Origin of the sequence: Acidovorax sp. Root70, from assembly GCF_001428225.1 — a bacterium.
GTDB lineage: Bacteria > Pseudomonadota > Gammaproteobacteria > Burkholderiales > Burkholderiaceae_C > Acidovorax.
In genome coordinates, this window is the sequence record NZ_LMHQ01000028.1 from 113,463 (window position 1) to 340,778 (window position 227,316).

Below are 227,316 nucleotides of genomic sequence, written 5' to 3' on the forward strand. Positions count from 1 at the left end.
ACACGGCCGAGCCAAACACAAACCCTGCGCCCACCAACACGGCGTGCGAATCGCCCGCCACATGCAGGTCGTGCGCAAAGGCCAGGCCAATGCCTGCGTAGGACAACAACAGCGCACTCAACTCGCGCCGGGAGGCCCGCTTGCCCATGAACAGCACGCCGATCACGATGGTGAGCGTGGGGTAGGTGAAAAGGATCAACCGCTCCAGGCTGGCGGTGATGTACTGCAGGCCGATGAAGTCGAGAATGCTCGCGCCGTAGTAGCCCAGCAGGCCCAGCGCCACGATGGCCAGCCAGTCGCGCCCGGTCAGCGGAGCCAGGTTGCGGCTGGCGCGCCAACCCACCCAGGCGAACACGGGCACCGAAAACGCCATGCGCAGGCACAGCAGGGTGACGGAATCCACCGGCACGGCCTGGGGTACGGCATAGGCCAGTTTCACAAAGATGGCTTTGAAGGAGAAGCCCAGCGCTGCGAGGATGGCAAGGGCAAGGCCGAGGCGTTCGGAGGACCAGTTTTTCCAGGGCATGTATCGGGTTAGCACATTTCGTACGGTTATGCCGAACGATTTGCGTACTTTGTATCGGGAAGGCTGGCATCCTGCCTCTGAATGCTGCAAGGCACAATTGCTGATCCAGCAACCGTGCGTTCGTGACTGACGAACGCCAGGGGCCCGCTTTGAACTACGACCTCACCGACCTGCGCCTGTTTGTCGCCATTGCCGAAGAGCGCAACCTCACGCGCGGCGCCGCGCGTGCGTATCTGGCGCCGTCGTCGGCCAGCCACCGGCTGCGGCGGCTGGAGGAGGCGCTGAACACCTCGCTGTTCGAGCGCCAGACGCGGGGCGTGGCGCTGACCCGCGCGGGCGATGCCCTGCTGCGCAACGCCCGCCAGGTGCTGGCCAGCATCGAGCAGATGCATGCCAACCTCTCGCCATTTGCCACCGGCATTCGCGGCCATGTGAGCCTGTGGGCCAACACGCATGCCACCCACACCTTTTTGCCGGATGACCTGGCGGGCTTTCTCAAGCGGCACCCCCAGGTCAGCGTGAGCCTGGAAGAGCGCACCAGCGCCGAAATTGTGGTGGCCGTGGCCAACGGCGAGATCGAGGTGGGCGTGCTGGCAGACAGCGGCACAGGCGCTGGGGTCGAGCTGTCGCCGTACCGGCAGGACCGCCTGGTGCTCATCGTGCCCGCAGGCCATGCACTGGCAGGGCGCGGCCGTGTGGGGTTTGCCGAGGTGCTGGACCAGGCTTTTGTGATGCTGCACGCGGGCTCGGCCATCCACACCTTCACGACCAATGCCGCCGCCGCGCTGGGGCGGCACCTGGACGTGCGCATTCAGGTGCGGAGTTTTGAAGCCGTGTGCCGCATGGTGGGCGCGGGCGTTGGCATTGGCCTGGTGCCCCGGGGCGCGGCCCTGCAGGTGGCGGGCCTGAGCGAGCCGCCGGTGCTGGTGGAGCTGGACGAGCCTTGGGCGCAGCGCGACTTGCAAATCTGCGTGCGCAAGGGCGCGGTGCTGACGGGCTTTGCCGCAGCTCTGGTCGAGCACCTGCGCCAGGGCGGTGGCGCCGCTGCTGCCTGATTGCCTGATCAGCCTGCAGCGATCTCCACCTTGGCGCCGCCGGCCTGCAGCTTTTTGCGCAGCGCCTGCGGCGTGGCGGCGGGCACCACCAGCGCGGCCAGTTCGCGCAAGGGGGCCACGCTGAACGGGGATGCCGTGCCCAGCTTGTCAATTGAGGCCAGCACCACCGTTTCTGCCGCCCGCTGGTGCAGGGCGCGCTTGACGGCGGCTTCCTCAAAGTCTCCCGTGGTCAGGCCGGCCTCGGCATGCACGCCGGTCACACCCATCAGGTACAGGTCGGCCCGCAGCTGGGCGGCGGCCTCGACCACGCTGGCACCCACATTCACCATCGAGTGGCGGAACAAACGCCCCCCCAGCATCAGCACCTCCACCTGCGTGTGCCCAGCCAGCGCCACCGCCACGGTGGGGCTGTGCGTGACCACGGTGGCGCGCAAGTCCAGCGGCAGGTGCTGCACCACCTGCAATGACGTGGTGCCCCCGTCCAGGATCACCACCTGGCCGGGCAACACCAGCGCGGCCCCGGCGCGGCCCAGGGCGCGTTTGTCTTCGGGCGCGAGTTGTTCGCGCGCCTGCAGATTGCCCACAGCGGCCGGGGCGGGCAGGGCGCCGCCGTGCACACGCTGCAGGCGGCCCTCGGCGGCCAGCTCGCGCAGGTCACGCCGCACGGTGTCTTCCGAGATACCCAGCTCTTCGCTGAAGGCCTTGGCCACGATCTGGCCGTCCTGCTGAAGTCGAGCGAGCAGGAGCTGTTTGCGTTGGGTGGTCAGCATGAAGGGTTACGTCCAGTGATTGCACGAATTTTCGTGTTTGTGCATGATATTGCGTAAATCAACGTTGTCAAAAATATGCACAAATCACCAGACCGCACCGCGTCAGCGTTGGCGCCTGCCGTAAGTTGCCACCCAAGCCAGTCCGAAGGGAGCCTTGCATGAGCCGCCCCGTGCCCGATGTCCCCGTCGCCGAGCTGAACGCCCGCACCGAGCATGTGAAGCTGCTGGAGGTGCAGGTGCTCTCCGACAACTGGTATGTGCTGCGCAAGGTCACCTGCTCACTGCGCCGGCGCGACGGCCAATGGCAGACGATGAGCCGCGAGGCCTATGACCGGGGCAACGGCGCCGCGCTGCTGTTGTTCGACCCGCGCCGCAGCACCGTGGTGCTGACGCGCCAGTTCCGGCTGCCCGCCTTTCTCAATGGTTGCGCTGACGGTTTGCTGATCGAGACCTGCGCAGGCCTGCTTGACGGCGACGACCCCGAAACCTGCATCCGCCGCGAGGCCGAGGAAGAAACCGGCTACCGCGTGCGCCAGCCGCGCAAGGTGTTCGAGGCGTACATGAGCCCGGGCTCGGTGACGGAGAAGCTGCACCTCTTCGTGGCCGAATACGAGCCCGGCGACCGCATCCGCAGCGGCGGCGGCCTAGAGGGAGAGGGCGAAGACATCGAGGTGATCGATATGCCGCTGGCCGACGCCCTGGCGGGCATTGCCAACGGCACGATACAGGACGGCAAGACCATCATGCTGCTGCAGCATGTGGCCTTGGGGTTGCTGGGCCACGCCGGCTAAAGGCCTGCGTTACCGGCTCAAGGCCGCACCAGCCGCAGTGGCTCGCCCACGCGCGCCTTCACCACGTCGTCGCGGTGGAAGGGCAGGGTATGCCAGCGCTTGGCCGAGAACTCGCGCATCTGGTCGTTGGCGTGGGGCGATGCGGGGTTGGTGGACTGGCCGTAGGTCAGGATGGCCTGGGCCACCGGGCCCTTGGCGTCGAAGGTCACGGTCTGCACATAGCTGGTGCCGTAGTCGATGCGCAGACCCGCCTTGTTGATGGGCGCGGGCTCTTGGCGGCCCAGGTTGTTGAGCACGCCTTCAAACTCCTCGCCGCCGTGCAGCGCAATCGCTTCTTCGGTGATGGCGGGGCGTTGCACGCTGCCCAGCGTGGCGTCGAGCGTGTAGCCGCTGGTGCGGATGGCCTTGACGGCGCCGTCCAGCGCCTCCCACACCTTGGCAGCGGTGGTGGCGTCGTCCATCTTCAGGCCTGCCGGGGTGGCCACGGGTTGCGCAGGGTCGAAGGGCACGCGGTGCACGCCGGGGATGTTGCGCGCGGTGCGCCAGAACTCGCGGAACACATGGGCGCCGCGGGCATCGACGTTGTTGCGGCGGTCCCAGCCTTTGAGGGCCGTGCAGCCGTCGCGGGATTCGGCCGTGGGGGCCTTGTCGCACGCAGCCAGCAGGTCGGGTACTACCACTTGGGCCATGAAGTTGCGGTTCTCGAACAACTGGCCCTGGATGGCCTGCAGCGTGACCTTGCCCCGGCTGAGCATTTCAGGAATCTCGGCCAGACCGGCGCGGGTGCGTGGCCGGGTCAGGCTGGCGTCGCCCACCAGGGGCGAGATGCCCTCAAACTTCTGGCCGGGGTGGGTGTAGACAAAGCTGTCGTTGCTGTTGTGCACCCAGTCTGTGCGGAAGGCCACCGGCATGCGGCCGATGGGGATGAGTCCTGGCACGGGCGATGCGTTGTCGCGGCGCCAGTCGCAGTCGGCGCGTGATCCGTTCAGCACCACCAAGCCGGCTGCGGCGCGCAGTGCGGCGGCGGGCTGGCTGGGGGCGCAACGGGCGAGCTGGGCGGCGTCCACGTCGGGCACCACGCTCACGTCGGCATACATGGCCTGGCCGCTGCGGTCGGCCGCCAGCGTGTTCACCCAGGGCAGGCCCAGGTTGGCGTGGGCCTTGTGCAGGTCTTGCACCGAGCGTGCACGCGCAAAGGCCAGGGCCGCGTCCATCATGCGGGTGTTGCCGGTGTTGGCGTCGCGCAGGGCGTAGGCGGTCTTGGCGTTCCAGGTCAGGCCCGCGCGGGGCACCACCACCAGCGGGCCCCAGCGGGTGGACCACACGGTGTGCTCCCGCGTCTGCAGCTTGCCGTCCGGGCCGGGGATCTGGGTGTTGACCTTGCGGGCGGTCATCTTCTCGGGCTTGCCGTCCACCAGGTAGGTGGTGGGGTCGCCTTCGGCCAGAGTGACTTCGTAAAAGGTGAAACGCTTGCCGGTGGACACCGTGTGAGACCAGGCCACGTCTTTGTTGAAGCCGATGGAGACCATGGGGTAGGTGCCGATGCCCACGCCCATCACGTCCATCTGGCCGGGCATGGTGAGGTGCATTTCATAGAAGCGATTGGGGCCGCTCCACGGGAAGTGCGGGTTGCCCAGCAGCATGCCGCTGCCGTTGGCCGTCACGTCCTTGCCAAAGGCCCAGGCGTTGGAGCCCAGGGGCGAATCGAGCAGGCCCACATCGCGCAGCGCCTGGGCGGCATCGGCCAGGTTCACGTCAGCAGCGGGTGCCTGCGCCGCCTTGGCGGCGGGCGGCTGGGCGCCCAGCATGCCGTCGGCCAGCGCGGCGATGCCAGCCTGCACGGCCACCACTTCGGCCATGCGGCGGTACTGGGCCATGGTCATGGGTTGCACCCAGGGCTTGCCCCGGCAGGCCTCGGGCAGCGTGGCGGCGTTGTCGACCAGGAATCGGTTGTAGCCCGCCACATAGCCGCGCGCCAGGGCTTGCGTTTCGGCACTGGTCTTGGCCCAGGCGCGCTCCAGCATGGCGTCGTCCATGTGGGCGGCCATGAACAGGTCGATCTGCGCGTTGGGGATATAGCGGCGGCCCAGCAGCCCGATGGTCTGTGCGCCAAAGGTGCTGCTGCGCTGGCCCCGCGCGGTCACAAGCTGGTCAGCAGTCATGCAGACGTTGTCTTGCGCGTAGGCGTACGCCACGCCGTAGGCCAGCGATTCGGCGTCGTTCGCGGTGATGTGCGGAATGCCGTAGGTGGTGCGCTCAATGGTCACGCTGCGGTCTGTGCCTGCAGCGCCTGGCTGGCCGGCGCAGCCCGCCAGGAAGAGGGCGGTGCAGGCCGCTGCCAGGGTGGTCAGGGCCATCGAGAGGCCGCGATGGGTTGAGGGTTCGTGCATGGGTTTGTGTCTCCGTTTGTGTGGGCCCGCAACGCAGAGCAATGGCTGCGGGGTGCTGTCGTCGCACGTTCATGCTACTGCCCAGTAACACTGCAAAGAGGTGGTGGTCTGGCCACGAATGGTGGCAATATCGCCACCATGCCCCTTGCCAAAACTGCCCCGCCGTCTTGCCTGAACGTAGGCATCCTCTGGGGGCACGGCAGCATTGCCAGTACCGCCGCCGCTGCGGTGGACGCTCTGCGCGCCATGAACATGCTGGCGGCGATGCGCCCAGGGGGCGCGCAGCCCGTGGTGCGCTGGTTGTGGCTGCAGATGCCGCAGGAGCGCGATGCCGCCCCGCCGCCGGTGCCCGGCGCAGACGTGGGCCCAGAGGTGCTGGATGTGGTCGTCATCCCCGGCTGGCTGGTCCCCACCGGGCCGCAGTTGCGCGAGATCAGTCAACGCTATAGCCAGCACTTTGGCGCCATGCTTAGGGGCCACCTGCAGCGGGGCGGGCTGGTGGCAGCGCTGTTCAACGGGTCCAGCCTGCTGGCGCACTGTGGCCTGCTGGCGGGGCGCAAGGCGGCGCTGCCCTGGGTGTTTGCGCCGTCCATCGTGCTGCAGTCCAGCGAGGCCGGCGCGAAGACGGCCGATGTGGCCGAGGTAGTCTGGCAGCGGGAACGCACCTGGCAGCGCGATGGCGCCCTGTGGACCACGGCCTCGCTGCAAGACACCCTGGCGGCCATGTTGGACCTGCTGGCCCAGACACCGGCGGCCGAGCTGGCGCAGGCCGCATCGCACGCGCTGCTGTTCGATCCCCAGCGCCAGCTGACCGCCACCACCGCCATGGAGACCCCCACGGGCCACCCCCTGGCTGCGGGCGCGCTGGAGCAGGCGCGGCGCTGGCTACAGGACCACCGCAACGAACCCTACAGCCTGCAGGCTACGGCCCGCGCCGCCGCCACCAGCCCGCGCACCTTGCTGCGCTGGTTTGCCCAGGTGCATGGCGAAACACCACAGGACTACCTGCACCGGCTGCGCATTGCCCAGGCCCAGGCGCTGCTGCAGACCACCTACCTCACAGTGGACGATGTGGCGCAGCAATGCGGCTACAACGACACGGGAAGTTTCCGCAAGGTGTTCACCCGCGTGGCGGGGGTGACGCCAGGGGCCTACCGTCAGCGCTTCAAGCTGCGCACGTCGCGCAAGCAGTGGCTGGGGCGGCAGGGGCTGTCTGGCGACGACGGGCCGGTGTAGGCAGGCCGATGGCATTCGCTGTCGCTGGTGGGTGTTTGCGCCAGCGCCGGCGGCGATAATGCTGCGTTGCTATTGAATCAATAGCTGCTCAGGCATGATTTACTAGCGCTTGGTGCTGTTTTGATTCTCAAACTGTTTTTTGTTGTCATTCTTCTCCATGCAAGCCCTGCTCGACGCCATTGCCGCCATGCCCCTGCCCACCGACGCCCAGCGCGTCTTCCACGGCCGGGGTGGGCTGTTTCCGGGCTGCGAGCAGTGGGTGCTGGACGCGTACCCGCCGGTGCTGGTGCTGACGAGCTTTGCCCCAGTCAGCGACGCCGAACTGGAGATCATCGGCGCGGCGCTGCAGGCACGCTGGTCGCAGATTGCGCCCGAAGGCCAGCCGCTGAACTGGGTCTTCCAGCACCGGGGCGAGGCCCTGCGCATTGAGGGCCGCAGCGAAACGCGCCTGATGGCCGGCGCCGTACCTGACCCCCATGTGGTCACCGAAGCGGGCGTGCGCTACCGCGTGCATGTGCTGCGTGGCCAGAACCACGGCCTGTTCCTGGACATGGCCGCAGGCCGCCGCTGGGTGCATGACTACGCCGCCGCGCGCAGCCAGGACCGCTACGGCCTCAAGGTGCTGAACCTGTTTGCCTACACCTGCGCGTTTTCGGTGGTGGCGCTGCAGGCGGGCGCCAAACAGGTGGTCAATGTGGACATGAGCCATGGCGCCATCGGCATCGGGCAGCAGAACCACCAGCTCAACGGCATCACCTCGGGTGCCACCTTCCTGCCGCACGACATCTTCAGCAGCTGGGGCAAGATCAACCGCAGCGGCCCGTATGGCCTGGTCATCGTGGACCCGCCCAGCTACCAGAAAGGCAGCTTTGTCGCCACCAAGGACTACGCCCGCCTGATGCGCCGCCTGCCCGACCTGCTGGCCCCCGGCGGCCAAGCACTGCTGTGCCTCAATGCGCCCGAGCTGGGCCTGGCCTTTTTGCAGGACCAGATGCAGGAGCTGGCGCCAGAACTGCGGTTTGTGGAGCGTGTGGCCAATCCGGCTGTGTTTGCCGATGTGGATCCGCAGCGCGCGCTGAAGGTGCTGGTGTACCAGGCGCCTGAACTGGCGGCGACAGCCTAAAACACCCCCATCCCCAGCCCCGCCGCCATCGCCTCACCCAGTGCGCGGCAGCGCTCCAGGTCGGCCGGTGCAATCTGCTTGGGGGCCAGGATGGCCTCGGGCGTTTGTGCGTGGGTGCAGACGATCAGTGGGTCTGCCACAGGCCGCAGGCGCCAGCCGGTGGCGATGCGTGCGATCTGGCGGGCGGCGTTGGTGCCGTCGCTGCCAGCGCAGACCAGGCTGGCATAGGGGCGGCCATTGATCTGGTCGAGTGCGCCGTAGTAGGTGCGGTCAAAAAAGTCCTTGAGCAGGCCGCTGACAGCCGCCAGGTTTTCGGGCGTGGCAAACAGATAGCCGTCCGCTGCCAACACATCGGCGGCATGGGCCTCAGGGGCGGTCAGGAGCCGTACGGTCACCCCGCTGTCAGCCGCTGCCGCGCCAGCGCAGGCCGCGTCCACCATCTGGTGGGTACCGCCGGTGAGCGAGTGGTAAACGATCAGCAGGTTTTTGGCAGTGTGCATGGTGCCAGCATAGACGGGTGTGTAGACGCGGCGGGTGCCTGCGGGCGTTGCGTCCCGGGGGCATGCGGGTTTTCCCAGCGCCGGTGTGTGCGAATACGCTGCTGAGACCTGGGTTCGCTGCCAGAATGGGGCCCTTTGCAGCACGCACCGTCCGCATCCATGCGCTTGATTTCCTCTGTGTCCCGTTGGCTGCAGACCACACGTTCTCGGCTGACCCTGCTGTTTGGTGGCACGGCGGTGGCCACGGGCCTGGCGGTGGGTCTGTTGGCTGACGAACTGTTGACCCGACAGCTCACGGACCTCAGCGGGCAGTCGCTCATGAACTCCAGCCAGCCCATTGCGTTGGCGCTGGCCCAGGGCATGCAAGAGCGCGAACGCGAAATTTCTCTGCTGAGCCACCTGCCCATGCTGACCCAGGGCTCAGGCTACAACCCGCAATTGCAGGCCCACCTGGAGCAGATCCGGCAGTCCTACCCGTTCTATTCATGGATCGGCGTGACCGACACCCAGGGCGTGGTGGAGGTGGCCACGGGCAATCTGCTGCAGGGCCAGGATGTGTCCCAGCGGCCCTGGTTTAGTGCGGGCCGCCAGGGGCCTTATGTGGGCGACGCGCACGACGCGGTGCTGCTGGACAAGCTGCTGCGCGCGCCAGGCAGTCCGGTGCCTTTGCGTTTCATGGACTATGCGTCGCCCGTGCGCGGGCAGGACTCTGCGCTCAAGGGCGTGGTTGCCGCGCATGTGAACTGGGCGTGGGTACAGGACATCATCCACCGCGCAAGTCCGGCCGCACCTTTGTCCAACGGCCTGGAGGTCATGCTGGTCAACAAGGACGGCGTCATCAACACCGAGGGCGCGGTCGAGCAGCCCCGCGCAGCCTTGCCCATCCTGCCTGAGCCGGGCGCGTTCCGCGTGATGTCCTGGGGCGACACGTCCAGGCAGGCTTACCTCACGGCCGTGGTGTCGGTGCGCGCCCAGACCGCCACCGACCTGGGCTGGTTGCTCGTTACGCGGCAGCCGCTGGAGATGGCCTTGCAGCCCATCAACCGCCTGCACACCCTGCTGGCGCTGTTGTTGGGTCTGATGGCGGCGTTGCTGGCCGGGCTGGCCTACGGGGTGGCCCGGCGCTTCAGCCAGCCGGTGGAGCGCCTGGCCGAGGCCGCGCGCCAGGTGCAGGCCACCGGACAGGTTGCCGCGCTCGACTTCGAGATGAAAACGGTGGAGTTTCAGCACCTGCGCTCGGCGCTGCAGAACATGGCGCAGGGCCTGCTGGAAGGCCGTGCGGCACTGCAAAGCGCCAACGCCGAGTTGGAGCAGCGCGTAGCCGAACGCACCGTGGCCCTGCACCAAAGCGAGCAGCGGTATCTGTCGATCCTGGAGGACCAGACCGAGATCATTTGCCGGTTTGACGCCAGCAACCGCATGACCTTTGTGAACGAGGCGTTCTGCCGGCTGTTCCACCTGCGCCGCGACGAGGTGGAGGGCCAGGTGTGGGCACCCATCGTGCACCCCGACGATCTGCCCCTGGTCACGCAGGCGCTGCAGGGCGTCAGCCCTGCGCAGCCGCTGGCGGTGGTGGAAAACCGCGTCGTGACGGGCGACGGAACCATCCGCTGGTGCCAGTTCAGCAACCGCGCCTTGTTCGACGACAACGGCCAACTGATGGAGTGGCAGTCGGTGGGGCGCGATGTCACCGAGCGCCGCCAGCTCGAAGCCGAGCTGGCGCAGGCCTCCGAGCAGTTTCAGGACCTGTACGACCATGCGCCTTGCGGGTACTACGCGCTGGACGGCCAAGGCAAATATGTGCACCTGAACCTGCTCACCTTGCAGTGGCTGGGCATGCCGCGCGAAGAAGTGATCGGCAAGCTGGGCCCGGCGGATTTCTTTGACGAGGAAGGCCGGGCGCAGTTTGTGGCGAATTTCCCGACCTTTTTGCGGACCGGGAAGATCGGGCCGCTGGAGTTCAACCTGTGCGGCCGTGGCCGCGGGCCGCGGCGGGTGAGCGTGTCGTCCACCGCCATCCTCAACGCGCAGGGCGAGTACGTGATGAGCCGCTCCATCATGTACGACGTGAGCGAGCTGCATGCCGCACGCCAGCAGCTGCACACCCTGAACCTGGAGCAGCACGCGATGCTGGACAACGACCTGATCGGCATCGCCAAGGTCAAGGACCGCGTCATTGTCTGGCGCAACCCGGCGCTGGAGCGCATCTTTGGCTACGCGCCCGGCGCCCTGCAGGGCCGTACGACCGAAGAGATGTTTGTGGACCGCGAGGACTTCCTGACCTTTGGCCGCGACGCCTATGCGGTGGTGGCCTCGGGCCAGCACTACCGGCAGCAGCGCCGCATGCGCCGGGTGACGGGCGAGGAGGTGTGGATCGACGTCAACGGCGTGATGCTCGGGGCCGAGGGGGAGTCCCTGTGGCTCATGCAGGACATCACGGCCATGAGGCAGTACCAGGAGCAGGTGGAGCACATTGCCTTCCACGACAGCCTGACCGGCCTACCCAACCGGCTGCTGCTGGCCGACCGGCTGGCCCAGGCCTTTGCGCTGTGCGACCGTACCCATACCCAGGCGGCGGTGTGCTATCTCGACCTCAACGGCTTCAAGCCCATCAACGACCGCTATGGCCACGATATGGGCGACGAGGTGCTCAAGATCACTGGCCGCCGCTTGCTGGAGCAGGTGCGTGGCAACGACACGGCGGCCCGCATCGGGGGGGACGAGTTTGTGCTGGTGCTCACCGCCGTAAAGGACCCGGCCGAGGTGAGCGTGGCGCTGCAGCGGGTGATGGCAGCCATCGAGCAACCCATCGACCTGGGCGGAGGCCGCGTGGTGAGTGTGTCGGCCGCGGTCGGCACCGCCCTTTATCCCCGCGATGGCACTACGACGTTCGGTCTGCTGCGTGCAGCCGACCAGGCCATGTACGCCGACAAGGGGCATGTGTCGGCCGAGCGCAGCCTGTGATTGCCTTTTTGTGCAACCGCGGGCCCGATGCGTGGATGGGCGTCAGCCGCCCGACATCAGCACCTCGGTGATATAGGCCCACTCTGACGCCTCTACCGGCGTGATGGACAGGCGGCTGCCCTTTTGCAGCACCCGCATGTCCGCCAGTGTCGGCTGGGCGCGCAGCTCGGCCAAGCTGATCAGCCGCGTCTTGCGCACGGCCTGCACGTCCAGCAACAGCCAGCGAGGGTTGTCTGCCGGGGACTTGGGGTCGTGGTAGGGCGATGCAGGGTCGAACTGCGTGGGGTCGGCGCGGGTGCCGCTGGCCACGCGGGCCAGGCCGGCAATGCCAGGCTCGGGGCAGCTGGAGTGGTAGAACAGCACGCCGTCCCCCACCTGCATTCCATCGCGCATGAAGTTGCGGGCCTGGTAGTTGCGCACGCCGGTCCAGGGCACGGTGGCTTGGGGCGCGACCAGGGCGTCGTCGATGGAGCACTCGTCGGGCTCGGACTTCATGAGCCAAAACCGTGCTGGTTGGTCTGCGGCGGGCGAAGGGTGGGTGGGGTGTGGAGCGGAGGCCATGGGCGCATTCTGTCCAAGATGCAGCGGCTGGTGGTGGGCAGCCTGCGCCACGCAGGATGCTCATCGTTTGCTATGTTGTTAATAGCTATTAAGGCATATTCAACCTGCGCTTGCGGCCAAAAGTACCCCAAATCACCCTGTACATGCTGAAATTGGCCCTCCATCTGTGCTGGCAGATGGCACAACCCGGTTACGTTATCTCGCCGGTCTCCAGCCTGGATTGCCCTGTTATCTGCCCATGAAACGACCTTCTTCACCCTCCACTACTCGGGGCGCACGTAACCCGGCTGCCCGCACCGGCAAGCGCGCAGGTGGCTGGCTGCTGGGCCTGTTTGCCCTGCCATTTGCGGCTGTGGGCGTGGGCATGCTGCTGCTCAGCGTGCTGCCCACGCTGTACGACTGGGCACGCGTGCAATGGTGGCAGCCCGTGCCCGCCACGCTGGTGACGGCACGCCTGGAGACCAGCCGCAGCAGCAAATCCAGCTCCTACACCGTCAAGGCCAGCTACCGCTATCAGGTGGCGGGGCGTGAATACCAGGGGGATCGCGTGGCGATCAGTGGCGGTGGCGACAACGTGGGCGATTTTCAGGAAGCGCTGGGTGCGCGGCTGGAGCAGGCGCTGCGCGATGGCGCGCCCGTACAGGTGTGGGTCAGTCCGACCGACCCTGCGCAAGCAGTCATCGACCGCAGTCTGCGGCCCGGTCTGCTCGCCCTGAAGATGGTGTTTGTGGTGGTGTTTGGTGGCGTGGGTGTGGGGCTGCTGGTGCATGTGCTGCGACCGGCCCGTGCCGCGCAGGGCCTTGTGGGCAGCAACGGCCAGCCGCTGACCGCCGGGATGCCCGGGCGGGTGGAGCGCATACCTGGCGGGGTGACCATGTACTTTCCGGCCGGACGTTGGTGGGGACTCAAGCTGGCGCTGGCATTGTTTGGTGCGGTTTTTCTGGCCGTGGGCGCGTTGGTGCCTTGGGAGCAGGAGGCATCAGCAGATGTGGCGCCGTGGCTGTTGCGCCTGGTATTCGGCGGTGTGGGCGGCATGGTACTGCTTGGCAGTTTCTACGCCCTGGCCAACAGCCTGCGTGTGCGACTGGACCACAACGGCCTGCGTACCGAGCGGCGCCTGCTGGGCCTGATGCTGCAGTGGCACCAAGTGCCCGGCCCCGAAATCGCCCGGCTGCGTGTGGTGGAGAGCTACGCGGTCCAGAGCAACAGCCGCCGCGAGGTCTACTTCCGCATCGTGGCCGAGCTGCGGGGCGGGCGGCAGCTCACCATCGCCCAGGATCTGAAGGGGCGCGCCCAGGCCGACAAGCTGCTGGCGTCCATTGGCGGCTGGACCGGCTACGCCACGCGCTGAGCTCAGCGGGGTCGCTGAGACGACCTCAACCGGCCTTTCTGAACGTGAGGTTGATGCGATGCGCACCCGTCAACGGGTGGTGCGCCTCGGGCAAGGGCAGCACTCCATGAAAGCGCAACCGCGCCGACCCGCCCCACACCACCACATCGCCGTGCAGCAGCGCGATGCGGCGGGTCTTGTCCGCCCGCTGCGCGCCGCCCCACAGAAACATCGCCGGAACGCCCAGCGACACGGACACGATGGGGTGGGCGTAGTTGCCTTCGTCGCGGTCCTGGTGCAGTGACAGGCGCGTGCCGGGGGCATAGCGGTTGATGAGGCAGGCATCGGGCGCAAAACCGGCGAAGCCAGCTGTTACAGCGGCTTCGCGCGCGAGTTGGCGAAACAGCAGCGGCATGGCGGGCCAACGCTGGCCGGTCTGCGGGTCGATGGGGTCATAGCGGTAGCCGCTGCGGTCACTCACCCAGCCCAGCGCGCCGCAGTTGGTCATGGCCACCGACATGGTCAGGCCGCCGGGGGTCACCAGGTGCCTTAAGGGTGCCTGGGCGGTGACCTGCTGCACCGCAGCCAGCAACTCCGCCGCCTGGGCCAGCGCAAAGCCGCGCAGCACTACGGCGCCGGGCTCCAGCACTTCGGGTGGCCCGGCGGGCTGGGGTGGGTCGTCGAACAGGCTGGCGGTCATGGCATCGGTCATTGTGGGCGAGGGGCTGTCCGCAAGGGCACTGTGGGTGCTGCGGGCGCGGCGTCACTCAGCATCATGAAAGATGATGCCCAGCGTGTGCCGCTGCCCGCTGCGCAGGCGGCTCACGCCATGGCGCATCTGCACGCGGTACGGCCCGCGCGTGCCCTGCACGGGGCGGTGGTGCACGGCAAACACCACGGCGTCGCCGCGCGAAAGTGGCACCACCTCGGCCCGCGACTGCATGCGCGGGCGCTGTTCGGTCAGCACGAACTCACCGCCGGTAAAGTCGCGCCCCGGCTCCGACAGCAGGATGGCCACCTGCAGCGGAAACACATGCTCGCCATACAGGTCCTGGTGCAGGCAGTTGTAGTCGCCCGACCCGTACTGCAGCAGCAGCGGGGTGGGGCGCACCTGGCCGGCGGCGTGGCAACGGGCGATGAAGTCGGCATGTTGCACGGGGTAGCGCACGTCGGTGCCCATCGCGGCGTTCCATTGGTTGGCGATGGGGGTCAGATGCGGGTACAGCGCCTCGCGCAGACCCGCCACCAGGTCGGGCAGCGGGTAGCTGAAGTACCGGTATTCACCCTGGCCAAAGCCGTGGCGCTGCATCACCACGCGGCTGCGAAAGGTGCCCTCTTGCGCGTGGCCGTACAACTGCGCCAGGGCGGTGCATTCGGTGGCGTCCAGCAGTTGGTGCAGCACGGCATTGCCTTGCTGGTGCAAGGCCTCGGTGGCGGCCTGCCAGTCGATGGCAGCCGCGCGTTGATGCCACAGGCCGTCCGCTGGAGTGCCGGGTGTAGAAAGAGTCGAAAGAGCCGCCCCGCTCATGCCACCTTCTCCGTGTGCAGAGGAGCCGCTTCTGTTTCGGACTCGCGCGCCAGCAGGGCGCGTTTGCGCTCAACGCCCCAGCGGTAGCCCGACAGCGCGCCATCGCTCTTCACCACCCGGTGGCACGGGATGGCCACTGCCAGCCCATTGGCCGCGCAGGCCTGGGCCACGGCCCGCACGGCCTTGGGGCTACCAATGCGCTGGGCCACCTCGGCATAGCTGGCCGTCTGCCCGGCCGGTATGGCCTGCAGCACCCGCCACACCCGCTGCTGGAACGCGGTGCCGCGCACATCCAGCGGCAGGTTCAGCCCCAGGCCCGGGGCCTCGACAAACGCCACCACCTGCGCCACCAGGGCTTCAAACGCGGCGTCGCTGCCGATCAGGCGGGCCTGCGCAAACCGGTCCTGCAGCTCGCGCAGCAGCGCATCGGGGTCGTCGCCCAGCAAGATCGCGCAGATACCACGGTCGCTTTGCGCCACCAGAATCGCGCCCAGCGAGCATTGGCCGATGGCAAAGCGGATGTCTTGCGACGCACCCCGCGCACGGTACTGGCTGGGCCGCATGCCCAGCACCTGGGCCGACTGTTCGTAAAACCGGCTGCTGGACTGGTAGCCCGCGCCATAGATGGCGTCCGTCACCGAGTCCGTGGTCGGGCTGTCGAGCGCACTGCGCAGCCGCTGCGCGCGCTGGGCCACTGCATAGGCCTTGGGGGTGAGGCCCGTGGCCTGCTTGAAGATGCGGTGCAGGTGCGAGGCGCTCAGGCCCACACGCGCTGCCAGTGCATCGAGCGTGGGGGCATCACCGGGCGCGGCGCTTTCGATGATGCGGCAGGCCTCCGTCACCAGCGCCGCGTGGTGCGACAGCGCGGTGGCCTGGCGCGGCTTGCAGCGCTGGCAGGGGCGAAACCCGGCGTGCTCCGCATCGTCGCAACTGGCATGGAACAGCACGTTCTCCGGCCGGGGTGTGCGCGACGTGCAGCTGGGGCGACAGTACACGCCCGTGGTCTGCACCGAGTACCAGAACGTTCCATCGGCCCCAGTGCTGCGCTCTACCACCGCCGCCCAGCGCGGGTCGGCCTGGGTGGCGGCTGCCTGCGCGGCTTTGGTGTTGGGGCGGTGGCGTGTGGGCATGGGGGCGCTGTGGGGCAGAAGGGTGGACACGTTCATCATGGTGCACGGCTCACTAGGTGGGTTGCAATGCCATGCACTCTAGGGACGGAGGCTGTGGGGCGCACTCCGAAGCTTGCTTTTGAATTCTGCGCTTTTGCGCAAGGCTCACCGCACGGATGAATGTGCTCATCTATTGATAGCTGTCAGCGCATGATTTACTAGCGCTACAAGGCAAAAACGCCCAAAACTCAGGTTTCAGATTTCAGGTGGCTGCAGCGGCCGGGGTCGCCGTTTGCCCGTACCGCCCCAGCGCAGCGCGTCTTCGCCGGGGATGCCCAGCGGGTTGTTGGCGGGTTCGGTCAGGGGCGCCAGCAGCGCATGCAGATCGGCCTCGCTGAACTTGACCGCGCCATCGGCATCGTGCCCCAGAACGCCCTGGGCCAGCGCGGCTTTGCGGGCCTGCAGCTCCAGCATGCGCTCCTCGATGCTGCCTTCCACCACCAGCTTGTAGACAAACACCGGCTGGTCCTGCCCGATGCGGTGGGCGCGGGCGGTGGCCTGTTCTTCGACGGCGGGGTTCCACCACGGGTCCAGGTGGATCACGGTGTCAGCGGCCGTGAGGTTCAGGCCCAGGCCACCGGCCTTGAGGCTTACCAGCAGGATGGCGGCACTTGCGTCGCCCTGCGCCTGGAACTGCCGCACCACCGCGCCGCGCTGGCGGGGCGGCGTCTGGCCTGTGAGGGTGAGGTAGGGCAGGGCCAGGGTGTCGAGCATCTCGGCCGCCAGCGCCAGCATTTCGGTGAACTGCGAGAACACCAGAACGCGGCGGCCTTCGTCGACCAGGGCGGGCAGCAGGTCGGCCAGCAGTTCGAGCTTGGCGCGCTCCATGGTGTGAGCCGTTTTCGTGGTTCCTTTGACGAGTCGCGGATCACAGCAGACCTGGCGCAGCTTGAGCAACGCGTCCAGGATGGCGATTTGCGAGCCTTCAAAACCCTGGCGCTCCAGCGCACGGCGCACCTGTTTGTCGGCGGTGGTGCGCACGGCCTCGTACAGCTCACGCTGCTTGCCTTGCAGCTGCACGCGCAAGGTGGTTTCGGTACGCGGCGGCAGTTCGGTGGCCACGTCCTGCTTGCGGCGGCGCAGGATGAAGGGGCGCACGCGCTGCGACAGCAGCTGGGCGCGCAAGGTTTCGCCGTTTTCTTCGATGGGCTTGCGCCAGCGGGCGTTGAAGCTGCGCACATCGCCCAGAAAGCCTGGCATCAAAAAGTCGAACTGCGCCCACAGCTCGCCCAGGTGGTTCTCCAGCGGCGTGCCGGTCAGGCACAGCAGGTGCGGCGCCTGCAGCTTGCGCAGGGCGCGGGCGCTGCGGCTGCCGGCGTTCTTCACCATCTGGGCTTCGTCCAGGATCAGCAAGTGAAAAGGCTGCGCGGCCAGTGCCTCCACATCGCGCCACAGCAGCGGGTAGGTGGTCAGCACCAGGTCATGGTCGGCGATGTGCAGGTAGCGTTTGCTGCGGTCGGCGCCATGCAGGGCCAGCACGCGCAGGCTGGGCGCCATGCGGGCGGCTTCGGCCTGCCAGTTGAAGAGCAGCGAGGTGGGTAGCACCACCAGGGCCGGGCGACTCAGCCGCCCGGCCTCTTTTTCGGTCAGCACGTGGGCCAGCGCCTGTGCGGTCTTGCCCAGGCCCATGTCGTCGGCCAGAATGCCGCCCAGGCCTTGCGCGCGCAGGTACTGCAGCCAGGCCAGGCCTTCGAGCTGGTAGGGGCGCAACTGCACCTGCAGGCCCTGCGGCGCTGCTACGGGCTGGGGCGTGCCGATAGAGCGCAGGCGCTTGGCGAGCTGGGCCAAACCCACATCGCCCTGCAACTGCCAGTCGTTGCTCCAGCCGTTCACCGTGCCCACGCGGTGCGCCTGCACCAGCCCGGCGCGCAGGGCCTCGATGCGGCGGGCCTCCCAGGCGCCCAGGCGCAGCGGGTCGCCATCCTTGAGTTGTTTGCGGGTGGGGTCGGTCAGCAGGTCCACCATGGCGCCCACGATGGCCTTGAGCGGCCCGGCCGGCGCCTCGATGCGCTTGCCGCCGGGCGCACGCAGCGAAATGATGGCGATGTCATCGATGGCGGCCATCTGCCGCCCGTTCAGCCAGCGGGCGTCGCGGCGCAGCAGGTCGGCCAGCATGGGGGCAAGATCCAGCGTTTCACCGTCGATCTCGATGCCCAGGCTGAGCAGCCAGGCGCCCTCGCGCTCGGGCAGCATGAGCTTTTGCACGGGGCGCTCGCGTACGGCCAGCGGCCCGTCCACTTCCTTGCTCAGCAGCTCGCCGGTGTCGGGGGCGATCAGCAGCTTCCAGCGCTGCACGGGCACGCTTTCGTGCGCAAAGCCGGGCTGTACCACCACACTCCAGCCTTCGGTGCGCAGCTGGGGCACCACGTCGGCCCAGAAGTCGCCAAAGTGCGCCTCTTGCGCCAGGGTCCACACGGGCCCCAGCGTGGCAGCGGCAGCGCGGTGGCGCCACTGCAGGCTTTTTGGGTCCACGGGGGTCAGGCCCAGGTCCCACACGCGGTCCATGGCATCGGCCTCGGCGGCCAGGTTGCGCTGCATGCGCGCCACCGGGCCACCGGTGTCGAACAGGTCTTGCACCGGGGCCGGGCGCGCGTTGAGGATGGAGGTGGGCGCGGGCGTCTGCCAGGTGGCGCCGCTGTCGGTGCGGTAGGTCCAGTCGATCTGCACCAGCGTCACGCTGTCACCGCGCGGGCCCAGCTTGCCCTGGGGGGCCATGCCCAGCAGGCCGTCGCCCCGGCCCAGGGTCATGAGGGTGATGCGCGGGCGAAACTGGCCGGGGATGACGCCATCGGGTGTGCCGGGCGTGGCGGGCGCCGCGCTGTGGCCCGGCCGGTGCCCGCCATCGCCCCGCAGCTGGGCCATGACCTGCGAGGCCTCGGCGTCGGTCAGCGGGGGCAGCTGCTGCAGGGCGGCACTGTCAGCCCGGTTGCGCAGGGCCTGGGCCCATTGCGCGACCACGTGGGCACGGCCTGCGGGGGGCGTGGGTGGAACGGGTGACGGCGGCAGGCTGGGCATGGGCTGGCATTGTGCCCATGCCCTGAGCGGCGTTGAACGCTAAGCGCTGCGTTGGGTGCCCAGCGCCAACGCAAACAGCTCGTTGCGAAAGTGGATGCCCAGGCGGCTGAATGCGCGGTTGCGGTAGGTTTTGACGGTGGGCAGGCTCAGGCCCAGGTCGCAGGCAATGCCTTCCTGCGTCATGCCTTGGAGCAGGCGGGCGCACACGTCCAGCTCGCGCTCGGTCAGCCCCGCGTGGGCGCGCAGCAGGCGTTCGCGCAGCGCGGGCAGGCTGTGGGACAGCGCGGGGGCCGTGGCCTGGGGCGAGGGCTGCAGTGCGGGTTGCAGCACGCCGGGGCGCTGGGCCAAGGCGATGTGTTTGCGGGTCAGCGCCAGCAGCACGGGGGCCATGCCCTCAAAGTCGCTGATCTGCCGGTCCTGAAACGGCTTTTGGTGCTGGTGGCGGTAGAAGTTGACGGCAAAGACCGAGCCATCGCTCTCGTGTTCCACCACCGACACCCGCTCGGCGACGCCATGGGCTTCGTACACGCGGGCGCGGTGCTCAGCGTCCACCTCGGGCGCCGTCAGGTGGCACAACTGGGTGGGCGCTTCGGTGGGGGCGGCATCGTCCAGCGAGCGGCCCCAGGTGCGGTCGGTGCGGTAGGGGCCCGACAGGTACGCCCACCAGCAGTCCTGCGTGGTGTCTGGAATGCCGTAACTGGCCGACATGAACAAGGTGGGCTTGCAATGGCGCCCGGTGCGGTACACCGACCACGACGCTGCGGGCAGCACGGGTGCCAGCTCCTGCAGCATGCCGCAGGCAAACCCGTCGTCGCCCAGCTGGTGAACCATGGCGCCCAAGGCCGAGCCCGTGAGGTTGGGCGGGGGCGCGATGCCGCCGCCCGAGGTGCTTGCAGGGAGCCAGTGCCTCATGGGTTGCGCGGGGTGTGCCGGGTGGGCGTTGCCATGGCTGTCATCTTCAGGGATGACAGGGGTCAAGCACCACGGGATTTACGCTAGGTGCAACCCGAACCAGGCCGGGTACACGCCGCCCGGCATGTGCCAGCCCCTGGCCAGACACCCGAAAGATGGAGCCCATGACCGAACCCGTGCCCTTTGTGGAACCCCGTTTGCGATTTTTTGCCGACCTGCGTGTGGAGGTGGGCGCGCCCCAGGAGGTAGGCCGCACCGTGCACGGCCTGCGCCGGCTCATCCCCATCCTGGGTGGGAAGGCCCTGGGCGACGGCTGGCAGGCCAGGGTGATGCCTGGCGGGGCGGATTTTCAGCTCATCGTGAGCGACACCCTGGCCGAGCTGGACGCGCGCTACACGCTGGAGGCCGACGGCGGGGACCTGATCTATGTGCAAAACCGCGCCGTGCGGTCTGGCCCGCCCGAGTTGATGGCCCGCTTGGTGCGTGGCGAGGCGGTAGACCCGGCGCAGATCTACTTTCGCTGCAGCCCCCAGTTCGAGACCGCGTCTCCCGCGCTGCGATGGATCGGGGAGCGCATGTTCACCGGCACGGGCGCGCGGTTTCCCGATGCCGTGGCCATGCGGTTCTGGGAGCTGATGTAGCCGCACCGCAGTCCCGTATTTCTTTTTTTGATGACCGACAGCACACAACAACACCCTGGAGACCTTGTCATGACCTCTCTTTCCACGTTCACCCGCACCTTGTCCTGTGGACTCTCCCGTCGCCACGCCTTGCGCAGTGTCTGCCTGGCAGCCACGGTGGTGGCGGGCCTGGCCCCTGCCACCGGCGCCCTGGCGCAGACGGCGGGCTACCCCAATAAGCCGGTGCGCATCATCGTGGGCTTTCCAGCAGGCACGGGGCCGGACATCGTCGCGCGGCTGCTGGCGCAGAAGCTGTCTGAAGGCTGGGGCAACCTGGGCGTGATCGTGGACAACAAGCCCGGCGCCGGTGGCCTGATCGCTGCGACCGAGGCCGCACGTGCCACCCCCGATGGCTACACACTGATGCTGGGCGAAACCGGCCAGCTCAGCATTGCGCCCAGCAGCTACAACAAGCTGCCGTACGACCCGCAAAAGGACTTTGCACCTGTGAGCCAGGTGGTCACCGCCGACTTTGCGTTGCTGGTCAACCCGCAAAAGGTGCCCTCGCGCAATGTGAAGGACTTTGTGACCTGGACCCAGCAGCAAAAGGGCCTGTTCCTGGCCACCTTTGGCGCGGGTACACCCGGTCACTTCGGTGCCTTCATGTTTGGCGAGGCCGTGAAGCTCAAGCCCGAACCGGTGCATTACAAGAACACCACCGATGCACTGGGCGGCCTGTTCAGCGGTGACGTGCAGGGCGTGTTTGCCAGCGTGGGCCTGGCCGCGCCCAACGTGAAGGCCGGCAAGCTGGTGGCGCTGGGCACCACAGGCGGTACCCGGTCCAACGCACTGCCCGATGTGCCCACCATCAAGGAGCAGGGCTACCCCAGCCTGGAGTTCAACTCCTGGTTTGGCATCGTGGCCCCGGCCAAGACGCCCCCCGAGATCGTCGCCAAGCTGAGCGCCGACATCATCAAGGCCGTGCAGTCGCCCGAGGGCAAGGCCAAGATGGAAGAGGCCGGCTTCCGCGTGACGGGCACCAACCGCGAAGAGTTCGCCCGCATCATCGCGGCCGACACGGTGACCTGGGGCAAGGCCGTGGCCGCCACGGGCTTCAAGGCCGACTGAGTCGGCACTGCCTCGTTATTGCCGGGCGCTACGCATTCCGCTCGCAGGGCGGCGCCAGGCGATAGGGGCAACGCCCTTCAATTCCCAAAAAATCCACGCACCTCTCTCAGCGACGCCCTGACGGCCGTCGCCGGGCGATCCTGCGCCAATGGTTCACCCCCACAAGACCGATTCACCGAGGAGACCACCATGCCATCCCTGTCATTGGACACCCCCATCGCGCAACGCGTTGCGCTGCCCGCCGCCATGCTGCTGCCACTGTTGCTCAGTGCCTGCGGCGGCGGCAACGCCGTGCTGGTGACCGAAAGCGCCAACCCGGCCGCCGCTTGCGCCGCGTTGAGCACCAACGCGCAGCTCAGCAACACCAACTTGTCCACCAGCTATGTGCCACCCGGCACGCGCCGCCCCGGTGGTGCTGCCACGGGTGACTTTTTGCCCGGGCACTGCGTGGTCACGGGCGCCATCAACCCGCGTGTGGGTGTGGATGGCAAGAACTATGCGATCGGTTTTCAGCTCAGCCTGCCCGACCGCTGGAACGGGCGCTTTCTGTTCATCGGCGGGGGCGGCAACGACGGCATCCTGCGCGACACCTCGCTCAGCTCCAGCATTTCGGGCGGCACGCCGTCGCCGCTGGGGCAGGGCTTTGCGGTGGTGTCCACTGATGCGGGCCACACCGGCACCAGCGCCAGCTTTGGCGCCGACCCGCAGGCGCGCATCGACCATGCCTACAACTCCTACGACAAGACAGCCGTGGCCTCCAAGTCGCTCATCAGCACGCGCTACGGCCGCAAGCCGGACTACTCCTACTTCTCGGGCTGCTCAGGCGGTGGGCGCCAGGGCATGATGTTCTCGCAGCGGTTCCCGGACTACTTTGACGGCATCACCGCCGGGGCGCCCGCCATGCGCGTGTCCAGCGGCGCCACCGTGGCCGCGATGTGGAACACCATCCAGTTCAACGCCATTGCGCCGCAGGATGCCAGTGGCAACCGCATCCTCTCCAAGGCCTTCAGCAACAGCGACCTCAAACTGGTAGCCACTGCCGTCAATGCCACCTGCGACGCCGCTGACGGTGTGGTGGACGGCTTGGCCCAGAACGTCAATGCTTGCAAGGCGTTTGACCCCGCCGTGCTGCAATGCACGGGCGGCAAGACCGACAGCTGCCTGTCGTCCGCCCAGGTGGGTGCGCTCAAGAGCGTGTTTGCCGGGCCCCGCAACTCCGCCGGCAAGGCGCTGTACACCGGCCAGCCGTGGGACGCCGGCCTGGCGGCACCGGGCTGGCGGTCGTGGACGCTGGGCAACTCGACCACGGCCACGCCCGATGCGCGCTACATCACGCTGATGGTGGATGCACTGGTCAACGAGTTCTTCACGCCGCCCGATCTCTCGTTCAACCCGCTGGCCTTCAACTTCGACACCGACCCCGCACGCATGGCGGCGTATTCGGCCATCTACGACACCTATGCCGATGACAAACTGGCGGCCTACAAGCAGCGCGGCGGCAAGCTGCTGTTCATCCACGGCATGTCCGACCCGATCTTCTCGGCGTTTGACACAGTGGACTACTACGAACGCCTGGCGGCCAACAACGGCGGTGTGGCGGCAACGCAGAACTTTGCGCGGACCTTCCTGGTGCCGGGCATGAACCACTGCTCGGGCGGGCCAGCTACCGACAACTTCGACTCGGTCCAGACCATGGTGGACTGGGTGGAGAAGGGCATTGCTCCGCAAAGCATTGCGGCGAAGGCACTGCCTGCAAACACTGACTTCCCCAACCGCACGCGGCCGCTGTGCCCCTACCCGCAGTTTGCCAAGTACAAGGGCTCGGGCAGTGTGGAAGATGCCAGCAGCTTTGTCTGCTCGGCGAGTTGATGCGAAGCCGATCAGCGGTGCAACCAAGCAAAAAGGGCCCTCGGGCCCTTTTTGCTTTCCGCCGTCAGGCTCTGAGGCGTCAGCGTTTGCCAGCCGACGCTGACGCAGGCGGCGGCAATCGCAGTTGCGCCTGTTGCACCACGCGGATGCAGTCGCGCAGATGTTGCTCCCCCAGGTAGCGCAGCGTGGCGTAGCCGATGGTGGCCGCAATGGCCTGGCCGGCCAGGGGCACATACTTGGCCACTTGCTTCGTGCTCAGCCGCAGCCCCACGGTCTGGGTGGCGCGGAGGACCAGTTCGCGGGTGATCAGCTTGCCAATGAGCACAGACCCCACCAAGCCCACCGCCTTTTGCACCTGCTCCCGCTTCTTCGGGTCCAGCCGGTCGATCTGCTCGGCCGACAGGCCGAACTCGGCGTTGATCTGCGGGATCAGGCGTGAGAGCAGGGCGGCGTCCACCGCCCAGTCGAGCCCTGGCACCGGTACCATGCTGGCGGCTGCCGCCACGACGGCGCGGCGGTGCAGCAGCTTGCGCGCACGGCGCACCGTTGCGGCCAGTTCAGGGTCTCCAGCGGCCATCTGTAGCGAAGTGGGCATGGTTGGCAAAGTGTGGGTGACAGCAGTGGAGTGTGATCAGCAAATGATGCACATGCCGTTCAGGATTTGCCCTTGACCAAGCCATACACCACCAGCAGGGCGACGGCCCCGAGCACCGAGGCGATCCAGCCAGCGCTGTCCCCCTGGGCGTACCAGCCCATCGCCATGCCCACATAGCTGGCCAGAAACGAGCCCGCCACCCCCAGCAGCGCCGTCATGATCCAGCCCAATTTGTCGTCCCCTGGCTTGATGGCGCGGGCGATGAAACCCACCACCAAACCAATCAGCAGCATCCCCAGCAGTGACAGCATGTTGTTCCCCTTAATAGTTGGTCCAGACGATGGAGTCACTTTACAGATAAGGCAGTCAAACCGCTGTCGGACAATGCCCCCTGTCAGCGTCCCGCAGGCAGGGATGTGCTGGGCGATTGGAGTGCCAGGGGTCGCAACGGGCGTTCGAAAAGGCAGCGCTCAAACCGGTGCGCCTGCAGATCCATGCCCGAGATCTGGTGCTCGGTGCGGGCACAGACATAACGACCGGCAGGCAGGCTGGCCCAGGCCGCCTGCGTGAGCAGAATCTCGTTGGCCATGGCGATGTCTTCGCCCAGCTTGCAGGCGCAGTTCATCTCCGGGCCAAACAGGTCTTCACGCGCAATCACCAGGGTGGGGCCGAAGCCGATGCCCGCGCTCACGTTCAGTGTGCGCTCCGGGGGCAGCACAGTGTTCATGGCGCCCAAGGCGCGCAGGGTGTCCAGCGCGGCCTCCAGGGCTTGTTCGGGGGTGGCGAACACGGCAAACAGGTTGTCTGCCTCCTGCTTGATGACCTCGCCGCCATTGCCCTCGATAGCAGGGCGGGCGGCCTGCTCCATCTGGTGGATCATGGCCAGAAAATGAATGATGCCGTGGCTCTGGGTGATCCGGGAAAAGCCGCACATGTCGAGCACCAGGATCGCGACATTGCGGACAAAGGCTTCCTCGATGGCCGCGTCAATCGCCCCGGCGTCGTGGGTGGGGGTCTGGTTGCGTTCTGACAGCAGGCGCCTCAGATAGCCTTTGTCGTGCGCTGTGGCGGCATCTGGAGGCAGTGCGGGGGTGTGGTGCATGGCAACGCCCTGTGGGTGGTGTCCGACATGGTAGCGCGGCCGGTGCTGGCGCTGTGGGGTGGGGCGCGGGGCTACAGTGGGGCATCCGGTGGCGTGGCCCGATGCCCTCCTTGGCCTCCCGAATCGCCGCAGCCACTCATGCCATCCCTGATCGACAGAAAGGTGTAACCCCTATGTTCACAGCTTCAACCGTTTCTTCGTTGCCCCTTACTGCACAAGCAGCGCGCCGCCCGTATCCGCACGGGTTGCTCCGGCTGTGGAAACGGCCAGCCGCCTTGCTGGTCGTTGCATGCACTTTGGGTGGCGCTCTGGCGCTGCCCACCGTCGCACAGGCTCAGAGCGACGAGGCATCGCTGTCCCGTGGTGCGGTGCCAGACGCCACGCCGCAGCAACGTTACCAGTCGGCCATCCGCGAGGCGGGGGGCGGGCTGAAGGTGAGTCTGGAAGAGTGCCGGGCCATGCCGGTGGCGGAGCGCAAGGGTTGCGAGTCCGAGGCCCGGGCACGTTATCAAGCCGACATGGCGGCCGCCAAGGCGTTGTTGCGGGGTGATCCGTCCGCAGGCCCGGTCAACATCACCGGCGGCCCGATCCGCAGCACCGAGACGGTCTACGTGGTCAAGCCATGACGCTCCACAGCGCCTAAACCCGCAGGCCTGCTTATCGCTGTGTCTGCGGGGCTTGGGCGCTTTCCACGCCTTCAGCCGGTGTCACGCGGCGTGCGCCATTGAAGCGGCGGGCCCAGTAGGCGATGCCCATGTCTTCGACCCGAATTTCGGAACCGCTGCGGGGCGAGTGGATGAACTTGCCGTCGCCCACATAAATGCCCACATGGCTGAAATTGCGGCGCATGGTGTTGAAGAACACCAGGTCGCCGGGTTGAAGTTCTTTCTTGTCGATGACCTGGGTAGCGGCTGCCTGCTGGTCTGCACGGCGAGGCAGCATCAGGCCCACCGTCTGTTCATAGATGGCGCGCACGAAGCCGCTGCAGTCAAACCCGGTTTCGGCACTGTTGCCGCCCCGCTTGTAGGGCACGCCCAAAAAACCCATGGCGTTGACTACCAGGTCGCCCGCGCGGCCTGCCACGTTCTGGGCCTTGTCGGCCACCTTGTGGCTCACGTCTTCAAGTCGGGTGAACAGCCCTTTGTCCGCGAGCAAGCGGTCCATATCGTCAGAATTGGTGCCCTGGGGCGCGGCGTGCGCAGCGGTGGCGCAGGCGAGGATGAGGATGCAAAACCATCTGGACATGGGGGCGAAGGGTAACACGGTATGGTTATTTATCAAAAATAAGCGTTTTCGCAAGCTGTTGATTTGATTCAGATAAATGGAGTTGCCCTGCGTTTTCACTGATGGCGGCAGCCTGCAGGATGCGCGCCAGCCAGGCTTTGCACTGCCCCAGGGACCATGGGAGGCGAGGTCACGCACCAAGAGGAGCTTGATAGCATGGGTTGGACACCAAATTGGCGCAAGGTGCTAGTGCACAAAGCGCGAGCAGCTATGTTTTTGATAGTGGTAGGCGTACACATGGGGGCTGAGGCCCAAACTGCGCCAACGCCCGCCGTATCGCTGGTACCCATAGCCACCGGCCTGGCCCATCCGTGGGCCGTGGCCTTTTTGCCCGGCGGGCAGTTTTTGGTGACCGAGCGGCCCGGGCGCCTGCGCGTGATTAGCGCGGCCGGGCAGGTGGGCTCTCCGCTGGCTGGGGTGCCGCCGGTGGCAGCGGGTGGGCAGGGCGGCCTGCTGGACGTGGTGACCGACAACGACTTTGCCCGCAACCGCCGCATCTACTTTTGCTTTGCAGAGCCCGCAGCGGGTGGCGCGGCAGGCAACAGCACGGCGGTGGCGCGCGCCACCTTGTCGCCAGATGCCGGCAGCCTGCAGGACGTGCGCGTCATCTTCAGCCAGCGGCCCAAGGTAGAGAGCGCGCTGCACTTCGGCTGCCGCATTGCCCAGGCCGGTGACGGCAACCTGTTTGTGGCGCTGGGCGAGCGCTACCACCGCAAGGACGACGCCCAAAAGCTCGACAACCACCATGGCAAGATCATCCGCATAACCCCCGACGGAGCAGCGCCGCCCGACAACCCTTATGTGAGGCAGCCCGGCGCCTTGCCCGAGATCTGGAGCTACGGCCACCGCAACCCCCAGGGCGCCACGATGGGCCCCGACGGCAAGCTGTGGATGCACGAACATGGTCCGCAGGGCGGTGATGAAATCAATCAGCCCCAGCCCGGGCGCAATTACGGCTGGCCTGTTATCACTTATGGCGAGAACTATGGCGGCGGCAAGATCGGCGAGGGCGCGGCCAAGGCCGGGATGGAGCAGCCTCTGCATTACTGGGTGCCTTCCATTGCACCGTCGGGCATGGCGTTTCTGACCAGTACGCGCTACGGCGCGGCGTGGCAAGGCAGCCTGTTTGTCGGGTCGCTCAAGTTTGGCACCCTGCACCGGCTGGAGGTGGCGGGTGGCAAGGTGCAGAAGGAAGAACGGCTGCTGCAAGGCAACGGTGAGCGCATTCGCGACGTGCGCCAGGGGCCAGACGGCCTGCTGTACCTGCTGACCGACAGCCCGCAAGGGCGCTTGCTGCGGTTGCAGCCGGCTGCGGCGCCGTGACCGGTTTTGCTTGACGCATATCAAGCAAGTCCGGAGATGAGGGCCCGAACCCGCTGACCCGGGGTGATCCCGCAGCCTGTGCGGGCATTTTCGGTATAGGCTGGTGCGATGCACGCTGAGCCCACCACCCCGTCCCCTTCCGCTCCCTTGGTCAACCCGAGCGTCGCCTCGGCCGACCCCGCAGGCACGCCACCCCGCTCCCAGCTGGCCTTGCGCCGCGTGGCCATCGACACCTGGCGCGAGAACGTGGCGTACCTCCACCGCGACTGCGCTGTGTACCGGGCCGAGGGCTTCCAGGCCCTGTCCAAGATCGAGGTGCGCGCCAACGGCCGCCGTATTCTGGCCACGGTCAATGTGGTGGATGACCTCGCCATCGTGGGTTGCAATGAACTCGGCCTGTCGGAAGACGCGTTTGCCCAGCTGGGCGTGGACAACGGCCACACCGTGTCGGTGGCCCAGGCCGAGCCGCCTGAGTCAATGGGCGCGCTGTTCCGCAAGATCGCCAGCGAGCGCCTCACCCGCGAGGACTTTGGCGCCATCGTGCGCGACATTGCCGACCATCGGTATTCCAAGATCGAACTCACCGCCTTTGTGGTGGCCTGCCACCGCAGCGAGCTGGACCGGGAGGAGGTTTTCTTTCTGACCGACGCCATGGTGAACAGCGGCCGGCGCCTGGACTGGCACGAACCGCTGGTGGTGGACAAGCACTGCATCGGCGGCATCCCCGGCAACCGCACCACCATGCTGGTGGTGCCCATCGTGGCAGCGCACGGCATGTTGTGCCCCAAGACCTCGTCGCGCGCCATCACCTCGCCCGCTGGCACGGCCGACACCATGGAGGTGCTGGCCAAGGTAGAGCTGCCGCTGGAGCAGCTGGCCGACATCGTGCGTGACTACCGGGGCTGCCTGGCCTGGGGGGGCACCGCCAACCTGTCGCCCGCCGACGATGTGCTGATCTCGGTGGAGCGGCCGCTGTCCATCGACTCGGCCGGGCAGATGGTGGCGTCCATCCTGTCCAAAAAGGTAGCAGCGGGGGCCACGCACCTGGTGCTCGACATTCCCATCGGCCCCACGGCCAAGGTGCGGTCCATGCCTGACGCGCAACGCCTGCGCCGCCTGTTTGAATATGTGGCACGGCGCATGGGCCTGTCGTTGGACGTGGTCATCACCGACGGCCGCCAGCCCGTGGGCAAAGGCGTGGGCCCGGTGCTGGAGGCCCGCGACGTGATGCGCGTGCTGCAAAACGACCCGCGCGCGCCCGACGACCTGCGGCAAAAGGCGCTGCGCTTGGCCGGGCGCCTGATCGAATGCGACCCCGATGTGCGCGGCGGCGACGGTTATGCGATTGCGCGCGACATCCTCGACTCGGGCCGGGCGCTGGCGCGCATGAACGCCATCATCGCCGCCCAGGGCGCCACAGGGTTTGACCACAACCACCCGGCGCTGGGTGCGCTGACGCTCGACGTGGTGGCACCCGCCAGCGGCGTGGTGGCCGGCATCGACAACTACCAGATCGCCCGCGTGGCCCGCCTGGCCGGCGCCCCCAAGGTGCCTGGCGCCGGCGTGGACCTGATGCACAAGCTGGGCGACACCGTGGCCGCCGGCGACCTGCTGTACCGCGTGCACGCCAGCTACCCAGCCGACCTGGAGTTCGCGCGCCACGCGTGCGAGCGCGACAGCGGGTACCGCTTGGGCACGGCCGACGAGGTGCCGCGCGTGTTTGTGGAGTTCTGACCATGGCGTTGCCAGAAGCCGCTTGTGTGCTGTATTTCGACGACGAAGCCGCGCCTGCGCTGCGCCTGTCACAGGCTGCGGGTTTGACGGCCTGTGCCATTGAGCGCCACCGCTTCCCCGATGGCGAACTCAAGCTGCGCCTGCCCGTGGATGCTGCAGGCCAGTTGCCACGCCAAGCCGTGCTGCTGCGCAGCCTGCACCAGCCCAATGAAAAGCTGGTGGAGCTGCTGCTGGCCGCCCGCACGGCCCGCAGCCTGGGCGTGCAGCACCTCACGCTGGTGGCGCCGTACCTGGCCTATATGCGGCAGGACATCGCTTTCCACCCCGGCGAGGCCGTGAGCCAGCAGGTGGTGGGCGGCTTTCTGGCCGGTCTGTTCGATGCCGTCATCACCGTGGACCCGCACCTGCACCGCATCGACCGGCTGGAGCAGGCCATCCCCGTGCCGCGGGCCGTGGTGCGCAGCGGCGCCGAGCCGCTGGCCGACCTGATTGCTGAGCGCCGACCGAATGCGCTGCTGGTGGGGCCCGACGGCGAATCCGCCCAGTGGATCGCCCAGGCCGCCGCCCGCCACGGTTTTGACCATGCCGTCTGCACCAAGGTGCGCCATGGTGACCGGCAGGTGGTCATCGAGCTGCCCCCCCTCAACGCCCAAGGCCGGGCCGTGGTGCTGCTGGACGACATGGCCAGCACCGGCCGCACGCTGGCGCTGGCTGCCCGGCTGCTGTTGCAGGCGGGCGCCGCCTCGGTGGATGTGGCCGTGACGCATGCGTTGTTTGCGGGCGATGCACTGCAGGCGATGCGCGAATCCGGGGTGGGGGAGGTGTGGAGCACGGACTGCATTCCGCACCCGAGCAACGCGGTGGCGATGGCCGGGCCGCTGGCGGCTGCGCTGCGGTCGGTCCTGGCTGCGTAAGGGGCACCGCCGGGCTGCGACAATGCGCCATTCCTCAGCGCCCCGAACCGGCCAGCGCACTCCAGAACACGCACACGATCGAACACACCATGCTGCTTGACGCCACCGAATCCCAACTCGTCCTGGTCGATTACCAGGAGCGCCTGATGCCCGCCATCTACGAAGGCCCCGCCGTGCTGGCCAACGCCCGCCGCCTGGCCGAGATCGCCCGCATGCTGGACGTGCCCGTGTGGGGCACCGAGCAAAACCCCTCCCGCCTGGGCGCCAACGACGCCGCGCTGCGCGCCCTGTGCCAGAAGACCCTGGCCAAGATGCACTTCAGCGCCGCCGAAGAAGGCCTGGGCGAATGGCTGCGCCCCCCGGCCAAGCCCCAGGGCGGCAACGCACGCAGCCTGCCCAAACACCTGCAAAAGCCCGCACCGCTGGCGGCGGAGCGCGGCACCATCGTCATTGCGGGGTGCGAAGCCCATGTCTGCCTGCTGCAGACCGCGCTGGACCTGATCGATGACGAGTTTGAAGTGTGGGTGGTGACCGACGCCTGCGGCTCGCGCACCGAACGCAACCGCGACGCCGCCTTCGACCGCCTGGCCGGCGCAGGCGCCGAGCTGGTGACCACCGAGATGGTGGCGTTTGAATGGCTGGGCAGCTGCGAGCACCCGGCGTTCAAGGACGTACTCGGGCTGATCAAATAACCAGTTTTGAGCCAAATCGGCTGCTAGCGCATAATTTTCATGCGCTAGCAGCTATCAAAATCATAGTGGTTGGTGTGAATTCCGCTCAGGCGAAGTAGGGCACAGCCAGCTTGACCGCCAGTCCTACCACCGCGCAGCCGCCCAGCAGCGGCATGACGCCCAGCTTGAAGCGGAACAGCGCCACCAGCGCCCCCACGGCGATGACGGCCGACACGGCATCAAAGCGGCCGCCAAAGCCCTGCGGCCACAGCAGGTGGTAGGCAAAGAACAGCGCCAGGTTCAGGATCACGCCCACCACAGCAGCCGTGATGGCTGACAGCGGCGCGGTAAAGCCCAGTTTGCCGTGCGTGGCCTCCACCACCGGGCCGCCCGCCAGGATGAAGATGAACGAGGGCAAAAAGGTCACAAAGGTCACGACCGTGGCCGCCGCCACGGCGCCTGCGAACAGTGCTTCCTGCCCCCACACCTGCTGCAGCCAGCCGCCCACAAAGCCCACAAACGCCACCACCATGATCAGCGGGCCGGGCGTGGTCTCGCCCAGGGCCAGCCCATCGATCATTTGCGGACCGCTGAGCCACTGGTAGTGCTCCACCGCGCCCTGGTACACATAAGGCAACACAGCATATGCGCCGCCAAAGGTGAGCATGGCCGCCTTGGTGAAGAACCAGCCCATCTGCGTGAGCGTGCCTTGCCAGCCCTGCGTGGCCACCAGCAGGCCCATGGCCGCCAGCCACAGCCCCAGCCCTGCCAACAATACCTTGACCAGGTGGACGCGAGAAAAGCGCGCATGGGCAGGCGTTGGCGTGTCGTCATCGATCAGCGCCGGGCCATAGCCCTTGTGGGCGTTGGCATGGCCGCCCCCCAGCGCAAACACGGCGGGCCAGCGCTGCGCGCCAAAGTAGCCGATCAACCCGGCCGCCAGCACGATGGCGGGGAAGGGCGTGTCGAACGCAAAGATGGCCACAAACGATGCGGCAGCGATGCCCCACATCCAGCCGTTCTTGAGCGCGCGGGTGCCGATGCGGTGCGCAGCATGCAGCACCAGCGCCGTCACGGCGGGCTTGATGCCATAGAAGATGCCCGCCACCACGGGCACATCGCCAAAGCGCAGGTACACCCATGACAGCCCGATCAGGATGAACAGCGAGGGCAGCACAAACAGTGCCCCGGCCACGATGCCGCCCCAGGTGCGGTGCATGAGCCAGCCGATGTAGGTGGCCAGCTGCTGCGCCTCCGGGCCGGGCAGCAGCATGCAGTAGTTGAGGGCGTGCAAGAAGCGGTTTTCGCTGATCCAGCGGCGCCGCTCCACCAGCTCGGCGTGCATGATGGCGATCTGGCCTGCCGGCCCGCCGAAGCTGATAAACCCAAGCTTCAGCCAGAACAAAAAGGCTTCGCGGAAAGGGACGGAGGTGGGGGCAGGGGGCTGCGCTGTTTGCATGGCCTCGGAGTGTGACAGGCCTGTGTGACGCTTGCGGACATATCCATATTCCAGCGGCATTCTGCGCCCTGTTGGCAGGGAACAAGGGCCGCCACGTCAGTTTGCCGCAAGCCCGTCATGAATAATTATGAATTCAAAACCTGCTGTCCTGGCAGGGCGAGAGAGATGCCGAGGAGACACCCACAATGACCGCACACAGCACCTACGCCGACTTCTACCGCCAGTCCATCGACCACCGCGACACCTTCTGGAGCGAGCAGGCGAAGCTGATCGACTGGAAGACGCCGCCCCAGCAGGTGTGCGACTACAGCAACCCGCCGTTTGCGAAATGGTTTGTGGGCGGCACCACCAACCTGTGCCACAACGCGGTAGACCGGCACCTGGCCACGCGCGCCAGCCAGGCGGCGCTGGTGGCCATCTCCACCGAAACCGACACCGAGCGCAGCTACAGCTTTGCCGAACTGCACGCCGAGGTGCAGCGCATGGCGGCCGTGCTGTTGTCGCTGGGCGTGAAGAAGGGCGACCGCGTGCTCATCTACATGCCCATGATTGCCGAGGCCGCGTTTGCCATGCTGGCCTGCGTGCGCATTGGCGCGCTGCATTCGGTGGTGTTTGGCGGATTTGCCTCGGGCTCGCTGGCCTCGCGCATCGAAGATGCTGAGCCCGTGGCCGTGGTGAGCGCCGATGCCGGGTCGCGCGGCGGCAAGGTGGTGCCGTACAAGCCGCTGCTGGACGAAGCCATTGCCCTCTCCAAACACAAGCCCGCTGCCGTGCTGATGGTGAACCGGGGCCTGGCGCCCATGCACCTGCAGTCTGGCCGCGACCACGAATGGGCGCCGCTGCGCGAGCAGCACCTGAACACCGTCGTGCCCTGCGAATGGGTCGAATCCACCCACCCTAGCTACACGCTGTACACCAGCGGCACCACCGGCAAGCCCAAGGGTGTGCAGCGCGACACGGGCGGCTACACCGTGGCGCTGGCCGCGAGCATGAAGCATATCTTTGACGCCAAGGCGGGCGATGTGTACTTTGCCACCAGCGACATCGGCTGGGTGGTGGGCCACAGCTACATCGTCTACGGCCCTCTGATCGCGGGCATGACGACCATCATGTACGAAGGCCTGCCCACGCGGCCCGATGCGGGGGTGTGGTGGAACATCGTCGAGAAGTACCAGGTCACGCACATGTTTTCGGCCCCCACGGCGGTGCGGGTGCTCAAGAAGCAGGACCCGGCCTACCTCGCCAAGTACAACGTGAAAAGCCTCAAGGCCCTGTGGCTGGCGGGTGAGCCGCTGGACGAGCCCACGGCCCAGTGGATCAGCGACGCGCTGCAGGTGCCCATCATCGACAACTACTGGCAGACCGAAACCGGCTGGCCCATTCTGACCCTGGCCAATGGCGTGGAAAAACAAACCACACGTTTCGGCAGCCCGGGCAAAGCCATGTACGGCTACGGCGTGAAGCTGATCGACGAGGCCACGGGCGAAGAACTGACGTGGCCTAACCAGAAGGGCGTGGTCGCCATCGAAGGCCCGCTGCCTCCCGGCTGCATGCAGACGGTGTGGCGTGACGACGCCCGCTTTGTGAACACCTACTGGAAGAGCATCCCCGGCCGCCTCATCTACAGCACCTTCGACTGGGGCATCCGCGACGCGGACGGCTACCACTTCATCCTGGGCCGTACCGACGACGTGATCAACGTGGCCGGCCACCGCCTGGGTACGCGCGAAATCGAGGAGAGCATTGCCTCCCACCCCAACATCGCCGAAGTGGCGGTGGTGGGCGTGGCGGACAGCCTCAAGGGCCAGGTGGCCATGGCGTTTGCCGTGGTGCGCGACGCCTCGGGCCTGACCGATGACGCCGCACGCCTCAAGCTCGAAGGCGAGGTGATGAAGCAGGTGGACCACCAGCTGGGCGCCGTGGCGCGGCCGTCGCGTGTGTACTTTGTGACTGTGCTGCCCAAGACCCGCAGCGGCAAGCTGCTGCGCCGTGCCCTGCAGGCCGTGGCCGAGCGGCGCGACCCGGGCGACCTGACGACGATGGAAGACCCGGCTGCGCTGCAGCAGGTGAAGGACCTGGTGGGCTGAATCGGCAGCCTTGTATGGTGCGCAGAGCGTCGTGCAGAACTCGCTATTAGAAAATTAGCTGCCCGGGTATATCGCCCTGGCACCAGGGCAGGATTTCGGTGATTTTCAAATCGGCCGGTTCCGTTGCCAACCCGCAGGCGGCTGCCAGCTGGAGGTCCAGCCGATGAAAGCCTCCAGCGGCATGGGCCGGGCGATGCAGTATCCCTGCGCCTGCAGGCAGCCCAGCTGCAGCAGCATCTGCCCCTGTTCGACGGTTTCCACCCCCTCGGCGATCACCCGGTAGCCGAACGAGCGGGCCAGGCCGATCACGCCCTGCACGATGGCCAGGTCGCCGGGGTCGCCCATCATGCCGTGCACAAAGCTCTGGTCGATCTTGAGCGTGTCCATGGGCAGGCGGCGCAGGTAGGTCAGCGACGAGTAGCCGGTGCCAAAGTCGTCCAGCGCCACGGACACCCCCATGGCACGCAAGGCGTTCAGCGTGTCGGCCACGGCGCTCAGGTCGTACAGGGCCGCGCTTTCGGTGATCTCGATCTCGACCAGGTGCGCAGGCACGCCGGGGTGGCGCGCCAGGCAGCCCGCCAGCCAGTCGGCAAAACCCGGTTGCTGCAGGTGCTGGGCGGCAATGTTGATGCTCAGCGGCATGGGCAGGCCCCGGTCCTGCAACTGCTCCAGCACCGTGAGCGCGGCCTCGGCCACCCATTCGCCAAAGCCGATCTCCAGGTCGGTACCCTCGAGCAGCGGCAAGAACTCCCCCGGTGGCACCAGGCCCCGTTCGGGATGTAGCCAGCGCGAGAGCACTTCGGCGCCCACCACCGTGCCGCTGCGCATGTCCACCTTGGGCTGGAGGTACAGCGTGAACTGGGATTGGGCGAGGGCCTCGCGCAGGTAGTGTCCCTGGGCACGCAGCAGCTGCACGGCGCGCTCCTGGGCTGCGTCGAACTGGTGAAAACGGTTGCGCCCGGCCTGTTTGGCGGCGTACATGGCCTGATCGGCATGGCGCAGCAGGGTGTCTGCATCCGCATCGTCCTGCGGAAAGATGGTGTAGCCGATGCTGGCCGTGACAACCACGCGCTCGGTGTCGAGCGTGTAGGGAGCCGAAACGCTTTCCATCACGCGCTCCAGCACGCGTTCGCAGTCGTTCACGGAGGCCAGGCCGGGCATGAGGATCACGAACTCGTCCCCCCCCAGGCGGGCCACCGTGTCCTGGGGCTGCAGCGCGCGGGTGAGCCGCCCGGCCACCACCACCAGCAGGCGGTCGCCTGCGCCATGGCCCAGGCGGTCGTTGACGGGCTTGAAGCCGTCCAGGTCCAGGTAGGCGACACCCAGCTGTTTACCGGTGTCGCGGGCCTGGGTCATGCCCTCCTGCAGCTTGCGTGCCAGCAGCACCCGGTTGGGCAGGCCGGTGAGCGCGTCGTACAGCGCCAGGCGCTGCAGCATCACCTCCTGTTCGCGCTGCGGGGTCACGTCAATGGCCACGCCCAGCATGCGGGCTGGGCTTCCTTGCTCGTCAAAGCCAACGATCTTGCCCAGGTTGCGCACCCAGCGCACGGGCTCGTTGGGCTGGTTCAGTCGCCAGGTGGCGTCAAACGGAGTGCCCAGGTGGGCCGTGTGGCGTGCCCGCTCGGCGATGATGCGGTCGACGTCGTCGGGTGCGATGGCGGTGGTCCACGGCACGGCCGCTGCGTCGTCACCGGGCTCGGGCAGGCCCCGCATGGCGTGCCAGCGCTGGTCGCCCGTCACCAGGCCGGTTTGCAGGTCCCAGTCCCACAGGCCCAGCGATGCAGCGGAGATGGTGAGCGACAGCAGGGCCTCGCGCTCGCGCACCTGGACCTCGTTGCGCTTGCGGTCGGTGATGTCGTGCACCGAGAACAGCCAGCAGGGCTCGCCGTCGAACTCGGTGGCGCGCATGGATTGCAGCACGGTGCGCCGGGGGCCATTCCGTACGTTCAGAGTCACTTCGTAATCGCTGAGCTGGCCGGCCTGGCTGACCTGGTCCATGAGCCGCTGGCGGTCTTCGGCCGAGAAGATGCCCATCTCCACCGCGGTACGGCCAATGGCCTCTTCGCGGGGGATGCCCAGCATCTCGACCCAGGCGGGGTTGATGTCCACATAGCGGCCGTCGTTGCGGCTCGACAGGCCCATGGGGTAGGGCATGAGCTGGAAGATGCGCGAGAAACGCTCCTCGGACTGGCGCAGGCGCTGCTCGGCGCGCTTGGCCTCGTCGATGTCCTGCATCACGCCGCGCACCTTGACCACGCGACCGTTTTCGATCACCGGCTCCCCCCGCGCACGCACCCACAGCAGGTGGCCGTCGGCGTGATAGACCTCCAGCTCCATGCTCCACTCGGTACGCGAACGGATGCTCTGGCGGAATTTCTCGCGCAGCGGCTCGCGGTACTGCGGGGCCACATGGCGGTCGATGTAGTCGCTGGGCGGCGGCTGGTTGGGGGACAGGCCGTGGATGTCGAAACACACGTCCGACCAGTACACCAGGCCCTTGCCGCGCTCGTCTTCCCATGCGCCCAGCCGTGCCAGCCGGCCGGCCTGCTGCAGCTGGTTGTACAGCGCCCGAAGCTCGTCGCTGGTGCGCTGGGCCTCGGTGATGTCGTGGAACACAAAAACAAAGCAGTTCTCGCCGTTCACCGGAACAGAGCGGGCCGACATCAGGCCCGGAATACGCACGCCCTTGCTCTGTGCCACCAGGGGCAGCCGGTCCACCTTGCCATCGCGTTGGTAGGTGTCCAGCAGCCGCTTGCGTTCCTGCTCGTCGGCCCAGATGCGCAGCTCGGACGAGGTGCGGCCCAGCACTTCGTCCCGCGTAAAGCCCAGCAGATCGCAGAACGCCGGGTTCACGTCGATATAGCGCCCATCGACAATGCGGGTGATGCCCGCCGGGTCGGGCAGCGTCTGGTAGAACGTGGTGTATTTGGCTTCGGCCGACTGCAGGGCCTCCTCGGCCTCGCGGTGGGCCGTGATGTCCACGTCCATGCCGATCAGGCTGGCGGGGCGGCCCTGGGCATCGCGCCGCGCCACGGTGCCGCGCGACATCAGCCAACGCCACTGGCCCTGCGTGTCCATCACGCGGAACTCGGCCTCGTAGCTTTCCTCCAGCCCGTCCATGGCGCGCGCCAGCTTGGCGGCATTGCGCTCGGCATCCAGCGGGTGGCGCCGGGCGTACCAGCGTTGCCACAGGTCGGGAGACTGCGCATCAGCGCTGGTGATGCCATAGGCCTCGTAAAAACGGCCATCGCAGGTAAACCGGCGCGTGTCCACCGCCCATTCCCAGCGGCCGCCGCCCAGTGCGTCGAGCGCCAGGCGCAGATGGCGCTCCTGCTGGCCCAGTGTCTGCTGGATGTCACTGCGCGCCAGTTCGGCGCGGGCCCGGCCGGCAATCATCAGCCAGCCGATACCCAGCATCAGCACCCCCGCGCCATGGTGCCAGTGCAGATAGCTGCCGGCGCCCGACAGCGAACTGGTAGCCCACATGGCCAGCGAGACCGCCAGCGGCAAGGTGATGGTCAGGCCCACCAGCGGAGCCCATTCGGGCCAGCGCCAGCGCGCCCCCAGTGTTCGCCAGCCCCAGCCCGACGCGAGCGCACTGCCCAGCACGGTGGTGGCAGGCCAGGCCGCCGACGTGTCCGCCCACAGCGTTGCCTGCAAGGTCAGCAAGGCGGTGATGGCTGCAGCCGGTACCCCGAAGAACAACGCCAAAAAGGCTGTGGCGGTGGGGTAGGCCACGATGTTCAGCTCCGGCGCGTTCCAGCGCAGGGCCTCGAACGCGGCAATGGAGGCCACGCCCCCCGCCACGCCCAGCAGGATCAGTGTGCGCCGCGACGGCCTCAGAGACTCCTGCGGCGAGAGCCAGACCAGCACGAGCAGCAGCAGCATGACGGCGGTGCCTGCCAGCAGCGTGTTGTTACCCATGGCGGTTTCCTTGGGCGGCCTGGGGTCGCGAACACGCCTTGAAGGAGGCTGGAGGGGCGCTAAAGACTGGCGGGCGGCCCCGAGGGAGGAGCGGGGGCATGTCGCGACCTGTGCCGCATGGGGCCTTCCTCAGAAAGCATGCACCCGATAAAAAAACCATGTGTCAAGTTTAGGCCCGTTCTGAGGCGGGCCGGGCGGGCCACAGCGTCCTGATAAGTCCGGTTGACAACAAGGTGCCACACACGATCACCAGCGCGCAGCCCACCATCCACGGCGTGATGGTCTCGCCCAGGAAGAGTGTTCCATACAGCACGGCGAATACCGGGGTGATGAAAGTCACGGCCAGCGCGCGGCTGGGACCCGCGTGCTCAATGAGGCGAAAGTACAGGATGTAGGCGATGCCGGTGCACAGTACCGCAATGGCCACGATGGCGGCCCAGGCACGCGGGCCCGGCATCTGGGCCGGCCACAGCCACAACGTGGGCAGGGCCAGCCCGAGCGCGGCACCCAGCTGGCTGCCAGCAGCCGTGGCCAGGGGCGGCAGCCCCGTGAGGTGGCGCCGCGCGAAACTGGCCGACACGCCGTAGAACGCCGACGCCAGCAGGCACGCCGCAATGGCCCATTGGGCGTGGTCGGTCTTGAACCCGGTGCCGGCTGGCGCGCGCCAGGCCAGCAGGGCCACGCCCACAAAACCCAGTGCCAGCCCCACCCAGCGCAGGCGGTTGATGCGGTCGCCCAGCCACACCCAGGCGATCAGGGCACCAAACAGCGGCACGGTGGCGTTGAGGATCGAGGTCAGCCCCGTGGCAATGTGCAGCACCGCCCAGGAGAACAGCGAGAACGGAATCGCCGAGTTGATGACGCCCGCAAACAGGATGGGCCGCCAGTGCTGGCGCAGCGCGGGCCAGTGGCCCTGGCGCAGCATGATGGGCCACAGGAACACCGTGGCCAGCGTCACCCGCAGTCCGGCAGTGGGCAGGGGGCCAAAGTCGGACGCTCCCAGGCGCATGAACAGGAACGACGCGCCCCACAGTGCGGCCAGCAGGATGAATTCGCCGATCCAGGTCGAGACGGGCCGGGTGGCGGGGCTGTTCATGCGAAGGCCTTCATGGGGTGGGTTGGGGTGGCAAAAAGGGTTGCATTCTCCAGCGTCAGCAAAGCCCTCTTGCGATCGAGGCCGCCTGCATACCCCGTGAGGCTGCCATCGGTACCCAGCACGCGGTGGCAGGGCACCACCACGCTCACCGGGTTGCGGCCCACCGCCGCACCCACGGCCCGCACAGCGCTGGGGTTGCCCAGCTGGCGGCCCAGTGCGCCATAGCTGGTGGTCTGGCCCCGGGCAATCTGCAGCAGCGCATGCCACACCGATTGCTGAAAGGCCGTGCCACCCGACAGGTCCAGCGGCAAGTCGAAGTGCGGGCGTTGCCCGTCCAGGTACTGCTGCAGCTGGCGCGCAGCCTCTTGCAGCACGGGGTGGTTGCCTGGAGCGAAGGCCCAGGCACCGGGGCCATGCAACTGGGCGGTGGGCTCGTGGCGCTGGCCTTCAAACCAGACGCCCGACAGGCCCGTGGGCGAGGCGGCCAGCCGCACAGAGCCCAGCGGGGTATCTGCCCGTGCCTGCACGGTGAGGGGGTGAAACTGCATGCCGGAAGGTCTCCAGAGAGGTGGTGTGTCGGTTTTTTGAATGAAATTCGTGCCAGGTGCTGGTGTTGATTGCCTGGTTTGCTATTGTTTTTGAAGTGATTGTGTCTCGTTGGGCTGGGCAGATGCCGCCCCGGTGCCCCCGGAAGCCCAGGCACGCAGCACCGCGTAGCTGCGCCAGGGGCGCCAGGCTTGCGAAGCCTCTTGCGCTGCGCGTGCCGGGTTCTTGTGCTGCTGCACCCCCAGCGCCTTGTGCAGCGCCACATCACCGGCCGGGAAGGCGTCGGGCCAGCGCAGGACCCGCATGGCGATGTACTGCGCCGTCCAGTCGCCAATGCCGGGCAGGGCGCACAAGGCGGCGGTGGTGCTGGGCACGTCGGCGCCCGCATGCAAGGCCAGGGCGCCGCTGTCTACCGCGCGGGCCAGCGCCACGATGGCCGCCTGCCGCTGGCGCACGATGCCCAGCTGGCCCAAGGTGTCGCCGTCGGCGCGGGCCAGGGTGGCAGCCGTGGGGAACAGCCGGTGCAGCTCGGGCCAGGGCGTGGCGATGGGCTCGCCCAGCCGCTCCACCAGCCGCTGGCCCAGCGTGCGCGCAGCCGCCACGGTGATCTGCTGGCCCAGTACGGCGCGCACCGCCAGCTCGAACCCGTCAAACGCCCCCGGTACGCGCAGGCCGTCTCCGTCCGGGAAGTCCGGGTGCAGCACGGCGTTGATGGCGGCGGGGTCGGCGTCCAGGTCCAGCATGGCACGCACGCGGCGGATGACCAGCGGCAGCACGGGGTACAGGCTGTCGCTCGTCTGCAGCAGCACCTGGCGGCGCGCCACGTCAAAGCGGGCGTTCAGCCAGCCGGTGGTTTCTTGCGGCATGCCGGTACAGGCCGCTACGGAATGCCGGAGCCTCACGGTGCGGCGCAGGCCGGGGCCGTCCGCGCCCTGCACCACGCACTCCACGCCGTGGAACTGCCGCTTCTCAAAAAACGCCAGCAGCGCCGCCACGTCCAGTGGTGGGCGCCACGCCAGGCGCACGGCGCCGGTGCGCCCGGTGCTCGCTGCGGCGCCGCCAGCGCCGTTACGCCGCAACTGGGTGGGGTTGAGGCCGTAGTGGCCCACAAAGGCCGCATTGAACCGCCGCACGCTGGCAAACCCGCTGGCCAGTGCCACCTGCGTCACGGGCATGGTGGTGTCGGTGAGCAGCTGCTTGGCCGTGAGCAGCCGTCGCGTCTGCAGATATTGCAGGGGCGATACGCCCAGGGCTGCCTCAAAAATGCGGCGCAGATGCCGGTCGCTCACGCCCAGCCGCTCGGCCAGACGGGCCACGGTGGCGCTGCCCTCGCCGGGAGCCTCCGGTGTGGGCCAGAGGTCGGGTGCATCCAGCAGACGCACGGCTTGCTGCACCAGAATGCCGCTGGCGTCCTGCACCGACCACACCATCGCCTGGGGGGCCAGCTCGGGCCGGCAGCGCAGGCAGGGGCGAAACCCGGCGCTTTCGGCCTGGGCCGCCAGCGCAAAAAACCGGCAGTTCTCGCGCCGGGGCGTGCGCACGGCGCATACAGGGCGGCAGTAGATGCCGGTGGAGGTCACTCCGGTGAAAAAATGCCCGTCAAACCGCGCATCCCGCGCCTGCAGCGCCAGGTAGCGGCCTTCGTCGGAGGCCGCATTGGCGGTGGGGGTGGGGTGGGGGGCGTTCAGGGTCATGGGCCAGATCATAGGAGTCTGGCCCTGCGCTACTGGCCGTTTTCGGACCTATGCCTTCGGCCGCGACCGGAGGCCAAGCCGGGCGGGCCGCAAGGGCTGGAAAAAGCCCCAAGGGCGGCGCCTACAATGCAGCGGACTTTTCAACCCCACTGCGAAAGGCCCCCCTGCGTGCAACCGACACCCGCCATCTTCAAAGCCTATGACATCCGCGGCATCGTGCCGTCCACCCTGAACGAAGACGTTGCCCTGGGCCTGGGCCGGGCCTTTGGCACGGCAGCACGCGCCGAAGGGCAGACCACCGTGGCGGTGGGGCGGGATGGCCGCCTGTCAGGCCCCGCCATGTCGGCGGCGCTGATCCAGGGGCTGGTGGAGGCGGGCATCGAGGTGATCGACGTGGGCCTGGTCACCACACCCCTTCTGTACTTTGCGGCCAGCACGCTGTGCAACAGTGGCATCCAGGTCACGGGCAGCCACAACCCCAAGGACTACAACGGCTTCAAGATGGTGCTGAACGGTCGCGCCATCTATGGTGACGAAATTCAGGCCCTGCGCCGCACCATGGAGCAGGAAAGCTGGCAGCTGCTGCCTGGCGGCTCGGTGCGGCATGTGGATGTGCTGCCCACCTACCGCGAACGCATCGTGGGGGATGTGAAGCTGGCCCGCCCCCTCAAGATCGTGGTGGACTGCGGCAACGGCATTGCCGGCGCGTCGGCGCCCGCCATCTTCCGTGCGCTGGGCTGCGAGGTGACCGAACTGTTCTCGGAGGTGGACGGCAACTTTCCCAACCACCATCCCGACCCGAGCAAGCCCGAAAACCTGCGCGACCTGATCGAAGCCCTGAAGACCAGCGACGCTGAGCTGGGCCTGGCCTTTGACGGCGATGGCGACCGCCTGGGCATCGTGACCCGGGACGGCACCAACATCTTCCCCGACCGCCAGATGATGCTGTTTGCCCAGGACGTTCTGTCGCGTGTGCCCGGCGGCGAGATCATCTTTGACGTGAAGTGCACCCAGCGCCTGGCCCCCGCCATTGCGGCGGCCGGTGGCGTGCCCGTGATGTTCAAGACTGGCCACTCGCTCATCAAGGCGCGCATGAAGGAGACGAACTCTCCCCTCGGCGGCGAGATGAGCGGCCACATCTTCTTCAAGGAGCGCTGGTATGGCTTTGACGACGGCACCTATGCGGGTTGCCGCCTGCTGGAAATTTTGAGCCGCAGCAGTGATCCAAGCGCGGTGCTGAACGCGTTGCCCACCAGCTTCTCCACGCCCGAACTCAACGTGTCGTGTGCCGAGGGAGAACCACATCGCCTCACGGCCGAACTGCAAGCCCTGGCCGCAGAGGCCTTTGCTGCGCCTGCCGCCATCAGCACCATTGACGGCCTTCGCGTGGACTGGCCGGACGGTTTCGGCCTGATCCGCGCCAGCAACACCACGCCGGTGCTGGTGCTGCGCTTTGAAGGCCACACGCCCGAGGCGCTGGCCCGCATCGAGGCCGCCATGCTGGCGTTGCTGCACCGGGTCAAGCCGGATGCCCATGTGGGCGCGGCCAGCCACTGATTGCCAGCCCCCTGCACGATGCTTTCGCTCTCCACCCCTTTGTGCGTAGCTGCCGCCCAGACGCCGTCGGCGCCCGGAGACGTGCAGCGCAACCTGCAAATGCACCTGGCCTGCGTGCGGGCCGCTGCCCACCAGGGCGTGCAACTGCTGCAGTTCCCGGAGCTGTCGCTCATTGGGTATGAGCCGGCGTTGATGGCCGACCATGTGCTGACGGCAGACCACCCCGCGCTGGTTGCGCTGAGGCAGGCCGCGCAAAGCCACCATGTGGCCCTGGTGGTGGGCGCCCCGGCCGTACCCGAGGGGGAAGGCGCGCCGCCCGCCATCGGCGCCTGGCTGTTGGGGCCCGACGGCAGTGTGGCGCTGTACCGCAAGCGCCATCTGCACAGCAGCGAAGAGATATTTGCCAGCGCGGGCACGCAGGACGCTCAGGTGCAACTGATAGCGGGCGAGCCCACGGCACTGGCCGTGTGCGCTGACATCACCCACCCAGAGCATGCGCAGGCCGCCCGTGGCGCTGGCGCGGCCCTGTATGCGGCGGGCGTGCTGATTTCTGAGAAGGCCTACGCAGCGGAATCGACCATGCTGGAAGGCTACGCGCGCGACCACGACATGGCCGTGCTTGCAGCCAACTACAGCGGCACCTCGGGCGGCTACGTCAGTGCGGGCCGCAGTGCGTTCTGGGCGCCGGGTGGCCGCTGCGTGGCGGCCGCGCCCGATGACGCGCCCTGCATCGTCTGGGCGACGCGCAGCGACAGCGGCTGGGCGGGTGGTGTGCTCAGTCTGCCTGTGCCCGCATGAACGCCGCGCGGGCCCTGTATTCGCTGCTGACCTGGGGTGCCCAGCCGCTGCTGCGCCGCAAGCTGCGCCGCCGTGCGGTGGCGGAGCCCGGTTATGCCTATGCGGTGGGCGAGCGTTTTGGCCGGTACCCGACTCCCATTGACAGCCTGATGCCTCACAGCAGCAGCGACCCGCTCGGCCGGTTTGTGTGGGTGCATGCCGTGTCGCTGGGCGAAACCCGGGCGGCCGCCATCTTGCTGGCCCAGTTGCGCGAACAGTTGCCGGGCATGCGTCTGCTGCTCACCCACAGCACTGCCACAGGGCGGGCCGAGGGCGAAAAGTTGCTGCTGCCGGGCGACGTGCAGGTGTGGCAGCCCTGGGACACACCGGGCGCCGTGGGGCGGTTCCTGCGCAAGTTCCGTCCGGCCATCGGCGTCCTGATGGAAACCGAGGTGTGGCCCAACCTGGTGGCGGGTTGCCGGCAACGGCGCATTCCTCTGGTGCTGGCGAATGCGCGCTTCAACGAGATCTCACTGCGCAAGGCCGAGCGCCTGTCGGCCCTGGCGCGGCCTGCCTATGGCGGTTTGACAGCCGTCTGGGCGCAGACCCAGGAGGACGCTACGCGGCTCGCGGCCATCGGCGCGCCGGTGCGGGGTGTGCTGGGCAATCTCAAGTTCGATGTGGTGCCCGATGCGCAGCTGCTGGAGCGCGGTCACCAGTGGCGCGCTCGCACCGGCCGCCCGGTGGTCTTGCTGGCCAGCAGCCGCGAGGGCGAAGAGGCCATGTGGCTGGAGCAGATCCAGAAAATACGGCAAAACCCGCCTCAAGCGCTAGTGGAACAAGCCGAAGTTGCTATCAATAGTGAAGCAACCGGTGCGGAACAGTCTGCGGTTCAATGGCTGATCGTGCCGCGCCATCCGCAGCGGTTTGACGAGGTCCATCAGTTGCTGCAGCGCGCAGGCCTCTCGGTGTCGCGCCGCAGCACCTGGGCGGCAGCGCCTGTGGCTGCCGACGTGTGGCTGGGGGACTCGATCGGCGAAATGGCGCTGTACTACGGCCTCGCCGATGTGGCCTTGCTGGGCGGGAGTTTTGCCCCGCTGGGCGGCCAGAACCTGATCGAAGCCGCCGCCTGCGGTTGCCCCGTGGTGCTGGGCCCGCACACCTTCAACTTTGCCGAGGCGGCAGAACTGGCGTGCGCGGCAGGTGCCGCACAGCGGGTGCCCGACCTGGCGCAAGGGATGGCGCAGGCCACGGCACTGGCGCAGGATGCCCAAGCCCATCACGAGGCCAGCGAGCGCGCCACCCGGTTTGCGGCCACACACCGGGGTGCTGCACAGGCCACGGCCCGCGAGATTGTGGCGATGGTGCAGCCCGAGGGTGGCTGACCGGCCGGTTTCCGCAATTCATACACGGAATGCACCCAGGCGTGGGTGCAGCGCTAAAGCTATTTGACCAGCAGCGCGTTGACCGCTTCGATATCCTGCTGCGACAGCGTGCCGGCCGCCTGGCGCAGCTTGAGCCCGCCCAGCAGCACGTTGTAGCGGGCCTGGGCCAGGTCACGCTTGGTCTGGTAGAGCTGGCTCTGGGCGTTGAGCACGTCGATGTTGATGCGCACACCCACCTGGTAGCCCAGCTTGTTGGCGTCCAGCGCGCTCTGGCTGGAGGCTTCGGCCGCTTCGAGGGCCTGCACCTGGCCCTGGCCGGACTGCACGCCGTAGAACGCGGCACGCGTGGCCTGCGCCACATTGCGGCGGGCGGTCTCCAGGTCGGCCTCGGCCTTGGTTTCGAGGGCCAGGGTTTCCTTCACGCGGTTTTGCACGGCAAAGCCTGCAAACAACGGCAGGTTCAAGGCCACGCCCACGCTGGCCGCGTTGCTGCGGGAGGTGACGCCGGGCGAGGTGATGGTGCCGTGCAGGTTGCGCGTGACGTTGTAGCCCGCCTGTAGGTCCACCGTGGGCAGGTGGCCGGTTTCGGCCTTCTTGGTCTCCAGCCGCGCAATGTCCAGCGCGATGGCGGCCTGGCGCACGCCGGGCTGCTGGTCGCGGGCGGTATCCACCCAGGTGGCCAGGTTGTCGGGCAACACGCTGGGCAGTTGCACGGGCAGGGCCAGCGGCTGGGGCTTGGTGCCGGTGATGCCGACCAGTTGGTCCAGTGCCAGGCGTTTCACGCGCAGGTCGTTTTCAGCGGCAATCTCTTGGGCAATCACCAGGTCGTAACGGGCCTGGGCTTCGCGCGAATCGGTCACCGTGGTGGTGCCGACCTCGAAATTGCGTTTGGCGGCGGCCAGTTGCTCGGACACGGCCGCCTTCTGGGCTTGCACAAAGGCCAGGGTGTCTTGCGCCGCCAGCACATCGAAGTAGGCCTGGCTCACCCGCACGAGCAGGTCTTGCGTGGCCGCATCGAGCTGGGCCTGGGCCACGTCCACACCGCGCTGGCCTTGCTCCAGCGTGATGCGGTTGGCAGGGCGGTACAGCGGCTGCGACGCGTTGATGCCCACCGTCTGCGCCGTACCGGTGTTCTCGATCTTGGGTTTGCTCAGCTCCACGTTGGAGCGGTTGAGGCCGCCCGTCAGTGCAGCCGACGGCAGCAGTCCTGCACGCGCCTGGTCGGCACGGCGAGCTGCGGCGTCGAGTTGCGCACGCGCCGACTGCCAGGCCGTGTCGTAGCTGCGGGCCGATTCCATCAGCTGCAGCAGGCTTTGGGCCTGGGCGGGCGCGCACAGTGCCGCACCCAGCGCCAGGGGCAGGATGGACAGGGACAGGGGCCTAAACGGTGTCATCGGGGGGTCCTTCGGAAGAGTCTGCGAATCGAATCGGAGCGGGCATCAGCGGGCAGCACGGGGGCCACAGCGCGACAAGTGCGGTCCATCCACACCATGCGCGTCAGTAGCGCGGCACCGCCGGGTCGCTCTCGTGCGACCAGGCGTCGATGCCACCGGTGATATTGGCCAGATGCTCGAACCCGTGGTGCTGCAAGAACGAGGCCACTCGCAGGCTGCGGGCGCCGTGGTGGCACAGGCAGGCGATGGGACGCTGTGCCTGGCGAGCGGGCTCCAGCTCGGCCAACCGCGCGGGCAGCTCGCCCATGGGAATGGCCACCAGCTCAAACCCGTCGGCGCGCACGCTGGCGGTCTGCAGCTCCCAGGGTTCACGCACGTCCAGCACCAGGGGTTGGCTGCCTTCCGGGGCGGCGGCAAACCAGGCAGACAGCTGGGCGGGGCGGACGTGATCGATCATGCAAAACTCCGAAGACAACCGAAGGGCAGGGGTCAGAACGTGAAGCCAGAAGGCTCGGGGAAGTTCTCCAGGCGCGGCGCGATGGTGTCCCATGGCGCCGTGGTCTCAAAGCGGTCGCCGGTGCGGCGGGTCAGGGTGAAACGCATCACGGGCTCGCCGCCCACAATGGCGCCCAGGCGGCCACCGTCGCGCAGCAGGGCCAGCAGGTGGCTGGGCACCTCGGCCACGGAGCCGCTGAGGACGATCACGTCAAACGGACCGTCCGGGATCGCATCGCGGGCACCGTCGCCCTGGCGCACATCGGCGTTCTGCACGCCGGCATCGCGCAGGTTCTCGCGGGCCATTTCGGCCAGTTCTGCGTTGATTTCGAGCGACACCACGCGCTCTGCGCGGGCGGCCAGCAGGGCGGCCATGTAGCCCGAGCCTGCGCCGATCTCGAGCACGCGGTCGGTGGGCTTGATTTGCAGGTCTTGCAGGATGCGCGCTTCCACGCGGGGTTGCAGCATGCTGTGGCCCAGGCGCACGGCCTCTTCGGCGTCATCGCCCAGCAGGGGCACTTCGATGTCCATGAAGGCCAGGCTGCGGTAGGCCGGGGGCACAAAGTCTTCGCGGCGCACCACAGCCAGCAGGTCCAGCACATCGGCGTCGAGCACGTTCCAGGGACGGATCTGCTGCTCGATCATGTTGTAGCGGGCCTGTGCGACGGGGTCGCTGATGTTGGCGGACGTGTTCAGGGGCAGGTTCATGGGATTTCTCCGTGGGGCAGATGCAAGGCCGATCGGGGCGATCAGGACAAACCTTCGATTTTAGGCGCTGCCGGGGCGCGTCCCATCTTGCGAAGGGCCCACTGGGCCAAGTCGTCCATATAGCAATACACCACAGGCACCACCACCAGGGTCAACAGGGAAGACGTAATGACCCCACCGATCACCGCCTGGCCCATGGGCGCGCGCTGTTCCGCGCCTTCGGACAACGCGAACGCCAGCGGCACCATGCCGAAGATCATGGCCAGCGTGGTCATGAGGATGGGGCGCAGCCGCACCCGGGCCGCCAGCAGCAGCGCGTCGGCGCGGGGCAGGCCGGGCACGGTCTGCCCCTGGTCGTTCACATGCTCCTCACGGGCGCGGATCGCAAAGTCCACCAGCAAGATGGCGTTCTTGGTCACCAGACCCATGAGCATCACCACGCCGATGATCGAGAACATCGACAGCGTGGAGCGAAACATCATGAGCGCCAGTACCACGCCGATCAGCGTGAGCGGCAGCGAGGTCATGAGCGCCAGCGGCTGCAGGAAGCTCTTGAACTGGCTGGCCAGGATCATGTAAATGAAGATGATGGCCATGGCCAGCGCCGAGATGGCGTAGCCAAACGACTCGGCCATGTTCTTGGTGGAGCCGCCAAACTGGTACCGGTAGCCGGGCGGGAAGGTCACGGTGTCGAGTGCCTTCTTGATGTCGTTCGACACTTCACCCGCCGAGCGCTGGGATACGTTGGCGTTCACCGCCACTTCGCGGGTCAGGTCGCGCCGGTTGATTTGGTTGGCGCCGGTGGACTCGGTGACGCTGGCGACCTGGTTCAGGCGCACGATACGGGTCGTACCGTCGGCGGCGGCCAGGGCAAAGGGCAGGCGCTCCAGGTCGGCCGGGGCGGTGCGCGCCTCAGGGGCCAGGCGCACATTCACGTCATAGGTCTGGTCGTCGGGCGCGCGCCAGTTACCCACGGTGGTGCCTGCCACCAGCGTGCGCAGCGACGCTGCCATCGGCGCCACCGAAAGGCCCAGGTCGGACGCCACTTCGCGCTTCACGTCCAGCGCAATCACGGGCTTATCGGGCTTGGCGCTGGTGTCCAGGTCCACCAAGCCAGGGATGTCGCGGATCTTCTCTGTGACGATTTTGGTCAGACGCTCCAGCTCGCGCAGATCGGGCCCCTGCAGCGAAAACTCGACCTGTTTCTGGCCGCCCACGGCATCCAACAGCCCCACGTGGGTCACCGTTATGCCGGGCACGGTCTTGAGGCGCTCGCGCAGCACGTCGGACATCTGGTCCACGCTGCGGCTACGGTCCTTGCGGTCCACCAGCCGCACATAGATGCTGGCGTACATCTTGCCCTGGGCGTTGCCGGTATTGAGGGTGGACAGCGTGTAGCGCACTTCGGGCATCTCGCGCAGGATGGCCTCGACCTGCCTGGCCTTGGCCTCGGTAGCTTCGAGCGACGAGCCCACGGGGGTGTAGAAGTTCAGCGTAGTTTCAGAAAAGTCGGCCTTGGGCACGAACTCGGTGCCCAGCAGCGGCACCATGGCCACGCTCAGCACGAACACCGCCAGGGCAATCGCCATGGTGGCCAGCTTGTGCACCAGCGACCAGCGCAGGATGTGCTGATAGCCCTCGGCCAGCGCATCGGTGGCGCGGTCAAACCAGCCAGTGACGCGGCCAATGGTCTTGTCGTAGAAGGTGACGGGCGCCGTCTTGTGGCCGTGCGCATGGATGCTGGGGTCGTGCCAGATGCTCGACAGCATGGGGTCGAGCGTGAAGCTGACGAACATCGAGATCATCACCGCTGCGACGATGGTGATGCCAAATTCGTGGAAGAACTTGCCGATGATGCCGCCCATGAACCCGATGGGCATGAACACCGCCACGATGGACAGCGTGGTGGCCAGCACAGCCAGGCCGATCTCCTGCGTGCCGTCCATGGCGGCGGCGTAGGCGCCTTTGCCCATCTGCACATGGCGCACGATGTTTTCGCGTACCACGATCGCGTCGTCGATCAACAGGCCCACGCACAGTGACAACGCCATCAGCGTGATCATGTTGATGGTGAAGCCGAACATGTTCATGAACAAGAACGTGCCGATCAGCGCAATCGGCAGCGTCAGCCCGGTGATGACAGTGGAGCGCCAGGAGTTCAGGAACAGAAACACGATGAGCACGGTGAGGATGGCTCCCTCGATCAGCGTCTGGCGCACGTTGTTCACTGCCACGCGGATGGGGCGGGCGCTGTCGCCGATGGTTTCCAGCCGTACGCCGGGCGGCAGCTGGTTCTTCAGTTCCACCACCGCAGCATTCAGGCCATCGACCACCTCGATGGTGTTCTCGCCCTGCGACTTTTGCACCGACAGCAGCAGCGTGCGCTGGCCGTTGTAAAGCGCCAGGCTTTCCACCTCTTGCGCGCCGTCGTTGACGCGGGCGACCTGGTCCAGGCGCACCGGCGCACCGTTCTTGCGGGCGACGATGATCTTGCCGAAGTCCTCGGGCCGCTCCATGCGCGCGTCGATCTGCACTACGCGCTCCTGCGCCAGCGACCGGATCGCGCCCACGGGCAGGTCCTGGTTCTCATTGCGCACGGCATTGGCCACCTGGTCGGGCGTCGCGCCAAAGGCCTCCAGGGCCTGCGGATTCAGGTAGATATTGATCTCGCGCTTGGTGGCACCCACCAGGTTCACCGCGCCCACGCCACGCACGTTTTCCAGGCGCTTTTTCAGGATCTGCTCGGCCCAGGTGGTTAGTTCCACCGCGCTGCGATTTGATTTTTCGTCGGGCAGCACGGCCAGCGACCAGACGGCGCGGCTGGCGGGGTCAAAGCGCAACACGCGCGGCTCCTTGACCTCGGTGCGGAGCAGGGGGCGCACGGTGGCCACCTTTTCGCGCACGTCTTCGGCCGCCTTGCGCCCGTCGATGTGGAGCTGGAACTCGATGATGACCACAGCCGTGCCTTCATAGCTGCGGGAGGTGAGGGCGTTGATGCCAGCAATCGAGTTGACGCCTTCCTCGATCTTCTTGGTGACCTCGCTCTCGACGATTTCAGGCGATGCGCCCGGGTAGTCCACGGTGACCACCACCACCGGGAAGTCGATGTTGGGGAACTGATCGACCTTGAGGCGCTGGTAGGAGAACAGGCCCAGCACGACGATGGCGAGCATCACCATCGTGGCGAACACGGGGTTTTTGAGGCTGACTTTGGTGAACCACATGGCGCGTCAGCCCGCTCAGGGTGTCGTGCGCGAGGCAGCTTGCGCGGGCGCAGGCGCGGAGGCCTGGGGCACGACAGCGGCCTGCGCTGCGGTCACGGGCGTGCCTTCGCGCAGGGAGCCCATGCGGCCCGCAATGACGGTGGTGCCCACAGGCACGCCATCCACAGCCACCAGGGGCTGCCCGTTGACCACCGCGCGGGCGCCGGTCTGCACGGGTGCATAGTCCACGCGGCCGTCCTTGATGGTCTGCAGGTAGGGGGCTGGCTTGTCGGTGCGCACAGCGTCCAGCGGCACGGTCAGCACCTGGGCGCTGCCGGTGGTCAGCAGGCCTTGCACAAACAGGCCCTGGCGCAGGCTGGCGTTCTGGGAGGGCTGGTCCACCCGCAGATAGACCGGCACCGTGCGGCTGCCTGCTTGAGCACTGGGGTTGATTCGCACCACCGTTGCTTGCACCGGGGCCGCGGCGCCTTCGACAGTCAGTTGGGCCTTCTGGCCCACGCGCACGGCGACGGAATCGGCGGGGGCGAGCAGGGCTTCGAGTTCGAGGCGCGAAAGGTCCACCACTTCGAGAATGCGGGCGTCCACAGGCACCCGCTCGCCGGGCTGGGCGAGGCGCTGCGCGACCAAGCCGCTGATCGGGCTCTTGAGCACGGTGTCTTCCAGCGCCTTGCGGGCCACATCAGCCGCAGAGACGGCGGCCTGGTAGCTGGACTGGGCTGCCTCCAGGCTGGCCTGCGAAGTGACCAACGCTGTGGGGGAGATAAAGCCCTGGTCCACCAGTGCGCGGTTGTTGTTGTACTGGCGCTGGTTGATGTCCACCTGCGACTTGGCGGCATCGGCCTGCTGCTGGGCCTGGCGCAGGCGCGCGTGGGCTTCGGTGGGGTCGATCCGGGCCACTTCCTGGCCCGCTTTGACGGTATCGCCCTCGCGCAAGGTCAGGCCTTGCAGCTCGCCAGCCACACGGGCCTTCACCATGGCCGAGTCCACCGCCCGCAAGGAGCCTGATACCGGCACACCCAGCTGTAGTTGGGACGACTGCACAGTGACGACCTCATCGGCCGCCAGTTGCAGCGGTGCCTCGGCGCGCTGGGTGGATGCCTCGGCCAAAGCCTTTTGCTGCGCCTGCCGCGCCGCCATGGCGCGCCATACGCCGCCACCGAGCAGCACAACAACGATGGCCGCAGCCATCCAGGGAATCCAACGTTTCATGGTCAGGATGTGCGCGAGCGCTTGGAGGAGGGGGGGAGAGAAGAGGGGGAGGGCTGTGTGCCAGCCGACGGATCGTGACTGGCGCTCGTGCCTGCGGACGCCTCGGGGCGCACGCACAGGCCGTGGAGGATGTTGTCGGCCTGGGTCTCGATGTACTGCTCGGGCGTCATGTCCAGCGAGTCGGGCACGCAGGCGCCGAGCGAGTGCTTCCACAGCATCAGAAAGATCATGGGCGCCAGCACCAGGTACACGGCGTAGTCCAGGTTCACGGGGCGGAACTCGCCCCGGGCTATGCCGCGCTCCAGGATACGGCGCACCAGCGCCTGGCCCGGCAGAATGACTTCGTGCTGATAGAACTGGGCGATTTCGGGGAAGTTTTGCGCCTCGCTCAGCATCAGCTTGGTGATGCCGGACGCCTTGGTAGCGCCAATGCGCTCCCACCATACCTGGTAGCAATACCGCAGCACCTCACTGGTGGTGCCCACAAAGCTTTCCAGCTCGTCGTTCCACTCGGCAAAGCGCCCGCCGATGTTCTCGCGCACTACCGCCTTGAAGAGTTCTTCCTTGCTGGGGAAATACAGGAACAGCGTGCCCTTGGACACCCCGGCCCGCGCTGCCACCTCGTCCACCCGTGTGGCGGCAAACCCCTTCTCGACGAACAGGTCGAGCGCGGCCTCCAGCAGCTCTCCCGGGCGGGCTTCCTTGCGGCGCTCGCGTTTGGTGCTGGTGGCGGCTGTGGAGGGCGAAGGGGTAGGGGTCAAACCGGGCATTTTTAATGACTGACTGGTTAGTAATATAGCCAATGCCCGTTACAGCGTCAATGCGGCCTTGTCACACACATTGAAAAAGAGGGCTGGGTTCAGCTCAGGGCATTGCCTACCCACCGACGCTGGCACGGTGGTTGCGTGCGTGCGGTGCTGCGCACCGGCGCCGCAAATGTCCGCACGATGGCCGATTTGACAGTGAAATGTCTTATTGACAGGACATTAGAACTATTCCTAATATGACTCCCATGCCCTCCAACAATCTGCCTTTGCCCAAGTACCACCAGATCTATCTGGTGCTGCGCGAGCAGTTGCAGGAGGGCCGGTTTGCCGATGGCCTTCCGGGTGAAATGGCGTTGATGCGGCAATTCGCCGTGGCGCGGGTGACGGTGCGCCGTGCACTGGAGCTGCTGGAAGGCGAGGGCATGATCTCCCGCGAACCCGGCCGAGGCACCCGCCCGGTACCACCTGCTCCAGCCAGCACCGCTGGCGCAGGGGGCGATAGCGATATCAGCCGTGCGCACCTCACCGGTTTGCTGGAAAACCTGGTCAGCATGGGCCTGCGCACCTCGGTCAAGGTGCTGGATGTGGATACGGTCACGGCGTCCCGTGCCGTGGCCGGTGCGCTGAACATCGCGGTGGGCGACGCCGTGCAAAAAGCGGTGCGTGTGCGCAGCACCAAAGAGGGTCCGCTGTCCCATATCACCACTTATGTGCCCGCCGACATCGCCCGCCAGTTCGGACGGCGCGAGCTGGCGCGCAAACCCATTCTGGTGCTGCTCGAAGAATCCGGCGTGAAGGTGGGCCGTGCCCACCAGACCATTTCCGCCAAGCTGGCAGATGCTGTGGTGGCCCGGCACCTCGATGTGTCGGTGGGCTCGGCCCTGCTGGCCGTGCGCCGCCTCATTTATGACGACCAGGAGCGCCCGGTGCAATGGTTGCACGGGTTGTACCGGCCAGACCGCTACGAATACGAAATGCAGCTGTCCCGCGTGGGCAGCATCGATGCCAAGGTCTGGGTCAGCAAAGAGCTGTCGGCCCAGTTCCACTGACCCGATCCTCATCCCCTCACTAAAACCACCTGCCAGGAGAATGCCCATGAGTACTCGCCGCCATTTCATGTCCCAGTCGGCCGCCGCCGCGTCGGCGCTGGCCTTCCCCCTGGTGGGAGGGGCACAGGCCAAGGCCGTCAAGGTGGGGGTGCTGCACCCCGTGACTGGTGCACTGGCCTATTCGGGCCAGCAATGCCGTGAAGGCGCGATGATGGCCATCGAGGACATCAACAAGGCCGGCGGCATCAAGGCCCTGGGCGGCGCCAAGCTCGAAGCCCTGCTGGGCGATGCCCAGTCGCAGCCCCAGGCCGGTGCAGCCGAAGTGGAGAAGATGAACGAAGCGGGCGTTTCGGCCGTGGTGGGGGCATTTGCCTCGGCCATCTGCCTGGCCACCACGCAGGCCGCCGCCAAGTACAACCTGCCCCACATCGTGGATGTGGGCGTGGCGGACCAGATCGTGGAACGCGGCCTCAAGAACACCTTCCGCTTTGGCCCCGGCTACAAGAAGTGCGCCGAGACGGCCGTGGCCAACCTGCATGTGCTGAACACCGCCGCAGGCAAGCCTGCCAAGACGGTGATGATCATCCACGAGGAATCGCTCTTTGGAACCGGCACCGCGCAGTTGCTGGCGCGCGAGCTGCCCGGCTATGGCTACGAGGTCAAGGAGATCGTCAAACACGCGAACCCCACGCGTGACTTCAACAACATCGTGTTGCGCATGAAGGCGATCAACCCCGACATCGTCATCCCCGCCAACTACTACAACGAGTACGCGCTGCTGGTGCGCACCATGCAGCAGCAAAAGGTCACGCCCAAGGCCATCTATTCGGTGCTCGGCGGAGCGGCGTCGAGCTACAAGTTCGTCAAGGAGTTTCCGGACGCAGCCAACGGAATCATTGACTGCAACCACTGGTTCAACCCCAAGGACAAGCGCGCGCAGGACCTGAAGAAGCGTGTCGAAGCCAAGGGCCTGTTCTTCAGCTACGAGCTGTTCATGACCTACACCTCGATGTGGCTGCTGGCCGATGCGCTGGAGCGCGCCAAGTCGATGGACCGCGCGGCCCTCATCGACGCGCTGGAGAAGAGCACCTTTGCCGATCACATCATGCCGTACGGGCCCACCAAGTTCGTGGCCGGGCAGAACCAGGGCGCCCAGCCGCTGATGACCCAGGTGTTGAACAAAGACATCAAGGTAATCATCCCGCGCGACTACCGCGAAGCGGACCCGCTCTTCCCGCTGAAGGCCTGACACCCACCACTTTTCAGCCCTGATCGCAGGGGCTGCGGGGCGCCTCGCACCGAGGCGCCAGGCCGCGCCTTTGTCTGATTAGCGCCCATTCCCTCCATGTTCGACCTCAGCATCCTCTTTCCGTCGGTCCTCAACGGCCTGACCACGGGCGCGGTGTATGCCCTCATCGCGCTCGGGCTCACGTTGATCTACGGCGTGCTGCACATCATCAACTTCGCGCACGGTGCGTCGCTGATGCTGGCGCTGTACGCGGTGTACCTGCTCAAGCAGCACTTCGGGCTCGACCCCTATCTGGCGCTGCCCATCCTGGTCCCTGGCATGTTCGCCCTGGGTTATGCGCTGCAGCGCCTGGTCATCAACCGCGCCAGCCACGGCAAGGACGAAAACATCCTGCTCGTCACGCTGGGCATTTCCATCGTGATGGAAAACCTCGCGCTGCTGTTCTTCAAATCCGATACGCGCACCATCGAGACGGCCTACACCCTCACCACCGTGGCGGTGGGGCCCGCCATGATCGCCTTGCCCAAGCTGGTCGCTTTTGCTGGTGCGCTGGTGGTGTCGGCCGTGCTGCTGTGGATCGTGGGCCGCACCGACTTGGGCCGCGCCATCCGCGCGGTGGCCAAGGAGAAGCACGGTGCCAAGCTCATGGGCATCAATGTGGACCATGTGTATGCCATGAGCTTTGGGATTGGTCTGGCCTGCCTGGGTGCTGCCGCCTGCTTTCTGCTGCCAGCGTATTACGTGAACCCGCAGGTGGGTAGCGGCTTTGTGCTGGTGGCGTTCACCATCGTGGTGCTGGGCGGCATGGGCAGCTTTACCGGCGCGCTGGTGGGTGGTCTGCTGATCGGCGTGGTGGAGTCGCTGGGCGGCCTGTACCTGGGTGAATCGCTGGGCCAAATCGGCATTTTTGCCATCTTTATCGCCGTGTTGCTGTTCCGCCCGCAGGGCTTGTTTGGAGCCAAGGCATGAAGCAGCTTGCAAGCATTGGATTGTTTGCCGTCGTCGTGGCGGCCATCGCGGCGTTTTCCGACTCCGGCGTGTTGCTCAACTTCGTGATGATGTCGCTCTACGCGGCGCTGCTGGCGCAGGCGTGGAACATCCTCGGGGGCTTTGGCGGTCAGTTCTCGTTCGGGCACGCACTGTTCTTCGGAACGGGCGCCTACATACAGGCCATTGCCCAGATGCAAGGGGGCATCAATCCCTGGATTGCATTGCCCATGGCGGTGGCTGGCAGCGCGCTGGTGGGGCTGTTCGTGGGCGGGCTGTCGTTCCGTTACGGACTCAAGGGCTCGTACTTTGCGCTGGTCACGCTGGCTTTTGCCGAGGTGTTTCGCATCCTGGCGCTGTCGGTGCCGTTCACCGGCGCAGGTGTGGGGCTGATGCTGCCGCTCAAGGAGTCGCTCTCCAACATGCAGTTCGGATCGCGCAAGGGTTTTGTCTTCCTGATCCTGGCGCTGGTCACACTGGCGCTGCTGGTCAGCTGGTGGCTCAAGAACTCGCGCTTTGGTGCCTGGCTGCAGGCCGTGCGCGACAACGAAGACGCAGCGCGCGCCATCGGCGTCAATCCCTTCGGCGTGAAGATGGGCGCCATTGCCCTGTCGGGCGGCTTCATGGGGGCAGCCGGGGCGTTCTATGTGCAGGTGTTCCAGTACATCGACCCAGGCATTGCCTACGGTTCGGTCACGTCGGTGGAGGCCCTGGTGGCGGCCATCGTGGGTGGCATTGGCACCGTCTGGGGCCCTGTGCTGGGTGCGCTGGTGCTGCACATCCTGGCCGACGTCACGCGCAACCTGTTTGGCCAGTTGCCCGGCATCAACATGGTGATTTACGGCGTGGTGCTGGTGCTCATCGTGATGTTCCTGCCCCGTGGCATTGCGGGCATCGGGCAGTCGGTGGTGGCGGTGTGGAAACGTTCGGGAGGCCGCCATGGCGAATGACCTGTTGCAGCTCAACGGGCTGAGCAAATCCTTCGGCGGCCTGAAAGCCGTGCAAAACGTGAGCCTGTCGGTGCCAGAAGGTTCGCTGACCGCCCTGATCGGTCCCAACGGCGCGGGCAAGACGACGCTCTTTGCACTGATGTCAGGTTTTGTACGGCCCGACACAGGCACCGTGCGCTTTGCGGGCCAAGACATCACGGGCCAGGCCCCGCACCTCAACGCCCGGCTGGGCATGACGCGCACCTTCCAGATCGTGCAGCCTTTCGCAGCGCAGACCGTGCGCGAAAACATTGCCGTGGGCGCGCACCTCAAAGAGCCCAGCCGCCGTGCCGCGCTGGGGCTGGCGAGCGACGTGGCGGCCCGCGTAGGCCTGGCCCCGCAGCTGGACAAACCTGCGGCCGACCTCACGGTGGCCGGCCGCAAGCGCCTGGAGCTGGCGCGCGCCCTGGCCACCCGGCCGCGCCTGCTGCTGCTCGATGAAGTGCTGGCTGGCCTCAACCCCCAGGAGATTGCCGAGATGATTCCCGTGGTGCGCGGCATTGCCGATGGTGGCGTGACCGTGTTGATGATCGAACACGTCATGCAGGCGGTGATGAACTTGGCCGAGCATGTGTGGGTGCTGGCCCAGGGCCAGCTCATTGCGCAGGGCAACCCCGCGCAGGTCACCTCGGACGAGCGGGTGATCGAGGCCTACCTCGGCCACGGCACCGCCGCCCGTTTGCGCGCCGCCGCACCGCAGGAGGCCGCATGAGCACCGCCCCTTTGCTGGAGATCACCGGCCTGCGCGGCGGCTACGGCCGCGTGGAAGTGCTGCGGGGCGTAGACCTGCAGGTGCAGCCCGGCGAGACTGTGGCGCTGCTGGGCAGCAATGGCGCGGGCAAGTCCACGCTCAACAACGTGGTCTGCGGCATCTACAAGGCCTGGGCGGGCAAGGTGGCGTTTGATGGGGCCGACCTCAGCGGCGCCCACTACACCGAGGTCGTCAAGGCTGGCCTGATCCAGGTGCCCGAAGGCCGCAAGATATTCCCCAACCTGAGCGTGATGGAGAACCTGGCGCTCGGCAGCTTCACCCGGGCGCGCGAGCGCCGCGCCGAGAATATCGACAAGGTGTTCGCCACCTTCCCGCGCCTGAAGGAGCGCACCCTGCAGCTCGCCGGCACCATGAGCGGTGGCGAGCAGCAGATGCTGGCCATTGGCCGCGGAATGATGGCCGAGCCGCGCCTGCTCATCCTTGACGAGCCTTCGTTGGGCCTGTCGCCGCTGCTGGTCGAAGAGATGTTTGGCCTGATCCGACAGTTGCGCTCCACAGGGCTGGCGGTGATGCTGGTGGAGCAGAACGTGGGCCAGTCCCTCGAAATCGCCGACCGCGCCTACGTGATGGAGAACGGAAGCATCCGCTTCTCGGGTGCCCCCGCCGATCTCCTGCGCAGCGACGACCTGCGCCGCGCCTACCTGGGGCTGTGATGCCGGCACTTGCCCCGTAAGCCACCACCCCACAAGTCACAGAACTACAGGATTGGAGACACACCCCATGACTTCACGCCGTCATCTCTTGGTTGCCCTGGGCGCCACGCCCGCCCTGTGGCAGGGCCCGCTGGCGCTGGCCCAAGGTAACACCCCCATCCGCATCCTGGTGGGTGCCCCGGCCGGTGGCTCCACCGACACGCTGGCGCGCACCCTGGCCATCGAAATGAGCCGCTTGCTGGGCCGCACCGTTATTGTCGAGAACCGACCTGGCGCGGGCGGCAACATCGCAGCCGACGCGGTGGCCAAGGCCGCGCCCGATGGCAACACCCTGCTGATGAGCTTCACCAGCCATGCCATCAATGCCAGTCTGTACAAGACGCTGCCGTTCGACCCCGTCAAGGACTTCACGCCGCTGACCTGCGTGGCGACGTCGCCCTCGGTGCTGGTGGCCAACCCCGCCGTGCCCGCCAAGGATGTGCGCGAGCTGATCGCCCTGGCCAAGGCCAAGCCCGGCAAGCTCAACTTTGCGATTGGCGCCGTGGGCTCGTCCCTGCACTTGGCGGGGGACGCGTTCAAGATGCAGTCGGGTGCCTACATCGTCAACATTCCGTACCGGGGCACCGCGCCCGCGCTGCAGGATGTGCTGGCCGGGCAGGTGGAGCTGATGTTTGCCGCCGTGGGCAACGCCCAGGCGCAGATCCGCGCAGGCAAGCTCAAGGCGCTGGGGGTGACCAGTGCACAGCGCCTGCCTGCGTTTCCCGATGTGCCCGCGATTGCCGAGGTGCTGCCCGGTTATGAGTCCAGTGCCTGGTTCGGGTTGTTTGGCCCGGGGCAGATGAACCCGGAACTGGCCAAGCGCATCAGCGATGCAGCGCGCCAAGCCATCGCCTCGCCCGATGTGAAGCGGCGCCTGGAGCACGAAGGTGCCGTGCCCGTGGGCAACAGCCCCGAAGAGTTTGCGCGCTTTGTGCAGGCCGAGATTCCGCGCTGGGCCAAGGTGGTGCAGTTTTCCGGAGCCAAGCCCGAATGAGCCTCCCATCCAGCCCCCCGAGCACGCTGGCGCAGAAGCTCGTGGCCCGCGCCAGTGGCCGCGACCGCGTCACGCCGGGCGAGATCGTCAATTGCCGTGTCGATCTGGCCATGTTCCACGACTCGTCCGGCCCACGCCGGCTCAAGCCCATGCTGGAAGAGCTGGGCGCCCAGATCTGGGACAAGCGCCGCGTGGTCCTGGTGATGGACCACTACCTGCCCGAGCGCGACGACGAATCTCGCCGCATCGTGCGCATCGCCCGCGACTGGGCGCGCGAGCAGGACCTGCCCCATGTGTATGACGGCCAGGGCATCTGCCATGTGGTGGTGCCCCAGCACGGCCACATCCGCCCCGGTATGTTCTGCGTGGGCGGCGACTCGCACTCGCCCACGGGCGGAGCGTTTGGCGCCTACATGTTCGGCATTGGCAGCACCGAGATGCTGGGCGTGGTCGTCACCGGCGAGATCTGGCTGCGCGTGCCCCACACCCTGCAGATGCACTGGAGCGGCCAGCTGGCTGCAGGCGTGACCGCCAAGGACATGATGCTGCACATGATCGGCCGCTTTGGCATGAACGGTGGCCAGTACCAGGCCGTGGAATTTGCCGGTCCCGCCGTGCAGGCGCTGGGCATGCAAGAGCGCATGACCTTGTCCAACATGAGCGCGGAGTTGGGTGCCCAGACCGGGCTGATTGCCCCAGACGCCATCACGCACGACTGGCTGCGTGCAGCGGGTGTGCCTGATGCAGACCTGCAAGGACTGGAGAGCTGGCGCACGGACGAAGGCGCTGACCTGACGCGCCACACCTTCGACGCCACCACACTCACGCCCCAGGTCGCCGCCCCGCACAGCCCCGCCAACGCTGCGCCCGTGGCGCAGCATGCAGGGCAGGGCATCGACGTGGCCTACATCGGCGCCTGCACCGGCGCCAAGCTGGACGACCTGCGCGCCGCCGCCAGCGTGCTGCGTGGCCAGCGAGTGGCCGCCGGCGTGCGCCTGATGGTGGCGCCCGCCAGCCAGCGCGACCAGGTCGCTGCCCAGGCCGAAGGCGTGCTGCAGGTGCTGCAGGACGCGGGGGCCGAGCTGTTCCCCACCACCTGCGGGGCCTGCGCGGGCTATGGCGACACGGTGGGCGACGCCACCAAGGTCATCTCCAGCACGGCGCGCAACTTCAAGGGCCGCATGGGCTCGCCCACGGCGCAGGTGTATCTGGCCTCGCCCTACACGGTGGCAGCTTCGGCCCTGCGTGGCTGCATTACTGATCCCCGAGAGGTGTTGGCATGACGAGTATCCACCGCGTCTGGAAGTTGGGTGCCGACGTCGACACCGACGTGCTGGCCCCCGGCCACGCCATGAAGCACGGCATCGACGTGCTGGCACGCCACTGCCTTGAATCCGTGCGCCCCGACTTTGTGCAGGGTGTACGAAAAGGTGATGTGATCGTGGCCGGGCCCAACTTCGGCATTGGCTCGTCGCGCGAGCAGGCGGCTGCCGTGCTGGTGCGCCTGGGCGTGGCGGCGGTAATTGCGCCGTCGTTCAGTGGCCTTTACTTTCGCAACGCGTTCAACCTGGGCCTGCTGCTGCTGACCTGCCCCGAGGCCGACGCCATCGGGGAGGAGGAGGGCATCACCCTGAACGAACAAACACCTTCGGTCACCACCGCCCTGGGGCGTGTGCTGGCCTGCGACCCGATTCCCCCGTTTCTTTTGGACATGGTGCGCGCCGGTGGGCTGATGAACCAGCTGCGCGCCCGCTTTGGCAAGGAGCCCCTGCATGGCTGAACACACCCCCAACCCGCCGCCCATGGACCCAGTCATGGACCCGGTCACCTTGGCCGTGCTGCGCGGGCGGCTGGAACAGATCGCTGACGAGATGGACGCCACGCTGTACCGCAGCGCGTTCAATCCCATCATTGCCGAGGCGCATGACGCCTGCCACGGTCTGTACGACGCCACCACCGGCGACACGCTGGTGCAGGGCAAGTCCGGCCTGCCGGTGTTTGTGGGTGCCATGGCGTTTGCCGTGCGTGCGGCCATGCGGGCGGCGGGCGAGCGCGGCGGCATCACGGCGGGGGATACCTGGCTGTTCAACGACCCCTACGAGGGCGGCACCCACGCCAACGACTTCAAGCTGGTGCGCCCGTTCTTCCGCAACGGGCAGCTGTTCTGCTTCTTGGCATCGGCCGCGCACTGGCACGACGTCGGCGGCAACGTGCCCGGCAACTACAACCCGGCCGCCACCGAGTGCTGGCAAGAGGCGGTGCAGATTCCGCCCGTGCGCATCGTGCGGGGCGGCGTGTTCGACGACGACGTGCTCGCCATCCTCAAGGCCAACACCCGCCTGCCTGACAGCCTGTGGGGCGACCTGAACGGCCAGCTGGCCGCGTTGGACCTGGGCGAGCGCCGCCTGCACGACCTGCTGGACCAGTACGGCGATGCCCAGGTGCAGCAGGCCATGGGCGAGTTGCGCACGCGCGCTGTCAAGCTCATGCAGTCGCACATCGCGGCGCTGCCCGACGGGCGCTACAGCTTCAGCGACATCCTGGACAACGACGGCGTGAAGGACGAGCCGCTGACCATTGCGCTCGACATGACGGTGCAGGGTGACCGCCTGACGCTCGACTTCTCGCGCACCTCGCCGCAGTGCGCGGGACCGGTCAACATCTCGCGCGCCACGGCCATTGCGGCCTGCTATGTAGCGCTCAAGCACCTATTTCCTGATGTACCTGCCAATGCGGGCGTGCTGGACGCGGTGGACTTTGTGCTGCCCGAGGGCCTGGTCATCAGCGCCGCGCGTCCGCGCCCCGTGGGTGGCTATACCGAGACCATCCTGCGAATGATCGATGTGATCTTCAGCGCTACCGCGCAGGCTGACCCGAAGCGCGCTATGGCCCAGGCCTACGGCACCATCAACGCGCTGTCCATCGCCGGGCTGCGCACCGATGCCGCGCGCAAGGGCCAACGCTGGGTGATGTTCAGCTTCTTCGGCGGCGGCCACGGGGGGCACAGCGATGGCGATGGTCTGAGCCACGGCAACGCGCCTATCTCCACCGCCACCATCCCGCCGCTCGAAATTCTGGAGGCGGCGTACCCCGTGCGCTTCACGCAGTGGGCGTTGCGGCCCGATTCGGGCGGCGACGGCCAGCACCGGGGCGGCCTGGGCGCTATCTATGAGATTGAGCTGCTGGAGCAGGATGCCGAGGTTTTCATCTTTGGCGAGCGTGGCAAGGCATCGCCTCAAGGCATTTCGGGTGGTAGCGCTGGTTCCATGAACGTATTCAGCTATGAAAACAATAGTGAATGGAAACAGCCACCCATGCGCTCCAAGATGATTGGCATCCGCCTGAAGCAGGGCGAGCGCGTGCGCCTGGAGACCCCTGGCGGTGGTGGCTACGGTGCCCCAGCCGCGCGGGATGCGGCAGCGCATGAGAAGGATCTGGCGATGGGCTATGTGAGTGCCTCCGCCGCATTGAAAGGCAAGGCATGAGCAGCGGCAAGGTTTCGGGCAAGGCTTTGAGCGAGGCGTCCTATGTGGTGGGCGTGGACGTGGGTGGCACCTTCACCGACCTGTTCGTGCTGGACGAGCGCGACGGCAGCGCTCGCATCGTCAAGGTGCCCAGCACCCGGGGCGAGGAGGCGCGCGGCTTCATGAATGGCGTGGCGCGTGTGGCTGACTCGGCCGGGCAGATCGCCACCATCGTGCACGGCACCACCGTGGGCACCAATGCGCTGCTGGAGCGCAAGGTAGCGCGCACCGGCATCATCACCACGCGCGGCTTTCGCGATGTGCTGGAGATGCGCCGCCGCGACCGGCCGCAGACCTGGGGCCTGCGTGGCAGCTTCGAGCCCATCGTGCCGCGCAACTTGCGGCTGGAGGTGGACGAGCGCGTGCTGGCCGATGGCACGGTGCACACACCGGTGGATGTGGAGCAGGTCAAGGCCCAGGCGCGGGCGCTGCTGGAGGCTGGCTGCGAGGCGGTCTGCGTATTCTTCATCAACACCTATGCCAACCCCGCCAACGAACAGGCCGCCGTGGCCGCCGTGCGCAGCGTGTGGCCCAACCCGCACGTGACGGCCGCCAGCGAAGTGCTGCCTGAAATCCGCGAGTTCGAGCGCTGCTCCACCGCCACGCTCAACGCATCCCTGCAACCCGTGGTGGGCAGCTACCTGGAGCGGCTGGAAGGCGACCTGCGCACCCAGGGCTTTGGCGGCGAACTGCTTATCGTGCAGAGCAACGGCGGTGTGATGTCGCGCCAGACGGCCTGCGATGTGCCGGTGCGCACCGCGCTGTCGGGCCCCGCTGCGGGCGTGATTGCCTGCGCTGCGATTGCGCGGGCGGCAGGCTTTCCCGATGTGATCACGGGCGACATGGGCGGTACCTCGTTCGACGTGTCGCTGGTGGCCAAGGGCGAGGCGGCGCTGGCTGCACAAACGGCCATTGAGTTCGGCATGGTGGTGCGCTCGCCCATGATCCAGATCGAGACCATTGGCGCGGGTGGCGGCTCCATCGCCTCGGTAGACGCCAGCGGAATGCTGCAGGTGGGCCCCGAGTCGGCAGGCAGCATTCCCGGCCCGGCCTGTTATGGCCGGGGCAATACGCGCCCCACGGTGACTGACGCCAACGTGCTGCTGGGCCGCATTGCCGCCGACCGCCCCCTGGGCGGTGGCCTGCTGGCCGCCATGGACGCACAAAAGTCGCGCGACGCCATCGAGACCCATGTCGCCAAGCCCCTGGGCCTGGATGTGATGGCTGCTGCCGAAGCCATCCTCACAGTGGCCAACGCCAAGATGGCGGGCGCCGTGCGCGTGGTGTCCATCGAGCGCGGGCACGACCCGCGCCAGTTCGCCTACATGCCCTTTGGCGGTGGCGGCGCGCTGCATGTGTGCGCCATGATGCGCGAGGTGGGCGTGGGCACGGGCATCGTGCCGCGCTACCCCGGTGTGACCTCAGCCCTGGGCTGCGTGATGGCCGACATGCGCCACGACGCGGTGCAGACGCTGAACAAGCCCTTGGCTGACCTGGATGTGGCCGACCTGCGCCAGCGCGTGGCCACACTGGCCGCCACCTGTCAGCAGCGGCTGGACTCAGCGGGCGTGAAGTTTGTGGAAGTGCAGGAGGTCATCGCGCTCGACATGCTCTACGCCGGGCAGACGCACACCATGCAGGTGCCTGTGGCGGCTGACGCGCTGAGCCACGAGGGCATCCGCGCCGCGTTCGAGGCTGCCTACCGCGCCGCCTTTGGCCGCGTGCTCGACGGCATTGCCGTGCGGGTGATGAACCTGCGCTACGCCCGTGTCGGCGTGCGCCCCAAGTTCAACCTGACGGTGCTGGCCCCGCAGACCACCACCGTGAACCCTTCGCTCGGTGTGCAGCGAGTGTTCCACGCCGGCCGCTGGTGGGACGCTGCGCGCCATGCACGCCTGGACTTGCCCGTGGGCACCCGCATCGACGGCCCGGCCATCCTGGAGCAGCCCGACACCACGGTCTGGCTGGAGCCTGGCTTCAGCGCCACGGTGGACCCGCTGGGCAATCTGCTGGTGCGGGCTGACGGGGAGGGCGCAGCATGAGCCACGGCGCACCTAATCCGAGCATCGACCCGCGCCACACCGCGCTGGTCATCATCGACCTGCAAAACGACTTTCTGGCGCCGGATGGTGCCTACGCGCGCGGCGGTGCGGTGAGCGCTGCCGCCCAGGCCTTGCCGCCCCGGGTGGCAGCGGTGGCCAAGGCGCTCAAGGCAGCGGGCGGCATGGTGGTGGGCAGCCAGTTCACACTGTGGCCCGATGCGCAGGGTGAGCCCATGGTCTCGCCCCACCTCAAGGCCTTGCGCCCGTTTCTGCGGCGCGGTGACTTTGCTCCTGGCAGCACGGGCCAGGCCCATGTGGCCGAGATCGCGCCGTGGGTGGACGTGTCGGTGTGCAAAGTGGCGTATTCGGCCTTCTTCAACACCCAGCTTGACTGGGTGCTGCGCCGCGCGGGCATCACCACCGTGGCCGTGTGCGGCATCGTCACCAACGGAGGCGTGGCCAGCACGGTGCGCGATGCGCACATGCGCGACTACCAGACGCTGGTGCTGTCTGACGGGTGCGCGGCCTTCAGGCAGGAAGTGCACGACACCTCGCTGGCCGACATGGCCAACGTGGCCCAGGTGCTGACCTGTGCCGACTTTACGGCCGCCGTGATTGCCGCTGTTGCGGCCCCTTCCGCATGAATGCGCCAATGACCACGCCCCGCATCTGCCATGCCGAGCACTTACCCGGCACCGTGGCGCAAGACGCCCATGTGCCGGTGCTCATCGTGGGCGGCGGTGCCTGCGGCCTCACGGCGGCGCTGATGCTGCACGACGCCGGTGTGGACTGCGCCGTGCTGGAGCGCGACGCCACGCCGCTGGGCTCCTTGGCCCTGTCATCCGGCTTTATCCCTGCGCCCGGCACGCAGGCGCAGCGCGCGGCGGGCATTGACGACGACAGCCCGGAGCGATTTGCCGCCGACATCAGCGCCAAGGCCAAGGGCAGGGCGGCGCCCCATTTGGTCGAGGCCTATGCCCAGGCCATAGGCCCGGCGCTGGACGCACTGCAAACGCGCCACGGCCTGCAGTGGCAGGTGCTCGATGGATTCTTGTACCCCGGCCACAGCGTGCGCCGCATGCACGCCACGCCCGAGAAGACCGGCGTGGGCCTGATGGGCCGCCTGGCCAACGCGGTGACGGCGGCGGACATTCCCCTCATTACCGAAGCCACCGTGCGCGAGCTGTGGGTCAACGCCCGGCAGCGCGTGATCGGCGTGGGCTACGAGCGGCCCGACGGCACGCTGGAGCACCTGGCCTGCGACGCACTCATCCTGGCCTGCAACGGCTTTGGCGGTAACCCGGCCATGGTGCGCGAGCTGTTGCCCGAAATGCGCGATGCCCTGTTTGCCGGACACACCGGCAACGACGGCAGCGCCATCGCCTGGGGCCAGGCGCTGGGCGCCCGGCTGGCCGACCTGGGCGGCTACCAGGGCCACGGCTCCTGGGCCATTCCGCAGGGCGCGCTGATTTCGTGGGCGCTGATGATGGAAGGTGGCATCCAGGTCAATGCGCTGGGCGAGCGCTTTCACGACGAGACACAGGGCTATTCCGAGGCCTCGGTGCATGTGCTGGCGCAGCCGGGCGGCGTGGCGTGGAACGTGTTCGATGCGCCCATCCTCGCACTGGCGCGCGGCTTTCCGGACTTTGTGGATGCCGAGGCGGCAGGTGCTGTCAAGCACTGCGAGAGCGTGCAGGCGCTGGCGGCTGTGATTGGTTGTGAAGAATCAAAATTGATAGCTACTCTCGCAAGCCTGACGGGCGGTAGCGGCCAAAATGATGCAAATCACCGCACTTTTACCCGTCCATTGCAGGCGCCGTTTTGCGCCGTCAAGGTGACTGGCGCGCTCTTCCACACCCAAGGCGGGCTGGACATCGACGCCCAGTGCCGCGTGCTCAGGCAGCACGGCCAGCCATTTCCCAATCTGCTGGCTGCAGGCGGTGCCGCGCGGGGCGTGTCGGGCGACGCGGTGTGGGGCTATCTCTCCGGCAACGGCCTGCTCAGCGCCGTGGCCGGTGGCTACATCGCTGCGCACACGGCCGCTGATCTGACCCGCCAGAAAGTTTGAAGACATGACCCCTTCATCGTTGAAAGAACGCCTTCACCAGCCCCGCGCCATCCTGGCCCCCGGCGTGTACGACGCCCTGAGCGCCCTGGTGGCCGAGCAGGCGGGCTTCGAGGCGCTGTACCTCTCGGGCGCCTCCATTGCTTACACGCGCCTGGGCCGCTCCGACGTGGGCCTGACCACCTTCACCGAGGTGGAAGACACCCTGGCCCGCATCACCGAGCGTGTGCGCACGCCCGTCATCGTCGACGCCGACACCGGCTTTGGCAATGCGCTCAACACCCAGCGCACCGTGCGCGGCTTTGAGCGCGCGGGCGCGGCCATGATCCAGATTGAGGACCAGGGCTTTCCCAAGCGCTGCGGGCACCTGGACGGCAAGACGGTGGTGCCTGTAGGCGAGATGTGCGGCAAGCTCAAGGCCGCGCTGGATGCGCGCCGCAGCGCCCACACGCTGATCCTGGCCCGTACCGACGCGCTGGCCGTCGAGGGCATGGACGCCGCCTTCGACCGCGCCGAGGCGTACCTGGAATGTGGCGTGGACGCGCTCTTCATCGAGGCCCTGCGCACCCCTGAGCAAATGGACGCAGCCTGCCAGCGCTTTGCCCACCGTATCCCGCTGCTGGCCAACATGGTCGAGGGCGGCAAGACACCGATCCAGAGCGCGGCCGAACTGCAGCAGCGCGGCTTTCGCATCGTGATCTTCCCGGGCGGCACAGCCCGTGCGGTGGCGCACACGCTGCAGGGCTACTACGCCAGCCTGCACACGCACCAGACCACCGCGCCGTTCAAGGACCGGATGATGGACTTTGACGGCTTGAATGCGCTGATCGGCACGCCCGAGCTGATGGCCCAAGGCCGCCAGTACGAGTAAATTCCGCTTCTAAATCATCCGTGTCGTTGTTGCTTCGCCTTGCCGTGCTACAGCACTGTCTGCGGCTTCGCGCCTAGACACGAATGATTTGGAAACGGAATAGCCGCCAAGCCGCACAGACCCAATGCCCCCGCCCGCACTGCGGCGGGTGAGGGCGCGTACCATGCCGCCAACGTTCCTCCCCCGAACTGCATGGAGACCCACATGGCCCACAACCCACAAACCATCACCCTCGGCGGCGGCTGCTTCTGGTGCACCGAAGCCGTTTTCGACCGCGTGCGCGGCATCACCGACGTGGAAAGCGGCTACACCAACGGCCACACCATCAACCCCACCTACGAGCAGATCTGCCAGGGCGACACCGGCCACGCCGAGGTGGTGCGCCTCACGTTCGACGCCGACGAAATCAGTCTGGAAGAAATCCTGGAAATCTTCTTCCACACCCACGACCCGACCACCCTCAACCGCCAGGGCAACGATGTGGGCACGCAGTACCGCAGCGGCATCTACTACGACAACCCCGAGCACGGCGAGATCGCCAATGCCATGATCCGCCAGATGTCGCAAGACAAGCTGTTTGGCGCGCCCATCACTACCGAGGTGAAGCCACTGCAGAACTACAGTACGGCCGAGGCTTACCACCAGGACTACTTTGCGAACCACCCCAATGCGGGGTACTGCGCATTTGTGGTGGGGCCGAAGGTGGAGAAGTTCAGGAAGACGTTTGCGCGGTATTTGAAGGGCTGACGCTGCGGCCCCTCTAGCCGCCAGCGCTGCGGCGTCCGGGTCTTGATCTCTGGGTTCACCGATGGGTGGGTGGGTAAGTTCGCACGGAATGAGGCTTTGGGCGGGCATAATGCAACCCGCTTGCGTTATGCGCAATTCACCCGCACCACCCATGTCCCTCCCGTCTCCTCAACGTCTCCAGCCTTGGTCGCTGCCATCCGGCATGCGTGCCACCCGCGCCACGCGGGCGTTGGCGGCGGTGTACGCGGCACGGCCTGACGCGGCCCTGTCCGAGCCCGAGGTCGAGGCTGCCTTAGCTGCAGCGGGCGTTGCCGTCAACAAAGTCACCGTCTACCGCATGCTCGACCGTTTTGCCGCCGCCGGGCTGCTGCACAAGCAGGTGGATGCCGCCCGCGTGACGCGGTATGCGCTGGCCCCGCAGGGGGAGGAGGGCGCCGCACCGCGCTTTGAATGTGACGACTGCCATCGCCAGTTCCGCCTTTCGCAGGGTTCGGCCAAGGTGCAAAAGGCCCTCCAGCAGGTGCTGCAGGCGCTGGCCACCGCAGGGCATGAGAGTCTGGCGGTAGACGTTGCCGTGCACGGACGCTGTGCCGACTGTGCGCACCCGGCCGAGGGTGCCGCCGCATGATCCGCACCCGGGGGCTTTCCTACACCTATGCCGCAGGCGGTGCGGCGCCGCTGCGGTTTCCGGATGTGGACCTGCGCCAGGGCGGCACGCTGCTGCTGCGCGGGCGCTCGGGCACCGGCAAATCCACCTGGCTGGCCCTGATGGCGGGGCTGCGCGGTGCCAGCGGGGGCGACCTGTTTGTGGCGGGCACCCAGCTGGGCACGCAGCGCGGGGCGGAGATCGATGCTTGGCGCGCCCGCAACATCGGCTTTTTGCCGCAGAAGCTGTACCTCAGCAGCGCTCTCACCGTGGCCGACAACTTGGCGCTGGCTTACTTTGCGGCCGGGCTGCCGCGCGACGATGCGGCCATCCACCGCGCACTCAACCAAGTGGGAGTGGCCGAACTGGCCGAGCGCAGGCCGCACCAGCTTTCGGGCGGGCAAGCGCAGCGCGTGGCACTGGCGCGGGCCGTCCTTCTGGCGCCGCAAGTGCTGCTGGCCGATGAGCCCACGGCCAGCCTGGACGATGAGGCGGCGGCCGATGCGCTGGCCCTGCTGCAGCACAGCGCCGAAGCCTGCGATGCCAGCCTGGTGATTGCCACGCATGACCAGCGTGTGGTGTCCGCCCTGGCGGGTGTCCAGACCCTCAATTTGAATGAAATCGGCACGGAGCGCCGGTTGAATATGCCTGAGCAGCTATGAATTCAGGAGTATTCAAGCTCGCCCGCCTGTCCTGGCGCTACCTCTGGTCCCGCCCGCTGGCGGCCGTGCTCAACCTGCTGGTGCTCACGCTGGGCCTGGCCGCCATCACGCTGGTGCTGCTGGTGGCTACGCAGCTCGACAAGGCGTTCGAGCGCGACCTTGCAGGCATCGACCTGGTGGTGGGCGCCAAGGGCAGCCCGCTGCAACTCATCCTGGCGGGCGTGTTCCACATCGACGTGCCCACGGGCAACATCCCGCTGCAAGAGGTGCAGGCGCTGAAAAAGAACCCGCTGGTGGCACAGGTGATCCCGCTCAGCCTGGGCGACAGCTACCAGGGCTTTCGCATTGTGGGCACCACGCCAGACTACGTGGCGCACTACGAGGCCACGCTGGCCGAAGGCGCGCTGTGGCAGCAGCCCATGGACGCGGTGCTGGGCGCCAGCGTGGCGCGCGGCATTGTCCAAGCCAGCCACCGAGGCGCGCCGCTGGTCGGCGCCACCTTCATCGGCAGCCACGGCTTGGGTGGAGGAGGGCATGCCCATGGTGACCACCCCTACCGCGTGAGCGGCGTGCTCGCGCCTTGCGGCTGTGTGCTGGACCGCCTGATCCTGACCAGCACCGAATCCGTCTGGATGGTGCACGAGACCGCCACGGCCAACGATGCCGAAGACCTGGAAATCCTGAAGGAGGAGCGCGAGGTGACCGTGGCCCTGGTGCGCTACCGGACGCCCATGGCCGCCATCACGTTGCCGCGCCTGATTAACGGCGGCACATCGATGCAGGCGGCCGCTCCCGCCATCGAAGTCACGCGCCTGCTGCGCTTGCTGGGCGTGGGCGCCGACGTGCTGCGTGCCTTTGGCGGCGTGCTGCTGGCCGTGGCCGCGCTCAGTGTGTTCATCGCCTTGTGGAATGCCGTGCGCGAGCGCCGCGCTGACCTGGCCATGCTGCGCATGCTGGGTGCGCCGCCGGGCCGCGTGGCAGGGTTGGTGCTGTGGGAGGCGCTGTGGCTGGCCGCGCTCGCGTCCATGCTGGGGCTGCTGCTGGGCCACGGGCTGGCGCAGGCCATGGGTTGGGCTTTGCAGGCGCAAGGGTTGCTGCCGGTGACAGGCTGGATCTGGCTGCCCGCCGAAGCCGGTGTGCCGCTGCTGGCTGCAGGCGTGGCGGCGCTGGCCGCGCTGCTGCCGGCCATGCAGGCCTACCGGACCGATGTGGCCGACTTGCTCAGCCAGCCATGACCGTCCCGTTGAACACCCCCGTTTTTGTTTGACCCAGTTCTCTGAATCACCTGGAAGGACCCACCATGAAGCACCTCATCTCCGCGCTCGCCCTGGCCCCCATGCTCCTCGTTGGTGCACTGGCCCACGCCCAAGCCCACAACGACAAGGACACCCAGGAAGACATCGCCCGCCACCGTGCCATGGCTGCCGCGCACGAGGCGGCTGCCAAGTGCCTGGAGTCCGGCAAAAGCCACGACCAGTGCCAGAAAGATTTGCAGGCTGCGTGCCGGAACCTGGCCATCGGAAAATACTGCGGCATGAAGCACGCGCACTGAGCGCCTGTTTGTTTTGAAGCTTGTTCGCCCGGAGTCCCCGCCATGTCCTGCACCTTGAACCCCTTGCCCGTCACCGGCCAGATGGCTCGCCTGGCTTGTATTGCCGCCGCGTTGGCAGTGGCAGGCGGTGCACATGCGCTGCAAGGCGGTGCCACCAAGCCCGCGCCGGGCGCTTTTGAGCGCGCCAAAGAAGGCGCGGCCGCAGCACCGGTGCTGTCGTCGCCCCTGCCTGCGGGCGCGGGCACTGCGGTGCCTGCGGGGTCGGGCGCGGGGTATCACAGCCCCAACAGCCCGATTGCGCCGCTGCCGCAGCGCAACGATGTGGTGCCCTGGTCGGTGCTGACCGACCTGAGCAAGAAAACCACCAAGGACGGCATCCTGCCCGTGTTCAACGACGCCCAGAAGGGCATGGACAAGACCACGCAGCGCATCCAGGGCTTCATGGTGCCGCTGGACGCCAAGCCGACGCAGACGCACTTCATCCTTACCTCCGTGCCGCTGACCTGCTCGTTCTGCACACCGGGCGGGCCGGAGAGCATGGTCGAGGTCAAGGCCAAGACGCCCGTGCGCTATTCGCTGGAGCCCGTGGTGGTGGAGGGCAAGTTCACCGTGCTGCCCAATGACCCCTATGGCCTGTACTACCGCGTGGTGGACGCGGTGCCGGTGAAATAATCCACGGCTTTTGGCGCTGCCGCTTCTGCCGCAATCCTTTTCCCTTTCGTTCCTGACGTGACCCGCTCGCTTCTTCGTCCCCCGTACCTGCCGTCTGCCGCCCTGCGCAGCGCGGTGGTGCGGCGCGTGGCGTTGGCGTGGCTGCTGCTGGCCCTGGTGGTTGTGCCCACGCTGGGGCGGCTGCACCAGGTGGTGCACGGGGGCGCGCTGGACCAGGCCCATGCCGGGCTGCTGGCCGCGCCGTCGTCGCTGCCCGGGCAGCAGGCATGGAGCCCTAACGCCACGGCGCAACCTGCTGCTGCACCTGGCCACAGTCTGTGGCTGCCGTATCTGCTGGCCCACCACGCGCCGGTGGACTGCCTGTTGCTCGACCAGCTGGCGCTGGGCGACGCATTGCATGCCGCCCCGCTGGCGCTGCATGCGGCTGATGCGCCACTGCCGCCCGCCGTGCGCGTGGCAGGGCGGGCGAGCACACCCCACATTGCGCTGTTCCACGCGCGCGGCCCGCCGGTCGCCTGACGCGCAGCGCACCTCCAGCCCCACCTTCTCAGTCGGCGTACCCGCTGTGTGCCTTGCAGGGCAACGCGGCGGTGTTGTGCCTGCTGGCGCGGGGCGCGGTCTGCAGGCCGCAATACGCAGGTTGAGCTGGCGGCTGCCAGCGGCCGTACCACGGCGCGTCCATCATTACTCCTGTTTTCATAGCTACAGGCGCATATTTCACTTGCGCTTGCAGCGGTTTTATTCATCAACTCGCGCCCGGGGCGCGGGTCGGCATGCGCAGGCGCGTTGGCACAGCCAGCGCCGCGCATGCCTTGTTGCAGGCCACCACCATGACCCACACCTTTTCTACCCACCGATTTACTTCCCGCCGCGCACGTCCGGCCCTCCACCCCGTGGCCTTGGCAACCCTGCTGGCGCTGTCGGGCACCAGCGTTGCTACCTATGCACAGAGCGCACTGGCGCCCGCTGCGGCAGCGGATGCCGCACCCAGCCTGCCCCCTGTCACCGTGTCGGCCAGCGGCCTGCAACTGGGCGCCAGCGACATGACCACCCCCGCCACCGTGCTGGAAGGCGATGAACTGGTGCGGCGCCGCGAGGCCACGCTGGGCGAAACGCTGAACAGCGAGCCCGGCATCACCAGCAGCCACTTTGGCGCGGGTGCCAGCCGCCCCATCATCCGCGGCATGGACGGCCCGCGCGTCAAGGTGCTGAGCGATGGCGCCGAGCTGCACGACGCCTCCACCATCAGCCCCGACCACGCCGTGGTGTCCGAGCCGCTGCTGGCCACGCAGATCGAGGTGCTGCGCGGCCCCTCTGCCCTGGTCTATGGCAACGGCGCCGTGGGCGGCGTGGTCAACGTGCTGGACGGCAAGGTGCCCACCGCCATTCCGCAAAAGGGCTACGAAGGCAGTGCCGAGCTGCGCGCCAACTCGGTGGCGGGCGAAGGTGCAGGGGCCTTTTCGCTGACTGGTGGCGCGGGCAACTTGGCCGTGCATGTTGAGGGTGTGGCGCGGGATGTGGGCGACTACCGCGTGGGCAAGGGCTGGTCGGGCGGCAGCAAGGTGCTGGGCAGCTTCAACCGCACCGACACTGGCAGCGTGGGCCTGTCGTGGGTGGGCGACCAGGGCTACCTGGGGGCCGCTTACACCCGCCAGACCGCCAAATATGGCCTGCCTGGCCACAACCACAGCTTTGACGGCTGCCACACCCATGGCGACCACCTGCATTGCGGCGCCCATGCAGACGACGAAGCCGACGGCCATGACCACGACCATGATGCTGCGGCAGGCGATGTGCCGGTGGTGGACTTGCGCAGCGAACGCTTTGATGTCAGGGGCGAGCTGCGCAACCCGTTTGCGGGCTTCTCGGCCCTGCGGCTGCGGGCGGGTGTCACCGATTACAAACATGACGAGGTCGAAGACGGTGCCATCAGCACGACCTTCAAGAACAAGGCCTACGACACGCGCGTGGAACTGCAGCACGAGCCCATCGGCGGCTTCAAGGGCGTGATCGGCCTGCAGACCTCGCAGCGCAAGTTCAGCGCCGAGGGCGAGGAGGCCTATGTGCAGCCCACCGTGACCCGCAAGACAGGCCTCTTCGTGTTGGAGGAATACCGCTGGAACGACTGGCGCTTTGAAGCCGCCCTGCGCCACGACCGCCAGACGGCCGAGGCCCAGACCAGCGGCATCGAGCGCAGCCACAACGGCACGTCGGCATCGCTGGGCGCGGTGTGGAAGTTCACGCCCGGCTACCAGGTGGGCACATCGTTCACCCGCGCCAGCCGCGCCCCGTCGGCCGAAGAGCTGTACGCCCAGGGCCTGCACATGGCCACCAGCACTTACGAACGCGGCAATGCCGACCTGCGCTCCGAAATCTCGCAGAACATCGATGTGAGCCTGAAGAAGACGAGTGGCGACACCACCTTTGGCGTGAGCGTGTTCCGCAACCGCATCAACAACTACATCTACGGCCGCACCCTGGACGAGCTGGATGGGCTGCAGCTGCTGCAGTACAGCCAGGCCGACGCCACCTTCACCGGCATTGAAGGCCAGGTGCGTCAGCGCCTCACGCGCAATCTGGGCATCACGCTGTTTGGCGACACCGTGCGCGCCAAGCTGGACGGTGGCGGCCTGCTGCCGCGCATCCCGGCCACCCGCGCCGGAGTGCGGCTGGACGCCAACTGGCAGGCGTGGGAAGGGCAGGTGGAATGGGTGCAGGTGGCCCGCCAGAACCGCGTGGCCGACTTTGAAACCGCCACGCCCGGCTACGGCATGCTGAACCTGGGCGTGAGCTACAACGGCCAGTTCAGCAGCGGCACGCCCTGGCAGGTGTACCTGAAGGCCAACAACCCGACGGACCGCCTGGCCTATGTACACACCTCGTTCATCAAGACCGCTGCGCCGCTGATGGGCCGCAACATCACGCTGGGGGTGAAGGTGGCGTTCTGACGGGCGATGCCGTTGCGATGTGAGTGAGTGAGTGAGCCAGCGGCGGTGGAGGTTGTTGCTGGCTTGCACGCGGCCAAGCCCCAAACTATCGAAGCCAAGGAGAACTGGGTTCGATCAGTGAAGGCGACGCTGCTGTGGTCATCGTGATCGCGCACGCCCGATTCTGGAATAGGATTGGCACCGCAGCGGGTAACCCAAAGCCGGGCTGCGCGACACACCAAGGACTTGCTCAACGCGGCCCTGCATGTATCTGACCCGTTTTGCGATATCCCTGCATGCCCACCACTCCCACGCCATCCGCGAACCTGCTGCAACTGCTCCCTGAAGCGGTGGTGCAGACCGATGCGCTGTGGGAGATCACTTATCTGAACCCGGCGTGGCACAAGCTCACCGGCCATCCAGTGGAGGCCGCGCTCGGCCGGTCTTTGCTGGAGTTCGTGCATCCCGACGACATCGGCACCATGCGCTCGGGCATGCCGGTGTTCCGCTTGCGCTTCGCCGACGCGGACTACCGCTGGGTGCGTCTGCAGTTCCACCCCGAGACAGATGCGGCGGAGCGGGTGATCAGCCGCCAGGGTGTCCTGATCGAGATCACCGAGGTCACCGAGCAGGTGCTGGTGGAGGTGCGCCAGCGCTTTCTGCGCTTGCTGGAAACCATTGACGGCGTGGTGTGGGAAGCTGAAATCGGCGTGGGCAACACCTTTCTGAGCCCGCAGGTCGAACGCTTGTTCGGCTACTCCGTCGAGGAGTGGCGGGCCGACCCGGGCTTCTGGCGGGCGCATGTGCATCCCGATGATCTGGAGGAGGCCCTGTGCATCGACGATGCGGCCTACAACGCCACATACAGCCATGCCTACGAGATGAGCTACCGGCTGATTGCCAAGTCGGGCAAGGTCGTCTGGGTGCGAGATCTGTGCCGCGCAGTGGTCGAGCCGGGCCGGCCGAACCGCATGATCGGCCTGATGATCGACGTTACCCAGGAGAAGAACACCGAGCTTGAGTTGCTGCGCTCCGAAAACCGCTATTCGCTGGCGACCCGCGGGTCCAATGACGGCATCTGGTATTGGGACTTGCGCACGGACACCCTGCATGTGTCGGGGCGCTTTCTCCAGATCGTCGGGCTGGGTAACCGCGATCATGTGTATGAGGGCGGCTGGCGCTTTCTGGAGCAACTCATCGACCGCGAGGATCGCGCCCGCGTACAGGAGGCCTACCGCAGGCACCTGTCCGGAAGCAGCGCGAATTTTTCGGTGGACTTCCGCGCGTTCCACGGAGCGGGACGGCTGGTATGGGTCAATTGGCGCGGACTCGCCGAGTTCGAAGAGGGCGTTGCGGTGCGCATGGCAGGCTCGTTGAGCGATCTGGCCGAGCGCGGCAGCTCCTACGACGCGCTGACCAACTTGCCCGGCCGGCCGCTGTTCCACGACCGCCTTGCGCAACTGATCGCGCTGCACCAGATTGAGGCGGAGAACGGTGATGGCGTACCGACGCGCGGTGGAGCCACGATGTTCGCCGTGCTGCTGCTGGACCTCAACGGGTTCAAGGCGGTCAACGACTGCTACGGACACCATGTGGGAGACCAGCTACTGCAGCAGGTGGCGCGGCGGCTCGAATCCTGCGTGCGAGCGGTGGATCTGGTCGCGCGCATGAGTGGCGACGAGTTCAATGTGCTGTTGGAGTCGATTGATCTCGCTGAAGCCAGCCAACGCGCCCAGCAGATCGCGGCCGCGCTTGCTGCGCCCTATGTGATTGGCGAACACACCGTGATCAGTGGCGCGAGTATCGGGTTGGTCAGCAGCGCATCCAGGCTTGCAACCGTCGACGACTACCTGCGCGCGGCAGACACTGCCATGTACCGGGCCAAAAGTCAGTCATTGGGCGTGTGCGTGACCCAATAAGGCGTCGTGGCCACGCCTAGCGAGGGCGTGCTGATTCGGGCTGCAGGGCCGCAAGCGGCTGGCTCAAGGAACAATCGCCACCGATTTGACCTGGGCCCACACCGTGCTGCCGGGTGCCACGCCCAGCGCGTGCAGGGACCGGTGGGTGACCCGCGCCAGCAAAAATGACTCGCCACAGCGCAGCCGCACCAGCGCCTGCGAAGGGTGTGCGTCGGGCGCTATGGAGTCGATCACGCAGGGCAGGTGGTTCTGGATGCTGGTCTGCATGGGCTCCTGCACCGTCAGGCTCACATCGCGGGCCAGCACCCGCAGCCGCACCGACTGGCCCACGGGCAGGCCGCTGTCGCGCAACCACATGGCGCCACCTGCAAAGCCCACGCGCGCCAGATGCCAGGCCGTGTCCCGCTCCAGCACCTGGCCGCGCAGCAGTGCGCCCGCGTCGTCGCCCAGCACCACCGGCAGTTGTACGGACGACAGCACCTGGTCCACCGGCCCGGCGGCCTTCACCCGGCCTCCGTCCAGCACTACCAGGTGGTCGGCCAGCCGCGCCAGTTCGTCGGCAGAGTGCGTGACATACAGCATGGGAATGTGCAGCTCATCGCGCAGGCGCTCCAGCCAGGGCATGATTTCCTGGCGCCGCGCCAGGTCAAGGGCGGCCATGGGTTCGTCCAGCAGCAGCAGGCGGGGCGAGGTTGCCAGGGCGCGGGCAATGGCCACCCGCTGGCGCTCGCCGCCCGACAGCTGGCCCGGCCGGCGCTGCAGCAGGCGGCCGATGCCCAGCAGCTCGATGGCGGCCTGCAGCGTGGCCTCGGCCTGCGCAGACCGGGCGCGATTCAGGCCATACCGCAGGTTGCCCAGCACGTTGAGGTGCTCGAACAAGCTGGCCTCCTGGAACACATAGCCCAGCGCCCGCTGGTGCGTGGGCAGAAACACCTGGGCAGCATCGTCTTGCCACACCTCGCCGGCCACGGCCACCAGGCCAGGGCGTGCGCGCTCCAGCCCCGCCACACAGCGCAGCACGCTGGTTTTGCCCGAGCCCGATGTGCCGAACAACACCGTGATACCGCTACCGGGCAGGTGCAAGTCCACATTCAGTTCAAAGTCGGCACGCGGCAGCGCGAGCCGGATGCACAGGTCGCCGGGCGCACTCATGGCAGCACCCGCGAGCCACGGTTCTTGAGCAGCGCCAGACACAACAGCACCACGAACGAGAACAGCACCATGCCGCCCGCCAGCCAGTGCGCCTGGGCGTATTCCATGGCTTCCACATGGCCGTAGATCTGGGTGGAGACCACCCGCGTCTTGCCCGGGATGTTGCCGCCGATCATCAGCACCACGCCAAACTCGCCCACCGTGTGGGCAAAACTCAGGATGGCTGCGGTGAGCAGGCCGGTGCGGGCCTGCGGCAGCGCTACCGTGAAAAACGCATCCAGCGGGCTGGCCCGCAGTGTGGCAGCCACCTCCATCGGGCGGCGGCCCATCGATTCGAAGGCATGCTGCAGCGGCTGCACCGCAAATGGCATCGAAAACACCACCGAGCCAATCACCAACCCCGTAAAAGTGAACGAAAGCAGGCCCCAGCCCATGGCCTGTGTGAACTGCCCCAGCGGCCCGGCGGGCCCCATGGCCACCAGCAGGTAAAAGCCAAGCACCGAGGGAGGCAACACCAGCGGCAGGGTCACAAAGGCGCCCACCGGCCCCTTCCACCAGGACTGCGTTTGCGACAGCCACCACGCCAGTGGCGTGGCGATCAGCAGCAGTACGAGGGTGGTGAGGGTGGCGAGCTGCAGGGTCAGCCAGACGGCTTGCAGTGCTTCAGGGCCCAGGGGCATGGAGGAAAACGGCGGTGGCGGGGATGGGTGTGAGTATCTCAGTGCTCGTAGCCATAGCCACGGATCACCGCCTGCGCCTTGTCACCCTTGAGGTATTGCAGCAACGCGGCCGCCGCGGCGTTGCCCTGGCCCTTGTTGAGCAGCACGGCGTCCTGGCGCAAAGGGGAGTAGAGCGTTGCAGGCACTGCCCACACCGAGCCCTCCACCAGGCGGCCATCGGCCATCACCTGCGACAGGGCGACAAAACCGAGCTGGGCATTCTGGGTGGCGACGAACTGGTGGGTCTGGGCAATGTTCTCGCCCTGCACAAACTTGGGCCGCAGGGTGTTCAGCACGCCCAGATGGGTCATCACTTCCACTGCGGCAGCACCGTAGGGGGCGAGCTTGGGGTCGGCTACCGCGATCTTGTCGAAGGTGCCGGATTTGAGCACCTGGCCCTGCGCATCCACCAGGCCGGGCTGCTTGCTCCACAGGGCCAGCTTGCCAATGGCGTAGGTAAAGCGGCTGGCATCGACCGCCAGGCCTTCCTTGGCGAGCTTGGCCGGGGTTTCGTCGTCGGCGGACAGCAGCACGTCAAACGGCGCGCCGTTCTTGATCTGCGCATAGAACCGCCCGGTGGAGCCAAAAGCCAGCGTGGCCTTGTGGCCGGTGTCCTGCTCGAACAGGCGGGCAATTTTTTGCATCGGGGCCGTGAAGTTGGCCGCCACGGCCACCGACACCTCGCCCGCATGGGCCGAAACCGCCACCGTCAAGCATGCAGCCAGGGACAACAGGAAACGCTTCACAACAACCTCGCTATTCTTCATTGGAATAGCGGGACTGTAGCATGGCCGCTGCTTCGCTATTCCACTGATGAACAGCGGTACCGCAAACGCCGGCACTGCGCAGTTAACATGCCCGCATGAGCAATTCTTCCCTGCCACTGGCCGATGTGCTGGGCCACGAGGCCACGGACAAACGCATCGACATCCTGCACCGCATCGGCGAGGTGGGCTCCATTTCCGAGGCGGCGCGGGGTGCGGGCGTGAGCTACAAGGCCGCCTGGCAGGCGCTGGAGACGCTGACCAACCTGGCCGGCGTGCCACTGGTGGAGAAAGTGGTGGGCGGCACCGGCGGCGGCGGGGCTGCACTGACCCCGGCCGGCCAGCGGGTGCTGCAAGCCGCCCACGCGCTGGCCGCCGCGCGCCTGCAGGTGCTGAGCCGACTGCACAGCGACGACGACGCAGCGACCGGCCGGGCCGCACTGGCTTTGCGCACCAGCATGCGCAACCAGTTTCCTTGCACCGTGGGCAAGGTGCGGGCCGTGGGCGGGCAGGTACGTGTGCAGCTGCTGCTGGCGGATGGGCAGGCGCTGCACGCTTCCATCACCCGGGTCAGTGCACAGTTGTTGGGTTTGAAGGCCGGGCTGGGTGTGCTGGCGCTGTGCAAGGCGACAGCGGTTCAGGTGGTCCCAGACCCGTCCAGTCTCACAGGCAATGCCATGGCCGGGGTGGTGCGGAGCGTGGCCCGGGGCGCTGCCCCGGAGGTGGTACTGCAGCTGCCCAGCGGCATCCAGCTGGTGGGCTTTGCTGCTGCAGGAGTCAAGGTTCGAACGGGCCAGCAGGCCACGGCGGTTTTTGACGAATCCAGCATCGTCATCGCTGCGACTTCTTGAGGGTTGACCGCCCTCCAGCGCATTTAAGAACCTGTTCAAACAGCTAGGAGGGCCAGCGGCCCCCACTACCGGCTGCGGTCGCCGTCGCGCACGGATTCGATGGTGCCGTTGTAGATGCGAACCACCCCCAGGAAGGTGCCTGGCCCACGGTCGTACGTCCACTCTTCCATGGGCACGCACTGGTTGGCCAGCACCGCTGCGGGGCTGCCGGGGCGGTAGGGTGTCACCACCCAACCCAGCTGCAGCATGGAAACGCACACGCCCTGGCGGTAGATGGGGTCACCGCATTTCTGCAGCAGGGTCACCGGAGAGTCTCCCTTGCCCACCAGCGAACCATTGCAGCGCAAGGACTGCGAGGCTTGGGCGGGCAGCACCGCGCACAGGGCCAGTGCAGCTGCCAGCAGTTGCAAGGTCTTTCGGCAAGTGCCTGACGGCGCGGGCTGGGTCAAAAGTGATCTCATGGCGGCGGATTCCAGAAGGCTGGGCCTCACTGTACAGCGGCCCGCCGCAGAAGGACGAACCCGCCTTTCGCTTCCCTTTCATCGCCTGTCCGTAGAAGCACAGTGGCCCGGGTCTGCCGCAGGCGGCATGATCGGGGGATGAAACTGCTGTTGGTCGAGGACGATTTTGATCTGGCCGGGGCCCTGAGCCGCAGCCTGGTGGCGCGTGGGTTCGAGGTGTTGTGCTGTGCCGATGGCAAGGAGGCCCTGGCGGCCGCGCGGCGCACCGCGTTTGACGTGATCACGCTCGACCTGTCGCTGCCGGGCCTGGATGGGCTGGAGGTGCTGCGGCGCCTGCGCGATGGCGGCAGCACCACGCCAGTGCTGGCGTTGACGGCCCGTGCGGCCGTCACGGACCGGGTGGCAGGGCTGGAGGCCGGGGCCGATGACTACCTGGCCAAGCCGTTTGACCTGGACGAACTGGTGGCGCGGCTGCGAGCCCTCACGCGCCGCGTGGGACGCGACGGGCAGTTGCGCTGCGGGGCGCTGTACCGCGAGCCGGGCAGCGGCGTGTTCTACAACGACGCCTTGCCGCTGGAGCTGTCGCAGCGAGAGTCCGAGCTACTGCGACTGCTGATGTCGCGCGTGGACCGGGTGGTCAGCAAGGAAGAGCTGCGCACCCAGGTTTTTGCCAACACGGACGAGCAGGTGCAAGCCGACGCGGTGGAAGTGGTGGTGCACCGGCTGCGCAAGAAGCTGGTGGGCACCAACGCCGAGATCGTGACCTTGCGCGGCGTGGGTTACCTGCTGTGCGACGCCGACAGCATGGCCGCCCACAAGACGGACAAAGCCGAAAAATCCGACAAAGGCGGGGTGGCCCGGTGACGCTGTGGTGGTGGCAGCAGCGGCCCTGGAGGCCGCGTGGCGGCTCGTTGCAGCGGTGGCTGCTGGTGGGCTGGCTGGTGCCGCTGTGGGCGTTGGTGGCCGTGATCTGCGCGGTGCAATGGGCCTACCAGGCGCAGCAGGACGCCGCCGCACAGGACGAGGCCCTGCGCCAGGCGCTGGCGCATTGGCCTGCAGATCTATCGGTAGACCCGGCTCCATCGTTGTCTGCCCAGCCAGCGCCCGGCGTCTGGCACCGCGAGAGCAATCTGGACGGCGAACGCCTGGCGGGCAGCGCTGACTTGCCGCGTGTGCCCCCTACCGAGGCGGTGAGTGACCCTGGGGCCGTGCACTTCTACCTGGCGCAGGTGGGCGACCGGCTGGTGCGGGTGGCCGTGACCCTGTACCAGCCCACCGTGGCGAAGGAGGGGCACGCCGTGGCTGCGCCCGTGGTGCGCCAGGTGGCACGCCCGCTGGGCGAGCGCCTGCCCGGCGCGCGCAGCCTGCTGGGCGGCGGCTCGGGCCTGTGGTGGGTGCTTCTGCTGGCACTGGCCATGACCGCCGTGGCGGTGCTGCTGACACGGGCAGCGTCGGGATGGCTGCGGCATGCGGATGCATCGCTGATGCGGCCGCTGAGCACCGACGCTGCGGGCACGGCAGACCGCATCTACGAAGGCCCGTCAGAACTCGCGCCCGCCGTGCAGCATTTTGCCGAGCTGCAACACAGCCAGAGCCGCTGGATCGAGGAGCAGCGGCGCTTTCTGGCCGATGCCACCCACCAGCTGCGCACCCCCATGGCCGTGCTGCGCACCCAGCTGCAGGCCGCCATGGCAGGCGACATGCTGGTGGGCGATGCGCTGCAGCAGATGCTGCATACCGTGGACCGCGCCTCGGGCCTCGCCAACCAGTTGCTCAGCCTGAGTAAGGTGGAGCAGCTCAAGCGCATGGGCGAGCTGCCCAGCGTAGACCTGAACGCGATTGCCCGCGAGGCCGTGATGGAGCTGGCCCCCCTGATTGCGGCCAAGCGGCTCGACTTTGCGCTGGAGGGCCCTGACACGCTGTGGGCACCCGGCGACGCGGCGCTGCTGGGCGAGCTGATGCGCAACCTGCTGGCCAACGCCATTCACCACACGCCCACCCATGGGCGTCTGGGGGTGCTGCTGCGCGACAGCACGGGGCGGCGCGAAGTGCTGGTGTGGGACGAGGGCCCCGGCATCGACGACGCTGTGCGGCAGCGATTGTTCCAGCCGTTTTCGGCCGGGCAGGGTGGGGTGGGGCTGGGGTTGTCCATCTGCCGGCAGATTGCCGAGGCGATGGGCGCGCAGGTCACGCTGTTCAACCGCATGGATGCGGGGCAGGTCATCGGCGTGGATGCCGTGGTGGCCTGGGAAGAATGAGATGCCCGTGACGCCCCCCTCCGAGACACCTGCCGTGCATGGCATCGAGTTCCGGGATGTCAGCAAGCGGTACGGCTCGTCGCCAGGCGCTCCGCTGGTGGTGGACCACATCAGCTTCAGCGTGCCACGCGGCACGCTCACCACCATCCTCGGGCCATCGGGCTGCGGCAAGACCACCACGCTGCGCCTGATTGCTGGGCTCGAATCGCCCACCTCGGGCCGCATCTTCATCGACGGGCAGGATGTCACCCCCCTCGGCCCGGCGCAGCGCAACGTGAGCCTGGTGTTCCAGAACTACGCGCTGTTTCCGCACATGAACGTCATCGACAACGTGGTCTACGGCCTGCATTTGTCGGGCCTGGGCAAACAGCAGGTGCGCGACAAGGCGCGTGCCATGCTCGACACTGTGGGCCTGCACGGTCTGGACCAGCGCAGGCCGCACGAGTTGTCGGGCGGGCAGCAGCAGCGTGTGGCCCTGGCCCGCGCGCTGGCGCTGGAGCCCGCCGTGCTGCTGTTTGATGAACCCCTGTCCAACCTGGACGCCCGCCTGCGCCGTTCCATGCGCGAGGAAATCCGGGCCCTACAACAGCGCCTGAAGCTCACCGTGGCCTATGTCACCCACGACCAGTCCGAGGCCCTGGCCGTCAGTGACCAGATCGTGGTGATGGACCGGGGCGCCATCGCCCAAAGCGGCGTGCCCAGCGCGCTGTACGAGCAACCCACGTCCGAGTTTGTGGCCGGCTTCATGGGCGAGGCCATGCTGTTCGCGGCCCAGAACCACGCGCCCAGCCCGGGCAGCGCCGCAGCCACCGGGTATGCGCAGCTGGGCCCGCTGCGCGTGCCATCACCCGCCGCACTGCCCACAGGCCCGGTCAAGATCGCCGTGCGCCCGGAGGCCTGGGTGATTGGCCCGGCCACATCGGCGGGCCTGGCCGCGCGGGTCATCCGCTGCACCTACCTGGGCAGCGTCATGGAATACACGTTTGCCAGCGCCCTGGGCGCCATTTTTGTGGTGTCGCCCCTGGTGGAGTTGCCGCTGGATGTGGGCGCCCCGGTCAGCCTGACGCTGGCAGACCACGGCGTATCCGTGGTGGCCGGATAAGAACCTGTTCAAAGGCGTGCCGCGTTTGCCCTGCATGCGCCACACCGTTTTGTTAACCCTTTTTTGTTGAGCCATGCCTCTGGACTACACCGTTGCTGTTTTTGACCTGGACAACTGCCTGATGGATGCGCGGGCGGTGGGCCCCTTGTTCGAACCCGCGTTCGAGGCTGTGCGGCAAGCCAACCAAGGCGCACTGAGCCCGCAGGCCCTGGACCAGGCGCTGCAGGCCTGCTGGTTCACCGCGTTCGACCTGGTAGCTGAGCGCCACCGTTTCACGCCGGCCATGCGCGCGGCCGGATGGGAACGTTTCAGCCAGATGGAAGCCACAGCACCGCTGCAAGGCTATGCCGACATCGACCTGCTGCCCCGCATTCCGTTGCGGCGCTACCTGGTCACCAGCGGCTTTCGGCGCCTGCAGGACAGCAAGATCGATGCGCTGGGAATCCGGCCCTGGTTCGAGCAGGTGCTCATCGACGCAATTGACGCGCCACCCACCGGTGCGGGACATGGCAAGCAGGCCCTCTTTGAACAGATCCTGGCCCGGGAGGGTTGCACGCCCCGCCAGATGCTGGTGGTGGGCGATAACCCCTTGTCCGAGCTGGCGGCCGGGCGCGCGCTGGGAGCCACCACCGTCCAGACCGTGCGGCCGGGTGTCGAACCCTGGCCCCTGGCCGACCACCGGGTGGAGGGGCTGCAAGGGCTGCTGGCCCTGGTGTCGGCAGACGCGCCGGGCGCCGCAGCGGATACGCCCCCAGCGGACGCAGACCAAGGGATTTGAAAGAAATCGGCGCCAAACGTTACTGGAATATGCGCTGACAGCTATTGAAAATATAGCAACTTATCGGGATGCAGCAGACGCACCACGCAGAGTCGGCAGAGATCATGGGAGACAATCGGCGCCCACCCTTGCCGACCTGGCGCGCTTTTCTCCGTGAACTCTCCTGTCTTCACCTCGCTGATCCCTGTCATCCTGTTCATTGCCATCGGCTTTTATGTGGGGCGGCGCGGCTGGATACGTGCCGAGTCCGTCAAGGACCTGGCCAACCTCGTGTTCATGGTGCTCACGCCTGCGCTGCTGTTTCGCACCATGAGCACGGTGCACCTGGAAGACCTCAACTTCGGCCCCGTGGGCATCTACTTTGTGGCGTTTGGTGTGGTGTATGCGGCCTCGTTGGCGGTGCAGGGCTTCAACACGCTGGGCGCCGCGCGGGCGCTGGCTAACACCTTCAGCAACACGCTGATGATCGGCGTGCCGCTGGTGGGCCTGGTGTTTGGCGAGGCAGGGCTGGTCACGCTGTTCACCCTGATCTCGGTGCACTCGCTCATCCTGCTGACTGCGGCCACGGTGGTTTTCGAGCTGGCGGCCGCGCGCGAACATGCCGGGCGCCCGGGCGGGGTGCAGCAGCCCATGTGGCGCACGGTGCTGCAGGCCATTCGCAACGGCATCGTGCACCCCGTGCCGCTGCCCATCATTGCGGGCCTGCTGTTTGCGCAGACCGGGCTGGTGGTGCCCGAGGTGGTGGGCAAGCCCCTGCAACTGCTGGGCCAGGCGCTGGGGCCGATTGCGCTGTTGCTGGTGGGGGTGACGCTGGCATTCACCAAGGTCGGCCACCAGTTCAAGGCCGCGCTGCGCATTGCGCTGGTGAAATGTGTGGTGCACCCGCTGGTGCTGGCCAGCATGGGCTGGGCGCTGGGCCTGTCGGGCATGCCGCTGGCCGTGATGATCGTGGCGGCATCGCTGCCCGTCGGGGCCAACGTGTTTTTGTTCTCGCAGCGCTACCGCGTGGCAGAGGAAGAGGTGACGGCCAGCGTGGCGGTGTCCACCGCCATGGGGTTGGTGACCATGCCGGTGGTGATTTTGGCGGTCACGCGGTGGGTCGCGGGCTGAGCCAGCGGCCCAGGGCCCAGGTTCAGGTCAGGGCGCCAGCCGCTCCCGCACCCATTCGCCCGCGTCCAGCCGGTAGCGCAGCCGGTCATGCAGCCGGCTCTTGCGCCCCTGCCAGAACTCCCACTGGTCGGGCTTGAGGCGGTAGCCGCCCCAGTGCGGTGGGCGGGGCGGTTTCAGCATGAATTGCGCACCGTACTTGGCCGCATTGGCCACCAGCACGCTGCGTCCTGCAATGACCTGGCTTTGCGGGCTGGCCCAGGCGCCGATGCGGGAGTCGAGCGGGCGGCTGTGGAAGTACTCGTCGCTTTCTTCGTCGCTGACTTTCTCCACCACGCCTTCGATGCGCACCACACGCTCCAGCTCCACCCAGTGGAACTGCAGTGCAGCGTAGGGGTTGCCGCCAATCTGGCGGCCCTTGCGGCTGTCGTAGTTGGTGAACCAGACGATGCCCCGCTTGTCATAGCCCTTGATGAGCACGATGCGCGTGCTGGGCCGCAGGTCGCTGCCCACGGTGGCCAGGGTCATGGCGTTGGGCTCGGGCACTTCGGCGCTGATGGCTTCCTTGAGCCACTGGTCAAACTGCTGCAGAGGGGCGGCGTGCGAGGCGTCTTCGTTGAGTTCGGCGCGCTCGTAGCTCTTGCGGAGGTCGGCGATGGAGTTCGTGGTCATGGCCACGATTGTGCATCCCTCGTGCCATGGCGCTTTGCGTTAGGGCAGGGCGCCGTAATCATGCGCACCAGCTTTGGCAGTGGTCGAATTTATGTTCGCTTATATTCTTGGTTCTGATGAAACCCAAAGACGACGAAAAACAGCGCGCCATTGCCCAGGCCACCTTTGAACTGGTGGCCCAACGCGGCCTGAGCGGCCTGACCCTGGCCGACATTGCCCGGGCAGCGGGCGTGGCCACGAGCACGCTGTACGTGTACTACCCGTCCAAGGACGAACTCATCAGCCAGCTGTACCAGGACGCCAAAACCGTCACCGCCGCACGCATCATGGACGGCATAGAACCTGGCATGCCCTACCGCGCACGGGTGCGCCGCGCCTGGGGCAACCTGCTGCGCCATCGGCTGGATCAGTACGCCGAAGTGGTGTTCCAGGAGCAGTACTACAACTCGCCCTGGTTCACCCAGGGCAACCGCGAATTTTCGACCCGGCTGATGGCAGGCTTTTTTGCGCTGATGGAGGAAGGCCAGCAGCAGGAGATCCTCAAGGCCGTGCCCATTCCGCTGCTCACGGCCAGCCTGGTGGGCTCGGTGCGGGAGACCGGCAACCTGATCCGCACCCAGGTGCTGCCCGATGACGAGGCCGTGCATCAGATGGCGTTTGGGCTGTGCTGGGATGCTATCAAGGCCTGAACCGGGTCGCTGCAAAAACTTGGCTTTTGCGGTTTAATCGAATGGTTATTCTCTTAAAACAACAAAGCGGCTCAACCTCTGCCCACGCCGCCCTACCGATTGCGCTGTGCTTTTGAGCGCTGACCTTCACCCCAAGGAGTCCCCCGATGCCCACCCTGAATATCAACGGCAAAGACACGGCCGTGGATGCCGACGAATCCACCCCCATCCTCTGGGCCCTGCGCGACACGCTGGGCATGACCGGCACCAAGTTTGGCTGCGGCCAGGCGTTGTGCGGGGCGTGCACCGTGCACCTGAACGGCGCGCCGGTGCGGTCCTGCATCACGCCCATCTCGGCGGCAGCGGGCCAGAAGATCACCACCATTGAAGCCATCGCCGCCGACGACAAGGTGGGCAAGGCCGTGCATGCTGCCTGGGTGAAGCACGACGTGGCCCAGTGCGGCTACTGCCAGAGCGGCCAGATCATGAGTGCCACCGCGCTGCTCAAGGGCAAGAAGAAGCCCACCGATGCCGACATCGACGCTGCCATGGCCGGCAACGTGTGCCGCTGCGGCACCTACGTGCGAATCCGCGCCGCCATCCACGACGCCGCCAAGACCCTGGCCTGATTGAAGGAGACCACCATGCACTTCGAACCCCACGCCCTGCAGGGCCAGGCACAGCATTTCATGCCAAAACACCTCCAAGCGCTAGTGAATAAAGCGCAAGGCGCTATCACTTCGGGAGCAATCGACGCGTCGGACGGCGTGGCGCGCCGCACCTTCCTCAAGGTGTCTGCGGCCTCGGGCTTTGCGCTGGGCGCGTTTCCGCTGGTGTCTGCTGCGCAGGGCGCGGCGGCTGCGGCGCCTGCGGGCCTCAAGCCGCATGAGCAGCCCTCGGCCTTTGTGCGCATTGATGCCGATGGCATCGTCACCGTCACCATCAACCGGCTGGACTTCGGCCAGGGCGTGCAAACCGGCCTGCCCATGATCCTGGCCGAGGAACTGGATGCCGACTGGAGCAAGGTGCGCAGCGTGCACGGCGACGCCAACCCGGCTTATGCCGACCCTGCGTTCGGCATGCACCTCACGGGCGGCTCCAACTCCATCAAGAACTCGTACACCCAGTACCGCGAGCTGGGCGCGCGCACCCGGGCCATGCTGGTTTCGGCGGCGGCGGCCCAGTGGGGTGTGGATGCATCGGCCTTGCGCACCAGCAACGGCTTCGTCGTGGGCCCCGGCGGCAAGAAGCTGGGCTACGGCCAGTTGGCCGAAGCTGCCATGAAGCAACCCGTGCCCGAAAAGGTCACCTTGAAGGACCCCAAGCAGTTCCGCCTGATCGGCAAGCCCACCGGGCGGCTGGATGCCAAGGCCAAGTCGAGCGGCCAGCAGGACTACGGCATTGACGTGCGCCTGCCCGGCATGCTGACGGCCGTGGTGGCCCGCCCGCCCGTGTTTGGAGGCAAGGTGAAGTCGCTGGACGACAGCGCCGCCAAAGCCATCAAGGGCGTAAAGGCCGTGCTGCGCGTGCCCACCGACCGGGGCGGCGAGGGCGTGGCCATCGTGGCTGACGGCTACTGGCCTGCCAAGCAGGGGCGCGACGCGCTGAAGGTGGAATGGGACACCAGCGCGGTGACCAAGCCCGACACCACCGCGCTGCTGGCGCAGTACCGCGAACTGGCTGCCAAGCCGGGCAACGTGGCCATGCAGGCCGACATGGCACCGCTGGCGGGCGCACCCCACAAGATCAGTGCCGAGTTCGTCTTCCCGTACCTGGCGCACGCGCCCATGGAGCCGCTCAACTGCACCGTGAAGCTGGATGGTGACAAGGCAGAACTCTGGATGGGCACCCAAATGCCCGGCCTGGACGCGATGGCTGCCGCCAAGACGCTGGGCCTGCAGCCGCAGAACGTCAAGGTCAACACGCAGATGGCCGGTGGCGGCTTTGGCCGCCGCGCCATCCCCACCAGCGACTACGTGGTGGAGGCCTGCGGCGTGGCCAAGGCCGCGCGCACTGCCGGCATCACCGCGCCCGTGCGCACATTGTGGAGCCGCGAGGACGACATCAAGGGCGGCTACTACCGCCCCATGCACGTGCACCGCGCCGAGATCGGCTTTGACGCCAAGGGCAAGATCCTGGCGTGGGACCACACCATCGTCGGCCAGTCCATCACCAAGGGCTCGCCGTTCGAGGCCTTCATGATCAAGAACGGCATTGACGCCACGGCCATCGAGGGCATGAAAGAGCCCTACGACGTGCCCATGAAGCTGTCGGTGCACCACCCGGATGTGAACGTGCCGGTGCTGTGGTGGCGCAGCGTGGGCTCCACCCACACGGCCTACGCCATGGAGACCCTGATCGACGAAGTGGCCCGCACCACCAAGCAAGACCCGGTGGCCTACCGCCTGGCCCTGATGGGCGACAAGCACCCGCGCCACAAGGCGGCGCTGCAACTGGCCGTCGCCCAGTCGGGCTATGGCAAGAAAAAGCTGGCCGCTGGCCGTGCCTGGGGCGTGGCGGTGCACGAGTCGTTTGAATCGGTGGTGGCCTATGTGGTTGAGGCCTCCGTCAAAGACGGCACGCCCAAGCTGCACAGCATCACCGCCGGCGTTCACTGCAACCTGGTGGTCAACCCAAAGAGCGTCGAAGCTCAGGTGCAAGGCGCCGCGCTGATGGGCCTGGGCACCTGCCTGCCGGGTGCCGCCATCACGCTCAAGGATGGTGTGGTGGAGCAAAGCAACTTCGGCGACTACGCCGTGGCCCGCATCACCGACATGCCGCAGGTAACCGTGCACATTGTTCCCAGCGCCGACCCACCGAAGGGCATGGGTGAGCCCGGCCTGCCGCCGCTGGCTCCGGCGTTTGCCAATGCCATCGCGCAGATCACGGGCAAGACGCCACGCGAGCTGCCGTTCAAGTTGGCTTGACAAAGTTTGCTGGAATGAGAGCGCCGGGTTTGGGAAAGCCCGGCGCTTTTTTATGGCCCATCCATCTGCTTCAGTTCGGTGTCCACCATGGCACTGCTCTGGCTGTGTTTTGGCGCGCAGCTTTCGGCCTAGTTCAAGCGGCAGAGAAATGACTGCCATGCAGCGATTGCGGTCTCCCGTTTCGTTGAACTCGGCGTCCGAAAGCAGCCGTTCAACGTTTGAATTCAGCTGGGCAAGGCAAGGGCCGCGCCAGTAAAGCCGGCACGAAAGCACCTTCTTCGGGAAGTCATTCTTCGTCGTCGTCCTCGGCGTCAGCCGGACCAGCGGGCTCGCTTTCGTCTGCCCCCGCAGCCTGGTCGCTGCCCGCAAGCGCATCCCGCATGGCCTTCACGAAGGCACCCACCGCATCCGCGCCTTCTTTGAACTCCGCTTCGCGTAACAGGTTGCGCTTCTCCGTGAACCGCATAACCTTGCAGTCCTTCGGCGGCAGCCACCCCTCCGGAATCGACTCTGTGGCCACCAAGCGCTGACCGCTCCCGGAGCTCACCAAGATGGCGTCAAGCATGCGACCAAGGCTGGCCGGGTCTTGACCGGACTGTTGGGGCGTATCGACGACGAATGGGAATTTGCAGCCAACGCCGTACTCGGAGTGTGTCGCGAGGAGTGCGAGATGAGTCGCCAACACCGCTCGGGGCATGTAGCTGCCGCTCGCCGCCGGTGGCCGTTCTCCAATCTTGAGCTTCTTCCCGATTTCCTTCTTGTCGACATCGAGTGCATCGGCGACGGAAATGAAGGTCTCTCCAAAGAACTCCTTGACTCGCTTCTCCCGTCCCTTATCGGTCAGCTTCTCCAGCGCTTTTTCGTAGGTTTTCTTCTCTTCAGCGAGGGTGTCGACCTGCGCAGTCAGCTCGCTATTTGTCGCGCGATATGCACGTTCCAACGTGTCCCGGCTCTTGGCCGCAATCACGTCCGCTGCGCTGTGACCATCCTGCTTCTGGTTAATTGAGGCATTGAGGTCCCGCAGCTTCTCGACTACGGCGGAAAGCCTACGCTGAAGTTCGGACTCCTTCAACTTCAGCTTCTCAAGGATGCCTTGCAGCTTGACCGCAGCTTCGTGAATCTCGTGCGCATCGACTGCCAACGCCTGTCGCGCGTGGAACGACGTTGTGTGCACGTGAGAGCAGGTAGGACACACGAGCTGCTGGTTGTCCGGAAAGTCTGCCAAGTAGGCCAGGTCTTCCACGAGGGACTTCTCGCTTTCAAGAGCGGTGTGCAACTCGGCAATTCTGTGTTGCCGCTCCTGCGCCAGCAGCATCAGCTCAGCGCGGACGACGCCCTGCTCTTCCTTGAGCGTCTGCGCCTTCACCGCGATTTCCTTGAGCTGCTCGGCAAAGAGGCTTTCGTCGATGACGGTGGACTCGGGTGGGAGCATTGCCACGACACGCTCGTAAGAGGTCTGCTGTACTCGAACCTGCGCCTTTGCCAGACGAAGCTTGTACGACGCTTCGTCGCGCAGGAGCTGGTCGCGCACATAGGCAGATGGCTTGACTCCCGAGAAGGAGTTGAAGACCGCCGTCTGCCAGTTGGTGAACTGGGTCAGGTCAGTGAAGTTGGTCCACTTCACGCCCCAGCCGCCATCCTGATCGATATAGAACGGCAGCATGGCATAGCTCGGACCAGCGAGGCCGAAGCCTTCGTCGTCATGACGCTGCAGCTTCAGCGGAAAGTCAAACTCTTCAGCGAAGTACTCGTTCCACTGCGATGCAGAAGCCGTGGCAAGAATCAGTTTGCCGTCGCGGTCGAAGGCGGCTCTCCCCCGGTTTTGCCGGACGAACGTACGCTGAGTTTTTCCGATGGTCAGCGCGACAACAGCGATGGTGTTCGAGTCAAAGTCGCCCGCCGCCCTTTTCGGCGGCTCGCATCCAAGCGCCCACACGAGGTGCTTGATGACACGTGACTTCCCCATCCCGTTGTCACCCGCGAGGAGGTTCATCTCCGCGTTGAAGGTCAGATGGCGGGCCCGCGCGTCTCTTTCGGACAGCAACCAGAGTGCGTTGAAGACGACTGTTCGGCTCATTCTTCAGCCTTAGGTTGCGTACCAGCCGAAGTAGTTGATAGGTGCTGGATTGGTCTTGCATTTTTGACAATCATTGCCATGAGACAGTACAGAAAACCGTCATTAAATGGCGCGCCAGCCGCCGAAGCACCGGCGCGGAAATCTTCCCGCCACGCGGGAAACCTATCCTTCAATGGGCCCCGGGTGCGATAGCTGTCGTGCTTCTTGTACAGAGCGCTCAGAGCTTCGACCGTGGCCCAGACCGCGCTTGCGCGATTTGTTATTTCGGCGCATGCAGCATTCAGCTCGTCCTGCATTCCCTGAACGACCTCGAAATCCGCCAGCTCGCGGTCCAACCGTGAGATGACCTGTTCCACCAGGTCCTGGGTGCTGACGTACGAGTCGTTGGCAGCGGCAAGGTAGGAGGTGATGTCGGCCCTCGTCACGGCCCTTTCCAGAAGTGCCGCAAAGTCCTTGGCAAACGATGCCGAACCTGCGCGCTGTTGGATATAGGACGCAATCAGGCAGACGGCCACAAAAGGTGCTGTGACCAGCGGCTGAATCTTGCCGAGCTGACAATGCTCAACGAGTTCGCCGATAGCGTACTTGTGTGCATGCTCGAGCGGGCAGTTTGTGGCCTCAAAGGTGATGCAATCAAGGTCGATGGCTTCACTCGCTGGAATCTCCAGCTGGGTGCGCAGTGCCGTGCTGACCTTGGTTTGCGTTGCCGCAGGCAACGCGGAGAACGCAGTCTTCGATAGGGTCTGTTTGCTGCCATCGTCCGCCTCGACGTACAGCGGCGCGTTGGAAGCAAAGACGAGCCGCGTCGGCGCGACCTGTCCAAAACGCCTGCGATGGAAGTAGAGCTTTGCCAGGACCGACACCTTCCCAGCTGAGCGCGTGCTTTTCCTCTTGGGCTTCGGTTTGGTCGCGCCGGCTGCGGGCAGGGCCACTATTTTCTCGTCGGGCGGGTTCAGGAGCGCCGGCAGTGTCCAATGCGAGGAAGACTCATTCTTCTTGAGCTGCTTGAAAGTGACTTTCGTGGGGGCAGTTGAGGAATCCAGCAAGGCGATGTCTTGCTGCCACTCCATGATGACTGCGTAATCTTCGCCAGTGGCATGTGCGCCCAGAGCCTCAAGGACGGCTTGCCACACTTGGAAGCTGAAGCCACGGATGGCATGGACGCCTCCGGATTCATCGCCGCTGTAGTCTCTAAATAGGGATGCGACGTCGAATAAGCTGGGTTGCTCACCACTGGTCATGTCGCGAGCTTAGCATTTTGTAACGAGACATCTAACCGCATAGTCCCGCCCTGCTTGGCTGGACGGGTGGTGAGCGACTCACTGCTCAGCACATTTGGGCGGGCAGGTTATCTTGATGGGGCGGACGCGCTGTCGCATCACGCAGATGTGGGTCCGCAAAGCCGCCATTGATGAACTTCGGTTCTCAGCCTATAGCGGTTTCCCATCTCTCTCAACACCTTTGTAGTCCGAAAAATAAAGACGCTTCAACTGCCGTGCTTTGAAAACATGCAAATCGGGGCAGGACCCATGACCGATTCTGTTTTCAGATTCCGGAGATGATTTTGATGAACAGGGTCCGTTTTGCGCGGTCGCCAATGGTGGGTGTTACGCCATGGGCTTGGCGGCGCTCAATACTTGAGTACCACTCCCAGTTCGCCCAGCTTTTTCGCAAAAGAGTCCCTGCGTTTTGCCGCCTTTGCCGCTGTTTCTGTGGCGGCTTGTATTGCCTTCGGACCCTTATTCGCCGCCGCTTGGATCAGCCCGAATTTGTGAGCGGCATCTGCCTCAGCCCGCTTGAACGTGGCGATGAGTTCAGTATGTGCAATGGGTGGATTCACGGTAGACCCTTTATCAATCAGCGTCGTGATTATTCAATTTTGACGTTGGTGCGTAGCAAGGCAGTTCTCAACTCGCGAGTGGCCGGTTTGGAAATATCCACCTTCTGCACCGCTAGGTCGAACGAAGAGCCGGGCTTGATGCTGGTGGGCAGTATCTTTTTGGCTGGCAGTTTGGCAGGGTAGGTGCCTTTACCCGGACACATGCGAACGGAAAACCCGAATTCTTCGAGCAGGCCTTTTGCATACAGCTCCGCCAATTGGTGAAACGATACGAAGGTGGAGCGTTTCACGTCTTTGAGTCCGGGCTGGCTGACGTCGCGAACGAGCTCGAATTTACCCAGTGAATCGCGCTGCGTATCGGTAAACGGGTGCAGGAAGAAAGTCTGGCGAACGCCATCCTTTTTGGACACCAAAGTGTGCTCGACGGTTATATCGGTTAGCAGCATATTTTTTCTATCTCCGCGAGTTGCGGTTTGCACGGCCACATCCGCTGGCGAGCCTCACCCAAAATCGCAGATTTTGTTGTCAAACCCCGTCACCGGGAAGCACGATGCGGTCAAAAATCGCCCGCGGGGCGGGGACTTTAACTGAAGGGCCGTCCATGGCAGTTCCATAGTGCACGGCAAACAAACCGGTTCGGGCCAAAACTGCCTGCCAATGGTGGTCGAGTGAAAGTTCGAAATCAGCCTGAGGCCGTCAGCGGCGCTGCAGACCATTTCTAGTGAGTGAAAAGTGCTACTAGCGCTTTTCTGATAAGCGCTGACAGCTATCAATATTGAAGTGATCGACAGGATTTTTGCCGGCGCTGCCATCACTTCATTTCAAACTACGCTGATTGCACTTTGCGCCCTAGGGACCCTCCGAGAAGCGTGCGCCGGAGTCCCTCAGCGTGTCCGCCGGTCCATGAGATGCTCTGGCCCCAGCGCTGCGCAGGTGGTGGCGCCCAGCATTGCCAAGTTGCGGTCCACCTCGGCGCGCAATAGATCGATGGCCGCTGTAACGCCTGCCTCGCCGTCAACTGCAGCGGCGTAGTTGAAGGGGCGCCCCACAAACACCGCCTGCGCGCCCAGTGCCAGGGCCTTGATCACATCGGTGCCCCGGCGGATGCCGCCGTCCAGCATCACCGTCATGCCGCTGCCGGCCTGCTCGACAATGGCGGGCAGCGCGCGTAGCGGGGCCACGGCACCGTCAAGCTGGCGGCCGCCGTGGTTGCTGACGATGATGCCGTCCACCCCGTGTTGGCGGGCGAGGGCGGCGTCTTGCGGGCTGAGGATGCCCTTGACCACCAGCGGGCCACGCCACTGACGGCGGATGTGGGCGATGTGGCTCCAGTCAAAGTGGTCGCGCGCGGCAAAGTCGCGCTGCACGCGCGACGACAGGATGGGCGCGCCGCGCTCGGCAAACGAGTTTTCAAAATGCGGCATGCCGTGGCGTGCCAGGGTGCGTAGCAGTGTGCCCGCCAGCCAGCGCGGGCGCACCATGCCGTCCCACGCCAGGTGCAGGCTGGGGCGCAGCGGGGTGGAGAAGCCCGCGCGGATGTTGTTCTCGCGGTTGCCCGCCACAGGGATGTCCACCGTCACCACCAGGGTCTGTACGCCTGCCGCAATCACGCGCCACAGCAAGGCGTCGATGCGTTCGGGGGTGCCGGGCAGGTAGGCCTGGAACCAGGTGCCCGGGGCGGCGGCCATCACTTCTTCCAGCCGGATGAGGGAGCTGCCGCTCTGCACGGCCGGGATGCCCGCAGCTGCCGCCGCACGGGCCAGCACGATGTCGCCCCGGTAGGCCGACAGCGCTGCGATGCCCATGGGCGCGATGCCGAAGGGGCTGGCGTAGCGCTGCCCGAACAATGTCACGCTCTGGTCGCGCTCGGCCACGTTGCGCAGCACGCGGGGGACAAGGGCGATCTCGCGGAACGCCTGGCGATTGTCGTCCAGTGCCTGGTTGTCCTCGGCCGCACCGGCCACGTAGCCAAAGATGGGGCGCGGCAGCACGCGGCGGGCGGCGGCTTCGAAGTCGTCCAGCGAGAGCAGATCGGCCGTGCGGCCGCTGCGGCGCGTGCCGTTGAAAGCGCCCCAGGCGTTGGGGGAGGGCGGTTGGGGTGTGGAGGAGGGGGTGGACATGGCGTGGTTTCTGGCAAAAGCAAACGAGGGCTGGAAAGCAGTGTCCTGAAGCCGCAATAATCAAGAAAGCGAATTTATTGCGAATCATTTGTTCGCCAAATTGGAAATAACTCTACGACATGACCCTCAAACAGCTCGAAGCTTTCTACTGGGCCGCCACCTGCAGCAGCTTTGCCATGGCGGCCGAGCGGGTGCACTTGTCGGTGTCGTCCCTGTCCAAGCGGATCGCCGAGCTGGAGGCCTCGCTGGGCCAGGTGCTGTTTGACCGCACAGGGCACCGCGCGGCGTTGACGGAGACGGGCACGCGGTTGCTGCCGCTGGCGGGTGGGTTGCTGCAACAGGCAGACCGTTTGCAGCAGGAGATGGGCAGTACCAACGGCCTGCGCGGCCCCTGCCGGCTGGGGGTGGGCGAGTTGACGGCAATCACCTGGCTTCCGCGCTTGGTCGCAGCACTGGCGGCGGCGCACCCGGCGCTGGAAGTGTCTGTGCATGTGGATGTGGGCGCGGCCCTGGCGGAGCGGCTGGACAAAGGCGAGCTGGATGTGGCCGTGATTGCAGGCCCCGCGAGTCGCAGCGCGCTGACGTCAGTGCCGCTAACGCATGCGCGCTTTGCCTGGTGCGCTGGCCCTGGCGTGGCGCGCGCCCTGCACCAGATGGATGCCGATGCTGTGCAGTCGCACCCGCTGGTGACGCTGCCTCAGGGCTCGGGGGTGACGCACCTGATCGACGACTGGCTGCGACAGGCCGATGCCCGCCCCGCGCGCCGACTGGTGTGCAACCACTGGGGCGCCATCGTGGGCTTGCTGGCACAGGGCAGCGGCATTGGCTTGCTGCCCGAGGGCTGGGCGCAAGCACTGTGCGAACGGGGCGTGCTGCAGCTGCTGGCCAGCCCGGTGCCCCTGGGCTCGCTCGGCTACGCGCTGCACAGTCGGCGGGACGACCTGCGACCCCTGGTGGGCATGCTGCACGGTATGGCGACGCAGCACGCGGATTTCACGGTGGGGAGCGGCGCGTTCTGACGGCTTGATGCGTGGATGGCGGCCCTAGAATCGCGCCGACTGCAAGCCGCAGCCACCGGTCACCGGAACCTGTTCAAGCGCAACCCCATGCTCCAACCAACCTCACTTCCCGTCGTTCTGGTGCTGGCCTCGGGCCGGGGAGAGCGTTTTGCCGCATCCGGCGGTGCGGTGCACAAGCTGCGCGCGCCCCTGGGGGCAAAAACCGTGCTGGAGCACACCCTGGATGCCGTGCGCGCCAGCGGTTTGCCCTGGCACCTGGAAGATGCAGGCCACCCCGGCATGGGAGATTCGATCGCTGCGGCTGTGCGCGCCACGGCCCAGGCGCCCGGCTGGCTGGTTTTGCCTGGGGATTTGCCACTGATCCGCCCCGCCACCTTGCGCACCATGGCCGCCGCGCTGGCAGACCCGGGCTGCGCCGTGGTCATGCCGGTGTACCGGGGCGAGCGCGGTCACCCCGTGGGGTTTGCGGCCGCATGTTTGCACAGCCTGCTGGCGCTGACCGGCGAGCAGGGCGCCGCCAGTGTGGTGCGCGAGCAGGCGCAGCAGGTCAGGGTGCGGCAGGTGGAGGTGGATGACGAAGGCACGGTGACCGACATAGACACCGTGCAAGACCTGGAGCGGGCCGCACGGTTGCTGGCGGCGCACGGATAGCGGCGGCAAAGGCCGCTTTCGCTTTATTTGGAAGCGATCACCGCGCAGGCGAGGCGTGGGCCTGCGTTGCCGGTGGGCTGCGTTTGGTAATCGTCGGGGTCACGGTGAACGATCAGGCCTTTGCCGACGATGTCGGTGGTCGGACCGCCCACACTGATGGATTTCGACACAAAGCTGAAGGCGGCCACGCCGTACTTGTCGGCCTTGAGGCTGGGCAGGTCGCCGGTGTGGTGCTCGGCGGCGCCGTGGGCACCGTGGGGTTTGGCCGTGGGGTTGAAATGTCCGCCGGTGCTCATGCCGTCGCCGCTGCTGCAGTCACCCTTTTCGTGCACATGAAAGCCGTGTTCCGCACCCGGCTTGAGTCCACGAATTTCACCCGACACCTGAACACCCTCATCGGTCTGCACAAACGTGACCGTGCCGTTGGCGGTATTGCCCCGGGTGGGCTCCAGCTTGGCCATGGCGCGGTTACCGGACAGATGGGAGGCGCAGCCCACCAGCGCCACAGCAGCCAGGGAAGACAGGGCAAAAGCAAAACGAATCTTCATGACTCAAACTCCTCGGTGCGAATGAATGAACGCGGGATCGAACCCGATACAAAGGCGCAGTCTCGCAAGCCACCGCGTGCGAGTCCAGAAAAATGTGCACTATGACTCTTTTTGGGCCAGTGCGATCAACCGGGCCAGCGCCCGGTCATGGATGCCGTGCCTGCGCAACTCGTCATAAGTGGCCTGGGCGTAGTCGCGCGTGGTGCCGTAGCGGCCGCAGGCTTCGTCAAAGATGCGCCGGTACTCATGGTCGGGCAGCTCGCCTGTGTGGTTGGGGCTTTTGCGGGACAGGGTAAAGGCCAGCGCACTCACCGGGCCGTGGGGAGTGTGGCAGGTCAGCCAGCGGGGGTCGTACACGCCGGTGGGCATTTCGCGCTGCCACAGGTTGATCATGACCTGCCGGGCGTGCGCCTTGTCCACGCGGAACACCATGCCCCGGCAGCTGCCGCCCGAGAGCATGCCAAACACCAGACCCGGGCACTCGGGCGTGCCCCGGTTGATGCGGCTCCACATCTTCAGCGCCCGGTGCCAACCGTGGACCTTGGCCGCGCGGCGCTCGGCATAGTCAAAATCCGGTCGCCAGATGAGCGACGCGTAGCCAAAGATCCACAGGTCCTGATGGCCGCCCCATTCCTGGAGGGCACGCTCCAGCATGGGCGCCGGGTCTCGCAGTGGGGCGGGCAGATTCGTCATGGCTTCACTCTACAATCGAAAGCTTTGCTGCAATCGGCCAGGGCCTTGTTTTCGCACCTTCTGCAGGGCCGGCCAACCACTTTTTTTATCACTACAGGGATCCTTCATGTCCAGCTCTGACGGCGATAGCCAAGAACGTTTTGCCCTCGGTTTTCTCTTTGCACTGATTGCGTTGGTGATCTCCGTGGTGGTGGGCACCGTGGTAGTCAAGCGCCTGGGTGCCAAGGCCCCGGCCCAGCCCGCTGCAGTGGTTGTGGACGCTGCTCCGGCTGCCCCGGTTGCCGTCGAAGAAGACGTGGCCAGCGTGCGCGTCGAAAACGGTGTGGTGAAGTTCTACTTTGCCAGCGCCAAGGCCGAACTGGCCGCAGGCGCCAACGAAGCCCTGGCCGATGTGGTCAAGGGTGTGGCCGAAGGCAAGAAGGCCGTTGTTTCGGGCTTCCACGACGCGACGGGCGACGCGGCCCTGAACGCAGAATTGGCCAAGCAGCGTGCAGTGGCCGTGGCCGAAGCGCTCAAGGCCCTCGGCGTGGCCGAAGACAAGGTCGAGCTGAAGAAGCCCGAGGAAACCACCGCGACCGGCAGCAACGCCGAAGCACGCCGCGTGGAAGTGACGCTGGGCGCCCTGTAAGCGCTGCCTGCTTTCCCAACAAAAAAACCCGGTAATGCCGGGTTTTTTTGTGATCTAAATGGCCGCTTGCGCTAATGGAACATGCGCAAGCAGCTATCTATTTGATAGTAAAAGTTAGCGCAGCCCCTGGCCACCTGCGCCTTCGGCGCGCTGGATCAACTCGATCTTGTAGCCATCGGGGTCGGTCACAAACGCAATCACCGTGGTGCCACCCTTGACCGGGCCGGGTTCGCGCGTCACGTTGCCGCCCGAGGCCTTGATCTTCTCGCACGCCGCGTATGCATCGGGCACACCCAGGGCGATGTGGCCGTAGGCCGTGCCCATGTCGTAGCTCTCTGTGCCCCAGTTGTAGGTCAGCTCGATCTCGGCCTGGCCGGGGTTGCCACCCTCAAAGCCCAGAAAGGCCAGCGAGTATCTGTACTCGGGGTTCTCGGACTGGCGCAGCAGCTGCATGCCCAGAACGTTGGTGTAGAAATCAATCGAGCGTTGAAGATTGCCAACGCGCAGCATCGTGTGGAGGAATTTCATCCCTTCGATTGTGCAGGCAGATCGAAAACCAGGCAGGTGGTGGTGGCGTGGGCGTACAGCGTGCCGTCCGGCCCCACCAGGCGCGCCTCGGCCGTGGCGAGCTGGCGCCCGCTGTGGATCACCCGGCCCTCGGCGCGCACGCGCTGCACCTTGGGCGTGATGGCCTTGACCAGGTTGATACCCAGCTCGGCCGTGGTGTAGCCGCGTCCGGGCTCCATGCGGGTGTGGATGGAGCAGCCCAGGGCGGAGTCGAGCAGTGTGGCAAACCAGCCGCCGTGTACCGTGCCCATGGGGTTCAGGTGCTCCAGGCGCGGAGTGCCTTGGAAGATCGCCGTGCCTTCGCCCACTTCGACGATCAAGAAGTCCAGCGTCTTGGCAATGGCCGCGTAGGGCAGCTCACCGCGCAGCATGGCCTGCATCTGCTGCAGGCCATTCAGGTGGGCAATCTGCTCGCGGCTGGCTACGCCCGGGCCGGGGCCTGCATCCAGCGTGGCCAGAATGTCGCGCTCCTGCGCTAGCCAGTGTTCGAGGTGGTTGTGTTGGGTCATGGGGTGTCCGGGTTGGGGGTAGGGTCGAAACGCATATATTGCATATGCAATTATTGCAGATACAATCAAATCCATGCAAGCCGAACCATCCACCCTGGCCCCTGTGCTACCGCAGGGTTGCACCAACTTCAAGCTGCGTCAGTTGATGCGCCGCGTGGCCAACCACTACGACGCTGAAATGGCGCAGTGCGGGCTCAAGACCACGCAGTATTCGTTGCTGTCGCATGTGCTCAAGCTGGGCCCGATCCGCCCCGGCGACCTCGCCACGGAAATGAAGATGGATGCTTCCACGCTGACGCGCAACCTGCGACCGCTCGTCGACGCAGGTTGGGTGACGCTGAAGGCAGGCACGGACGCACGCAGCCGCCTGGTGCACATCACCGATGCGGGCCGCGACAAACGCGCAGAGGCGCAGCGCCACTGGAAGGCCGCGCAACTGGCGCTGAACGAGGCACTGGGTGTGGAACGCGTGATGGCGCTGCATGCGCTGGTGGACGACTCGCTCGATTTGCTGGCTGCACTGCCAGTGCAGGAGGCTGTGCATGACGAATAACCACACTCCGCTGGCGACAGCACCCAAGTCCGCCACGCCACTGGCCCTGTGGCTGGTGCTGCTGGCCGCCGCTGGCGCCTTTGCGCTGACCATGGGCACGCGCCAGACCATGGGCCTGTTCCTGTCCGCACTCAATACCTCCACAGGCTTGGGCATTGGCAGCATCAGCCTGGCGTTTGCATTTGGCCAGCTGTGGTGGGGCCTGACCCAGCCATTTGCCGGGGCGGTGGCCGACCGCATCGGCACGGGCCGCGTCATCCTGTTGGGCGTAGCGCTGGTGGCGCTGGGCACGTTCATCACGCCTTACATGACCACCACGGCCGGGTTGATCTTTGCGATTGGCGTGTTGGCCGCCGGCGGCGCGGGCATGGCGGGGCCGTCCGTGCTCATGGCGGCCACAGCACGGCTGGTGCCGCTGCAAAAGCGCGGGCTGGCCAGCGGCATCGTCAACGCGGGCGGCTCGTTCGGGCAGTTTGTGATGGCGCCCATTGCCATCAGCCTGACGGCCGCCGTGGGCTGGGCCAGCGCCATGCAGTGGCTGGGCGTGCTGGTGCTGCTGGCTCTGCCGGCGGTGTGGGTGCTCAAGGGCAACGCCAACGCCCTGGCGGCGCAGGCCGCTGCCGCCTCTGGCCAGAAGGCGCTGACCGCGCGCGAGGCCATTGCCCAGGCGCTGGCCACGCCCAGCTATCGGTACCTGGCAGCGGGTTTTCTGGTGTGCGGTTTTCACGTGGCGTTTTTGGCCACGCACTTGCCTGGCGTGATTGCGGCCTGCGGGCTGGCGCCCGAAGTAGGGGGCTGGGCGCTGGCGGTGATTGGGCTGTTCAATATTGTGGGCAGCCTGGCCATGGGCTGGGCGGTGGGGCGCTGGCGCATGAAGTCGCTGCTGTCGCTGCTGTATGCCACGCGCGGTCTGGCGGTGCTGATTTTCCTGTTCGCGCCCAAGACGCCCGCCGTGGTGCTGGTCTTTGCCGCCGTGATGGGTGTGACGTTCCTTTCCACCGTGCCGCCCACGGTCGGGCTGGTGGCCAAGATGTTTGGCACGGCCAACATGGCCATGTTGTTTGGCATCGTGATGCTGTCGCACCAGGTGGGCGGCTTCCTGGGTGCGTACCTGGGCGGCAGCGTGTTCCAGGCCACCGGCAGCTATGACTGGGTCTGGTACATCGACATCGTGCTGGCCCTGGGCGCAGCACTGGTCAACCTGCCAATCCGTGAAGCACGCCTGGCCCGGCCTGCCGCCACTGCCGCCTGAACCAACACCCTCTCTCCAGAAAGCCATCAAAATGACGCAGACCCCGGCCAGCCACGCCTCAAAACCCACCAAGTCCCCGATCTACCTGGACGACCTGTCGGTGGGCGACCAGTTCACCAGCGGCGAACACGCCATGGACGAGGCGCAGATCACCAGCTTTGCCGCGCAGTTCGACCCGCAGCCCTTTCACCTGGACGACGCCGCTGCCCGTGACACGCTGTTTGGCGGCCTGGCCGCCAGCGGCTGGCACACGGCGGCCGTGACCATGCGCTTGCAGGTGACCAGCGGCCTGCCGATTGCGGGCGGCATCATCGGCGCAGGGGGCGAGCTGACCTGGCCCCGGCCCACCCGCGCCACCGATGTGCTGCATGTGGTGAGCGAGGTGGTGCAGATCCAGCCGTCCAAATCCAAGCCCGACCGAGGCATGGTCACCGTGCGCAGCGAAACCCGTAACCAGCACGGCGACGTGCTGCAGCTGTCTACCGTGCGCATCGTGGTGCCACGCAAGCCTGTGGCCGGTGGGGCAGGGGCCTGACGTGACCGAGGCACTGAACCCGCGCACCCGCATGCTGCTGGAGGCGCCCATCGCGCCCACCTTGCTGCGGCTGGCCGCGCCCAATGTGCTGGTGATGCTGGCGCAGGCGGGCGTCGGACTCATCGAGACCTACTTTGTCGGCAAGCTGGGCACCAATGCGCTGGCAGGCATGGCGCTAGTGTTCCCCGTGGTCATGCTGATGCAGATGACATCGGCAGGCGCCATGGGCGGTGGCATCGCATCGGCCATTGCCCGCGCCCTGGGCGCGCGGCGGCGGGAAGATGCCGACGCGCTGGTGCTGCATGCGCTGGCCATTGCGGCGGTGTTTTCGCTGGTCTTTACCGTGGGGGTGGTGGGAGGAGGGCGCTGGCTCTACACCCGCATGGGCGGCACGGGCGGCGCACTGGATGCGGCGCTGATCTATTCCAACTGGGTGTTTGCGGGCGCGTTTCTGGTCTGGCTGTTCAACACGCTGTCGGCCGTGATCCGGGGCACGGGCAACATGGCCATGCCGGCGTATGTCACGGTGCTGGGCGCATTTGTGCTGGTGCCGCTGTCGCCGCTGTTCATCTTTGGCTGGGGCCCCATGCCCGGCCTGGGCATTGCCGGGGGCGCCATTGCGTTGATGGCGTATTACCTGATCGGCAGCGTGGTGCTGGCCGCCTATCTGTGGTCGCCGCGCAGCCTGCTGCGGCCTTCGCTGGCGCACATCCGGTTTCGCTGGGTGTTGTTCAAGGACATCCTGCGGGTGGGCCTGGTGGGTACGGTGTCTACCGTTGCCACCAACCTGGCGATTGGCGTGACCACCGCGCTGGTGGGCGGCTTTGGCACAGCGGCCATTGCGGGTTACGGCACCGCGTCGCGGCTGGAGTACCTGCTGGTGCCGCTGGTGTTTGGCCTGGGTGCACCACTGGTGGCCATGGTCGGTACCTGCATCGGCGCGGGCCAGCGCGAGCGCGCCTTGCGCGCCACCTGGATCGGCGCGGCCATGGCGTTTGTGATGGCCGAGGCGATTGGACTGTGGGCGGCGGCGTTTCCCAACGCGTGGCTGTCGCTGTTCAACAGCGACCCCGCCATGCTGGAAGCGGGGGCGCTGTATCTGCGCACCGTCGGCCCGGTGTACGGTTTTTTTGGCCTGGGCCTGGTGCTGTACTTTGCCTCGCAAGGGGCAGGGCGCCTGCTCTGGCCCGTGATCGGCAACATCGTGCGCCTGGCGGTGGCCGTCACCGGCGGCTGGCTGGCGCTGCGCTGGGGCGGTGGACTGGCTGCCGTGTTTGCCGCGCAGGGCGTGGCGTTGGTGCTGTATGGCGCAGTCAACGCCTGGGCGATTGCTGGCGGCGCCTGGTTCGGCCCGGTCGGCTGGCCGCGCAGCACCACAGGGCTGTTGCAGCGCATGCCACAGGTCTGAAAGTCATGGAAATGGCGGCTAGTGCTAGTGAATCACGCGCTGGATGCTATCAAAACAGGAGTATCCAGAAGTGCGTCAGACCGGCACGGTGTAGTTGAGCGTCATGCGCCCGCCGTCCACGGTCACGATCTCTCCAGTCACATAGCTGGCCGCATCGCTGGCCAACCAGGCCACCACATCGGCAATCTCCGACGGCTCGCCCAGCCGCTTCATGGGCGTGCGGCTCATGATCTTGTTCTTGGCTTCATCACTGGTCAGCACGGCCTTGGCGGCCAGTTCGGTGGCGATGGTGCCCGGAGCCACTGCGTTCACGCGAATGTTCTTGTCGGCCAGCGCCAGCGCCATCACGCGCGTGAGCTGGTTCACGCCGCCTTTGCTTACGTTGTAGCTGGAGATGTTGGGGATGGTCAGCACACCGTTGACCGAACTCATGTTGACGATAGCGCCGCCACCCGTATTGACCATCGCCCGCGCCACCGCCTGACCGACGAGGAACGAGCCCTTGAGGTTGACCCGCAGCACGGCGTCAAAGTCGGCTTCGGTCACCTCCAGAAAATCTGCCGCCCTGAAGATGCCGGCATTGTTCACCAGTACGTCGATGCGCCCGTGGGCGGCCAGGGCCTGGGCCACCAGCGCATCTACCTGCGCCTTGTCACCCACATCGCAGCGGACGTACAGCGCACCCAGCTCCTGCGCCAGCGCTTGGCCGCGCGCCTCGTCCACATCAACGATCACCGGCTTGGCGCCTTCGGCCGCAAAACGGCGGACACACGCCTCGCCAATGCCTTGGGCGCCCCCGGTGACGATGCAGACGCGATCACGAAGGCCGAAGTGGATGTGGGATGTGGAAGAGGCTTGGGTGGGAAGTGTCATGGGCGGTGATGGTAGCGGCACTGGCGGATGACAGAGGCCAGAGAGTCCAGATTGAGCGATGAGATACAGTCGTGGGACTCACTATATAGTAGATACGATGTATATTATGTTAAATATAAAATCTACTTCTCTTTAAAGCTCTCTGCGGATCAGGACGTCCGTTCGACGCCCCATCGGTCAATGTCAATGGCTAGATAGCCGCCGCCGGATCACCGTACCGACCCACCATGCTGCCAGCCCGCCTTGCGTATTCAAACGCAGCATGGGTGCTCAAAAAGATCCGTCCATTCAGCCGCGTGCCAAGTTCTGTGCCCTGCAAACGATCGAGTACTGGGCCTTTCACCTCAGACAGCAGCAGTGCCGCCCCTCGCTGGGCCAGGCTGCGCTCCAGATCCGTGAGTACCCCCAAGGCGGTTGTGTCGATCTGGTTGATGGCTGAGCACACCAGAAGAACGTGGCGTGTATCCGGTTGGGCGGCTACCAGTTCCTCCACACGGTCCAGCAATGCGTCCGAATTGGCGAAATACAGACTTTCATCCACCCGCACGGCAATCAGGCCGGGCTCTGTGTTCACCGTGTGACGGGTTACGTTGCGAAAGTGTTCAGTGCCTGGCACGCGACCCACCACCGCAATGTGCGGATGGCTGCTGCGCCACACCAATGTGCCCAGCGATAACGCTACCCCCATCAGGATTCCGACTTCCACGCCAAAAGCGACCACACCCCCTGCAGTGGCCAGCAGGGCCGTGGCGTCGGCCTTGTCGTAGTGCCAGGCCTCGCGCAGTGTCTCCACGTCGATCAGGGACACCACCGCCACGATGATGGTGGCCGCCAGCACGGCGTGGGGCAAATAGTGAAACAGCCCCGTCAGCGCGGCAATCACCACACCCATCAGCACGGCAGAAATGACACCTGCCAGGGGCGTGTTGGCCCCGGCCGCAAAATTGACGACCGAGCGCGCAAAACCGCCCGTGACGGGAAAACCACCCGACAGCGCACTGGCAACGTTAGCCGCCCCCAGGCCCAGCAGTTCCCGGTTGGGCTGAATGCGCTGCTGCCGCTTGAGCGCCAGCGATTGCGCCACCGACACGCTTTCTACAAAGCCCACTAGCGAGATCAGCAGCGCAGGCAGCCACAGCGAGCCCACAGACGCCATCGAAACCGCCGGTAGCCCAAGCTGCGGCAGGCCTTGGGGCACCGTGCCCACAATGCTGACGCTCGCCGTCTGGTCCCAGCGCATGGCAGCCACCAAGGCGGTGGACACCATCACGGCCAGCATCGGCGCCAGCTTGGATGCGACATCTGCCAGGCGCGGACTGGCGCCCAGGCGGACCAGCCACGGAGACAGGGACTTTCGCGCCAGCACCAGAAACAACACGCTACCCGCACCGATGCCCAGCGTGACCAGATTGGTTGCGGGCGCTGCGTGGGCCAGTTGCACCAAGGTGTCAAAGACATCGGTGCCGCCCGCCTTCACGCCCAGCAGGTGCTTGACCTGCCCAGCGGCAATGAGCACGGCCGAGCCTGAGATAAACCCGCTGATGACCGGATGGCTCAGAAAATGGGCCAAAAAACCTAGCCGCAACACCCCAAACAGCAGCAACATGCCCCCGGAAAGTAGCGACAGCAGCATAGCCAGTGCCACGTATTCAGGCGAGCCAGCGGCAGCCAGCGGCTGCAGGGCACTCGCCGTCATGAGCGAAGCGACTGCCACCGGGCCCACGGCCAGCGTCATGCTGGACCCCAGCGCGGCATACGCAATGATCGGCAGGATGCTGGCGTACAAGCCCACTTCGGGGGGCAAGCCCGCCAGCAGCGCGTAGGCCAGGCTCTGCGGTATCAACATCACCGTCACGATCACGCCGGCGACCATGTCGCCGGAGAGCCAGGACTTCTGGTAGTTGCGGACCCAGCCGGGGATGAAGTTCATGATGGTTCCCGGGTGATCAGGACGCGTCGGCGTCCAGGTTCTGCGTCAGCCCAAATAACTGTGCAGACCTGGCGCCCGAACGGCAAAACGCCAACGTGGGCTTGGGGGCCGAGAGCAAGATCTTGTGCATGGTCTGCACCTGTTCCGGCGTGATGGAGCCGCTCACCACGGGCAGGTATACGTAGTGCAGCCCGGCCACTGTGGCAGCGCGCTCCATTTCAGGGCTGGTGGGCTGTGCGCCACCGCCCTCCCCGTCTGGTCGGTTGTTGATGATGGTCTTGAAGCCCTGCTGAGCCAAAGAGGCAAAGTCCGCGGTGGCCAGCTGGGGCGACACTGCGAAGTCCGGGGTCAGGGCAATGATTTGCAGCGGCATGTCAGCGGGTTCCGGTCTGGGAAGATGGGGCGCGATGGGACATGCGTTCGGCCAGTTCAAACAGCCACATGCCCGCCAGCATCGCAATCACAAACACGATGGCCTTGGGCTGGCCTGCACCCGCCGAAACGATGGCTGGCCCGGGGCAAAACCCGGCAATGCCCCAGCCCGCGCCAAAGATGAGGCTTCCGACCACCAGACGGCGATCAATGTCGCTCGACGTGGGCAAGTGCATGGCGCCGCCCAGGAAACTGGTGGTCCGCTTCTTGGCCACGGCGAAGGCAAAAACGCCCACCGCAATGGCTCCGCCCATCACGAACGCCAGCGAGGGATCCCACAAGCCAGCCAGGTCCAGAAAACCCAGCACCTTGCCAGGGTCGGTCATGCCCGAGACGATCAAGCCCAGTCCAAAGATCAGGCCGACCACAAACTCCGAAATACGATTTTTCATAGCGATCAATGCTCCGATGGATGGTGGTGCGTTCAGGCCAGCGCGTGCCGGATGAGGAAGACGGTGACGAACCCTGCCCCCATGAAGGCCAGCGTCGCAACCAGAGACCGGGGCGACATGCGCGAGAGTCCGCACACGCCGTGGCCGCTGGTGCAACCCGATCCGTAGCGGGTGCCGACACCCACCAGCAGGCCGGCGATCACCACCATGCCCCAGTTCGCATCAATGCGCGGCTGCGTGGGGCCGACCACCAGCCAGTAAAGGCCAGGCGCCACCAACATGCCCAGCACAAAAGCCAGGCGCCAGCCCATATCACCCGCGCGGGGGCGCAGCAGCCCTCCCACAATGCCGCTGATGCCCAGGATGCGCCCGTTGAGGAGCACAAAAAGCGCCGAAGCGAGGCCAAGCAGAACGCCGCCAGCGAGGGCGGCCCAAGGGGTGAAATGGGTCCAATCGATCAGCATGGTTTGCTCTCCTGGGCGGGGCCACAAAATTGTTCAAACAGCACGTTCATCACCGCCAGGGCCTGGGGGCTGGCGATCTCGTAATAGATGTTTTTGCCGTCGCGGCGGGTGTTGACGAGGCCCTCCTCGCGCAATACGCCCAGCTGCTGCGACAAGGTGGGCTGGGAGATGCCCACCAGCTCTTCCAGCTCGCCCACCCGCTTTTCACCTTGCGTCAGCTGGCACAGCAGCAGCAGGCGATCGGGGTTGGACAAAACTTTCATCAAGCGGCAAGCGCTGTCGGCGGACCTGCGCAAGGCTTCCAGGTCCATTTGTGCTTCTGCGTGCATGGTGGCGCGCTCCTTTTCAAATTCAATGTTGATATTCTATTGACTAACAATCTATCTGTCAATAAACTATCAGCATCGAAATTAAATACGGAGCCCTTCGATGAAACCCCAGATAGAAGCCTTCTTCGACGACGCCACTTGGACGGTGAGCTATGTGGTGTTCGATCAACCTGGCGGCCACTGCGCGGTGGTGGATTCGGTGCTGGACTACGACCCGAAGTCGGGCCGCACCCGGACGCGGTCTGCCGACAAGATCGTGGCGTTTGTGCAAGGCCAGGGGCTGACGGTGCAATGGATTCTGGAAACCCATGCCCATGCCGACCATTTGTCGGCCGCGCACTACCTTCGCGACAAGCTGGGCGGAAAAATCGCCATTGGCGCGTCCATTACGCAGGTGCAGGATGTGTTCAAGAAGGTCTTTCATCTGGAGCCCGAGTTCCGCCCGGATGGCAGCCAGTTCGACCAGCTGCTGCACGACAACGAGGTCTTCCGCATCGGCCAGCTGAAGGCCCAGGCCCTGGCAGTGCCCGGCCATACACCCGCCTGCATGGCCTACCAAGTCGGTGATGCCGTGTTTGTGGGCGACACCATGTTCATGCCTGACGTGGGCACAGCGCGCTGCGACTTCCCCGGCGGCAATGCCCACGCGCTGTACCAATCGGTGCGCAAATTGCTCAGCCTGTCGGATGAAACCCGCCTGTTCATGTGCCACGACTACCCCCCTGCAGGGCGCGCCGTGGCGTGGCAAACCACCGTTGCCGACCAGCGGGCCAAGAACATCCATGTGCACGACGGAGTGACCGAAGAGGCCTTTGTGGCGCTGCGCACCCAGCGCGACGCGACGCTGGAGATGCCCGTGCTCATCCTGCCCTCGGTGCAGGTCAACATCCGCGCGGGGGAAATGCCGCCACCGGAAGCCAATGGCGTGACCTATCTCAAGATTCCCGTCAACGCGCTGTGACGCGCAGCCGCATCCGTACCACCCAACGCAGGAACGCCATCATGAAAACAGCCCACGATCTCGTCATCGCTGCCAAAGCCCTGGTGCAAGAGGTACCGCTGGACCAGGCAGACGAAGCCATCCGCACCGCCGACGTGCTGATCGATGTGCGAGAGGCCGACGAATACCAGGCAGGACACATCCCCGGCGCGATTCACGCCTCCCGCGGAGTGCTGGAGTTCCGCCTCAGCAGCACGCCCGAACTCAGCGCGCGCGACCTCAAGGTGGTGCTGTACTGCAAGACCAGCGGCCGTGCCGCGCTGGCCGCGCGCGCCATGCAGGACATGGGCTATCTGCAGGTGCAATCCATTGCAGGCGGCTTTGACGCCTGGGTGGCTGCGGGCAAGCCTGTCGCAGCGCCCACGTCCCCCTCATTCGATTGACCAGGCAGCGAACGCATTTCGCGTTCGCTGCGCTTGTGCAAGCAGGGCCCATCCCGGGCCACAACCTCAGAGCAAGGAAATCATCATGAACATCAACGTAGGAACCGTGGACCGTGTGCTGCGCGTCTTGGCAGGCCTGGTCCTGATTGCACTGGCCGCCACCGGCACGGTGGGCTGGTGGGGATGGCTGGGCGTGGTGCCACTGGCCACCGGCCTGTTTCGCTTCTGCCCGGCTTACGCGCTGCTTGGCATGAAAACCTGTCCCATGAAGAAATAAACCGCCGGTAGGCGCGTATACGCACAGATAGAAAGTGCGCGGCGCCCTACCCACCTCCGACAAGGAACGATTCCATGAGTACGTTTGACCACACCAGCCTGATCCAGGGCATCAACGAAAACCTGGCCACCTTTCGCAAGGCACAGCCCGACGCCATGCGGGGCTTTGCGCAACTCGCGCAGGCCTCCATGGCAGAAGGCGCGCTGACCAGCAAACACAAGGAGCTGATTGCCCTGGCCATTGGCGTCACCCAGCGCTGCTCAGGGTGCATCGGTTTTCATGTCAAGGCACTGCAAAAACTCGGCGCCACCCGTGCAGAGCTGGAAGAGATGCTGGCCGTGTGCGTTTACATGGGCGGCGGCCCCGCACTCATGTACACGGCGGAGGCCCTCAAGGCCTGGGATACCATGGCCGCCGCCAGCGCCCCAGCCGCAACCTGAAGCAGCAGCCCGACCACCCGTCCACTGCCGTCGCACGCTCGACACTCCGGCGGGCGATCCGCCCCACCAGCGGCGATAAATCGGTTTACATTTTGGGCATCTATCCGCGAGACTGTTACCAAAACAGGAGGGGGTGTCCATGCAATCTCATCGTCGTTATGGGTATGAACGGGTGTTGTCCAAGGCATGGGTCATCGGCGCGGCGTTGCTGGCCGCGAGCAACGTGCAGGCGCTGGAGCCACCCACCGGCCCCGTCGTCCTGACCATCGACGGCGCCATCACGCAGACCAACCGGGGCCCGCAGGCGCAGTTCGACATGAAAATGTTGGAGAAACTGCCGCAGCACAGCTTCTCCACCCAAACCCCCTGGTACCCCAGCGCCGTCACCTTCACAGGCCCTCTGCTGCGCGATGTGCTCGCTGCGGTGGGGGCCAAAGGCACCAAGATCACGGCAGTCGCCTTGAACGACTACAAAACCGAGATCCCCGCGGACGATGCCACGCGCCATGACGTGATCGTGGCGCGCCTGATGAACAACCGGCCTATGCCCATCCGCGAAAAGGGCCCGCTGTTCATCGTGTACCCGTTTGATACCAAGGCCGAGCTGCGCAGCGAGCTGTACTACAACCGGGCGGCCTGGCAGCTCAACGCCTTGCACATCCGGTAACCGCCCTCCCCGCTCCAAACACTCCGTATGCTGCGCAGCCAACACATCCTGCGGCTCATCATTGCGGGGCTGGTGCTGGCCTATGTCGCCATTGCCGCCGTGCAGTACAGCCAGTACCGCAGCGTGGAGGCCGTGATGCGGCGCGGCGACGTCAACGCGCTGTGGTCGTTCTTGCAGCTCAATGTCGAGTACGAAAAGCTGGACCACGCCCTGCACCAGTTCGAGCTGGACCCCACCAGCATCACCATGGACAGGCTGGAGCTGCGGTACGACCTGTTTCTGAGCCGTTTCAGCGCGCTGGAAAGCGGCACCTCCCGCACGCTGATGCAGGAGGAGCCCATCTACGGCAAGGCGCTGGCGGCTCTGCAGCAGTTTGTGGCAGCGGGCGACAGCTACTTTGGCGCCAGCGTGGATGCGACCTCCAGCCACACCAATATGCGGCGGCTGCGCACCGAATTGGACGGCCTGCGCGAGACCGTGCAAGAGCTCTCGCTCAGCGCCTCGCGTGTGTCTGCCTTGCTGGGCGACTCGCGCAATGCCGAGGTCAAGTACCAGACATTGCTGACCACCGGGCTCACCGCGTTCCAGGCGCTGCTGACGTTCTTGCTGGCCTTTGCCATGGCGCGGCAGTTCCTGCAACGCGAAAAGGCCACATCCCAGGCCATGGCAGCCCAGAACGAGCTGGTCGAAGCCCTCAAGCGCAACGAAGAGGCCCTGGAGGCGCGCGTGGCCGAGCGCACCGTCGAACTGCAAAAAGTCAACGCATCCCTGAGAGAGCATGAGGACGAGCTGGAGATCGCCCGCGCCCGCGCGGAGGACGCGTCGCAGATGAAGTCGGACTTTCTGGCCAACATGAGCCACGAGATCCGCACCCCCATGAACGCAGTGATCGGCATGAGCCACCTGGCCCTGGGCACCGACCTCACACCGCGCCAGCGCGACTATGTAGAGAAGATCCAGCGCTCCGGCCAGCACTTGCTGGGCCTGATCAACGACATCCTGGACTTCAGCAAGATCGAAGCCGGCAAGCTCGAAGTGGAGGTAGTGGACTTCGACCTGCGCGGCGTGCTGGACAACGTGGCCAACCTGGTCAGCGACAAATGCGCCCACAAGGGCCTGGAACTGCTCTTCGATGTGGACCCTGCCCTGCCCGACGACCTGCGCGGCGACCCGCTGCGCTTGGGGCAGATCCTGGTGAACTACGCCAACAATGCGGTCAAGTTCACCGACGCGGGCGAAATCATCGTGCGGGTGACCGAAACAGAGCGCGACGGCGGCGGCGTGCTGCTGCGCTTTGAGGTGCAGGACACGGGCATTGGCCTCACGCCCGAGCAGCAGTCGCGGCTGTTTCGCTCGTTCGAGCAGGCCGATACCTCCACCACGCGTAAATATGGCGGCACAGGCCTGGGGCTGGCCATCTCCAAGAAGCTGGCGGGGCTGATGGGCGGCGAGGTGGGGGTGCAAAGCCAACCCGGGGCGGGCAGCACCTTCTGGTTTACCGCCCGTCTGGGTCTGGGTGCCCCGAGCCACGCCCCACTCCTGCCCACCCCCGACCTGCGCGGGCGGCATGTGCTGGTGGTGGACGATAGCGAGCAGGCACGACATATCCTGAGCGAAATGTTGACCCGCATGAGCTTTGCCGTTACCACGGCCTCCTCAGGACAGGATGCAGAGGCCCAGGCGCGCGCTGCCGAACAGGCTGGCCGCCCCTGCGAGATTGCGTTCGTGGACTGGAAGATGCCCGGCATGGACGGGTTTGACACGCACCGCGCTCTGGCCCGCCTGCAGCGCCCGCCCCACACAGTGATCGTTACCGCCGCGGGCCGCGACGACGTGCAGCACGAACTGGAACGCGCCGGACTCTCGCTGATGCTGTCCAAGCCCGTCAGCCCCTCACAACTGTTTGATGCTGCCATGCAGGCGCTGGGCGGGGAGGCCCGCTCGTCTGATGGGCGTGGCTCACAATCCCCCCGGCGCGGCGCGCACCTGTCCGCCATTGCCAGCGCGCGGGTGCTGCTGGTCGACGACAACGACCTGAACCAGCAGGTGGGTGCCGAGTTGCTGACCGGCGCGGGCCTGGTGGTGGATGTAGCCCAGAACGGACAGGTGGCGCTGGACATGCTGGCGCAGGCCCCCTACGACCTGGTGCTGATGGACATGCAAATGCCCGTGATGGACGGTCTGACAGCCACCCGGCACCTGCGCCAGAACCCTGCCTGGGCGCAGCTGCCCGTGCTGGCCATGACGGCCAACGCCATGAGCCGCGACCGGGACCTGTGCCTGGAAGCGGGCATGAACGGCCACCTGGCCAAACCCATCGACCCGGACGAACTGTTTGCCTCCCTGCTGCAGTGGATTGCGCCGCGGGACACGGGTGCGGCCGAGGCAGACAACGCAGGCACCGGCCTTCAGGGACAAGCAGCGGGCAACTCCTCCAATCCACAGGCATCGTCCCCTCCCGCACCCGTGCCCGCGCCCTCCACCGATGACGCGCTGCGCCACATCCAAGGGCTCGACGTGACAGCCGGCCTGCGGCGCGTGCTGGACAAACGCCCCGCCTACGAGGGCCTGCTGCGCAAGTTTGTGGCAGGGCAAGCCCACGCGGTGCAAGCCACCCGTTCCGCCCTGGCCGCCGGGCAGCACGACGAGGCCCAACGCGCCATGCACACACTCAAAGGCACGGCCGGCACCATTGGTGCCACGGCCCTGGCGGCGCTGGCGCAAAGGGTGGAGGAAGCCATCGCGAACCAAGCCGCACCCGATGCGGTGGATTCGCTGCTGCAGCCGGTAGAAGCCACTTGCCAGGCGCTGGTCGCAGCGTTACAACAGGCGGTGCCCGCAGAGGACCTTGCCAGTGCGGGCACCGCCGAAGGCCCGCCGATCAACACCGCAGCCGCACGCCAGCTGGTGACGCAACTGGACGCCCTGCTGTCCGATGACGACTCCGATGCCATCGAGGTCTTCAAGCAATCGGCCACCACCCTGCAGGCCCTGCTGGGGCCGGTGTACGGCCAGATGAAGCGGGCGCTGGACAGCTACGACTTTGTGGGGGCGCTGGCTGCACTGCGCCAGGCCCCCATGGCACCCAATGACCACAAGGAGGACCCGGTTCATGAATAGCCCATTCGCGCCCAGCGGCAAATGCACGGTGCTGGTCGTAGACGACACGCCCGACAACCTGTCGCTGATGAGCGACCTCCTGCGCACCGACTACAAGGTCAAACTGGCACCCAGTGGCGAGCGCGCCCTGCAGATCGTGGCGGGCGAGAGCAAGCCCGACCTGATCCTGCTGGACATCATGATGCCGGACATGGACGGCTATGAGGTATTGCGCCGCCTGCAGTTCAACCCTGACACCGAAGACATCCCCGTCATCTTCCTGACGGCCATGAGTGCGGCCGACGACGAGAGCATTGGTCTGGAGCTGGGCGCGGTGGACTACATCACCAAGCCCATCAACCCCGCCATCGTGATGGCCCGGGTGCGCAACCACCTGCAGCTCAAGCGCGCGCGCGATTTTCTGGCCCAGCACAATCATTTTCTGGAGCAAGAGGTGGCCAACCGCACCCGGGCCATGGCCGAGCTGCAGGACGCCACCATCCGCGCCATGGCCTCACTGGCCGAAACGCGCGACAACGAGACCGGCAACCACATCCGGCGCACGCAGCACTACATGGAAACGCTGGCCCGCCACTTGCAGAACCACCCGCGCTTCAAGGACGAGCTGACCGACGCCGCCATCGAGACCATCTTCAAGTCCGCGCCGCTGCACGACATTGGCAAAGTGGGCATCCCTGACCGCATCCTGCTCAAGCCCGGCAAGCTCACGCCGGAAGAGTTCGAGATCATGAAGACGCACACCACCCTGGGACGTGACGCCATCATCGCGGCCGAGACGGGCACCACCCACGACAACCCGTTCTTCCAATATGCCAAGGAGATCGCCTACAGCCACCAGGAGAAATGGGACGGCTCGGGCTACCCCGAAGGCCTGGTGGGCAACACCATCCCGCTGTCAGCGCGGCTGATGGCCGTGGCCGATGTGTATGACGCCCTGATTTCCGAACGTGTCTACAAACCCGCGTACTCCCACGAGCAGGCGGTAGACATCATCCGCGATGGCCGGGGCAGCCACTTTGACCCCGACATGGTCGATGCCTTCCTGACCCTGTCCGAGGAGTTCCGGCGCATCGCCCAGAAGTTTGCCGACGCCGAGCCCGCGCGGCTGGCCCAGGTGGACCGCCTGGCGGCCGATCTGCCCACGGAACGCATCGAACTGACTTCGCGCGAAGAGCCGCTCTGAATGGCAGTGCCCCGCGCCTTACCGTAGCGCAGCACTGAGGCACGGCGTTCGGTGGCGCCGCAGCGGGCTCCAGTAGAACGAAGCACGCCGCCGCGCCGGGGAACATCAATCGCTGTGGCTGTGCCCGTCGAGGGTGGTGGTCGTGGTGCGGTGCCCGTTCAGCCCCAGCTTGGCCAGCAGTTGCACATCGGCATCCACGTCGGGGTTGCCCGTCACCAGCAGCTTGTCGCCGTAAAAAATCGAGTTGGCCCCGGCCAGAAAGCACAGCGCCTGCACGGCCTCCCCCAGCTGCTGGCGCCCGGCCGACAGGCGCACGCGCGCCTTGGGCATGGTGATACGGGCCACCGCAATCACGCGCACAAAGTCGAACGGGTCGATGGGCTCGCTGTCGGCCAGCGGCGTGCCCGGCACGCGCACCAGGCTGTTGATGGGCACCGACTCGGGGTACGGCTGCAGGTTGGCCAGCTGTGCAATCAAGCCCGCACGGTGCACCGGCGCCTCGCCCATGCCCACAATGCCGCCGCAGCACACGCTGATGCCTGCATTGCGCACGTTCTGCAGTGTGTCCAGCCGGTCCTGGTAAGCCCGGGTGCTCACCACGTCGGTGTAGTACTCGGGGGCAGTGTCCAGGTTGTGGTTGTAGTAATCCAGCCCGGCATCTTTCAGCGCCTGCGCCTGGTGCGATTCGAGCATGCCCAGTGTGGCGCAAGTCTGCAGGCCCAGGCCCTTCACCGCACCGATCAGCGCGCTGACTTTTTCGATGTCGCGGTCCTTGGGCGCACGCCAGGCGGCACCCATGCAAAAGCGCGTGGCACCCGCGTCCTTGGCGGCCTGGGCGGCGCGCACCACCTCATCCACCTCCATGAGCTTGTCGGCCTTTACCCCGGTGTCGAACTCGGCCGCCTGGGGGCAATAGCCGCAGTTTTCCGGGCAGCCGCCGGTCTTGACCGACAGCAGCGTGGCCAGCTCGATATCGCCCGCAGGCCAATGCTGGCGGTGCACGGTTTGTGCCTCAAACAGCAAGTCCATCAGGGGCTTGTCGAGCAGCGCCTGTATGGCCTCCACCGACCATTGTCCCTGCACGGCCGGCGCAGGGACGGGGCGATGGACCTGGATGGGCTGCGGGGCGGAGAGGGTTGCGTTGGCCATGGGTTGGGTCCTTTCAAGAGCCTGCTGCTGCAAGCACCAAGCATTGCGTCAGTGATCACACAAGGCGCCACTTCAGAGTCTTCTGAAGCACCGCCCTGCATCGCTATCACCATGATTTTGAAGGAGATTTCGGCACAACTGCCCTCAACATGGTCACAAAAGGTGCCACTATTTCCAGGTGCTCAACAGCCGGCATCTCACTGTGCGAGAACGGCAAAAAAGCCGACTGTTGACCACTTTAGAGAGCATGTTGAAATCACCGCCAAAACCGCCGAAGCAACGCGCTGGCAACCGGCGGCTTCGGCCTCTATCTTGCAGCCCGTGCCACCTTGCACGCTCCGACGTTCATGAAAGTTAGCCGCTCGTTGCACCCCGGCCAGACCAGGTCAAGGCCCCAGCGCTCGCCACCAAGCACACCAGGGCCAGGCCATCAGCCACCACCACGCGCTGCAAATGCACATTGAAGCCGCCGGTGAACCATGCAAGCAGCAGGAAAGAAAGGATGCTGACCGTGCCAACGAACAGGCCCAACCACTGGTAGGCGGGCTTGAACGCCGCCATCAGGCAGAGCCCACCCACGATGCCGAACAGCATGGCGCGGTGCCGCAGCAGGATGAGCATGTTCGGATCGGAAGGGGTCACGCCGTAGAGTCTGGCCAAGTGCTCTGCGCCGAGCACGCCGATCAAGGGAATCAGGTGGATGGCACCTGCTAGCAGCAAGGCCAGAGAAGCGATTTTTTGCATGGGCAGGCGACACCAAAGACAAGGTGCCGCCGTTGTAGCCCCCGCCGGGCCCGGTGACGATGACGCCCGAGGTCATGGACGCCGAGCTGTTCAGCGCCCCAGCATCTGCTCCAGCGCCTCGCGGATGGCGCGGGGCTTGTTGTCTGCATCGTCGATGGTGGAGCAGCTGGGGCTGTGCTCCACCTCCGGCCCGCTGTTGCCGACCCGGGCGAACAGACGCTCACAGTCACAACGCAGGGAGGCCAGCGTCTTACGAGACCGCAGGTGCTTCACTTCGGCCATCCAGCAGCGGTCCGCGCACCCACAGGACCGGTACTGCAGGGTTTCTCCCGCCCGGCCCCAGTCGAGCGGATAGGCACCGGTGCCGCCTGCTGCCTCACCGCCCTGCCCTGCCAGCGCGAGGACCAGCAGGGCGCTCACCTTGGTGCCTGCCAGCAATGCGCGCTGGAGCGAAACCATGGGTGCCAGGGCAGGCTGCGGATGCCCGCTCAGCCCAGCGCAGCGATCACATCAGCCGGGGCCTGCACCAGCTCGATCAGCACACCCTCGCCCGCAATGGGAAATTCGTCATTGCTCTTGGGGTGCAAAAACGTGATGTCGTAGCCCGCAGCGCCTTTGCGAATGCCACCAGGGGCAAAGCGCACGCCCTTGGCGGTGAGCCATTCCACGGCCTTGGGCAGGTCGTCGATCCACAGGCCAATGTGATTGAGCGGTGTGGTGTGCACGGCGGGTTTCTTGTCGATGTCCAGAGGCTGCATGATGTCCACCTCCACCTTGAACGCGCCTTGGCCCATGGCAAGGATGTCCTCGTCCACGTTCTCTCGCTCGCTCTGGAAGGTGCCAGTCTGCTCCAGGCCCAGCATGTCCACCCACAGGGTTTTCATGCGCTGCTTGTCGGTGCCGCCAATGGCGACCTGTTGAATCCCCAGGACCTTGAACGGACGATTGCTGCTGGCTGTCATGGAAGTCACTCTCCGCGCTCTACACACGCATCACTATTAATTTGATAGCAGCAGGCGTATATATCGCCTGCACTATCGGCCAAAAACACGAAAAAAAGCTCCACGGGAGCTCAAGAAAGGGGCGGCAGTGCCCGCTGCGGCACCGCTTCGCCCCTCCTTGCAAGGCACGTGCGTCAGACGAACTCCAGGATCACCTGGTCTACCGCCAGCGACTCGCCCTTGCCCGCCGTGATCTTGCCCACCACGCCATCCTGCGCGGCAAAGAGGATGTTCTCCATCTTCATGGCTTCGATCACCGCCAGCTTCTCACCGGCCTGCACCTTCTGGCCGGGCTGCACCGCCACATCGACCAGCAAACCGGGCATGGGCGAGAGCAGGAATTTGGACAAGTCTGGCGGCGCCTTGAAGGGCATCAGCTTGTGCAGCCGTGCGCCCAGCGGCGACAGCACCAGTGCGTCGATCTGCGTACCGTTGTGCGCAATGCGCAGCGCCAGCGGGTTCTTGCCCACACCGCGTTCCACCTGGGCGGTAAAGCCCTGGCCGTTGCACGCGCCCTGCACCCGGATCTGGCCCAGCGTGGCGTTGCTACTGATCTGATAGCTATTACCGCCTACAGATACTGCACTAGAGCCCGATTTGTCTTCAAAATCAGACACCGTCACCTCGTGGTGCTGGTTCTGCCCTTCGGCACCCAGCGTGACGACGACAAACTGCTCACCCACCTTCACCTCGTGCCCCGCCAATTGGCCGCTGATGCCCGAGGCGCGGGCGCGGTAGCGGCGGTTCATGAACGCAGCCAGCGCCACCAGGAACAGCGGATCGCTGTGCGGCACGTCTTCGGCGTGGAAGCCCTTGCCGTAGTTCTCGGCGATGAAGCCGGTGTTGAAGTCGCCCGTCACAAACTTGGGGTGCGCCAGCAGCGCAGCCTGGAACGGGATGTTGCTGCTGATGCCGCGGATCACAAAGCCGTTGAGCGCGGCACGCATCTTGGCAATCGCGTCGTTGCGATCGGTGCCGTGCACGATGAGCTTGGCGATCATCGAGTCGTAGTACATGGGAATCTCGCCGCCTTCGTACACGCCCGTGTCCACGCGCACGCCCAGCTTCTTGCTGGTGTCGGACTGGAACATGGTTTCCTCCGGCGGCTGAAAGCGCACCAAACGGCCCGTGGATGGCAAGAAGTTGCGGAACGGGTCTTCGGCGTTGATGCGGCACTCGATAGCCCAGCCGTCGCGCTTCACATCAGCCTGCGTCAGGGGCAACTTCTCGCCCGCTGCCACGCGGATCATCAGCTCCACCATGTCCAGGCCGGTGATGCACTCCGTCACCGGGTGCTCCACCTGCAGACGGGTGTTCATCTCCAGGAAGTAAAAGTCCTGGTCCTTGCCGACCACAAACTCCACCGTGCCAGCCGACTGGTACTTCACGGCCTTGGCCAGTTGCACGGCCTGCTCGCCCATGGCCTTGCGGGTGGCGTCGCTGATGAAGGGCGATGGTGCCTCTTCGATCACCTTCTGGTGGCGGCGCTGGATGGAGCACTCGCGCTCGTTCAGGTAGATCACGTTGCCATGGCTGTCGCCCAGCACCTGGATCTCGATGTGGCGCGGCTCCTGCACAAACTTCTCGATGAAGATGCGGTCGTCGCCGAAGCTGTTGCGGGCTTCGTTCTGGCAGCTGGCAAAGCCTTCGAACGCTTCCTTGTCGTTGAACGCCACGCGCAGGCCCTTGCCACCGCCACCGGCCGAGGCCTTGATCATCACCGGGTAGCCAATGCCCTTGGCGATCTCCACCGCCTGCTCGGGGCCGCTGATGGCATCGTTGTAGCCGGGGATGGTGTTGACCTTGGCCTCATTCGCCAGCTTTTTGGACGCGATCTTGTCGCCCATGGCCGCAATCGAGTGTGCCTTCGGGCCAATGAAGGCAATGCCTTCGTCTTCGCAGCGCTTGGCAAAGGCTTCGTTTTCACTCAGAAAGCCATAGCCAGGGTGCACGGCCTGTGCGCCGGTTTGTTTGCAAGCGGCAATGATCTTGTCGGCCAGCAGATACGACTCGCGCGAGGGCGCGGCGCCAATGTGCACAGCCTCATCGGCCAGCTTGACGTGGCGGGCTTCCTTGTCGGCGTCGGAGTAAACGGCCACCGTTTTGATGCCCATCTTGCGGGCAGTGGCGATGACGCGGCAGGCGATTTCGCCACGGTTGGCGATCAGGATTTTCGTAAACATGTTCTTATGCTCCTTGTCCGCTCACAGTGGGATGTTGCCGTGCTTGCGCCATGGGTTTTCCAGCTTCTTGTCGCGCAGCATCACCAGCGACCGGCAGATGCGCTTGCGCGTCTCGTGCGGCAGGATCACATCGTCGATAAAGCCGCGTGCACCGGCCACAAACGGGTTGGCAAAGCGCTGCTTGTATTCGGCCTCGCGTGCGGCCAGCTTCACGGGGTCGTTCTTGTCCTCGCGGAAGATGATTTCCACCGCGCCCTTGGCGCCCATCACCGCAATCTCGGCGTTGGGCCAGGCCAGGTTCACGTCGCCGCGCAAGTGCTTGCTGCTCATCACGTCGTACGCGCCGCCGTAGGCCTTGCGGGTGATGACGGTGATCTTGGGCACGGTGCACTCGGCATACGCGTACAGCAGCTTGGCGCCGTGCTTGATGATGCCTCCGTACTCCTGGCTGGTGCCGGGCATGAAGCCGGGCACGTCCACAAAGGTGACGACCGGGATGTTGAACGCATCGCAAAAGCGCACAAAGCGCGCGGCCTTGACGCTGGACTTGATGTCCAAGCAACCGGCCAGCACCAGCGGCTGGTTGGCCACGATGCCCACGGTCTGGCCTTCCATGCGGGCAAAGCCGATGATGATGTTCTTGGCGTACTCGGGCTGCAGCTCGAAGAAGTCGCCATCGTCCACCGTCTTGAGGATCAGCTCCTTCATGTCGTAGGGCTTGTTGGGGTTCTCGGGCACCAGGGTGTCCAGGCTCAGGTCCATGCGGTCGGCCGGGTCGTTGCTGGGGCGTACCGGGGCTTTTTCGCGGTTGTTGAGCGGCAGGTAGTTGTACAGGCGGCGCAGCATCATCAGCGCCTCCACGTCATTCTCAAATGCCATGTCGGCCACACCGCTCTTGGTGGTGTGCGTCACGGCGCCGCCCAGTTCTTCGGCCGTCACTTCTTCGTGCGTCACGGTCTTCACGACTTCGGGGCCGGTCACGAACATGTAGCTCGAATCCTTGACCATGAAGATGAAGTCCGTCATGGCGGGCGAGTACACGGCACCACCGGCGCTCGGGCCCATGATCATGCTGATCTGCGGAATCACGCCACTGGCGAGCACGTTCTTCTGGAACACGTCGGCATAGCCGCCCAAAGACGCCACACCTTCCTGGATGCGCGCGCCGCCCGAGTCATTGAGGCCGATGACAGGCGCGCCCACCTTCATGGCCTGGTCCATCACCTTGCAGATCTTTTCGGCATGGGTTTCAGACAGCGCACCGCCAAACACCGTGAAGTCCTGGCTGAACACGAACACCAGGCGGCCGTTGATCATGCCGTAGCCCGTCACCACACCGTCGCCGGGGATCTTGTTGTCTTCCATACCGAAGTCGGTGCAGCGGTGCTCGACGAACATGTCCCATTCCTCGAACGTGCCGTCGTCCAGCAGCAGCTCGATGCGCTCGCGGGCGGTGAGCTTGCCCTTGGCGTGCTGCGCATCAATGCGCTTTTGCCCGCCGCCCAGGCGTGCCAGCGCACGCTTTTTCTCCAGTTGATCCAGGATGTCTTGCATGGTCGTCCTTTGGTGAATGGGTTGGTGTCTACTATTTATTTGATAGCTGCCAGCGCATGATTGGATTGCGCTTGGAGCAGATTTCGTGCTGCAGTCGATGCCGCAATGCGCCCGGCGGCCACGTCAGCCTGCATCTGGGGCAGCAGCTCTTTGACCTGGGGGTGCTGGCGAAACGCGAGCTTGAGGCCTGCGTCGATGCGCTCCCACATCCAGGCCAGCGCCTGCTTTTCGCGCCGCGTGGCCAGGCGGCCGTTGGCGGTTTGCAGCTGGCGGAACTGCGTGACGGCGGCCCAGAAGCTGTCCACGCCCTGGCCCAGCAGCGCGCTGATCTGCACGACCTTGGGGTGCCACAGCGTTTCGTCGTGGTGCGCGTTCTCGGGGTTGCCGTGCTGACTGAGCAGGCGCAGGCTCGACGTGATCTGCGCCTCGGCGCGTGTGGCAGCGTTCTTGTCGATGTCGGCCTTGTTGATGACCACCAGATCGGCAATCTCCATCACGCCCTTCTTGATGGCCTGCAGGTCGTCGCCCGCATTGGGCAGCTGCATCAGCACAAACATGTCCGTCATGCCCGCCACCGCAATCTCGCTCTGGCCCACGCCCACGGTCTCGACGATCACCACGTCGTAGCCTGCGGCTTCGCAGACCAGCATGGCCTCGCGCGTCTTCTCGGCCACACCGCCCAGAGTGCCGCTGCTGGGGCTGGGGCGGATGTAGGCCTTTTCATGCACCGACAGGTGTTCCATGCGCGTCTTGTCGCCCAGGATCGAGCCGCCCGAGACGGTGCTGGAGGGGTCGATGGTGAGCACGGCCACGCGGTGGCCTTGGCCGATGAGGTACAGGCCCAGCGCCTCGATGAAGGTGGATTTGCCGACACCGGGCACGCCGCTGATGCCGAGGCGGAAGGCCTTGCCGGTGTGGGGGAGTAATGTGGTGAGCAACTCATCGGCCTGGGCGCGGTGGTCCACCCGCGTCGATTCGAGCAGCGTGATGGCTTTGGACATGGCGCGGCGTTGCACCGCCGCCGTGCCCTGCACTACCCCCTCCAAAAGCGCGGCAGGGGTCACGCCACCGCCTTGCGAATCTGCTCCAGCACATCCTTCGCGCTGGCCGGGATGGGGGTGCCTGGGCCATATACGCCCTTCACGCCCGACTCGTACAAAAAGTCATAGTCCTGCGCAGGGATCACCCCGCCCACAAACACGATGATGTCGTCGGCGCCCTGGTCTTTGAGGGACTGGATGATGGCGGGCACCAGCGTCTTGTGCCCCGCAGCCAGCGTGCTCACGCCCACGGCGTGCACGTCGTTTTCAATCGCCTGGCGGGCGCATTCCTCGGGGGTCTGGAAGAGCGGCCCCATGTCCACGTCAAACCCCAGGTCGGCAAACGCAGTGGCCACCACCTTGGCGCCACGGTCGTGGCCGTCCTGACCCAGCTTGGCGATCATCACGCGGGGGCGGCGGCCCTGCTCTTCGGCAAAGGCGTTGATTTCGGTCTTGAGTTTGTCCCAGCCCTCGGCCGAGTCATAGGCTGCTGCGTACACACCAGTCACCTTTTGTGTATCGGCGCGGTGGCGCCCAAAAACCTTCTCCAGCGCGTCGGACACCTCACCCACGGTGGCGCGCAGGCGCACGGCGTTGATCGACAACTCCAGCAGGTTGCCTTCGCCGCTTTCGGCGGCGGCAGTCAGTGCATCCAGCGCGGCCTGCACCTTGGCGGCGTCGCGGGTGGCGCGGATCTTTTGCAGGCGGGCAATCTGGCCGTCGCGCACCTTCATGTTGTCGATCTGCAGGATGTCGACCGGGTCTTCCTTGGCGAGCTTGTATTTGTTCACGCCGACGATCACGTCCTTGCCGCTGTCGATGCGCGCCTGCTTCTCGGCGGCAGCGGCTTCGATCTTGAGCTTCGCCCAGCCGCTGTCCACGGCCTGGGTCATGCCGCCCATGGCCTCGACCTCTTCGATGATCTTCCAGGCGGCGTCCATCATGTCCTGGGTCAGCTTCTCCATCATGTAGCTGCCAGCCCAGGGGTCGATCACGTTGGTGATGTGGGTTTCTTCCTGGATGATGAGCTGCGTGTTGCGCGCGATGCGGGCCGAAAACTCGGTGGGCAGCGCGATGGCTTCGTCCAGCGCATTAGTGTGCAGGCTCTGCGTGCCGCCAAACACAGCGGCCATGGCCTCGATGGTGGTGCGCACCACGTTGTTGTACGGGTCTTGCTCGGTGAGCGACCAGCCCGAAGTCTGGCAGTGCGTGCGCAGCATCAGGCTCTTGGGATTCTTGGCGCCGGTCTCCTTCATGATGCGGCACCACAAGAGGCGCGCGGCGCGCATCTTGGCGACTTCGAGGTAGAAGTTCATGCCGATGGCCCAGAAGAAGCTGAGGCGCCCGGCAAAATCGTCCACGTCCAGGCCTGAGACCATGGCGGTCTTCACGTATTCCTTGCCGTCGGCCAGGGTGAAAGCCAGCTCCAGCGCCTGATTGGCCCCGGCCTCCTGCATGTGGTAGCCCGAGATCGAGATCGAGTTGAACTTGGGCATGTTCTTGGCTGTGTAGCCAATGATGTCGCCAATGATCCGCATCGAGGGCTTGGGCGGGTAGATGTAGGTGTTGCGCACCATGAACTCTTTCAGAATGTCGTTCTGAATGGTTCCGCTGAGCTTGTCCTGACTCACACCCTGCTCTTCCGCCGCCACCACATAGCCCGCCAGCACGGGCAGTACGGCGCCGTTCATGGTCATGGAGACGGACACCTTGTCGAGCGGGATCTGGTCAAACAGGATCTTCATGTCCTCGACCGAATCAATCGCCACCCCAGCCTTGCCCACGTCGCCCGTCACGCGGGGGTGGTCGCTGTCATAGCCCCGGTGGGTGGCCAGGTCGAACGCCACACTCACGCCCTGCCCGCCTGCGGCCAGGGCCTTGCGGTAGAAGGCGTTGGATTCTTCAGCGGTCGAAAAACCGGCGTACTGGCGAATCGTCCACGGCCGCACGGCATACATGGTGGCCTGGGGGCCACGCAGGTAGGGCTCAAAACCCGGCAGCGTGTTGGCGTACGGCAGGCTGGCGGTGTCTTCGGCGGTGTACAGCGGCTTGACGGTGATGCCATCGGGCGTGACCCAGTTGAGGGCGCTGACATCGCCCCCCGGTGCCGACTTGGCTGCGGCCTTGGCCCAGGCTTCCAGCGAAGACGCGGCGAACTCTGGGGCGTTGTTGGTGGGTTTGTCACTCATGGCGAAAGCTACTCCGAAGATGGCATGGGGGCGTCCAACACGGCGCACAGGCGGTGACCGCACAGGTGCTGTGGTGTGGCGGCGAGTTTACATCATTCATAATTATTGATTCAAAATATTCCGTGCAGCTTACAATCCGTCCCATGTCTGCCCTCACACTCACTCCCCGCGCGCTCTACGAAGAAGTGGCCGAGCAATTGCGCCAGCGCATCTTCCGCCGCGAGCTGGAGCCCGGCAGCTGGATCGACGAGCTCAAGATTGCCGAGGAGTTCGGCATCAGCCGCACGCCGCTGCGCGAGGCGCTGAAGGTGCTGGCCGCCGAAGGCCTGGTCACGATGAAGGTGCGCCGTGGCGCCTATGTGACGGAGATGAGCGAAAAAGACCTGCGCGACGTGTACCACCTGCTCAGCCTGCTGGAGAGCGACGCCGCGGGCGTGGTGGCCGAGCGCGCCACCGAGGCCCAGCTGAAAACGCTGCAAGACCTGCACGCCGAGCTGGAAGCCGCCGTGGCAGACCGCGAAAAATTCTTTGCCATCAACGAGCGCTTTCACATGCACCTGCTGGAGATGGCCGACAACCGCTGGCGCAGCCAGATGGTGGCCGACCTGCGCAAGGTGATGAAGCTCAACCGCCACAACTCGCTGTTCAAGCAAGGGCGCATCGAAGACTCGCTGAGCGAGCACCGCGCCATCCTGGCTGCGATGCTGGCGCGCGACGCCAAGGCCACGGCCAAGGCCATGCAGGCGCACTTCGCACAGGGGCTGGAAGCGGCGACCTGAAGCGGCTACGCGCTGACGCGTGCAGGCCTGCGTCGTCAGGCGGCCGACTCCACCCGATTGCGCCCACCGGCCTTTGCGGCGTACAGCGCTTCGTCCGCACGCCTGAGAACGTCGTGAAAGCTGCTGTCTCGTGCCCCGACGGCCGCGACACCCATGGATACCGTCATCGAGACCGTCTTGCCATCGACATGCAACACCTCGCGCGCCACCAGCGCGCGCAGCCGCTCTGCGGCCGTGACGGCGGCGTCGATATCCAGGCCATCCCAGAGCACCACAAATTCTTCGCCGCCATGCCGGGCTGCCAGATCCGCGCCGCGGCATGCGGCCCTCAGATGCTCTGCCACATGCCGCAGCGCCACATCCCCTACCTCATGGCCGTGTGTGTCGTTGATGGACTTGAAGTGGTCGATGTCGATGACGGCCAAAGCCAAAGTCTGCCCCGGCAGGCGGGTCGCTTCGCCAAAGCGTCGCTCACCCACGGTAACGAGGGTTCTCCGGTTGGGCAGCCCCGTGAGGTAGTCGGTGGATGCCGCCAGTTGCCACTGCCGGCCGACACTTTCGGAACACATCAGCAGAAAGGCGGTGGTGCCCACCACCGGCAGCAGGGCCGTGACCATGGGGCTGGCGATGTTGATCCACGCCCCCTCACCCGTGACGTCAAAAGAGGGGCTGGCGCCACGCGCAGCCAGATAGGCGGCGCGGAGCACCAGAAACACCGCGACCAGCGCAAACAAGCTGGCCATCACGCGACGGCTGTGCCGCCCTTCCGACGTCTTTTGCGACAACAGCAATTCAAAACTGGCGAGCAGCAAGAACGTGCAGCTTGCGGTCAGGATGAGCACCCGCATGCGGGTGTCGGGCTGAAACACGGCAAACCAAATAACGCCCAAGGTGCCGACCACCGCAGGCGCCAGCAGCCAGCGTGGGTCAGGCAGGCCATAGAACTGCCGCAGGGCGCGCCAGTAGCCGGTGCACCCCAGCATGACGAGGCCATTGGCCATCGGAGACGCCACACCCAGAGGCAAGTGGTACTGAAACGCATACAGCAGCGAGCTGGCGGCCAACATCAGCGTGGCAATACGCCAGGTCTCCGCGCTGGGGCGCAGCGTGACCGGGAAGTCCCTGCGCATCAACCCCAGTACCCATCCATTGGCCAGCATCATGAGCGTGGCTACAACAAAGATGGTGACGGGATCCATGGGAGGTGCAAAGAAGGGGATTGGCGCCAAGGCGCAAAGCGGCATTCTCCCTGCAAAGCTCGGCCAAGCCTTGCAGGGGCGCCCGTTCACCCCTACTAGCCGGATTGGCGCCCGCGATCATTCCAACAAGTGGAACACACCATTTACAACCCGCAGGGCCTACGGCGGGGTTTTGCAAGTTTCCCTCGCTATGATCCTTCGGGATTCCACTGAGGCTACCGCCAGCCCGCCGGCTCAGCGCCCGCATGAATCCCCGGCACCCGCTTCCCGGCCGGGCCCGCCCGGCCGCCCTGGCGCGGCTGCCTCCACCGTACAGTTCCATGCTCGCCACTCCTTCCGATATCGCCAGCGTGCAAACGCTGCCCCAGCTCCTGGCCTACCGCGCCGCCCGCACCCCCCAGGCCGAGGCCTACCGGGCGTTTGACTCCTCCCGGCAGGCATGGGCCAGCCTCACCTGGGCGCAGACCGCAGAGCGTGTGAACACCTGGGCCCAGGCCCTCGCCGCCATGCAGCTGCCACCGGCCGCCCGCGTGGCCATCTTGCAGCCCAACGGCCTCAATGCCATGTGCGCAGACCAGGCCACGCTGGCCACCGGCGGCGTGCCCGTGCCGCTGCACGCCATCGACAACCCGGGCAGCATCGCCTACATCCTGGCGGACTGCGAGGCCTCGATGCTGATCGTGAGTCAGGCCGAGCAGTGGGAGAAGATCCGCGCGGTTGGCACGCCCTTCCCGGCCCTGCGCGCCGTGGTCATTACCGATGATGACGACGCCTTCAAGCCCACCCCGGGGTCTATCGACAGCCCGGCCGTTGGCTCGCTCGCGCAATGGCTGACGGGGGCGGCGCAAACGGGCGCACCTACAACAGCCACAGGCCCGCAGGCCGATGACCTGGCCGCCATCGTCTACACCTCCGGCACCACCGGCAAACCCAAGGGCGTGATGCTGACGCACCGTAACGTGGTGAGCGACGTGAAGGCCGTGCTGGAGCGCATTGCACCCACGGTGGACGACGTGTTCCTGTCGTTCCTGCCGCTGTCGCACACCTTCGAACGCACGGGCGGCTACTACCTGCCGATTGCCGCAGGCAGTTGTGTGGCCTATGCGCGCTCGGTGGCCCAGCTGGCGGAAGACCTGAAAACCATACGCCCCACCGTGCTGGTGTCGGTGCCGCGCATTTACGAGCGCATCCACGCCAAGCTGATCGAAAAGCTCTCGCCCACACCCTGGAAGATGCAGCTGTACGAAGCCGCGCAGAACAAGGGCTGGGCCCGGTTTTGTGCCGCGCAGCGCCTGCCGGCCCCGACGCCGGACGCCAGCAGCCAGGCGGCAGGCTGGATGACTGCCCTGCCCTGGCCGGCGCTGCAGGCCCTGGTGGCCAAGCCTTTGCTGGCCCAGTTTGGCGGCCGCGTGCGCGTGGCGGTGAGTGGTGGCGCCCCGCTGTCGCCCACCATTGCCAAGTGCTTTCTGGGTCTGGGGCTGCCGCTGATCCAGGGCTACGGCATGACCGAGACCGCGCCTGTGGTGTCGGTCAACGCACTGGACGACAACGACCCCGCCTGCGTAGGCAAGGCCCTGCCCGGTGTGGAGGTGCGCATTGGCGACAACCACGAGCTGCAGGTGCGCGGCCCCATTGTGATGAAGGGCTACTGGAAGCGGCCGGAAGACACGGCCAAGATGCTGAGCCCCGACGGCTGGCTGGGCACCGGCGACCAGGCCGACATCGTGAACGGCCGCATCTACATCAAGGGCCGCATCAAGGAAATCATCGTCACCTCGACTGGCGAAAAGATCCCGCCGGGCGACCTGGAACTGGCCCTGCTGGCTGACCCGCTGCTGGAACAGGCTTTTGTGGTGGGCGAAAACCGCCCCTTCATCGCCTGCGTGGCCGTGCTGAACGCGGGCGAGTGGCAGCGCCTGGCGGCCGACCTGGGCCTCAACCCCCAGGCGGCGGACAGCCTGAACCACCCCAGCGTGCACCGCGCCGTGCTGGCACGTATCGAAAAGAACACCGCCAGTTTCGCCCGCTATGCCGTACCGCGCACGGTGCACCTGACGCTCGATCCGTGGACGATTGAAAACACCTTCATGACCCCCACGCTCAAGCTCAAGCGCAACAACCTGATGGCGCACTTTGCCGAGGCCATTGAGGGCATGTACCAGAAGCCGGGGCGCTGAGCCAGTCAAGAGGGGCTCAGTGCACCAGCTCGCCCTGCCTGGCGTAGGCGGAGCCAAAGCGGTTGGCCAAAAAGTCGCCCAGCGCGACAGCCTCCTGCCCCACAAAACCCTGCTGCGGCAGCCGCCCCTGCGCCACCAGATCCAGCGCCGTGCAGATGCCTGCCGCCGTGGTGAGCTGGATGGCGCTGAGCCGGTGCCAAGCCACCTCGGTGCCCAAGATGCGGGCGGAATATGAGTCCTGCACCAGCCGCCCGCCCTTGAGACCTGACGCGGTGGCAAACACCACGATCACGTCCTGGTCCGTGGTGGGGATGGCGGTTTCGAGAATGTCCTTGAGCAGATCGCGCCGGTCGCGCAGGCGCAGGTCATTCAGCAGCAGCTTGAGGATGGCGTTGTGGCCCGGGTAGCGGATGGACTGATAGTCCACCTGCCGCGCCTTGCCCTCCAGCGTCTCCGTCAGCGTGCCCAGCCCGCCCGAGGTGTTGAAGGCCTCGTATTCCACACCGTCGAGCGCAAAGGTCTCCAGCCCCTCCAGCGCGGGCACCGTGGTGCGCACGCCGTCCACAATGGCTTCGCAGGGGTTGCAGTACTCGTTGATGAGGCCCTCGGTGCTCCAGGTCAGGTTGTAGCGCAGGGCGCCCTGCGGGTAGCGGGGCAACGCACCCACACGCATGCGCAGCGAGTGCAGGGTGTCAAAGCGCCGGGCCAGGTCGTTGCCCACGATGCCGATGAAGCCCGGCGCCAGGCCGCACTGCGGCATGAGCACGCTGCGGGCATTGGCGGCCAGGGTGCGGATGGCCTGGGTGCTGGCCACGTCCTCGGTCAGGTCAAAGTAATGCACGCCTGCGCTCGCGCACAACGTGGCTACAGGCACAGCGCGATGGAATGGCAGTGCGTTCAACACGGCAAAGCGGCCGTCGATGGCGGCTTGCAAGCTCACGTCATCTGTGGTCAACCGGGTGGAGATGCCTAGCGTCGCCACTTCGGCCAGGCGGGCCGGATCACGGTCTGCCACCAGGATGTCGTAGTCGCCGGACTGCTGGAGCAAGAGCGCCATCGCAAAGCCGATGTGGCCGGCCCCCAGGACGGTGATGGCGCGGCGGGCGGCGGAGTTCGAGTTAGTGGCAAAGGTGGTCATGGCAGCGCTCCCGGTAGTGCTCGCCGCATGCAGCGGCGAGGTGTTGGTGATGCCTTGATGCTAGGCAGCAGTGCTGTCAATGTGTAGCTCCCAAAACGTCGTAAGCAGCTCTTTGTTTTGTCATAACGATGAATATGATGGTCACTATGACTTTTTGGACGAAACACCCATGACCCAGACCCTGGATGACACCGACCGGCAACTGCTCAGCCTGTTGCAGGCCAACGCACGCGAGGGCACAGCCCAGCTCGCCCGCAAGCTGGGGCTGGCCCGAACCACGGTGGTGGCGCGCATTGCGCGGCTGGAGCGATCCGGTGTGGTCGCGGGCTATGGGGTGCGGCTGGGTCAGCGGCTAGACGCCACCACCGTGCGGGCGTGGTGCAGCATCTGCGTGCTGCCCAAGACTGCGCCCGCCGTGCTGCGCGCGCTGGAGGCCATGGCTGAGGTCGAAGAGGTGTCTGCCGTGAGCGGGCCGTTTGATTACCTGGTGTTCTTGCGCTGCACCAGCCACGAGCAGCTTGACGCCCTGCTCGACAAGGTAGGCCAACTGGACGGCGTGCACCAGACGCAGACCAGCATCGTGCTCAGCCGCAAGATCGACCGGCGAAGCGTGGGAGCCTGAACGCAGCCCATCGCATCAACTACCTTTTTGATAGCAGCTACCGCTTTCCCCATAAGCGCCAGCAGCCCAATTCATTCAATAACCAAAAAAATCAGGCCTCGAACTGCGTCGGGTTCTTGCCCCGGATCGGCGCATAGAACGCCTTGATGCTCGCCATATCCCGCTCCACATCGCCCGTGGGCTCAAACACCGGGCCCAGGCCGCCGACCTTGCGGCCGTAGTCCACAAACGCCAGCACAATGGGAACACCCGCCTGCTGGGCGATGAAGTAGAAGCCCGTCTTCCAGTGCCGCGTCTTGCCCCGCGTGCCTTCGGGCGGCACGATGAGCTGCATGGGGCCTTCTGCATCGCGCATGGCCTGGGCCGAGCTGGCGACCAGGTTGTTGGCCTGGCTGCGGTCCACCGGGATGCCGCCCAGCCAGCGCATCACCCCGCCAAACGGCGCCTTGAACAGGCTGTGCTTGCCCATCCAGTACACCCGCAGCCGCAGCGAAAACGCCAGCATCAGCGTGTACGGCAGGTCCCAGTTGCTGGTGTGCGGCGCGGCGATCAGCACGCTTTTGGCGGCGTGGGCGGGCAAGGTGCCTTCAACTTTCCAGCCGGTAATGCGCAGGGTAAAGCGCGAAATGGCGCGCAGGAGCGTGTTGACAACCGGTGTGTCAAAAATGGTGTGGTGCATGGGAAACGGGGTGACAGAACGGAGCCTGGAGCGCTGAAGCGGGCGGCGAACCCGAGGCCTTGCAGGCGTCGAAAGCGCCGCGAGTATCGCTGATAGGGCCAATGTCCCGCCTTGACGCAAGGCAAAGTACAGCCAACGCAGCCTGTATGCAGCGCTTGCAATGGCACTCACCATTTGATAGCAATCCAGGCAATCAACATCGGCACTATCGAGTGTTTTGGTTCAATTTTTCGTGACAACAACGGAATGCCAAATAAAACTGGCGTTTGCGCCTCGCCGGTCCAAAATTCACCAGTAGCAGGCCCGTGTTCTTACCGCCGCCCCATGCTGCAAGCCCAGCGCCCCACCACCCCACCCTACCGCGATCGCAAGCGGTACGCATGGCTGCTGTCGCTGGTGGTGCCCTGCACCGTGGGCGTGGGCCCGGCCTTGATGGTCTGGACGGGGGATCCGCTGGCGCTGTGGGCGCCGGTGGCCTTTTTCTACCTCGTCGCCCCGTTGCTCGACTGGATGCTGGGCGTGGACCAGAGCAACCCGCCCGAATCCGCAGTGCCTGCGCTGGAGCACGACCGCTACTACCGCCGCATCACCTTTCTGCTGGTGCCGGTGCTGTGGGCGGCCTTCATCTTCAGCGCCTGGTGGGTAGCCACGCAGCCCCTGCCCTGGCACGGCGTGCTGGCAATGGTGCTGACCACGGGCACCGTGGGCGGGTTCTGCATCAACCTGGGGCATGAGCTGGGCCACAAGAACACGGCGCTGGAACGCTGGCTGGCCAAGCTGGTGCTGGCGCCCACGGCCTATGGGCACTTCTTCATCGAACACAACCGGGGCCACCACCGCGACGTGGCCACCCCGGCCGACCCAGCCTCGTCGCGCATGGGCGAGTCCATCTACCGCTTTGTGCTGCGCGAGATGCCCGGGGCTGCGCGCCGCGCCTGGGCACTGGAGAAAGACCGCCTCACCCGCCAGCACCTGCCCGTGCTGACATGGCACAACGAGATCCTGCAGCCCGCGCTCATCACGGGGCTGCTGTGGATCGGGCTGGCACTATGGCTGGGCCTGGCAATCCTGCCGTTTTTGCTGGTGGCGTCCTTCTGGGCCAACTTTCAGCTCACCTCGGCCAACTATGTCGAGCACTATGGCCTACTGAGGCGACAAGACGCCAGCGGCCGCTTCGAACCTTGCCGCCCCCAGCATTCGTGGAACAGCAACCACGTGTTCTCCAACTGGGCCTTGTTCCATCTGCAGCGGCATTCGGACCACCACGCGCACCCGCTGCGCCGCTACCAGTCGCTGCGCCACTTTGACGACGTGCCGCAGCTGCCCATCGGCTACTTCGGCATGTTCACGCTGGCCTATGTGCCGCCCCTGTGGCGCCGCGTGATGGACCCGCGCCTGCTGGCCCAGGTGGGCCGCGACGCCACCCACATCAACATCGACCCGCGTCAGCGGACCGAGATCGTGCGGAAATACGGGCTGCAAGACCTGGGACAGAACGCGCGTTGATGCGCTGACGACCAGGCACAGGCCCCTGTGCGCCCAAACCCACGAGTCCTTGAACTTCGTTTTTGATAGCATCCAGCGCAATCAACACGAGCGCCTGCGCCCGTTTTGACTCAAAACACTCCAGCGCCCCCTCGCGCGCAGCCAGTGGGATAATCCGAATTTCGCACCTGCAGCCCCGCAGCGGCCCCGACCAGAGGGGCCGCTCTGCTGCAGAACACCCCCCTCTCCGCCCTCGCTGTTTGCCCGTGGAACCCACCTTGAGCCCCTGGCGCATGTCCGTCGCCCCCATGATGGACTGGACCGACCGCCACTGCCGTTACTTTCACCGGCTGCTGACCCGCCAGACCCTGCTGTACACCGAGATGGTGAATGCGGGCGCCATCATCCATGGCGGCACCGAGCGCCACCTGCGTTTCAATGCCGAAGAACACCCTGTGGCCTTGCAACTGGGCGGCAATGAGCCCGACAAGCTGGCAGAGGCCGCGCGCCTCGGCGCGCAGTGGGGCTATGGCGAAATCAACCTCAACTGCGGCTGCCCCAGCGACCGCGTGCAGCGGGGCGCGTTCGGCGCCAGCCTGATGAAGTCGCCCCAGCTGGTGGCCGACTGCGTCAAGGCCATGAAGGACGTGGTGAGCGTGCCCGTCACCGTCAAGCACCGCATTGGCATCGACAAGGTGGAGGACTACGGCTTTGTGCGCGACTTCATCGGCACCGTGGCCGAGGCCGGGTGCACCGTGTTCATCGTGCACGCGCGCAATGCCTGGCTGCAGGGCCTGAGCCCAAAGGAAAACCGCGATGTGCCGCCGCTGCGCTACGAGGTGGTGCACCAGCTCAAGGCCGAGTTTCCGCAGTTCACCATCGCCATCAACGGCGGTATCACCACCGACGCGGTGGTGCAGGAGCAGCTGGAACACCTGGACGGCGTGATGATCGGCCGTGAGGCGTATCACAACCCCTGGTGGCTGGCGCGCTGGGACCAGCTTTACTACGGGGGCGCCCCTTGCACCCTGACCCGCGAGGAAGTGGAGCTGGCCATGGTCGAATACATGGAACGCGAGGCCGTCCAATACGGTACCCCCTGGCCCCACATCGCCCGCCACATGCTGGGCTTGCGCCACAGCCTGCCCGGCGCGCGCATCTGGCGCCAGGTGTGGAGCAACCATCTGCTCAAGGACCGCCCCGCGCGGGAGGTGCATGCGCTGGCAATGCAGTCGTATGCGAGCGCTGCGCCCGAGCAGCCTGCGGAGCTGGGCGCGCTGGCAGCAGCAGCGGCTAGGTAACCAGCCGCCCCACCCACGCCGCCAGGGGCTCCGGCCGCCCGAACAGGTAGCCCTGCAAGCACTCGCACTGGCTCTCCACCAGAAAATCCGCCTGGGCGCGTGTCTCCACGCCCTCGGCCACCACACGCAGGTTGAGGTGGCGGGCCACCGAGATGATGGACTGAACGATGGCCGTGTCGTTGGGGTCGTCCGGGGTGTCTTGCACAAAGCTCTTGTCGATCTTCAACTCGTACAGCGGCAGCCGCTTGAGGTAGGCCAGGCTCGAATAGCCGGTGCCAAAGTCGTCGATGGAGAAACGCACGCCCAACTGCACGATCTCGGTCATGCGGGCGATGGTGTCGTCCAGGTCTTCGATCAGCAGGCTCTCCGTCACCTCCAGGATCAGGTGGGCCGGGTTGGCGCCGGTGTGGGCCAATATGTGGCGCACGCGCTCCACAAAGTCGTCCTGGCGGAACTGCCGCTCGCTCACGTTAACGGACAGCGACAGCTCTCGCCCCGCTGCCTGCAGGCGCGCCAAGGTCTCGCAGGTCTGCTGGATCATCCAGTCACCCATGCGCAGGATGAGGCCCGACGCCTCGGCAATGGGGATGAAGCGGCTGGGTGGCACGTTGCCCCGCACGGGGTGGGTCCAGCGCATCAAGAATTCGCCCCCCACCACATTGCCCGCAGCATCCACCTGGTTTTGCACAAAGGCGGCCAGCTCGCCCAGCGTCTGCGCCTTTTTCAGGTCCTGCTCCAGCGCCAGGCGCTCCTGCACGTCGGCCTGCATGGCAGCCTCGTAAAAGCGGATGCGGTTGCGCCCCAGGTCCTTGGCGCGGTACATGGCGGTATCGGCCTCGCGCAGCAGGTCTTCGACGCCCTCGCCCCGCTTGGGAAACAGCGTGATGCCGATGCTGCCCGTGGTGCTGTAGAGGTGGGTGTCGATGGTGTAGGGCACTTCGAGCGCCGCGCGCATCTCCTCGGCCACCAGCAGCGCCGCCCGTCCGGCGGATTCCATGTCCGACGCCACGTTGTGCACCAGCACCACAAACTCGTCCCCGCCCAGGCGCGCCACGGTGTCGCCCGGGCGCTGCAACTGCGTGAGCCGCTGGGCCACCTGCATGAGCAGCGTATCGCCCACGGTGTGCCCCCGTGCGTCGTTGATCTGCTTGAAGTCGTCTAGGTCGATATAAAGCACGGCCCCCACCTGCGCTGCCTTCTGGGCATTGGCCAGGGCGTGCTCCATGCGGTCCAGCAGCATGCGCCGATTGGGCAGGCCGGTGAGCGCATCAAAATACGCCAGCTGATGCGAACGGGCCTCGGCCTGCTTGCGCTCGGTGATGTCGCGCGAGAGCGCGATGAAGCGGGGTTCGTCGCCAGGCGCCGCACTCTCCTTGCGCGCAATCGACAGCTCGAACCAGTGGGTGACACCGCCCAGCTCCAGTCGGAACTGGTGGCCCGAGGAATACCCGGCGTGGTGCGCGGCTTCCAGCGCGGCATGGCAGCCTGCGGCGGCTTCGGGGGGCACCACATCGCGCAGCAGGCGGCCCAGAAACATCTCGGGGGGCACGGCCAGTTCGCCCGACCGGGCCGATCGGTAGTGGTGGATGCATCCGTCCAGTCCCAGCTCGAACAACAGGTCGGGGATGGCGCTGAGGGTGCTCTCCAGGTCGTCGCGGGTGGCGCGCAGTTCGGCCGTCATGTCGCGCGCCAGCGCCACCGCGCGCTCACGGCCCGTGGCCAGCAGCCAGGTGAACCACGCGAGAATCAGGCTGAGCGCCGTGCCCAGCAACGCGACCGGGTGGTGCCCATCTTCCTGGAAGCGCTGGACAAAGCCCGGCCGGGGGGCCATCTGCAGCGTCCAGCGGCGACCGCCCAGCTCCAGTTCGCGCCGCGCCTGCAAAACCTGAGCACCGGCCCCCACGGCAGAGACCTCCAGGTTGCTGAACAGCAGCGCGCCCGCAGCGGCTGGCTCCGCAGCGGCGCCCGGGGTGCTGTCGGTGATCTGGAGGCCAATGTCGGCGTCGAATTCGCGGGACATGCCGTGGATCACATCCTCCATGCGAAACGGCGCGGACACCCATCCCGCCAGCCCCAGCCGCCGCCCTTCGACCGTGCTGACATCTGCGCTGGCGCCATACAAAGGCATGTACATCACCAACCCCGGGACGCCGTTCTGCATCAGTGTCAGCCGCCCCGACAACGCCAGCGCTCCTGTGTCGCGGGCCCGGTCCAGGGCTTCCTTGGCGGGAGGAATGGTCAGCACATCAAGGCCCAGCGCCTTGAGGTTGGGCCCCTCCAGTGGCTCGATGTGGGTGATGGGGGCCAGCAGCTCACGCTCACCCGGCGGACGCACGGCGTACTGGTCAAAGCCGCGCTCGCGCATGTCTTCCAGGTGGGCGGCCAGCGCCTTGCCGGGGAACTGCAAGATCAGCGACACCCCTTGCAGTCCAGGCCGGGTGGCCTGCAATTGCAGCGCACTCACATAGGCCTGGAACTCGGTGCGGTCAATGCGTTCCGACCCTTCAAAGTAGCCCTTGACGCCGCGCAGCACCACCTCGTAGGTCGCCATGCGGTCCTTGAGGTTGTAGGCGATCTGGTCGGCCGCGACCTCGAAGTTCTGCTCGCGCCGGGTCCGCGTGTTCGTCTCTTCGCTTTGCCAGTACAGGAAGGTCAAACCCAGGGTCAGCAGCGCAATCAAAGGCGGCAACACCACCGGCAGCCACCGCTGGTCGCTGCTGCCCGCCACGTCGTCAGACGCACGCGCGCCCTGCCCTGGCGCGGCGGTTGCGTCGATGTGCGGGTCTGGGGTGGGTGTCATGAATCCTGGTGGAAGGCGCGCGCCGGATCGGCAGGGGCATCGTGCACCGGCGGTGCTACACCATTATGAGCATCTGTCCTGCGAGGCAAAGGGGCATTTGCGCGCAAACTGCACAGGAATGTCGTGAATCGTCCACGCGGGCCGGATATGCTGGCAACCGCTGCGCGGCGAGCACATTGCGCTTGCGCCCACTTCCTGCATCAACCCTGGCAATACCCACCACAAAGGCCTGGCATGGCATCGCTTGATTTCGACCTGGAGGCATCCCAATTTCGCACCTGGTACGCCGGGCAGGCGGTGGCGCTGGAAGACGCCTGCGCCGCACTCACCGCGCTGGTGGCCGCCGTGGTGACCCAGGCGGGCGGCGTGGACATCACCAAGGTCGAGGGGCGCGTCAAGGACGTGGACGAATGCGTTCGCAAATTCGTGCGCAAATACCGGCCGGCGCTGGAAGAGAGCAACACGCCCTATGACATCCAGACCTACATCACCGACCTCATCGGCGTGCGGGTGGTGTGTCTGTATGAAGACGAGCTGGAGAAGATCGCCCAGATCGTGCGCTCACATTTCGCGGTGATCGAAGTGACCGACAAGGTATCGGCGGTGGAAAGCACCGAGGCCTCGTTTGGCTACAAGGGGCTGCACCTGGACCTGAGGCTGAGCGCGGCCGACCGCGATTTGCCAGAGCACGCGGCCTATGCGCACTGGCCCTTTGAGCTGCAGGTGCGCACCATCATCCAGGACTCCTGGAGCGTGCTGGACCACAAGATCAAGTACAAAAAGTCGATCCCGGGCCAGCTCAAGCGACGCATCAATGTGCTGTCGGCCCTGTTTGAACTGGCCGACCGCGAGTTTCGCCAAATCCGCGATGCGACGGCCGCCGAACTGCTGCAGGCCCCGGACGAGACCGCCGAACCCGTGCAGGATGTCGCCGCCGATCTGCAGACCCCCACCCGCGCAGCAGCCACCAGCAGCGAACTCAATGCCTTCACCTTTCTGAAGATCGCCACGCATTTCTTCAAGGACTTTGAGTTCGAGCCGTCCAAGGTCGATGGGTTCGTGGACGACATCCAGGCCTGGTCGCCCGGCATGACGCGTGCGCGCTTCAACAGCCTGATGCGCGAGACGATCGGAGTGGTCAAGCGCTACAAGCAGCACTTTGAGGACCAGAACCCGCAAGGCAGCTTCAACCCTTACACGGTGATCCGGCACTGCCTGTACCTGAGTAACAAGACCGCATTTCGCCCGGCGCTGCGCAACTCGGCCCGCGAGTCGTTCGAGGCGTGGCTGAGCGACAACGCAGAGCCCAAACCGCAGGGATAAAGCAAAAATGGGTGCAAGCGCTAGTGCTTCTTGCCTTGAATGCTATTATTTTTGATGATTGAAGCGCTGTTGCCGACGGCCCCCCAGGCTGCGGCCAAGCCCTGAGCGATTTGTCGCAAAGGCGACTTGGCATTGGTGGTTTTACTCCATGCGCTTGTTACCAAGTGCTGCTATATTGCACTGCAACAAAACGGAGTTTCGCCCCATGCTGTACCACCTCTACGAAACCCAGCGCTCCCTGATGGAGCCCTTTACAGATTTTGCGCAGGCGGCTTCCAAGTTGTTCAGCAACCCGGTGTCGCCGCTGAGCCAGAGCTCGATGGCCCAGCGCATGGCCGCCGGTTACGACCTGCTCTACCGCCTGGGCAAGGACTATGAAAAGCCCGCGTTCGACATCCACACGGTGGATGTGAATGGCATCGGTGTCGCCATCCATGAGCGCATCGAGGTGGACAAGCCGTTTTGCGAGCTGCGCCGCTTCAAGCGCTTCTCGGACGATCCAGCGACGTTGACCAAGCTCAAGGGCCAACCCGTGGTGCTCATCGTGGCGCCGCTGTCGGGCCACTATGCCACGCTGCTGCGCGACACCGTGCGCACCATGCTCAAGGACCACAAGGTCTACATCACCGACTGGAAAAACGCCCGCCTGGTGCCCCTGTCGGAGGGCGAGTTTCATTTGGACGACTACGTCAACTACGTGCAGGACTTCATTCGCCACCTGCAAGGCATCTACGGCAACTGCCACGTGATCAGCGTGTGCCAGCCCACGGTGCCCGTGCTGGCAGCCGTGTCGCTGATGGCCAGCCGGGGCGAGAAAACCCCGCTGACCATGACCATGATGGGCGGCCCCATCGACGCCCGCAAGTCGCCCACGGCGGTGAACAATCTGGCCACCAACCGCAGCTACGAGTGGTTTGAGAACAACGTGATCTACCGCGTGCCGGAGAAATTCCCGGGCGCCGGTCGCCGCGTGTACCCAGGCTTTTTGCAATACACCGGGTTTGTGGCCATGAACCCGGACCGCCATGCGTCCAGCCACTACGACTACTTCAAGGACCTGATCAAGGGAGACGACGCCAGCGCCGAAGCCCACCGCAAGTTCTACGACGAGTACAACGCCGTGCTGGACATGGATGCGGATTACTACCTCGAAACCATCCAGACCGTATTCCAGGACTACAAGCTGGTGAACGGCACCTGGGACGTGCGGTCGCCCGCCGGCAAGATCGAGCGCGTGCGCCCGCAAGACATCAAGACCACCGCCCTGTTCACCGTGGAAGGAGAGCTGGACGATATCTCCGGCTCGGGTCAGACCGAAGCTGCCCACGACCTGTGCAGCGGCATCGTGCGCAAAGAGCAGCGCCACCTTGAAGCCAAGGGCGCAGGCCACTATGGCATCTTCAGTGGCCGCCGCTGGCGCGACATCGTGTACCCCAAGGTACGCGCGTTCATCCTGGAGCATGAGCTGCCGGCCAAGCCGATGGCCGCGCCCGCAGCGACGCCTGCGCCCCGGCTTGCCAGCCCCGCTCCCACACCTGCCAAGGCTGCCAGCAAGCCCGCACAGGCAGCCAAGGCCGCTGCAACCAAGTCTCCCAAAGCCACCGCCGCCCAGCCCGCCCCCGCCCGTGCTGCGGCCAAGGCCGGGGCAGCCACCGCCGTGGCCACACGCTGGGTGCAGCCGGCTGCCGCACCGACAGGTGCCGCACAGGCCCCTTCCGCGGATCTGAGCGCAGCCAAGACGAGTGCCACTGCGGCCCCGTCCACCCGCAGCAGCAAGAGCAAGGCGCGCAAGGCTTGAGCGACCCCGCTTCCGGCCACCCGCCCCTGGCCCACGCAGCAGTCCAGGACCTCGCGGCGCGGATTGACGCCGCGCTGCCCCAGACGCAGTGCACGCGCTGCGGCTATCCCGACTGCGCCAGCTATGCGCAGGCCATCGCGCAGGGAGAGGCCGCCATCAACCAGTGCCCCCCCGGGGGCGCAGAGGGGGTCGCCCGCCTGGCCGCCATCACGGGTCATGCGGTGGTTCCCTTGAGCGCAGACCACGGGGCGGAGGCGCCGCGCAGCGTGGCCTTCATCGACGAGGCCTGGTGCATTGGCTGCACGTTGTGCATCAAGGCGTGCCCCACTGATGCCATCGTGGGCTCCAACAAGAAGATGCACACCGTCATCGAGCCGTACTGCACGGGGTGCGAGCTGTGCATCCCCGCCTGCCCGGTGGACTGCATCCATCTCGACAACGCCAGCGGCAGTGCGACCGGCTGGGCCGCATGGTCGGCTCCGCTTGCGCAGCAGGCACTGCAGCGCTACCAACAACACCGCCAGCGCGTGCCGCTGGAAGATGAGGGTTTGGACGACGAGGCCACGAGCGCCCTCAGCGTGAGCGCGCCCAGCGCCTCCACACCGGCACCGTCCGGCACAGCGGCAGCCGCCGTCGCGGCCGAGGGTATGGAGGCACGCAAGGCAGCCATTGCTGCCGCTATGGAGCGGGCTCGCCAGCTTCGGGAACGGGGCCCGCGCTAATTCCTCTTCGTATATAGGGCTGGCGCGCTGCTACGGCACGCGCGTTTTATGGCCACGGGCACTGCGCCTCGCCCAGCGCCTATCGGGCGGCGAGCGACTTGTAGACCCCGCAGCCCACGTACCAGTCCCCCACGCGGCTCACGTAAGACATCTTGGTTTGCACCGCTCCGGTGGACGGGTTGTTGATGTCGTACTCCACCCAGCCGGGTGCCTGGTCGGCCTGGCTGACGATATCGTTCACCAACCGGTCGCCCGCAATACCGGGGATGTCCTGCACGCGGGTCCCGACCTTGGCCGGGTTGCCGCCGAAGGCCAGGTAGGTGCCCGCCGTATCCAGCACAAACACGTACATGTCGCGGTCATGGTAGGGCTGGGTCTTGTCGGTGATGCTGCGCAGAAACTGGTCGCGCGAACTGGTCTTGTGCAGGGCCACGGCCTTGTTCACCAGGGCCACCGCCTCATCGGCCGTACCCTGCTGCAGGCGAAACGCCGCCACTGCCTGTGACAGGGTGGAAGCGCGGTGCTCCAGCGCCTCGGCTTGCGAAACGGCATGGCCCACCATCTGGGCGTTGTGCTGCGTGATCTGGTCCAGCTGCTGCACCGCCGTGCTCACCTCGCTCAAGCCCGTGCTCTGCTCGGCACTGGAACCGGAAATCTCGGTCATGCTGGCCGCCACGCTGCGGATGCCGCTGGCCATGTTGGCAATGCCTTCGCCGGCCGACCGGATCAACCCTGCGCTGGCCTCGACCTGGCTCACCGAAGCGCCAATCAGTTCGCGGATCTCCCGTGCGGCGTCGCCCGAGCGCTTGGCCAAGGTGCGCACCTCGCCCGCCACCACGGCAAACCCACGGCCCTGTTCACCGGCGCGGGCGGCCTCCACGGCGGCATTAAGCGCCAGGATGTTGGTCTGAAAAGCAATGCTGTCGATCACGCCGATGATCTCGGTCATGCGGCGCGCGCTTTGCTGGATCGCCTCCACCGACTGCACCGCGCGGGCCATGGCTTCGGCCCCAGTGTCGGCGGCCTTGCGCACGTCGGCAGCGCGGGCATCGGCGCTGCGCGCGGTCTGTGCGTTGTTCTGGACAGCCGAAGACAGTTGCTCCACGCTGGCGGCTGTCTGCTCCAGGTTGGCCGCCTGCTGCTCGGTGCGATCGGCCAGCGACCGGTTGCCTTGCGCCAGGCTTTGCCCCGCATGGGCCACCAGCGCCGCGTTGCTGCGGATATCGGCCACCATGGACGACAGCGTCAGCACCATGCGGTCAAGCGACTGAGCCATGGCCCCGACCTCGTCGTGCCCATAGACACCCGCCCGGGCACACAGGTCGCCGCGCGTGGTCTGCTCCATCGCATGCGCCAACCCTTGCAGGTCAGACGCCAGGCCGGCATGCAACGCACACAGGGCATACAGAACCACGGCGCCAGCCAATGCCACACTCCACCACGGGGCATCCAGGGCGGCCAATGCCAGCGCGCCCCCCATCAACACGCCCAGCGTCACCAGTTTGCCCGGCAGGTGCCACCTGCGCATCCACCAGAGTCCGGGGCGCAGCGGTAGGAATCCAGACATCTTGTCTCCGTTATCGTTCTTGAAAAGGGGCGATGCTAGGTGTCTGCTCTTACGTCGGATTGACAACACCACAGGGCGCCTGCCCACCCGTTGCAACCCCATTTGCCCCGAGGACGCAGTGCGCGGTGCACAGCCCGTGCGCCCACGCCCTTCGCCCATAATGTCGCTCCATGAATCCCCTGCTCTCCCAACTCCAGCCTTACCCCTTTGAGCGGCTGCGGCAACTCTTCGCGGGAGTCACTCCCCCGGCGGCCTACAGCCCCATCAGCCTGGGCATGGGTGAGCCACGCCATCCTACACCGCAGTTCATCAAAGATGCACTCAGTAACAACCTGGGCGGACTGGCCAGTTACCCCGCCACGGCCGGTGAACCCAAGCTGCGCGAAGCCTTCACCCACTGGCTGCAACAACGCTATGCGCTGACCCTGGACCCTGGCACCCAGGTGCTGCCCGTCAATGGCTCACGCGAAGCGCTGTTTGCCTTTGCGCAGACCATCATCGACCCCTCTCAAGGCCAACCTCTGGTCGTCTGCCCCAACCCGTTCTACCAAATTTACGAAGGCGCCGCCTTGCTGGCTGGCGCCCAGCCGTACTACGCGGCCAGCGACCCCAGCCGCAACTTTGCCGTGAACTGGGATGCCGTGCCCGACGCCGTGTGGCAGCGCACGCAGTTGCTGTTTGTCTGCTCCCCCGGCAACCCCACTGGCGCCGTGATGCCGCTGAGCGAATGGAAGAAGCTGTTCGAGCTGAGCGACCGCTACGGCTTTGTGATTGCCTCGGACGAGTGCTATAGCGAGATCTATTTCCGCGACGAGCCACCCCTGGGTGGCCTTCAGGCTGCGGCGCAGCTGGGACGCGGCGACTTCAAGAACCTGATCTCCTTCACCAGCCTGTCCAAACGCAGCAACGTGCCCGGCATGCGCAGCGGCTTTGTGGCGGGCGACGCGGCCCTGATCAAGTCATTTCTGCTCTATCGTACTTACCATGGCAGCGCCATGAGCCCCATCGTGCAGGCCGCCAGCGTTGCTGCCTGGAGCGATGAGCAGCATGTGGTGGAAAACCGCGCGCTGTACCGCAAGAAGTTTGCCCAGGTCACGCCACTGCTGGCGGGCGTGATGGAAGTCGCCCTGCCGGATGCCGGTTTCTACCTGTGGGCCAAGGTACCTGAAGCCCTGGGCATGGACGACGCCGAGTTCGCGCGCGCCCTCCTGGCTCAATACAATGTCACGGTGCTGCCCGGCAGCTACCTGGCCCGCGAGGCCCAAGGCAGCAACCCCGGCGCCCAGCGCGTGCGCATGGCCCTGGTGGCCGAGACCGAAGAATGCGTGGAAGCCGCGCTGCGCATCGTGCAATTCATCCAATCCCGTACTGCCTGATCTGATCGACAACAACATGACCCAACAACTCCAAACCCTCATCGACAACGCCTGGGAAAACCGCGCCAGCCTCTCGCCCGCCGCCGCCCCCAAGGAGATCCAGGACGCCGTCGAACACGTGATTGCCGAGCTGAACAACGGCAAGCTGCGTGTGGCTACCCGCGAAGGCGTGGGCCAGTGGACCGTGCACCAGTGGATCAAGAAGGCCGTGCTGCTGTCGTTCCGTCTGAAGGACAACGAAGTCGTCAAGGCCGGCGACCTGGGCTTTTACGACAAGGTGCAGACCAAGTTTGCCCACCTGTCCGAAGAAGAAATGAAGGCCACCGGCGTGCGCGTGGTGCCGCCCGCTGTGGCCCGCCGCGGCAGCTTCATCGCCAAGGGCGCGATCCTGATGCCGTCGTACGTGAACATTGGCGCCTACGTGGGCGAAGGCACCATGGTCGATACCTGGGCCACCGTGGGTTCGTGCGCACAGATCGGCGCCAACGTGCACCTGTCCGGCGGCGTGGGCATTGGCGGTGTGCTGGAGCCTCTGCAGGCCGGCCCCACCATCATTGAAGACAACTGCTTCATCGGCGCCCGCTCCGAGGTCGTCGAAGGCGTGGTGGTCGAAGAGAACTCCGTGCTGGGCATGGGCGTGTACCTGGGCCAGAGCACCCCCATCTTCAACCGTGCCACCAGCGAAATCAGCTACGGCCGCGTGCCTTCGGGCTCGGTGGTGGTCAGCGGCAACCTGCCCAAGACGGCCGCCAACGGCGCGCCCTACAGCATGTACGCTGCCATCATCGTCAAGCAGGTGGACGCGCAAACCCGCTCCAAGACCAGCATTAACGACCTGCTGCGCGACTGATTGCCGTGAACCCGCGGACGGCCCTGGCCGTTCGCCCACCGACAGAGACAGACAACAAGAGGGAAACACCATGAGCACGATGGAACGAATTCTTCGCCTGATGGCAGAGAAAAAGGCCTCCGACGTCTATCTGTCGGCCAACGCACCTGCGCTGATCAAGATCAACGGCGAGTGCGTGCCGATCAACAACCAGATCCTGCCCCCCGACGCGCCGCGCAATCTTCTGTCCGAAGTGGTCACGCCAGACCGCATCGAGGAGCTGGAAGAAACCGGCGAGCTCAACATGGGCGTGCCGCTCAGCGGCGTGGGCCGGTTCCGGGTCAGCGCCATGCGCCAGCGCGGCAGTTACGCGGTGGTGATCCGCTTCATCTCGCAGCAGATCCCGGAGTTCGACACGCTGGGCCTGCCCCCTGTGATGCGCGAACTCATCATGGAAAAACGCGGGCTGATCCTGATGGTGGGTGCTACCGGCTCGGGCAAGAGCACCTCGCTGGCGTCGATGATCGACACGCGCAACGAAGCGCTGACGGGCCACATCCTCACCATCGAGGACCCGGTCGAGTATCAGTTCAAGAACAAGAAATCCATCGTCAACCAGCGCGAGATCGGCAGCGACACCCAGTCCTTGCAGACCGCCCTGAAAAACGCGCTGCGCCAGGCGCCCGACGTGATCCTGATCGGCGAAATTCGCGACCGCGAGACCATGTCTGCCGCCATTGCCTATGCGCAGTCCGGCCACCTGTGCCTAGCCACGCTGCACGGCAACAACAGCTACCACGCGCTCAATCGCATCTTGTCGTTCTACCCCGTCGAGGTACGCCCCACCATGCTGGGCGACCTGGCATCGGCCCTCAAGGCCGTGGTGTCCCAGCGCCTGGTGCGCAAGACCGACGGCGGCCGGGTGCCAGCCGTGGAGGTCATGCTCAACTCCAAGCTGGTGTCGGAGCTGATCGAAAAGGGAGATTTCTCCGGCGTGAAGGAGGCCATGGAAAAATCCATGGCCGAAGGCTCGCAGACCTTCGAGGAGGCTCTGGCCCGCCTCATCATGGAGTCCAAGATCGAACGCAAGGAAGGCCTTGCGTACGCTGACTCGCCCACCAACCTCATGTGGCGCCTGCAAAACGACTTCTCCCTTGCTGCCAATGCTGCCAAGGCCCAGAAGGAAGCGCGCGACACGCCGGATGACACCCCGTCATTCACCGAGATTGTGCTGGACGTCAAGCCGGCGGCATGATGTGTCTCTTTCCTGCCCGGGCCCCTGTCGCAGGGGCCATGCGGTGCAAAAGCACCGCCCCATGACCACAGCTCCACCCCGCTGCCTGCCTCCATTCCCTGATCCCATGTCCCGCACCCTCCACCTGGCCGAACAGCTCATCTCCCTGCCCTCCATCACCCCGGAGGATGCCGGCTGCCTGGACCTGCTGGCTGCACGGCTGGCCCCGCTGGGCTTTGTGTGCGAGCGGCTGGACAGCGGCCCGGCAGACTTCCATGTCAGCAATTTATGGGCAAAACGGCCCGTAGTGCAGGCAGAAAATGCCTCCTTTGCTATCAAAACCGTAGTTTTTGCAGGCCATACCGATGTCGTCCCGACCGGCCCGCTTGCGCAGTGGAGCAGCGACCCCTTCGTGCCCACCCACAAGGACGGCAAGCTCTATGGCCGCGGCGCCAGCGACATGAAGACCTCGATCGCGGCCTTTGTCGTGGCGGTGGAAGAGTTTCTGGCCGCCACGCCCGCCCCGCAGGTGGAGCTGGCTTTTTTGCTGACCAGCGATGAAGAGGGTCCCTCGGTCGATGGCACCAAGGTCGTGATCGAGCAGCTCAAGGCGCGGGGCGAACGGCTCGACTACTGCATCGTGGGCGAGCCCACTTCGGTCGAGAAAACCGGCGACATGATCAAGAACGGACGGCGCGGCACCCTGAGCGGCAAGCTCAGCGTGCGCGGCATCCAGGGCCACATTGCCTACCCCCAACTGGCTCGCAATCCCATCCACCAGGCCTTGCCCGCCCTGACGGAACTGGCCGCCACGGTGTGGGACAACGGCAACGCGTTCTTTCCGCCCACCAGCTGGCAAATCAGCAACATGCATGGTGGTACAGGCGCCACCAATGTGATTCCGGGTGAGGTGGTGATCGACTTCAACTTCCGTTTCTCCACCGAGTCCACCGCCGAAGGCCTACAGCAGCGTGTGCATGCCGTGCTGGACCGCCATGGGCTCGACTACGACCTGCGCTGGACCTTGGGCGGACAACCCTTCCTCACCACACCCGGCGAGCTGGTGGATGCCGTGCAGCAGGCCATTGCCGCTGAAACCGGCCTGACCACCGAGCTGTCCACCACCGGCGGCACCAGCGATGGCCGCTTCATCGCCCAGGTTTGCCCCCAGGTGATCGAACTGGGCCCGCCCAACGCCAGCATCCACAAGATTGACGAGCATGTGGTGGTGGCCGATATCGAACCCCTCAAGAACATCTACCGCCGCACCCTCGAGAACCTGCAGGCGCAGGCCACAGCAGCCCAGGCGATGACCACATCATGACCAGCAACCCACAAGAAACGCCCGCGTCCAATGCAGTGACGGTAGGCACCCTGGTTGAATGGGGCGCCCAGCAGCTGGCATCGGCAGGCGTGTCGTTTGGCCATGGCACCACCAATGCCCACGATGAAGCCGTATGGCTGGTGCTTTGGCGCCTGGGGCTGCCCCTGGACAGCGACCTCTCCGACGCACCAGAATCCATTAAAAACAAGCCTGTAGCGCCCACAGATCAAGCCTTGGTTGCTACTCTTTTTGAAGAGCGGATCGCTACGCGAAAACCCGCCGCTTACCTCACGCGTGAAGCGTGGCTTCAGGGCATACCGTTCTACGTGGACGAGCGCGCCATCGTGCCGCGCAGTTTCATCGCAGAGCTGCTGGTGGACGGCGGGGCAGATGAATTCCTGAGCGACCATACCCATCGCGTGCTGGACCTGTGCACCGGCAATGGCAGCCTGGCAGTGCTGGCCGCCATGGCGTGGCCGGAGGTCTCGGTCACCGGCGCCGACATTTCGCCCGACGCACTGGCCGTGGCGCGCATCAATGTGGACAAGCATGGATTGCAGGACCGCGTCGCCCTGCAGCTGTCCGACGGACTGAGCACCCTGCCCGGCCCCTGGGACTTGATCCTGTGCAATCCGCCCTACGTGAACGCCGCCAGCATGGCCACGCTGCCCAGCGAGTACCGCGCCGAGCCCGCACTGGCCCTGGCGGGCGGTGACGACGGCATGGACTTTGTACGCCAGCTCTTCGCAGCCGCTCCGGCCTGCATGAGCGAAGACGCCGTGCTCATTCTGGAGATCGGCAACGAGCGCAGCCACTTTGAGGCGGCATTTCCCCAACTACCGGTTTTTTGGCTCGATACCAGTGCGGGCGAAGACCAGGTTTTGCTGGTTACCCGGCAGGCGCTGGCCGCCCAAACCCGGCTCACGGCACAATAGAGCCCTTTGCGCCACCTTGGCAGCTGCAGCGGCTAGGCCGCTGACAACTGTGCTGGCCCCCAGAGTTTTGTACGCCACCCGCCTCGTGCGGGTGCGCTTTTTTCTGATTCCCGGATGATCACCCTCAAGAACGTTACCCTGCGCCGAGGCACGAAAGTCGTGCTCGACAGCGTGTCCACCACCATCAACCCCGGCGAAAGCGTAGGGCTTGTGGGCCGCAATGGCGCAGGCAAGTCCAGCCTGTTCGCCCTGCTCAGCGGCAAGCTGCATGAAGACGGCGGAGACTTTCACATACCGTCGAGCTGGCGGATGGCCGAGGTCGCGCAGAACATGCCCGAAACCGACCAGTCAGCCACAGAGTTTGTGCTGGAAGGCGACACGCGCCTGGCCGAGGTGCAGCGCCAGTTGGCAGAGGCCGAGGCCAGCGACGATGGCATGGCCATCGCCCACGCCTATTCCGACCTGCATGACGCCGGCGCACACGATGCCGTGGCCCGTGCGCAGGCGCTCATCCTGGGCCTGGGCTTTCGCGTGAGCGAGCTGGATCAGCCGGTCAACAGCTTTTCGGGCGGCTGGCGCATGCGCCTGCAACTGGCGCGTGCGCTGATGTGTCCGAGTGACCTGCTGCTGCTGGACGAGCCCACCAACCACTTGGACCTGGACGCCCTCGTCTGGCTGGAGGCATGGCTCAAGCGCTACGCGGGCACCATGATCGTGATCAGCCACGACCGCGAGTTCCTGGACGCCATCACCAACGTCACCCTGCAAATCCAGCAAGGTGAGCTGAACCGCTACGGCGGCAACTACAGCAAGTTCGAAGAGCTGCGCGCCCAGCAGCTCGAACTGCAGCAAGCCAGCTTTGCCAAGCAGCAGGAAAAGATGGCCCACCTGCAGAAGTTCATCGACCGCTTCAAGGCCAAGGCCAGCAAGGCCAAGCAGGCGCAAAGCCGGGTCAAGCAGCTCGAACGCATGGAGAAGATCGGACCGGTGCTCGCCGAGGCGGACTTCACGTTCGAGTTCAAGGAACCGGCCAACCTGCCCAATCCCATGCTGGCCATCAGCGACGCCTCGTTCGGCTATGTGGACGACGAGGGCACGCCCACCACCATCCTCACCGGCGTCAACCGCTCGGTGCTGGCGGGGCAGCGCATCGGTATCCTGGGTGCCAACGGCCAGGGCAAGTCCACCCTGGTCAAGACCATTGCGCGCACCATGAAGGCGCTGGGCGGCAGCATCACCGAAGGCAAGGGCCTGAACATCGGCTACTTTGCCCAGCAGGAGCTGGACGTTCTGCGTCCCGCAGAGAACCCGCTGGAGCACATGATCCGCCTGGCCAAGGACCTGGGGCCGGATGCCAAGCAACCCAGCCGCGAGCAGGATCTGCGCAGCTACCTGGGCAGCTTCAATTTCACGGGTGACATGGTCAAGCAGGCCGTGGGCACCATGAGCGGCGGCGAAAAGGCCCGCCTGGTGCTGGCCATGATCGTCTGGCAACGCCCCAACCTGCTGCTGCTGGACGAGCCCACCAACCACCTGGACCTGGCTACCCGCGAGGCGCTGGCCATGGCGCTCAACGACTTCGATGGCACCGTCATGCTGGTCAGCCACGACCGTGCGCTGCTGCGCTCGGTCTGCGAAGATTTCTGGATGGTCGGCCGGGGCGTGGTCGGCCCCTTCGATGGCGACCTGGACGACTACCAGCGCTACCTGCTTGAAGAGTCCAAGCGCCTGCGCGAAGAGGCGCGTCTGGCCGAACAGGCCCAGGCGTCACAGGCCCAGGCAAGTGCACCAGCCCCCACCACCGCACCTGCGGCCGTTGCCGTCGCTTCTGCCACGCCCGCACCGGCCCCCTCCCCCGCGCCTTCGCGTGACGGGCGCGAGCAACGCAAGCTCGACGCCCAAACACGCCAGCAGCTGGCCGAAAAGACCCGGCCGCTCAAAAAGGAGCTGGAACAGATCGACAAGCGCCTGGCGGCTTTGGGCGCGGAACGCACCCAATTGGAGCACCAACTGACGCAGGCCTTGCCTCCCGCAGAGATCGCCGAGTGCGGTCGCCGCTTGAAAGCCGGGAATGAAGAAACGGGAAAACTCGAAGAACGCTGGCTGGAAATTTCGTCAGAACTCGAAGAAATGTCGGGTGCCTCGGTCAGTTGAAGATGTAAAGTCCTGTAAATTTTTCCCTCAATTTTCAGGACTTTTCCTTGATTGGCATTGTTTTATTGCTGCTAAATTTATAGCAAATTTTCGTGTAAACCTACAGGCTATTGCCGTTGCATTTTTTTGCGAAAGCTTGTCAACGGACTGCAGATTGACCGCGTTGTTGGTACATCACAGGAGTTTTCCACATGAATACCACCGCTATCTTGTCCGCCTGGCCCGAAGACGAACGCGACCGCAAGCGCGCCCCGGCCCGCTTCTGAAGGCGCTGCAGCCAAGCCACTGTTGTGCAGGTCGATGACATTGCCGCACCGCACAACAAGCACAAAACATACCAATGCATGGGAGATATAGGAACTTCAGGCCAATATTTTCCAGGCGCACCGTAGCAAGGCCAGAGTTAATCTCTCGCAACCCTTGCAGGTCCCAACAAAAAACCCCGCATCTGCGGGGTTTTTTGTTGGGACCTTTTTTTGCTCCTGTGGCGACCAAAAAGGCCGCGCAAGCCTTAGCCCATGTGCAGGCCACCGTTGACCGAGAAGTCGGCGCCTGTGGCGTAACCGCCCTCTTCCGATGCCAGCCAGGCAATGATCGAGGCGATCTCGCTGGGCTCGCCCAGACGCTTGACGGGCACCGTCGCCACGATCTTTTCCAGCACGTCCGGGCGGATCGCCTTGACCATGTCCGTGCCGATGTAGCCTGGGCTGACCGTGTTGACCGTAACGCCCTTGGTGGCCAGCTCTTGCGCCAGGGCCATCGAGAAGCCGTGCATCCCTGCCTTGGCGGCGGAATAGTTGGTCTGCCCTGCCTGGCCTTTTTCGCCGTTGACCGAGCTGATGTTGATGATGCGGCCCCAGCCCTTTTCCACCATGTCAGACACCACTTGCTTCGTGACATTGAACATGCTGTTGAGGTTGGTTTCGATAACGGCGTCCCAGTCTTCGCGCGACATCTTGAGGAACATGCGGTCCCGCGTGATGCCGGCGTTGTTCACCAGCACGTCGATGGTGCCGTGTTCTGCCTTGGTCTTGCCGAAGGCTTCCACGGTGGAATCCCAATCACCCACGTTACCGACCGACGCATAAAACGTGTAGCCCAGGGCCTTTTGCTCGGCCAGCCACTTGGCGTGGTCCCGTGTCGGGCCGCAGCCAGCGATGACCTTGAAACCTTCCTTGTGCAGGCGCTGGCAAATGGCGGTACCGATGCCTCCCATGCCACCGGTGACATACGCGACTTTTTGGCTCATGTGATTTCTCCTTGTTAGTGATTGGCTCAGGACCCACTCTACCGAAGAAATTGGGCACTGCCGTGAAGGAAAACACTGAAGCCCTTTCCTTTTTGACATATCCGCATGCGTCACACCATTGACGCCAGTCAAGCCTAGCGGCGCGTCACCAATGTGGTGCCTGGGGGCTCAACAAATTCAGGCAGCCGCCCGGCGATTGAGAGCTGAAGAGCCTCGCAAGGGCAGCCCTTGGACTGCAGGCCGCTGCGGGCTAGACGTGCCGCGGCGCCAGTGGCAAAGACTCCCATCCCGGCTTGGCAAACAGATAGCCTTGCTGGTAGCAAACGCCCACCGATTGCAGATAGGCGGACTCAGCCGAGGTTTCAATGCCCTCGGCCACAATGTCGATGGACAAGCGCTGACACACCAACACGATGCCGCACACAATCGCCTGACGCACGGGGTCTTGGTCAATGTTGCGAATCAGCTCCATGTCGATCTTGAGCACATGGGGCTGGAATTGAACCAGCATGTTCAGCCCTGCATAGCCCGCACCAAAGTCGTCGATGGCCGTGATGAGACCCTGGCGCCGGTATTCATTGAAGATGGACTTGAGGTGGGCACCGTTGGTGACCTGCTCACCCTCGGTCACCTCGAACATGATGCGGTCGTGCGGGAAATCGAATTCCTCAGCCGCCTCCATCGTGGCGCGGATGCAGGTCTCGGGCCGGTACACCGCATTGGGTAGAAAGTTGATGCTCAGCCGGCAGTCCGGCAAGTTGGCAAGCCCCAGGCGCGACGCCAATTCAATCGCCTTGACGCGGCACGCCTGGTCAAACCGATAACGGTTGGTGTCATCCACCCACGACAGCACTGTGCCAGCCGACTCACCACCCACACCACGCACCAGCGCCTCGTAGGCAAACGGACGATTCAACTCCAGATTCATGATGGGCTGAAAGGCCATTGTGAAGTCGAACGGAAGCTGCGTCTTGTCACGACAGGATTGACAGCCCACGGGTTCGAAGGGTTGGGCAAAAATGGTCGCGGTCATGGGAAAACATGGTACCGCACCATGGCAAACTTGCGGCCCTTCAGCGCCCGTGCAGAGCCTTCTGGAGGCTGCACACATCCCTGGGCTGAGGGGCTGCTATCCGGTGATGGAACTCCCAGACGATCTGCTGAAGACCTTGGGGCAGCTTTCTTCACCCAACAGGCCAACACACCCATAAAAAAGGCCGCATATCCATGCGGCCTTTTTGCTGTCACTGCCAGCGTCTTTGGTCAGCACGGCAAGGGCGCCGCCTCCAACGGGGCCCTGGTGGGGCTCAACGCTCCACAGCCAGAGACACCCCCATGCCGCCACCGATGCACAGCGCGGCCAAGCCCTTCTTGGCGTCACGGCGCTGCATTTCGTGCAGCAGCGTGACCAGAATCCGGCAACCGGACGCTCCAATGGGGTGACCGATGGCAATGGCGCCACCGTTCACATTCACCTTGGCGGGGTCAATTGCCAGCTCCTTGTTCACGGCGCAGGCCTGGGCGGCGAAGGCTTCGTTCAGCTCGAACAGGTCCACATCGGCCGCGTTCCAGCCTGCACGCTGCAGGGCCTTGCGCGAGGCAGGCACGGGGCCCATGCCCATGGTGGCCGGGTCCAGGCCGCTCGTGCCAAAGGCGGCAATGCGGGCCAGGGGCTTGAGGCCGAGGGCAGCGGCCTTCTTGGCGCTCATCACCACCACGGCGGCGGCGCCGTCGTTCAGACCCGATGCGTTGCCCGCGGTCACGCTGCCCGCCTTGTCAAACGCAGGGCGCAGGCCTGCCAGGGCTTCTGCATTGGTCTTGCGATTGAGGTATTCGTCGGTGTTAAAGAGGATGGGGTCGCCCTTCTTCTGCGCCAGGCTCACACCCACGATTTCATCGGCGAACTTGCCTGCGTCTTGCGCAGCGGCTGCCTTTTGCTGGCTGGCCAGGGCCAGCGCATCCTGCATGTCGCGGGTGATGCCGTACTGCTTGGCCACGTTTTCTGCCGTGATGCCCATGTGGTACTGGTTGTACACGTCCCACAGGCCGTCCACGATCATGGTGTCCACCAGCTTCCAGTCGCCCATGCGCTGGCCGTCGCGCGAGTTGGGCAGCACGTGCGGTGCCAGGCTCATGCTCTCCTGGCCACCGGCCACGACGATCTCGCTGTCGCCCCAGGCCACGGCCTGGGCGGCGAGCATCACGGCCTTGAGGCCGGAGCCGCACACCGCATTGATGGTGAGCGCGGGGGTTTCCTTGGCCACGCCTGCTTTCATGGAGGCTTGGCGCGCTGGGTTCTGGCCCACGCCAGCCGCCAGCACCTGGCCCATGATGACTTCACCGATCTGGTCAGACGACAGACCCGCGCGTGCGATGGCTTCACGAATCACGATGGCGCCGAGTTCGGTCGCGGGCGTCTTGGCCAGCGAGCCACCAAACTTGCCCACAGCGGTGCGAGCGGCCGAAACGATGACGATGTCTTCCATGGAATGTCCTTGTGGTTGGAGGTTGTTCGGTACGGTAGGTAATTCTCGCAGTGCTGAAAGTCAGGACTTTTGCGTATCAGGCTTTCTGCTTGACGTAGCGACCGGGCGCGGGCTCGATGGCCTTGAATTTGGTGCCTTTGCCATAGGCCTTGGGCGCCGCGATTTGCTTGCCCGCGTGGCCCTTGAGCCAGCCCGACCAGTCGGTCCACCAGCTGCCTGGGTGCTCGGTGGCGCCCGCCAGCCATTGGTCCAGCGTGGCGGGGAACTTGCCGTCGGCGCGAACCCAGTGGCTGCGCTTGCCCTTGGCGGGCGGGTTGATCACCCCGGCGATATGGCCCGAGGCACCCATCACGAACCGCTTCTTGCCGGGCAGCGCCTGGGTGGACGCATAGGCAGCCGTGGCCGGCACGATGTGGTCCTCGCGCGAGCCGTAGATATACACAGGCAGATCGAGATTGCCCAGATCCAGCTTTTCGCCGCACACGGTGAGCTTGCCCGGCTTGACCAGGTTGTTCTCCAGATAGAAATTGCGCAGGTACCAGGCATAGAACGGCCCCGGCAGATTGGTGCTGTCGCTGTTCCAGTACAGCAGGTCGAACGGCGGTGGCGTTTCGCCCTTGAGGTAGTTGCCCACCACGTAGTTCCAGACCAGATCGTTGGGGCGCAGGAAGCTGAAGGTGGACGCCAGGTCCTGCCCCTTCATCAGCCCGCCATTGCCCATCTGCATCTCGCGGAACTTGACGAAGGCCTCATCAATGAACACGTCGAGGATGCCGGTGTCGGCGAAGTCGATCAGCGTGGTTAGGAAGGTCGCGCTGGCCACGGGCTCGTCACCGCGCGCGGCCAGTACGGCCAGTGCGTTGGAGAGGATGGTGCCGCCCACACAAAACCCCAGCGCATTGATCTGCTCGGCGCCGGTGATGTTCTGCACCACGTCGATGGCGGCCATGGCGCCATCTTCCACGTAGTCGTCCCACGTTTTGTGGGCCAGGCTGTCATCCGGATTGCGCCAGCTCACCACAAAGGTGCGATGGCCTTGTTCGACGGCGTAGCGGATCAGCGAGTTCTCTGGCTGCAGGTCGAGGATGTAGAACTTGTTGATGCAGGGCGGCACCAGCAGGAAGGGGCGCTCGTACACCTTGGCCGTGAGGGGCTTGTATTCGAGCAACTGGAACAGCTCGTTCTCGTACACCACCGCGCCCTCGGTGGTGGCCACGTTGCGGCCCACTTCGAACAGGCTTTCGTCGGTCATCGACACATGGCCCTGCGTGATGTCATGCAGCAGGTTCTGCATGCCTTTGGCGATGCTCTCGCCCTTGGTCTCGATGGCCTTCTTTTGCGCCTCGGCGTTGAAGGCGAGAAAGTTGCTGGGCGCCATGGCAGCCATCCACTGCTCCACACCAAAGCGAATGCGGGCCTTGGTTTTTTCATCGGCCTCCACCGCCTCGGCCAGGCCCATCAGCGTGCGGGCGTTGAGCAGGTAGGCGGCGGCAGAAAACGCCGCCACCGGATTGCTGGCCCAGCCTTCACCCGCAAAGCGCTTGTCCTTGACCTCGGGGGTGCCTTGCAGGCCTTTGGCCCACAGCTCCTGGGCTTCTTTGATGTACTGCTGCTGCAAGGACTGCAGCTTGTCTTGCGACAGCTTGAGCGGAGTCGCCGTGGGTATCTGCGCACCCAGGTCCAGTTTCTGAAACGATTGCAGCGCCTGCGACCAGCTTTGCCCGAAAATCTGCTGGAACTGCTGGGCGCTCTCGGCCCAGGGTGATTCAGAAGTCATGCTCATTCCTCAATGGTTGGTCGCTCGCAGCGGCTGGGGCCTGATTTTTGTTTCGCGGGTTCATTGTTGCCCACCCCATGGGGCATGGCAACGAATTCAACGCTTTCAGTGCACACAAATCAATGTACCTCATCGTCATCGCCTGGACCTACGTCACGCTCATGATGGCGGTGGCCGAAGCCACCAGCCCACAGGGCACCGTGCTGGGCGCCCTCATCACGTTCGCGTTGTACGGCCTGCTGCCCATGGGCATTCTGGTCTACATCCTGGGCACGCCTTCGCGCAAGCGCAAGATCAAGGCGCGAGAGGCGGAGGAACAGGCCGCGTACGACGCGGAGCAGGCCGCAGCCCGCATGGCCGATGCGGGTGCCGAGCCAGCAACGTCAGCCGAGCCAGATGCAGGCGGCAAAACGCCCGCTGCCGCCGAGGGCAGCGCTGTCGCGGCGGTGCGAAAAGAACAGTGAGGCCTGTGTGACGGTACACCACGGTGCGGTGCTGTCATTGCCGTAGATGGCGGTGACGCCCATGGCTTGCAGACGCAATCGGGCCAGCCCTGCCAGATCGCACAGGTACTTGCCCGGTACACCGGGCCGCGCCACAAAACATGAAGTAGCCGCAGCGCCCAGGGCACCCGGGGCGTCGCAGAACGCAGCACGCACCTCTGCCCCGACCTCAAAAGCCGTGGGGCCGATGCAGGGGCCCAGCCACGCCAGCGTGCGGGCAGCGACTTCCGAAGCGCCTGGGGCGGCTGGCGCCATTGCTCCGCTTTCGATAGCTATCGAGCCATGATGCACTAGCGCTTCATGGCAAAAATGCTTGAAAACCGATTCCAGCACGCCCTGCCCTGCGCTCCCGGCCAGTCCGCGCCAGCCGGCGTGGGCCGCAGCCACCACCTGGCCTGAGCGGTGAGCAAACAACACGGGAAGGCAGTCGGCCACCATGATGGTGCAGACGGCGCCGGGCGCACGGGTCACGCAGGCGTCTGCCTCTGTCCCGTCGGGGGTGCTCGCATCCAGCAGCACCACGCCATCGCCATGCACCTGGTTCAAAAACACCGCGCGGGCGCCCGGGGTTGTGGAATGCAATGCGGACTGCACGATCTGCCGGTTGGCGGCCACCGCCACCGGATCGTCGCCCACATGGGTGCCCAGGTTCAACTGGTCGAACGGTGCGCGGCCCACACCGCCCGCGCGCGTGGTGCACAGCGCATGCACACCCGGCGGTGCGGGCCAGTCGGGCACCAGCCAGTCTGCGTGCTGGCTCCGTATCGACGACGCAGCCGTCACGCTTCGTTGTCCGGGCAGGCCGAGGGCTGCGCCTGCTGGAACGCGGGCAGCGTCATGCAGGCGTCAAACACCCCCATGGTGCGCGGCAGGCCATCCAGGCTGACCTTGAAGCGCTGGGCATTGAAGATCTGCGGCACCAAGCAGCAGTCGGCCAACGTGGGCGTGTCGCCCCAGCACAGCACCGAGGGCGCCATGCCCTGCGCAGCGCGCTCTTGCGCCAGCAGGTCAAGTTGCCGCTCGAACGCCTCCAGCCCACTGCGAACCCAGTGGTGGTACCAAGCGTTCTTGGCATCCTCGTCCACCTTCAGTTCATGCACCAGGTACTTGAGCACACGCAGGTTGTTGAGCGGGTGGATTTCGCACGCCACCATCTGCGCCAGTGCGCGCACCCGGGCACGGGCCAACGGTGTGGCGGGCAGCAAGGCGGGCGTGGGATGGGTTTCGTCCAGGTATTCGATGATGGCCATGGACTGCGACAGCGCCGTGCCGCCATCGGTCACCAGGGTGGGCACCAGCGCGTCCCCGATGCGGCCCGCGTAATCGGGGGCCTTGTGCTCGCCCTTGACCAGATGCACAGGCATGTAGTCGTAGGGCAGGCCCTTGAGCTGCAGCGCAATGCGCACGCGGAACGAGGCGGAGGAGCGGAAGTAGTTGTAGAGCTGCATGGCGGAGCGGTGCCTGGGGTCGGTCAAAGGAGGAATGAAGCTTGTGCGGCACGATGCCGACAGGCCAGAAAAAGAGTGCGCCCGGCGACCAAGGGCATCCCCGTCAGGCGCCCGAGGTGCCCGCCGGGTCCTGGTGGTTGTAGACGACTTTGGAGAGCAGCGCCATCAGATCGGCGCTTTCCTGGGCGGTGAGCGGTGCCGTGAGGCGCTCCTGCACGCGCTGGGCGGCATCGCGCATCTGCAGGGCGGCCACTTCGCCTTCGGGGGTGATCCACAGCAGCTTGCGGCGGCGGTCGCGGGTGTCGGGCTCGCGGCGTATCCATCCGCGCTTTTCCAGGCGCCCGATGACTGACCCCGAGGTGGCCGCATCAAACGCCACGCGGGCGGCCAAGGTGACCTGGTCTTCGCCCGGCTGGGCCAGCAGTTCGTGCAGGATGGCGAACTGCACCGGTGTCACATCAAATCCGGCCGTCTCTTCCATGAAAAGTGCCACGGTCCGCTGGTGGGCGCGGCGTACCAGGTGGCCCGGCGTGTTGTGGAAATCGAAGCTCTTTGCCATGACCGCCAGTGTAGCGCCCCACAGCAGAAGACCCGCGCCCATGGCACACTGCCACACCGAGGCGTGCATGGCGTGGCGCCCGCGCTTTTGACGGCATCCCCAGAACCCCAGAACAATTGAAAGGCAGACATGAGCTACGTGTTTTCTCCCGCCCCCGTGGTCAGCGTGCCCGTGGTGGGCAGCGGCGAGCGCTTTCCGGTGCACCGCATCTACTGCGTGGGCCGCAACTACGAAGAACACGCCAAGGAGATGGGCTTCACCGGCCGCGAACCGCCGTTCTTCTTCATGAAGCCCGCTGACGCCATCGTGGTGGTCAACGCGGGCGAAACGGGCGAGCTGCCTTACCCCAGCCTGACGGCCAACCTGCACCACGAGATCGAGCTGGTGGTGGCCATTGGCAAGGGCGGCAAGAACATCCAGGCCGCCGACGCGCTCAGCCACATTTACGGCTACGCCGTGGGCCTGGACATGACGCGCCGCGACCTGCAGAACGACATGAAGAAGCAGGGCCGTCCCTGGTGCATCGGCAAAGGCTTTGACGCCAGCGCTCCCATCGGCCCCATCACCCCGGTAGCGCAGGCAGGTGACGTGGCCAACGCGCCCATCTGGCTGCAGGTCAACGGCGCAGACCGCCAGCGCAGCACCGTGACCCAGCTCATCTGGAACATTGCCGAGACCATCGAGCACCTGTCGGCCGCGTGGGAGCTGCAGCCCGGCGACCTGATCTACACCGGTACCCCCGAAGGCGTGGGCGCCGTGGTGCGTGGCGATACGCTCGAAGGCGGCGTGGGCGGCCTCACGCCTTTGCGCCTGACCGTGGTCTGAAGACCACCGGGCGGCCCCGCCGCCCGGCCAGGCGAATGCAACGCTACGATTTTAATAGCCGGTAGCGCATATTGCACTAGCGCTACCGGCTCATTTGACCCTCAAACCCCTGCATGACTTACCGCAGCCCCATCAAACATTGCCGCGCCTGTGGCACCGCCGTGGTGTACCGCCTGCCGGACGACGGCGACACCAAGCAGCGCGCAGTGTGCCCCGCCTGCAACACGGTGCACTACGAGAACCCACTCAACGTGGTGGGCACGGTGCCCGCGTTGCCCGATGGCCGCATCCTGCTGTGCAAGCGCAACATCGAGCCGCGCTGGGGCAAGTGGACGCTGCCCGCAGGCTTCATGGAACTGGACGAAACCACGGCCCAAGGGGCGGCGCGTGAGACCGATGAAGAGGCTGGCGCGCAGATCGAGATCGGCCCCCTGTTCAGCCTGCTGAACGTGCGCCGCGTGGGCCAAGTGCACCTGTTCTACCGCGCCACACTGCTCAGCGACCAGTTCAACCCAGGCTACGAAACCATCGAGGCGCGGCTGTTTACCGAAGACGAGGTGCCCTGGGACGAGCTGGCCTTCCGCACCGTCAAGGAAACGCTGGAGTGCTACTTTGCCGACCGCAAGGCGGGCACCATGGGCATGCACTTCATCGACATCGAATAGGCGCGGCCATGACGGTTGCCACCTCGATAGCATCACCCGCAAACACCACGCAGGCCAGCGCGCCGCCAGATGGCCTGCCCGCCTACCGCCTGCTCACCGGTCCCGATGACGCCAGCTTCTGCCGCCGCGTGAGCGATGCGCTGGCGCGGGGCTATCGGCTGTACGGATCTCCCGCAGCCACCTTCAATGGACAAAACGTGATCGTGGCGCAGGCCATCGTGTGGCCTGGCGCGGCAGGCTGACTGCATAGCCAGCCCCTTAACAGCTGGCCGCGTGCTGAACGCGCGCCTCGGTCGTTCATTCGCCCCCTACCCGCTCTTCTGGAGGCACCGGTGGAGAGACAGAACCCGGTGGGTCGATAGTGACCGGTGGCAGCCCCCCCGCGCCCGCAGGCCGGGGCGGCATGCCGGGCACCGGAGCCTGCTGAGGGTCGGAGCGGAACAGGCCACGAATCCAGTCGCGCATGGTGCCCAGTGAGCTGTCGGGCGGTGGTGGCGGGCTGGTGTCGAACTCGTCCACAAACCGGTCGTTGCCATCGATCACCTTGTTGCGGATGGCCTGCTGCATGAACTCGCCCACCATGGGCAACGCACTGCGCGCGCCCTGCCCCCAGTAGTCGCTGCGCAGCGTGATGCGCCCGTCGTTGAAGCCTGCCCAGGCGCCCGCCACCACGCGGGTGTGCATCAGGATGAACCAGCCATCGGTGTTGTCTTGCGTGGTGCCGGTCTTGCCCGCCACGTCGGCCTGGATGCCATAGCGCGTGCGGATGGCCGTGGCCGTGCCCCGGTCCACAGCGCCGCGCATGGTGTTGCGCAGGGTCTGCGCTGCCCGGGGCGGGAAGACCTCTTCGGGCACGGGCTTGGCAAAGGTCTCCAGCACCTTGCCATTGCGGTCTTCGATGCTGGTGATGAGCACAGGCTCCACATAGCGGCCCAGGTTCACGATGCTGCTGTAAGCCGAGATCATTTCCTTGAGCGTGACCGGGCTCGTGCCCAGCGCCAGGGACGGTACCTCTTCCAGCTTGGACTGCCGCACGCCCAGGGCGCGCGCCGCCTCGGCCACGCGGGCCGGGCCCACCTGCTGCATCACCTGCGCGGTGATGGTGTTCTTGGAGAACGCCAGGCCATCGGCCAGCGTCATGGGCTGCTCGCTGGGCGGGCCGCCATCGGTGGGGCGCCAGACGCGGCCACCGCCCAACGGGATTTCGACCGCGGTGTCCATCAGCGTGTCTTCGGGCGTCGCTCCGTTGGCAAACGCCGCGCCATAGACAAACGGCTTGAAGGTGGAGCCCGGCTGGCGGCGCGCCGCCTGCACATGGTCGAACGGGTCTTGCGCAAAGTCGCGGCTGCCCACCCAGGCCAGCACATGGCCGGTGACCGGGTCTTGTGCCAGAAAGCCCGCCTGCACACGCGTCTTTTCGGCGCGCAGCTTGGCCATGAAGGGGGCGTCGTCCAGCAACGCCTTCAGCGCGTCGTCCGGGGTGTCGCCCTTGTCCACGGCGGCGCGGTACTCGGCGCTCTCCCGCACCAGGGTCTGCACCAGCTCGTTCTTGGGGCCCCAGCCGTTGCGCTGCGACCAGGCCGTGTCTGCCACGCCTTGCAATTGCCGGCCCTGCCGTGCCACCGCCTGGTTGGCATAGGCCTGCAGGCGCGAGTCGATGGTGGTGCGGATCACCAGGCCGTCCGAATACAGGCTATAGCCCTTGCTGTCGGCCCAGTCGATGAGCTGCTTGCGCAGCTGGATCGCAAAATGCGGCGCCGGGCCCATGACCTCGGTCTGGCGTTCAAAGTTGATGCGCAGCGGGCGTTTTTGTAGGGTCTCGAACTGCTTGGCATCGAGCTTGCCGCGCTTGACCATCTGCGACAGCACCGTGTTGCGGCGGGCCTGCGCGCGCTCAGGGTTGAGCACCGGGTTGTAGTAGGCCGTGCCCTTGAGCATGCCGATCAGCGTGGCGCTTTCCAGCACGTTGAGCTTGTCGGCCGACTTGTCAAAGTAGGTGCGCGCGGCCATCTCGATGCCGTAGGCGTTGTAGAGAAACGGCACGGTGTTGAGGTAGGTCTCCAGGATTTCGTCCTTGGAATACGACGCCTCGATCTTGAGGGCGGTGATCGCCTCCTTGAGCTTGCGCGTGAGCGTGCGCGAGCGGCCGATTTCCTCCGGGAACAGGTTGCGCGCCAGCTGCTGGGTGATGGTGGAGCCGCCCTGCGGGTCGCCACGCAGCGTCAGCACCACCGACGACGCCGTGCGCCGCCAGTCCAGCCCGAAGTGCTTGTAAAAGCGGTGGTCCTCGGTCGCTATCAGCGCATCAATCACGTTGGGAGAGATCTGGTTCAGCTCCACCCACTCGCGGTTGGCCCAGCGGTATTCGGCCAGCAGCTTGCCGTCGGCCGACATGAGCTGCGCCGGCAGTTCGCTCTTGGCCTTGCGGATGTCGCTGATGCCGGGGGTGAAAGGCACCAGCGCCAGCGTGAACACCAGCAGCGCAGCGGGCACCGCCACCACCGTCCACAACAGCAGGCGCCGCACGGGCCGGGGAACCCAGGCCAACAGGCCCGCCATGCGGGCCCGGAAAGAAAGCAGCCACTTGTGCATCAATGAATCGCCGGGAAATAAAGGGTCGCTTCAGGACCGCCCCGCCAGGGGCCGGTCAGGAAGGAGAAAGGGGATGGAGAACGCAAAAACAGAGTCGGGCATGGTGCACCGTGCTCCGTCAGACACCCTGGCCTGACAACAGTTCCAGCATGCCGGCTTCGTCCAGCACGGGCACGCCCAGTTCCTGGGCCTTGGCCAGCTTGCTACCAGCCTCTTCGCCCGCCACTACGTAGCTGGTCTTTTTGCTGACGGAGCCGGCCACCTTGGCGCCTGCGGCTTCGAGCATGTCCTTGGCCGCGTCGCGGCTCAGGGTGGGCAAGGTGCCGGTCAGCACCACCGTCTTGCCCGCCAGGATCTGCGGGGCACGCTCGGCCACCGGGCCTTCGGGCCAGGTCACGCCGCAGGCACGCAGTTGCTCCACCACTTCGCGGTTGTGCGGCTGTTCAAAGAAGGTGCGGATGGCCTTGGCCACGATGGGGCCCACGTCGTTGACGGCCAGCAGCTGCTCTTCCGTCGCATCCATGATGGCGTCGAGCACTCCAAAATGCCGCGCCAGGTCCTTGGCCGTGGCCTCGCCCACATGGCGGATGCCCAGGGCAAACAAGAAGCGCGGCAGCGTGGTCTGCTTGGATTTTTCGAGCGCCGCCAGCACGTTCTGGGCCGATTTCTCGGCCATACGCTCCAGCGCAATGAGCGAGGTCAGGCCCAGCCGGTACAGGTCGGGCAGTGTGCGGATCACGTTGGCGTCCACCAGCTGGTCCACCAGCTTGTCGCCCAGGCCCTCGATGTCCATGGCGCGGCGCGCGGCAAAGTGCAGGATCGCCTCCTTGCGCTGCGCGGCGCAGAACAGGCCGCCGGTGCAACGGTGGTTGGCCTCGCCCTTTTCGCGCACCACGGCGCTGCCGCACACGGGGCAGGCTGCGGGCATGCGGAAGTTGGGCACATAGCCCGTGCGGTTGCCGGGCATCACGCCCACTACCTCGGGAATCACATCGCCCGCGCGGCGCACGATAACCGTGTCGCCCACGCGCACGCCCTTCTTGCGGATCTCGAACAGGTTGTGCAGCGTGGCGTTGGTGACCGTGACGCCACCCACGAAAACGGGCGCCAGGCGCGCCACGGGTGTGATTTTGCCGGTGCGGCCCACCTGAACGTCGATGGCTTCGACCTTGGTGGCCATCTCCTGTGCCGGGTACTTGTGCGCCACGGCCCAGCGCGGTTCGCGGGTCTTGAAACCCAGGTCGCGCTGCAACTGCAGGGAGTTGACCTTGTAGACCACCCCGTCGATGTCGTACGGCAGCGCATCGCGGCTGGCACCCACCTGCTGGTGAAATGCTACTAATTCAGTAGCACCTACCGCAACCTGCACTTGCGCTGCCACTGGGAAACCCCATGATTTCAGCGTCTGCAGCATCTCGTAGTGCGTGCGGAACACCGGCCCGCCTTCGGCCGGCGGAGTGATCGCTCCCAGGCCGTAGGCAAAAAAGCTCAGGGGCCGCTGGGCGGTGATGTTGGAGTCCAGCTGGCGCACAGCGCCTGCTGCCGCGTTGCGCGGGTTCACAAAGGTCTTGCCGCTCTGCTCCCGCTGGCGCTCGTTCAGCGCGTCGAAGTCGGCGCGGCGCATGTAGACCTCGCCGCGTACTTCGAGCAAAGAAGGCACGCCGTCGGGCAAGGTCAGCGGAATCTGCCGGATGGTGCGGATGTTGTGCGTCACGTCCTCGCCCACCTCGCCATCGCCGCGCGTGGCGGCCTGCACCAGGCGGCCGTTTTCATAGCGCAGGCTCATCGCCAGCCCGTCGAACTTGGGCTCGGCCACGTATTCGATGGCGGGGTCGGCATCGCTCAGGCCCAGTTCTCGCCGCACGCGCGCGTCAAACGCCTGGGCGCCCGTGGCCTCGGTGTCGGTCTCCGTGTGGATGCTGAGCATGGGCACCGTGTGGCGCACAGAGGCCAGGCCCTCCATCACCGCGCCAATCACACGCTGTGTGGGCGAGTCGGAGGTGACCAGGTCAGGGTGCGCGGCTTCGAGCGCCTGCAACTCGCGGAACACGCGGTCGTATTCGGCGTCGGGCACGGTGGGCTCGTCCAGCACGTAGTACTGGTGGGCCCACTGGTTGAGTTGGTCGCGCAGCGCTTTGATTTTGATAGCAATCTGCGTTTGATTTGCGGGCACTGAGGCCGCAAAAAGATCCAAACTCTCGGTCATGACCGTACCAGTGCTCAGCTGAACAGGCGCCGCGCCAGGACGGAACCTGCCGACAGATCCCGCCCATCGAGCTGGTCGTACAGCAGCTCCAGGTCGGCAGTAATCGGGTCCATGGCCATGGCGGGCAGCGGGGTGCCGTTCTGGTCGCACAGCACGCCGTCCATGGCCTGGCAAAGGGCGGCGGCCACGTCGCGCAGGCGCGCAAAAGGCTGCTCGGTGCGGTGGACCTGGGCGACATCCAGGCTCAGCGTGATGTCGCGGATGGCGGACTGGTCCGGGTCGTCGGCCAAGGCGGCCTGGGTGTCGTAGCCCAGCGTGAGCAAGGGCGGCAGGCCTTGCGTGCTGGCGGGCAGCACCAGGCGGCCGGGCATGGCGCCGGGCACAAAGCCCAGGCGGGCGGCGTTTTGCTGCACGTAACCGGGGCTCCAGGCAGCCTGGCGGGCCCGCAGCATGAACATGAGCTGGGCATCGTGGTCGCTGGCGAACTGGTCCAGCTCGCGGGCGCGGGCCACTTCCTGCAGCATGTCGGGGAAGTCGGGAGCAGCGTTGATGGTGTCGGCAAAGGCCTGGGCCTTGACCACGAACTCGGAGAACTCGATCTCGTTGAGCGCGCCCATGCGGTTGGCCAGTTGCACGCCCGCCTGGAAGGACTGGTAGCGCTGACCGGGGGCCGGGGTTTCCCACTGCTGGGTGGCTTCGTTCAGGCCTTCAATGGCAAAGGGCTTGCTGCCTGCGCGGCGGGTGGGCGGCAGTGCGGCCAGGGCGGCGTCGCCCGACACCACATGCTCGGGCTGCAGCGCTGCGATCACGTCGATCAGCGGGTCCAGCCCCGGGCGGCGCTCGGGCGAATACGGTGGCACGGGCAGTTGCAGGGCGTCGCCCGCGTCCACGGTGTGTTCAGATGGCTCCGGCCCCCGGTCCAGACCGTGGAACTCGCTGGGTGGCATGGCACCGGTCGCGCCCGCATCGAAGCCGGGTTCCAGGCGCTGCGCGGGCTCCGCCGCCGGGTCATGCTCTGTGGGCAGGGCGCGCTTGGGCGCGTTGCGGCGCGAGGTCCAGGTGTTGTAGGCCACGATCAGGGCCAGCACCAGGCCACCGATGATGGCCAGACTCAGTTGCAATGTGCTCATGTTTGAATGAATGGGTTCAAGCGTCCACCATCGACAAAGCGGACTCCATGTCCACTGCCACGATGCGCGACACGCCCTGCTCCTGCATGGTCACGCCGATCAGTTGCTCGGCCATTTCCATCGCGATCTTGTTGTGGCTGATGAACAAAAACTGCGTGCCCTTGCTCATGCTGGACACCAGCTTGGCATAACGTTCGGTGTTGGCGTCGTCCAGCGGCGCGTCCACCTCGTCCAGCAGGCAGAACGGCGCGGGGTTGAGCTGGAAGATGGCAAACACCAGCGCGATGGCCGTGAGGGCCTTTTCACCGCCTGACAGCAGGTGGATGGTCTGGTTCTTCTTGCCGGGCGGCTGCGCCATCACCTGCACGCCCGAATCCAGAATTTCGTCGCCGGTGATGATGAGCTTGGCCTGGCCGCCGCCGAACAGCTCGGGGAACATGCGGCCAAAGTGCGCGTTCACAGTGTCAAAGGTGCCCGACAGCAGCTGGCGCGTCTCACCATCGATCTTGCGGATCGCGTCTTCGAGCGTGTTCATGGCCTCGGTCAGGTCGGCGGTCTGCGCATCGAGGAATACCTTGCGCTCGCTGGCCAGCTTGAGTTCATCCAGCGCGGCCAGGTTGACGGCGCCCAGCGCCGTGATCTCGCGGTGCAGGCGATCAATTTCGCTTTGCAGGCCACCGATGCGCACATTGCCCTCCTCAATGGAGCGGGCCACGGCTTCGAGATCGGCCTGGGCGTCTTGGAGCAAGGTGGTGTACTGCTCCAGGCCCAGGCGCGCGGCCTGTTCCTTGAGCTGGAATTCGGTGATGCGCTGGCGCAGCGGGTCGAGCGCGCGCTCCAGCTGCATGCGGCGTTCATCACTGGCGCGCAGCTTGGTGGTCAGGTCGTCGTATTCGCTGCGCTGGGCACCCAGGGCCTTCTCGCGCTCCATCTTCACTTCTAGCGCGGCCTGCAGACCGCCCTGCGCGGCGGCATCGGACAGGCGGGCGAGTTCGTCGCGCGCGCGCTGCTCTTCGTCGGCCAGTGCCTTGGCCTGCTGGGTGGCGGTTTCGATGGAGCGGTTCAACTCGCCCCGGCGCGCCTCCATGCTGCGCTGTGAAAACGTGGCTTCTTGCGCCTGGCGCTCCAGCGTGCGCTGCTGTTCGCGGCACGCGGTGAGCTTGCGTTCGGCCTCGATCACCTTGTCGCCCAGCTGGGCCTCGCGCTCCTGGCTGTCGGCCAGTTGCATGTCCAGCTCTTCAAAGCGTGCCTCGGCGGCCACGCGGCGCTCTTGCAGGTCGGCCAGCTGGGCTTCGACCTCGGCCAGGTCGCCGTCGATCTGTGCGCTGCGCGCGCGGGTCTGCTCGGCGAGTTGCGTCAGGCGCAGGGTCTCCACCTGCAGCTCGTGCGCACGGCTCTGGGTTTCGGTGGCTTCGCGGCGGGCGGCCACCAGGCGCTGCGAGGCGTCGGCATAGGCGGCCTCGGCGCGGACCAGGGCGGTGCGCGACTCTTCGGCAATCAGGGCCTGGGCGCGCAGTTCTTTTTCGAGGTGTTCGATCTCTTGCGCGCGGGCCAGCATGCCGGACTGTTCGGAGTCCTGCGCATAAAAGCTCACGCTGTGGGCGCTGACCGCATGGCCTGTGGGCACAAACACCACTTCGCCGGGCTGTAGCGTGCTGCGGCGGGCCAGGGCTTCGTCCAGCGTGGGCGCGGTGTAGCAACCCTGTAACCAGTCCACCAACACGGCACGCAGGCCCGCATCATTCAGGCGCAGCAAGTCGGACAGGCGGGCATGGGGCGACGATGTTTCGGGGTGACCCGCAGCGGGGGCGCTGTAGAAGGCCAGCCGCGCGGGCGGTGCGTCATTGCCGCCCGAGCCCAGGAAGCCACGCACCATGTCGAGGCGCCCGACTTCCAGCGCCGCCAGGCGCTCGCGCAACGCAGCTTCGAGCGCGTTTTCCCAGCCGGGTTCGATGTGGATGCGGCTCCACAGGCCTTGCAGGCCATCGAGGCCGTGCTTGGCGAGCCACGGGCGCAGTTTGCCGTCGGTCTTGACCTTTTCCTGCAGGGCCTTCAGGGCCTCCATGCGGGCCGACAGCTCGGCCTGGCGCGCGCTTTCGGTATTCACGGCCTGCTGGCGGGCGCGGCGGTCGTCGTCGAGCTGGGGCACGGATTCCTGCAGCTCGTGCAGGCGGGCCTCGGTGGTTTCAGCGATCTCCTGCGCTTCTTCGAGTTGCTCGCGCAGGTTGGTCAAGCGGGCTTCGTCGGGCGCGGCCAGCGCATTGCGGTCGGTGCGCAGGCGCTCAAAGCGGGCGTCGAGCTGGCGGCTTTGTTCGTCAAAGCTGCGCTGCTCGGCGGCCAGCACGCCAATCTGCTGCTGCACCTGCACCACGCTGCTGCGCTGCTCGGCCGTGCGGCTTTGCGCCTGGCGCAGGGCGTCTTCCAGGTCGGGCAGCTGCATGGCCTGCTCTTCCACCTGGGCGGCCAGCAGTTCGGCACGCTCTTCAGCATCCACGCCCGCACCGGCCAGGTTTTCCAGCTCCACATCGGCGTCTTCCTTGCGGGCCTGCCACTGGGCGATCTGCTCGGCCAGCTGCACCAGACGTTGCTCTACGCGCTGGCGGCCTTCGACCACATAGCGGATCTCTGCTTCGAGCTTGCCGACCTCGGCCGTGGCTTCATACAGCCGGCCCTGGGCCTGGTTGACCTGGTCGCCCGCAGCGTAGTGGGCCTGGCGGATGGTTTCAAGGTCGGACTCGACGGCGCGCAGGTCGGCCATGCGCGATTCGAGGTCGTTCACGGCCTGCAGACCATCGAGGCGCACCTTGTTCTGCTGCTCTTCGGCCTCGGCCCGCTTCAAGAACCATTGCTGGTGCTGCTTGAGCGTCGCGTCTGCGTGCAGCGTGTTGTATTTGGCAGCCACCTCGGCCTGCTTTTCGAGCTTTTCGAGGTTGGCGTTCAGCTCGCGCAGGATGTCCTCGACCCGCGTGAGGTTCTCGCGCGTGTCCGAGAGGCGGTTTTCGGTCTCGCGGCGGCGCTCCTTGTACTTGGAGACCCCGGCGGCCTCTTCGAGGAACAGGCGCAGTTCCTCGGGGCGGCTTTCGATGATGCGGCTGATGGTGCCCTGGCCGATGATGGCGTAGGCGCGGGGCCCCAGGCCCGTGCCCAGGAACACGTCCTGCACGTCGCGGCGGCGCACGGGCTGGTTGTTCAGGTAGTAGCTGCTGGTGCCGTCGCGCGTGAGCACGCGGCGCACGGCCACCTCACCGTATTGGCCCCACTGGCCGCCCGCGCGGTGGTCGGAGTTGTCGAACACCAGCTCCACACTCGCGCGGCTGGCCTGCTTGCGGGTGGTGGTGCCGCTGAAGATCACGTCCTGCATGCTCTCGCCGCGCAGCTCGCTGGCCTTGCTCTCGCCCAGCACCCAACGCACCGCATCCATGATGTTGGACTTGCCGCAGCCGTTGGGGCCCACCACGCCGACCAGTTGCCCGGGCAGCATGAAGTTGGTGGGTTCAGCGAACGACTTGAAGCCGGAGAGCTTGATCGAGGTAAGACGCACGGATCAGATGGCGGATAAAGGCAGGAGGGACGCGGGGGTCAACCAGGGCGCCGGTGCGCAGTCCCGGCGTAAAACACACCGGCAGGGCCGGGTGTGGGCAAGGCCGGAATGATACCGCGCCGCCTGCCCGGCTCCGTGGCCCTGCGGTCGCCAGGGGGGCCTGGGGGTGCTCTCTACCAAAAAATCGAGCAAAAACCGCCTGATGCGCTAGTGCAACATGGTTTGTTTGCTATCAAAATTGACAACCCAAAACCACCCGCCTTATGGCAGCACACACACCTGGTTACGCCCGCCCGACTTGGCCTGGAACAGGGCCTCGTCAGCTCGGGCCACGGCCTGGGGCAGATGCTGGAGCGCAGCGATCTCACAGGCGCCGATCGACACGGTGAGCTGCTCGGGCTCGGTGATGCCCTCCACCGCGCGGCGCAGTTTCTCGGCCACCTTCAGCGCGTCGGGCAGCGCGGTCTGCGGCAAGCAGACCAGAAACTCCTCGCCGCCCCAGCGAATGATCTCGTCGCCGCGCCGCAGCGCATCGGCCAGCACCCGGGCCACGGCCTGCAGCGCCTGGTCGCCGGCGTCGTGGCCAAAACGGTCATTGATGCTCTTGAAACGGTCCAGGTCCAGCAGCAGGATGGTCGAGGCAGGCTCGAACAGCGAGGCGCGGTACACGCGCCGGTCGATCAGGTCCACCGCATGGCGGTTGAGCAGCCCGGTGAGCGCATCGTGGTAAGCGGCGCGCTGCAGCTCCTGGCGCTCGGCGGCCACGGTCATGAGCGAGCCGAACAGCTCGGCCAGCCCGGCAAACAGGCTCACGCCGACCTCGTCAAAGTAGCCATCACGGTCGGCATACAGCACAAAGATGCCGCTGTAGCCATTGAAGGTGGAGGCAATGGGCAAGGCCAGCACATGGTGAATGCCGTGGTGGCGCGCCGCCTCGCGCCAGGGGCCAAACGGTGAGAACTGCGACACCGTGAAGGGGCCTGCAGCCTTACCGTCCAGCGTGGCAAACGCTGGGCCGATGCGGGTGAGCAGGTTGCGCTCGATGTTCAGCGACTCGGCATAGGCGGCCGCCGGGCCTGCGTACACCTGGGGGCGTATGGTGTGCGTGTCGGTCGGGCCAAACCAGGTCCAGGCCAGGCGTACATGAGACGTGACATCCACGATGGCTTGGCACACCCCGCGAATGATCTCCAGCTCGCTGCGCCCCAGGATCAGCTTGGCGGAGCGCTTGAGCAGCATCTCGGCAATCACCGAGCGTTCGCGCTGCGCGTCAAAGTCCTGCGTCGATGGCGCCAGGGGCATGGGTGCGGGCGGCGAGTGCTTCTTGAAAAACATGGAGGTGGCGGCGAACAGGCGCCTGCATCATAGGTGGCTCAGCCAGCCTGCGGGCGCAAAGGGTTTCCAAAAGAATCTCCGTTCCCGCATTGCCTCCCAGACACTGCCCGCAGCCACCTGCACCCGGCGCGGGCCTGGCGTCATCAAAGGCTCCCGTCCAGTGCACCATTGGTGCGGCGTACCAGCGCCTCGAACTCGTCCACCGCCACGGCGGGACTGAGCAGGTAGCCCTGCCAGGCGTGGCAGTGGTGACGCTCTAGAAACTCGCGCTGCGCCTCGGTCTCCACGCCCTCGGCAATCACGCGCAGGCCTAGGCTGGTGCCCAGCGCCACCACGGTGCGCGCAATCGCTGCGTCGTTGGGGTCGGTGAGTACGTCGCGCACAAAGCTCTGGTCGATCTTGAGCTGGTCCAGCGGCAGCCGCTTGAGGTAACTCAGCGACGAATAGCCGGTGCCGAAGTCGTCGAGCGAGAAGCCCACGCCGTACCCCTTGAGCTGGCCCATCTTGTCGATGGTGTCCTCCACGTCCTGCAGCAGCAGGCCTTCGGTCATCTCCAGCTTGAGCTGGTGGCCGTCGGCCCCCGCGCCCGCCAGCGCCGCCAGCACCTGGGCGACAAAGCCGGTCTGGTGGAACTGCCGTGGGCTCACGTTGACCGCCAGGCTCAGCAAGGCCAGCTCGGGCTGCTGGGCCCAGGCCGCCAAGCGACGGCAGGCCGCCTGCAGCACCCACTCGCCCAGCGGCAGGATCAGGCCGGTTTCTTCGGCCAGCGGGATGAAATGTGCGGGCGATATGAAACCATCGCGCGGGTGCCGCCAGCGCAGCAACGCCTCGGCCCCGGTGATGCGGCCATGGTCGATCTGGGGCTGGTAGTACAGCTCGAACTGGCCCTGGGCCAGGCCCACCCGCATGTCCAGCTCGAGCGTGGCGCGGGCGCTGACCACGGCCTGCATCTGGGGGTCATAAAAGCGCAAGGTGTCGCGCCCTGCATTCTTGGCCTGGTACAGCGCCAGGTCGGCGCGCTTGAGCAGTTCGTCCACCGTCTCGCGCGTGCCGCTGTAGAGGGTGACACCCATGCTCAGCGAGCTGTGGTGTGCGTCGCCATCGATCTGGTAGGGCTGGCGCAGCACCCCCAGAATGCGCTGGCCCACGTCTTCGGCGCGCGCGGCGGCTTCCTCGGGGCTGTCGCCCAGGTCTTCCAGCACCACGACAAATTCATCGCCGCCCTGGCGGGCCACGGTGTCGTCCTCATGCACGCAGCTGCGCAGGCGGTGTGCCACCTGCAGCAGCAAGGCATCGCCCCGGTCGTGGCCGCGGGTCTCGTTGACGGTCTTGAAGTTGTCCAGGTCGAGCATCAGCAACGCGCCGCTGCGGTGGTGGCGCGCGCTGGTGGCCAGCGCCTGCTGCAGCCGGTCCATGAGCAGGCGGCGGTTGGGCAGCCGGGTGAGCGGGTCGTAGTAGGCCAGCTGGTTGATCTCTTCCTCGGCGGCCTTGCGCTGGCTCAGGTCCTCCATCGTGATCAGGCGACCCCCGTCGACAAAGATGCCCGATATCTCGACCGGCTTGTACTTGCCATCCGCGCAACAGATCGTGTACTCGGCCAACGGGATCACACCCAGGTGCTTGGCGTCCAGCAGCCTTTGGCGAATCGCATCACGCTCCGCAGCATCAGGGTAGGCGCGCTGCCACCAGGTGTCGGTGTCGGGCACCTCCTCCTGGGTGTAGCCGCAAATCTGGACATAGCGCTTGTTGCGGAAACTGATGAGCCCATCGTCCTGCACCAGGCACAGGCCCATGGGCAGGCGCTCCAGGATGCTGCGCAGACGCTGTTCATTGGCGCGCAGATTTTCTTCCATGCGCTTGCGCCCGGTGATGTCCTGCACCACGGCAATGTGGTAGCCGGGTGCGGAGCCCGACGTCCACATCGACGACACCGTCAAGTCGCCCCAGACCTCGTGTCCGTCCTTGTGGATGTAGCGTTTTTCCAGCCGGTATTCGGGCACATCGCCGCTCTGCAGCCGTCGGGCATGGGCCAGGTCCGCCGCCAGGTCGTCCGGGTGGGTGAGGCTCTGAAAGGTCATGCCCACCAGCTCCTGCGGGGTGTAGCCCAGGATGTCAGCGTAGCGCTGGTTGACGCGCACGAACTGGCCGGTGGATGAATCCACCTGGGCGACGCCCACGGTGGCCTGGTTGAAGAGCGCGCGAAACCGTTCTTCGCTCTCGCGCCGCGCCTCGTCGGACAGCTGGGCACGCACCAGTGCCAGGGTGCGCTGGCGCACCAGCAGGGCCACGGTGGAAGCCAGCAGCAACGACACCAGCGCAGCAGCCAGCCCCGCCAGCCAGGGCAAGCGCGTTTCGGACGCGGTCAGGAACGACCGGGTCGGGTAGAAGGTGAGCTGCCAGCGCCGGTCATGCACCGCCAGCTCGCGCACCAGGGGCTGTGCGCCGGGCAGGCCCTGGGCCGTCGGCTCCAGCAGGGTGCGCACGGCGGTGTCATTCGAGTCGGTGCGTATGGGCCCCAGGTCCACCATGGAGACGGCGATCCCATTCAGGAACCCCTGGCTGCCAAGCCCCTGTACCAGGTCATAGACCCGCAGCGTGGAGGCCACCGCCCCCACAAAACGCTGCTCTGCCGTGCCCGCCGTGGGGTCGAACACCGGCACACGGATGACGATGCCCGCGCGGTGCGCGCTTTCCTGCAGCAGGTCAAACGGGGCGGACACCACGGTCTGCCCGCTATCACGGCTGTAGCGCATGGCCGCCAGGTTCGTGGGCTGGGCGCTGATGTCCAGCCCCAGCACGCTCTCGTTGCCAAACAGAGGCCAGAGGTACTCGGCCACGAAATACTCGGCACGCTCGCCAGGCGGGTGAATCTTGAACTGGGGGAAGCCTTCGGGTGACATCGAGGTGTCGGCCCGCACGCGGGCCTCGTAGGCCTCCCTGTCGCGCCCCGGCACCCAGCGCGTGAAAGACAGATTGCGCACGCCGGGGTAGCGCTGGCCTACCTCCATCTCGCTGGCGGCACGTTCAAAGTCCAGGCGCGACAAGCGGGGGTTGGCGGTGAACAGACCACGCAGGCCGTTGACGACCTCGGTGTGTCCGGCAATGCGCTGGCTCAGCGCCTCGGAGAACGCGCGCGTTTCCTGGGTAAAGCGGGCTTCCTCGATCTGCGCCATCGACGCGGCCTGGTGCTGCGCGAGCCAAAGACTCATCAGCAGCCCCAGGACGGCCACGCCCACGCCTGCCACCCAATGCCGATAGCGGCTTGGGAGTGCCTGGGCAACCTGCGGGGACGGGGTGAAAGAAGTCAGAGACGCACCTTTGCGCTACCCGCCAGACATCCGGCCGGGCAGCATGGGAATTGCGCAGGATAGCGGCAATCCTGCCCCTGTGGGGCCAACATCTGGTTACAGCGAAAAATTTAAGAAAAAAGTGCCTCCAGCGCCACAGCGACATGCCTTGCAAGCTATGAAATGATGAGCATATTTCATGACCGGCCAGTCACGCCCCGGACCGAGCGGCGGGTGGCGGCGCCACCGGGTACGGCGCGAACCGGCTGCGGTTTTCGTTCACGTCCAGCGCGCGGCCGATGGGCGGAAACGCGCGCTGCGGGCAGGCGTCACGCTCGCACACCTTGCAGCCCATGCCAATGGGCACGGCGGCTTCGGGGTTGGCCAGGTCCAGCCCCCGTGAATACACCAGTTGCGGCGCGTGGCGGATGTCGCAGCCCAGCGCCACCGAGAACTCCTTGCCTGGCGCCCCCCACCCGCCCCCGCTGCGCGACACCGTGCGCGCCACCCACAAGTAGACACGCCCGTCGGGCATGCGCGCCACCTGCGGCACGGTGCGGCCCGGCTGGGCAAAGGCCTCGTACACATTCCACAGCGGGCAGGTGCCGCCGATCTTGCTGAAGTGAAAGTGGGTGGCCGACTGCCGCTTGCTGATGTTGCCCGCGCGGTCCACCCGGATGAAGAAGAACGGCACACCCCGCGCGCTGGGCCGCTGCAGGGTGGACAGGCGGTGGCACACGGTCTCGAACCCCACGCCAAACTGCTGGCCCAGCTGGTCGATGTCGTAATGTGCAGCCTCTGCGGCCCGCAAAAAGGCCGTGTAGGGCAGTACCAGTGCCCCTGCAAAATAGTTGGCCAGGCCAATGCGTGCCAGCGAACGGGCCTGGTCGCTGGACAGGCCTGCTCCATCGGCCAACCGCTGCAGCTCGGCGCCTTGCTCCAGAAACGCCAGCTGCGTCGCCATCTGAAACGCCCGCTGCCCCCGCTCCAGCCCCACGGCCAGTTGCAGCACGCCGGTGTCGGCCTGGAACACGCGCTGCGCCTGCCCCGGCAGGTCGGCCACGTCCACCACCCGCACGCCATGGGCTGCGAGCAGGCGCTGGGCCAGCGCCTCGTCCGCACGGCCGGGCAGCAGGCCCCAGTCGGCGGCGCACCGCTCCGCAGCGTCGTCCAGCTCGGCAATGTGGTTCTGGCGTGCAAAGAAGAAGTCGCGCACTTCTTCATAGGCCATGGGCGGGTGGTGGGCCATGGCGCCCTCGCCGCCCCGGTCATTGCCCAGGGCGGCCAGGCGTTCGAGCGCCTGGCGGTGGCGCTGGTGCAGCGCGAGCAGCGTGCGCGCCACGGCGGGCATGCCGGCGGCCAGCTCGCGGATCTCAGCCAGAGACACGGCATCGCCCGCGCCCTCCCCGCCCACTCCCGCAGGCAGGTCGGCCAGCACCTCGCGCAGGCCGGTGATGAGGCGCGCCTCGTCATCGTCGGAGAACCGCTGCACATCCACGCCGAACACGGCGTTGATCTTGAGCAGCACCGGCACGGTGAGCGGGCGCTGGTTCTGCTCCAGCTGGTTCAGGTAGCTGGCCGACAGGTCCAGCGCACGCGCCAGCGCCACCTGGGTCATGCCGCGTTCTTCGCGCAGGCGGCGCAGGCGCACGCCCATAAAGGTTTTTTTCATCGTTTCTTTCGCTGTGGGGTCGTGCCATTCGTTCGCAAAACCAATCTGCAAATAATTCGCAAACTTTGCAAATCACAGATGCCACCTTCGCAATCATTCGCCAATTCAGCCCTTACCGAGGGGTGACATTGTGCGTAAATTGCGAAGCATGACAACCCCTCAAGGCACCGTCGAGCTGACGGAAATCGTCTTCCCCGCCGAAGCCAACCACTACGGCACGCTGTTTGGTGGCAACGCCCTGCAGCTCATGGCCAAGGCGGCGTTTCTGGCGGCACGCGGCGCCGCAGCGCTCGACGTGGTGATGGCGGGCGTGACCGATGTGCGTTTTCTGGCCCCCGTGCCCGTGGGCCATGTGCTCACGCTGCGCGCCTGGGTCACCCGCATCGGGCGCAGCTCGCTCACCGTATGCGTGACTGGCCTGGCCGCCACGCTGGGCTCGCCACCCGATGAGGTGCTGAAGGGAATTTTTGAAATGGTGGCGGTGGATGGCAAAGGCCGCCCCGCTGCCATCACCAGCGCATATGCAAACCAGGAGACCCCATGACCACCACCGTTGAAACCCCGGGCTTCAAGCCCAAGAAATCCGTGGCCCTGTCGGGCGTGACGGCGGGTAACACCGCCCTGTGCACGGTGGGCCGCACGGGCAATGATTTGCACTACCGGGGCTACGACATCCTGGACATTGCCGAGGTCTGCGAGTTTGAAGAAATCGCCCACCTGCTGGTGCACGGCAAGCTGCCCACGCGCGCCGAACTGCGTGCCTACAAGGCCAAGCTCAAGGCCCTGCGTGGCCTGCCACTGTCGGTCAAGCAGGCGCTGGAGCAACTGCCCGCCGCCAGCCACCCCATGGACGTGATGCGCACGGGGGTCTCGGCCCTGGGCTGCGCGCTGCCCGAGAAGGACGACCACAACCTGCCCGGCGCACGTGACATTGCCGACCGGTTGATGGCATCACTGGGCTCCATGCTGCTCTACTGGTACCACTGGGCAAGCTCGGGCCGCCGCATCGAGGTGGAGACGGACGACGACTCCATCGGCGCGCACTTTTTGCACCTGCTGCACGGCACCCCACCCAGCGCGGCCTGGGAGCGCGCCATGCACACCTCGCTCAACCTGTATGCAGAGCATGAGTTCAATGCCTCCACCTTCACCGCCCGCGTGGTGGCAGGCACGGGCAGCGACATGTATTCGGCCATCACCGGCGCCATCGGTGCGCTGCGCGGCCCCAAGCATGGCGGCGCGAACGAGGTGGCCTTCGAGATCCAGAAGCGTTACGACAGCCCCGACGAGGCCGAGGCCGACATCCGCCGCCGCGTGGAGGCCAAAGAGGTCGTGATCGGCTTCGGCCACCCGGTCTACACCGTGAGCGACCCGCGCAACGTCGTCATCAAGGGCGTGGCGCGCAGCCTGTCGCACGAGGCGGGCAGCACCAAGATGTTCGACATTGCCGAGCGGCTGGAATCGGTGATGTGGGAGGTGAAAAAGATGTTCCCCAACCTCGACTGGTTCAGCGCCGTGAGCTACCACATGATGGGTGTGCCCACCGCCATGTTCACACCGCTGTTCGTCATTGCACGCACCAGTGGCTGGGCGGCGCACATCATCGAGCAGCGCATCGACAACAAAATCATCCGGCCGAGCGCGAACTACACCGGGCCCGAAGACCTGGCGTTTGTGCCCATTCAAGACCGCAAGTAAAACAACGCCCCAGCCCCACGCCCATGAACACCCTGTATCGCAAGCCGCTGCCCGGCACGCAGCTGGACTACTTCGACGCCCGCGCCGCTGTCGAAGCCCTGCAGCCCGGCGCCTGGGCCACCCTGCCCTACACCGCCCGCGTGCACGCCGAGAACATCGTGCGCCGCGCCGACCCGGCCACCGTCAATGACTGCCTGCGCCAGCTCATCGACCGCAAGCGCGACCGCGACTTCCCTTGGTACCCCGCACGCGTGGTGTGTCACGACATCCTGGGCCAGACGGCGCTGGTGGACTTGGCGGGCCTGCGCGATGCGATTGCCAAGGAGGGCGGCGACCCGGCCCAGGTGAACCCCGTGGTGCCGGTGCAGCTCATCGTGGACCATTCGCTGGCCGTGGAATGTGGCGGGTTCGACCCCGATGCATTGGCCAAGAACCGCGCCATCGAAGACCGCCGCAACGAAGACCGCTTTCACTTCATCGAGTGGACGAAAAAAGCCTTTGCCAACGTGGATGTGATCCCGGCGGGGAACGGGATCATGCACCAGATCAATCTGGAAAAGATGTCGCCCGTGGTCCATGCCGACCAGGGCGTGGCCTACCCCGACACCTGCGTGGGCACCGACAGCCACACCCCGCATGTGGACGCCCTGGGCGTGATCGCCATCGGCGTGGGCGGCCTGGAGGCCGAGAACGTGATGCTGGGCCGCGCATCGATGATGCGGCTGCCCGAGATGGTGGGCGTGGAGCTGACCGGCCAGCGCCAGGACGGCATCACCGCCACCGACGTCGTGTTGGCGCTCACCGAGTTTTTGCGCAAGGCCAAGGTGGTGGGCGCGTACTTGGAGTTCTTTGGCGAAGGCGCCGCCAAGCTCACCCTTGGCGACCGCGCCACCATCTCCAACATGGCGCCGGAATATGGCGCCACGGCGGCGCTGTTCAGCATCGACGAGCAGACACTGGACTACCTGCGGCTGACCGGCCGCGAGGCCAGCCAGGTCAAGCTGGTCGAAACCTATGCCAAAACCGCCGGTTTGTGGGCCGATGCGCTCGCAGGCGCCGTGTACGACCGCACCCTGCGCTTTGACCTGTCTACCGTGGTGCGCAACCTGGCTGGCCCCTCCAACCCACATGCGCGCGTGGCCACCTCGGACCTGGCCGCCCGGGGCATTGCGGGCCCCTGGGCCCTGCCGTCACCCGGCGAAGGCACGATGCCCGATGGCGCTGTGGTCATCGCCGCCATCACCAGCTGCACCAACACCAGCAACCCGCGCAACGTGATCGCCGCCGCCCTGCTGGCGCGCAACGCCCACCGGCTGGGCCTCACCCGCAAGCCCTGGGTCAAGACCTCGCTCGCACCCGGCTCCAAGGCAGTGGAGCTGTATTTGAAGGAAGCCGGTTTGCTGGCCGACCTGGAGGCGCTGGGCTTTGGCATCGTGGCCTTTGCCTGCACCACCTGCAACGGCATGAGCGGTGCGCTGGACCCTGCGATTCAGCAGGAAATCATTGATCGTGACCTGTACGCCACCGCCGTGCTCTCCGGCAACCGCAACTTTGACGGGCGCATCCACCCCTATGCCAAGCAGGCGTTTCTGGCCTCGCCGCCCCTGGTGGTGGCCTATGCGATTGCGGGCACGGTGCGGTTTGACATCGAAAAGGATGTGCTCGCGGTGGTGGATGGCAGCCCCATCCGGCTCAAGGACCTGTGGCCCAGCGATGCTGAAATCGACGCCGTGGTGCAAGCGGCAGTACAACCCGCACACTACCGCGCCGTGTACGAGCCCATGTTTGCCCTGCGGCAAGACCATGGACCGCGCGTATCGCCCCAGTACGACTGGCGCCCGCAGTCCACCTACATCCGCCGCCCGCCCTACTGGGACACCGAGGGCATCGGCGCGCTGGCCGCCCATCCGCGCACCCTGCAGGGCATGCGCCCGCTGGCCATCCTGCCCGACAACATCACCACCGACCACCTCTCACCGTCCAACGCCATCCTGCCCGGCAGCGCGGCGGGCGAGTACCTTGCGCGCATGGGCGTGCCGGAGGAGGACTTCAACTCCTACGCCACGCACCGGGGCGACCACCTCACCGCGCTGCGCGCCACCTTTGCCAACCCGCAGCTGGTCAATGAGATGGCCGTGGTCGATGGCAAGGTCCAAAAAGGCTCGCTGGCCCGCGTGGAGCCCGAGGGCCAGGTGGTGCGCATGTGGGAGGCCATCGAGACTTATCTGCTCCGCCGCCAGCCGCTCATCATCATTGCGGGTGCCGACTACGGCCAGGGCTCAAGCCGAGACTGGGCCGCCAAGGGCGTGCGGCTGGCGGGGGTGGAGGTGGTGGTGGCCGAGGGCTTTGAGCGCATCCACCGCACCAACCTGATTGGCATGGGGGTGCTGCCGCTGGAGTTTGGGGCAGGGGTCAACCGCAGCACGCTGGGGCTGGATGGGACGGAGGTGTATGGCGTGGAGGGCCACCGCGCGCCAGGCGCCCGCCTCACGCTGCTCATCCGACGTCAAAATGGTGCATGCGCCAAAGTACCCGTGACTTGCCGCCTGGATACGGCCGAGGAGGTTTCCATCTACGAAGCCGGGGGAGTCCTGCAGCGCTTCGCGCAGGACTTCCTGGCCGCCAGCAACGTGGAGCTGTGCACCGGCCATGAAAATCCCCCGGCTGATTTTCATGGCCAAGCCACCGCCTGAGGTGGCTGCAGCGATGTGGATCGCCATTGCACGCAATGGGCTTGAGCAAAGTACCTTGTCTCCCATGGACAACTGGCACCAGACCCTATCGGACCGCTATGGGGACACCCCGGAAATGCGCCAGAGAATGCTGCGCGCAGGCGCCGATGTGAAGGCGCGTGCATGCACGTTGGTGCTCAACCGCATTCGAGACGGGGTGCACAAAGAACAGGGCAAAACCACCATCCAATGGTCCTTCCGGGCCCGTGGAAGGCCGCAGTGCTTCGATGCCCTGCTAGCGGCAGTCCGGCACGCGCTGAGTACAGAAGGGCTGGCGACGAAAACAGGCCACACGCCACACACCACCATCAGCTACTGGGCGCCAACACGCCTGGGGCCCACACAGATGAACCCGATTGCCTGGACCATCGACGAAATCCTGCTGGTGGTAGGCCGCAACGACGAGAGCTACAGCAACCGCTACAGCTACGAAACCATCGGCCGTTGGCCCTTGCAACCCGCGCCGCCCGACCCGTCCAGCACACAACTGCCCCTCTTTTGAGCCAACCCCACCCACCACAGGGTTCACAACGGCCTGCTCACATTTTTCCAACCATGCTTACTGCCCCTCAAATCCGAATCCCGGCAACATACCTGCGCGGTGGCACCAGCAAGGGAGTGTTCTTCTGCCTTGACGACCTGCCCGCACCGGCCCAGCAACCTGGCCCCGCGCGCGACACTCTGCTGCTGCGCGTGCTGGGCAGCCCCGATCCGTACGGCAAGCAGATCGACGGCATGGGCAATGCGTCGTCGAGCACCAGCAAGGCGGTGATCTTGTCGCGCAGTACGCGGCCGGGGCATAACGTGGATTACCTGTTTGGCCAGGTGTCCATCGACCAGCCCTTCGTGGACTGGAGCGGCAACTGCGGCAACCTCTCGGCGGCGGTGGGGCCCTGTGCCATCCACATGGGGCTGATCGATGCGGCGCACCTTCCGCAGGACGGCACCTTTCCGGTTCGCATCTGGCAGGCCAACATCGGCAAGACCATCGTGGCGCATGTGCCCATGGCCCACGGGCAGGTGCAGGAGACGGGCGACTTCGAGCTGGACGGCGTGACCTTTGCTGCGGCCGAGGTGGCGCTGGAGTTCATCGACCCGGCGGACGATGGGGAAGAAGGCGGCGCCATGTTCCCCACGGGCAATGTGGTGGACACCTTGGAGGTCCCCGGCGTCGGCAGCTTTGCCGCCACGCTGATCAACGCGGGCATCCCCACCATCTTTCTCAACGCCCAAGAGCTGGGCTACACCGGCACCGAGCTGCAAGGCGCGATCAATGGCGATGCGGCGGCACTCGCGCGCTTCGAGGCCATCCGCGCCCACGGCGCCTTGCGCATGGGCGTGATCCAGCAACTTAGCGAGGCCGCCACCCGCCAGCACACGCCCAAGATCGCGTTCGTGGCCCCGCCTGCGAGCTACACCGCCTCCAGCGGCAAAACCATTGACGCCAAAGACATCGACCTGCTGGTGCGCGCACTCTCCATGGGCCAGTTGCACCACGCCATGATGGGCACAGCCGCCGTGGCCATTGGCACGGCGGCAGCCATCCCCGGCACGCTGGTCAACCTGGCAGCAGGCGGCGGCGTGCGCAGCAGCGTGCGGTTTGGCCACCCCTCGGGCACCTTGCGCGTGGGGGCCGAGGCAGCACAGATCAACGGTCAGTGGAAGGTGACCAAGGCCCTCATGAGCCGCAGCGCCCGCATCCTGATGGAAGGCTGGGTGCGGGTGCCGGGCGACAGTTTTCAAGCAAAAACGGCTTGATGCGCCTGTGAATTATGCGCCACTAGCTATCAAAAATATAGCAACTTTATCCATTCCCCATTCCATGAATACCAGACAGCAACTCAAAGCCCTGGCCCAGGCCCGCCGGGGCGTCATCGTGCCCGGCGCGTTCAACGCCCTCTCTGCCCGCGTGGTGGCCGACCTGGGCTTTGAGGCCATTTATGTGACCGGCGCAGGCGTCACCAACATGTGGTTCGGCCTGCCCGACCAGGCCTTCATGGGCCTCACTGATATCGCCGAACACACAGCGCGCATCCGCGACGCCGTGGATCTGCCGCTCATCGTCGATGCCGACACCGGCTTTGGCAACGCGCTCAACACTTACCACGCAGTGCGTGTGCTGGAGCGCGCGGGCGCCAACTGTATCCAGCTTGAAGATCAGGTCAGCCCCAAGCGCTGCGGGCACTTCAACGGCAAGGAGGTGATCAGCACCGACGAGATGCTGGGCAAGATCAAGGCCGCCGTGGACGCACGCCGCGACCCGGACACCCTCATCCTGGCACGCACCGACGCCTGCGCTACCCAAGGCTTCGAGGCCGCCGTGGAGCGCGCCCAGCGTTTTCAGGACGCCGGCGCCGACATCCTGTTTGTGGAAGCCGTCACCACGCTGGATGAGATCCGCGCCCTGCCCCAGCGCCTGGCGGCGCCGCAGCTCATGAACATGGTGATTGGCGGCAAAACCCCCATCACCAGTGCCGAGGAACTGGCCACGCTGGGCTATGGGCTGGTGCTGTATGCCAACGCGGCGCTGCAAGGCGCGGTGGCAGGCATGCAAAAGGCCCTCACCGTGCTGCGCGACCACCAGCGCATCGACGAAGACCCGGCGCTGGTGGCGCCGTTTGCCGAGCGCCAGCGGCTGGTGCGCAAGGCCGACTGGGACGCTCTGGAGGCCAAGTACACCCGACCGTAAGCCCGCTCACGGGGCCCGCACCCGTCGCGTTTTTGCCTTCAGGGCCGCACAAGCCAACGGGGCCGTGCACAATGGGTCTTTCCAGCACACCGTGCACCCAGCCTGATGCAAAGCATTTCTTCGTTGAACCTGGTGGACCTGTTGCTCGATGCCGTGTGCATCGTCCGAGCGGACAGCACGATTGTGTTTGTCAGTCCGGCGTTTGAGCGCATTTTTGGCTACGCACCCAATGAAGTCGTGGGCAAGCGCATGCTGGACATGGTGCACCCCGAAGACCTGGCTGCCACGCAGCGCCAGGCCCAGAGCGTGACGCAGGGCGAACTCCAGCTGCAGTTTGAAAACCGCTATGTGCGCAAGGATGGCTCCATTGCCCACATCCGCTGGACGGCCCGCTGGCTGCCCGACAAGCAGGTGCGGCTGGCCGTGGCGCATGACATCACCGTGCGCAAGGCCACCGAATCGATGCAGGCGGTGATCTATGCCATCTCCGAAGCCGCGCACACCACGCACAACCTGCAGGCGCTGTTCCAGCACATCCATCAGATCGTGGGCGGCCTGTTGCCCGCCACCAATTTTGCGGTGGCCCTGTACGACCCGCACGACGACCGGCTGAGCTTTCCGTACCACGTCAACGAGCATCTGCCTGCGCCCGAGCCCATGGCACTCGCCGAGGACCCGCGCTATGCCGAGGTGATTCGCGGCGGAGTCACCTTGCTGCTCACGCCGGATACACCCGTGGCAAAAGCCGCGCACTGGCACCTTGCCTCGCAAGCACCCCGGCCCGCCGCTGCCGCCCCGCATTCGGCGCAGGGGCCGCTGTACTGGCTGGGCGTGCCCTTGCAGACGCAGCGGGGCCCGCTGGGGGCATTGGTGCTGCAAAGCTATACCGAGCAAGGCCGCTACACCGACAAAGACAAGGAGCTGCTGCAGTTCGTCTCCACCCAGGTCGCTGCCGCGATTGAGCGCAAGCAGATGTACGAGCGCCTGGAGCACATGGCGCAGTACGACCAGCTCACGCACCTGCCCAACCGCCAGCTGTTTCTGGACCGGCTCAAGACAGCCCTGGCCCGCGCGCGGCGCGAGCAGACGCTGCTGTCCCTGCTGTTCATTGACCTGGACCGGTTCAAGGATGTCAACGACACCCTCGGCCACGCCATGGGCGACCTGCTGCTGCAGCGGGTGGCACAGCGGCTGCTCGAATGCGTGCGCGCATCCGACACGGTGGCGCGGCTGGGCGGCGATGAATTTGTGGTGCTGCTGGAGGGCGGCCAGGCCCGCGAGCACGCCAGCGCAGCAGCCGACAAGATCCTGGCCGCGTTTGGCCAGGACTTTGACCTGGAAGGCCAGCGCCTGTACATCCAGCCCAGCATTGGCGTGGCCATCTACCCAGAGCATGGAGGCGAGGAGCACCGCCTGCTGGGCCACGCCGACGAGGCCATGTACCTGTCCAAGCGCAACGGTGGCAACCAGGTGCGGGTGGCGCTGGTGTCCCAGCATTCCTGATGCCCGCTTCCCGGCCCATGCCGCACATGTCCAGCCCCGGCCCTGAGGCAACGGCGGCAGGTGCACGCGCCGGAGTCAAGGCGCTCCTTGTGCAGCTGGCGGTGCGATTGGGACTGGCTGTAGTGGCCGTGCCGGTGGCGCTTGCCTTCACCCTCGTGCTCTTTCCGTTCTGGTCCTGGGTGGAGCACACCACGGGCATCGAAAGCGTCGGCCACAGCGGGCCTGCCAGCTGGTGCTACCTGGCCGTCTGGGTGCCCATGGCCGCAGCCCTGTTGATGCCCCCACTGTGGCGCCTGGTGCAATCGCTCTTGCGCGGTTCGCATGGCCACGCTGAAACGTAGGGGCTCTTGGGCTGGTGCTGACCTTCTGGTGCGGATCGCCGCACAATGCACTTCCCTCGCCGTGGCACAGTCTGACGGATATGCCGACCCGGTTCCGGGCGGCTTCACAACACTTGGTGCCTTGCACCCCACACCCATGCTCTACAACGCCCTGAAGCTGGTCCATGTCCTGTCCATCATCGTGTGGGTGGGGGGCATGGTGTTTGCCCATTTTTTCCTGCGGCCTGCCGCGCAGTCGCTGGAGCCGCCACAACGTGTGCGGCTGATGCATGACACGATGCAACGGTTCTTTGCGGCAGTGACCGCCGCTGTTGCGGTGGTGCTGGTCAGCGGGCTGTGGATGATCGGCCGCGCCGCCAAGCAGGCGGTACAGACGGGCGGTGTGTTCTCCATGCCGTTGGACTGGACCATCATGGCCACGCTGGGTCTGGTGATGATCGCCATCTTCGGCCACATCCGCTTTGCACTGTTCCGGCGCCTTCAGCGCGCCGTAGCAGCCTCGGACTGGCCCGGCGGCGCCAAGGCCCTGGGCAGCATCCGCAGCTGGGTGGGCGTGAACCTGGCGCTCGGTGTGGTCATCGTGGTGATCACGCTGCTGGTCTAGCCCCCAGGCCCCGACGCGTTGGGGCTGCCCTATGTTGTTGGGCCCCACGGGCTGCCGCAGTGCGCGGCATGACCTGCCGGGGCCCCAGGAGTTTTGACGTTGTTCCGTTTGTTTGAAAGCCGACTTCCCCCCTACCCCGCCGCAGAGCCGCACCTGCCCCCCAAGGCATTTGTGGCGTTCGTGTGGGACGGCACCCGCGGCCTGCGTGGCTACGTAGCCGCCATGGCGGGGTTATCCGCAGCCATTGCGATCTATGAAGCGCTGCTGTTTGCGGTGCTGGGCCATGTGGTGGACTGGATTGCCACCACCGCACCCGGCGCGCTGTGGGCCGAGCGCCAGGGCGCACTGATCGGCATCACCGTGCTGCTGCTGGCGTCTGTGGTGCTGGTGGCGCTGCAGACCAGCATCAAGCACCAGGTGCTGGCCATCAATTTTCCGCTGCGGCTGCGCTGGAACTTTCACCGCCTGATGCTGGGCCAGAGCATGGCGTTCTACGCCGACGAGTTTGCGGGCCGCATCACCACCAAAATCATGCAGACCGCGCTGGCCGTGCGCGACATGATCTTTACGACCACCGACGTGGTGATCGGTATGGGCATCTACCTGGTCACCATCCTCGTACTGCTGGCCGGGTTTGACGCGCGGCTGCTGCTGCCCTTTGCTGCGTGGATGGTGGCCTATGGCCTGGCCTGCTGGTACTTTGTGCCGCGCCTGGGCCAGGTGGGCAAGCAGCAGGCCGATGCGCGCTCGGTGATGACCGGGCGCATCACCGATGCCTACACCAACATAGCCACCGTCAAGCTCTTCTCGCACACGCGGCGCGAGTCGGAATTTGCGCGCGCGGCGATGGATGCATTCAAGCTCACCGGCTACGCGCAGATGCGGCTGGTGAGCCTGTTCGAGATCGTCAACCAGCTGCTGGTGGTGGCCATGATTCTCGGCGCCTGCGGCACTGCGCTGTGGCTGTGGTCTGCGGGCGAGGTGGGTGCGGGCGCTGTGGCCGCCGTCACGGCCATGACACTGCGCGTGTCGGGCCACGCCCACTGGGTGATGTGGGAGATGACCACTCTGTTTGAAAGCGTGGGCACCATCCAGGACGGCATCAACACGCTGACCCGACCACGCGCCGTGGTCGATGCCCCCGATGCCAAGCCCCTGGTCGTGAAGCAAGGCGAGGTGCGCTTTGAGGACATGAGCTTTGCCTACGGCAGCGGCCCCGATGCGCGCCCGGTCATCGATCACCTCAACCTCACCATCCGCCCTGGCGAAAAAATCGGCCTGATTGGCCGCTCAGGCGCGGGCAAGTCCACGCTGGTCAACCTGCTGCTGCGCTTTCATGACGTGCAGTCCGGCCGCATCTTGATCGACGGGCAGGACATTGCCCATGTCACCCAGGACAGCCTGCGCCGCCACATCGGCATGGTCACGCAAGACACCTCGCTGCTGCACCGATCGATGCGCGACAACATCCTGTACGGCCGCCCCGATGCCAGCGAGGCCGACCTGCACCAGGCCGCCGAGCGTGCCGAAGCGGCTGACTTCATTGCTACGCTCACCGACCTGCAGGGCCGCACCGGCTACGACGCCCATGTGGGCGAGCGCGGCGTGAAGCTCTCGGGCGGCCAGCGCCAGCGCGTGGCCATTGCACGCGTGATGCTGAAAGACGCGCCCATCCTGCTGCTGGACGAAGCCACCAGCGCGCTCGACTCCGAGGTGGAAGCTGCCATCCAGCAAAGCCTGGACGGCCTGATGAAGGGCAAGACCGTGATCGCCATCGCCCACCGCCTGTCCACCATCGCCGCCATGGACCGCCTCATCGTGATGGACGCGGGGCGCATTGTGGAAGAAGGCACGCACGCCCAGCTGCTGGGCCGAGGAGGCGTGTATGCCCGCCTGTGGGGGCACCAGAGCGGCGGGTTCCTGGGCGAATCCGAAGAGGACTGAGCCCGCAGAGACAGACAGGCGCCCAGCCGCATGGGCGACACGCTGTCGCGCACGCGGCTGTGCGGCGGATGTGTTGTCCCTACGGTGGCGGGTTTCAACCACCGGATGGAATCGCACCGATGATCAAAGTCACTGCCGTTTACCGCTGGCGTGAAGGCGCCACCTTCAACCGCGACTACTACCACTCCAAGCACATGCGCATCGCCCGCGCGGCACTACAGCCGCTGGGCCTGGTGCGGCTGGAGAGCGACCGCGTTCTCTACCCCGGCGAGCCGCGCCCAGGCCAGATCGTGGCGCTGACCAACGCATTCTTCAGCGACCTGAAGCAGGCCCAGACGGCCGCCAAAGCGACGATGGCCGAACTGTCTGCCGACATTCCCAACTACACCAACATCCAGCCCGAGTCGTACTTTGCGCATGTGCTGGAGCACCCCGTAACCGCCTGAGTGCCTCGTGGGTAGGTGGTGGCTGGCCCACCCCTACCCGCGTTCGCGCAACGCCTTGAACAGCAGGCCCAGGCACACGCCCATGCCCAGCAACGGGATGGCCGCCAGCACAGCCACCACGGCACGCGCCAGAGGCGACCAGTCAAAGTCGCGCGCCGTGCGCCACGCGCCCAGCGCGGCGATCAGGCCCAGCACCAGCATGCCCATGCGGAAGCTGGCTCCGGGTTTGAAGAAAGCCATCAGCAATGCCCCATTGGCCACGCCGATCGCCAGCGCCGCATGGCCCAGGTGCCACGCAAACGCGGAGGCGGAGCGCCCATAGCGGGCATCGTCATGGGCATCGCCCTCGTCGCTCTCGTCGTCCTCTTCGCTGCGATGCGTCGGGCCTGTGCGGCTGCGCGATGGGCTGGGCGCCTGCGAACGCGGAGTCTGTGGCTCTGGCGGCCTGGCTGTACCTGGCGACGGCGGGGCACCATCACCCCGCCCCCACTCGCCTGCGGACAGACCCGCCGCTGCCGCTGCGCCCACCACCCGCGCGGCGGCCCCACCAGGGGCCTGAAGACTCGGGGCGAGTCCACGCTCTTGCAACACGGCACGCAGCCGCTCCGGCTCGCGCAGCGCCATCACCAGCGCCCGCACGGGCCCTTGCTCCTGCGGTTGGATGCGCAGGTCGGCCACCTGCATGGTCGTACCCCGCGTGTTGGCCAACATGAACAACGCCTTGGCCACCAGCGCGTCCTTGGGGCCGCCCTTGCCGCTTTCGATAAAGGTTCCCAGGTTGTAGGTGGCGTCGGCGTGGCCCGCCTCGGCCGCCTGGGCATACCAGGCGCGGGCCTGGGCCAGATTCACGGGGCTGCCGTAGCGGCCGTGCTCGTCGCTGGTGCTCAGGTGAAACGCTGCGTGCGGGTCCCCTTCGTGGGCGTACCAAGCAGGCAGGTCGCGCAGGGGGTTGCCAGTCCACACCAGGGGTGTTGCTGCACCAGGTGCGGACCCAGCCGCAGCGATCGGCGCCAGGCTGAGGCCGCCGGGCGATTCAGAGGCCTCCTGGGCCTGTTTCTTTTGCTGCACCCGCTGCCGCTGCTCTTGCGCAGCGGCGTTCCACTTGGCGGCTTGCTGCGCGTCGGCCGGGCCACCCCAGCCGCGCTCGAACATCACGGCCAGAAGGCGTTTGGCGGGTTCATGGTCCCAGTCTGCAGCGCGCTGGCACCAGGAACGCGCGTTCTCGTAGTTTGGCTGCTCCCAGCCGATCACGGTCTCCAGCGCGTGCAGAAAGGCTGCCACCTCGTGGCCCTGGGCCGCTGCGGGCTCCAGGGCGTCTGCCGCTTCAATGCGCTTGCGCGAGTACAAGGCCAGTTGCTCGCTGCGGGCCACAGCGTCATCGACTGCCTTGCGCTCTTCGTCCACGATCTGCAGCAGTGTCTCGCCCGGGGCGGCCGTCAGCCGCGCCATCAGAGCCTGAACGCGGGCCTTGGCCTTGTCCGGAAAGCGCTCGTAGAAGGCTTGGGCGTCCTTGCGGGTCTCCGCATCGTGCGCGCCCATGAGCTGCAGTGCAGCCGCCAAGTCAAAGTGCCTGCGCTGGCCCATGGTGCCAAAACGCAGGGCCCGACCCAGCGCATACAGCGCATGGGGGTTGCCACGCGCGGCCCAGCGCCGGTACTCGGCCCAGGCTTTGGCGTCATCGCCCGCCTGGCGCGCGCGGACCGCATGGCGCACCTGCAAGTCGGGCTCCTCAGGGGCGTCGCCATTGGCCAGGTAGTGCACGCCACTTTGTGGGTCATACAGATTCAGGCCCAGGCGGGCCGCCTGCTCCCAGCCATCGTCAAACGGCGGACCCCAATCTGGAAAGCGGGTGTTGATACCGACGCCAAAGGTCGGGTCGGTGATGTCAGGACCACCGAGGTAAATGTCCCAGAACCCGGCAAAGCGCTGTTCGACGGCCCGGGCCCAGGCAGTGAATTGGGGGTTCATCGGCACCTGGGGGCCGGCCTCCACGCGCTCGTACTGCGTGTCCGCCTCGGCCTTGGTGGCGGGCCAGGGCCAATCAGCGGGCTTCTCCCAGATCTGGATGGTGTAACTCACGGCTCCCTCCTCGGATGCCGCTCGGAACGCGGCTTGTTGTTTATGTTGACGCTCGTCAAGTGCGAGCAGATTCTAGAAGCGCCCTCCGCCAGCCCGCATCGCGGCACCTCCCTGTTTTGTCCAGTGATGTGCCAGCACCACACCCGGATTTCTGCTGCTGTTTTTGAGTAAAAATGGGCTGTAGCGCCCATACTTTATGTGCCAATAGCTCTTTTTTTTATAGCAAACCATGTCCCAGCCACCCCTTTCTGTCATGGCCCTTGCGATGCCTGTGCCCACCGGCGAGCAGCTCAAGGCCGCGCGCGTTGCAGCCGGGCTCAGCCAGGCGCAAGCTGCCGAACTCATGGGTTACCCACTGCAGACCGGCAGCCGGGGCGGCGTGCAGTCGCGCACCTGGCAGGCGCTGGAGAGCATGACCGACGAGCGCAACATGCAGGGACCCGTGTTCGCGATGTTTCTGTTGCTCACCGGACAGCATCCCGATCTCGTGCTCGCACATCGCTCGCCATCGACGGACGCCCCCGCGAGCGCGCCAGCGCCCAACCCGCAATAAAAAAGGCGGAACGGCCCAAAGGCAGTTCCGCCAAGTCTCTACAGGAAGAAAACAGGATCGGCCGGGCGATCAGTCCACCTTGATGTTGGCCGCCTTGATGACCTGCGCCCATTTGTCCACTTCGGCCTTCTGGAAGGTGGCGATCTGGGCCACGCTCATGTCGGCAGGCTCCATGCCAAAACCTTTGAGGCGGGTCTGCATGTCGGGCTGGGCGAGGATCTTGCGGATCTCGTCGTGCAGGCGGCTCACCACTGGGGTGGGCGTGCCGGCCGGCACAAAAATCGCCTGCCAGGACTGCACCTCGAAGTCCTTGAGCTCGGCCACACCCGACTCTGCCACCGTGGGCACGTCGGGCATGGAGGCCAGGCGCTTGGGCGACGTGACGGCAATGGCGCGCAGCTTGCCGCTCTGGATGTGCGGTGCGGCCACCACGGTGGTATCGAACATCATGTCCACTTGGCCGCTGATCACGTCCTGGATGGCGGGGCCGCTGCCCTTGTAGGGGATGTGCGTGAACTTCACGCCCGACTTGTAGGCCAGCAGTTCCACCGCCAGATGCTGTGAGCTGCCCGTGCCGGCGGACGCAGACGACAGGCCGCCCTGCTTGCCCTTGGCGGCCGTCAGCACGTCTTTCAGGGTTTTATAAGGGCTGTTGGCCGACACCACCAGCACCACCGGGTTGGTGCCGATCAGCGTGACGGGGCTGAACGACTTGATGGGGTCGTAGCCCAGCTTGGGGTACAGGCTGATGTTGATGGCATGCGAGCTGACCGTGCCACCCAGCAGCGTGAAGCCATCCGGGGCCGAGCGCGCGGCGGCCTCCGAGCCGATGCTTCCAGCCGCACCGCCCTTGTTCTCCACCACCACCGTCGTGCCCAGGGCTGTGCCGAGTTGCTGGCCGATCAGACGGGCCAGGGTGTCGGTGGTGCCACCAGCGGCAAAGGGCACCACGTAGCTGATGGCTTTGCCGGTGGGCCAGGTGGTCTGGGCCATGGCGGGCAGCGCCATCAGCGCGCCTGCAGCTGCCAGGGCTGCGGATTGGACCAGGGTTCTGCGTTGCATGTGTTTGTCTCCTAGGGGCAATGAAAAAAGGGGGCAAAGAGCGAGGGCGCCTGCGGAGGCCGTGTTGTCGGTGCAGCCTGTGAACGCACGCCCTTACTCGCTCAGGGCATATCGACGATCTCGATCCAGTTGGGGTTCTTGCCCACCGGAACGCGGGTGGGCACACCGGGAAGGCCTGTCGCGGGGTCAATGGGGTGCAGTGCGACGTGGTGCGACTCCTGTCCCGCAGCGATCAGGAAGCGGCCAGACGCGTCCACTGCAAAACCGCGCGGCGTCTTTTCGGTGGGCACATGCCCCAGGGGCTGCAGCTGCCCGGTGGCGGTATCGACGCGAAACGTGCTCAGCGTGCTGGACGTGCGCTCCGACGCATACAGCGTGCGGCCATCGGGCGATAGGTGAATGTCGGCGGCCCAGGGCTTGCCCGCAAAACCTGCGGGCAATGCTGTGGTGCGCTGCAGCGGGCGCAGCGTGCCACGCTCCTTGTCGTAGGCCATCACATGCACGGCCGCATCCAGTTCGTCCAGCAGATACAGGTGGCGCTGATCGCCACTCCAGACAAAATGGCGGGGGCCGGACTTTTCGGGCGCCACGGGGGTCAGCGCGGGCTCGTGGGCGGTGAGCTTGCCGGTCTCTGCATCAAACTTCCAGGCCGAGAGGTGGTCGCCACCCAGGCTGGTAGCAAAGACATAGCGGTTGGCTGCGTCCGCGTGGATGGCGTGCGCGTTGGGCGCGGTGGGGATGAGCTGCTGCACCGCTCCCACGACACCGTCCTTGCCAATGCTGTTGACCGTGATCTTGTGTCCGGGGTAGGAGGCTGCGAACAGCCAGCGCCCGGTGGCGTCGGTGTCGATATTGGCCATGCTGTCGGCCAACGGCGCCTCGCCCAGCTTGCGCAGCTTGCCACTCGCCGGGTCAATGGCCAGGCTGACCACCCGAAACGGCTGCGAGCGCAATGCCACATAGAGCACGCGCTTGTCCGGGCTGACGGCCATGGGCATGGCAGCGCCGCCCAGTGCCGTGGTGTCCACGGGCTTGAGCGTCCCGGCGGCGCGGTCCAGCTCCAGCACCGACACATCCTGGCTGTCTGCATTGGCCACGTACACCCAGGTGGCTGCCTGCACAGCCTGTACGCCCAGCGCGGTTGCGACGGCCAGCATCACGGGCGCGACGCGGTGATGGATACGAAATGGGATGGTCATGCTCGGTCCCCTGGTAGTGCCTTCGGCTGGACTGCGACTCTGAAGCGCGCCCGCCAGTGAGGTTGTGGTGGTTCTGCTGCGCCCGGAGACGCCATTCGCAGGGCGATTCATTGCTGCAGCATCGTGTAATTGTGATATGTCGTCATACAACAAGGAATGCATTCTGACCCATCTTCAGCGCTGACAGAGAAAGGGATTACCCGATGTCACGTACAACCTTGAAACACCCGCCAGTCAACAATCTCTGGACTTTTTTGGACCAGAAATCTCAGTACAAACCCTGAAATCCACCTAAACATGCACTGAATGGCACCGGCATGGATTGCATATTTTTCGATCTAGTTGTACGATGACTAACAACACAAACACACGGAGACATTCCATGAGCCTGCAACGTCGCGCAATTCTTCTGGCCTGCACTGCCGCTCTGGCGGCAGCTTCTGCCACGGCCCAGACCGCTGAATGGCCTGCCAAGACACTGCGCATCGTGGTGCCCTACCCACCAGGCGGCAGCTCTGACATCATTGCGCGCTCGATCAGCCAGGCGCTGTCCGAATCGCTCAAGCAGAGCGTGATCGTCGAGAACAAGCCCGGCGCCAATGGCAACCTGGGTGCCGACTTTGTGGCCAAAGCCGAGCCCGATGGCTACACCATGCTGCTGTGTGATGTGGGCGCGCTGGCGATCAGCCCCTCGGTCTACACCAAGCTGTCTTTCGACCCCTCCAAAGACCTGCGCGGTGTAACCATGCTGGCCTACTCGCCCCACCTGCTGGTGGTGCACCCCTCGGTGCCGGTCAACAACCTCAAGGAGCTGATCGCCTACTCCAAGAAGAACGAGCTGAACTTTGCCGTGACGGCCACCGGCAGCGCGCCCCATCTGGCGGGCGTGGCGCTGGAGCGCGCCAGCGGCGCACGCTGGCAGTACATCCCCTACAAGGGCGGCGTCACCGCAATTCAGGACACCGTGGCGGGCCAGACCCAGGTGCTGATGAACGGCATGCTGGCCACCCTGCCCCAGGTACAAAACGGCAAGCTCAAGGTGCTGGGCGTTTCCAAGTCCACCCGCATGCCGCTGATCGGTGACGTGCCCACGATTGCCGAGCAAGGTGTGGCCGGCTACGAGTCCGGCACCTGGCAAGGCGTACTGCTGCCTCGCGGCACGCCGGATGCCGTCGTGCAAAAGCTCAACAAGGCACTCATCACCGCCATCCGCGCGCCCGAGATCCGCTCGCGCCTGGCCGGCCAGGGCGCCGAAGTGGTGACCATGACCTCCACCGAGCAGGACCAGTTCTTCACCAAGGAACGCGCGCGCTGGGCCAGCGTGGTGAAGGCCGCCAACATCAAGCTCGACTGATATCCGGGCTTTCGACCCGCTTCATCCACTTTTCTCTTTGCAATGACCACCATGACCCCGCAAGAACTCAAAACCATCATGGGCTCCGGCCTGCTCTCGTTCCCCATCACCGACTTCGACGAGCAGGGCAACTTCCGCCCCAAGANCCACCATGACCCCGCAAGAACTCAAAACCATCATGGGCTCCGGCCTGCTCTCGTTCCCCATCACCGACTTCGACGAGCAGGGCAACTTCCGCCCCAAGACCTACATCGAGCGCCTGGAGTGGCTSGCCCCCTATGGCGCCAGCGCCCTGTTTGCCGCCGGCGGCACGGGCGAATACTTCTCGCTCTCGGGCCCCGAGTACAGCGAGGTCATCAAGACGGCGGTGGAGACCTGCCGGGGCAAGGTGCCCATCATTGCCGGYGCCGGTGGCCCCACCCGCACGGCCATTGCCCATGCGCAAGAGGCCGAGCGCCTGGGTGCCCACGGCATCCTGCTGCTGCCGCACTACCTGACCGAAGCCGGGCAGGAAGGCCTGATCGAGCATGTGGCCCAGGTTTGCAACAGCGTGAAGTTCGGTGTGATCGTCTACAACCGNCTCTCGGGCCCCGAGTACAGCGAGGTCATCAAGACGGCGGTGGAGACCTGCCGGGGCAAGGTGCCCATCATTGCCGGCGCCGGTGGCCCCACCCGCACGGCCATTGCCCACGCGCAAGAGGCCGAGCGCCTGGGTGCCCACGGCATCCTGCTGCTGCCGCACTACCTGACCGAAGCCGGGCAGGAAGGCCTGATCGAGCATGTGGCCCAGGTTTGCAACAGCGTGAAGTTCGGTGTGATCGTCTACAACCGCGACCGCACCAAGCTCACGGCCGAGTCCCTGGCCATCCTGGCCGAGCGTTGTCCGAACCTGGTGGGGTTCAAGGATGGGGTGGGCAACATCGAAACCATGTCTTCCATCTACATGAAGATGGGGGACCGTTTCTCGTACCTGGGCGGTCTGCCCACGGCCGAGGTGTATGCAGCCGCCTACAAGGCGCTGGGCACGCCGGTGTATTCGTCGGCGGTGTTCAACTTCATTCCCAAGACGGCAATGGAGTTCTACCAGGCGGTGGCGAGTGATGACACGGCCACGCAGCACCGGCTGCTCAAGTCGTTCTTCATGCCGTATCTGGCCATCCGCAACCGGGTGGAGGGCTATGGGGTGTCGATCATCAAGGCGGGGGCACGCATCGTGGGCCATGACGGTGGGCCGGTGCGGGCGCCGCTGGTGGACCTCAAGCCCAGCGAGATGGAAGAGCTCAAGGCGCTGATTGACAAGCTCGGGCCGCAGTAAGAGCCGTCTGGTTCAGGGCCTGCTTAGGGCCTGGTTTTCCAGGCCCTTTTTTNCGCATCGTGGGCCATGACGGTGGGCCGGTGCGGGCGCCGCTGGTGGACCTCAAGCCCAGCGAGATGGAAGAGCTCAAGGCGCTGATTGACAAGCTCGGGCCGCAGTAAGAGCCGGCTGGTTCAGGGCCTGCTTAGGGCCTGGTTTTCCAGGCCCTTTTTTTCCAGTCCAAACCAACACCTCGGGCCCGGCCGTGCACAGGTCCGGGGGCAGTCTTGGCACGCCCATTTCCAAACCATCAACACAACAACGGAGACAGACAAGATGTTCAAGAAAATCATTCTGGCCGCAGCCGCCGCCGTGACCATTGCCGCGCTCGCAGGTTGCGCCACGGGTGCGGCAGCCACAGCCTCCTCGGCATCGACCGAACAGGCAGTGGCTGCCGCCGCAGAAAAGCTGCGCGTGGCCATGATTGACCCCACGCCCGCTGCACTGACCGCCCTCGTCGCCGACGACCTGAGCTACGGCCATTCGGGCGGCCGCGTGGACACCAAGGACAGCTTCATCGGCGACCTGATCGCTGGCAAGTCCGACTTCGTGACCATCGCCATCACCGACCAGACCATCAAGGTGGTGGGCAACACCGCCATCGTGCGCCACACCCTCACGGCCGACACCAACGACTCGGGCAAGCCCGGCAAGGTGCAGATCAAGATCCTGGGCGTGTGGCAACAGCAAGGGGGCCAGTGGAAGCTGCTGGCGCGCCAGGCCGTGCGCGTCGCGGCATGATGTAGACGCATCGGGGCGGCTGTGTGCCGCCGTATGCCGCCCCTTGCATTTTTTGGCACTGTTGCCCCACGAAACCATGACCACGACTCCCCCTCGCATCCTGCAAATCGGCCGCCTGCCCCTTCCTGCACTGGAGGCCGAACTGGCTGCCCGTTACAGCGTCGCCTGCCTAGCCGACCAGACCGATCCAGCGGCTTTTCTGGCGGCGCGCGCTGCGGATTTCACCGGGGTGGTGACCACCGCCGCCATTGGCCTCAGGGGCGAAGTCATCGCGGCCCTGCCACGCCTCCAAGTCATCAGCAGCTTTGGTGTGGGCTTTGACGCACTGGACATCGACGCAGCCAAGGCACGCGGCGTGCAGGTGGGCTACACGCCTGGCGTGCTCAACGACTGTGTGGCCGACATGGCGTTTGCACTGATGCTGGATGTGTCACGCCATGTGGCCGCCAGCGACCGTTTTGTGCGCCGTGGTGAATGGCCGAAGGCCAGATACGCACTGGGCACCCGCGTGTCCGGCAAGCGGCTGGGCATTGTGGGCATGGGCCGCATCGGGCAGGCCGTGGCCGAGCGTGCGAGCGGCTTTCGCATGGAGGTCGGGTACCACAACCGCCGCCCGGCACAGGAATGCGCACTGCCGTACTTCGAGTCGGTGACCGCGCTGGCGCAGTGGGCCGACTACCTCGTGCTCACCGTTGCAGGCGGCGCTGCAACGCGCCACCTCGTCAACCGCGATGTGCTGGAGGCCTTGGGCCCCAAGGGATTTCTCATCAATGTGGCGCGTGGCACTGTGGTGGACGAGGCGGCACTGATCGATGCGCTGACCGAGCGCCGCATTGCCGGCGCCGGGCTGGACGTGTTTGAGAACGAACCCAGCGTGCCCGCCGCGCTGATGGCGCTGGACAACGTGGTGCTGACCCCGCACACCGCCAGCGCCACCCACGAAACCCGTCGCGCCATGGCAGACCTGGTGCTGGAGAACCTGGCATCCTTCTTTGCGACGGGCACCGTGCGCACGCCGGTGCCGGGCACGCCGGGCGCTTGAGCCCGCCACGGCGCCCTGCGTGACGCAGCTGCCCTCACAGGGAGGGTGTGGGGCAGTTCAGCGCGTCACTTCACGCGGTCGCGCGAGATGTCCATGATCATGCGCGTGGCCAGGTACAGGCGCGGCACGATGGTGTTGATCTGCACGTACTCCGCATCGTTGGAGTGCGCGCCGTAGCCCGACAGGCCCATGCCCTCCACCACCGCGCCCCTGGTCTTGAGCGCCGCAAAAGCTGCGTCGGTGCCGCCGCCGGTGGCTTTTTCCACCACATTGAGCGACATGCCCAGCTCCTGGTAGATGACCTTGCCGTAACCCGCCACGCGGCGGGATGCGTCGCTGGCCTCCAGCGGCGGGCGGCGCACTTCAAACTTCACATCCACCTTGGATGCGGGCAGCAGCTTGCTCTTCACCTTCTCTTGCAGGCCTTTCTCCAGCCCTTCAAAGTCCGCCACACGCAGCGCGCGCGCATCGGCCTGGGCCGTGGCTTCGGCCGGAATCACGTTGCGGTTGGTACCTGCCTTGGACACCGTCCAGTTCAGCTTGAGGCCCTCGTCGGTCTTGGACAAGTCCTTCATTTGCAGCAGCTGGTGCGACAGCTCGTACAGCGCGTTCACGCCATCTTCCGGTTTGGCCCCGGCGTGCGACGCCTTGCCCTGCACCGTGAGGTAGGCCGCCCCAATGCCGCTGGTGGCCAGGCGCAGTGTGCCGTCGGTGCCGCCGCCTTCGAAGGAGAACACCACATCTTGTTCAGCCGCCACGCGGGTGATGGTGCTGCGCCAGCCGGGTGAGCTGATTTCTTCGTCACCGTTGATCAGCACGGTGAGCGTGCCGTAGTCCTTGAAGTTGAGCTTTTGCAGCAAGGCCACGGTGTGGATGATGAGCGCGATGCCCTGCTTGTCGTCCGAAATGCCCAGGCCATAGGCCTTGTCGCCATCGATGCGGAACGGCTGGCCTTTGAGCATGCCTTTGAGGTACACCGTGTCCATGTGCGCGATGAGCATGATCTTCTTGCTGCCCGTGCCCTTGAACACGGCCTGCACGGCAGGGCCCACCTTTTCGGGGGTGTCGTCGAGTCGGTAGATGTCGCTGGTTTGCAGCACATCCACCGTGCCGCCCAGTTGCTTGAGCTGGCTGGCAATGCGCTCGGCGATCTGGTTCAGGCCCTCGATGTCCTTGCTGCCCGACTCGATGTGCACCAGGTCACGCAGGGTGTCGAGCAGCGGCTGCTGCTCCTTCTGGGCCAGCGCATGGACATCAGCCACCGGCGCAGCGTGGGCCACGGCGGCGGCAAACGCCAGCGCCAGCGAGGCCATCAGGGGGCGGACAAACGAAGGGGCTGAGTGTGGGCGGCGCTGCGGATGGTGCATGGTGCAAAGGCTCGGTGAAGGGATGAGGAAAGCGATTATGGAGTCTTGCAACACCAATTTCAAACACTGATCCTCCTTGCAATGTTTCGGTCAGCGCCTGCGCGCCAGACTCAGCCCGCAGGCGCAAACACCTCGGGACCCAGCCGTGACCTGTGACCCCGGGGTTCGAACAGCCACATGCCATACAGCGGCAGAGACTCCGCCAGCCGAAACGGCACCACCAGCGTGGACGCACCGCCCAGCAACGCAGGGTGCGGTACAACAGCCAGCAGGTCGGACTGCGCCACCAGGTGCAGCAGGCTGGCAAAGTCGGGGCAACGCACGGACATCTTGGGGACGGGCATGCGGCGCACGCGGTGCGCTTCCGTCAACACATCCACCGGCCCACTGACGCTGGGCCCCACACAGGCCCACGCAGCGCCCTGCAGTTGCACCAGCGACTGGGCCCGGGCCAGTGGGTGGCCTTTGCGCGCATAGACCTGGGGCTGCAACTCGTACAGGGGCCGCTCCACCACGTCGGGGTGCACGAACTTGCGCGGCTTGGGGGCGATGACCGCATCAAAGCGCCGCTGCAGCAGGCCTTCCAGCAGGCTGCCTTCATCGGCTGTCGCCATCTCCAGGGAGCGCCGGGCGTTGGGCAGGCACCAGCTGGCATACAGCAGCGGACCGCAGACCAGCGCCGCAGAAGACGTGAGACCCACCCGCAGCCGATGCTGGTCTGCCGCAGTCACCGAAGCGCGGGGCAGAGCCTCCACCCCTTGTGCCAGGGGCAGGGCCTGCGCGGCTACGGCCCGGGCCAGATCGGTGGGCACATGGCGGCGCCCCTCCCGCACCAGCAAGGGCTGCGCAAAGTGGGCTTGCAGTGCTTTCATGCCATGGCTTATCGCGGGCTGCGACACGCCGCAGGCCCTGGCCGCCAAGGCAAACGAGCCTTGCTCGATGACCGCATGGAGGTATTGCAGGTAGCGCAGATACATAAACATCTTTTATATATAAGCCACCATTGTCTCTTGTCGCACGGCGCGGACTTGGCGAAGCTACGCACTCCATTCCACGACCTTTGCAACGCCGCGTATGAGCCATACCCCCATCGATACCGTCCGCACCTACCTCGCCCACTTGCACGCCAGCCACACCGAGGGGCTGATCGCCTGCTTTGAAGACGATGGCGTGGTGCACTCGCCCTTTCTGGGCACGATGCGCGCAAGCGACTTTTTCCAAAAGCTCGCCCAGGCTTCCAGCGGCAGCGTGATCACCGTGCTGGATCTGTTCGTCTCCGCGCAACCAGACAACGGCGGCGCCGTGCGGGTCGCCGCCTATTTCCGCTACGACTGGACTTTGAACGATGGGCGCGAGGTGACGTTCACCTGCGTGGATGTGTTCACCTTCGACGCGGGCAGCACTCGCATCCGCGACATGAACATCGTCTACGACACCCACCCGCTGCGCGAAGAAGTGGGCGACAAGTACGCGCCTGAGCCAGTCACAACAACTCCACGCCCTTGAGCGTCACAAAACTGGTCTCGCGCGTCACCTGCACAAAGTCCTGCAGATACGGCTTGGCCGACAGGCTGGGCAGGCAGGCGGCGTGCAGCTCGCCGCGCAGGCCTTTTTCACCGATGGGCCGCGCCGTCACATACCCCCGGTCCAGGTAGCTCTGCACCGCCCACAGCGGCAGCGCCGCCACGCCGCGCCCGCTGGCCACCAACTGCAGCATGGCCACCGTCAGCTCGGTGGTGCGGCGCGGGGGGCGCACGCCTGCGGGCTCCAGCACCTGGCGGATCAAATCGAGCATTTCGTCGGGCACGGGGTAGGTGATGATGGTCTGGTCGGCAAAGTCCTGCGCCACCAGGTGCGGTTTGCCCACCAGCGGGTGCGTGTTGGCCAGCAGCGCACGGATCTCAAAGCCAAACAGCGCGTGGTAGTCCACGCCCGCCTCGTCACCATCCACCTCCGACACGATGGCCACATCGGCCCGGCCCTGGTGCAGCAGGCCCACCGGGTCGGCGTGAAAGCCGCTCACAATGTCCAGCTCCACCTCGGGCCAGCGGGTGCGAAACGCGTCCATCGCGGGCATCAGCCAGTCAAAGCAGGTGTGGCATTCCACCGCAATGCGCATCTGCCCGCCCTGCCCCAGCACCAGGCGGGCAATGTCGCGCTCGGCCCCTTCCACCTGCGGCAGCACGGCATCGGCCAGCGCCAGCAGGCGTTCGCCCACGGCGGTGAACTGCGGTGGCACCGACTTGCGCTCGAACAGCGGCTGGCCGTAGCGGTCTTCCAGCAGCTTGATCTGGTGCGAGAGCGCCGACTGCGTGAGGTTGAGCAGCTGCGCGGCCCGCACTAGGCTGCCGCTGTCACGCAAGGCCACCAGCGTGCGCAGGTGGCGCACTTCCAGAATCGACTGATTCATTATTAATTTTCAAGTTGATCGACCAAAACTTTCGTTTGAATAATAAACGAGCCCGAGCGACCATCGGTGCCTTCATTGCATTGCTCCATTCAGAAGAAGGAAATCACCATGTCGCTCGCCGCTCCAACCACCCGCCGCCCTGTGCGCACGCACACCCTGGGCTTTCCGCGCATGGGCGCGCAGCGTGCGCTGAAATTCGCACTCGAATCCTTCTGGCGCGGTGACAACACCGAGGCCGATCTGCAGGCCACGGCCGCCCAGTTGCGCCAGTTGCACTGGCAGGCGCAGGCCGATGCGGGCCTCGGCTTTGTGACCGTGGGCGACTTTGCGCTGTACGACCATGTGGCCAACCACATCCAGTTGCTGGGCTGCGAGCCTGCGCGCTTTGGCTTTGACGCCCACACACCCGAACTGGCCCGCTACTTTGCGATGGCGCGGGGCGTGTCGGCACAGGCCTCCGAAGGCCACGCCAGCTGCAGCGCCGGTTGCCAGGCTACGCACCACACCGCTGGCCAGCCCGCGCTGGAGATGACCAAGTGGTTTGACACCAACTACCACTACCTCGTGCCCGAGTTCAGCGCCCACACCCAGTTCCACCTGGCCAGCGAGCGCCTGTTTGCCGAGGTGGCCGAGGCCCAGGCGCTGGGCCACCGCGTCAAGGCCGTGCTGCTGGGGCCGCTGAGCTTTTTGTGGCTGGGCAAATCCAAGGCGGCGGGCTTTGACCGCTTCAGTCTGCTGGAGCAACTGCTGCCCGTGTACGAGGCCGTGCTGGCACGCCTGAAGGCCCTGGGCGTGGAATGGGTGCAGATCGACGAGCCCATCCTGGGCCTGGACCTGCCCGATGCGTGGCGCCATGCCTTTGAGCCCAGCTACTGGCAACTCGCCCGCAGCGCGCCCAAGCTGCTGCTGGCCACCTACTTCTCGCCGCTGGCCGAGAACCTGCGCCTTGCCTGCCAGCTGCCCGTGGCCGGCCTGCATGTGGACGCCGTGCGCGCCCCCGACGAGTTGGTGGGCGTGGCCGACTGGTTGCCCTCGCACAAAGTGCTGTCGGTGGGCATCGTGGACGGCCGCAACATCTGGCGCACTGACCTGGATGCGGCGCTGCAAAAGCTGCGCCCCGTGGCCGACAAGCACCAGGGCGAGCTGTGGCTGGCGCCATCGTGCTCTCTGCTACATGTGCCGTTCAGCCTAGAGGCCGAAACGCAACTGGACGCCGAGGTGAAATCCTGGCTGGCGTTTGCGGTGGAAAAACTGGATGAGCTGCGCGTGCTGTCCACCGCCTTGTCACAAGACGAGGCGGCGGTGGACGACGAACTGCACGCCGCCCGCACCGCCCTGGCCGCCCGCCGTGCCAGCCCGCGTGTGCACCGCGCCACCGTGGCGGCCCGCATTGCCGCGGCCGCACCAGGGGCCGACCAGCGCGCCAGCGCCTTCCCCGCCCGGCAAAAGGCCCAGCGCGCACGGCTGAGGCTGCCGCTGTTGCCCACCACCACGATTGGCTCGTTCCCGCAGACCGCCGAGATCCGCGCCGCACGCGCCGCCTTCAAGCGCGGGGCACTCGATGCGGCCCACTACCAACAGAAGATGGAAGCTGAAATTGCCCTGGCCGTGCGCAAGCAGGAAACCTTGGGGCTGGACGTGCTGGTGCACGGCGAGGCCGAGCGCAACGACATGGTCGAATACTTTGGCGAGCAGCTCGACGGCTTTGCCTTCACCGCCAACGGCTGGGTGCAAAGCTATGGCTCGCGCTGCGTGAAGCCGCCCATCATCTACGGCGACGTGGCCCGCCCCACGCCCATGACGGTGGCCTGGACGCAGTATGCGCAAAGCCTGACGCCCAAACCCATGAAAGGCATGCTCACCGGCCCCATCACCATCCTGCAATGGAGCTTTGTGCGCGACGACCAGCCCCGCGCCACCACGGCTGACCAGATCGCCTGGGCGATCCGCGACGAGGTGTGTGATCTCGAAGCTGCCGGCATCGCCATCATCCAGATCGACGAGCCCGCCATCCGCGAAGGGCTGCCGCTGCGCCGCGCGGGGTGGAAGAGCTATCTGGAGCGCGCCACGCGAGCCTTCCGCATCAGTGCCAGCGGCGTGCGCAACGACACGCAGATCCACACCCACATGTGCTACAGCGAGTTCAACGACATCCTGCCCGCCATCGCGGCCATGGACGCCGATGTGATCACGATTGAGACGAGCCGGTCGGACATGGAGCTGCTGCAGGGCTTTGGCGACTTCAAGTACCCGAACGAGATCGGCCCCGGCGTGTACGACATCCACTCGCCCCGCGTGCCCGGCGTACAGGAGATGGCCGCGCTGCTGGAAAAAGCCGCCGAGGTCGTGCCCGTGGAGCACCTGTGGGTGAACCCCGACTGCGGCCTCAAAACCCGGGGCTGGCCCGAGACCGAAGCCGCCCTGCGCCACATGGTGCAGGCCGCGCAGGAAGTGCGCGAGCGGCTGCTGGAAGAGGCGGCCCTGGCCTGACGGCCCCCCCCGGTTCAGCCCGCAGCGCGCTTCATCTCGGCCAGCTTCACCAGCACCTGCAGCGCGTGGTTCAGCGGCGTCGGCACGCCCAAGGCGGCGCCGCGCTTGACCACGTAGCCATTCAGGTGGTCGATCTCGGTGGGTTTGCCCCGCGCCAGGTCCTGCGCGGTGGACGAATACTGCCCGGGCATGGTGCTGGCAATGCCGCGCACCGCCGCCTGCACATCGCCCGGAATCGTCACTCCGTCAGCCGCCGCCACCGCCAGGCACTCGGCCACGATGTCGGCAATCACCTGCGTCACGCCGGGCACCTGCACCAGCGGGCCGTAGGGCTGCTGCGACAGGGCCGACAGCGCGTTGTAGGCGCTGTTGAGCAGCAGCTTGGCCCAGAGCGCGCCACGCACATTGTCTGACACCTGGGTGGGAATGCCCGCCGCCGTGAGCTGGCGGGCCACCTCGTCGCTGCGTGGCGAAGGCGCAATCACCAGCTCGCCCCGGCCATGGTGCACCACATGCCCGGGGCCGCCCATGGCAGTGGCCACATAGACCACCGCGGCTGCCACGGGGGTGCTGGCGTCCAGCACGGCGCGCACGCGCTCGTCGTTGTCCACACCGTTCTGCAAGGTCAGCACCAGCGCGCCAGGGGCCAAATGTGGGCGGATCTGCTGCGCGGCGTCTTCCGAGTCGGACGACTTCACGCAGAACAGCACCACGTCCGCGCCGTGCACCGCGCTGGCCTCGGTGCTGGCCGCCAGGGGCACCTGCACATCCATCGCCGCCGTCTGCAGCCGCAGACCGTTGTCACGCACGGCCAGCACGTGGGCGGGCCGCCCGATGAGCGTGACGGCATGACCCGCCCGGGCGAGCAAGGCACCAAAGTAGCAGCCCACGGCACCCGCGCCCATCACGGCAAAGCGCAGGGGCGGTGCAATGTCCAAGGCAGTGGGCAGGGAGGCAGACGAATCAGCAGCAGCGGTCATGGCGGTGTCCCGGTGGGCAAGTCACAGAAGGGGCGGTCAACAAGGCGCCTCACTATATCGGCGGTAGCCTGCGCACCAAAAATCAAGGTTTTTTGGGCTGATGCGCTAGTCGAACATGCCTTATCAGCTATCAAATACGTAGCAAATTGACATTCTGCAAGGCTGCTTGCAGGGGCGCACTCCCTTCGCTCGCGCCATTTTCAGCACCGCGAAGCCCCGTCCGTTACCTCCCGTTCGTGGGCTCCCACCCCGCTCAAAGGCCCCTCTTCAGTGTCTGGAATTTAATCAATGCAAAGACAATAATTGTCTAGTCAATTAAATTTCCCACCCATGTCAGCCCCTCCCGAACCCAGCCAAGCCCCCGCGTTCTATAACGCCGAGCACTACGACCCCAGCAAGCTGGTGCCCGAAAACAGCGTCGGCTACCTGATGCGCAAGGTGATGTCGTCCATCCGCACGCAGGCCGATGCCCAGCTGTCTTTGCACGAACTCACCTACGCCCAGTGGCTGCCGCTGTTCAAGTTGTCGCTATGCGAGACCGCCACCGTGGCCAGCCTGGCGCGTGACCTGGAGACCGACCCCGCCTCCATGACCCGATCGCTCGACCGCATGGAAGCCAAGGGCCTGGTGGTGCGGGAGCGCTCCACCGTGGACCGCCGCGTCGTGCAGCTCAGGCTCACACCGGAAGGCCAGCGCATTGCAGCCCTGGTGCCGCCCGTGCTGGCCGACGTGCTCAACGGCCACCTCAGCGACTTCAGCCATGACGAGTGGCAGCTTTTGCTGTCCATGCTGCGCCGCATGCTGGCCAACGGCGAAGCGCTGCGCCAGCAGCCCCCCTCACCCACCGAACCCGCAGCCGGTTGACCCCGCCCTGTTGCCCTGCCCCCTGGAGATTTCCGTGATTGCCACTGCCCCCACCTCCCTGTCCACCCGCTCTGCCCTCGCCGCCCATCTGGCGGTATCGGCCGTTGCCCTGGCCGCCGCGCTGCTGCTGGTGGGCTGCGCCAACCCCGGCCCGGCCCACACACCGCTGGCGCAAGCCACCCCGGCCGCCGCTGGCCTGACCGCAACCACCACCGACGTGGTGGCCCCCAGCCAGTGGTGGAAAGCGCTGGGTGACGAGCAGCTCAACACCCTGATCGACACCGCCCTGCAAGGTAACCCCAGCCTGGCCGTGAGCCGTGCCCGCCTGGAGCAAGCCGTGGCCCTGAGCCAGGTGCGCGAGGCCGCCAACGGCCCCCAAGCCACCCTGGGCGGGGACGCTACCCGCCAGCGCTACACCGCCAACGGGCTGGTGCCTGCCCCGGTGGCCGGCAACACATACAACAGCGGCACCGTGCAGGCCACGCTGAGCTGGTCGCCCGACTTCTTTGGCCAGCACGCTGCCGAGCTGCAGGCCGCGCTGGGCCAGGCCCGCGCCGCCCAGGCCGATGCGGCCGCCGCCGCCAACACCCTGGCCGCCCAGGTGGGGCGCAGCTATGTGGCGCTGGCCCGGCTGGTGGCCCAGCGCGACGTGGCGACGCGCGCGCTGGAGCAGCGCGAAGAACAGCGCAAGCTCACGCAAGAGCGCACCTCTGCAGGCCTGGACAGCCAGGTCGAGCTGACCCAGGCCCAGGCCGCTGTGCCCGACGCCCGCACACAAATCGAAGCGCTCGAGGAGCAGATCACCCTGGGCCGCCGCCAACTGGCCGTGCTGACCGGCCAGGCGCCCGATGCCCTGCCCCAGCTCACGCCCCGCCTTGCCGCCCTGCAGTCCACTGCCGTGCCCGAGGTGCTGGGTGCCGACCTGCTGGGCCGCCGCCCCGATGTGGTGGCCGCGCGCTGGCGCGTGGAAGCGGCAACGCAAGGTGTGAACAGCGCGCGCAGCGAGTTCTATCCCAACATCAACATCGGCGCGTTCATTGGCCTGAACTCGCTGGGGCTGGACCGTTTGTTCAACGGTAGCTCGCGCCAGATGGGAGTGACGCCCGCGCTGCGCCTGCCCATTTTTGACGGGGGCCGCCTGCGCGCCCAGCTGGGCGGCCGCGCTGCCGAGCTGGACGTGGCCATCGCCCAGTACAACGGCGCCGTGCTCGATGCGGTGAAGGAAGCCGGCGACGCCGTGGCCTCCATCCAGTCGCTCACCCGCCAGCAGGCCTTGCAGGACGAGGCCGTGGCCAGCGCCGAAAAAGCCTACCGCTTTGCGCAGGAGCGCTACCGCGCAGGCCTGGGCAACTACCTGGTGGTGCTCTCCACCGAAAGCCAGGTACTGGCCCAGCGCCGCCTGGCCGTGGACCTGCGCGCCCGCCAGCTCGACACCCGCCTGGTGCTGATGAAGGCCCTGGGTGGCGGCTGGACGGACGACACGGTCGTGCTGCACACCGCCGCCGCGCACTGACCGGCCCACCGCACCGCACCGCGCCGCACTCATTCAAAAACACATAACAACACATTCCTGAAAGACCACAGCCATGACCGCCAACAGCGAACCCCTCACCGCCAACGAAGCCAACACCGCCCGCCGCCGCGGCCTCACCCTCATCGCCGCAGCCGTCGCGCTGGTGGCCATCGGCTGGGGCGGCTGGCACTGGGCCAATGGCCGCCATGTCGAGACCACCGACAACGCCTACGTGGCAGGCAACGTGGTGCAGATCACGCCGCAGATCGGCGGCACGGTGGTGTCCATCGGCGCTGACGACACCGACTATGTGAAGGCCGGCCAGTTGCTGGTCAAGCTCGACCCCGCTGACGCCCGCGTGGCGCTGGAGCAGGCCGAGGCCCAGCTCGCCCAGACGGTGCGCGAAGTGCGCACCCTGTATGCCAACAACTCCACGCTCAAGGCCCAGGTCAGCCTGCGCAGCGCCGACCTGGCCCGTGCCCAGGCCGATGCCGCCCGTGCCCAGGACGACGTGAACCGCCGCACCCCGCTGATGGCCAGCGGTGCCGTGGGCAAGGAAGAGTTCCAACACGCCACCGCGCAGCTGGCCGCCGCCAAGAGCACCGTGGCCGCCGCCCAGTCGGCCGTGCTGGCCGCACAAGAACAACTGGCCGCCAGCCAGACGCAGACCGAAGGCACCTCGGTAGAGCAGCACCCCAATGTGCAGCGCGCCTCGGCCCGCGTGCGCGAGGCCTACCTGGCCGTGCAGCGCGCGCAGTTGGTGGCACCGCTGGACGGTCACGTGGCCAAGCGCGGCGTGCAGGTGGGCCAGCGCGTGCAGGCGGGCGCCCCGCTGATGACGCTGGTGCCCCTGAACGACCTGTGGGTGGACGCGAACTTCAAGGAAAGCCAGCTCAAGACCCTGCGCATCGGCCAGACCGCCGAGCTGGAAGCTGACGTGTACGGCACCAAGGTGACCTACCACGGCACCGTGACAGGCCTGGGCGCGGGCACAGGCGCCGCCTTTGCGCTGCTGCCCGCACAGAACGCCACCGGCAACTGGATCAAGGTGGTGCAGCGTGTGCCCGTGCGCATTGCGCTCGACCCCAAGGAAGTGGCCGAGCACCCACTGCGCGTGGGCCTGTCGATGGAAGTGAAGGTGGACACTGCCGACCAGAGCGGAAAGACGCTGGCCGACACCCAGCGCTCCACACCCGTGGCCGCCACCGCCGTGTTCGACGAGCAGTTCAAGGCCGCCGACGACGAAGTGGCGCACATCATCGCCGCCAACCTGGGCCGCAGCGGCAAGTCCGCCGTGGCGGTGGCATCGCCCAAGGTGAGCAGTCAGCCCGCCGTGCAGGCCCAAAAGCATGCATCGGCCCCGGTGCAACCTGCAGTGCAGGCCCCGGTGGTGCAGTGAGCGGAGTTGACCGAGCATGACTGCCGCCAACCCCACTGCTGACACCGCAGGCCAGGCCCCCGCTCCGGCGGCGCCTGCTGCGGTGTCGCCCCCTGCGGCGCCACCCGGCCCGCCCGCTGCCTATCCGCCACTGCAGGGCACCGCCCTGCTGCTGGGCACGCTGTCGCTGTCGCTGGCCACGTTCATGAACGTGCTGGACTCGTCCATCGCCAACGTCTCCATCCCCGCCATTGCCGGTGACCTGGGCGTGAGCCCCGGCCAGGGCACCTGGGTCATCACCAGCTTTGGCGTGGCCAACGCAATCTCGGTGCCGCTCACCGGCTGGCTCACGCAGCGCTTTGGCGCAGTGCGCCTGTTCACCATGAGCGTGCTGCTGTTCGTGCTGACGTCCTGGCTGTGCGGCTTTGCGTCGTCGCTGGAGATGCTGGTGTTCTTCCGCGTGCTGCAAGGCCTGGTGGCCGGGCCGATGATTCCGCTGTCGCAAACGCTGCTGCTGGCCAGCTACCCACGTGCCTTGGCAGGCACGGCACTGGCGCTGTGGGGAGTTACCACACTGGTCGCGCCCGTGGTGGGGCCGCTGCTCGGCGGGTGGATCACCGACAACATCTCGTGGCCGTGGATCTTCTACATCAACGTGCCTGTGGGGCTGCTGGCCGGGGTGTTGACCTGGGGCATCTACCGCAAGCGCGAGACCCCCATCCGCAAGCTGCCGATTGACACCGTGGGCCTGAGCCTGCTGGTGCTGTGGGTGGGCGCGCTGCAGCTCATGCTCGACAAGGGCAAGGAGCTGGACTGGTTTGCCTCGGGCGAGATCATCACCCTGTGTGTGGTGGCCGTGGTGGCGTTTGCCGTGTTCCTGGTGTGGGAGCTGACGGAAAAGCACCCGGTGGTGGACCTGAAACTCTTCAAGGGCCGCAACTTCACCTTTGGTGCGCTGGCGCTGTCGGTGGCCTACGCCCTCTTCTTCGGCAACGTGGTGCTGCTGCCGCTGTGGCTGCAGCAGTGGATGGGCTACACCGCGACCTCGGCCGGCATGGCGCTGGCGCCGGTGGGCGTATTTGCCATCCTGCTCACACCGCTGGTGGGCCGCAAGGTCGGCCAGTGGGACCCGCGCCGCATGGCCACCGGCGCGTTCATCGTGTTCAGCACGGTGCTGTGGATGCGCTCGCAGTTCACGGTGCAGACGGACTTCATCCACATCCTGATCCCCACGCTGCTGCAGGGTGCGGCCATGGCGTTCTTCTTCATCCCGCTGACCACGCTGACGCTGGCCGGTGTGTCGCCAGACCGCATCCCGGCGGCTGCAGGGTTGTCGAACTTCGTGCGCATCACCGCGGGGGCTATGGGCACATCGATTGCCACCACGCTGTGGGAGAGCCGCGCCGCCATGCACCACGCCCACCTCACCGAAGGGCTGGTGCAAGGCCAGGGCGTGTTTGCGCAGACGCTGGATGGCTTGATGGCCTCGGGCCTCACGCAGATGCAGGCGCTCGCGCAGATCAACCGGCTGATCGACCAGCAGGCCTTCACCCGCGCGGCCAACGACATCTTCCTGGGCTCGGCGGGCTTGTTCTTGCTTCTCATCGGGCTGATCTGGCTGACCAAGCGCCCTGCACGCACCGGCGGCGCGGGCGCGGCAGACGCTGCGGGCGCCCACTGAGCCCGTCCGCCGCGTGGCAGGGCCTCGCGGCGGACACTTCAAGCCAAAACGGCCGCAAGCGCTAGTGGATCATGCGCAGGCAGCTATCATTTTTGACATGGCGGCGCAGTGAGCCAGCGGGGCCCCGCCCCGCTGCAGTCCGCGCATCCCACAGCCGGTGTCGGAAATCCCTGACCGCGCGGCGGGCGCGGCACCTGCGGGCAGTTCGCGGGGTGCACCCAACAATGCACTCACCGCAAACCACTCCAACAAGGAACTGCCATGTCACTCTCGCTGATTCTTCTGATCGTCCTGATCCTCATCCTGGTCGGCGCGCTGCCTACCTGGGGCCACAGCCGCTCGTGGGGCTACGGGCCCAGCGGCGGGATTGGGCTGGTAGTGCTGATCCTGGTGATCCTGCTGCTGATGGGCCGGATATGAACGGTCTTTGAGCCATCGATGCAGGTGGGAGCGAACACTGCTCTCATCTGGAAAATTCTGCAGCGTGCACCCGGGCCCTTTTCAGGGCCCTTTTTCATGGGCGTCCTGTGATGGGGACGCTCCGTCGGAGCAAGCCACTCGGTCGCATACCCAAGCATCAAATGATCAATTTGCGTAAAAAATACGCTTAAATTGATACTATTTGCATTTTAATAATTTATTTGATACAAACGATATATCTATTTCACAACCACTCTGCCCGCTGTCCATGCCTCTTACACCCCCTCACGTCGGTCACATGAGGCTGTTTCAGGTTCGCCTGCTCCAAGGGATCCTGTTGGCGAACGTGGTTTTTGGGCTGTTGTTGCTGGGCGTGGGCTCTGCGGGGCTGGTCAGCACCCCAGGGGCATGGAGCCTTGCTATCGGTGCGAGCACAGCGTTGACGGTGGTGCTGTGGTGGGCCGTGCGCGGATGGCCGCAGGTGTATGCGCCGGTGGCGCTCTTTCAGACCGTGATCGGGCTCGCGTTGTTCACGTATGCCCTCTTGCAGCCCATGGGCCACGAACTGCGTGCCGTGTGGTTCCTGATCGGTGTGGGGGCTGCCTACCTGCTGCTGGGCCGGACTGCAGGCATCGGCTACACCCTGGTGACCCTGGCGCTGGTGCTCGGGAGCAATGGCCTGCAAAGGGTGCCGTATTCACCGCATGCCCTCATCGTTTTTACGCTGGCCCTGCTGCTCAGCAGCGTTTGTTTTTACCTGTTTGTGGGCGAGGCGATGCACCTGTACCAGCACCTGTCTGACCGGGACCAGCAGTTCACGCTGCTGACCGAAGGCGCCGAAGAGGTGATCTGGCGCATCAACCCCGACATGACGGTGGCGTATGTGAGCCCCGCGGACGAACGGGCGCGTGGAATCGCCGCGCATGAGGTCATCGGCCGCTCCTTTTACAAAACATTGATGCCCGAAGGCGCTGCGGCACTGCGCCAGGCGGTGCGCGAGCGGCAGCCGCTGCTGACGCTGCCGATGCGCTGCACCAATGGCGACGTGCGCTGGTTCGAGATGTCCAGCCGCCTGTACCGTGACGCCCAGGGCCACCCGGCCGGGTACCACAGCATTGGCCGCGACGTGACAGAGCGACTGGAGCTGGAGCGGGCCCTGCAGGCAGAGCGCCAGCGCTTGGAGTCACGGGTCAAGGAGCGCACAGCGGCGCTGTCCATTGCCAAAGAAGCCGCAGAGGCCGCCCTGCGCACCAAGAGCATCTTTCTGGCCAACGTTGGGCATGAGTTGCGGACCCCCATGACGCTGATCCTGGGCATGACCGAACTGGTGCGCAATCGCACACAAGATGAGCGCCTGAAGCCCCCGCTGAACAATGTGATGGATGCGGCCAAAGGCCTCATGCGCATGCTGAACGACCTGATCGACCTGGCTGCGCTGGAGACACGCCAGGTGGCGTTCCAGTTTGCGCCGCTGTCGCTGCCAGAGGTGGCGGCCGATGCTGTGCAACTGCTGGAGCCACAGGCGCGCCAAAAAGGCTTGCACATCTTCATGGACATCAATGGCGCAGGCACCGATGCCTGCCACGTGGGGGACGCAGGCCGCATTCAGCAGGTGCTCGTCAACCTGCTGGACAACGCCGTGAAATTCAGCCCCTCAGGCCACATCCAGTTGACCCTGGAAACCGAACGGGACACCCCCGAAACGACGGTCTGGCGCCTGCGGGTGACCGACCAGGGCATCGGCATCGCGGCCGGTGACCAACACCGCATCTTCACGCTGTTCGAGCAGGTGGATGGGTCATCCACGCGCAGCTTTGAAGGCGCCGGACTGGGTCTGGCACTGTGCAAACGCCTCGTCGAAGGCATGGGCGGCAGCCTGGGTGTGGAGAGCGAACCGGGCAAGGGCAGCAGCTTCTGGGTGTCGCTGCCCCTGCCCAAGGTTGCCTGATACGGCCCTCTGAACCCTAGCGGCCCTCCCCGCACTCGGGTCAGGGCGCAGGTCCACGCAGGCGGTTCAGGCCGTGTGCGTACGCCGTTCGGCCAGAGCAAACGCCGACGAGAGCGCAGCAAACTCCTCCTTGGCCACGGTGCCATCGGCATTGCCCGCGTGGTCCATCACCTGCAGCACGGCTTGCGAAAACGGATCGCTGCCCGCTTGCGGGCCCTTGGTACGCGCCAGCCCCTTGAGGAATTCATCATGGGTGATGACGCCGTCCTTGTCGGCGTCAAAGCCTGCGGTGATCTGCTGCTTCTGGTCTTCGGTGGCGCCAAACCGCGTGAGCAGCGCCTGGAAATCGTCCTTGGACACCGCACCCGCTGCACGGCCGCCGGGCAATGCGGGGCTGGCCTGCCCCACCGAGCGCGCCACGCCCGTGACGGCGCCCGCAGACGAGGCCTGTCCCGCCATGCCCGCCAGCGTCTGCGCCTCGGGGCTCAGGGTGACCACGGCCGACGGCTCGGGCGCTGCCGCCTCGGCCCCACGCCGTGCGGACGCCTTGCCCGCGCCGCTGGAGGCCGCATTGAAAATCATCGACGCCACCGATGCGAGGCCGGAAATGAGAGGGGACATCGCCATGAACTCCTGTGTGGCGACAGCCTTCGTGACCCCATCTGTCCGGAGTCCACGGCATCGCCCAGGGCCACAAGGTTACGCGCCCGGTGCGCGGGCAATGGGGGGATCAGCGGGGACTAAAGGGGCGTATTTGAACCCTCATGCAAGGGCGCCCAACCGCTCACGCTTCACGCATAGCCCGGCCCAAAGGCCACAAACTCGCCAGCGAGCGACCCCGCCACCTGCCCCTGGTAATGCAGCGCTGCAGCCTGCGTGATCCGGCCCAGCCCCTTGCGGCGGATCATGCGGGTGAAAGACTCCCATGCCGGCCGCGCGGGCGCCAGCGCCACGGCTGTGAAGGTACCGCCAATGGGCGCCAGGTAGTCCATGGTGTTGCGCTGGATCACCAGACGGCTGCCCAGCCCCTCGGCCGTGAGCCCCAGGTGCAGCATCGACCAGGCCGCCAGAATGGCCACGGCCGAGGCGCTGCCCCCAAACACCGTCTCGCGGTGATTGATGTTAGGTGCCAGGGGCGCGCTCAGCACCACTTGCTGCAACGATGCCTCGACCACGGTGACCTGCATGGCCTGGGACAGGGGGATGTGTTGGTGCAGGTAGGTTTGCAACGTCGCGGGGGTCACGGCGCCGCCTGAAATGGGAGGGTTCATAAAACGACGTGGGTAGGGGTGCAAGCCGTTGCGGGGAGATGCATGTTTCAAAAGATCGTACACATCCCCGTCACCCACGGCTTCGCGAAAACTTCAGCTGGCTGGCGCCGGGGGCAACAGCAACCCCTGCTGCGCCGCCACCGCCTCGCGCAAGAACGCCCAGGTGGCCTGCATGCGGGCCACATGTTTGTTGTCGCCCGGCATGGACATCCAGAAGGTGCGCTGAAACCGTGCCACCCCCGGCAGCACGGGCGCCAGCGAAGGGTCTTGCGCCGCCACAAAGGCGGGCAGCACTGCCAGCCCCGCTCCCACGCGGGCGGCTTCGTACTGGGCCAGGATGCTGGTGCTGCGCAGCGCGAAGTGCGCGGGGCGGTGCAGCTCGTCCAGGATCTGCAGCTCCTTGCTGAACAGCAGGTCGTCCACGTAGCTGATGAAAGTGTGGCCCCGCAGGTCGTCTGGCGTGTGGATGGGGGCATGGCGCTGCAAGTAGCTGCGCGCTCCATACAGTTGCAGCACGTAGTCGGTGAGCTTGACAACCACCACCGCACCGCGCGCCGGGCGCTCCAGCGAGATGACGATATCCGCCTCGCGGCGCGACAGGTGCACCAAGCGCGGCAGCGCCAGCAGGTCCACCACGAGGCCGGGGTGGTCCAGCGCAAACCGGGCCAGCTGGGGCGCCAGAATCAGGTTGCCGAAGCCTTCGGTGGTGCCGATGCGCACCAGGCCATGCAGGCCCTGGCGCACGCCGGGTGTGGCGTTTTCCACCGCCAGAAAGGCGGCCTCCATGGCCTCGACCTGGGGCAGCAGTGCGCGCCCGGCCTCGGTCAGCCGGTGGCCGCCCGCCTCGCGCGCAAACAGGGCGGAGCCCACTTGCTTTTCGAGCGCCTGCAGGCGGCGTGCCACCGTGGTGTGGTCCACCGCCAGGCGGCGCGCGGCCCCCACCAGCGTGCCAGCGCGGGCCAGTTCCAGAAAGTAGCGCAGGTTGTCCCAGTCCATGGCGTCACCGGGCGCGCCGTGCAGCGCGTCCGTCCAGCGGCTCGCTGGGCGCACGGCTGAGCGCGTTGTTGCCCCGCACCAGCGTGCGCAGCATGTCCATGAACACCTCGCGTTGCTCGGGCGCCAGGGGTTCGAGCATGCGCTCCTGCGCGCGCAGCATGCCGGGCTCCACCTCTTCCAGCATACGCTGGCCTTCAGGCGTGAGGGTCAGCAGACGCACGCGGCGGTCTTCGGGGTGGGCATTGCGCTGCATCAGCCCGCGCGACTCCAGCCGGTCGATCACGCTGCCAATGGTGGAGGTGTCAAAACCAATGGTGCGCGCCAGCGTGCGCTGGTCGATGCCCGGCTCGCGCCCCACGGCATACAGCGCGGCGTATTGCACGGGGGTGATGCCCGTGGCCTGCGTCTCCTCCAGAAAGACGGCCACCGCAATCTGCTGCAGGCGGCGGATATGGAAACCAGGGAGGTTGTCGATCTCTACGGACATGAAAAAATTAAGGGTTTTCACTAATCTTGATGCGGATCATTTTAGACCCTACACTAATCATCAGTGTACTTTTGATATGTACACGTCTTATTGATCCACATCAGTGGCAAAACGGATGGAGACAGCGGCAATGACAGTTTTGAACACTCCCACAGCACCGGTCCTGGTCGCTGGCGGCGGCATCGGCGGCGTAGCGGCGGCCCTGGCATTGGCGCGCCAGGGCTATGCGGTCAAGGTGCTGGAGCAGGCACCGCAGCTCGGCGAGATCGGTGCGGGCATCCAGCTGGGCCCCAACGCCTTTGCCGCGTTTGACGCCCTGGGCATTGGCGAGCTGGCGCGGGCCCGCGCGGTCTACACCGACGAAATGGTGATGCACGACGCGCTGGACGAACGCCTGGTCGGCCGCATCCCCACTGGTGAGGCGTTTCGCCAGCGCTTTGGCAACCCGTACGCTGTGATCCACCGCGCGGACATCCACACCTCGTTGCTGGAAGGGGCCAAAGCGCACGGCAACATCGAGACACTGACCGGCACACGCATTGAGCGCGTGGAGCAAACCGCCGACACCATCACGGTGTACGACCAGCATGGCGTGGCGCACCAGGGCCAGGCCCTGATTGGTGCGGACGGTGTGAAGTCCGTGGTACGACAGCAATATGTGGGCGACGCCGCCCGCGTGTCGGGCCACGTGGTGTACCGCGCCGTGGTGGAGAAGAACGACTTCCCCGAAGACCTGCGCTGGAACGCTGCCAGCATCTGGGTCGGCCCCAACTACCACCTGGTGCACTACCCGCTGCGTGGCGGCGAGCAGTACAACGTGGTCGTGACCTTCCACAGCCGCGAGCAGGAAGAATGGGGCGTGCGCGAGGGCAGCCGCGAAGAGGTGCAGAGCTACTACCGCGACTGCTGCCCGCGCGCCCACCAGCTGATCGACATGCCCAAGAGCTGGAAACGCTGGGCCACCGCCGACCGCGAGCCCATCGGCCAGTGGACCTTTGGCCGCGCCACCTTGCTGGGCGATGCTGCCCACCCCACCCTGCAGTACCTGGCCCAGGGCGCGTGCATGGCACTGGAAGACGCGGTGACCCTGGGCGAGGCCCTCAAGCGCTGCCACCAGGACTTCGCCCAGGCGCTGTCGCTGTACGAGCGCTCGCGCGTCGCCCGCACGGCACGCGTGGTGCTGTCGGCACGCGAAATGGGCCGCATCTTCCACGCCCAGGGCGTGGAGCGCCTGGTACGCAACGACCTCTGGAAGGGCCGCAGCCCCGAGCGATTTTACGACGCGATGGAGTGGCTGTATGGCTGGAAGGTCGACAACTGCCTGGCCGCCTGAGCCGGCCGTGCGCCTTGCCCCATCGATCTTCTCCCCTCCCCCACATTCACCCAAGGAATTCCCATGAGCGCGATGGATCCCGTACCGTCCCCCGTTCGCCTGTCCGCTGTGGCGGCCCATGGCCAGCCAGAGCCCACGCCCGCGCTGGAACAGCTGTACCGTGGCTTTGAGCAGGAAATGCTGGTGCCGCTGTGGACGCAGATCGGCGACCTGATGCCCCCCCATCCGCAGAGCAAGGCCAGCGCCCACCTGTGGCGCTGGGACCGGCTGGTGCCGCTGGCCGATGAAGCAGGCCGCATCGTGCCCGTGGGGCGCGGGGGCGAGCGCCGGGCCATTGCGTTGGCCAACCCGTCCCTGGGCGGCAGACCGTTTGCCACCCCCACGCTGTGGGCGGCCATCCAGTACCTGATGCCGGGCGAAGACGCGCCCGAACACCGCCACACCCAACACGCATTCCGCTTCATCGTGGAGGGCGAAGGCGTGTGGACCGTGGTCAATGGCGACTCGGTGCGCATGTCGCGCGGCGACTTCCTGCCACAGGGCGGGTGGAACTGGCACGCCCACCACAACGCCGCCGACAAGCCCATGGCCTGGATCGACGGGCTGGACATTCCGTTCGCCTATTACACCGAGTCGCAGTTCTTCGAGGTGGGGCGCGACGCCATCAGCCCGGCAGAGCGGATCACGCCCATGCTCTCACGCTCTGAACGCCTGTGGGCGCATCCAGGCCTGCGCCCGGTGTCGCAACTGCAGGACCAGCCCGTCACCCCCATGCTGGCCTACCGCTGGGTGGACACCGACAAGGCCCTCAACGAACAACTGGCGCTGGAAGCCGAGGGCCACGCCGCCACGCTGAGCCCCGGCCACGCCGCAGTGCGTTACACCAACCCCACCAATGGCCGCGACGTGCTGCCCACCATCCGCTGCGAGATGCACCGCGTGCGCAACGGCGCCACCACCCGTACGCGCCGCGAGGTGGGCTCGTCGGTGTTCCAGGTGTTTGACGGCCAGGGCACCGTGAAGGTGGGAGACCACCAGTGGCAGGTGCGCCGTGGCGACATGTTTGTGGTGCCGTCCTGGCAACCCTTCACGGCCCAGTGCGATGCCGGCCAGCCCTCGCTGGATCTGTTCCGCTTCAGCGACACGCCGATTTTTGAGGCCGTGCATGCCTGGCACGAGCAGGTAGAGCCCGCGTAACCACAACCCCGTCCCATTCATTCCTTGCAGCGTCTGCCCGCCCACGCGGGTGGGCCCTGCACTCCTCTTTGACCGAAAGCCCCGATGACTGCTACCTCTTACCTCTGGACCCCGCCTCCCGTTCAATCGTTGCCAGTGCGCGGCAGCGCGCAGCGCCTGCCCATCCACCGCCTGTTCTTTGTGGGCCGCAACTACCACGCGCATGCTGTCGAAATGGGCCGCCCTGTGGACAAAAGCGTGGAGCGCCCGTTCTACTTCACCAAGGCCCCCCAGACGCTGACCGAATCGGGCGCCACCGTGGTCTACCCGCCCGAGACGCAAAACTACCACTTCGAGATGGAACTGGTCGTGGCGATTGGCAAGGCCGGTTTCCGCATCCCGGCCGAGCAGGCGCATGAGTACATCTACGGCTACGCCTGCGGCCTGGACATGACCCGCCGCGACCTGCAACTGGTGGCGCGCGACAAGGGCCGCCCCTGGGACCTGGGCAAGGACGTGGAGCAATCCTCCGTGGCGAGCGAGGTGGTGCCCATGCCGGGCAAGGTGATCGAGTCTGGAGTGATCGAGCTGTCGGTCAACGGCGCGGTCAAGCAGCAGTCCAACGTGGACAAGCTGATCTGGAACATCCGCGAGATCATTGCCGACCTCTCCCTGTTCTACCACCTGCAGCCCGGCGACCTGATCTACACCGGCACGCCCGAAGGCGTGGGCGCCGTGGTGCCCGGCGACCACATCACCGGCCGCGTGGAGGGAGTGGGCGAAATCGCGCTGACCGTGGGCCAACCCGCATAAACCGAGGACCGACCCATGAAGCTGTACAGCTTTTTCCGCAGCGGCACCTCGCACCGCCTGCGCATCGCGCTCCACCTCAAGGGCCTCACGCCCGACTACGTGCCGGTGGACCTGCGCGTGGACGAGCAGGCCGAAGCACCGTTCAAGGCCATCAACCCGCAGGGCCTGGTGCCGGCGCTGGAGCTCGACAACGGCCAGGTGCTGATCCAGTCCCCCGCCATCATCGAATGGCTGGAAGAGCGCTATCCCACGCCCCCACTGCTGCCTGCCGACCCGCTGGCCCGCGCCCAGGTGCGCGCACTGGCCGCCATCGTGGGCTGCGATGTGCACCCCATCAACAACCGCCGCATCCTGCAAACGCTGCGCAAGCAGTTCGGCGCGGACGAAGCCGCCATCAACGCCTGGTGCGCCACCTGGATCACCGCCGGTTTTGACGCCATCGAGTCCCTGCTGGCCCAAGACACCACGCGCGGCAGCTACTGCTTTGGCGGCGCGCCCAGCCTGGCCGACGTGTACCTGATTCCGCAGGTCGAAAGCGCCTGCCGCTTTGGCGTGGACATGGCCGCCTGGCCGCTCATCCGCGCGGTGGATGCCGCCTGCGCCGAACTGCCCGCCTTTGCCCGCGCCGCCCCTGCGGCCCAGCCAGACGCCTGACGGTGCCACGACACCGCAGCCACCACCGTCACACCCGCATTCATCACTACAACCAGGAGACAAACCATGCCCGCCTTCCCATCCGCCACTTCGGCGCCCCACCACCACGACACCCTGGTCCCGCAGCGCGGCCTGCGCCGCCGTGCGCTCACCACTGCAGCCCTGCTGCTGGGCGGCGCCAGCGCCACCGGCCTGGCCTGGGCCCAGGGCAGCGCGCCCGCCTTTCCCAGCAAGCCGGTCACCGTGGTCACCGCATTCGCCGTGGGCAGCGGCCCCGACGCGGTGCTGCGCCTGGTGGCCAACAAGCTGTCGGTGGCCTGGAAGCAAAGCGTGACGGTGGACAACCGCCCCGGCGGCGGCGGCTTCATCGCCATCGAGGCCGCGCGCCGCGGCGCGCCGGACGGCCATACCCTGCTGCAGCTGGACAGCGAACACCTGTCCGCCCTGCCCCACCTCTACAAGCAACGCAACTTCCAGACCTTGCAGGTTTTTGACCCGGTGGCGCCGCTATTCCGCACGCCGTTCCTTGTTGCCGTGCCCACGCAATCCCCCTGGAAGAACATGGGCGACCTGATTGCGGCCGCCAAGAAGGGCCAGGGCGCGGTGAGCTACGGCTCGTGGGGAGTGGGCAGCCCAGGCCACCTGGGCGGGGAGTGGCTGGACCTGGTGGACGGCACACAAATGACCCATGTGCCGTTCCGCGAGGTCAGCCAGCTGTTCACCTCGGTTGCCAATGGCGACCCGGCCTGGAGCCTGGCCAGCATTCCCTCCAGCCAGGGCATCTACAAGGCCGGCAAGATCCGCTACCTGGCGGTGGCCGGCCCGCGCCGCATTGCGCAGCTGCCCGATGTGCCCACGCTGGCCGAGGCCGGTGGCCCCGCGCAGGTGGACGTGAACTCGTTCGTGTCCCTGCTGGCCGTCAAAGGCGTGCCCGCACCGGTGCGCGCCCAGATCCACGCCGATGTGCTGAAAGTGCTGCAAGAGCCCGAAGTGCGCGAGAAATTCAACACCTTTGCGTTCGAGCCCCTGTCGTGGTCGGTCGAAGAAATCCAGCGCCAGGCCGGGGTCAAGTCCGAGCAGTACAAGCTGCTGATCCAGAAAGCCAATATCAGCCTGGAGTGACGGCCAGGGGCCTTGCGCCTGCACAACCTGTCGAATGACCCTCGCGCCCGCCTGGGGCCTTGCACCGTATATGCGGGCAAGGCCCCGGGCGGGCGCTGTGCCGTGGGGCCAGCACAAGCAAGTTGGCGATGTGCAAATATGCAAAAACAAAGTGCAATTTTCTCTATTGCACCAGCAATTTCGCACAGCTAACATGGTGCAGTTCGAGGCACCTTGCCGCACCCCTGCACGCATTTTTTCCAGGAGACACACCCCATGAACGCACCCACTTCCCAGGCCGTGCTGGCCCCCACCGTCAAGCTGTTGATCGGCGGCCAGTTCGTCGAATCCAAGACCACCGAATGGCGCGATGTGGTGAACCCGGCCACGCAAGAGGTGCTGGCCCGCGTGCCGTTTGCCACGCAGGACGAAATCAATGCCGCCGTAGCCTCGGCCAAGGAAGCGTTCAAGACCTGGAAGAAGACCCCCATCGGCACCCGCGCCCGCATCTTCCTCAAATACCAGCAGCTCATCCGCGAAAACATGGCCGAGCTGGCTGCCATCCTCACGGCTGAACAGGGCAAGACCCTGCCCGACGCCGAAGGCGATGTGTTCCGCGGCCTCGAAGTGGTCGAACACGCCGCCAGCATCGGCAACCTGCAGCTGGGCGAGCTGGCCAACAACGTCGCCGGTGGTGTGGACACCTACACCCTGCTGCAGCCCCTGGGCGTGTGCGCAGGCATCACCCCCTTCAACTTCCCCGCCATGATCCCGCTGTGGATGTTCCCCATGGCCATTGCCACGGGCAACACCTTCGTGCTCAAGCCCTCCGAGCAAGACCCCATGGTGACCATGCGCCTGTGCGAGCTGGCGCTGCAAGCCGGCATCCCCGCTGGCGTGCTGAACGTGGTGCACGGCGGCGAAATGGCCGTGAACGCCATCTGCGACCACAAGGACATCAAGGCGATCAGCTTTGTGGGCTCCACCAAGGTGGGCACGCACGTCTACAACCGCGCGAGCCTGAACGGCAAGCGCGTGCAATGCATGATGGGTGCCAAGAACCACGCCATCGTGATGCCCGATGCCAACAAGGAACAGACCCTGAACGCCCTGGCCGGTGCCGCCTTCGGCGCCGCAGGCCAGCGCTGCATGGCGCTGTCGGTGGTGGTGCTGGTGGGCGAGGCACAAAAGTGGATTCCCGAGCTGGTCGAGAAGGCCAAGACGCTCAAGGTGAGCGCTGGTGTGGAAAAGGGTACGGATGTGGGTCCGGTCGTGTCGTGCGCCGCACTGTCGCGTGTGGAAGGCCTGATCGAGCGTGGCATTGCCGACGGCGCCAAGCTGGAACTGGACGGCCGCAAGCCCCAGGTGGCCGGCTACGAAAAGGGCAACTTTGTGGGCCCCACGGTGTTCAGCGGCGTCAAACCCGGCATGGCCATCTACGACCAGGAAATCTTTGGCCCCGTGCTGTGCCTGTCGGCCGCTGCCGACATTGACGAAGCCATCGAGTTCATCAACAGCAACCCCAACGGCAACGGCACCGCCATCTTCACCCAGTCGGGTGCGGCGGCGCGCAAGTTCCAGGAAGAGATCGACGTGGGCCAGGTCGGCATCAACGTGCCAATCCCTGTGCCAGTGCCGCTGTTCTCGTTCTCGGGCTCGCGCGCTTCCAAGCTGGGCGACCTGGGCCCCTACGGCAAGCAGGTCGTGCTGTTCTACACACAGACCAAGACCGTGACGGCGCGCTGGTTTGATGACAGCACCATCTCGCATGGTGTGAACACGACGATTAGTCTGAAGTAACCCCCTGAGCGGCTGCGCCGCTTCCCCCTTTCTCTGCATCGCTGCGCGATGCGGAAGGGGGACGCCACCCGTGCCTGAACCGCTTGATGGCGGCCCTTGCACGGTGGCACTGGCTTAGGCAGTGCCAGTTTTTGCGAGCGGTTGTCGGTGGTAAAAGCGGTGCATGCAAACTTTTCAGACAACGATGCGGAGATGGGCCGTGGTCTTCGGTGCTGCGTGCGTGATGCTGGTGGGTGCCAATGTCCACGCGCAGGCCGGTGCGGCCTGCAAGCCTGGTGGTACCGTGGAAGAAATCAACGCCTGCGCCGTGCAAACCTTCCAGGCGGCAGATACAGAGATCGCTGTCCTCTACGGCGACGTGATGCGCGCGCTGTCGGCCCACGAGCGGCCCCAACTGCGGCAGGAGCACACCGCCTGGCAGCGTGAGCGCACCACACGCTGCAAGCAAGCCCAGCGCAGCAACGAATCGCAACCCCAGTGGCCGCGCCTGTACCACGAGTGCCTCACGGCCGAGACCCAGGCGCGCCGCAAGGGCCTGATGCGCTGGCTGACGCTGGACCACCCGTCCGGCAAGCCATGAACACGCCCCACCCCAGAACAACAAAAAGCCAAGAGACAGAACACCATGGACTTTGAACTCACCGAAGAGCAGCGCGCCTTTGCCCAGACTGCGCGCGACTTTGCCCAGGCAGAGCTGGCACCCCACGCCGCGCACTGGGACGAAGAAGGCATCTTCCCCAAAGAAGCCATCGCCAAGGCGGGCGAGCTGGGCTTTTGTGGCCTGTATGCACCCGAAGCCGCCGGTGGCCTCGCCCTGCCCCGGCTGGACGCCACGCTGGTCTTTGAAGAAATGGCGGCCGTGGACCCATCCACCACCGCCTTCATCACCATCCACAACATGGCGACCTGGATGCTGGGCACCTGGGCCACACCCGCCGTGCGCGACCACTGGGGCCCACTGCTCACCACCGGCGAAAAGCTCGCCAGCTACTGCCTCACCGAGCCTGGCGCAGGCTCCGACGCCGCTTCACTCAAGACGCGTGCTGAGCTGGTGGGCAACGAATACGTCATCAACGGCGCCAAGGCCTTCATCAGCGGCGCAGGCAGCACCGACGTGCTGGTGCTCATGGCCCGCACCGGCGATGCGCAATCGGGCGCGGGCGGCATCAGCGCCTTTGCCGTGCCCGCCGATGCGCCCGGCATCAGCTACGGCAAAAAGGAACAAAAGATGGGCTGGAACAGCCAGCCCACGCGCACCATCAGCTTTGACAACGTGCGCATCCCCGCCGACCACCTGCTGGGCCGCGAGGGCGAAGGCTTCAAGATCGCGATGAAGGGCCTGGACGGCGGCCGCATCAACATCGCCACCTGCTCGGTGGGCGCAGCCCAAGGCGCGCTCAACGCCGCCCAGCAGTACATGCAAGACCGCAAACAGTTTGGCAAACCCATCGCCAGCTTCCAGGCCCTGCAGTTCAAGCTGGCCGACATGGCCACAGAACTGGTCGCAGCCCGCCAGATGGTGCGCCTGGCCGCCAGCAAGCTGGACGCCGGTGCGCGCGACGCCTCTACCTACTGCGCCATGGCCAAACGTTTTTCCACCGACGCAGGCTTTACCGTGGTCAACGAGGCCCTGCAACTGCACGGCGGCTACGGCTACATCCGCGAATACCCGCTGGAGCGCCTGCTGCGCGACGCACGTGTGCACCAGATTCTGGAAGGCACCAACGAAATCATGCGCGTGATCATTGCGCGGCGCATGCTGGATGGGGACGCCACCGAGGCCATCCGGTAGCTACAACATTCATAGCTATTCAGGCATATTCCACTAGCGCTACCGGCATTTTTTGCTCTCGCCATGCCCGCCCGCCCGCTGTCCGACGAAACCCTGCACCTGATCGACGCCGTGCGCACGGCGCTCGCGCACCGCAGCGATGTGGAGGAGCGTGCCCTGTTTGGAACGCACGCCTTCTTTGTGGACGGCAAGATGTGCATCGCCGTCAAGGGCGAGGAGCTGCTGGTGCGCTTGCAGCCGGAACGGCACGGCGAGCTGCAGGAGATGCAGAACACGCGCGAACTCTCTCCAGGCGGTGGGATGAAGGGCTACTTCTGGGTGGAGCCCAACGGCTTTTCCACCCGTGCGCAGTGGAGCTTCTGGATCGACGAAGCACTGGCCTACAACCCGCACGCCAAGGCGGCACCGCCCAAGAAAAAAAGGGATGCCGCCAAAGCCCGGCCAGCTCCTGCCAAGAAAGCCGTGGCAACAGGCACGCGCGCGAAAAGCGCGACAAGCGCGACCACCAAGGCCGCCAAGCCCCCTGCCCAAAAGCCCGCAGCCAAGAAGCACAGCATCTTCGAAGCCGACGACTGACTTGCCCCTACACCCCCACCCGGAGCCCCACCATGCCCCTTCGCATCGTCCGCCTTGGCACCCCGCGCGCCGCTGGGGAAGGCACCCGCATTGGCACCGTGCGCCGCCCGCCGCGTGGCGTGCCCAAGGCCGAGTTCGCCAGCCGCGACTACTACGACGTGTGGTACCCCCTGCTCTCCCCCAGCGCCGACCTCATGGCCCAGGGCCAGCAGGTGCCTACTGGCCAAGAAGGCGACAAGGCTTGGGAGGCTTTCGCCAAACAGTTCCGCAAAGAACTGGCCCAGCCCGAGGCCAGCCGCACGCTGGATTTGCTGGCCGCGCTGTCGCACCACAGCGCCATGTCGCTGGGCTGCTACTGCGAAGACGAAGCGCGCTGCCACCGGTCGGTGCTCCGCGCTGAGCTGGCGGGCCGCGGAGCAGACATCACCGATTGATTTCAGATGTTTTTGGGCTCAAGCGCTAGATAAATATGCGCTGGTAGCTATCAAATTCATACCAAACCCGAACCCTTTTCTTTCACCATCACAACGACATCAGGAGCAACACAGCATGAAAATCGCATTCATCGGCCTCGGCAACATGGGCGGCCCCATGGCACACAACCTGCACAAGGCAGGCCACGAAGTGCGCGCCTTCGACCTCTCACAACCCGCCCGCGACAAGCTGGCCGCAGACGGCGTGCCCATCGCCGCTGACGCCAAGGCAGCAGTCGCAGGCGCCGAAGTCGTCATCAGCATGCTGCCCGCCAGCCAGCATGTGGAAGGCCTCTTCCTCGGCGCAGGCGACCTGCTGGCCCAGCTGCCTGCGGGCACGCTGATCATCGACTGCTCCACCATCGCTGCCGCCACCTCCCGCAAGGTGGCCGAGGCCGCCAAGGCCAAGGGCGTGGCTTTTATCGACGCGCCCGTGTCGGGTGGCACCGGCGGCGCCATTGCAGGCACCCTCACCTTCATGGTGGGCGGCGATGCGGCCGACCTGGAACGCGCCCGCCCCGTGCTCGAAAAAATGGGCGCCAACATCTTCCACGCCGGCAGCGTGGGCGCAGGCCAGACGGCCAAGATCTGCAACAACATGCTGCTGGGCATCCTGATGGCGGGCACCAGCGAGGCCATTGCCCTGGGCGTGGCCAACGGCCTGGACCCCAAGGTGCTGAGCGAAATCATGCGCCGCAGCTCGGGCGGCAACTGGGCGCTGGAGAAGTACAACCC

The 227,316-nt window shown here is 66.0% G+C and carries 199 protein-coding genes and 3 pseudogenes (2 of these 202 running past the window's edge); 119 read left to right on the forward strand and 83 right to left on the reverse strand.

Annotated features, from left to right (window positions below; genetic code table 11):
* Positions 1–526 carry the 5' portion of a DMT family transporter gene (locus tag ASD94_RS15170; protein WP_056644363.1) on the reverse strand. Its footprint begins 425 nt before the window's first position, so 526 of the gene's 951 nt are visible here — the first part of the coding sequence; the start codon lies at positions 524–526; its stop codon lies beyond the left edge, outside the window.
* Between the two features lie 122 nt (positions 527–648).
* Here ASD94_RS15170 and ASD94_RS15175 point away from each other — a divergent pair, with 122 nt between their 5' ends.
* On the forward strand, positions 649–1,581 hold the full coding sequence (locus ASD94_RS15175) for a LysR family transcriptional regulator (protein ID WP_233247179.1): 933 nt from the start codon (positions 649–651) through the stop codon (positions 1,579–1,581).
* A gap of 8 nt (positions 1,582–1,589) precedes the next feature.
* Here ASD94_RS15175 and ASD94_RS15180 read toward each other — a convergent pair whose 3' ends face one another.
* Positions 1,590–2,351 (reverse strand): DeoR/GlpR family DNA-binding transcription regulator, encoded by a 762-nt coding sequence (locus ASD94_RS15180; RefSeq protein ID WP_056644366.1) that lies wholly within the window; start codon positions 2,349–2,351, stop codon positions 1,590–1,592.
* 158 nt (positions 2,352–2,509) lie between these two features.
* Here ASD94_RS15180 and ASD94_RS15185 point away from each other — a divergent pair, with 158 nt between their 5' ends.
* Positions 2,510–3,142, forward strand: coding sequence for an NUDIX domain-containing protein (locus tag ASD94_RS15185; RefSeq protein WP_056644369.1), 633 nt, complete (start codon positions 2,510–2,512; stop codon positions 3,140–3,142).
* A 17-nt stretch (positions 3,143–3,159) separates the two neighbouring features.
* On the opposite strand, the gene ASD94_RS15190 is transcribed toward ASD94_RS15185, so the two are convergent.
* A complete protein-coding gene (locus tag ASD94_RS15190; RefSeq protein WP_056644372.1) occupies positions 3,160–5,532 on the reverse strand; it encodes a penicillin acylase family protein in 2,373 nt (790 codons plus the stop codon).
* Between the two features lie 138 nt (positions 5,533–5,670).
* On the opposite strand from ASD94_RS15190, the gene ASD94_RS15195 reads away from it, so the two are divergent.
* Both ASD94_RS15195 and ASD94_RS15200 read left to right on the forward strand, forming a co-directional pair.
* On the forward strand, positions 5,671–6,768 hold the full coding sequence (locus tag ASD94_RS15195; protein ID WP_235510679.1) for a GlxA family transcriptional regulator: 1,098 nt from the start codon (positions 5,671–5,673) through the stop codon (positions 6,766–6,768).
* Between the two features lie 157 nt (positions 6,769–6,925).
* Positions 6,926–7,891 carry a class I SAM-dependent methyltransferase gene (locus tag ASD94_RS15200; RefSeq protein ID WP_056644376.1) on the forward strand — a complete coding sequence of 322 codons (966 nt, stop codon included), beginning with the start codon at positions 6,926–6,928 and terminating at the stop codon, positions 7,889–7,891.
* Here ASD94_RS15200 and ASD94_RS15205 read toward each other — a convergent pair.
* Positions 7,888–8,391 carry a flavodoxin family protein gene (locus ASD94_RS15205; RefSeq protein ID WP_056644379.1) on the reverse strand — a complete coding sequence of 168 codons (504 nt, stop codon included), beginning with the start codon at positions 8,389–8,391 and terminating at the stop codon, positions 7,888–7,890. The two genes, ASD94_RS15200 and ASD94_RS15205, sit on opposite strands and share 4 nt — an antisense overlap.
* A 159-nt stretch (positions 8,392–8,550) precedes the next feature.
* Between ASD94_RS15205 and ASD94_RS15210 the strand changes: the two genes are divergently transcribed.
* Positions 8,551–11,355, forward strand: coding sequence for a diguanylate cyclase domain-containing protein (locus tag ASD94_RS15210; RefSeq protein WP_056644382.1), 2,805 nt, complete (start codon positions 8,551–8,553; stop codon positions 11,353–11,355).
* 42 nt (positions 11,356–11,397) lie between these two features.
* Here the strand turns inward: ASD94_RS15210 and ASD94_RS15215 are convergent, their stop codons facing one another.
* Positions 11,398–11,916, reverse strand: a complete 519-nt coding sequence (locus ASD94_RS15215; RefSeq protein ID WP_056645042.1) for an EVE domain-containing protein — start codon at positions 11,914–11,916, stop codon at positions 11,398–11,400.
* 238 nt (positions 11,917–12,154) lie between these two features.
* Here ASD94_RS15215 and ASD94_RS15220 point away from each other — a divergent pair, with 238 nt between their 5' ends.
* Positions 12,155–13,267, forward strand: a complete 1,113-nt coding sequence (locus tag ASD94_RS15220) for a DUF3592 domain-containing protein (protein WP_056644384.1) — start codon at positions 12,155–12,157, stop codon at positions 13,265–13,267.
* Between the two features lie 25 nt (positions 13,268–13,292).
* Here the strand turns inward: ASD94_RS15220 and alkB are convergent, their stop codons facing one another.
* The 5 genes from alkB to ASD94_RS15245 all read right to left on the reverse strand — a co-directional run bounded on the left by alkB (position 13,293) and on the right by ASD94_RS15245 (position 19,870).
* Positions 13,293–13,946 (reverse strand): DNA oxidative demethylase AlkB, encoded by a 654-nt coding sequence (gene alkB, locus ASD94_RS15225; protein ID WP_056645044.1) that lies wholly within the window; start codon positions 13,944–13,946, stop codon positions 13,293–13,295.
* Between the two features lie 63 nt (positions 13,947–14,009).
* Entirely contained in the window at positions 14,010–14,774 is a 765-nt protein-coding gene (locus tag ASD94_RS15230) for a 2OG-Fe(II) oxygenase (protein ID WP_235510680.1), read from the reverse strand.
* Positions 14,771–15,904, reverse strand: a complete 1,134-nt coding sequence (gene ada / locus ASD94_RS15235; RefSeq protein WP_056645050.1) for a bifunctional DNA-binding transcriptional regulator/O6-methylguanine-DNA methyltransferase Ada — start codon at positions 15,902–15,904, stop codon at positions 14,771–14,773. The genes ASD94_RS15230 and ada overlap by 4 nt, the downstream gene beginning before the upstream one ends.
* Positions 15,905–16,138: 234 nt before the next feature.
* Positions 16,139–18,958 carry a DEAD/DEAH box helicase gene (locus tag ASD94_RS15240; protein WP_056644387.1) on the reverse strand — a complete coding sequence of 940 codons (2,820 nt, stop codon included), beginning with the start codon at positions 18,956–18,958 and terminating at the stop codon, positions 16,139–16,141.
* A gap of 39 nt (positions 18,959–18,997) precedes the next feature.
* Complete coding sequence (locus ASD94_RS15245) at positions 18,998–19,870, reverse strand: LuxR family transcriptional regulator (protein WP_235510681.1); 873 nt, start codon at positions 19,868–19,870, stop codon at positions 18,998–19,000.
* Between the two features lie 164 nt (positions 19,871–20,034).
* Between ASD94_RS15245 and ASD94_RS15250 the strand changes: the two genes are divergently transcribed.
* From ASD94_RS15250 to ASD94_RS15260, 3 genes are all read left to right on the forward strand, one after another.
* Positions 20,035–20,511, forward strand: coding sequence for a DUF3237 domain-containing protein (locus ASD94_RS15250; RefSeq protein WP_056644390.1), 477 nt, complete (start codon positions 20,035–20,037; stop codon positions 20,509–20,511).
* A gap of 69 nt (positions 20,512–20,580) precedes the next feature.
* Positions 20,581–21,618 carry a tripartite tricarboxylate transporter substrate binding protein gene (locus ASD94_RS15255; protein ID WP_200954241.1) on the forward strand — a complete coding sequence of 346 codons (1,038 nt, stop codon included), beginning with the start codon at positions 20,581–20,583 and terminating at the stop codon, positions 21,616–21,618.
* A gap of 189 nt (positions 21,619–21,807) precedes the next feature.
* Positions 21,808–23,487, forward strand: a complete 1,680-nt coding sequence (locus ASD94_RS15260) for a DUF6351 family protein (RefSeq protein WP_156391445.1) — start codon at positions 21,808–21,810, stop codon at positions 23,485–23,487.
* 79 nt (positions 23,488–23,566) lie between these two features.
* Here the strand turns inward: ASD94_RS15260 and ASD94_RS15265 are convergent, their stop codons facing one another.
* The 3 genes from ASD94_RS15265 to ASD94_RS15275 all read right to left on the reverse strand — a co-directional run bounded on the left by ASD94_RS15265 (position 23,567) and on the right by ASD94_RS15275 (position 25,184).
* On the reverse strand, positions 23,567–24,082 hold the full coding sequence (locus ASD94_RS15265; protein WP_056644394.1) for a hypothetical protein: 516 nt from the start codon (positions 24,080–24,082) through the stop codon (positions 23,567–23,569).
* A gap of 59 nt (positions 24,083–24,141) precedes the next feature.
* Complete coding sequence (locus ASD94_RS15270) at positions 24,142–24,393, reverse strand: GlsB/YeaQ/YmgE family stress response membrane protein (protein ID WP_056644397.1); 252 nt, start codon at positions 24,391–24,393, stop codon at positions 24,142–24,144.
* Positions 24,394–24,476: 83 nt separating this feature from the next.
* Positions 24,477–25,184 carry an adenylate/guanylate cyclase domain-containing protein gene (locus tag ASD94_RS15275; protein WP_056644400.1) on the reverse strand — a complete coding sequence of 236 codons (708 nt, stop codon included), beginning with the start codon at positions 25,182–25,184 and terminating at the stop codon, positions 24,477–24,479.
* 275 nt (positions 25,185–25,459) lie between these two features.
* On the opposite strand from ASD94_RS15275, the gene ASD94_RS15280 reads away from it, so the two are divergent.
* Entirely contained in the window at positions 25,460–25,810 is a 351-nt protein-coding gene (locus tag ASD94_RS15280) for a hypothetical protein (RefSeq protein ID WP_056644403.1), read from the forward strand.
* 31 nt (positions 25,811–25,841) lie between these two features.
* On the opposite strand, the gene ASD94_RS15285 is transcribed toward ASD94_RS15280, so the two are convergent.
* Positions 25,842–26,429, reverse strand: a complete 588-nt coding sequence (locus ASD94_RS15285; protein WP_056644405.1) for a C40 family peptidase — start codon at positions 26,427–26,429, stop codon at positions 25,842–25,844.
* A gap of 276 nt (positions 26,430–26,705) precedes the next feature.
* Between ASD94_RS15285 and ASD94_RS15290 the strand changes: the two genes are divergently transcribed.
* From ASD94_RS15290 to ASD94_RS15305, 4 genes are all read left to right on the forward strand, one after another.
* Positions 26,706–27,791: a PQQ-dependent sugar dehydrogenase gene (locus ASD94_RS15290; RefSeq protein ID WP_056644408.1), complete on the forward strand. Its 1,086-nt coding sequence runs from the start codon at positions 26,706–26,708 to the stop codon at positions 27,789–27,791.
* A gap of 204 nt (positions 27,792–27,995) precedes the next feature.
* A complete protein-coding gene (locus ASD94_RS15295) occupies positions 27,996–29,525 on the forward strand; it encodes a thymidine phosphorylase family protein (RefSeq protein WP_056645059.1) in 1,530 nt (509 codons plus the stop codon).
* A gap of 2 nt (positions 29,526–29,527) precedes the next feature.
* Complete coding sequence (locus ASD94_RS15300; RefSeq protein ID WP_056644411.1) at positions 29,528–30,439, forward strand: ribose-phosphate diphosphokinase; 912 nt, start codon at positions 29,528–29,530, stop codon at positions 30,437–30,439.
* 89 nt (positions 30,440–30,528) lie between these two features.
* Positions 30,529–31,131, forward strand: coding sequence for an isochorismatase family protein (locus ASD94_RS15305; protein ID WP_056644414.1), 603 nt, complete (start codon positions 30,529–30,531; stop codon positions 31,129–31,131).
* 85 nt (positions 31,132–31,216) lie between these two features.
* Here the strand turns inward: ASD94_RS15305 and chrA are convergent, their stop codons facing one another.
* Positions 31,217–32,569 (reverse strand): chromate efflux transporter, encoded by a 1,353-nt coding sequence (gene chrA, locus ASD94_RS15310; protein ID WP_056645061.1) that lies wholly within the window; start codon positions 32,567–32,569, stop codon positions 31,217–31,219.
* 185 nt (positions 32,570–32,754) lie between these two features.
* On the opposite strand from chrA, the gene ASD94_RS15315 reads away from it, so the two are divergent.
* On the forward strand, positions 32,755–34,656 hold the full coding sequence (locus ASD94_RS15315; protein WP_056644417.1) for a propionate--CoA ligase: 1,902 nt from the start codon (positions 32,755–32,757) through the stop codon (positions 34,654–34,656).
* A 105-nt stretch (positions 34,657–34,761) separates the two neighbouring features.
* On the opposite strand, the gene ASD94_RS15320 is transcribed toward ASD94_RS15315, so the two are convergent.
* From ASD94_RS15320 to ASD94_RS15335, 4 genes are all read right to left on the reverse strand, one after another.
* Positions 34,762–38,580, reverse strand: coding sequence for an EAL domain-containing protein (locus tag ASD94_RS15320; RefSeq protein WP_056644420.1), 3,819 nt, complete (start codon positions 38,578–38,580; stop codon positions 34,762–34,764).
* A 169-nt stretch (positions 38,581–38,749) separates the two neighbouring features.
* Entirely contained in the window at positions 38,750–39,676 is a 927-nt protein-coding gene (locus ASD94_RS15325) for a DMT family transporter (RefSeq protein WP_056644423.1), read from the reverse strand.
* Positions 39,673–40,224: a methylated-DNA--[protein]-cysteine S-methyltransferase gene (locus ASD94_RS15330; protein WP_056644427.1), complete on the reverse strand. Its 552-nt coding sequence runs from the start codon at positions 40,222–40,224 to the stop codon at positions 39,673–39,675. The genes ASD94_RS15325 and ASD94_RS15330 overlap by 4 nt, the downstream gene beginning before the upstream one ends.
* Positions 40,225–40,305: 81 nt before the next feature.
* Entirely contained in the window at positions 40,306–41,916 is a 1,611-nt protein-coding gene (locus ASD94_RS15335) for a DNA-3-methyladenine glycosylase 2 family protein (RefSeq protein WP_056645063.1), read from the reverse strand.
* A 168-nt stretch (positions 41,917–42,084) separates the two neighbouring features.
* Between ASD94_RS15335 and ASD94_RS15340 the strand changes: the two genes are divergently transcribed.
* The 3 genes from ASD94_RS15340 to ASD94_RS15350 are packed head-to-tail and all read left to right on the forward strand — an operon-like array spanning position 42,085 to position 45,635.
* Positions 42,085–43,473, forward strand: a complete 1,389-nt coding sequence (locus ASD94_RS15340; RefSeq protein WP_056644430.1) for a phosphomannomutase/phosphoglucomutase — start codon at positions 42,085–42,087, stop codon at positions 43,471–43,473.
* Positions 43,474–43,491: 18 nt separating this feature from the next.
* Positions 43,492–44,271 carry a carbon-nitrogen hydrolase family protein gene (locus ASD94_RS15345; protein WP_056644432.1) on the forward strand — a complete coding sequence of 260 codons (780 nt, stop codon included), beginning with the start codon at positions 43,492–43,494 and terminating at the stop codon, positions 44,269–44,271.
* Complete coding sequence (locus tag ASD94_RS15350) at positions 44,268–45,635, forward strand: 3-deoxy-D-manno-octulosonic acid transferase (protein WP_056644434.1); 1,368 nt, start codon at positions 44,268–44,270, stop codon at positions 45,633–45,635. The genes ASD94_RS15345 and ASD94_RS15350 overlap by 4 nt, the downstream gene beginning before the upstream one ends.
* Positions 45,636–45,694: 59 nt before the next feature.
* Here ASD94_RS15350 and ASD94_RS15355 read toward each other — a convergent pair whose 3' ends face one another.
* The 6 genes from ASD94_RS15355 to ASD94_RS15380 all read right to left on the reverse strand — a co-directional run bounded on the left by ASD94_RS15355 (position 45,695) and on the right by ASD94_RS15380 (position 53,435).
* The gene (locus ASD94_RS15355; RefSeq protein WP_056644437.1) at positions 45,695–47,029 is read right to left on the reverse strand and encodes a TolC family outer membrane protein; all 1,335 of its coding nucleotides are present in this window, start codon (positions 47,027–47,029) and stop codon (positions 45,695–45,697) included.
* 103 nt (positions 47,030–47,132) lie between these two features.
* Positions 47,133–47,486: a rhodanese-like domain-containing protein gene (locus ASD94_RS15360; protein ID WP_055401749.1), complete on the reverse strand. Its 354-nt coding sequence runs from the start codon at positions 47,484–47,486 to the stop codon at positions 47,133–47,135.
* 32 nt (positions 47,487–47,518) lie between these two features.
* Entirely contained in the window at positions 47,519–48,232 is a 714-nt protein-coding gene (locus ASD94_RS15365) for a protein-L-isoaspartate O-methyltransferase (RefSeq protein WP_056644439.1), read from the reverse strand.
* Between the two features lie 41 nt (positions 48,233–48,273).
* Positions 48,274–51,456: an efflux RND transporter permease subunit gene (locus ASD94_RS15370; RefSeq protein ID WP_056644443.1), complete on the reverse strand. Its 3,183-nt coding sequence runs from the start codon at positions 51,454–51,456 to the stop codon at positions 48,274–48,276.
* Between the two features lie 15 nt (positions 51,457–51,471).
* On the reverse strand, positions 51,472–52,665 hold the full coding sequence (locus tag ASD94_RS15375) for an efflux RND transporter periplasmic adaptor subunit (protein WP_056644446.1): 1,194 nt from the start codon (positions 52,663–52,665) through the stop codon (positions 51,472–51,474).
* 2 nt (positions 52,666–52,667) lie between these two features.
* Complete coding sequence (locus ASD94_RS15380) at positions 52,668–53,435, reverse strand: TetR/AcrR family transcriptional regulator (protein ID WP_200954242.1); 768 nt, start codon at positions 53,433–53,435, stop codon at positions 52,668–52,670.
* A 233-nt stretch (positions 53,436–53,668) separates the two neighbouring features.
* Here ASD94_RS15380 and ASD94_RS15385 point away from each other — a divergent pair, with 233 nt between their 5' ends.
* From ASD94_RS15385 to ASD94_RS15495, 23 genes are all read left to right on the forward strand, one after another.
* Positions 53,669–54,481, forward strand: coding sequence for a GntR family transcriptional regulator (locus ASD94_RS15385; RefSeq protein WP_200954243.1), 813 nt, complete (start codon positions 53,669–53,671; stop codon positions 54,479–54,481).
* Positions 54,482–54,527: 46 nt separating this feature from the next.
* Positions 54,528–55,730 (forward strand): ABC transporter substrate-binding protein, encoded by a 1,203-nt coding sequence (locus ASD94_RS15390; protein ID WP_056644452.1) that lies wholly within the window; start codon positions 54,528–54,530, stop codon positions 55,728–55,730.
* 96 nt (positions 55,731–55,826) lie between these two features.
* Positions 55,827–56,699: a branched-chain amino acid ABC transporter permease gene (locus tag ASD94_RS15395; RefSeq protein ID WP_056644455.1), complete on the forward strand. Its 873-nt coding sequence runs from the start codon at positions 55,827–55,829 to the stop codon at positions 56,697–56,699.
* Positions 56,696–57,667 (forward strand): branched-chain amino acid ABC transporter permease, encoded by a 972-nt coding sequence (locus ASD94_RS15400; protein ID WP_056644457.1) that lies wholly within the window; start codon positions 56,696–56,698, stop codon positions 57,665–57,667. Before ASD94_RS15395 ends, ASD94_RS15400 begins: the two co-directional genes overlap by 4 nt.
* A complete protein-coding gene (locus ASD94_RS15405) occupies positions 57,657–58,418 on the forward strand; it encodes an ABC transporter ATP-binding protein (protein WP_056644460.1) in 762 nt (253 codons plus the stop codon). The genes ASD94_RS15400 and ASD94_RS15405 overlap by 11 nt, the downstream gene beginning before the upstream one ends.
* Complete coding sequence (locus ASD94_RS15410) at positions 58,415–59,131, forward strand: ABC transporter ATP-binding protein (RefSeq protein WP_056644463.1); 717 nt, start codon at positions 58,415–58,417, stop codon at positions 59,129–59,131. Before ASD94_RS15405 ends, ASD94_RS15410 begins: the two co-directional genes overlap by 4 nt.
* A 67-nt stretch (positions 59,132–59,198) precedes the next feature.
* On the forward strand, positions 59,199–60,164 hold the full coding sequence (locus ASD94_RS15415) for a tripartite tricarboxylate transporter substrate binding protein (protein WP_056644466.1): 966 nt from the start codon (positions 59,199–59,201) through the stop codon (positions 60,162–60,164).
* Complete coding sequence (locus ASD94_RS15420) at positions 60,161–61,447, forward strand: 3-isopropylmalate dehydratase large subunit (protein WP_056644469.1); 1,287 nt, start codon at positions 60,161–60,163, stop codon at positions 61,445–61,447. The genes ASD94_RS15415 and ASD94_RS15420 overlap by 4 nt, the downstream gene beginning before the upstream one ends.
* Positions 61,444–61,944: a 3-isopropylmalate dehydratase gene (locus ASD94_RS15425; protein ID WP_056644472.1), complete on the forward strand. Its 501-nt coding sequence runs from the start codon at positions 61,444–61,446 to the stop codon at positions 61,942–61,944. The genes ASD94_RS15420 and ASD94_RS15425 overlap by 4 nt, the downstream gene beginning before the upstream one ends.
* Positions 61,937–63,649, forward strand: coding sequence for a hydantoinase B/oxoprolinase family protein (locus tag ASD94_RS15430; protein WP_235510682.1), 1,713 nt, complete (start codon positions 61,937–61,939; stop codon positions 63,647–63,649). Before ASD94_RS15425 ends, ASD94_RS15430 begins: the two co-directional genes overlap by 8 nt.
* Entirely contained in the window at positions 63,646–65,730 is a 2,085-nt protein-coding gene (locus ASD94_RS15435) for a hydantoinase/oxoprolinase family protein (RefSeq protein WP_056644475.1), read from the forward strand. Before ASD94_RS15430 ends, ASD94_RS15435 begins: the two co-directional genes overlap by 4 nt.
* On the forward strand, positions 65,727–66,374 hold the full coding sequence (locus tag ASD94_RS15440; protein WP_056644476.1) for a cysteine hydrolase family protein: 648 nt from the start codon (positions 65,727–65,729) through the stop codon (positions 66,372–66,374). The genes ASD94_RS15435 and ASD94_RS15440 overlap by 4 nt, the downstream gene beginning before the upstream one ends.
* 8 nt (positions 66,375–66,382) lie before the next feature.
* Complete coding sequence (locus ASD94_RS15445) at positions 66,383–67,798, forward strand: FAD-dependent oxidoreductase (RefSeq protein ID WP_056644479.1); 1,416 nt, start codon at positions 66,383–66,385, stop codon at positions 67,796–67,798.
* A 4-nt stretch (positions 67,799–67,802) separates the two neighbouring features.
* Positions 67,803–68,666 carry an oxaloacetate decarboxylase gene (locus ASD94_RS15450; RefSeq protein WP_056644482.1) on the forward strand — a complete coding sequence of 288 codons (864 nt, stop codon included), beginning with the start codon at positions 67,803–67,805 and terminating at the stop codon, positions 68,664–68,666.
* Between the two features lie 204 nt (positions 68,667–68,870).
* Positions 68,871–69,413, forward strand: a complete 543-nt coding sequence (gene msrA / locus ASD94_RS15455; RefSeq protein ID WP_156391446.1) for a peptide-methionine (S)-S-oxide reductase MsrA — start codon at positions 68,871–68,873, stop codon at positions 69,411–69,413.
* Between the two features lie 202 nt (positions 69,414–69,615).
* Positions 69,616–70,041: a Fur family transcriptional regulator gene (locus ASD94_RS15460; protein ID WP_056644488.1), complete on the forward strand. Its 426-nt coding sequence runs from the start codon at positions 69,616–69,618 to the stop codon at positions 70,039–70,041.
* Positions 70,038–70,721, forward strand: coding sequence for an ABC transporter ATP-binding protein (locus ASD94_RS15465; protein ID WP_056644491.1), 684 nt, complete (start codon positions 70,038–70,040; stop codon positions 70,719–70,721). The genes ASD94_RS15460 and ASD94_RS15465 overlap by 4 nt, the downstream gene beginning before the upstream one ends.
* Complete coding sequence (locus tag ASD94_RS15470) at positions 70,718–71,956, forward strand: FtsX-like permease family protein (RefSeq protein WP_056644494.1); 1,239 nt, start codon at positions 70,718–70,720, stop codon at positions 71,954–71,956. The genes ASD94_RS15465 and ASD94_RS15470 overlap by 4 nt, the downstream gene beginning before the upstream one ends.
* Before the next feature lie 65 nt (positions 71,957–72,021).
* Complete coding sequence (locus ASD94_RS15475; RefSeq protein WP_056644497.1) at positions 72,022–72,273, forward strand: hypothetical protein; 252 nt, start codon at positions 72,022–72,024, stop codon at positions 72,271–72,273.
* Positions 72,274–72,315: 42 nt separating this feature from the next.
* Positions 72,316–72,945 carry a DUF3299 domain-containing protein gene (locus tag ASD94_RS15480; protein WP_056644500.1) on the forward strand — a complete coding sequence of 210 codons (630 nt, stop codon included), beginning with the start codon at positions 72,316–72,318 and terminating at the stop codon, positions 72,943–72,945.
* A 57-nt stretch (positions 72,946–73,002) separates the two neighbouring features.
* A complete protein-coding gene (locus tag ASD94_RS15485; protein WP_082576894.1) occupies positions 73,003–73,464 on the forward strand; it encodes a hypothetical protein in 462 nt (153 codons plus the stop codon).
* A gap of 311 nt (positions 73,465–73,775) precedes the next feature.
* Positions 73,776–75,893, forward strand: coding sequence for a TonB-dependent receptor domain-containing protein (locus tag ASD94_RS15490; protein WP_056645070.1), 2,118 nt, complete (start codon positions 73,776–73,778; stop codon positions 75,891–75,893).
* Between the two features lie 275 nt (positions 75,894–76,168).
* Positions 76,169–77,791: a sensor domain-containing diguanylate cyclase gene (locus ASD94_RS15495; protein ID WP_056644503.1), complete on the forward strand. Its 1,623-nt coding sequence runs from the start codon at positions 76,169–76,171 to the stop codon at positions 77,789–77,791.
* A gap of 63 nt (positions 77,792–77,854) precedes the next feature.
* Here ASD94_RS15495 and modC read toward each other — a convergent pair whose 3' ends face one another.
* From modC to modA, 3 genes are read right to left on the reverse strand one after another with little or no spacing between them, the layout of a single operon-like run.
* Entirely contained in the window at positions 77,855–78,943 is a 1,089-nt protein-coding gene (gene modC / locus ASD94_RS15500) for a molybdenum ABC transporter ATP-binding protein (protein WP_056644506.1), read from the reverse strand.
* Positions 78,940–79,623 carry a molybdate ABC transporter permease subunit gene (modB, locus tag ASD94_RS15505; protein ID WP_056644509.1) on the reverse strand — a complete coding sequence of 228 codons (684 nt, stop codon included), beginning with the start codon at positions 79,621–79,623 and terminating at the stop codon, positions 78,940–78,942. Before modB ends, modC begins: the two co-directional genes overlap by 4 nt.
* Positions 79,624–79,661: 38 nt before the next feature.
* Positions 79,662–80,429 (reverse strand): molybdate ABC transporter substrate-binding protein, encoded by a 768-nt coding sequence (gene modA / locus ASD94_RS15510; RefSeq protein WP_056644512.1) that lies wholly within the window; start codon positions 80,427–80,429, stop codon positions 79,662–79,664.
* Between the two features lie 95 nt (positions 80,430–80,524).
* Between modA and ASD94_RS15515 the strand changes: the two genes are divergently transcribed.
* Positions 80,525–81,277: a TOBE domain-containing protein gene (locus tag ASD94_RS15515; RefSeq protein WP_056644514.1), complete on the forward strand. Its 753-nt coding sequence runs from the start codon at positions 80,525–80,527 to the stop codon at positions 81,275–81,277.
* Between the two features lie 65 nt (positions 81,278–81,342).
* Here ASD94_RS15515 and ASD94_RS15520 read toward each other — a convergent pair whose 3' ends face one another.
* Positions 81,343–81,738, reverse strand: a complete 396-nt coding sequence (locus ASD94_RS15520; protein ID WP_235510683.1) for a DUF2845 domain-containing protein — start codon at positions 81,736–81,738, stop codon at positions 81,343–81,345.
* Positions 81,739–81,876: 138 nt separating this feature from the next.
* Here ASD94_RS15520 and ASD94_RS15525 point away from each other — a divergent pair, with 138 nt between their 5' ends.
* The 5 genes from ASD94_RS15525 (at position 81,877) to ASD94_RS15545 (ending at position 86,986) form a co-directional block, all read left to right on the forward strand.
* Complete coding sequence (locus tag ASD94_RS15525) at positions 81,877–82,602, forward strand: response regulator transcription factor (RefSeq protein WP_056644518.1); 726 nt, start codon at positions 81,877–81,879, stop codon at positions 82,600–82,602.
* A complete protein-coding gene (locus tag ASD94_RS15530) occupies positions 82,599–83,996 on the forward strand; it encodes an ATP-binding protein (RefSeq protein ID WP_056644520.1) in 1,398 nt (465 codons plus the stop codon). Before ASD94_RS15525 ends, ASD94_RS15530 begins: the two co-directional genes overlap by 4 nt.
* A 1-nt stretch (position 83,997) precedes the next feature.
* Positions 83,998–85,098, forward strand: a complete 1,101-nt coding sequence (locus ASD94_RS15535; protein WP_082576895.1) for an ABC transporter ATP-binding protein — start codon at positions 83,998–84,000, stop codon at positions 85,096–85,098.
* Positions 85,099–85,171: 73 nt separating this feature from the next.
* The gene (locus ASD94_RS15540; RefSeq protein ID WP_056644522.1) at positions 85,172–85,876 is read left to right on the forward strand and encodes an HAD family hydrolase; all 705 of its coding nucleotides are present in this window, start codon (positions 85,172–85,174) and stop codon (positions 85,874–85,876) included.
* Between the two features lie 153 nt (positions 85,877–86,029).
* On the forward strand, positions 86,030–86,986 hold the full coding sequence (locus ASD94_RS15545) for an AEC family transporter (protein WP_056644526.1): 957 nt from the start codon (positions 86,030–86,032) through the stop codon (positions 86,984–86,986).
* Between the two features lie 27 nt (positions 86,987–87,013).
* Here ASD94_RS15545 and pdxH read toward each other — a convergent pair whose 3' ends face one another.
* Positions 87,014–87,655 carry a pyridoxamine 5'-phosphate oxidase gene (pdxH, locus tag ASD94_RS15550; protein ID WP_056644529.1) on the reverse strand — a complete coding sequence of 214 codons (642 nt, stop codon included), beginning with the start codon at positions 87,653–87,655 and terminating at the stop codon, positions 87,014–87,016.
* A gap of 116 nt (positions 87,656–87,771) precedes the next feature.
* Between pdxH and ASD94_RS15555 the strand changes: the two genes are divergently transcribed.
* The 3 genes from ASD94_RS15555 (at position 87,772) to ASD94_RS15565 (ending at position 91,250) form a co-directional block, all read left to right on the forward strand.
* The gene (locus ASD94_RS15555; RefSeq protein WP_015014099.1) at positions 87,772–88,344 is read left to right on the forward strand and encodes a TetR/AcrR family transcriptional regulator; all 573 of its coding nucleotides are present in this window, start codon (positions 87,772–87,774) and stop codon (positions 88,342–88,344) included.
* A gap of 146 nt (positions 88,345–88,490) precedes the next feature.
* A complete protein-coding gene (locus ASD94_RS15560; RefSeq protein WP_015014100.1) occupies positions 88,491–88,952 on the forward strand; it encodes a (2Fe-2S)-binding protein in 462 nt (153 codons plus the stop codon).
* Between the two features lie 15 nt (positions 88,953–88,967).
* Entirely contained in the window at positions 88,968–91,250 is a 2,283-nt protein-coding gene (locus tag ASD94_RS15565; RefSeq protein ID WP_056644533.1) for a xanthine dehydrogenase family protein molybdopterin-binding subunit, read from the forward strand.
* A gap of 286 nt (positions 91,251–91,536) precedes the next feature.
* Here ASD94_RS15565 and ASD94_RS15570 read toward each other — a convergent pair whose 3' ends face one another.
* From ASD94_RS15570 to ASD94_RS15585, 5 genes are all read right to left on the reverse strand, one after another.
* A complete protein-coding gene (locus tag ASD94_RS15570; protein WP_056644536.1) occupies positions 91,537–93,327 on the reverse strand; it encodes an ATP-binding protein in 1,791 nt (596 codons plus the stop codon).
* On the reverse strand, positions 93,324–94,568 hold the full coding sequence (locus tag ASD94_RS15575; RefSeq protein WP_056644539.1) for a dsDNA nuclease domain-containing protein: 1,245 nt from the start codon (positions 94,566–94,568) through the stop codon (positions 93,324–93,326). Before ASD94_RS15575 ends, ASD94_RS15570 begins: the two co-directional genes overlap by 4 nt.
* Positions 94,569–94,957: 389 nt before the next feature.
* A complete protein-coding gene (locus ASD94_RS23320; protein WP_082576896.1) occupies positions 94,958–95,167 on the reverse strand; it encodes a hypothetical protein in 210 nt (69 codons plus the stop codon).
* A 29-nt stretch (positions 95,168–95,196) separates the two neighbouring features.
* Positions 95,197–95,613: a hypothetical protein gene (locus ASD94_RS15580; protein ID WP_056644542.1), complete on the reverse strand. Its 417-nt coding sequence runs from the start codon at positions 95,611–95,613 to the stop codon at positions 95,197–95,199.
* Between the two features lie 438 nt (positions 95,614–96,051).
* Complete coding sequence (locus ASD94_RS15585; protein ID WP_056644545.1) at positions 96,052–97,287, reverse strand: alpha-hydroxy acid oxidase; 1,236 nt, start codon at positions 97,285–97,287, stop codon at positions 96,052–96,054.
* A 119-nt stretch (positions 97,288–97,406) separates the two neighbouring features.
* Here ASD94_RS15585 and ASD94_RS15590 point away from each other — a divergent pair, with 119 nt between their 5' ends.
* Complete coding sequence (locus ASD94_RS15590; RefSeq protein WP_056644548.1) at positions 97,407–98,306, forward strand: LysR family transcriptional regulator; 900 nt, start codon at positions 97,407–97,409, stop codon at positions 98,304–98,306.
* Positions 98,307–98,393: 87 nt separating this feature from the next.
* Entirely contained in the window at positions 98,394–98,957 is a 564-nt protein-coding gene (locus tag ASD94_RS15595; RefSeq protein WP_056645076.1) for an NTP transferase domain-containing protein, read from the forward strand.
* Between the two features lie 23 nt (positions 98,958–98,980).
* Here the strand turns inward: ASD94_RS15595 and ASD94_RS15600 are convergent, their stop codons facing one another.
* Positions 98,981–99,505, reverse strand: coding sequence for a superoxide dismutase family protein (locus ASD94_RS15600; RefSeq protein WP_056644551.1), 525 nt, complete (start codon positions 99,503–99,505; stop codon positions 98,981–98,983).
* Positions 99,506–99,604: 99 nt separating this feature from the next.
* Entirely contained in the window at positions 99,605–100,198 is a 594-nt protein-coding gene (locus ASD94_RS15605; protein WP_056644553.1) for a gamma-glutamylcyclotransferase, read from the reverse strand.
* 106 nt (positions 100,199–100,304) lie between these two features.
* On the opposite strand from ASD94_RS15605, the gene ASD94_RS15610 reads away from it, so the two are divergent.
* Complete coding sequence (locus ASD94_RS15610; protein ID WP_056644556.1) at positions 100,305–100,826, forward strand: OmpA family protein; 522 nt, start codon at positions 100,305–100,307, stop codon at positions 100,824–100,826.
* 114 nt (positions 100,827–100,940) lie between these two features.
* Here the strand turns inward: ASD94_RS15610 and gloA are convergent, their stop codons facing one another.
* A complete protein-coding gene (gene gloA, locus ASD94_RS15615; protein WP_056644557.1) occupies positions 100,941–101,354 on the reverse strand; it encodes a lactoylglutathione lyase in 414 nt (137 codons plus the stop codon).
* Positions 101,351–101,902 (reverse strand): PaaI family thioesterase, encoded by a 552-nt coding sequence (locus ASD94_RS15620; protein ID WP_056644558.1) that lies wholly within the window; start codon positions 101,900–101,902, stop codon positions 101,351–101,353. The genes gloA and ASD94_RS15620 overlap by 4 nt, the downstream gene beginning before the upstream one ends.
* Positions 101,903–101,975: 73 nt before the next feature.
* On the opposite strand from ASD94_RS15620, the gene ASD94_RS15625 reads away from it, so the two are divergent.
* The 4 genes from ASD94_RS15625 to ASD94_RS15640 are packed head-to-tail and all read left to right on the forward strand — an operon-like array spanning position 101,976 to position 105,650.
* Complete coding sequence (locus tag ASD94_RS15625; protein ID WP_056644572.1) at positions 101,976–102,455, forward strand: MarR family winged helix-turn-helix transcriptional regulator; 480 nt, start codon at positions 101,976–101,978, stop codon at positions 102,453–102,455.
* Positions 102,445–103,707, forward strand: coding sequence for an MFS transporter (locus ASD94_RS15630; protein ID WP_056644574.1), 1,263 nt, complete (start codon positions 102,445–102,447; stop codon positions 103,705–103,707). The genes ASD94_RS15625 and ASD94_RS15630 overlap by 11 nt, the downstream gene beginning before the upstream one ends.
* Positions 103,708–103,738: 31 nt before the next feature.
* A complete protein-coding gene (locus tag ASD94_RS15635) occupies positions 103,739–104,242 on the forward strand; it encodes a MaoC family dehydratase (protein ID WP_056644580.1) in 504 nt (167 codons plus the stop codon).
* A gap of 31 nt (positions 104,243–104,273) precedes the next feature.
* Positions 104,274–105,650, forward strand: coding sequence for an MATE family efflux transporter (locus tag ASD94_RS15640; protein ID WP_056645078.1), 1,377 nt, complete (start codon positions 104,274–104,276; stop codon positions 105,648–105,650).
* A gap of 75 nt (positions 105,651–105,725) precedes the next feature.
* Here the strand turns inward: ASD94_RS15640 and ASD94_RS15645 are convergent, their stop codons facing one another.
* The 6 genes from ASD94_RS15645 to ASD94_RS15670 all read right to left on the reverse strand — a co-directional run bounded on the left by ASD94_RS15645 (position 105,726) and on the right by ASD94_RS15670 (position 110,070).
* Entirely contained in the window at positions 105,726–106,523 is a 798-nt protein-coding gene (locus tag ASD94_RS15645; protein ID WP_056644582.1) for an SDR family NAD(P)-dependent oxidoreductase, read from the reverse strand.
* 190 nt (positions 106,524–106,713) lie between these two features.
* Positions 106,714–108,453, reverse strand: coding sequence for a SulP family inorganic anion transporter (locus ASD94_RS15650; protein WP_056644583.1), 1,740 nt, complete (start codon positions 108,451–108,453; stop codon positions 106,714–106,716).
* 16 nt (positions 108,454–108,469) lie between these two features.
* A complete protein-coding gene (locus ASD94_RS15655) occupies positions 108,470–108,826 on the reverse strand; it encodes a TIGR01244 family sulfur transferase (RefSeq protein WP_056644584.1) in 357 nt (118 codons plus the stop codon).
* A gap of 1 nt (position 108,827) precedes the next feature.
* Positions 108,828–109,277: a YeeE/YedE family protein gene (locus tag ASD94_RS15660; protein WP_056644585.1), complete on the reverse strand. Its 450-nt coding sequence runs from the start codon at positions 109,275–109,277 to the stop codon at positions 108,828–108,830.
* Positions 109,278–109,309: 32 nt separating this feature from the next.
* Entirely contained in the window at positions 109,310–109,741 is a 432-nt protein-coding gene (locus tag ASD94_RS15665) for a YeeE/YedE family protein (protein WP_056644586.1), read from the reverse strand.
* Positions 109,735–110,070: a helix-turn-helix transcriptional regulator gene (locus ASD94_RS15670; protein ID WP_056644589.1), complete on the reverse strand. Its 336-nt coding sequence runs from the start codon at positions 110,068–110,070 to the stop codon at positions 109,735–109,737. Before ASD94_RS15670 ends, ASD94_RS15665 begins: the two co-directional genes overlap by 7 nt.
* Positions 110,071–110,170: 100 nt before the next feature.
* Between ASD94_RS15670 and ASD94_RS15675 the strand changes: the two genes are divergently transcribed.
* The 7 genes from ASD94_RS15675 to ASD94_RS15705 all read left to right on the forward strand — a co-directional run bounded on the left by ASD94_RS15675 (position 110,171) and on the right by ASD94_RS15705 (position 117,140).
* Entirely contained in the window at positions 110,171–111,031 is an 861-nt protein-coding gene (locus ASD94_RS15675; protein WP_056644592.1) for an MBL fold metallo-hydrolase, read from the forward strand.
* A 41-nt stretch (positions 111,032–111,072) separates the two neighbouring features.
* Positions 111,073–111,453, forward strand: coding sequence for a rhodanese-like domain-containing protein (locus tag ASD94_RS15680; protein ID WP_056644594.1), 381 nt, complete (start codon positions 111,073–111,075; stop codon positions 111,451–111,453).
* 85 nt (positions 111,454–111,538) lie between these two features.
* On the forward strand, positions 111,539–111,730 hold the full coding sequence (locus ASD94_RS15685; protein ID WP_056644597.1) for a DUF2892 domain-containing protein: 192 nt from the start codon (positions 111,539–111,541) through the stop codon (positions 111,728–111,730).
* 74 nt (positions 111,731–111,804) lie between these two features.
* Complete coding sequence (locus ASD94_RS15690) at positions 111,805–112,170, forward strand: carboxymuconolactone decarboxylase family protein (protein ID WP_056644600.1); 366 nt, start codon at positions 111,805–111,807, stop codon at positions 112,168–112,170.
* Between the two features lie 139 nt (positions 112,171–112,309).
* Positions 112,310–112,837 (forward strand): molybdopterin-dependent oxidoreductase, encoded by a 528-nt coding sequence (locus ASD94_RS15695; protein ID WP_082576897.1) that lies wholly within the window; start codon positions 112,310–112,312, stop codon positions 112,835–112,837.
* Between the two features lie 27 nt (positions 112,838–112,864).
* Positions 112,865–115,957 carry a response regulator gene (locus ASD94_RS15700; protein ID WP_056644607.1) on the forward strand — a complete coding sequence of 1,031 codons (3,093 nt, stop codon included), beginning with the start codon at positions 112,865–112,867 and terminating at the stop codon, positions 115,955–115,957.
* Positions 115,950–117,140, forward strand: a complete 1,191-nt coding sequence (locus tag ASD94_RS15705) for a two-component system response regulator (RefSeq protein ID WP_056644609.1) — start codon at positions 115,950–115,952, stop codon at positions 117,138–117,140. The genes ASD94_RS15700 and ASD94_RS15705 overlap by 8 nt, the downstream gene beginning before the upstream one ends.
* Positions 117,141–117,245: 105 nt before the next feature.
* On the opposite strand, the gene bioB is transcribed toward ASD94_RS15705, so the two are convergent.
* The 8 genes from bioB to scpA form a co-directional block, all read right to left on the reverse strand.
* Positions 117,246–118,289, reverse strand: coding sequence for a biotin synthase BioB (bioB, locus tag ASD94_RS15710; RefSeq protein ID WP_056644611.1), 1,044 nt, complete (start codon positions 118,287–118,289; stop codon positions 117,246–117,248).
* A gap of 354 nt (positions 118,290–118,643) precedes the next feature.
* Positions 118,644–119,033, reverse strand: a complete 390-nt coding sequence (locus tag ASD94_RS15715; protein WP_056644614.1) for a hypothetical protein — start codon at positions 119,031–119,033, stop codon at positions 118,644–118,646.
* Between the two features lie 90 nt (positions 119,034–119,123).
* Positions 119,124–119,492: a hypothetical protein gene (locus tag ASD94_RS15720; protein ID WP_056644616.1), complete on the reverse strand. Its 369-nt coding sequence runs from the start codon at positions 119,490–119,492 to the stop codon at positions 119,124–119,126.
* A gap of 29 nt (positions 119,493–119,521) precedes the next feature.
* Positions 119,522–119,995, reverse strand: coding sequence for a VOC family protein (locus ASD94_RS15725; RefSeq protein WP_056644619.1), 474 nt, complete (start codon positions 119,993–119,995; stop codon positions 119,522–119,524).
* Positions 119,996–120,168: 173 nt separating this feature from the next.
* Entirely contained in the window at positions 120,169–122,217 is a 2,049-nt protein-coding gene (locus ASD94_RS15730) for an acetyl/propionyl/methylcrotonyl-CoA carboxylase subunit alpha (protein WP_056644622.1), read from the reverse strand.
* 21 nt (positions 122,218–122,238) lie between these two features.
* Complete coding sequence (locus ASD94_RS15735; RefSeq protein WP_056644623.1) at positions 122,239–123,771, reverse strand: acyl-CoA carboxylase subunit beta; 1,533 nt, start codon at positions 123,769–123,771, stop codon at positions 122,239–122,241.
* A 35-nt stretch (positions 123,772–123,806) separates the two neighbouring features.
* The gene (meaB, locus tag ASD94_RS15740) at positions 123,807–124,835 is read right to left on the reverse strand and encodes a methylmalonyl Co-A mutase-associated GTPase MeaB (RefSeq protein WP_056644626.1); all 1,029 of its coding nucleotides are present in this window, start codon (positions 124,833–124,835) and stop codon (positions 123,807–123,809) included.
* Entirely contained in the window at positions 124,832–127,000 is a 2,169-nt protein-coding gene (gene scpA, locus ASD94_RS15745) for a methylmalonyl-CoA mutase (protein ID WP_056644627.1), read from the reverse strand. The genes meaB and scpA overlap by 4 nt, the downstream gene beginning before the upstream one ends.
* A gap of 143 nt (positions 127,001–127,143) precedes the next feature.
* On the opposite strand from scpA, the gene ASD94_RS15750 reads away from it, so the two are divergent.
* Positions 127,144–127,779: a GntR family transcriptional regulator gene (locus tag ASD94_RS15750; RefSeq protein WP_056644630.1), complete on the forward strand. Its 636-nt coding sequence runs from the start codon at positions 127,144–127,146 to the stop codon at positions 127,777–127,779.
* A 35-nt stretch (positions 127,780–127,814) separates the two neighbouring features.
* Here ASD94_RS15750 and ASD94_RS15755 read toward each other — a convergent pair whose 3' ends face one another.
* Entirely contained in the window at positions 127,815–128,978 is a 1,164-nt protein-coding gene (locus ASD94_RS15755; protein ID WP_056644633.1) for a diguanylate cyclase, read from the reverse strand.
* A 320-nt stretch (positions 128,979–129,298) separates the two neighbouring features.
* On the opposite strand from ASD94_RS15755, the gene ASD94_RS15760 reads away from it, so the two are divergent.
* Positions 129,299–131,155 carry a long-chain fatty acid--CoA ligase gene (locus ASD94_RS15760; protein ID WP_082576898.1) on the forward strand — a complete coding sequence of 619 codons (1,857 nt, stop codon included), beginning with the start codon at positions 129,299–129,301 and terminating at the stop codon, positions 131,153–131,155.
* A 16-nt stretch (positions 131,156–131,171) separates the two neighbouring features.
* On the opposite strand, the gene ASD94_RS15765 is transcribed toward ASD94_RS15760, so the two are convergent.
* Positions 131,172–132,293, reverse strand: coding sequence for a saccharopine dehydrogenase family protein (locus ASD94_RS15765; RefSeq protein WP_056644637.1), 1,122 nt, complete (start codon positions 132,291–132,293; stop codon positions 131,172–131,174).
* 169 nt (positions 132,294–132,462) lie between these two features.
* Between ASD94_RS15765 and ASD94_RS15770 the strand changes: the two genes are divergently transcribed.
* Entirely contained in the window at positions 132,463–132,915 is a 453-nt protein-coding gene (locus tag ASD94_RS15770) for an Lrp/AsnC family transcriptional regulator (protein WP_056644640.1), read from the forward strand.
* A gap of 91 nt (positions 132,916–133,006) precedes the next feature.
* Here ASD94_RS15770 and ASD94_RS15775 read toward each other — a convergent pair whose 3' ends face one another.
* On the reverse strand, positions 133,007–133,594 hold the full coding sequence (locus tag ASD94_RS15775) for a lysophospholipid acyltransferase family protein (RefSeq protein WP_056644643.1): 588 nt from the start codon (positions 133,592–133,594) through the stop codon (positions 133,007–133,009).
* 324 nt (positions 133,595–133,918) lie between these two features.
* Between ASD94_RS15775 and ASD94_RS15780 the strand changes: the two genes are divergently transcribed.
* Positions 133,919–135,100, forward strand: a complete 1,182-nt coding sequence (locus tag ASD94_RS15780; RefSeq protein ID WP_056644646.1) for an alkane 1-monooxygenase — start codon at positions 133,919–133,921, stop codon at positions 135,098–135,100.
* Positions 135,101–135,339: 239 nt separating this feature from the next.
* Positions 135,340–136,380 (forward strand): tRNA dihydrouridine(20/20a) synthase DusA, encoded by a 1,041-nt coding sequence (gene dusA, locus ASD94_RS15785; protein ID WP_082576899.1) that lies wholly within the window; start codon positions 135,340–135,342, stop codon positions 136,378–136,380.
* Here the strand turns inward: dusA and ASD94_RS24220 are convergent.
* Positions 136,373–139,180, reverse strand: a complete 2,808-nt coding sequence (locus tag ASD94_RS24220) for an EAL domain-containing protein (protein WP_082576900.1) — start codon at positions 139,178–139,180, stop codon at positions 136,373–136,375. The genes dusA and ASD94_RS24220 overlap by 8 nt on opposite strands.
* A gap of 234 nt (positions 139,181–139,414) precedes the next feature.
* On the opposite strand from ASD94_RS24220, the gene ASD94_RS15795 reads away from it, so the two are divergent.
* The 3 genes from ASD94_RS15795 to rsxB all read left to right on the forward strand — a co-directional run bounded on the left by ASD94_RS15795 (position 139,415) and on the right by rsxB (position 143,023).
* Positions 139,415–140,503 carry a GTP pyrophosphokinase family protein gene (locus ASD94_RS15795; protein WP_056644648.1) on the forward strand — a complete coding sequence of 363 codons (1,089 nt, stop codon included), beginning with the start codon at positions 139,415–139,417 and terminating at the stop codon, positions 140,501–140,503.
* A gap of 205 nt (positions 140,504–140,708) precedes the next feature.
* Positions 140,709–142,301 (forward strand): polyhydroxyalkanoate depolymerase, encoded by a 1,593-nt coding sequence (locus ASD94_RS15800; protein ID WP_056644651.1) that lies wholly within the window; start codon positions 140,709–140,711, stop codon positions 142,299–142,301.
* Positions 142,298–143,023, forward strand: coding sequence for an electron transport complex subunit RsxB (rsxB, locus tag ASD94_RS15805; RefSeq protein ID WP_082576901.1), 726 nt, complete (start codon positions 142,298–142,300; stop codon positions 143,021–143,023). The genes ASD94_RS15800 and rsxB overlap by 4 nt, the downstream gene beginning before the upstream one ends.
* A 79-nt stretch (positions 143,024–143,102) precedes the next feature.
* Here the strand turns inward: rsxB and ASD94_RS15810 are convergent, their stop codons facing one another.
* Positions 143,103–144,590 carry a methyl-accepting chemotaxis protein gene (locus ASD94_RS15810; RefSeq protein ID WP_056644653.1) on the reverse strand — a complete coding sequence of 496 codons (1,488 nt, stop codon included), beginning with the start codon at positions 144,588–144,590 and terminating at the stop codon, positions 143,103–143,105.
* 170 nt (positions 144,591–144,760) lie between these two features.
* Between ASD94_RS15810 and dapC the strand changes: the two genes are divergently transcribed.
* The 6 genes from dapC (at position 144,761) to ASD94_RS15840 (ending at position 152,442) form a co-directional block, all read left to right on the forward strand.
* A complete protein-coding gene (dapC, locus tag ASD94_RS15815) occupies positions 144,761–145,966 on the forward strand; it encodes a succinyldiaminopimelate transaminase (RefSeq protein ID WP_056644656.1) in 1,206 nt (401 codons plus the stop codon).
* A gap of 16 nt (positions 145,967–145,982) precedes the next feature.
* Entirely contained in the window at positions 145,983–146,816 is an 834-nt protein-coding gene (dapD, locus tag ASD94_RS15820) for a 2,3,4,5-tetrahydropyridine-2,6-dicarboxylate N-succinyltransferase (protein ID WP_056644658.1), read from the forward strand.
* A gap of 70 nt (positions 146,817–146,886) precedes the next feature.
* Positions 146,887–148,050: a PilT/PilU family type 4a pilus ATPase gene (locus ASD94_RS15825; protein ID WP_056644660.1), complete on the forward strand. Its 1,164-nt coding sequence runs from the start codon at positions 146,887–146,889 to the stop codon at positions 148,048–148,050.
* 106 nt (positions 148,051–148,156) lie between these two features.
* Complete coding sequence (dapE, locus tag ASD94_RS15830) at positions 148,157–149,353, forward strand: succinyl-diaminopimelate desuccinylase (protein WP_056644663.1); 1,197 nt, start codon at positions 148,157–148,159, stop codon at positions 149,351–149,353.
* A complete protein-coding gene (gene prmB / locus ASD94_RS15835) occupies positions 149,350–150,288 on the forward strand; it encodes a 50S ribosomal protein L3 N(5)-glutamine methyltransferase (RefSeq protein WP_056644666.1) in 939 nt (312 codons plus the stop codon). Before dapE ends, prmB begins: the two co-directional genes overlap by 4 nt.
* A 114-nt stretch (positions 150,289–150,402) precedes the next feature.
* Positions 150,403–152,442: an ABC-F family ATP-binding cassette domain-containing protein gene (locus ASD94_RS15840; protein WP_056644667.1), complete on the forward strand. Its 2,040-nt coding sequence runs from the start codon at positions 150,403–150,405 to the stop codon at positions 152,440–152,442.
* A 511-nt stretch (positions 152,443–152,953) separates the two neighbouring features.
* Here ASD94_RS15840 and phbB read toward each other — a convergent pair.
* The 4 genes from phbB to ASD94_RS15860 form a co-directional block, all read right to left on the reverse strand.
* Complete coding sequence (gene phbB, locus ASD94_RS15845; protein WP_056062618.1) at positions 152,954–153,691, reverse strand: acetoacetyl-CoA reductase; 738 nt, start codon at positions 153,689–153,691, stop codon at positions 152,954–152,956.
* Positions 153,692–153,941: 250 nt separating this feature from the next.
* Positions 153,942–154,724 carry an EAL domain-containing protein gene (locus ASD94_RS15850; protein WP_056644669.1) on the reverse strand — a complete coding sequence of 261 codons (783 nt, stop codon included), beginning with the start codon at positions 154,722–154,724 and terminating at the stop codon, positions 153,942–153,944.
* 274 nt (positions 154,725–154,998) lie between these two features.
* On the reverse strand, positions 154,999–156,177 hold the full coding sequence (locus tag ASD94_RS15855; protein ID WP_056644674.1) for an acetyl-CoA C-acetyltransferase: 1,179 nt from the start codon (positions 156,175–156,177) through the stop codon (positions 154,999–155,001).
* Between the two features lie 76 nt (positions 156,178–156,253).
* Positions 156,254–157,954 (reverse strand): alpha/beta hydrolase, encoded by a 1,701-nt coding sequence (locus tag ASD94_RS15860; protein ID WP_056644679.1) that lies wholly within the window; start codon positions 157,952–157,954, stop codon positions 156,254–156,256.
* A 122-nt stretch (positions 157,955–158,076) separates the two neighbouring features.
* Here ASD94_RS15860 and ASD94_RS15865 point away from each other — a divergent pair, with 122 nt between their 5' ends.
* Positions 158,077–158,418: a hypothetical protein gene (locus tag ASD94_RS15865; protein ID WP_056645084.1), complete on the forward strand. Its 342-nt coding sequence runs from the start codon at positions 158,077–158,079 to the stop codon at positions 158,416–158,418.
* Here the strand turns inward: ASD94_RS15865 and ASD94_RS15870 are convergent.
* From ASD94_RS15870 to ASD94_RS15880, 3 genes are all read right to left on the reverse strand, one after another.
* Complete coding sequence (locus ASD94_RS15870) at positions 158,338–159,240, reverse strand: polyphenol oxidase family protein (protein ID WP_056644682.1); 903 nt, start codon at positions 159,238–159,240, stop codon at positions 158,338–158,340. The two genes, ASD94_RS15865 and ASD94_RS15870, sit on opposite strands and share 81 nt — an antisense overlap.
* Positions 159,237–159,905, reverse strand: coding sequence for a maleylacetoacetate isomerase (gene maiA, locus ASD94_RS15875; RefSeq protein WP_056644685.1), 669 nt, complete (start codon positions 159,903–159,905; stop codon positions 159,237–159,239). Before maiA (ASD94_RS15875) ends, ASD94_RS15870 begins: the two co-directional genes overlap by 4 nt.
* A gap of 103 nt (positions 159,906–160,008) precedes the next feature.
* Complete coding sequence (locus ASD94_RS15880; protein WP_056645086.1) at positions 160,009–160,464, reverse strand: MarR family winged helix-turn-helix transcriptional regulator; 456 nt, start codon at positions 160,462–160,464, stop codon at positions 160,009–160,011.
* A 129-nt stretch (positions 160,465–160,593) separates the two neighbouring features.
* On the opposite strand from ASD94_RS15880, the gene ASD94_RS15885 reads away from it, so the two are divergent.
* From ASD94_RS15885 to ASD94_RS15895, 3 genes are all read left to right on the forward strand, one after another.
* Positions 160,594–161,289 carry a fumarylacetoacetate hydrolase family protein gene (locus tag ASD94_RS15885; RefSeq protein ID WP_056644688.1) on the forward strand — a complete coding sequence of 232 codons (696 nt, stop codon included), beginning with the start codon at positions 160,594–160,596 and terminating at the stop codon, positions 161,287–161,289.
* A 113-nt stretch (positions 161,290–161,402) separates the two neighbouring features.
* Complete coding sequence (locus ASD94_RS15890; protein ID WP_056644690.1) at positions 161,403–161,954, forward strand: NUDIX hydrolase; 552 nt, start codon at positions 161,403–161,405, stop codon at positions 161,952–161,954.
* A gap of 8 nt (positions 161,955–161,962) precedes the next feature.
* Positions 161,963–162,196 (forward strand): DUF1737 domain-containing protein, encoded by a 234-nt coding sequence (locus ASD94_RS15895; protein ID WP_056644695.1) that lies wholly within the window; start codon positions 161,963–161,965, stop codon positions 162,194–162,196.
* Between the two features lie 55 nt (positions 162,197–162,251).
* Here ASD94_RS15895 and ASD94_RS15900 read toward each other — a convergent pair whose 3' ends face one another.
* The 7 genes from ASD94_RS15900 to ASD94_RS15930 all read right to left on the reverse strand — a co-directional run bounded on the left by ASD94_RS15900 (position 162,252) and on the right by ASD94_RS15930 (position 177,717).
* The gene (locus ASD94_RS15900; RefSeq protein ID WP_056644697.1) at positions 162,252–164,546 is read right to left on the reverse strand and encodes a penicillin-binding protein 1A; all 2,295 of its coding nucleotides are present in this window, start codon (positions 164,544–164,546) and stop codon (positions 162,252–162,254) included.
* 118 nt (positions 164,547–164,664) lie between these two features.
* Positions 164,665–166,752 carry an NAD-dependent DNA ligase LigA gene (gene ligA, locus ASD94_RS15905; protein ID WP_056644700.1) on the reverse strand — a complete coding sequence of 696 codons (2,088 nt, stop codon included), beginning with the start codon at positions 166,750–166,752 and terminating at the stop codon, positions 164,665–164,667.
* Between the two features lie 14 nt (positions 166,753–166,766).
* Positions 166,767–167,882, reverse strand: a complete 1,116-nt coding sequence (locus tag ASD94_RS15910) for a hypothetical protein (RefSeq protein ID WP_056644703.1) — start codon at positions 167,880–167,882, stop codon at positions 166,767–166,769.
* Between the two features lie 16 nt (positions 167,883–167,898).
* Positions 167,899–171,423, reverse strand: coding sequence for a chromosome segregation protein SMC (gene smc / locus ASD94_RS15915; protein ID WP_056644705.1), 3,525 nt, complete (start codon positions 171,421–171,423; stop codon positions 167,899–167,901).
* A 261-nt stretch (positions 171,424–171,684) separates the two neighbouring features.
* A complete protein-coding gene (locus ASD94_RS15920) occupies positions 171,685–172,758 on the reverse strand; it encodes a diguanylate cyclase (protein WP_056644708.1) in 1,074 nt (357 codons plus the stop codon).
* A gap of 143 nt (positions 172,759–172,901) precedes the next feature.
* Positions 172,902–175,967, reverse strand: a complete 3,066-nt coding sequence (locus tag ASD94_RS15925) for an EAL domain-containing protein (RefSeq protein ID WP_235510684.1) — start codon at positions 175,965–175,967, stop codon at positions 172,902–172,904.
* A gap of 289 nt (positions 175,968–176,256) precedes the next feature.
* Positions 176,257–177,717, reverse strand: a complete 1,461-nt coding sequence (locus ASD94_RS15930) for a short-chain fatty acyl-CoA regulator family protein (protein ID WP_056645090.1) — start codon at positions 177,715–177,717, stop codon at positions 176,257–176,259.
* Between the two features lie 148 nt (positions 177,718–177,865).
* Here ASD94_RS15930 and ASD94_RS15935 point away from each other — a divergent pair, with 148 nt between their 5' ends.
* The 11 genes from ASD94_RS15935 to ASD94_RS15985 all read left to right on the forward strand — a co-directional run bounded on the left by ASD94_RS15935 (position 177,866) and on the right by ASD94_RS15985 (position 189,674).
* Complete coding sequence (locus ASD94_RS15935; protein ID WP_056644715.1) at positions 177,866–178,261, forward strand: acyl-CoA thioesterase; 396 nt, start codon at positions 177,866–177,868, stop codon at positions 178,259–178,261.
* Complete coding sequence (gene prpC, locus ASD94_RS15940) at positions 178,258–179,415, forward strand: 2-methylcitrate synthase (protein ID WP_056644717.1); 1,158 nt, start codon at positions 178,258–178,260, stop codon at positions 179,413–179,415. Before ASD94_RS15935 ends, prpC begins: the two co-directional genes overlap by 4 nt.
* Before the next feature lie 23 nt (positions 179,416–179,438).
* Positions 179,439–182,108 carry a Fe/S-dependent 2-methylisocitrate dehydratase AcnD gene (acnD, locus tag ASD94_RS15945; protein ID WP_056644718.1) on the forward strand — a complete coding sequence of 890 codons (2,670 nt, stop codon included), beginning with the start codon at positions 179,439–179,441 and terminating at the stop codon, positions 182,106–182,108.
* Positions 182,089–182,649, forward strand: a complete 561-nt coding sequence (locus ASD94_RS15950; protein WP_056644721.1) for a hypothetical protein — start codon at positions 182,089–182,091, stop codon at positions 182,647–182,649. Before acnD ends, ASD94_RS15950 begins: the two co-directional genes overlap by 20 nt.
* A gap of 53 nt (positions 182,650–182,702) precedes the next feature.
* On the forward strand, positions 182,703–183,905 hold the full coding sequence (gene prpF, locus ASD94_RS15955) for a 2-methylaconitate cis-trans isomerase PrpF (RefSeq protein WP_056644723.1): 1,203 nt from the start codon (positions 182,703–182,705) through the stop codon (positions 183,903–183,905).
* A 64-nt stretch (positions 183,906–183,969) separates the two neighbouring features.
* A complete protein-coding gene (locus ASD94_RS15960) occupies positions 183,970–184,836 on the forward strand; it encodes an oxaloacetate decarboxylase (protein ID WP_056644726.1) in 867 nt (288 codons plus the stop codon).
* Positions 184,837–184,941: 105 nt separating this feature from the next.
* Positions 184,942–186,339 (forward strand): GGDEF domain-containing protein, encoded by a 1,398-nt coding sequence (locus ASD94_RS15965; RefSeq protein ID WP_056644729.1) that lies wholly within the window; start codon positions 184,942–184,944, stop codon positions 186,337–186,339.
* Entirely contained in the window at positions 186,339–186,680 is a 342-nt protein-coding gene (locus tag ASD94_RS15970; RefSeq protein ID WP_056644732.1) for a hypothetical protein, read from the forward strand. Before ASD94_RS15965 ends, ASD94_RS15970 begins: the two co-directional genes overlap by 1 nt.
* A 136-nt stretch (positions 186,681–186,816) precedes the next feature.
* On the forward strand, positions 186,817–187,284 hold the full coding sequence (locus ASD94_RS15975) for a CopD family protein (protein WP_056644735.1): 468 nt from the start codon (positions 186,817–186,819) through the stop codon (positions 187,282–187,284).
* 99 nt (positions 187,285–187,383) lie between these two features.
* Positions 187,384–189,228, forward strand: coding sequence for an ABC transporter ATP-binding protein (locus ASD94_RS15980; protein WP_056644738.1), 1,845 nt, complete (start codon positions 187,384–187,386; stop codon positions 189,226–189,228).
* A 119-nt stretch (positions 189,229–189,347) separates the two neighbouring features.
* On the forward strand, positions 189,348–189,674 hold the full coding sequence (locus ASD94_RS15985; RefSeq protein ID WP_056644740.1) for an EthD family reductase: 327 nt from the start codon (positions 189,348–189,350) through the stop codon (positions 189,672–189,674).
* A 33-nt stretch (positions 189,675–189,707) separates the two neighbouring features.
* Here the strand turns inward: ASD94_RS15985 and ASD94_RS15990 are convergent, their stop codons facing one another.
* Positions 189,708–191,753, reverse strand: coding sequence for a tetratricopeptide repeat protein (locus ASD94_RS15990; protein ID WP_056644744.1), 2,046 nt, complete (start codon positions 191,751–191,753; stop codon positions 189,708–189,710).
* Between the two features lie 229 nt (positions 191,754–191,982).
* Between ASD94_RS15990 and ASD94_RS15995 the strand changes: the two genes are divergently transcribed.
* Positions 191,983–192,306: a helix-turn-helix transcriptional regulator gene (locus tag ASD94_RS15995; RefSeq protein ID WP_056644747.1), complete on the forward strand. Its 324-nt coding sequence runs from the start codon at positions 191,983–191,985 to the stop codon at positions 192,304–192,306.
* 69 nt (positions 192,307–192,375) lie between these two features.
* Here the strand turns inward: ASD94_RS15995 and ASD94_RS16000 are convergent, their stop codons facing one another.
* Complete coding sequence (locus ASD94_RS16000) at positions 192,376–193,368, reverse strand: tripartite tricarboxylate transporter substrate binding protein (protein ID WP_056644750.1); 993 nt, start codon at positions 193,366–193,368, stop codon at positions 192,376–192,378.
* Positions 193,369–193,469: 101 nt separating this feature from the next.
* Positions 193,470–194,567, reverse strand: coding sequence for a beta-propeller fold lactonase family protein (locus ASD94_RS16005; protein ID WP_056644752.1), 1,098 nt, complete (start codon positions 194,565–194,567; stop codon positions 193,470–193,472).
* Positions 194,568–194,949: 382 nt separating this feature from the next.
* Here ASD94_RS16005 and ASD94_RS16010 point away from each other — a divergent pair, with 382 nt between their 5' ends.
* The 6 genes and pseudogenes from ASD94_RS16010 to ASD94_RS16025 all read left to right on the forward strand — a co-directional run bounded on the left by ASD94_RS16010 (position 194,950) and on the right by ASD94_RS16025 (position 199,058).
* The gene (locus tag ASD94_RS16010; protein ID WP_056644756.1) at positions 194,950–195,921 is read left to right on the forward strand and encodes a tripartite tricarboxylate transporter substrate binding protein; all 972 of its coding nucleotides are present in this window, start codon (positions 194,950–194,952) and stop codon (positions 195,919–195,921) included.
* Between the two features lie 51 nt (positions 195,922–195,972).
* Positions 195,973–196,066: pseudogene (locus ASD94_RS24315) on the forward strand (5-dehydro-4-deoxyglucarate dehydratase); the annotation flags it as partial.
* Positions 196,067–196,144: 78 nt separating this feature from the next.
* Positions 196,145–196,500: pseudogene (locus tag ASD94_RS24095) on the forward strand (dihydrodipicolinate synthase family protein); the annotation flags it as partial.
* Position 196,501: 1 nt separating this feature from the next.
* Positions 196,502–197,236, forward strand: a pseudogene (locus ASD94_RS24100) (5-dehydro-4-deoxyglucarate dehydratase); the annotation flags it as partial.
* A gap of 315 nt (positions 197,237–197,551) precedes the next feature.
* Positions 197,552–198,016: a nuclear transport factor 2 family protein gene (locus tag ASD94_RS16020; RefSeq protein ID WP_056644759.1), complete on the forward strand. Its 465-nt coding sequence runs from the start codon at positions 197,552–197,554 to the stop codon at positions 198,014–198,016.
* Positions 198,017–198,092: 76 nt separating this feature from the next.
* Positions 198,093–199,058, forward strand: coding sequence for a 2-hydroxyacid dehydrogenase (locus tag ASD94_RS16025; protein ID WP_056645095.1), 966 nt, complete (start codon positions 198,093–198,095; stop codon positions 199,056–199,058).
* 65 nt (positions 199,059–199,123) lie between these two features.
* Here ASD94_RS16025 and ASD94_RS16030 read toward each other — a convergent pair whose 3' ends face one another.
* A complete protein-coding gene (locus ASD94_RS16030) occupies positions 199,124–200,425 on the reverse strand; it encodes a M20/M25/M40 family metallo-hydrolase (protein WP_056644762.1) in 1,302 nt (433 codons plus the stop codon).
* 110 nt (positions 200,426–200,535) lie between these two features.
* Positions 200,536–201,402: a LysR family transcriptional regulator gene (locus ASD94_RS16035; protein WP_056644765.1), complete on the reverse strand. Its 867-nt coding sequence runs from the start codon at positions 201,400–201,402 to the stop codon at positions 200,536–200,538.
* A gap of 97 nt (positions 201,403–201,499) precedes the next feature.
* Between ASD94_RS16035 and ASD94_RS16040 the strand changes: the two genes are divergently transcribed.
* On the forward strand, positions 201,500–201,931 hold the full coding sequence (locus ASD94_RS16040) for a nuclear transport factor 2 family protein (RefSeq protein WP_056644769.1): 432 nt from the start codon (positions 201,500–201,502) through the stop codon (positions 201,929–201,931).
* On the opposite strand, the gene ASD94_RS16045 is transcribed toward ASD94_RS16040, so the two are convergent.
* Positions 201,909–202,835 carry a LysR family transcriptional regulator gene (locus ASD94_RS16045; protein ID WP_056644771.1) on the reverse strand — a complete coding sequence of 309 codons (927 nt, stop codon included), beginning with the start codon at positions 202,833–202,835 and terminating at the stop codon, positions 201,909–201,911. The two genes, ASD94_RS16040 and ASD94_RS16045, sit on opposite strands and share 23 nt — an antisense overlap.
* Before the next feature lie 108 nt (positions 202,836–202,943).
* Between ASD94_RS16045 and metE the strand changes: the two genes are divergently transcribed.
* Complete coding sequence (gene metE, locus ASD94_RS16050) at positions 202,944–205,325, forward strand: 5-methyltetrahydropteroyltriglutamate--homocysteine S-methyltransferase (RefSeq protein ID WP_056644774.1); 2,382 nt, start codon at positions 202,944–202,946, stop codon at positions 205,323–205,325.
* Positions 205,326–205,339: 14 nt separating this feature from the next.
* Here metE and ASD94_RS16055 read toward each other — a convergent pair whose 3' ends face one another.
* Complete coding sequence (locus ASD94_RS16055; protein WP_056644779.1) at positions 205,340–206,305, reverse strand: ketopantoate reductase family protein; 966 nt, start codon at positions 206,303–206,305, stop codon at positions 205,340–205,342.
* A 330-nt stretch (positions 206,306–206,635) separates the two neighbouring features.
* On the opposite strand from ASD94_RS16055, the gene ASD94_RS16060 reads away from it, so the two are divergent.
* From ASD94_RS16060 to ASD94_RS16080, 6 genes are all read left to right on the forward strand, one after another.
* Positions 206,636–207,169, forward strand: coding sequence for a MarR family winged helix-turn-helix transcriptional regulator (locus ASD94_RS16060; protein ID WP_056062509.1), 534 nt, complete (start codon positions 206,636–206,638; stop codon positions 207,167–207,169).
* Positions 207,170–207,206: 37 nt separating this feature from the next.
* Positions 207,207–208,682 carry an efflux transporter outer membrane subunit gene (locus ASD94_RS16065; RefSeq protein WP_082576916.1) on the forward strand — a complete coding sequence of 492 codons (1,476 nt, stop codon included), beginning with the start codon at positions 207,207–207,209 and terminating at the stop codon, positions 208,680–208,682.
* 73 nt (positions 208,683–208,755) lie between these two features.
* A complete protein-coding gene (locus ASD94_RS16070; RefSeq protein WP_056644781.1) occupies positions 208,756–210,081 on the forward strand; it encodes an HlyD family efflux transporter periplasmic adaptor subunit in 1,326 nt (441 codons plus the stop codon).
* 16 nt (positions 210,082–210,097) lie between these two features.
* Positions 210,098–211,741: a DHA2 family efflux MFS transporter permease subunit gene (locus ASD94_RS16075; protein ID WP_056644784.1), complete on the forward strand. Its 1,644-nt coding sequence runs from the start codon at positions 210,098–210,100 to the stop codon at positions 211,739–211,741.
* 261 nt (positions 211,742–212,002) lie between these two features.
* A complete protein-coding gene (locus ASD94_RS23325; protein WP_007856361.1) occupies positions 212,003–212,161 on the forward strand; it encodes a DUF3309 family protein in 159 nt (52 codons plus the stop codon).
* Positions 212,162–212,507: 346 nt separating this feature from the next.
* A complete protein-coding gene (locus tag ASD94_RS16080; RefSeq protein ID WP_235510692.1) occupies positions 212,508–214,109 on the forward strand; it encodes a PAS domain-containing sensor histidine kinase in 1,602 nt (533 codons plus the stop codon).
* 66 nt (positions 214,110–214,175) lie between these two features.
* On the opposite strand, the gene ASD94_RS16085 is transcribed toward ASD94_RS16080, so the two are convergent.
* The 4 genes from ASD94_RS16085 to ASD94_RS16100 all read right to left on the reverse strand — a co-directional run bounded on the left by ASD94_RS16085 (position 214,176) and on the right by ASD94_RS16100 (position 216,863).
* Positions 214,176–214,730: an EF-hand domain-containing protein gene (locus ASD94_RS16085; RefSeq protein ID WP_056644790.1), complete on the reverse strand. Its 555-nt coding sequence runs from the start codon at positions 214,728–214,730 to the stop codon at positions 214,176–214,178.
* A 170-nt stretch (positions 214,731–214,900) separates the two neighbouring features.
* Entirely contained in the window at positions 214,901–215,380 is a 480-nt protein-coding gene (locus ASD94_RS16090; RefSeq protein ID WP_056644792.1) for a YiiD C-terminal domain-containing protein, read from the reverse strand.
* A gap of 93 nt (positions 215,381–215,473) precedes the next feature.
* Positions 215,474–216,376: a LysR family transcriptional regulator gene (locus ASD94_RS16095; protein ID WP_056645099.1), complete on the reverse strand. Its 903-nt coding sequence runs from the start codon at positions 216,374–216,376 to the stop codon at positions 215,474–215,476.
* Positions 216,377–216,380: 4 nt separating this feature from the next.
* Positions 216,381–216,863 (reverse strand): MarR family winged helix-turn-helix transcriptional regulator, encoded by a 483-nt coding sequence (locus ASD94_RS16100; RefSeq protein WP_156391448.1) that lies wholly within the window; start codon positions 216,861–216,863, stop codon positions 216,381–216,383.
* 130 nt (positions 216,864–216,993) lie between these two features.
* Between ASD94_RS16100 and ASD94_RS16105 the strand changes: the two genes are divergently transcribed.
* The 11 genes from ASD94_RS16105 to mmsB form a co-directional block, all read left to right on the forward strand.
* Entirely contained in the window at positions 216,994–218,196 is a 1,203-nt protein-coding gene (locus ASD94_RS16105; protein WP_056644798.1) for a 3-hydroxybenzoate 6-monooxygenase, read from the forward strand.
* A gap of 63 nt (positions 218,197–218,259) precedes the next feature.
* Complete coding sequence (locus ASD94_RS16110) at positions 218,260–219,393, forward strand: cupin domain-containing protein (protein WP_056644801.1); 1,134 nt, start codon at positions 218,260–218,262, stop codon at positions 219,391–219,393.
* Positions 219,394–219,477: 84 nt separating this feature from the next.
* Positions 219,478–220,185: a fumarylacetoacetate hydrolase family protein gene (locus tag ASD94_RS16115; RefSeq protein WP_056644804.1), complete on the forward strand. Its 708-nt coding sequence runs from the start codon at positions 219,478–219,480 to the stop codon at positions 220,183–220,185.
* Positions 220,186–220,200: 15 nt separating this feature from the next.
* On the forward strand, positions 220,201–220,839 hold the full coding sequence (gene maiA, locus ASD94_RS16120; RefSeq protein WP_056644807.1) for a maleylacetoacetate isomerase: 639 nt from the start codon (positions 220,201–220,203) through the stop codon (positions 220,837–220,839).
* A 66-nt stretch (positions 220,840–220,905) separates the two neighbouring features.
* Positions 220,906–221,961 carry a tripartite tricarboxylate transporter substrate binding protein gene (locus ASD94_RS16125; protein ID WP_082576904.1) on the forward strand — a complete coding sequence of 352 codons (1,056 nt, stop codon included), beginning with the start codon at positions 220,906–220,908 and terminating at the stop codon, positions 221,959–221,961.
* A 255-nt stretch (positions 221,962–222,216) separates the two neighbouring features.
* The gene (locus tag ASD94_RS16130; protein ID WP_056644809.1) at positions 222,217–223,740 is read left to right on the forward strand and encodes a CoA-acylating methylmalonate-semialdehyde dehydrogenase; all 1,524 of its coding nucleotides are present in this window, start codon (positions 222,217–222,219) and stop codon (positions 223,738–223,740) included.
* A 163-nt stretch (positions 223,741–223,903) separates the two neighbouring features.
* Complete coding sequence (locus ASD94_RS16135; RefSeq protein ID WP_056644812.1) at positions 223,904–224,320, forward strand: lysozyme inhibitor LprI family protein; 417 nt, start codon at positions 223,904–223,906, stop codon at positions 224,318–224,320.
* A 45-nt stretch (positions 224,321–224,365) separates the two neighbouring features.
* Complete coding sequence (locus ASD94_RS16140; protein ID WP_056644815.1) at positions 224,366–225,532, forward strand: acyl-CoA dehydrogenase family protein; 1,167 nt, start codon at positions 224,366–224,368, stop codon at positions 225,530–225,532.
* 63 nt (positions 225,533–225,595) lie between these two features.
* On the forward strand, positions 225,596–226,108 hold the full coding sequence (locus tag ASD94_RS16145; protein ID WP_056644818.1) for a TfoX/Sxy family protein: 513 nt from the start codon (positions 225,596–225,598) through the stop codon (positions 226,106–226,108).
* A 32-nt stretch (positions 226,109–226,140) separates the two neighbouring features.
* A complete protein-coding gene (locus ASD94_RS16150) occupies positions 226,141–226,542 on the forward strand; it encodes a DUF488 domain-containing protein (RefSeq protein WP_056644821.1) in 402 nt (133 codons plus the stop codon).
* Positions 226,543–226,600: 58 nt separating this feature from the next.
* On the forward strand, positions 226,601–227,316 hold the 5' portion of the coding sequence (gene mmsB, locus ASD94_RS16155; protein ID WP_255357449.1) for a 3-hydroxyisobutyrate dehydrogenase. It continues 226 nt past the right edge of the window; the window shows 716 of its 942 coding nt (coding positions 1–716); the start codon lies at positions 226,601–226,603; its stop codon lies off the right edge, out of view.

Excerpts from the sequence above, each read along its gene's own strand:
- ASD94_RS15180 (WP_056644366.1), bottom strand. The coding sequence starts at position 2,351 with ATGCTGACCACCCAACGCAAACAGCTCCTGCTCGCTCGACTTCAGCAG.
- ASD94_RS15185 (WP_056644369.1), top strand. The coding sequence starts at position 2,510 with ATGAGCCGCCCCGTGCCCGATGTCCCCGTCGCCGAGCTGAACGCCCGC.
- ASD94_RS15190 (WP_056644372.1), bottom strand. The coding sequence starts at position 5,532 with ATGCACGAACCCTCAACCCATCGCGGCCTCTCGATGGCCCTGACCACC.
- ASD94_RS15195 (WP_235510679.1), top strand. The coding sequence starts at position 5,671 with ATGCCCCTTGCCAAAACTGCCCCGCCGTCTTGCCTGAACGTAGGCATC.
- ASD94_RS15200 (WP_056644376.1), top strand. The coding sequence starts at position 6,926 with ATGCAAGCCCTGCTCGACGCCATTGCCGCCATGCCCCTGCCCACCGAC.
- ASD94_RS15205 (WP_056644379.1), bottom strand. The coding sequence starts at position 8,391 with ATGCACACTGCCAAAAACCTGCTGATCGTTTACCACTCGCTCACCGGC.
- ASD94_RS15210 (WP_056644382.1), top strand. The coding sequence starts at position 8,551 with ATGCGCTTGATTTCCTCTGTGTCCCGTTGGCTGCAGACCACACGTTCT.
- ASD94_RS15215 (WP_056645042.1), bottom strand. The coding sequence starts at position 11,916 with ATGGCCTCCGCTCCACACCCCACCCACCCTTCGCCCGCCGCAGACCAA.
- ASD94_RS15220 (WP_056644384.1), top strand. The coding sequence starts at position 12,155 with ATGAAACGACCTTCTTCACCCTCCACTACTCGGGGCGCACGTAACCCG.
- alkB (WP_056645044.1), bottom strand. The coding sequence starts at position 13,946 with ATGACCGCCAGCCTGTTCGACGACCCACCCCAGCCCGCCGGGCCACCC.
- ASD94_RS15230 (WP_235510680.1), bottom strand. The coding sequence starts at position 14,774 with ATGAGCGGGGCGGCTCTTTCGACTCTTTCTACACCCGGCACTCCAGCG.
- ada (WP_056645050.1), bottom strand. The coding sequence starts at position 15,904 with ATGCCCACACGCCACCGCCCCAACACCAAAGCCGCGCAGGCAGCCGCC.
- ASD94_RS15240 (WP_056644387.1), bottom strand. The coding sequence starts at position 18,958 with ATGCCCAGCCTGCCGCCGTCACCCGTTCCACCCACGCCCCCCGCAGGC.
- ASD94_RS15245 (WP_235510681.1), bottom strand. The coding sequence starts at position 19,870 with ATGAGGCACTGGCTCCCTGCAAGCACCTCGGGCGGCGGCATCGCGCCC.
- ASD94_RS15250 (WP_056644390.1), top strand. The coding sequence starts at position 20,035 with ATGACCGAACCCGTGCCCTTTGTGGAACCCCGTTTGCGATTTTTTGCC.
- ASD94_RS15255 (WP_200954241.1), top strand. The coding sequence starts at position 20,581 with ATGACCTCTCTTTCCACGTTCACCCGCACCTTGTCCTGTGGACTCTCC.
- ASD94_RS15260 (WP_156391445.1), top strand. The coding sequence starts at position 21,808 with ATGCCATCCCTGTCATTGGACACCCCCATCGCGCAACGCGTTGCGCTG.
- ASD94_RS15265 (WP_056644394.1), bottom strand. The coding sequence starts at position 24,082 with ATGCCCACTTCGCTACAGATGGCCGCTGGAGACCCTGAACTGGCCGCA.
- ASD94_RS15270 (WP_056644397.1), bottom strand. The coding sequence starts at position 24,393 with ATGCTGTCACTGCTGGGGATGCTGCTGATTGGTTTGGTGGTGGGTTTC.
- ASD94_RS15275 (WP_056644400.1), bottom strand. The coding sequence starts at position 25,184 with ATGCACCACACCCCCGCACTGCCTCCAGATGCCGCCACAGCGCACGAC.
- ASD94_RS15285 (WP_056644405.1), bottom strand. The coding sequence starts at position 26,429 with ATGTCCAGATGGTTTTGCATCCTCATCCTCGCCTGCGCCACCGCTGCG.
- ASD94_RS15290 (WP_056644408.1), top strand. The coding sequence starts at position 26,706 with ATGGGGGCTGAGGCCCAAACTGCGCCAACGCCCGCCGTATCGCTGGTA.
- ASD94_RS15300 (WP_056644411.1), top strand. The coding sequence starts at position 29,528 with ATGGCGTTGCCAGAAGCCGCTTGTGTGCTGTATTTCGACGACGAAGCC.
- ASD94_RS15305 (WP_056644414.1), top strand. The coding sequence starts at position 30,529 with ATGCTGCTTGACGCCACCGAATCCCAACTCGTCCTGGTCGATTACCAG.
- chrA (WP_056645061.1), bottom strand. The coding sequence starts at position 32,569 with ATGCAAACAGCGCAGCCCCCTGCCCCCACCTCCGTCCCTTTCCGCGAA.
- ASD94_RS15315 (WP_056644417.1), top strand. The coding sequence starts at position 32,755 with ATGACCGCACACAGCACCTACGCCGACTTCTACCGCCAGTCCATCGAC.
- ASD94_RS15320 (WP_056644420.1), bottom strand. The coding sequence starts at position 38,580 with ATGGGTAACAACACGCTGCTGGCAGGCACCGCCGTCATGCTGCTGCTG.
- ASD94_RS15325 (WP_056644423.1), bottom strand. The coding sequence starts at position 39,676 with ATGAACAGCCCCGCCACCCGGCCCGTCTCGACCTGGATCGGCGAATTC.
- ASD94_RS15330 (WP_056644427.1), bottom strand. The coding sequence starts at position 40,224 with ATGCAGTTTCACCCCCTCACCGTGCAGGCACGGGCAGATACCCCGCTG.
- ASD94_RS15335 (WP_056645063.1), bottom strand. The coding sequence starts at position 41,916 with ATGACCCTGAACGCCCCCCACCCCACCCCCACCGCCAATGCGGCCTCC.
- ASD94_RS15345 (WP_056644432.1), top strand. The coding sequence starts at position 43,492 with ATGCTTTCGCTCTCCACCCCTTTGTGCGTAGCTGCCGCCCAGACGCCG.
- ASD94_RS15350 (WP_056644434.1), top strand. The coding sequence starts at position 44,268 with ATGAACGCCGCGCGGGCCCTGTATTCGCTGCTGACCTGGGGTGCCCAG.
- ASD94_RS15355 (WP_056644437.1), bottom strand. The coding sequence starts at position 47,029 with ATGACACCGTTTAGGCCCCTGTCCCTGTCCATCCTGCCCCTGGCGCTG.
- ASD94_RS15360 (WP_055401749.1), bottom strand. The coding sequence starts at position 47,486 with ATGATCGATCACGTCCGCCCCGCCCAGCTGTCTGCCTGGTTTGCCGCC.
- ASD94_RS15365 (WP_056644439.1), bottom strand. The coding sequence starts at position 48,232 with ATGAACCTGCCCCTGAACACGTCCGCCAACATCAGCGACCCCGTCGCA.
- ASD94_RS15370 (WP_056644443.1), bottom strand. The coding sequence starts at position 51,456 with ATGTGGTTCACCAAAGTCAGCCTCAAAAACCCCGTGTTCGCCACGATG.
- ASD94_RS15375 (WP_056644446.1), bottom strand. The coding sequence starts at position 52,665 with ATGAAACGTTGGATTCCCTGGATGGCTGCGGCCATCGTTGTTGTGCTG.
- ASD94_RS15380 (WP_200954242.1), bottom strand. The coding sequence starts at position 53,435 with ATGCCCGGTTTGACCCCTACCCCTTCGCCCTCCACAGCCGCCACCAGC.
- ASD94_RS15385 (WP_200954243.1), top strand. The coding sequence starts at position 53,669 with ATGACTCCCATGCCCTCCAACAATCTGCCTTTGCCCAAGTACCACCAG.
- ASD94_RS15390 (WP_056644452.1), top strand. The coding sequence starts at position 54,528 with ATGAGTACTCGCCGCCATTTCATGTCCCAGTCGGCCGCCGCCGCGTCG.
- ASD94_RS15395 (WP_056644455.1), top strand. The coding sequence starts at position 55,827 with ATGTTCGACCTCAGCATCCTCTTTCCGTCGGTCCTCAACGGCCTGACC.
- ASD94_RS15400 (WP_056644457.1), top strand. The coding sequence starts at position 56,696 with ATGAAGCAGCTTGCAAGCATTGGATTGTTTGCCGTCGTCGTGGCGGCC.
- ASD94_RS15405 (WP_056644460.1), top strand. The coding sequence starts at position 57,657 with ATGGCGAATGACCTGTTGCAGCTCAACGGGCTGAGCAAATCCTTCGGC.
- ASD94_RS15410 (WP_056644463.1), top strand. The coding sequence starts at position 58,415 with ATGAGCACCGCCCCTTTGCTGGAGATCACCGGCCTGCGCGGCGGCTAC.
- ASD94_RS15415 (WP_056644466.1), top strand. The coding sequence starts at position 59,199 with ATGACTTCACGCCGTCATCTCTTGGTTGCCCTGGGCGCCACGCCCGCC.
- ASD94_RS15420 (WP_056644469.1), top strand. The coding sequence starts at position 60,161 with ATGAGCCTCCCATCCAGCCCCCCGAGCACGCTGGCGCAGAAGCTCGTG.
- ASD94_RS15425 (WP_056644472.1), top strand. The coding sequence starts at position 61,444 with ATGACGAGTATCCACCGCGTCTGGAAGTTGGGTGCCGACGTCGACACC.
- ASD94_RS15430 (WP_235510682.1), top strand. The coding sequence starts at position 61,937 with ATGGCTGAACACACCCCCAACCCGCCGCCCATGGACCCAGTCATGGAC.
- ASD94_RS15435 (WP_056644475.1), top strand. The coding sequence starts at position 63,646 with ATGAGCAGCGGCAAGGTTTCGGGCAAGGCTTTGAGCGAGGCGTCCTAT.
- ASD94_RS15440 (WP_056644476.1), top strand. The coding sequence starts at position 65,727 with ATGAGCCACGGCGCACCTAATCCGAGCATCGACCCGCGCCACACCGCG.
- ASD94_RS15445 (WP_056644479.1), top strand. The coding sequence starts at position 66,383 with ATGACCACGCCCCGCATCTGCCATGCCGAGCACTTACCCGGCACCGTG.
- ASD94_RS15450 (WP_056644482.1), top strand. The coding sequence starts at position 67,803 with ATGACCCCTTCATCGTTGAAAGAACGCCTTCACCAGCCCCGCGCCATC.
- msrA (WP_156391446.1), top strand. The coding sequence starts at position 68,871 with ATGGCCCACAACCCACAAACCATCACCCTCGGCGGCGGCTGCTTCTGG.
- ASD94_RS15460 (WP_056644488.1), top strand. The coding sequence starts at position 69,616 with ATGCGTGCCACCCGCGCCACGCGGGCGTTGGCGGCGGTGTACGCGGCA.
- ASD94_RS15465 (WP_056644491.1), top strand. The coding sequence starts at position 70,038 with ATGATCCGCACCCGGGGGCTTTCCTACACCTATGCCGCAGGCGGTGCG.
- ASD94_RS15470 (WP_056644494.1), top strand. The coding sequence starts at position 70,718 with ATGAATTCAGGAGTATTCAAGCTCGCCCGCCTGTCCTGGCGCTACCTC.
- ASD94_RS15475 (WP_056644497.1), top strand. The coding sequence starts at position 72,022 with ATGAAGCACCTCATCTCCGCGCTCGCCCTGGCCCCCATGCTCCTCGTT.
- ASD94_RS15480 (WP_056644500.1), top strand. The coding sequence starts at position 72,316 with ATGTCCTGCACCTTGAACCCCTTGCCCGTCACCGGCCAGATGGCTCGC.
- ASD94_RS15490 (WP_056645070.1), top strand. The coding sequence starts at position 73,776 with ATGACCCACACCTTTTCTACCCACCGATTTACTTCCCGCCGCGCACGT.
- ASD94_RS15495 (WP_056644503.1), top strand. The coding sequence starts at position 76,169 with ATGCCCACCACTCCCACGCCATCCGCGAACCTGCTGCAACTGCTCCCT.
- modC (WP_056644506.1), bottom strand. The coding sequence starts at position 78,943 with ATGAGTGCGCCCGGCGACCTGTGCATCCGGCTCGCGCTGCCGCGTGCC.
- modB (WP_056644509.1), bottom strand. The coding sequence starts at position 79,623 with ATGCCCCTGGGCCCTGAAGCACTGCAAGCCGTCTGGCTGACCCTGCAG.
- modA (WP_056644512.1), bottom strand. The coding sequence starts at position 80,429 with ATGAAGAATAGCGAGGTTGTTGTGAAGCGTTTCCTGTTGTCCCTGGCT.
- ASD94_RS15515 (WP_056644514.1), top strand. The coding sequence starts at position 80,525 with ATGAGCAATTCTTCCCTGCCACTGGCCGATGTGCTGGGCCACGAGGCC.
- ASD94_RS15520 (WP_235510683.1), bottom strand. The coding sequence starts at position 81,738 with ATGAGATCACTTTTGACCCAGCCCGCGCCGTCAGGCACTTGCCGAAAG.
- ASD94_RS15525 (WP_056644518.1), top strand. The coding sequence starts at position 81,877 with ATGAAACTGCTGTTGGTCGAGGACGATTTTGATCTGGCCGGGGCCCTG.
- ASD94_RS15535 (WP_082576895.1), top strand. The coding sequence starts at position 83,998 with ATGCCCGTGACGCCCCCCTCCGAGACACCTGCCGTGCATGGCATCGAG.
- ASD94_RS15540 (WP_056644522.1), top strand. The coding sequence starts at position 85,172 with ATGCCTCTGGACTACACCGTTGCTGTTTTTGACCTGGACAACTGCCTG.
- pdxH (WP_056644529.1), bottom strand. The coding sequence starts at position 87,655 with ATGACCACGAACTCCATCGCCGACCTCCGCAAGAGCTACGAGCGCGCC.
- ASD94_RS15555 (WP_015014099.1), top strand. The coding sequence starts at position 87,772 with ATGAAACCCAAAGACGACGAAAAACAGCGCGCCATTGCCCAGGCCACC.
- ASD94_RS15560 (WP_015014100.1), top strand. The coding sequence starts at position 88,491 with ATGCCCACCCTGAATATCAACGGCAAAGACACGGCCGTGGATGCCGAC.
- ASD94_RS15565 (WP_056644533.1), top strand. The coding sequence starts at position 88,968 with ATGCACTTCGAACCCCACGCCCTGCAGGGCCAGGCACAGCATTTCATG.
- ASD94_RS15570 (WP_056644536.1), bottom strand. The coding sequence starts at position 93,327 with ATGAGCCGAACAGTCGTCTTCAACGCACTCTGGTTGCTGTCCGAAAGA.
- ASD94_RS15575 (WP_056644539.1), bottom strand. The coding sequence starts at position 94,568 with ATGACCAGTGGTGAGCAACCCAGCTTATTCGACGTCGCATCCCTATTT.
- ASD94_RS15580 (WP_056644542.1), bottom strand. The coding sequence starts at position 95,613 with ATGCTGCTAACCGATATAACCGTCGAGCACACTTTGGTGTCCAAAAAG.
- ASD94_RS15585 (WP_056644545.1), bottom strand. The coding sequence starts at position 97,287 with ATGTCCACCCCCTCCTCCACACCCCAACCGCCCTCCCCCAACGCCTGG.
- ASD94_RS15590 (WP_056644548.1), top strand. The coding sequence starts at position 97,407 with ATGACCCTCAAACAGCTCGAAGCTTTCTACTGGGCCGCCACCTGCAGC.
- ASD94_RS15595 (WP_056645076.1), top strand. The coding sequence starts at position 98,394 with ATGCTCCAACCAACCTCACTTCCCGTCGTTCTGGTGCTGGCCTCGGGC.
- ASD94_RS15600 (WP_056644551.1), bottom strand. The coding sequence starts at position 99,505 with ATGAAGATTCGTTTTGCTTTTGCCCTGTCTTCCCTGGCTGCTGTGGCG.
- ASD94_RS15605 (WP_056644553.1), bottom strand. The coding sequence starts at position 100,198 with ATGACGAATCTGCCCGCCCCACTGCGAGACCCGGCGCCCATGCTGGAG.
- ASD94_RS15610 (WP_056644556.1), top strand. The coding sequence starts at position 100,305 with ATGTCCAGCTCTGACGGCGATAGCCAAGAACGTTTTGCCCTCGGTTTT.
- gloA (WP_056644557.1), bottom strand. The coding sequence starts at position 101,354 with ATGAAATTCCTCCACACGATGCTGCGCGTTGGCAATCTTCAACGCTCG.
- ASD94_RS15620 (WP_056644558.1), bottom strand. The coding sequence starts at position 101,902 with ATGACCCAACACAACCACCTCGAACACTGGCTAGCGCAGGAGCGCGAC.
- ASD94_RS15625 (WP_056644572.1), top strand. The coding sequence starts at position 101,976 with ATGCAAGCCGAACCATCCACCCTGGCCCCTGTGCTACCGCAGGGTTGC.
- ASD94_RS15630 (WP_056644574.1), top strand. The coding sequence starts at position 102,445 with ATGACGAATAACCACACTCCGCTGGCGACAGCACCCAAGTCCGCCACG.
- ASD94_RS15635 (WP_056644580.1), top strand. The coding sequence starts at position 103,739 with ATGACGCAGACCCCGGCCAGCCACGCCTCAAAACCCACCAAGTCCCCG.
- ASD94_RS15640 (WP_056645078.1), top strand. The coding sequence starts at position 104,274 with ATGCTGCTGGAGGCGCCCATCGCGCCCACCTTGCTGCGGCTGGCCGCG.
- ASD94_RS15645 (WP_056644582.1), bottom strand. The coding sequence starts at position 106,523 with ATGACACTTCCCACCCAAGCCTCTTCCACATCCCACATCCACTTCGGC.
- ASD94_RS15650 (WP_056644583.1), bottom strand. The coding sequence starts at position 108,453 with ATGAACTTCATCCCCGGCTGGGTCCGCAACTACCAGAAGTCCTGGCTC.
- ASD94_RS15655 (WP_056644584.1), bottom strand. The coding sequence starts at position 108,826 with ATGCCGCTGCAAATCATTGCCCTGACCCCGGACTTCGCAGTGTCGCCC.
- ASD94_RS15660 (WP_056644585.1), bottom strand. The coding sequence starts at position 109,277 with ATGAAAAATCGTATTTCGGAGTTTGTGGTCGGCCTGATCTTTGGACTG.
- ASD94_RS15665 (WP_056644586.1), bottom strand. The coding sequence starts at position 109,741 with ATGCTGATCGATTGGACCCATTTCACCCCTTGGGCCGCCCTCGCTGGC.
- ASD94_RS15670 (WP_056644589.1), bottom strand. The coding sequence starts at position 110,070 with ATGCACGCAGAAGCACAAATGGACCTGGAAGCCTTGCGCAGGTCCGCC.
- ASD94_RS15675 (WP_056644592.1), top strand. The coding sequence starts at position 110,171 with ATGAAACCCCAGATAGAAGCCTTCTTCGACGACGCCACTTGGACGGTG.
- ASD94_RS15680 (WP_056644594.1), top strand. The coding sequence starts at position 111,073 with ATGAAAACAGCCCACGATCTCGTCATCGCTGCCAAAGCCCTGGTGCAA.
- ASD94_RS15685 (WP_056644597.1), top strand. The coding sequence starts at position 111,539 with ATGAACATCAACGTAGGAACCGTGGACCGTGTGCTGCGCGTCTTGGCA.
- ASD94_RS15690 (WP_056644600.1), top strand. The coding sequence starts at position 111,805 with ATGAGTACGTTTGACCACACCAGCCTGATCCAGGGCATCAACGAAAAC.
- ASD94_RS15695 (WP_082576897.1), top strand. The coding sequence starts at position 112,310 with ATGCAATCTCATCGTCGTTATGGGTATGAACGGGTGTTGTCCAAGGCA.
- ASD94_RS15700 (WP_056644607.1), top strand. The coding sequence starts at position 112,865 with ATGCTGCGCAGCCAACACATCCTGCGGCTCATCATTGCGGGGCTGGTG.
- ASD94_RS15705 (WP_056644609.1), top strand. The coding sequence starts at position 115,950 with ATGAATAGCCCATTCGCGCCCAGCGGCAAATGCACGGTGCTGGTCGTA.
- bioB (WP_056644611.1), bottom strand. The coding sequence starts at position 118,289 with ATGGCCAACGCAACCCTCTCCGCCCCGCAGCCCATCCAGGTCCATCGC.
- ASD94_RS15715 (WP_056644614.1), bottom strand. The coding sequence starts at position 119,033 with ATGCAAAAAATCGCTTCTCTGGCCTTGCTGCTAGCAGGTGCCATCCAC.
- ASD94_RS15720 (WP_056644616.1), bottom strand. The coding sequence starts at position 119,492 with ATGGTTTCGCTCCAGCGCGCATTGCTGGCAGGCACCAAGGTGAGCGCC.
- ASD94_RS15725 (WP_056644619.1), bottom strand. The coding sequence starts at position 119,995 with ATGACAGCCAGCAGCAATCGTCCGTTCAAGGTCCTGGGGATTCAACAG.
- ASD94_RS15730 (WP_056644622.1), bottom strand. The coding sequence starts at position 122,217 with ATGTTTACGAAAATCCTGATCGCCAACCGTGGCGAAATCGCCTGCCGC.
- ASD94_RS15735 (WP_056644623.1), bottom strand. The coding sequence starts at position 123,771 with ATGCAAGACATCCTGGATCAACTGGAGAAAAAGCGTGCGCTGGCACGC.
- scpA (WP_056644627.1), bottom strand. The coding sequence starts at position 127,000 with ATGAGTGACAAACCCACCAACAACGCCCCAGAGTTCGCCGCGTCTTCG.
- ASD94_RS15750 (WP_056644630.1), top strand. The coding sequence starts at position 127,144 with ATGTCTGCCCTCACACTCACTCCCCGCGCGCTCTACGAAGAAGTGGCC.
- ASD94_RS15755 (WP_056644633.1), bottom strand. The coding sequence starts at position 128,978 with ATGGATCCCGTCACCATCTTTGTTGTAGCCACGCTCATGATGCTGGCC.
- ASD94_RS15760 (WP_082576898.1), top strand. The coding sequence starts at position 129,299 with ATGCTCGCCACTCCTTCCGATATCGCCAGCGTGCAAACGCTGCCCCAG.
- ASD94_RS15765 (WP_056644637.1), bottom strand. The coding sequence starts at position 132,293 with ATGACCACCTTTGCCACTAACTCGAACTCCGCCGCCCGCCGCGCCATC.
- ASD94_RS15770 (WP_056644640.1), top strand. The coding sequence starts at position 132,463 with ATGACCCAGACCCTGGATGACACCGACCGGCAACTGCTCAGCCTGTTG.
- ASD94_RS15775 (WP_056644643.1), bottom strand. The coding sequence starts at position 133,594 with ATGCACCACACCATTTTTGACACACCGGTTGTCAACACGCTCCTGCGC.
- ASD94_RS15780 (WP_056644646.1), top strand. The coding sequence starts at position 133,919 with ATGCTGCAAGCCCAGCGCCCCACCACCCCACCCTACCGCGATCGCAAG.
- ASD94_RS24220 (WP_082576900.1), bottom strand. The coding sequence starts at position 139,180 with ATGACACCCACCCCAGACCCGCACATCGACGCAACCGCCGCGCCAGGG.
- ASD94_RS15795 (WP_056644648.1), top strand. The coding sequence starts at position 139,415 with ATGGCATCGCTTGATTTCGACCTGGAGGCATCCCAATTTCGCACCTGG.
- ASD94_RS15800 (WP_056644651.1), top strand. The coding sequence starts at position 140,709 with ATGCTGTACCACCTCTACGAAACCCAGCGCTCCCTGATGGAGCCCTTT.
- ASD94_RS15810 (WP_056644653.1), bottom strand. The coding sequence starts at position 144,590 with ATGTCTGGATTCCTACCGCTGCGCCCCGGACTCTGGTGGATGCGCAGG.
- dapC (WP_056644656.1), top strand. The coding sequence starts at position 144,761 with ATGAATCCCCTGCTCTCCCAACTCCAGCCTTACCCCTTTGAGCGGCTG.
- dapD (WP_056644658.1), top strand. The coding sequence starts at position 145,983 with ATGACCCAACAACTCCAAACCCTCATCGACAACGCCTGGGAAAACCGC.
- ASD94_RS15825 (WP_056644660.1), top strand. The coding sequence starts at position 146,887 with ATGAGCACGATGGAACGAATTCTTCGCCTGATGGCAGAGAAAAAGGCC.
- dapE (WP_056644663.1), top strand. The coding sequence starts at position 148,157 with ATGTCCCGCACCCTCCACCTGGCCGAACAGCTCATCTCCCTGCCCTCC.
- prmB (WP_056644666.1), top strand. The coding sequence starts at position 149,350 with ATGACCAGCAACCCACAAGAAACGCCCGCGTCCAATGCAGTGACGGTA.
- ASD94_RS15840 (WP_056644667.1), top strand. The coding sequence starts at position 150,403 with ATGATCACCCTCAAGAACGTTACCCTGCGCCGAGGCACGAAAGTCGTG.
- phbB (WP_056062618.1), bottom strand. The coding sequence starts at position 153,691 with ATGAGCCAAAAAGTCGCGTATGTCACCGGTGGCATGGGAGGCATCGGT.
- ASD94_RS15850 (WP_056644669.1), bottom strand. The coding sequence starts at position 154,724 with ATGACCGCGACCATTTTTGCCCAACCCTTCGAACCCGTGGGCTGTCAA.
- ASD94_RS15855 (WP_056644674.1), bottom strand. The coding sequence starts at position 156,177 with ATGGAAGACATCGTCATCGTTTCGGCCGCTCGCACCGCTGTGGGCAAG.
- ASD94_RS15860 (WP_056644679.1), bottom strand. The coding sequence starts at position 157,954 with ATGACTTCTGAATCACCCTGGGCCGAGAGCGCCCAGCAGTTCCAGCAG.
- ASD94_RS15865 (WP_056645084.1), top strand. The coding sequence starts at position 158,077 with ATGTACCTCATCGTCATCGCCTGGACCTACGTCACGCTCATGATGGCG.
- maiA (WP_056644685.1), bottom strand. The coding sequence starts at position 159,905 with ATGCAGCTCTACAACTACTTCCGCTCCTCCGCCTCGTTCCGCGTGCGC.
- ASD94_RS15880 (WP_056645086.1), bottom strand. The coding sequence starts at position 160,464 with ATGGCAAAGAGCTTCGATTTCCACAACACGCCGGGCCACCTGGTACGC.
- ASD94_RS15885 (WP_056644688.1), top strand. The coding sequence starts at position 160,594 with ATGAGCTACGTGTTTTCTCCCGCCCCCGTGGTCAGCGTGCCCGTGGTG.
- ASD94_RS15890 (WP_056644690.1), top strand. The coding sequence starts at position 161,403 with ATGACTTACCGCAGCCCCATCAAACATTGCCGCGCCTGTGGCACCGCC.
- ASD94_RS15895 (WP_056644695.1), top strand. The coding sequence starts at position 161,963 with ATGACGGTTGCCACCTCGATAGCATCACCCGCAAACACCACGCAGGCC.
- ASD94_RS15900 (WP_056644697.1), bottom strand. The coding sequence starts at position 164,546 with ATGCACAAGTGGCTGCTTTCTTTCCGGGCCCGCATGGCGGGCCTGTTG.
- ligA (WP_056644700.1), bottom strand. The coding sequence starts at position 166,752 with ATGACCGAGAGTTTGGATCTTTTTGCGGCCTCAGTGCCCGCAAATCAA.
- ASD94_RS15910 (WP_056644703.1), bottom strand. The coding sequence starts at position 167,882 with ATGAGCACATTGCAACTGAGTCTGGCCATCATCGGTGGCCTGGTGCTG.
- ASD94_RS15920 (WP_056644708.1), bottom strand. The coding sequence starts at position 172,758 with ATGTTTTTCAAGAAGCACTCGCCGCCCGCACCCATGCCCCTGGCGCCA.
- ASD94_RS15925 (WP_235510684.1), bottom strand. The coding sequence starts at position 175,967 with ATGAGTCTTTGGCTCGCGCAGCACCAGGCCGCGTCGATGGCGCAGATC.
- ASD94_RS15930 (WP_056645090.1), bottom strand. The coding sequence starts at position 177,717 with ATGAAAAAAACCTTTATGGGCGTGCGCCTGCGCCGCCTGCGCGAAGAA.
- ASD94_RS15935 (WP_056644715.1), top strand. The coding sequence starts at position 177,866 with ATGACAACCCCTCAAGGCACCGTCGAGCTGACGGAAATCGTCTTCCCC.
- prpC (WP_056644717.1), top strand. The coding sequence starts at position 178,258 with ATGACCACCACCGTTGAAACCCCGGGCTTCAAGCCCAAGAAATCCGTG.
- acnD (WP_056644718.1), top strand. The coding sequence starts at position 179,439 with ATGAACACCCTGTATCGCAAGCCGCTGCCCGGCACGCAGCTGGACTAC.
- ASD94_RS15950 (WP_056644721.1), top strand. The coding sequence starts at position 182,089 with ATGGCCAAGCCACCGCCTGAGGTGGCTGCAGCGATGTGGATCGCCATT.
- prpF (WP_056644723.1), top strand. The coding sequence starts at position 182,703 with ATGCTTACTGCCCCTCAAATCCGAATCCCGGCAACATACCTGCGCGGT.
- ASD94_RS15960 (WP_056644726.1), top strand. The coding sequence starts at position 183,970 with ATGAATACCAGACAGCAACTCAAAGCCCTGGCCCAGGCCCGCCGGGGC.
- ASD94_RS15965 (WP_056644729.1), top strand. The coding sequence starts at position 184,942 with ATGCAAAGCATTTCTTCGTTGAACCTGGTGGACCTGTTGCTCGATGCC.
- ASD94_RS15970 (WP_056644732.1), top strand. The coding sequence starts at position 186,339 with ATGCCCGCTTCCCGGCCCATGCCGCACATGTCCAGCCCCGGCCCTGAG.
- ASD94_RS15975 (WP_056644735.1), top strand. The coding sequence starts at position 186,817 with ATGCTCTACAACGCCCTGAAGCTGGTCCATGTCCTGTCCATCATCGTG.
- ASD94_RS15985 (WP_056644740.1), top strand. The coding sequence starts at position 189,348 with ATGATCAAAGTCACTGCCGTTTACCGCTGGCGTGAAGGCGCCACCTTC.
- ASD94_RS15995 (WP_056644747.1), top strand. The coding sequence starts at position 191,983 with ATGTCCCAGCCACCCCTTTCTGTCATGGCCCTTGCGATGCCTGTGCCC.
- ASD94_RS16000 (WP_056644750.1), bottom strand. The coding sequence starts at position 193,368 with ATGCAACGCAGAACCCTGGTCCAATCCGCAGCCCTGGCAGCTGCAGGC.
- ASD94_RS16005 (WP_056644752.1), bottom strand. The coding sequence starts at position 194,567 with ATGACCATCCCATTTCGTATCCATCACCGCGTCGCGCCCGTGATGCTG.
- ASD94_RS16010 (WP_056644756.1), top strand. The coding sequence starts at position 194,950 with ATGAGCCTGCAACGTCGCGCAATTCTTCTGGCCTGCACTGCCGCTCTG.
- ASD94_RS16020 (WP_056644759.1), top strand. The coding sequence starts at position 197,552 with ATGTTCAAGAAAATCATTCTGGCCGCAGCCGCCGCCGTGACCATTGCC.
- ASD94_RS16025 (WP_056645095.1), top strand. The coding sequence starts at position 198,093 with ATGACCACGACTCCCCCTCGCATCCTGCAAATCGGCCGCCTGCCCCTT.
- ASD94_RS16030 (WP_056644762.1), bottom strand. The coding sequence starts at position 200,425 with ATGCACCATCCGCAGCGCCGCCCACACTCAGCCCCTTCGTTTGTCCGC.
- ASD94_RS16035 (WP_056644765.1), bottom strand. The coding sequence starts at position 201,402 with ATGTATCTGCGCTACCTGCAATACCTCCATGCGGTCATCGAGCAAGGC.
- ASD94_RS16040 (WP_056644769.1), top strand. The coding sequence starts at position 201,500 with ATGAGCCATACCCCCATCGATACCGTCCGCACCTACCTCGCCCACTTG.
- ASD94_RS16045 (WP_056644771.1), bottom strand. The coding sequence starts at position 202,835 with ATGAATCAGTCGATTCTGGAAGTGCGCCACCTGCGCACGCTGGTGGCC.
- metE (WP_056644774.1), top strand. The coding sequence starts at position 202,944 with ATGTCGCTCGCCGCTCCAACCACCCGCCGCCCTGTGCGCACGCACACC.
- ASD94_RS16055 (WP_056644779.1), bottom strand. The coding sequence starts at position 206,305 with ATGACCGCTGCTGCTGATTCGTCTGCCTCCCTGCCCACTGCCTTGGAC.
- ASD94_RS16060 (WP_056062509.1), top strand. The coding sequence starts at position 206,636 with ATGTCAGCCCCTCCCGAACCCAGCCAAGCCCCCGCGTTCTATAACGCC.
- ASD94_RS16070 (WP_056644781.1), top strand. The coding sequence starts at position 208,756 with ATGACCGCCAACAGCGAACCCCTCACCGCCAACGAAGCCAACACCGCC.
- ASD94_RS16075 (WP_056644784.1), top strand. The coding sequence starts at position 210,098 with ATGACTGCCGCCAACCCCACTGCTGACACCGCAGGCCAGGCCCCCGCT.
- ASD94_RS23325 (WP_007856361.1), top strand. The coding sequence starts at position 212,003 with ATGTCACTCTCGCTGATTCTTCTGATCGTCCTGATCCTCATCCTGGTC.
- ASD94_RS16085 (WP_056644790.1), bottom strand. The coding sequence starts at position 214,730 with ATGTCCCCTCTCATTTCCGGCCTCGCATCGGTGGCGTCGATGATTTTC.
- ASD94_RS16090 (WP_056644792.1), bottom strand. The coding sequence starts at position 215,380 with ATGAACCCTCCCATTTCAGGCGGCGCCGTGACCCCCGCGACGTTGCAA.
- ASD94_RS16095 (WP_056645099.1), bottom strand. The coding sequence starts at position 216,376 with ATGGACTGGGACAACCTGCGCTACTTTCTGGAACTGGCCCGCGCTGGC.
- ASD94_RS16100 (WP_156391448.1), bottom strand. The coding sequence starts at position 216,863 with ATGTCCGTAGAGATCGACAACCTCCCTGGTTTCCATATCCGCCGCCTG.
- ASD94_RS16105 (WP_056644798.1), top strand. The coding sequence starts at position 216,994 with ATGACAGTTTTGAACACTCCCACAGCACCGGTCCTGGTCGCTGGCGGC.
- ASD94_RS16110 (WP_056644801.1), top strand. The coding sequence starts at position 218,260 with ATGAGCGCGATGGATCCCGTACCGTCCCCCGTTCGCCTGTCCGCTGTG.
- ASD94_RS16115 (WP_056644804.1), top strand. The coding sequence starts at position 219,478 with ATGACTGCTACCTCTTACCTCTGGACCCCGCCTCCCGTTCAATCGTTG.
- maiA (WP_056644807.1), top strand. The coding sequence starts at position 220,201 with ATGAAGCTGTACAGCTTTTTCCGCAGCGGCACCTCGCACCGCCTGCGC.
- ASD94_RS16125 (WP_082576904.1), top strand. The coding sequence starts at position 220,906 with ATGCCCGCCTTCCCATCCGCCACTTCGGCGCCCCACCACCACGACACC.
- ASD94_RS16130 (WP_056644809.1), top strand. The coding sequence starts at position 222,217 with ATGAACGCACCCACTTCCCAGGCCGTGCTGGCCCCCACCGTCAAGCTG.
- ASD94_RS16135 (WP_056644812.1), top strand. The coding sequence starts at position 223,904 with ATGCAAACTTTTCAGACAACGATGCGGAGATGGGCCGTGGTCTTCGGT.
- ASD94_RS16140 (WP_056644815.1), top strand. The coding sequence starts at position 224,366 with ATGGACTTTGAACTCACCGAAGAGCAGCGCGCCTTTGCCCAGACTGCG.
- ASD94_RS16145 (WP_056644818.1), top strand. The coding sequence starts at position 225,596 with ATGCCCGCCCGCCCGCTGTCCGACGAAACCCTGCACCTGATCGACGCC.
- ASD94_RS16150 (WP_056644821.1), top strand. The coding sequence starts at position 226,141 with ATGCCCCTTCGCATCGTCCGCCTTGGCACCCCGCGCGCCGCTGGGGAA.